Annotated in this window: 180 protein-coding genes, 3 tRNA genes and 1 pseudogene (2 of these 184 running past the window's edge); 89 read left to right on the top strand and 95 right to left on the bottom strand. The window is 62.1% G+C overall.

Annotated elements, in window-relative coordinates; genetic code table 11:
• Positions 1 to 674: the 3' portion of a DUF1559 family PulG-like putative transporter gene (locus Pan216_RS07880; protein WP_145257188.1), read on the top strand. It extends 568 nt beyond the left edge of the window; the window shows 674 of its 1,242 coding nt (coding positions 569–1,242); its start codon lies beyond the left edge, outside the window; its stop codon occupies positions 672 to 674.
• Between the two features lie 88 nt (positions 675 to 762).
• Entirely contained in the window at positions 763 to 1,986 is a 1,224-nt protein-coding gene (locus Pan216_RS07875) for a DUF1559 family PulG-like putative transporter (protein WP_145257185.1), read from the top strand.
• 25 nt (positions 1,987 to 2,011) lie between these two features.
• On the opposite strand, the gene Pan216_RS07870 is transcribed toward Pan216_RS07875, so the two are convergent.
• On the bottom strand, positions 2,012 to 5,431 hold the full coding sequence (locus Pan216_RS07870; protein WP_145257182.1) for an acyl-[ACP]--phospholipid O-acyltransferase: 3,420 nt from the start codon (positions 5,429 to 5,431) through the stop codon (positions 2,012 to 2,014).
• Positions 5,432 to 5,605: 174 nt separating this feature from the next.
• On the opposite strand from Pan216_RS07870, the gene Pan216_RS07865 reads away from it, so the two are divergent.
• Positions 5,606 to 6,808 (top strand): TIGR03032 family protein, encoded by a 1,203-nt coding sequence (locus Pan216_RS07865; protein ID WP_145257179.1) that lies wholly within the window; start codon positions 5,606 to 5,608, stop codon positions 6,806 to 6,808.
• A 541-nt stretch (positions 6,809 to 7,349) separates the two neighbouring features.
• Positions 7,350 to 7,976 (top strand): 3-keto-disaccharide hydrolase, encoded by a 627-nt coding sequence (locus Pan216_RS07860; protein WP_145257176.1) that lies wholly within the window; start codon positions 7,350 to 7,352, stop codon positions 7,974 to 7,976.
• Between the two features lie 201 nt (positions 7,977 to 8,177).
• Here the strand turns inward: Pan216_RS07860 and Pan216_RS07855 are convergent, their stop codons facing one another.
• From Pan216_RS07855 to Pan216_RS07840, 4 genes are all read right to left on the bottom strand, one after another.
• Positions 8,178 to 11,336: an efflux RND transporter permease subunit gene (locus Pan216_RS07855; RefSeq protein ID WP_145257172.1), complete on the bottom strand. Its 3,159-nt coding sequence runs from the start codon at positions 11,334 to 11,336 to the stop codon at positions 8,178 to 8,180.
• 152 nt (positions 11,337 to 11,488) lie between these two features.
• Complete coding sequence (locus Pan216_RS07850; protein ID WP_419193385.1) at positions 11,489 to 12,730, bottom strand: efflux RND transporter periplasmic adaptor subunit; 1,242 nt, start codon at positions 12,728 to 12,730, stop codon at positions 11,489 to 11,491.
• A 58-nt stretch (positions 12,731 to 12,788) separates the two neighbouring features.
• A complete protein-coding gene (locus tag Pan216_RS07845; RefSeq protein WP_145257166.1) occupies positions 12,789 to 13,526 on the bottom strand; it encodes a TetR/AcrR family transcriptional regulator in 738 nt (245 codons plus the stop codon).
• Positions 13,527 to 13,726: 200 nt separating this feature from the next.
• The gene (locus Pan216_RS07840; protein WP_145257163.1) at positions 13,727 to 14,974 is read right to left on the bottom strand and encodes an FAD-dependent oxidoreductase; all 1,248 of its coding nucleotides are present in this window, start codon (positions 14,972 to 14,974) and stop codon (positions 13,727 to 13,729) included.
• Positions 14,975 to 15,355: 381 nt separating this feature from the next.
• On the opposite strand from Pan216_RS07840, the gene Pan216_RS07835 reads away from it, so the two are divergent.
• The gene (locus tag Pan216_RS07835) at positions 15,356 to 15,940 is read left to right on the top strand and encodes a hypothetical protein (protein ID WP_145257160.1); all 585 of its coding nucleotides are present in this window, start codon (positions 15,356 to 15,358) and stop codon (positions 15,938 to 15,940) included.
• Between the two features lie 724 nt (positions 15,941 to 16,664).
• Here the strand turns inward: Pan216_RS07835 and Pan216_RS07830 are convergent.
• Together Pan216_RS07830 and Pan216_RS07825 are read right to left on the bottom strand one after the other, a co-directional pair.
• A complete protein-coding gene (locus Pan216_RS07830) occupies positions 16,665 to 17,240 on the bottom strand; it encodes a GNAT family N-acetyltransferase (protein WP_419193384.1) in 576 nt (191 codons plus the stop codon).
• A 335-nt stretch (positions 17,241 to 17,575) separates the two neighbouring features.
• Positions 17,576 to 18,415, bottom strand: a complete 840-nt coding sequence (locus Pan216_RS07825; protein WP_145257157.1) for an alpha/beta hydrolase family protein — start codon at positions 18,413 to 18,415, stop codon at positions 17,576 to 17,578.
• A 290-nt stretch (positions 18,416 to 18,705) separates the two neighbouring features.
• Here Pan216_RS07825 and Pan216_RS07820 point away from each other — a divergent pair, with 290 nt between their 5' ends.
• Entirely contained in the window at positions 18,706 to 19,629 is a 924-nt protein-coding gene (locus tag Pan216_RS07820; RefSeq protein WP_145257154.1) for an alpha/beta hydrolase fold domain-containing protein, read from the top strand.
• Positions 19,630 to 19,905: 276 nt separating this feature from the next.
• On the opposite strand, the gene Pan216_RS07815 is transcribed toward Pan216_RS07820, so the two are convergent.
• Entirely contained in the window at positions 19,906 to 20,361 is a 456-nt protein-coding gene (locus Pan216_RS07815; RefSeq protein ID WP_145257152.1) for a thiol-disulfide oxidoreductase DCC family protein, read from the bottom strand.
• Positions 20,362 to 20,441: 80 nt separating this feature from the next.
• Here Pan216_RS07815 and Pan216_RS07810 point away from each other — a divergent pair, with 80 nt between their 5' ends.
• From Pan216_RS07810 to Pan216_RS07785, 6 genes are all read left to right on the top strand, one after another.
• Positions 20,442 to 20,684: an immunity 17 family protein gene (locus tag Pan216_RS07810; RefSeq protein WP_145257149.1), complete on the top strand. Its 243-nt coding sequence runs from the start codon at positions 20,442 to 20,444 to the stop codon at positions 20,682 to 20,684.
• A 296-nt stretch (positions 20,685 to 20,980) separates the two neighbouring features.
• On the top strand, positions 20,981 to 21,244 hold the full coding sequence (locus tag Pan216_RS07805; RefSeq protein WP_145257146.1) for a hypothetical protein: 264 nt from the start codon (positions 20,981 to 20,983) through the stop codon (positions 21,242 to 21,244).
• Between the two features lie 429 nt (positions 21,245 to 21,673).
• On the top strand, positions 21,674 to 22,516 hold the full coding sequence (locus Pan216_RS07800) for a DUF1353 domain-containing protein (RefSeq protein ID WP_419193383.1): 843 nt from the start codon (positions 21,674 to 21,676) through the stop codon (positions 22,514 to 22,516).
• Between the two features lie 498 nt (positions 22,517 to 23,014).
• Positions 23,015 to 25,600, top strand: coding sequence for a PSD1 and planctomycete cytochrome C domain-containing protein (locus tag Pan216_RS07795; RefSeq protein WP_419193382.1), 2,586 nt, complete (start codon positions 23,015 to 23,017; stop codon positions 25,598 to 25,600).
• Positions 25,601 to 25,608: 8 nt separating this feature from the next.
• Positions 25,609 to 26,973, top strand: a complete 1,365-nt coding sequence (locus tag Pan216_RS07790; protein WP_145257139.1) for a DUF1501 domain-containing protein — start codon at positions 25,609 to 25,611, stop codon at positions 26,971 to 26,973.
• Between the two features lie 5 nt (positions 26,974 to 26,978).
• Positions 26,979 to 28,358 carry a sulfatase gene (locus Pan216_RS07785; RefSeq protein WP_145257136.1) on the top strand — a complete coding sequence of 460 codons (1,380 nt, stop codon included), beginning with the start codon at positions 26,979 to 26,981 and terminating at the stop codon, positions 28,356 to 28,358.
• 60 nt (positions 28,359 to 28,418) lie between these two features.
• Here Pan216_RS07785 and Pan216_RS07780 read toward each other — a convergent pair whose 3' ends face one another.
• Positions 28,419 to 30,434: an esterase/lipase family protein gene (locus tag Pan216_RS07780; RefSeq protein WP_145257133.1), complete on the bottom strand. Its 2,016-nt coding sequence runs from the start codon at positions 30,432 to 30,434 to the stop codon at positions 28,419 to 28,421.
• Between the two features lie 1,372 nt (positions 30,435 to 31,806).
• Between Pan216_RS07780 and Pan216_RS07775 the strand changes: the two genes are divergently transcribed.
• The 11 genes from Pan216_RS07775 to Pan216_RS07725 all read left to right on the top strand — a co-directional run bounded on the left by Pan216_RS07775 (position 31,807) and on the right by Pan216_RS07725 (position 43,363).
• Entirely contained in the window at positions 31,807 to 32,754 is a 948-nt protein-coding gene (locus tag Pan216_RS07775) for a hypothetical protein (protein WP_145257130.1), read from the top strand.
• 261 nt (positions 32,755 to 33,015) lie between these two features.
• Complete coding sequence (locus tag Pan216_RS07770) at positions 33,016 to 33,264, top strand: helix-turn-helix transcriptional regulator (protein WP_145257127.1); 249 nt, start codon at positions 33,016 to 33,018, stop codon at positions 33,262 to 33,264.
• Positions 33,265 to 33,266: 2 nt separating this feature from the next.
• Positions 33,267 to 35,456: a phage/plasmid primase, P4 family gene (locus Pan216_RS07765; protein ID WP_419193381.1), complete on the top strand. Its 2,190-nt coding sequence runs from the start codon at positions 33,267 to 33,269 to the stop codon at positions 35,454 to 35,456.
• A gap of 557 nt (positions 35,457 to 36,013) precedes the next feature.
• A complete protein-coding gene (locus tag Pan216_RS07760) occupies positions 36,014 to 36,379 on the top strand; it encodes a hypothetical protein (RefSeq protein ID WP_145257121.1) in 366 nt (121 codons plus the stop codon).
• Positions 36,376 to 37,857 (top strand): terminase large subunit domain-containing protein, encoded by a 1,482-nt coding sequence (locus Pan216_RS07755; RefSeq protein ID WP_145257118.1) that lies wholly within the window; start codon positions 36,376 to 36,378, stop codon positions 37,855 to 37,857. Before Pan216_RS07760 ends, Pan216_RS07755 begins: the two co-directional genes overlap by 4 nt.
• A gap of 66 nt (positions 37,858 to 37,923) precedes the next feature.
• The gene (locus tag Pan216_RS07750) at positions 37,924 to 38,451 is read left to right on the top strand and encodes a hypothetical protein (RefSeq protein WP_145257116.1); all 528 of its coding nucleotides are present in this window, start codon (positions 37,924 to 37,926) and stop codon (positions 38,449 to 38,451) included.
• A 62-nt stretch (positions 38,452 to 38,513) separates the two neighbouring features.
• Positions 38,514 to 39,221: a hypothetical protein gene (locus Pan216_RS07745; RefSeq protein ID WP_145257113.1), complete on the top strand. Its 708-nt coding sequence runs from the start codon at positions 38,514 to 38,516 to the stop codon at positions 39,219 to 39,221.
• Between the two features lie 7 nt (positions 39,222 to 39,228).
• Positions 39,229 to 39,603: a hypothetical protein gene (locus Pan216_RS07740; RefSeq protein WP_145257111.1), complete on the top strand. Its 375-nt coding sequence runs from the start codon at positions 39,229 to 39,231 to the stop codon at positions 39,601 to 39,603.
• Positions 39,596 to 39,991 (top strand): hypothetical protein, encoded by a 396-nt coding sequence (locus Pan216_RS07735; RefSeq protein ID WP_145257108.1) that lies wholly within the window; start codon positions 39,596 to 39,598, stop codon positions 39,989 to 39,991. Before Pan216_RS07740 ends, Pan216_RS07735 begins: the two co-directional genes overlap by 8 nt.
• Positions 39,988 to 40,614, top strand: a complete 627-nt coding sequence (locus Pan216_RS07730) for a hypothetical protein (RefSeq protein WP_145257105.1) — start codon at positions 39,988 to 39,990, stop codon at positions 40,612 to 40,614. The genes Pan216_RS07735 and Pan216_RS07730 overlap by 4 nt, the downstream gene beginning before the upstream one ends.
• A gap of 13 nt (positions 40,615 to 40,627) precedes the next feature.
• Positions 40,628 to 43,363: a coiled-coil domain-containing protein gene (locus tag Pan216_RS07725; protein WP_145257102.1), complete on the top strand. Its 2,736-nt coding sequence runs from the start codon at positions 40,628 to 40,630 to the stop codon at positions 43,361 to 43,363.
• Here Pan216_RS07725 and Pan216_RS07720 read toward each other — a convergent pair.
• Positions 43,341 to 43,925: a hypothetical protein gene (locus Pan216_RS07720; RefSeq protein ID WP_145257100.1), complete on the bottom strand. Its 585-nt coding sequence runs from the start codon at positions 43,923 to 43,925 to the stop codon at positions 43,341 to 43,343. The two genes, Pan216_RS07725 and Pan216_RS07720, sit on opposite strands and share 23 nt — an antisense overlap.
• A gap of 242 nt (positions 43,926 to 44,167) precedes the next feature.
• On the opposite strand from Pan216_RS07720, the gene Pan216_RS07715 reads away from it, so the two are divergent.
• From Pan216_RS07715 to Pan216_RS07695, 5 genes and pseudogenes are all read left to right on the top strand, one after another.
• Entirely contained in the window at positions 44,168 to 44,701 is a 534-nt protein-coding gene (locus Pan216_RS07715) for a hypothetical protein (RefSeq protein ID WP_145257097.1), read from the top strand.
• Positions 44,698 to 45,198, top strand: coding sequence for a M78 family metallopeptidase domain-containing protein (locus Pan216_RS07710; protein WP_145257094.1), 501 nt, complete (start codon positions 44,698 to 44,700; stop codon positions 45,196 to 45,198). Before Pan216_RS07715 ends, Pan216_RS07710 begins: the two co-directional genes overlap by 4 nt.
• Before the next feature lie 278 nt (positions 45,199 to 45,476).
• Positions 45,477 to 45,926 (top strand): hypothetical protein, encoded by a 450-nt coding sequence (locus tag Pan216_RS07705; protein WP_419193380.1) that lies wholly within the window; start codon positions 45,477 to 45,479, stop codon positions 45,924 to 45,926.
• A gap of 72 nt (positions 45,927 to 45,998) precedes the next feature.
• Positions 45,999 to 46,928, top strand: coding sequence for a hypothetical protein (locus Pan216_RS07700; RefSeq protein WP_145257088.1), 930 nt, complete (start codon positions 45,999 to 46,001; stop codon positions 46,926 to 46,928).
• Between the two features lie 40 nt (positions 46,929 to 46,968).
• Positions 46,969 to 48,030 (top strand): annotated as a pseudogene (locus tag Pan216_RS07695) (tyrosine-type recombinase/integrase); the annotation flags it as partial.
• Positions 48,031 to 48,348: 318 nt separating this feature from the next.
• On the opposite strand, the gene Pan216_RS07690 reads toward Pan216_RS07695, so the two are convergent.
• A tRNA-Leu gene (locus tag Pan216_RS07690) sits at positions 48,349 to 48,430 on the bottom strand.
• A gap of 354 nt (positions 48,431 to 48,784) precedes the next feature.
• On the opposite strand from Pan216_RS07690, the gene Pan216_RS07685 reads away from it, so the two are divergent.
• The 3 genes from Pan216_RS07685 to Pan216_RS07675 are packed head-to-tail and all read left to right on the top strand — an operon-like array spanning position 48,785 to position 52,153.
• Positions 48,785 to 50,029 carry an NAD(P)/FAD-dependent oxidoreductase gene (locus tag Pan216_RS07685; protein ID WP_145257085.1) on the top strand — a complete coding sequence of 415 codons (1,245 nt, stop codon included), beginning with the start codon at positions 48,785 to 48,787 and terminating at the stop codon, positions 50,027 to 50,029.
• Positions 50,023 to 50,868 carry a DUF1365 domain-containing protein gene (locus Pan216_RS07680; RefSeq protein ID WP_145257082.1) on the top strand — a complete coding sequence of 282 codons (846 nt, stop codon included), beginning with the start codon at positions 50,023 to 50,025 and terminating at the stop codon, positions 50,866 to 50,868. The genes Pan216_RS07685 and Pan216_RS07680 overlap by 7 nt, the downstream gene beginning before the upstream one ends.
• 7 nt (positions 50,869 to 50,875) lie before the next feature.
• Positions 50,876 to 52,153: an SAM-dependent methyltransferase gene (locus tag Pan216_RS07675; protein WP_145257079.1), complete on the top strand. Its 1,278-nt coding sequence runs from the start codon at positions 50,876 to 50,878 to the stop codon at positions 52,151 to 52,153.
• A gap of 103 nt (positions 52,154 to 52,256) precedes the next feature.
• Here the strand turns inward: Pan216_RS07675 and Pan216_RS07670 are convergent, their stop codons facing one another.
• The 11 genes from Pan216_RS07670 to nuoH all read right to left on the bottom strand — a co-directional run bounded on the left by Pan216_RS07670 (position 52,257) and on the right by nuoH (position 64,100).
• Positions 52,257 to 53,336 carry an SAM-dependent methyltransferase gene (locus tag Pan216_RS07670; RefSeq protein ID WP_419193658.1) on the bottom strand — a complete coding sequence of 360 codons (1,080 nt, stop codon included), beginning with the start codon at positions 53,334 to 53,336 and terminating at the stop codon, positions 52,257 to 52,259.
• A gap of 5 nt (positions 53,337 to 53,341) precedes the next feature.
• The gene (locus tag Pan216_RS07665; RefSeq protein WP_145257074.1) at positions 53,342 to 54,133 is read right to left on the bottom strand and encodes a DUF1295 domain-containing protein; all 792 of its coding nucleotides are present in this window, start codon (positions 54,131 to 54,133) and stop codon (positions 53,342 to 53,344) included.
• 301 nt (positions 54,134 to 54,434) lie between these two features.
• The gene (locus Pan216_RS07660) at positions 54,435 to 54,884 is read right to left on the bottom strand and encodes a hypothetical protein (protein ID WP_145257071.1); all 450 of its coding nucleotides are present in this window, start codon (positions 54,882 to 54,884) and stop codon (positions 54,435 to 54,437) included.
• A 186-nt stretch (positions 54,885 to 55,070) separates the two neighbouring features.
• Entirely contained in the window at positions 55,071 to 55,856 is a 786-nt protein-coding gene (locus tag Pan216_RS07655) for a TatD family hydrolase (RefSeq protein ID WP_145257069.1), read from the bottom strand.
• Between the two features lie 136 nt (positions 55,857 to 55,992).
• The gene (locus tag Pan216_RS07650) at positions 55,993 to 56,418 is read right to left on the bottom strand and encodes a hypothetical protein (protein WP_145257067.1); all 426 of its coding nucleotides are present in this window, start codon (positions 56,416 to 56,418) and stop codon (positions 55,993 to 55,995) included.
• Between the two features lie 4 nt (positions 56,419 to 56,422).
• Positions 56,423 to 58,060 carry an NADH-quinone oxidoreductase subunit N gene (locus Pan216_RS07645; RefSeq protein ID WP_145257064.1) on the bottom strand — a complete coding sequence of 546 codons (1,638 nt, stop codon included), beginning with the start codon at positions 58,058 to 58,060 and terminating at the stop codon, positions 56,423 to 56,425.
• Between the two features lie 9 nt (positions 58,061 to 58,069).
• Positions 58,070 to 59,686 carry a complex I subunit 4 family protein gene (locus Pan216_RS07640; RefSeq protein WP_145257061.1) on the bottom strand — a complete coding sequence of 539 codons (1,617 nt, stop codon included), beginning with the start codon at positions 59,684 to 59,686 and terminating at the stop codon, positions 58,070 to 58,072.
• A 51-nt stretch (positions 59,687 to 59,737) separates the two neighbouring features.
• Entirely contained in the window at positions 59,738 to 62,005 is a 2,268-nt protein-coding gene (gene nuoL, locus Pan216_RS07635; RefSeq protein WP_145257059.1) for an NADH-quinone oxidoreductase subunit L, read from the bottom strand.
• Between the two features lie 6 nt (positions 62,006 to 62,011).
• On the bottom strand, positions 62,012 to 62,323 hold the full coding sequence (gene nuoK, locus Pan216_RS07630; RefSeq protein ID WP_145257056.1) for an NADH-quinone oxidoreductase subunit NuoK: 312 nt from the start codon (positions 62,321 to 62,323) through the stop codon (positions 62,012 to 62,014).
• Complete coding sequence (locus Pan216_RS07625; protein ID WP_145257053.1) at positions 62,323 to 62,937, bottom strand: NADH-quinone oxidoreductase subunit J family protein; 615 nt, start codon at positions 62,935 to 62,937, stop codon at positions 62,323 to 62,325. Before Pan216_RS07625 ends, nuoK begins: the two co-directional genes overlap by 1 nt.
• 71 nt (positions 62,938 to 63,008) lie before the next feature.
• The gene (gene nuoH, locus Pan216_RS07620; RefSeq protein ID WP_145257050.1) at positions 63,009 to 64,100 is read right to left on the bottom strand and encodes an NADH-quinone oxidoreductase subunit NuoH; all 1,092 of its coding nucleotides are present in this window, start codon (positions 64,098 to 64,100) and stop codon (positions 63,009 to 63,011) included.
• A 495-nt stretch (positions 64,101 to 64,595) separates the two neighbouring features.
• Between nuoH and Pan216_RS07615 the strand changes: the two genes are divergently transcribed.
• Complete coding sequence (locus Pan216_RS07615) at positions 64,596 to 65,054, top strand: response regulator (protein WP_145257047.1); 459 nt, start codon at positions 64,596 to 64,598, stop codon at positions 65,052 to 65,054.
• Positions 65,055 to 65,609: 555 nt separating this feature from the next.
• On the opposite strand, the gene Pan216_RS07610 is transcribed toward Pan216_RS07615, so the two are convergent.
• Positions 65,610 to 66,764 (bottom strand): hypothetical protein, encoded by a 1,155-nt coding sequence (locus Pan216_RS07610; protein ID WP_145257044.1) that lies wholly within the window; start codon positions 66,762 to 66,764, stop codon positions 65,610 to 65,612.
• A 195-nt stretch (positions 66,765 to 66,959) separates the two neighbouring features.
• Here Pan216_RS07610 and Pan216_RS07605 point away from each other — a divergent pair, with 195 nt between their 5' ends.
• The 7 genes from Pan216_RS07605 (at position 66,960) to Pan216_RS07575 (ending at position 76,844) form a co-directional block, all read left to right on the top strand.
• Positions 66,960 to 68,030 (top strand): ThiF family adenylyltransferase, encoded by a 1,071-nt coding sequence (locus Pan216_RS07605; protein ID WP_419193379.1) that lies wholly within the window; start codon positions 66,960 to 66,962, stop codon positions 68,028 to 68,030.
• 264 nt (positions 68,031 to 68,294) lie between these two features.
• Positions 68,295 to 70,643, top strand: a complete 2,349-nt coding sequence (locus Pan216_RS07600) for a PAS domain S-box protein (RefSeq protein WP_145257041.1) — start codon at positions 68,295 to 68,297, stop codon at positions 70,641 to 70,643.
• Positions 70,640 to 71,638 carry an AsmA family protein gene (locus tag Pan216_RS07595; RefSeq protein WP_145257038.1) on the top strand — a complete coding sequence of 333 codons (999 nt, stop codon included), beginning with the start codon at positions 70,640 to 70,642 and terminating at the stop codon, positions 71,636 to 71,638. Before Pan216_RS07600 ends, Pan216_RS07595 begins: the two co-directional genes overlap by 4 nt.
• Positions 71,635 to 72,558, top strand: a complete 924-nt coding sequence (locus Pan216_RS07590; RefSeq protein ID WP_145257035.1) for a UbiA-like polyprenyltransferase — start codon at positions 71,635 to 71,637, stop codon at positions 72,556 to 72,558. Before Pan216_RS07595 ends, Pan216_RS07590 begins: the two co-directional genes overlap by 4 nt.
• A gap of 234 nt (positions 72,559 to 72,792) precedes the next feature.
• A complete protein-coding gene (gene mqnE, locus Pan216_RS07585) occupies positions 72,793 to 73,917 on the top strand; it encodes an aminofutalosine synthase MqnE (protein ID WP_145257033.1) in 1,125 nt (374 codons plus the stop codon).
• Between the two features lie 189 nt (positions 73,918 to 74,106).
• Positions 74,107 to 75,915, top strand: a complete 1,809-nt coding sequence (locus tag Pan216_RS07580) for a hypothetical protein (protein ID WP_145257030.1) — start codon at positions 74,107 to 74,109, stop codon at positions 75,913 to 75,915.
• Positions 75,916 to 75,977: 62 nt separating this feature from the next.
• Positions 75,978 to 76,844 carry a fumarylacetoacetate hydrolase family protein gene (locus Pan216_RS07575; RefSeq protein WP_145257027.1) on the top strand — a complete coding sequence of 289 codons (867 nt, stop codon included), beginning with the start codon at positions 75,978 to 75,980 and terminating at the stop codon, positions 76,842 to 76,844.
• A 195-nt stretch (positions 76,845 to 77,039) separates the two neighbouring features.
• On the opposite strand, the gene mqo is transcribed toward Pan216_RS07575, so the two are convergent.
• The 10 genes from mqo to Pan216_RS07525 all read right to left on the bottom strand — a co-directional run bounded on the left by mqo (position 77,040) and on the right by Pan216_RS07525 (position 91,536).
• Positions 77,040 to 78,539: a malate dehydrogenase (quinone) gene (gene mqo / locus Pan216_RS07570; protein WP_145257024.1), complete on the bottom strand. Its 1,500-nt coding sequence runs from the start codon at positions 78,537 to 78,539 to the stop codon at positions 77,040 to 77,042.
• Between the two features lie 257 nt (positions 78,540 to 78,796).
• A complete protein-coding gene (locus tag Pan216_RS07565; protein WP_145257021.1) occupies positions 78,797 to 79,570 on the bottom strand; it encodes a tetratricopeptide repeat protein in 774 nt (257 codons plus the stop codon).
• On the bottom strand, positions 79,567 to 81,504 hold the full coding sequence (locus Pan216_RS07560) for a BatD family protein (RefSeq protein WP_145257018.1): 1,938 nt from the start codon (positions 81,502 to 81,504) through the stop codon (positions 79,567 to 79,569). The genes Pan216_RS07565 and Pan216_RS07560 overlap by 4 nt, the downstream gene beginning before the upstream one ends.
• Positions 81,505 to 81,509: 5 nt before the next feature.
• Positions 81,510 to 83,555, bottom strand: coding sequence for a hypothetical protein (locus tag Pan216_RS07555; RefSeq protein ID WP_145257016.1), 2,046 nt, complete (start codon positions 83,553 to 83,555; stop codon positions 81,510 to 81,512).
• Between the two features lie 85 nt (positions 83,556 to 83,640).
• Positions 83,641 to 84,645, bottom strand: coding sequence for a vWA domain-containing protein (locus Pan216_RS07550; RefSeq protein WP_419193378.1), 1,005 nt, complete (start codon positions 84,643 to 84,645; stop codon positions 83,641 to 83,643).
• 281 nt (positions 84,646 to 84,926) lie between these two features.
• Positions 84,927 to 85,979 (bottom strand): vWA domain-containing protein, encoded by a 1,053-nt coding sequence (locus Pan216_RS07545; RefSeq protein ID WP_145257010.1) that lies wholly within the window; start codon positions 85,977 to 85,979, stop codon positions 84,927 to 84,929.
• Positions 85,976 to 86,971 (bottom strand): hypothetical protein, encoded by a 996-nt coding sequence (locus Pan216_RS07540; RefSeq protein WP_145257007.1) that lies wholly within the window; start codon positions 86,969 to 86,971, stop codon positions 85,976 to 85,978. Before Pan216_RS07540 ends, Pan216_RS07545 begins: the two co-directional genes overlap by 4 nt.
• Before the next feature lie 70 nt (positions 86,972 to 87,041).
• Complete coding sequence (locus Pan216_RS07535; protein WP_419193377.1) at positions 87,042 to 87,938, bottom strand: DUF58 domain-containing protein; 897 nt, start codon at positions 87,936 to 87,938, stop codon at positions 87,042 to 87,044.
• Between the two features lie 349 nt (positions 87,939 to 88,287).
• Positions 88,288 to 89,277: an AAA family ATPase gene (locus tag Pan216_RS07530; RefSeq protein WP_145257001.1), complete on the bottom strand. Its 990-nt coding sequence runs from the start codon at positions 89,275 to 89,277 to the stop codon at positions 88,288 to 88,290.
• Between the two features lie 1,110 nt (positions 89,278 to 90,387).
• A complete protein-coding gene (locus tag Pan216_RS07525) occupies positions 90,388 to 91,536 on the bottom strand; it encodes a 3-keto-disaccharide hydrolase (protein ID WP_419193376.1) in 1,149 nt (382 codons plus the stop codon).
• Positions 91,537 to 91,964: 428 nt separating this feature from the next.
• Here Pan216_RS07525 and Pan216_RS07520 point away from each other — a divergent pair, with 428 nt between their 5' ends.
• The 3 genes from Pan216_RS07520 (at position 91,965) to Pan216_RS07510 (ending at position 94,480) form a co-directional block, all read left to right on the top strand.
• Positions 91,965 to 92,579, top strand: coding sequence for an RNA polymerase sigma factor (locus Pan216_RS07520; RefSeq protein ID WP_145256996.1), 615 nt, complete (start codon positions 91,965 to 91,967; stop codon positions 92,577 to 92,579).
• Positions 92,576 to 93,427 (top strand): PDZ domain-containing protein, encoded by an 852-nt coding sequence (locus Pan216_RS07515; RefSeq protein ID WP_145256994.1) that lies wholly within the window; start codon positions 92,576 to 92,578, stop codon positions 93,425 to 93,427. The genes Pan216_RS07520 and Pan216_RS07515 overlap by 4 nt, the downstream gene beginning before the upstream one ends.
• 114 nt (positions 93,428 to 93,541) lie before the next feature.
• A complete protein-coding gene (locus Pan216_RS07510) occupies positions 93,542 to 94,480 on the top strand; it encodes a PDZ domain-containing protein (RefSeq protein ID WP_145256991.1) in 939 nt (312 codons plus the stop codon).
• 105 nt (positions 94,481 to 94,585) lie between these two features.
• Here Pan216_RS07510 and Pan216_RS07505 read toward each other — a convergent pair whose 3' ends face one another.
• Positions 94,586 to 95,740 carry a peroxiredoxin family protein gene (locus tag Pan216_RS07505; protein ID WP_145256988.1) on the bottom strand — a complete coding sequence of 385 codons (1,155 nt, stop codon included), beginning with the start codon at positions 95,738 to 95,740 and terminating at the stop codon, positions 94,586 to 94,588.
• 108 nt (positions 95,741 to 95,848) lie between these two features.
• A complete protein-coding gene (locus tag Pan216_RS07500; RefSeq protein WP_145256985.1) occupies positions 95,849 to 97,849 on the bottom strand; it encodes an NAD(+) synthase in 2,001 nt (666 codons plus the stop codon).
• Positions 97,850 to 97,919: 70 nt separating this feature from the next.
• On the opposite strand from Pan216_RS07500, the gene Pan216_RS07495 reads away from it, so the two are divergent.
• The 4 genes from Pan216_RS07495 to Pan216_RS07480 all read left to right on the top strand — a co-directional run bounded on the left by Pan216_RS07495 (position 97,920) and on the right by Pan216_RS07480 (position 99,514).
• Positions 97,920 to 98,501, top strand: a complete 582-nt coding sequence (locus Pan216_RS07495) for an HD domain-containing protein (protein WP_145256982.1) — start codon at positions 97,920 to 97,922, stop codon at positions 98,499 to 98,501.
• Positions 98,502 to 98,763: 262 nt separating this feature from the next.
• Entirely contained in the window at positions 98,764 to 98,985 is a 222-nt protein-coding gene (locus Pan216_RS07490) for a Sec-independent protein translocase subunit TatA/TatB (RefSeq protein ID WP_145256979.1), read from the top strand.
• 94 nt (positions 98,986 to 99,079) lie between these two features.
• A complete protein-coding gene (gene tatA / locus Pan216_RS07485) occupies positions 99,080 to 99,361 on the top strand; it encodes a twin-arginine translocase TatA/TatE family subunit (RefSeq protein WP_419193375.1) in 282 nt (93 codons plus the stop codon).
• A gap of 80 nt (positions 99,362 to 99,441) precedes the next feature.
• Positions 99,442 to 99,514: transfer RNA gene (locus Pan216_RS07480), tRNA-Val, on the top strand.
• A gap of 326 nt (positions 99,515 to 99,840) precedes the next feature.
• Here the strand turns inward: Pan216_RS07480 and Pan216_RS07475 are convergent.
• The 3 genes from Pan216_RS07475 to Pan216_RS07465 all read right to left on the bottom strand — a co-directional run bounded on the left by Pan216_RS07475 (position 99,841) and on the right by Pan216_RS07465 (position 103,871).
• Positions 99,841 to 100,269 carry a hypothetical protein gene (locus Pan216_RS07475; protein WP_145256976.1) on the bottom strand — a complete coding sequence of 143 codons (429 nt, stop codon included), beginning with the start codon at positions 100,267 to 100,269 and terminating at the stop codon, positions 99,841 to 99,843.
• A gap of 774 nt (positions 100,270 to 101,043) precedes the next feature.
• Entirely contained in the window at positions 101,044 to 102,942 is a 1,899-nt protein-coding gene (locus Pan216_RS07470) for a bifunctional serine/threonine-protein kinase/formylglycine-generating enzyme family protein (protein WP_145256973.1), read from the bottom strand.
• A 737-nt stretch (positions 102,943 to 103,679) separates the two neighbouring features.
• Positions 103,680 to 103,871: a hypothetical protein gene (locus tag Pan216_RS07465; protein WP_145256971.1), complete on the bottom strand. Its 192-nt coding sequence runs from the start codon at positions 103,869 to 103,871 to the stop codon at positions 103,680 to 103,682.
• A gap of 884 nt (positions 103,872 to 104,755) precedes the next feature.
• Here Pan216_RS07465 and Pan216_RS07460 point away from each other — a divergent pair.
• The 3 genes from Pan216_RS07460 to Pan216_RS07450 all read left to right on the top strand — a co-directional run bounded on the left by Pan216_RS07460 (position 104,756) and on the right by Pan216_RS07450 (position 111,813).
• Positions 104,756 to 106,930 (top strand): type VI secretion system Vgr family protein, encoded by a 2,175-nt coding sequence (locus Pan216_RS07460; protein WP_145256968.1) that lies wholly within the window; start codon positions 104,756 to 104,758, stop codon positions 106,928 to 106,930.
• A gap of 156 nt (positions 106,931 to 107,086) precedes the next feature.
• Complete coding sequence (locus Pan216_RS07455) at positions 107,087 to 109,312, top strand: type VI secretion system Vgr family protein (RefSeq protein WP_419193374.1); 2,226 nt, start codon at positions 107,087 to 107,089, stop codon at positions 109,310 to 109,312.
• A gap of 260 nt (positions 109,313 to 109,572) precedes the next feature.
• Entirely contained in the window at positions 109,573 to 111,813 is a 2,241-nt protein-coding gene (locus Pan216_RS07450) for a type VI secretion system Vgr family protein (RefSeq protein ID WP_145256962.1), read from the top strand.
• An 82-nt stretch (positions 111,814 to 111,895) separates the two neighbouring features.
• Here the strand turns inward: Pan216_RS07450 and Pan216_RS07445 are convergent, their stop codons facing one another.
• Both Pan216_RS07445 and Pan216_RS07440 read right to left on the bottom strand, forming a co-directional pair.
• Positions 111,896 to 114,853 (bottom strand): hypothetical protein, encoded by a 2,958-nt coding sequence (locus tag Pan216_RS07445; RefSeq protein WP_145256959.1) that lies wholly within the window; start codon positions 114,851 to 114,853, stop codon positions 111,896 to 111,898.
• A 401-nt stretch (positions 114,854 to 115,254) separates the two neighbouring features.
• A complete protein-coding gene (locus Pan216_RS07440; protein WP_145256956.1) occupies positions 115,255 to 115,770 on the bottom strand; it encodes a DUF2165 domain-containing protein in 516 nt (171 codons plus the stop codon).
• 180 nt (positions 115,771 to 115,950) lie between these two features.
• Here Pan216_RS07440 and Pan216_RS07435 point away from each other — a divergent pair, with 180 nt between their 5' ends.
• Positions 115,951 to 117,210 (top strand): hypothetical protein, encoded by a 1,260-nt coding sequence (locus tag Pan216_RS07435; RefSeq protein ID WP_145256953.1) that lies wholly within the window; start codon positions 115,951 to 115,953, stop codon positions 117,208 to 117,210.
• A gap of 289 nt (positions 117,211 to 117,499) precedes the next feature.
• Here the strand turns inward: Pan216_RS07435 and Pan216_RS07430 are convergent, their stop codons facing one another.
• The 9 genes from Pan216_RS07430 to Pan216_RS07390 form a co-directional block, all read right to left on the bottom strand.
• Positions 117,500 to 118,126 (bottom strand): pyridoxamine 5'-phosphate oxidase family protein, encoded by a 627-nt coding sequence (locus Pan216_RS07430; protein ID WP_145256951.1) that lies wholly within the window; start codon positions 118,124 to 118,126, stop codon positions 117,500 to 117,502.
• A 40-nt stretch (positions 118,127 to 118,166) separates the two neighbouring features.
• Positions 118,167 to 118,628 (bottom strand): nuclear transport factor 2 family protein, encoded by a 462-nt coding sequence (locus tag Pan216_RS07425; RefSeq protein ID WP_145256948.1) that lies wholly within the window; start codon positions 118,626 to 118,628, stop codon positions 118,167 to 118,169.
• A gap of 218 nt (positions 118,629 to 118,846) precedes the next feature.
• Positions 118,847 to 119,398, bottom strand: coding sequence for a carboxymuconolactone decarboxylase family protein (locus tag Pan216_RS07420; RefSeq protein WP_145256945.1), 552 nt, complete (start codon positions 119,396 to 119,398; stop codon positions 118,847 to 118,849).
• A gap of 76 nt (positions 119,399 to 119,474) precedes the next feature.
• A complete protein-coding gene (locus Pan216_RS07415; RefSeq protein WP_145256942.1) occupies positions 119,475 to 120,068 on the bottom strand; it encodes a TetR/AcrR family transcriptional regulator in 594 nt (197 codons plus the stop codon).
• A 149-nt stretch (positions 120,069 to 120,217) separates the two neighbouring features.
• Positions 120,218 to 121,279, bottom strand: coding sequence for a PLP-dependent cysteine synthase family protein (locus Pan216_RS07410; RefSeq protein ID WP_145256939.1), 1,062 nt, complete (start codon positions 121,277 to 121,279; stop codon positions 120,218 to 120,220).
• Positions 121,280 to 121,397: 118 nt separating this feature from the next.
• On the bottom strand, positions 121,398 to 121,823 hold the full coding sequence (locus tag Pan216_RS07405; RefSeq protein ID WP_419193373.1) for a hypothetical protein: 426 nt from the start codon (positions 121,821 to 121,823) through the stop codon (positions 121,398 to 121,400).
• A 100-nt stretch (positions 121,824 to 121,923) separates the two neighbouring features.
• A complete protein-coding gene (locus tag Pan216_RS07400) occupies positions 121,924 to 123,030 on the bottom strand; it encodes a DUF1559 domain-containing protein (RefSeq protein ID WP_419193372.1) in 1,107 nt (368 codons plus the stop codon).
• Between the two features lie 519 nt (positions 123,031 to 123,549).
• On the bottom strand, positions 123,550 to 123,753 hold the full coding sequence (locus Pan216_RS07395; protein WP_145256936.1) for a hypothetical protein: 204 nt from the start codon (positions 123,751 to 123,753) through the stop codon (positions 123,550 to 123,552).
• A gap of 41 nt (positions 123,754 to 123,794) precedes the next feature.
• A complete protein-coding gene (locus Pan216_RS07390) occupies positions 123,795 to 125,120 on the bottom strand; it encodes an alpha/beta hydrolase family protein (RefSeq protein WP_419193371.1) in 1,326 nt (441 codons plus the stop codon).
• Positions 125,121 to 125,194: 74 nt separating this feature from the next.
• On the opposite strand from Pan216_RS07390, the gene Pan216_RS07385 reads away from it, so the two are divergent.
• A complete protein-coding gene (locus Pan216_RS07385; RefSeq protein WP_145256933.1) occupies positions 125,195 to 125,488 on the top strand; it encodes a hypothetical protein in 294 nt (97 codons plus the stop codon).
• A gap of 151 nt (positions 125,489 to 125,639) precedes the next feature.
• Entirely contained in the window at positions 125,640 to 125,978 is a 339-nt protein-coding gene (locus tag Pan216_RS07380; RefSeq protein ID WP_145256930.1) for a hypothetical protein, read from the top strand.
• Positions 125,979 to 126,032: 54 nt separating this feature from the next.
• Here Pan216_RS07380 and Pan216_RS07375 read toward each other — a convergent pair whose 3' ends face one another.
• A complete protein-coding gene (locus Pan216_RS07375) occupies positions 126,033 to 126,902 on the bottom strand; it encodes a YiiX/YebB-like N1pC/P60 family cysteine hydrolase (RefSeq protein ID WP_419193370.1) in 870 nt (289 codons plus the stop codon).
• Positions 126,903 to 127,224: 322 nt separating this feature from the next.
• Between Pan216_RS07375 and Pan216_RS07370 the strand changes: the two genes are divergently transcribed.
• Positions 127,225 to 127,962, top strand: a complete 738-nt coding sequence (locus tag Pan216_RS07370) for a sulfite exporter TauE/SafE family protein (protein ID WP_419193369.1) — start codon at positions 127,225 to 127,227, stop codon at positions 127,960 to 127,962.
• 454 nt (positions 127,963 to 128,416) lie between these two features.
• Here Pan216_RS07370 and Pan216_RS07365 read toward each other — a convergent pair whose 3' ends face one another.
• From Pan216_RS07365 to Pan216_RS07355, 3 genes are all read right to left on the bottom strand, one after another.
• Positions 128,417 to 128,686 (bottom strand): hypothetical protein, encoded by a 270-nt coding sequence (locus Pan216_RS07365; RefSeq protein WP_145256922.1) that lies wholly within the window; start codon positions 128,684 to 128,686, stop codon positions 128,417 to 128,419.
• Positions 128,683 to 129,195 carry a DUF6677 family protein gene (locus tag Pan216_RS07360; RefSeq protein ID WP_145256919.1) on the bottom strand — a complete coding sequence of 171 codons (513 nt, stop codon included), beginning with the start codon at positions 129,193 to 129,195 and terminating at the stop codon, positions 128,683 to 128,685. Before Pan216_RS07360 ends, Pan216_RS07365 begins: the two co-directional genes overlap by 4 nt.
• A gap of 126 nt (positions 129,196 to 129,321) precedes the next feature.
• Entirely contained in the window at positions 129,322 to 132,072 is a 2,751-nt protein-coding gene (locus Pan216_RS07355; RefSeq protein WP_145256916.1) for a hypothetical protein, read from the bottom strand.
• 447 nt (positions 132,073 to 132,519) lie between these two features.
• Here Pan216_RS07355 and groL (Pan216_RS07350) point away from each other — a divergent pair, with 447 nt between their 5' ends.
• From groL (Pan216_RS07350) to Pan216_RS07295, 12 genes are all read left to right on the top strand, one after another.
• Positions 132,520 to 134,244 carry a chaperonin GroEL gene (gene groL / locus Pan216_RS07350; RefSeq protein WP_145256913.1) on the top strand — a complete coding sequence of 575 codons (1,725 nt, stop codon included), beginning with the start codon at positions 132,520 to 132,522 and terminating at the stop codon, positions 134,242 to 134,244.
• 178 nt (positions 134,245 to 134,422) lie between these two features.
• On the top strand, positions 134,423 to 134,725 hold the full coding sequence (groES, locus tag Pan216_RS07345; RefSeq protein ID WP_145256910.1) for a co-chaperone GroES: 303 nt from the start codon (positions 134,423 to 134,425) through the stop codon (positions 134,723 to 134,725).
• 50 nt (positions 134,726 to 134,775) lie between these two features.
• Entirely contained in the window at positions 134,776 to 136,395 is a 1,620-nt protein-coding gene (gene groL, locus Pan216_RS07340) for a chaperonin GroEL (protein WP_145256907.1), read from the top strand.
• A gap of 114 nt (positions 136,396 to 136,509) precedes the next feature.
• Positions 136,510 to 137,628: a molecular chaperone DnaJ gene (gene dnaJ / locus Pan216_RS07335; protein WP_419193368.1), complete on the top strand. Its 1,119-nt coding sequence runs from the start codon at positions 136,510 to 136,512 to the stop codon at positions 137,626 to 137,628.
• A 3-nt stretch (positions 137,629 to 137,631) separates the two neighbouring features.
• On the top strand, positions 137,632 to 138,228 hold the full coding sequence (gene grpE, locus Pan216_RS07330; RefSeq protein WP_145256904.1) for a nucleotide exchange factor GrpE: 597 nt from the start codon (positions 137,632 to 137,634) through the stop codon (positions 138,226 to 138,228).
• A gap of 296 nt (positions 138,229 to 138,524) precedes the next feature.
• A complete protein-coding gene (locus Pan216_RS07325; protein WP_145256902.1) occupies positions 138,525 to 138,833 on the top strand; it encodes an FmdB family zinc ribbon protein in 309 nt (102 codons plus the stop codon).
• 113 nt (positions 138,834 to 138,946) lie between these two features.
• A complete protein-coding gene (locus Pan216_RS07320; protein WP_145256898.1) occupies positions 138,947 to 139,162 on the top strand; it encodes a DNA gyrase inhibitor YacG in 216 nt (71 codons plus the stop codon).
• 172 nt (positions 139,163 to 139,334) lie between these two features.
• Complete coding sequence (locus Pan216_RS07315) at positions 139,335 to 139,685, top strand: hypothetical protein (protein WP_145256895.1); 351 nt, start codon at positions 139,335 to 139,337, stop codon at positions 139,683 to 139,685.
• On the top strand, positions 139,682 to 140,689 hold the full coding sequence (locus Pan216_RS07310; RefSeq protein ID WP_145256892.1) for a UbiA family prenyltransferase: 1,008 nt from the start codon (positions 139,682 to 139,684) through the stop codon (positions 140,687 to 140,689). Before Pan216_RS07315 ends, Pan216_RS07310 begins: the two co-directional genes overlap by 4 nt.
• A 269-nt stretch (positions 140,690 to 140,958) precedes the next feature.
• Positions 140,959 to 142,083, top strand: a complete 1,125-nt coding sequence (locus Pan216_RS07305; RefSeq protein ID WP_145256889.1) for an alpha/beta fold hydrolase — start codon at positions 140,959 to 140,961, stop codon at positions 142,081 to 142,083.
• A gap of 140 nt (positions 142,084 to 142,223) precedes the next feature.
• The gene (locus Pan216_RS07300; protein ID WP_145256886.1) at positions 142,224 to 143,090 is read left to right on the top strand and encodes a carbon-nitrogen hydrolase; all 867 of its coding nucleotides are present in this window, start codon (positions 142,224 to 142,226) and stop codon (positions 143,088 to 143,090) included.
• Complete coding sequence (locus Pan216_RS07295; protein WP_145256883.1) at positions 143,087 to 144,121, top strand: agmatine deiminase family protein; 1,035 nt, start codon at positions 143,087 to 143,089, stop codon at positions 144,119 to 144,121. The genes Pan216_RS07300 and Pan216_RS07295 overlap by 4 nt, the downstream gene beginning before the upstream one ends.
• A gap of 73 nt (positions 144,122 to 144,194) precedes the next feature.
• Here Pan216_RS07295 and Pan216_RS07290 read toward each other — a convergent pair whose 3' ends face one another.
• The gene (locus Pan216_RS07290; protein ID WP_145256880.1) at positions 144,195 to 145,040 is read right to left on the bottom strand and encodes a PHP domain-containing protein; all 846 of its coding nucleotides are present in this window, start codon (positions 145,038 to 145,040) and stop codon (positions 144,195 to 144,197) included.
• A gap of 258 nt (positions 145,041 to 145,298) precedes the next feature.
• Between Pan216_RS07290 and Pan216_RS07285 the strand changes: the two genes are divergently transcribed.
• Positions 145,299 to 145,372, top strand: a tRNA-Val gene (locus Pan216_RS07285).
• 193 nt (positions 145,373 to 145,565) lie between these two features.
• Here the strand turns inward: Pan216_RS07285 and tkt are convergent.
• The 10 genes from tkt to Pan216_RS07235 all read right to left on the bottom strand — a co-directional run bounded on the left by tkt (position 145,566) and on the right by Pan216_RS07235 (position 160,936).
• The gene (tkt, locus tag Pan216_RS07280; protein ID WP_145256876.1) at positions 145,566 to 147,626 is read right to left on the bottom strand and encodes a transketolase; all 2,061 of its coding nucleotides are present in this window, start codon (positions 147,624 to 147,626) and stop codon (positions 145,566 to 145,568) included.
• Positions 147,627 to 147,867: 241 nt separating this feature from the next.
• Positions 147,868 to 148,668, bottom strand: a complete 801-nt coding sequence (locus Pan216_RS07275; RefSeq protein WP_145256874.1) for a hypothetical protein — start codon at positions 148,666 to 148,668, stop codon at positions 147,868 to 147,870.
• 48 nt (positions 148,669 to 148,716) lie between these two features.
• Positions 148,717 to 149,304, bottom strand: coding sequence for a DUF6931 family protein (locus Pan216_RS07270; protein WP_145256871.1), 588 nt, complete (start codon positions 149,302 to 149,304; stop codon positions 148,717 to 148,719).
• A gap of 76 nt (positions 149,305 to 149,380) precedes the next feature.
• On the bottom strand, positions 149,381 to 149,644 hold the full coding sequence (locus Pan216_RS07265; RefSeq protein ID WP_145256868.1) for a hypothetical protein: 264 nt from the start codon (positions 149,642 to 149,644) through the stop codon (positions 149,381 to 149,383).
• 27 nt (positions 149,645 to 149,671) lie between these two features.
• Positions 149,672 to 151,885, bottom strand: coding sequence for a type VI secretion system Vgr family protein (locus tag Pan216_RS07260; protein WP_419193367.1), 2,214 nt, complete (start codon positions 151,883 to 151,885; stop codon positions 149,672 to 149,674).
• 97 nt (positions 151,886 to 151,982) lie between these two features.
• Complete coding sequence (locus Pan216_RS07255) at positions 151,983 to 154,253, bottom strand: type VI secretion system Vgr family protein (protein ID WP_145256862.1); 2,271 nt, start codon at positions 154,251 to 154,253, stop codon at positions 151,983 to 151,985.
• A gap of 68 nt (positions 154,254 to 154,321) precedes the next feature.
• Positions 154,322 to 156,514, bottom strand: coding sequence for a type VI secretion system Vgr family protein (locus tag Pan216_RS07250; protein WP_145256859.1), 2,193 nt, complete (start codon positions 156,512 to 156,514; stop codon positions 154,322 to 154,324).
• A 223-nt stretch (positions 156,515 to 156,737) separates the two neighbouring features.
• The gene (locus Pan216_RS07245; protein ID WP_419193366.1) at positions 156,738 to 157,892 is read right to left on the bottom strand and encodes an FUSC family protein; all 1,155 of its coding nucleotides are present in this window, start codon (positions 157,890 to 157,892) and stop codon (positions 156,738 to 156,740) included.
• Positions 157,893 to 157,996: 104 nt separating this feature from the next.
• A complete protein-coding gene (locus Pan216_RS07240) occupies positions 157,997 to 159,196 on the bottom strand; it encodes a molybdopterin-dependent oxidoreductase (RefSeq protein ID WP_145256853.1) in 1,200 nt (399 codons plus the stop codon).
• 75 nt (positions 159,197 to 159,271) lie between these two features.
• On the bottom strand, positions 159,272 to 160,936 hold the full coding sequence (locus tag Pan216_RS07235) for a SagB/ThcOx family dehydrogenase (protein ID WP_145256850.1): 1,665 nt from the start codon (positions 160,934 to 160,936) through the stop codon (positions 159,272 to 159,274).
• A 299-nt stretch (positions 160,937 to 161,235) separates the two neighbouring features.
• Between Pan216_RS07235 and Pan216_RS07230 the strand changes: the two genes are divergently transcribed.
• A complete protein-coding gene (locus Pan216_RS07230) occupies positions 161,236 to 161,985 on the top strand; it encodes a type 1 glutamine amidotransferase (RefSeq protein ID WP_145256847.1) in 750 nt (249 codons plus the stop codon).
• 22 nt (positions 161,986 to 162,007) lie between these two features.
• On the opposite strand, the gene Pan216_RS28095 is transcribed toward Pan216_RS07230, so the two are convergent.
• Complete coding sequence (locus Pan216_RS28095) at positions 162,008 to 162,148, bottom strand: hypothetical protein (RefSeq protein ID WP_419193365.1); 141 nt, start codon at positions 162,146 to 162,148, stop codon at positions 162,008 to 162,010.
• Positions 162,149 to 162,887: 739 nt separating this feature from the next.
• Between Pan216_RS28095 and Pan216_RS07225 the strand changes: the two genes are divergently transcribed.
• A complete protein-coding gene (locus tag Pan216_RS07225; RefSeq protein WP_145256844.1) occupies positions 162,888 to 164,144 on the top strand; it encodes a hypothetical protein in 1,257 nt (418 codons plus the stop codon).
• A 139-nt stretch (positions 164,145 to 164,283) separates the two neighbouring features.
• Here the strand turns inward: Pan216_RS07225 and Pan216_RS07220 are convergent, their stop codons facing one another.
• The 7 genes from Pan216_RS07220 to pheA all read right to left on the bottom strand — a co-directional run bounded on the left by Pan216_RS07220 (position 164,284) and on the right by pheA (position 169,944).
• The gene (locus Pan216_RS07220) at positions 164,284 to 164,538 is read right to left on the bottom strand and encodes a DNA-directed RNA polymerase subunit omega (RefSeq protein ID WP_145256842.1); all 255 of its coding nucleotides are present in this window, start codon (positions 164,536 to 164,538) and stop codon (positions 164,284 to 164,286) included.
• Positions 164,531 to 165,124 (bottom strand): guanylate kinase, encoded by a 594-nt coding sequence (gene gmk, locus Pan216_RS07215; protein WP_145256839.1) that lies wholly within the window; start codon positions 165,122 to 165,124, stop codon positions 164,531 to 164,533. The genes Pan216_RS07220 and gmk overlap by 8 nt, the downstream gene beginning before the upstream one ends.
• A gap of 13 nt (positions 165,125 to 165,137) precedes the next feature.
• Positions 165,138 to 166,007 carry a YicC/YloC family endoribonuclease gene (locus Pan216_RS07210; RefSeq protein ID WP_145256836.1) on the bottom strand — a complete coding sequence of 290 codons (870 nt, stop codon included), beginning with the start codon at positions 166,005 to 166,007 and terminating at the stop codon, positions 165,138 to 165,140.
• Positions 166,008 to 166,132: 125 nt separating this feature from the next.
• The gene (gene secG, locus Pan216_RS07205) at positions 166,133 to 166,597 is read right to left on the bottom strand and encodes a preprotein translocase subunit SecG (protein WP_419193657.1); all 465 of its coding nucleotides are present in this window, start codon (positions 166,595 to 166,597) and stop codon (positions 166,133 to 166,135) included.
• A 213-nt stretch (positions 166,598 to 166,810) separates the two neighbouring features.
• Complete coding sequence (gene tpiA / locus Pan216_RS07200; protein ID WP_419193364.1) at positions 166,811 to 167,587, bottom strand: triose-phosphate isomerase; 777 nt, start codon at positions 167,585 to 167,587, stop codon at positions 166,811 to 166,813.
• Positions 167,584 to 168,624 (bottom strand): 3-deoxy-7-phosphoheptulonate synthase, encoded by a 1,041-nt coding sequence (gene aroF / locus Pan216_RS07195; RefSeq protein WP_145256830.1) that lies wholly within the window; start codon positions 168,622 to 168,624, stop codon positions 167,584 to 167,586. The genes tpiA and aroF overlap by 4 nt, the downstream gene beginning before the upstream one ends.
• 204 nt (positions 168,625 to 168,828) lie before the next feature.
• The gene (gene pheA, locus Pan216_RS07190) at positions 168,829 to 169,944 is read right to left on the bottom strand and encodes a prephenate dehydratase (RefSeq protein WP_145256827.1); all 1,116 of its coding nucleotides are present in this window, start codon (positions 169,942 to 169,944) and stop codon (positions 168,829 to 168,831) included.
• 392 nt (positions 169,945 to 170,336) lie between these two features.
• On the opposite strand from pheA, the gene dnaK reads away from it, so the two are divergent.
• From dnaK to Pan216_RS07160, 6 genes are all read left to right on the top strand, one after another.
• Entirely contained in the window at positions 170,337 to 172,265 is a 1,929-nt protein-coding gene (gene dnaK / locus Pan216_RS07185) for a molecular chaperone DnaK (protein ID WP_145256824.1), read from the top strand.
• Between the two features lie 586 nt (positions 172,266 to 172,851).
• Entirely contained in the window at positions 172,852 to 176,031 is a 3,180-nt protein-coding gene (locus Pan216_RS07180) for a type VI secretion system Vgr family protein (protein ID WP_419193363.1), read from the top strand.
• A gap of 50 nt (positions 176,032 to 176,081) precedes the next feature.
• Positions 176,082 to 176,681 carry a DUF6931 family protein gene (locus Pan216_RS07175; RefSeq protein WP_145256818.1) on the top strand — a complete coding sequence of 200 codons (600 nt, stop codon included), beginning with the start codon at positions 176,082 to 176,084 and terminating at the stop codon, positions 176,679 to 176,681.
• A 91-nt stretch (positions 176,682 to 176,772) separates the two neighbouring features.
• Complete coding sequence (locus tag Pan216_RS07170) at positions 176,773 to 177,531, top strand: hypothetical protein (protein WP_145256815.1); 759 nt, start codon at positions 176,773 to 176,775, stop codon at positions 177,529 to 177,531.
• 546 nt (positions 177,532 to 178,077) lie between these two features.
• Positions 178,078 to 180,339: a serine/threonine protein kinase gene (locus tag Pan216_RS07165; protein WP_145256812.1), complete on the top strand. Its 2,262-nt coding sequence runs from the start codon at positions 178,078 to 178,080 to the stop codon at positions 180,337 to 180,339.
• A 137-nt stretch (positions 180,340 to 180,476) separates the two neighbouring features.
• Complete coding sequence (locus Pan216_RS07160; RefSeq protein WP_145256809.1) at positions 180,477 to 181,967, top strand: sigma-54-dependent transcriptional regulator; 1,491 nt, start codon at positions 180,477 to 180,479, stop codon at positions 181,965 to 181,967.
• Between the two features lie 42 nt (positions 181,968 to 182,009).
• On the opposite strand, the gene Pan216_RS07155 is transcribed toward Pan216_RS07160, so the two are convergent.
• Positions 182,010 to 185,750: a PAS domain S-box protein gene (locus Pan216_RS07155; RefSeq protein WP_419193362.1), complete on the bottom strand. Its 3,741-nt coding sequence runs from the start codon at positions 185,748 to 185,750 to the stop codon at positions 182,010 to 182,012.
• Between the two features lie 351 nt (positions 185,751 to 186,101).
• Between Pan216_RS07155 and Pan216_RS07150 the strand changes: the two genes are divergently transcribed.
• Entirely contained in the window at positions 186,102 to 186,500 is a 399-nt protein-coding gene (locus Pan216_RS07150) for a response regulator (protein ID WP_145256804.1), read from the top strand.
• A gap of 91 nt (positions 186,501 to 186,591) precedes the next feature.
• Here the strand turns inward: Pan216_RS07150 and Pan216_RS07145 are convergent, their stop codons facing one another.
• Positions 186,592 to 187,392: an enoyl-ACP reductase FabI gene (locus Pan216_RS07145; protein ID WP_145256801.1), complete on the bottom strand. Its 801-nt coding sequence runs from the start codon at positions 187,390 to 187,392 to the stop codon at positions 186,592 to 186,594.
• 96 nt (positions 187,393 to 187,488) lie between these two features.
• Here Pan216_RS07145 and Pan216_RS07140 point away from each other — a divergent pair, with 96 nt between their 5' ends.
• Complete coding sequence (locus tag Pan216_RS07140; RefSeq protein WP_145256798.1) at positions 187,489 to 188,631, top strand: ATP-grasp domain-containing protein; 1,143 nt, start codon at positions 187,489 to 187,491, stop codon at positions 188,629 to 188,631.
• A gap of 24 nt (positions 188,632 to 188,655) precedes the next feature.
• Here Pan216_RS07140 and Pan216_RS07135 read toward each other — a convergent pair whose 3' ends face one another.
• On the bottom strand, positions 188,656 to 188,922 hold the full coding sequence (locus Pan216_RS07135; RefSeq protein ID WP_145256795.1) for a hypothetical protein: 267 nt from the start codon (positions 188,920 to 188,922) through the stop codon (positions 188,656 to 188,658).
• Positions 188,923 to 189,194: 272 nt separating this feature from the next.
• Here Pan216_RS07135 and Pan216_RS07130 point away from each other — a divergent pair, with 272 nt between their 5' ends.
• Together Pan216_RS07130 and Pan216_RS07125 are read left to right on the top strand one after the other, a co-directional pair.
• On the top strand, positions 189,195 to 190,061 hold the full coding sequence (locus Pan216_RS07130) for a rhomboid family intramembrane serine protease (protein ID WP_419193361.1): 867 nt from the start codon (positions 189,195 to 189,197) through the stop codon (positions 190,059 to 190,061).
• A 28-nt stretch (positions 190,062 to 190,089) separates the two neighbouring features.
• Entirely contained in the window at positions 190,090 to 190,398 is a 309-nt protein-coding gene (locus Pan216_RS07125; protein ID WP_145256790.1) for a P-II family nitrogen regulator, read from the top strand.
• Between the two features lie 191 nt (positions 190,399 to 190,589).
• On the opposite strand, the gene Pan216_RS07120 is transcribed toward Pan216_RS07125, so the two are convergent.
• Positions 190,590 to 191,990, bottom strand: a complete 1,401-nt coding sequence (locus Pan216_RS07120) for a nicotinate phosphoribosyltransferase (RefSeq protein WP_145256787.1) — start codon at positions 191,988 to 191,990, stop codon at positions 190,590 to 190,592.
• Positions 191,991 to 192,044: 54 nt separating this feature from the next.
• On the bottom strand, positions 192,045 to 192,635 hold the full coding sequence (locus Pan216_RS07115) for an isochorismatase family protein (RefSeq protein WP_419193360.1): 591 nt from the start codon (positions 192,633 to 192,635) through the stop codon (positions 192,045 to 192,047).
• Between the two features lie 175 nt (positions 192,636 to 192,810).
• On the opposite strand from Pan216_RS07115, the gene Pan216_RS07110 reads away from it, so the two are divergent.
• A complete protein-coding gene (locus Pan216_RS07110) occupies positions 192,811 to 193,233 on the top strand; it encodes a nucleotide pyrophosphohydrolase (protein ID WP_145256781.1) in 423 nt (140 codons plus the stop codon).
• 36 nt (positions 193,234 to 193,269) lie between these two features.
• On the top strand, positions 193,270 to 197,553 hold the full coding sequence (locus Pan216_RS07105) for a hypothetical protein (RefSeq protein ID WP_145256778.1): 4,284 nt from the start codon (positions 193,270 to 193,272) through the stop codon (positions 197,551 to 197,553).
• Between the two features lie 79 nt (positions 197,554 to 197,632).
• Here Pan216_RS07105 and amaB read toward each other — a convergent pair whose 3' ends face one another.
• Positions 197,633 to 199,150 (bottom strand): L-piperidine-6-carboxylate dehydrogenase, encoded by a 1,518-nt coding sequence (amaB, locus tag Pan216_RS07100; protein WP_145256775.1) that lies wholly within the window; start codon positions 199,148 to 199,150, stop codon positions 197,633 to 197,635.
• 237 nt (positions 199,151 to 199,387) lie between these two features.
• On the opposite strand from amaB, the gene Pan216_RS07095 reads away from it, so the two are divergent.
• Positions 199,388 to 199,900: an MOSC domain-containing protein gene (locus Pan216_RS07095; RefSeq protein WP_419193359.1), complete on the top strand. Its 513-nt coding sequence runs from the start codon at positions 199,388 to 199,390 to the stop codon at positions 199,898 to 199,900.
• A complete protein-coding gene (locus Pan216_RS07090) occupies positions 199,897 to 201,330 on the top strand; it encodes an extracellular solute-binding protein (protein ID WP_145256773.1) in 1,434 nt (477 codons plus the stop codon). The genes Pan216_RS07095 and Pan216_RS07090 overlap by 4 nt, the downstream gene beginning before the upstream one ends.
• 435 nt (positions 201,331 to 201,765) lie before the next feature.
• Here Pan216_RS07090 and Pan216_RS07085 read toward each other — a convergent pair whose 3' ends face one another.
• The 3 genes from Pan216_RS07085 to Pan216_RS07075 form a co-directional block, all read right to left on the bottom strand.
• Positions 201,766 to 202,338: an EF-hand domain-containing protein gene (locus Pan216_RS07085; RefSeq protein WP_419193358.1), complete on the bottom strand. Its 573-nt coding sequence runs from the start codon at positions 202,336 to 202,338 to the stop codon at positions 201,766 to 201,768.
• A 157-nt stretch (positions 202,339 to 202,495) separates the two neighbouring features.
• Positions 202,496 to 202,879 (bottom strand): hypothetical protein, encoded by a 384-nt coding sequence (locus Pan216_RS07080; protein WP_145256768.1) that lies wholly within the window; start codon positions 202,877 to 202,879, stop codon positions 202,496 to 202,498.
• On the bottom strand, positions 202,879 to 203,802 hold the full coding sequence (locus Pan216_RS07075) for an NAD(P)-dependent oxidoreductase (RefSeq protein WP_145256765.1): 924 nt from the start codon (positions 203,800 to 203,802) through the stop codon (positions 202,879 to 202,881). The genes Pan216_RS07080 and Pan216_RS07075 overlap by 1 nt, the downstream gene beginning before the upstream one ends.
• Positions 203,803 to 203,886: 84 nt before the next feature.
• Between Pan216_RS07075 and Pan216_RS07070 the strand changes: the two genes are divergently transcribed.
• Positions 203,887 to 205,149, top strand: coding sequence for an MFS transporter (locus Pan216_RS07070; protein WP_419193357.1), 1,263 nt, complete (start codon positions 203,887 to 203,889; stop codon positions 205,147 to 205,149).
• A gap of 33 nt (positions 205,150 to 205,182) precedes the next feature.
• On the opposite strand, the gene Pan216_RS07065 is transcribed toward Pan216_RS07070, so the two are convergent.
• Both Pan216_RS07065 and queG read right to left on the bottom strand, forming a co-directional pair.
• Positions 205,183 to 205,542, bottom strand: coding sequence for a hypothetical protein (locus Pan216_RS07065; protein WP_145256760.1), 360 nt, complete (start codon positions 205,540 to 205,542; stop codon positions 205,183 to 205,185).
• A gap of 304 nt (positions 205,543 to 205,846) precedes the next feature.
• Entirely contained in the window at positions 205,847 to 206,938 is a 1,092-nt protein-coding gene (gene queG, locus Pan216_RS07060; RefSeq protein ID WP_419193356.1) for a tRNA epoxyqueuosine(34) reductase QueG, read from the bottom strand.
• A gap of 175 nt (positions 206,939 to 207,113) precedes the next feature.
• Here queG and Pan216_RS07055 point away from each other — a divergent pair, with 175 nt between their 5' ends.
• Positions 207,114 to 208,262: a hypothetical protein gene (locus tag Pan216_RS07055; RefSeq protein ID WP_145256754.1), complete on the top strand. Its 1,149-nt coding sequence runs from the start codon at positions 207,114 to 207,116 to the stop codon at positions 208,260 to 208,262.
• 217 nt (positions 208,263 to 208,479) lie between these two features.
• Positions 208,480 to 209,373 (top strand): tyrosine recombinase XerC, encoded by an 894-nt coding sequence (gene xerC / locus Pan216_RS07050; RefSeq protein WP_145256750.1) that lies wholly within the window; start codon positions 208,480 to 208,482, stop codon positions 209,371 to 209,373.
• A gap of 218 nt (positions 209,374 to 209,591) precedes the next feature.
• Here xerC and Pan216_RS07045 read toward each other — a convergent pair whose 3' ends face one another.
• Entirely contained in the window at positions 209,592 to 210,722 is a 1,131-nt protein-coding gene (locus Pan216_RS07045; RefSeq protein ID WP_419193355.1) for a YcjF family protein, read from the bottom strand.
• Between the two features lie 1,455 nt (positions 210,723 to 212,177).
• Entirely contained in the window at positions 212,178 to 213,788 is a 1,611-nt protein-coding gene (locus Pan216_RS07040; RefSeq protein WP_145256744.1) for a hypothetical protein, read from the bottom strand.
• Between the two features lie 250 nt (positions 213,789 to 214,038).
• Here Pan216_RS07040 and Pan216_RS07035 point away from each other — a divergent pair, with 250 nt between their 5' ends.
• The 3 genes from Pan216_RS07035 to Pan216_RS07025 all read left to right on the top strand — a co-directional run bounded on the left by Pan216_RS07035 (position 214,039) and on the right by Pan216_RS07025 (position 217,615).
• A complete protein-coding gene (locus Pan216_RS07035) occupies positions 214,039 to 215,235 on the top strand; it encodes a Gfo/Idh/MocA family protein (RefSeq protein ID WP_419193354.1) in 1,197 nt (398 codons plus the stop codon).
• 60 nt (positions 215,236 to 215,295) lie between these two features.
• Positions 215,296 to 215,880 (top strand): thioredoxin family protein, encoded by a 585-nt coding sequence (locus Pan216_RS07030; RefSeq protein ID WP_145256741.1) that lies wholly within the window; start codon positions 215,296 to 215,298, stop codon positions 215,878 to 215,880.
• Positions 215,881 to 216,361: 481 nt separating this feature from the next.
• Positions 216,362 to 217,615, top strand: a complete 1,254-nt coding sequence (locus tag Pan216_RS07025) for a BBP7 family outer membrane beta-barrel protein (protein WP_145256738.1) — start codon at positions 216,362 to 216,364, stop codon at positions 217,613 to 217,615.
• Between the two features lie 32 nt (positions 217,616 to 217,647).
• Here Pan216_RS07025 and Pan216_RS07020 read toward each other — a convergent pair whose 3' ends face one another.
• From Pan216_RS07020 to crcB, 9 genes are all read right to left on the bottom strand, one after another.
• Positions 217,648 to 218,967 carry a pyridoxal phosphate-dependent aminotransferase gene (locus Pan216_RS07020; protein ID WP_145256735.1) on the bottom strand — a complete coding sequence of 440 codons (1,320 nt, stop codon included), beginning with the start codon at positions 218,965 to 218,967 and terminating at the stop codon, positions 217,648 to 217,650.
• Positions 218,968 to 219,278: 311 nt separating this feature from the next.
• Positions 219,279 to 220,271, bottom strand: a complete 993-nt coding sequence (locus Pan216_RS07015; RefSeq protein ID WP_419193353.1) for an acyl-CoA desaturase — start codon at positions 220,269 to 220,271, stop codon at positions 219,279 to 219,281.
• Between the two features lie 424 nt (positions 220,272 to 220,695).
• Positions 220,696 to 224,403: a vitamin B12-dependent ribonucleotide reductase gene (locus tag Pan216_RS07010; RefSeq protein WP_145256732.1), complete on the bottom strand. Its 3,708-nt coding sequence runs from the start codon at positions 224,401 to 224,403 to the stop codon at positions 220,696 to 220,698.
• A gap of 272 nt (positions 224,404 to 224,675) precedes the next feature.
• The gene (gene dcd, locus Pan216_RS07005; protein WP_145256730.1) at positions 224,676 to 225,221 is read right to left on the bottom strand and encodes a dCTP deaminase; all 546 of its coding nucleotides are present in this window, start codon (positions 225,219 to 225,221) and stop codon (positions 224,676 to 224,678) included.
• Positions 225,222 to 225,745: 524 nt separating this feature from the next.
• Positions 225,746 to 226,189, bottom strand: coding sequence for a tRNA adenosine(34) deaminase TadA (tadA, locus tag Pan216_RS07000; RefSeq protein ID WP_145263722.1), 444 nt, complete (start codon positions 226,187 to 226,189; stop codon positions 225,746 to 225,748).
• A gap of 119 nt (positions 226,190 to 226,308) precedes the next feature.
• Entirely contained in the window at positions 226,309 to 227,154 is an 846-nt protein-coding gene (locus Pan216_RS06995; protein ID WP_145256727.1) for a hypothetical protein, read from the bottom strand.
• A gap of 237 nt (positions 227,155 to 227,391) precedes the next feature.
• Positions 227,392 to 228,306 carry a signal recognition particle-docking protein FtsY gene (gene ftsY, locus Pan216_RS06990; protein ID WP_145256724.1) on the bottom strand — a complete coding sequence of 305 codons (915 nt, stop codon included), beginning with the start codon at positions 228,304 to 228,306 and terminating at the stop codon, positions 227,392 to 227,394.
• Positions 228,307 to 228,323: 17 nt separating this feature from the next.
• Positions 228,324 to 228,653, bottom strand: a complete 330-nt coding sequence (locus Pan216_RS06985; RefSeq protein ID WP_145256721.1) for a DUF190 domain-containing protein — start codon at positions 228,651 to 228,653, stop codon at positions 228,324 to 228,326.
• A gap of 307 nt (positions 228,654 to 228,960) precedes the next feature.
• The gene (gene crcB / locus Pan216_RS06980; protein WP_145256718.1) at positions 228,961 to 229,338 is read right to left on the bottom strand and encodes a fluoride efflux transporter CrcB; all 378 of its coding nucleotides are present in this window, start codon (positions 229,336 to 229,338) and stop codon (positions 228,961 to 228,963) included.
• Positions 229,339 to 229,751: 413 nt separating this feature from the next.
• Between crcB and Pan216_RS06975 the strand changes: the two genes are divergently transcribed.
• The gene (locus tag Pan216_RS06975) at positions 229,752 to 230,282 is read left to right on the top strand and encodes a metallophosphoesterase (protein WP_419193352.1); all 531 of its coding nucleotides are present in this window, start codon (positions 229,752 to 229,754) and stop codon (positions 230,280 to 230,282) included.
• 19 nt (positions 230,283 to 230,301) lie between these two features.
• On the opposite strand, the gene Pan216_RS06970 is transcribed toward Pan216_RS06975, so the two are convergent.
• Positions 230,302 to 230,686 carry the final stretch of a hypothetical protein gene (locus Pan216_RS06970; RefSeq protein ID WP_145256713.1) on the bottom strand. The gene runs 1,919 nt beyond the window's last position, so 385 of the gene's 2,304 nt are visible here — the last part of the coding sequence; its start codon lies beyond the right edge, outside the window; its stop codon occupies positions 230,302 to 230,304.

The raw sequence follows: 230,686 nt of genomic DNA, 5'->3' as shown, positions 1-230,686 counted from the left end.
TTTCCTTCGTCGTCAACGGCGGTTTCTCGAACCATTGGCTTGTCGACAACGAAGGGACGGGGCTCGTCGGTGGCGACGGGGATGATCTCGTCGCCCAACGCGTTCGCGAGAACCGCTTCCGCATGGGGCTCTTCTTCCTCGAAACAAGCGACGGCCAGAGTCCCATCGGCCGACGTCACACGCTCGAGACCATTCGGGACGGAACGGCCACGACGGTCATGTTGTCGGAAAACATCAATGCGGGTCCGGGAGCCGCGGACTGGACTTCGAACTGGGCCTGCCCCCATCCCTGGAACACCTCCTTCCAAGTCAACGGCGTCGCGGTCGGCGTCGACCGAACACTTCCCTACGAAGAGTATGACTACGCTCAGTCCAACAGACCCGGTCCCCTCGCCCCACCGATTCTCGCCAACGGGAAAGAAGGAGGGATCAACGGCAGTACCGACGGCGTCCTCGAAGGGCAGTTCCCCTACCCCAACTCCCTCCACCGGGGTGGCGTTCACGTCGTCTTCGCCGACGGCTCGACGCGACTCCTGTCGGAAGCGATTGATCCGAGCCTCTGGGCACGGATCGTCACACCAGACGGACAACGCCTCTTCGTTCCGGAGACAGGCGGCATCGAGTACGCGGAACAACCTGTTCCCGAGGACGACCTCTCGAACTCGTTCGACTGACTCGAATGTCCCTTGTTGCCGACGGATGGAGAACCGTATAGGCTTGCCCTGGGGTTGAGCAGATCACAGGGCAGCAAGAGTCCGGCGCATGAGAACCTATTCGCAACGCGTCCGCTACGGACTCACGCCGGTCGAAGTCGCCGTCATCATCGTCTTGGTCGTCATCGCCGCCATCCTGATCATGCCGGCGCTTCTGGCGCGCATCAGCGACGCCCGACGGATGGCGTGCCTCGACAACATGAAGCAACTCGCGACCGCGTTCCAGTCCTACATCGAGGCCCACGGCATCTACCCCGCCAGCGGCACGTGGGATGTCGCCGACCGCAGGGGTGATGGACGCATCGATCCCAGCGATCTCATCGAGAAGCAAACCGGTTGGAATTTCGAGCATCCCCCCGGAGCGATCGTTCCGGCGGACGTCGACACCTCATTCGGGATGAAGTACTCGTGGGTCGTCCCTCTCCTGCCGCACCTCAATCAGAACAACCTTTACGACGAGTGGAACTTCTCGGACAGCTCCGGCGGTTCCTACGTCGACGACGAGATCGAGCCAAGCAACGTCTTTCTCACCCGCGCCTCGATCGGCACCCTCGTCTGCCCCGCCGACAATACCGTCCTTTGGGGAAACGGCGGACTCAGCTATGTGGTCAACGGTGGCTATTCGACGCATTGGTTCGTCGACGATGATGGGACGGGTTTGCTCGGTCCGCGGGACGAAGAGGTCGCCAAGCGCGTTCGCGACAACCGCTTCAAGCTTGGCCTGATGTATCTCGGCACGACGCGCGGCGATAGTTCCGCCGATCGCCATCATTCGCTCGAAACCGTCTCCGACGGGCTCGCTCACACCGCCCTTCTGTCCGAGAACATCAACGCCGGTGCGCCAAGCAAGGTGAAGTGGCAAACCAATTGGGCGTGTCCTCATCCGTGGAACACGTCGTTCCGCATCAACGGTGTCGCGGTCGGCGTCGATCGAATGGCGTGCGACGGCGACGGCATGGACTTCTTACAGGCGAACAACCGTGGTCCCAAGGCCCCACCCGCCGAGAAGTGGGGACGCCAGGGGGGGATCAACGGCAGTCTCAACAGCGAGAACGCCGGCCGGTTCCCTTACCCCAACGCCTACCACGTCGCCAGCGTCAACGTCACCTTCGCCGACGGCACCGCGCGGACGGTCTCGCAATCGATCGATCCGGTGATCTGGGCCCGCATGGTCTCTCCCGCCGGCGAGAGTCTCGTCTGCCCCGAAACGGGCGAGCCGGTGCCCTCCAACCGCCTTCGCCCCGACCCCGAAGCGAAGGAAGTCGAGCCGTAGAACAGGGATTGCCCTCGCCGTTCGATCAGTGCCCGTTGAGCGCCTCTTGGGCGACTTGCTTGACGCGTTTCAGATCGGTCTTGCCGGTGCCGAGGAGCGGAATCTCCTCAACCGAAATGAATTGATCGGCGCGAGGAATGAAGAGGTTGGGAAGCCCCGACTCCTTGAGTTGCTGGAGCAGATCCGGAATCTTCTCCTCGTCGTAGGTGTGAAGCACGGCGAGCTGCTCACCCTTGGCCTCGTTGGTCACGGAGGTGACGGCGAACGTGCTCCCCTCCCGATCGACGAGGCTTTCGAGCGTTTCCTCGACTCGCCCATGCGGCACCATCTCGCCGCCAATCTTTGAAAACCGACTGAGCCGATCGGTGATCGAGAGAAAACCCTCCTCGTCGAGCTTCGCGATGTCGCCGGTGACATACCAACCGTCATTGAGAACCTCGGCCGTCAAGTCGTCGCGGCCGAGATAGCCCTTCATTACATTGGGGCCCTTGACCAACAACATCCCGGACTCGCCGGTGGGGACCGGCTCCCGCGTGTCGGGATCGACGATCTTGACGGCGACCCCGGGCAGCGGTTGGCCGACGCTGCCGCGCCGCGAGCCCCGCTGAAAGAGGCTCACGCCACGGAAATCGGGCGTGCTCACCGCGATCACCGGCGAGCATTCGGTCGAGCCGTAGCCCTCCAACGGACGCAGGCCGAACTGTTCCTCGAAGCCGACGCGCACGCGATCGGGAAGTTTCTCCGCCCCCGTGATGATCAACCGTAGCGAGCCGAACTGATGAGGGGGAATCCGTCGCTGGTAGAGTTGCAGAAAGGTCGGCGTCGCCAGCATGAGCGTACACCGGAAGCTCTCGACAATCCCTCCGATCGCTCGCAAATCGAGCGGGTTGGGATGAAAGACCTGGCCAATGGCGTTGGCGGCGGCGAACCAGAGCGACAAATAGCCGAAGGAATGGAATTGCGGCAAGATCGCCAGGAGCCGATCCTTCGACTGAAAGTGGAAGACCTGGCTGAGGGCTTCGACGTTCGAGCCGACGTTCTCGTGGGTGAGCATCACTCCCTTGGGCTCGCCGGTCGACCCACTGCTGAAGATGATCGTGGCGACATCGTCGATCTCGACCTTGCGGGTCGCGCCGCAGTAGACCTCCAGGGCCCGCACCGGCAGGAGCAGCGCCGCGGCCCACGCGGAGAGTCGAGCGACGACCCCGGCCTTCGCGGGAAGGTCCTCCACCCAGATCGGTTCGAGATCCTCCGGCAACGTGACGCGGGCCTTCTGAAGAAACTCCCGGTTGGTCACGACCGTCTTGATGCCGGACTGTTCGACGGCCGAGGCGAGGACCGACGGGCCAACGGTGTAGTTGAGGTTGACGCTGGTCTTGCCCGAGAGGGAGGCCGCAGTGTTGACCGCCGCCCCCGCGACACACGGCGGGAGCAGGACGCCGACACGCTGCTGGTCCTTCCACTCTTCCTCGAGCAGTCTCGCCAAGACGACCGCCGACGCGACGGCGCTGAGCGCCGAACGCTTGGTTCCACTGGAGTCGGCCCAGAGCATGCGAAAGGGATGTCGTCGGGCTTGCACCACCACCGCGTCGTGCAGCGGCCGATGATCGTGACAGCGATGCTTCCACGCTGATTGACCGAGTTTGACGACGCGCTGGCGTATCTCCGCGATGGGCGTCCCCGCGGGAACCGGTTCCCCGAAGGAGATCGTGACGGGATAGGGCAAGCGGCGCGGCAACTTCGTGAAGTAGCGCCCATCGGCCCGGCTGAAGATGCTGCCCCACAAGCGATCGAGATGCACCGGCACGATCGGCGAGGTTCGCCCCTTGATGATCCGCTCCATCCCGCGCTGAAAGGGCTGCGTCATCCCGGTCCGACTGAGCTGGCCCTCGGGGAAGATGCAAACCACCTCCCCTTCATCGAGGTACTTGCCCGCGCGGCGCAGCGAACGCAGCGTCTCCTTCGCGCCTCCCGAGGACGCGATCGGAATCGCGCCGATCATCTTGAGCATCGGCCCGAGGATCTTGTAGTCGAAGAACTGGGCGTACGCGAGGAACCGAATCGGCCGGTCGATGCTCGCCATCAGAAGGATGCCGTCGACGAAGCTGACATGATTGGGAACGAGCAACACCCCGCCAGTCTCCGGCACGTGATCGCGGTCGATCACCTTGAGCCGATAGAAGGTCGAGGTCATCAGCAGGGCGATGAGCCGGAGGCAAGCCTCGGGAACGAGCGACGTCGCCCAGATCGTCCCGACCGTGGTGACGAGAGCGGCGCCGATGAAGATCTCCCGCGCCGAGAGCCCGATTCCCGACAGCACGTTCGACGCGACCGATCCGCCCACCACGCCAATCAGGACGAAGAGGTTGGTCAGCGCGATCACCGCGCCGCGTCGATCGGGGGTCGAGCGCCACTGCAACAGTGCGTTGAGCGGAACGATGATCAAACCGCCGGAGATGCCGATGAAGGTCATCGCGAAGAGCGTCAGGAAGAACTCCGGACCGACGATTCCCATGAAGAACAATCCGAGCGAGAGCCCCGTCGCCCCGATCGGCAAGAGGCCCGACTCGACCTTCGCGGCCGAGAGCCGCGCGGCGAGCATGCTCCCCAGACCGATACCGAGCGACACCAGCGTCACCGTGACGGTCGACGATGTGTCGGAGAGTTCGAGGCTCGCCTTGGCGTAGACGATCACGTCTTGCCCGACCAGGCTCGCGATCGACCAGAAGTAGATCTGTCCCAGGACCGCCAGCCCCAAGATCCGATCCGAGCGGATTTCCTTCCATGCCGTGGCCACCGAGTCGAGCAGCCCCCCTTGCGCCCCGGCGGCGGGAACCGGCGGAACCCGGAACGAAGCGACAAGGCCGACCAGCGCGAAGAGAGTCAACACGCCCCCAGCCATCCAGGTCGCGTCGGCGCCGATCCGCGCGGTGGTGTCGAGCAAAAAGCCACCCGCGAACTGGCCCGTGACGATCGCCAAGAAACTGGCCATCTCCAAGAGGCCATTGCCTCGCGATAGCGACGTGTGGGGAAGCAATTCGGGCAGGATGCCGTACTTCGCGGGACTGAAGATCGCGCTTTGCAGTCCCATGAGCCCCAGGATCGAAAGCGCCAGCCAGCCACCTCCGGGGTAGCTCCATAGGAAGTACGTGCCGAGCCCCATCAGAAAGAGCTCGAGCACCTTCATCCCGATGATCACCGAACGTTTGCTCACGCGGTCGGCGAGCAGACCGGCGGGGAGTGATGCGAGAATGTACGGGATGGAGAAGACGATCATCGCGATCGTCAGTTGTCGTTGCGAAGCCGCTTCCTCGATCGCTTCGCCGGGCGCCGCGAGCGCCCGCATCGCGAGAAAGGCGACAATCAACTTCCACGCGTTGTCGTTGAACGCTCCGAAGAATTGGGCGACCAGCAGCCCACCGAGCCGGCGATCCGACGAGTTCATGCGATCCAGTCCTTCCCGAATGCCCCCGCTCGAGATTGTCGATCTCTTGATATGGAGGGCTCGCGAGGACGGCACCCGCTTCCCACTCCCAGTGCCCCCTCGAAGCGCGGGCGGCAAACGAGTACACTGATGCGTTCAGGCGGTAAGTGCAACGCTCGCGATTGAGGTGATTCGATGGGCCAAGGTTTCGGATTGGGCAACGCGTTGGGAGATGGGCTCGGTGACGGGAGTCTCGAATCTCCCAAACAAGAACCCCTGCGTAGCGTACACACGACGAGCTTCCCCAAACTGCTCAACGAGATTGGAGCCTCCGTCTTGGTGTCGACTTACCAAGCGGGCAAGCTCATCATCTGTCGCTCCGAGGGGGAAACCCTCAACACGCACTTCCGCAACTTCAATCGCCCGATGGGGCTCGCCGCCAACAAGCAACGACTGATCATCGGCGCCGCGACCCAGGTCCACGAGTTCCGCAACTTCCCCGAGGTCGGCAAAAGCGTGGACGAGACGGGTCGCACCGATGCCTGCTACATGCCGCGAACCTCGTGCGTCACCGGCGACATCGATATCCACGAAATGGCGCTCGGCACCGAGGGACTTTGGCTCGTCAACACACGGTTTAGCTGTCTGTGCGTCCTCGACGGCTGGAACAGTTTCGTCCCTCGTTGGCGACCTCCCTTCCTGTCGGGTCTCTCCAACGAGGACCGCTGCCATCTCAACGGGTTGGCCTTGGTCGACGGCAAGCCGAAATACGTCACCGCCCTGGGCGAAACCGACACGCGCGGTGGCTGGCGCGCGAACAAGAAGTCGGGCGGCATCCTCATGGAAGTCCCCTCCGGCGAGATCCTCCTGCGGGGGCTCTCCATGCCCCACTCGCCCCGTTGGTACAACGGCAAGTTGTGGGTCCTCGAGTCCGGCGAAGGCCGGCTCTCGATCGTCAAACCCGACTTCTCCGGCACCGAGACCGTCGCGGAGGTCCCCGGCTTCACGCGCGGTCTCGACTTTGTCGGGCCCTTCGCGTTCGTTGGCCTCTCCCAGGTGCGCGAAACCGCCGTCTTCAGCGGCATCCCCATTACCGAACGGCTCACCGAACGCATCTGCGGCGTCTGGGTGATCGACACGCGAAACGGCAAGGAGGTCGCGTTCGTCCGCTTCGAGGACGCCGTCCAAGAGATCTTCGCGGTGCAGGTTCTCGTCGGCACTCGCTTCCCGGACGTCATCAACGACGACTGGAAGCTGATCGGCCGATCCTACATGCTCCCCAACGAAGCCTTGAAGGACGTCGCGCCCCCGACGCCTCCCGAAGAAGGGGCCGATCCGGAGAAAGAAGATAAGAGCGTCAAACCGGATGCCCTCTTGCCCGAAAGTCCGTCCGAATAGTCAATCGCGTCGGTCCGCTCCTGTGGCCGAGGGCACTGGTATCTCTAGCAGTCCGTTGATTGAAGCGGGCCAAGGCGAGAACGAGCAATGTTGGCCAAGAGCAAGGAGCAAAAGCGCGGGCGAAGCCGTCGATTCGTCGTGGTTTTTCAACGCCGGGATTGGTCAACAGAGCCGTTCGCAGCTGGCGGCGAATAGATTGGCGGGCTGCTACGTTTCCGCGTGCCACCGGCTGCTTGTCGGCCAGTGCCAGAGTTTTTGGGGCGACGCCAACTCAAGCGTCAGGTTGGAACAGGGCCCATGGGCGTTTACCAAGGTCGAGACCCGGACTGATGGCCACTCAGTTCTTTCTCACTGGCTGACAAACGGCCAGTGGTCCCCCAAGCGTTCAGTCGTTGACGGAGCACTGGTGACGCTCGTTGGGAAGTTCGAAGCCTCCTGCGCGGGAGCAACCGTCACGCGATTTGGAAATGACAGTCATCGACGCGAGAGACCACGGGGTTGTCCCTCGCCAGCGCTCCTTCTCAACCAGGAACCATCCGCGATGCATCACCTACTGACCGCCCTCGTCCTGCTCGCTCCCCCTTCGCTCGAGAATGTGGAAAAGGGCTACGGCCCGCTCTTCGACGGCAAGACGCTCACCGGCTGGGAAGGCGACTTGAAAACGTTTCGCGTCGAGAATGGCGCCATTGTCGCCGGCACCCCCACGACCGCGATTCCCCGCAACGAGTTTCTCTGCACGGAGGAGGAGTACGGGGACTTCGAGCTACGGCTGAAGGCGAAGCTGGTCGGCCCAGGGCAGAACGCCGGCATCCAGTTTCGCAGCCAGCGGATTCCCGACCACCACGAGATGATCGGCTACCAGTGCGACATGGGACGTGCCCGCGAGGAGGTGATTTGGGGAGCCCTCTACGACGAGTCGCGCCGGCGCAAGTTCCTCGCGATCGGCGATCAGGACGAACTGAGGAAGACCCTTCACCACGACGACTGGAACGATCTGAGAATTCGGTGCGTCGGCCCCAGGATCCAACTTTGGGTCAACGGTGTCCAAACCGTCGACTACACCGAAAAAGAGGCGAAGATTCCCGACACCGGACGCATCGGGCTACAGATTCACGGCGGCAAACCGGCCCAAGCCTCCTACAAGGAGATCCGCATCAAACGTCTTTGAGATTGCTTGGGCATCGCCCCACCCACTCTCCGACCAATGAGGTGGGTCCGTGCCCCACGAATGTTCCTCCCGATCACCTTCGCTTGGACGATGTCAGTCGCGATCGGGGACACGTCTCGTTTCCCGCCGCCGACCGACGAGCAATCGGGGCCCCCCAAGTGGATGTCTCGGCCCCCCCCGTGGTCAACTCAATGACAAGCCCTACGTCGCTCCCAGGAGGCGCGGCGACGTCGACGAGACCGCCGCCGCATCGTCCGCGACCTCGCGGGCGGTCGCCTCCACCGGGCGTCGGCACCCCATCAACAAGACGTAGGTCGCCGGAACGAGGATCAACGCCAGGATCGTCGCTCCCCCCACGCCGCCGGCGATCGAGACCGCCAACGGTGGCCAGAACATCCCACCGTCGAGAATCAGCGGCAGGAACCCCACCATCGTCGTCAGCGAGGTGGCGACGATGTGACGCGTCGAGTGAGCGACAACGCCGACCATCGCCTCGACATCGCCCGTGCGAGCGGCGCCGTCCTCGCGAATCGCGGCGAGCACCACGATCGCGTCGTTGATCGCGACCCCCGCCAGCCCCATCGTCCCGATGATCGCCATGAAGCCGAAAGGGTAGCCGAACTGCCAGAGCGCTCCGAGCCCAAGCCCGATCGAGAGCACCGCCACCACACCGACCAGGCCCGCGAGTCGAAAGGATTGAAAGGTCAGGACCAACGTCGCGGCCATGAGCATGACCAGCACGCCGACGCTGGCCATCAGGTTCCCGACGGCATCGTCGCGTTCATCGGCTTCGCCGCCGAAGGCGAGCTGGTAGCCTGGCGGCAAGGTGAACCCTTCCCGTCGCATGGCCTCGCGAAAGTTGGCCAACACGGTCGAGGGAAGTACTCCGGCCTTCAGGTAGGCTTTCACTTCGTTCATCCGACGGCGGTTCAAGCGAGGCATCACCGCGATTTCCGGTACCAGCTCGAAGTTGGCCAGCGCCGCGAGCGGAACCCGACCTCGCCCCGCCCGCGAGGGAGTCCTCGACATCAAGTCGAGGGACGCGATCCGGTCGAGATCGGCTCGCTCCGCGTCCGAGACCCGAACCCGAACCGGCAACTCCTCGGTCGCCTCGAAGATCGAGCCTCCCACCGCCCCTTCGAGGGTCGACTCGAGCTGGGACGCGATCGCGGTGTTGTCGAGCCCGGCCAATCGAGCTTCATCCTCGTCGACCTTCAACGAGAGCTTCGGCATCGTTTCACCGAGATCCGACTTGGTATGCACCACGTTGGGGATGCCCGCGAGTAGCTGCCGCACGCGGTCGCCCAAGTCCCGCAGGGTCTCGACATCGGGCCCGAAGAGGCGAACCTCGATCGGCGCATCGAAGGGTGGCCCCTGCTCGAGCTTGCGCAACAGCGTCCGCGCTTGGGGGAATGAACGGTCGATCGTCTCCTGCATTTCCCTGACGAGCTTGTCGGTCCCCTCGGCGGACTTGAGCGTCACCATCGCTTGGGCGAAGTGCGACGTTCCGAACTTGCGCGGGATCACGTTGTAGTAGAAGGAGAGCGCACTGCGTCCGAGAAACCAATCGACTTGCGTGATCTGAGGATGGTCGAGGAGCTTCTCGCGAATCGCCAGGACCGTCTCCACCGTCTGCGTGAGGGGCGTCTGACTGGGGAGCTCCAGCTCGACCTGAAACTGATCGCGATCCGATTGCGGGAAGAACTGCTCGGGCAGGTGGCGAGCGTTCGCGAACCCGACGATCGGAAGCGTCAACGAAACCACGATCCCCAAGAGCGGCCGCCGGTAGAAGAGCGTCAACGTCTTTCGATACCAACGCGCGGCCACCGGCCACTCCAGTCCCGTTCGCCACCAGCCTTTGGCCAACCCGCCGTGAGAGGTGGGGTAGGTCCACGCGGTCAGGGCGGGAATGATCGTCATCGCCAGAAAGAGCGAGCTGAAGATCGCGAGCACGACGCTGATCGCGATCGAGCCGACAAACTCCCCCGTGGGCCCGGGCATCAACGCCAAGGGAGCGAACGCCAACGCGGTCGTCAGTGTCGACCCGAAGAGCGGAATCGCGAGATGGCGCCCACTCGACGAGACCGCATCGCTGGGCGACCGTCCCTCCTTGAGTTTCCCTCCGACTTCGTCGACGACCACGATCGCATTGTCGATCAAGAGTCCCAGCGCGATGATCAGGCCCGTGATCGACATCTGATGCATCGGGACTTCGAGGATTCGCATGCCCGTCAGCACCATCAGCGACGTCAACGGCAGCGCCGACCCGACGATCAGGGCGTCACGCCAACCCATCATGACGAGGATGACGCCGACGACCGCCACCCCTCCCATCAACAGGTTGAGAAAGAGGTTGGAAAGGCGGGTTGCGACATAGTCGTTCTGCTCGAAGACCTTGACCATCGCGACGCCGCGTGGGAGCCGCTCGCGGAATCGCTCGAGGGCCGCGTTGCTGGCTGTCGCCCAATGGTCGATCCGTTTGCTGTTCAGGACGACCGCCCCCAGCGCGATCGCCGGACGTCCACCGATAAGAGCGAGACTGCTGGGCGGGTCGGTGATCCCCTTGGTCACTTCGGCGACGTCGTCCAATTGCACGAGCTGCCCTTGAGCGCCGAAGTGGATCGGCGTCCGAGCGACGCGCTGCAGCGAGTCGAGTTCTCCCTCGACCTCCAGAAGGAGTTGCTCCTTCCCCGCCCGGAAGGCGCCGGCGGCGACCTTGGCGTCGCTGGCGATGATCTGCCGAGAAAGGTCTCGCGTCGTCATCCCAAGCATCGCGAGTTGAGCTTGGTCGATCGTGACGCGAATTTCTTCCTCGGGATCGCCGAACGTGTCGATATCCTCCGTCCCTGGAACGGCTCGCAGAACACTCTTCATCTCCTCGGTTTCTCGTCGCAGAATCGCGTAGTTGGGGTCACCGGGAAGCTCCCACACCAAGGCGACGATCGTGGCGTACGCCTTGGTCCTCACGCGGTCGAATCTCGGTTTGAGGACTCCGGGCGGAAGGTTCGGCTCCGCGTCGGTGAGCTTGTCGCGAACCCGCGACCAGACTTCGTCGACTTGATCGCGCCTCACGTAGGGCTGGAGACGAACCGAGATCGTCGAGATCCCCGGTCGAGAGAACGAGCGAAGTTCGCGGATCTCCTCGATCTCCTCGAGTTCCTCCTCGAGCTTCTCGGTCACCAGCGATTCGACTCGCTCGGCGTCGGCTCCGGGAAAGACCGTGTTCACCAGCGCGATCCGCTCGGCGATGTTGGGATCTTCCATCCGAGGAAGCACGTAGAAGGAGGAGAGCCCCGCGACGACGATCAGGCCAAGCGCCAGAACGAGCAGTCGGGGGCGGCGATAGAAGGCGTCGAACATGGCTTCCTTCCCTACATGGAATTCGAACCGACCCCAGGATCTAGATTGGCTAGCAGTCCGTTGCCGAACAACTCTTGGGTACCACTGGCTGCTCGTCAGTCAGTGCGAACCGAGAAGGGCCCACTCCCCGCGCGTCGACCTTGGACGAACCCCTAACGCGACGAGCGCACCTGCTGACCGGGAACCAGGCGATGCGCCCCTCCCTCGACAACGCGATCCCCGGCCTCGATCGTGCCGCGGACGAGAACGCGTTCTCCTTCGGTATGGAGAATCTCGACATCGCGCGACTCGACCCTCTCGACGTCGTGGGCGTCGTCGACAACCGCGAACACCGACCACAAGCCGCGCGTCCCTCGAGCAAGAGAATCGGTCGGAAGCCAAAATCCCTCGGCCTCGACCCGCTCCTCTAATTCGATCCGGCCGATCTGGCCAGGCACCAACGTCCGCGACTCGAGCGGCTCCAGGACAAAGACACACGTTCGCGTCCGCGTCGTCATGTCGAGTTCCGGCGACAGGGCGTCGGCGTAAGAGCGGTGCGTCTCACCACCCGCGACGATGTCATAGGGCTGGCCGACAACGACCTGGGACGCGAGTCCCGCGGGCAGCCCCACGTGGAACTCGAGGTCGGCATCCTCCACGAGCGAAACGATCGCCGTTTGCGGCGAGACCAACTCGCCCTCGTCGACATGACGCGTCGCGATCGTGCCCGCGAAGGGAGCCACGAGGGTGCTGTCCTCGATGTCGATGCGAATGTCCTCGATCGTGGCGGCGAGCTGTTCAACGACGGCCTCCTGCGCGGCGAGCTTCTCCGCGCGAGTTCCCTCCTCGAGTTCCTCGAGTCGAAAGTGAGCGGCCTCGTAGCGGGCTCTTAAGGAAGCCAAGCCGAAGGTGGACTCGTCGAAAGCCTCCCGCGACTCCGAGCCCCGACGAAAGAGGGCCTCGTGGCGCTGGTGATTGACCTTTTGCAGTTCCCATTGGGCCTTCAGATCGGCGACTTCGGCCTTGGCGGCGGCGATCGTTTCCTTCCGGGGGCCATGCCGAAGCTCCTCGAGCTCCGCGCGAACTTGCTTGTGCCTGGCCAGCATCTCCCGCAGGTGCGCCTCGAGGTTGCGACAATCCAACCGCGCGATCGGCTGTCCCTTCGCGATCGAATCCCCCTGGTCGACGAAGACTTCGATCAGCTTCGCCGAGCGTTCAAAGGCGAGCGCCGCCCGGCGTTGAGCGACGAAGGTCCCGGTGAAGAAGCGGTGGCTGGTGTACTCCTCGACCTCCTCCAGCTCGGTCACCCCGACGGGCACCGCACGCGCAACCTCTTTGATGGACTCAGGTTGCTCCTCCTTGGCGATGGCGACCCATGCCAAACAGGACCCGGCGACGACGACCGCGATCGCCAAGAGTGAACGTTTGGTTAAATTATGACGAGACGTCAATTCATGGGCAAAAAAACGCGGCTTAGCCGCGGTTGGCACGTCGGCACTCATCGGGAAAAATCTCCTGGGCGATCTGACGATACACCGCCGCGTAGTCGTGCTCGCTCGAAAGGGGCCGCCACTGGGCTCCATCGAGGATCATCGCGTAGTTGCGTCGCGTCGCGTCCAACGGCTCTCGAACCCCCTGCACCACCAACTGATCATTGGTCGTCATGATCGTATACGCCCCATGACTGAGCGCCCACAGCCCGAAGACCAAATCCTCCACCGACATCCCGTCGGGTAGTACCAGCTCGCCACGCGTGATCCCATCACGGACCACGCCGCCGACGATCCCGAAGCAATCGTTCTCAAAGTGATTGGTCGCTGTTCGGCGTTCTTCCGACGTTTTCAGCCAAATCGACTCGGTGCGAATGATTCGCTCGACCATGAAGTGGTCCGGGTAGAGCAACACGAACAACTCCACCGCCAATCCGATCGCCGTCATCCGCTCGCGCGAACTCCCCCGAAAGAGGGCCGCGCGACGGAAGAGTTCCATCCGCTTCTCCATCGTCTGGATCGCCAGCGCGATGATGATCTCCTCCTTGCAGGAGAAGTGCCCGTAGATCGTCCCTTTCGAGTACTCGAGTTCCGCGGCGATACGGTCCATGTTCAAGCCGTGGTATCCCCCCTCGCGCAGCATCGTCCGCGAGACGTCGAGGATCTTCTCCTGTCGCTCCTGGATCTCTCGTTGCTTGCGCGTGAGCGGTGAACTCTTCATGACCTGACTATATGACGGATCGTCAAAAAATGACAGAACGTTGAGAAGAAGTTTCGGAAAAGATCGGTGATGGAAATGGGGGCACTTTTGCGCGAAATCGACGCGAAATGGTCGAGTACCGGACCGAAAGTGACGCGAAAACGCGTCGAAATCGCTCCAAACTGACCGACATCGACGCGCTCGCTTAACAAGTCCCTTCCTTACGTCGAAACGTCCGACGCGTGGACTTCCTTGAACCGCGAGACGTGAATGCCGTACGCGAGCACCCGCGCGGTCATCTGCTTGAAGCCCGGGAATCGCGTGATCCACGGCAGATGGAACGGCTTGTCCGGATCGAGCGCCGGCGCCAGGATCCGCCGCTGGATCGTCGACTGGACCTTCTGAATGAAGCGGACCGCGAACTGCCGTTCGTGCTGAACCTTCGCCAGGTGCGACTCCTCGAGGTTCCCCTCGAAGAGCGGCTTGGCCACCTGGTTGGCGGTCTCGACCGCGTCCTGGATCGCGTAGTTGATACCGACCCCGCCGACCGGTGACATCGTATGGGCAGCGTCGCCGATGAAGAGAAGTCCGGGGAGGTGCCACTTCGGCAAGATCCCCGCCTCCACCAGCAAGACCGCGACGTCCGACCAGGAGGAGATCGCTTCGGTCCGATCGGCCAGCTCCGGCACGATGCCGGCGACGACTTCGCGGAAGTTCTCGATCCCCTTCTCCTTGATCTCGTGGAAGCCACCCTTCTTGATTAAGAGGGCGAGTTGGGTGTAGTCGCCTCGGTCGAGCACCACCATCAAGTGGCCGGCGCCAACCCTGAAGGTTCCCTCGTCGGCGGTCTTGTCACCCTCCTTCTTCGGCAGCTTGAACCAGAGGACGTCCATCGGCGGCGCGGACTTCTTTTGCTCGAAGCCGACCTCCTTGCGGGTCGTCGAGTGGCGTCCATCGGCACAAACGGTCAGCGGCGCGAGTTGCTCGTGCCAACCGTCCCCGGTCCGATAGCGAACTCCCCGATAGACGTCGCCGTCGCGAATCAACTCCCGAACGTTCGCCCCCATGCGGATGGTGGCGTGCGGGTACTTCGCGATCTCCTCGGCGAGGAAGTCGAGCAGCTTCACTTGGGGAATGAGCGCGATGTAGGGAAACTTCGTCTTGAGACTGTCGAAGTCGGCCACGACCACGGGCGAGCCGTCGGTCATGAACTGCATCCGGTGCAGCCGCGTGTGCGGCAGCTCGAGCAGCTTGTCGGCGAGTCCCAGTCCATCGAGCATCTCCATCGTCGAAGGATGGACGGTGTCGCCGCGAAAGTCACGGTCGAAGTCTTTGTGGGATTCCAGAAGGGTGACCGGCACGCCGTCCTTGGCGAGCAACAACGCCAGCACCATGCCGGCGGGTCCACCGCCGACGATCACACAGTTCGTCTCCGGGTCCTCGGTGATCGGAAAGGGGGCGGTGTCCATGGGTCTATCGTTCCCTTCATCGTCGGTAAGTCGTGGATACAAGGCCAAGGGAAGCCTCATTTGCTCCCCCTTGTCGAGCCCAGGTCGCCAAGCCATCCCTAAAGGGCTTGGCTCGGGAGATAGAGGGGGCCTCCCGAAGGGGCTCTCTTGGAGGAGTTTCCTCATTCGCCTTCATGGCGCGGTTCCCAGCCCCTTGCACCGTCGAAGATAGCAAAACCAACCTCCCCAGCCCAACGGAAGTCTCTTGTTCGGGCTCCATGGGATCGCGATCGAATTCCCCTTCTCCTTGGGAAGGCGTTTGCGATAGGCTCGTGCGTCGGGTCGCCCACCCAACGTCTTCGGCGGCACGTTTGAATCGGTTGGCCGTACAAGGATCACAACATGAAGGCTCTGGCTCGTCGCGCCATGCCGCTTGCTCTCTTGGGATGGTTCCTCGTCGCCGGCACGGGGACGTGCTCGATCTCCCGCTCGCTCGGCGCGGAGCCTGTCGCCGAACCCACCCTCTGCCCCCCAACGCAGGCGGCAATCGATCCCTCCGCCGAGACTCCTTCAGCGGAAGCCCACGCGACCAAGGAGCTCGTTCGCAACGAGCTGGTCACGAAACCGAACACCGCCTTCTTCTGGTCGGGCCGAACTGGCGGTGTCTATGCGGAGAAGGTTGCCCCGGAGATGGCCATCGCGATGGGAGGCATCACCATCGATCAGCTCATGAAGGCCAAGGGGTTGAAGGAACCGAACTGGAATCCGAACGATCCCGAGTCGATCAAGAAGTGGAAGGCTCTCTCGGTCGACTTCTCGCGTGGGGCGTCGGGCCATGTCCGCGTCGTTCTTGGCAACGATCTTCGTCCCGGCAACACCTGGGAAGCAGTCGAGCTTCCCGCTCTCAAGGCCAATCCCCGCGTCACCAAGATCACCGCCATCGACCCCGCCACGAAGAAAGAACGCGTCCTCTTTGAACGGAGGTAGCAAGCCATCACGTCACGACAAGGGCCGGCTCCAGTCGAACCCATTCAGGGTTCGGACCCACCGTCAATCCCAACCCAAGGTGCGCTGCGCGACCTTGGGCTGTGATGTCTAACGGCGTTGCCGTAGAGACAGCGCAATCCCAACCCAAGGTGCGCTGCGCGACCTTGGGCTGTGTTGTCCAACGGCGTTGCCGTAGAGACAGCCGACTTTGTCTCGATCAACTCCGAGCATGCCGAAGGGATGCCACATCACAGCCCAACGTGTCCTGCGCGACCTTGGGCTGTGATGTCTAACGGCGTTGCCGTAGAGACAGCCGACTTTGTCTCGATCAACTCCGAGCATGCCGAAGGTATGCCACATCACAACCCAACGTGTGCTGCGCGACCTTGGGCTGTGATGTCTAACGGCGTTGCCGTAGAGACAGCCGACTTTGTCTCGATCAACTCCGAGCATGCCGAAGGGATGCCACATCACAGCCCAACGTGTGCTGCGCGACCTTGGGCTGTGTTGTCCAACGGCGTTGCCGTAGAGACAGCCGACTTTGTCTCGATCAACTCCGAGCATGCCGAAGGTATGCCACATCACAGCCCAGCGTCGCGCAGCGCACGCTGGGTAACGAACGAGAGTGAATTCCGAACCCTGAATGGGTTCGACCATCGTTCCTGTCGCCATGGAACCGAATCGTTGCCATGAGCCGATAGGTTCTCGGCGCGAAGAAGGTGAGTCACAGGTTGAGGACGTTGTCGCACGCATCCGTGGAGCGTTCGGCTGTCAAACGCCCCCATTGTTCTCGGGAGAGCGCGTAGACAACGCGCTCGGCGCCGGTTGCGTTGATGACCTCTTTCTCGAAACTCATCCCAATCCGCTCGGCGACGTAACGGGAGGGGATGTTCCGCGGGCACATCCAACTGATGACGCGATCGCGCTCGAGGACCTCGAAGGCGTAGTCGCGGCAAGCCGTTGCCGCTTCGGTCGCGAATCCTCGGCCCCAGAGGGTTCGCAGGACGTGGAACCCGATCTCGAGTTCTCCGGTGCCCTCAACCGACTGGATCGTCAGGCCGCAATCGCCGATGACCGATCCGGTCACCTTGCGAACCATCGCCCAAAGCCCGACCCCGTCCTCCTCGTAGCGCTTTTGATTCCGCTCGATCCAGGCACGGGTCCCCTCGAGGTCCAGGGGCGACGGATAGTGCTTCATGGCCACGGGGTCGGAGAAGACCCGGTGGAGGCTCTCGGCGTCCGACTCGACGAACGGCCGCAGGATCAAGCGTTCGGTTTCGAGAACGATTTGCGTGTCCAAGGCGTTGCGGTCCTCAAGGACAGCCAACCCCCGTGAGGGGGTTTGGAGATGGCGTTTCCAGTTTTTTAGGGTTCACCGCCCGCCCCTGGGCGGTGTTGGCCAATGGCGTTGCCGTCCCGGAATTGTCCACTACCTTCGTCGCGATGGCAACTCGAAGTTGTTGGGCCTCAGGCCCACCCTACCTACCCGGCGGCGTAGTCGTCACCGGGAATCGACGCTGGCGGGTCGAGAGCCACCTTACCCGGCTACACACATTCACCATCCAACCGACGTCGCCCATCGGGCCACAGGCCCACCCTACTCGGGCGAAGGGACCGAATGATGACGACACAATGTCACTTCACGCCGGCGTGCTTCATGATGAAGTCGACGACGCGCTGGGGATCGGGATGATCGAAGTGATGGCCCTTTGACTTCTCGGTCCCTTCTTCCACCACGATCAACTCGAGGTCGTGGCCGTGATCGCGAAGCGTCTGGCGAACGCGGTCGGTGTTCTCGGCGGGGGGAACGACCACGTCGTTGAGCGAGACGATGTGCATCACCGGTATCTTCGCCTCGGCGATCGTCTTGGCTCGTTCGATCGGAAGGCGTTTGGTCGTCTTCGCCTCGGACTCACTCAGCGCGTGGGCGGCGAGGCATCGCTCCCAGTCCTTGGGAGAACCGACGCCCTTTCCGAATCCGCCCGGCCAACTCTTGAAGTCGCACACCGGCGTGTCGCAGTAGATGCACGCGACTTTGTCGGGATGATCCGCCGCCCAGTTGTAAACGAAGAGCCCGCCGCGACTGACCCCCTCGAGGCAAGGCCGCGGCGCGAGGCCGAACTCCTTGGTCACGTATTTGTAGAACTGGTCGCCGATCGCCATCGCCTTGGGACTGCCGTAGAGGTTCGCGACGTCGACGTAGCCAACGTGGAATCCCTTCGAAAGCAGGATCTCGTCCATCTCGGCGTGAAAGTTCGGAAAGCGTGCCCGCCACACCCAGGGATTGCCGGGGGCCGCCTCTTTGGGGAAGACGACGTAGCCCTGGCGATCGCCGATCGGGAAACGCCGTTGCTCGTAGCCGCGCCACTGGGCGGGTTTGGCCTTGTTGTCGGCCTTCTCGGCATGGGCCGTTGGGAGGGAGGAATGATGGAACGCGACAACGAGCGTCACGGCGCAGAGAACACATCGGCCCACGGGGTTGGCTCCTTGTTGGGGTGAGACATCGAGCAAGTCAGCCTACCATGCCGTGGCGGACGGGTTGGCCCTTTTCCTGCGAGCTCGCGAAGCCTACGGGTATAGCCCGGCGGCCCGAACTTGGCCAGCGTGGGAAATCGTCGCGAGTACCGGTGGTACGTTTCGCTCGGCGCCGCTATGCTCGCCCTTGACCGGTTGTCCGGCGTCTTCCGACGGCCGCTCGCGAGAGAGTTGGCTCGAGTCCCCACGCTCCCAACCACCTACCCAATCCCATACCAAGGAACCTCCCCATGGTCGATACGGTTCGTCGTTTCGGATTACTCCTCGGGCTTTCGGTGACCCTCGGAATCATCTCCCCCGCCTGCGCCGCTAGCAAGCCGACACCGACCAAGGCTAACGTCCCCTACGGCCCGCATCCGAAGCAGCAGCTCGACTTTTACCAAGCCGAGTCGGACGAGCCGACACCCGTGCTCTTCTTCGTGCATGGTGGCGGTTGGCGGGGAGGCGACAAAGCGAGGGTGTTGTTCCTCGACCAATGCCTCAAGAATGGAATCTCGGTCGTCTCGACCAACTACCGACTGATCCCCGATGTCAAGGAAGACACGTCGCAGCCGCCGGTGAAGTACTGTCTGGACGACGCGGCGCGGGCGTTGCAGTTCGTGCGCAGCAAGGCCGACGAGTGGAACATCGACAAGACGCGCATTGGCGCCTGCGGCAGTTCGGCGGGGGGGTTTACGAGTCTTTGGCTCGCCTTTCACCCGGAAATGGCCGATCCGAAGAGCGATGATCCGATCTCGCGCGAATCGACCCGACTGAGTTGTGCCGTCGTCCGTGGTCCGCAGACATCGCTCGACCCGAAGCAACTTCGCGAATGGCTGCCAACGTTTCACTACGGTCCCCACGCGTTCAACCTGCCGAACTTCCAGACCTTTCTCGACAAGCGGGAGGAGCTCATGCCGTGGATCAAGGAGTTTTCTCCCTACGAACTCGCCACGAGCGACGATCCGCCGGTCTATCTCTATTTCGTCGATGAGCCGAAGATGGGCCAGGCGGTGAAGGATCCGGTTCACTCGGCGAACCTTGGCCTCGGCCTTTCCCAGAAGCTCGACGACGTCGGTGTCGAGTACGTCCTCAAGCATCGCGGGACCAAGGACGCCAAGCAACCCGATCAGATCAGCTTTCTCAAGCAACACCTGAAGCCGGAAGAGAAGTGACGACCAGGTGTCACGAAGAGAGAAGGGAGTTCACGAGCCTGGCGACGGATCAGGCTCGTGCCGAGAGAACGCGACGTCCCGCTACCCCGTGAAGAAGTCGGTGGTGCGGAACTCCGCCGAGGTCGAAAGCAACCAGTCAATCGCTTCCCGCTCGGATCCCGCCAGGGTCAAACTCGTCAAGTTGTCCGCGACCGAATGAAGTTGGCGCGAAGAATTGGCGGAAGCATGGAGGTGGGAATCGCCAACGTCGCGGGTGTCGAGACACCAAGTCGGCCGCTAGGTGTCGAGAAACCGCGAGCGGAGCTCCGGCGTGGGCACCATGCAGGCATCGTCGCGCCCGAACCAGCGGTAGCGGTTGCGCGCGATCAACGAGTAGACGGCATCGCGCACGAATCGCGGCAAGATCCAAAAGACTCCCAGCAGCGGGAAGGGGCATCGCAACAGACCCGCGACCCGAAGCGCCGCGGTCGACTTGGTGGAACAGACGCCATTCCAGAGGAGCACGACCGAGGAGAGTTGGTCGGGATCGAGGCCATGCTCAACCAGGAGACGACGGCCGAGGTCGGACTGAAGCGAGACGAAACGAAAGCGTTCCCCGGGATCGCGTTTGACGATGAACTTGACCGACCCCTGGCAAAGATGGCAGACGCCGTCGAACATGAGCACGGGATGCTCCGCGAGTAGCGTCTCGATCGCCGGCTGCGTGGTGGTCCGTTCGCTATCTTCCGCCATTGGCTGTCCCAACTTCCCTTCGGTTACTATAGTCATGCCTCATCGATGAAAGAGATACGAACTCCGCGCGAGTGACGTTCATGAACGAGGAGCATTCCATCAATCCACTCGGTATCGTCACGATCGTGTTCGGGCTGCTGGCGGTGATGGCCGGAGTGCTCGACTGGAACTGGTTCATGAATAGCCCACGGGCGTGGGCCCTGGTCGCGTTGTTCGGCCGATTCGGCGCCCGGATCTTCTACATCCTGCTGGGGATCGGGATCGTGGTGCTGGGCATGCTGATGCTGACCGGCGTCGTTTCCCCCCCTCCCGCAAGACGGTGACTCCCAGGCATGCACGTTGCCCATCCTATGGTGCAACATGGTGTCGAAATGATCCCAAATCATCCCGGAATTCCTTCCCGGCGCTAGGGTTTTCCCTAATGACGGCGGATAGGGATTGGCCCTATTCTAACGTTTGTTGTCACTTTCCCACTGAACAGTCGACCGTCCTGGAATCGGTGACAGCGGCGCGCTCGTCGCCACGAGGTTGGAGGCGAGCGGATCACGTCCCAGGGGAAGCAAGGACGGCGACATCGGATGCTTTGCCGCGAGCGTCGGCGGCAAGGGAGCGCCATCACATGGACAGCCAACTTTTCGGATTCGAACAGGCCACCGACCCGGTCCTCGTCTACTTCGAGGAGCACTCCGAGGAGATCGAAAACGTCGTGATCCCCCTGCGCAACATGGCCGCCAGGAGCAGCGAGGATCCCTCCGTCGGCATGATCGCCCATCTCGTTGACGGCGACCAGATCAACTTCACGATCGAGGATGCCGAGATCCTTCTCAACGATGGCATTCTCTCGCGCATGGGCATCCCGACAAACCTCATGCGACCTCGCTAGTGCACCGGCCCATCTCGATTTTCGAGTGCCACTGGCTGCTTGTCAACCAGTGCCAAGAGGTTAGGCCGGTACCAACGCGAACGTTCACTTGGACCAGAGCACTAGGCTCCTGATTGGTTCGTTCATTAACGAAAAGGCTCTTGGGTGACACATGCCCACGCTCGTCGTGGGCATGCAGAGAGGCCCACGCTCGTCGTGGGCATGCAGAGAGGCCCACGCTCGTCGTGGGCATGCGGGACACGCCTATGATTGGGCAATCTTCCGCACGACCTGAGGGCCGAGATTCAATGTAGCGAACTTGCCGATCAGGACAGTTGCCGAAGTTCACCCCAATGTCGGCTCCCAGGTCTTAGCGGTGGCGACGGAGCGAGCCTCGATCGCCCCATGGGCGGATCGTCCATTGATGTTGACCTCCATGAGGATCTCGCGATGAAGATGGCCCGCCTGGTCATCCTGATGATCGCCCTCGTCGGCATCGGGTACGTGGCAGGCTGGCTCTTTCCTCCCTTCGCGATCGACGAGGACCGTCCCTACGGGTACTACGTCGGCGACGTCACGACCGAGTGGAACAGCGGCGGTCGCGACATGACCCTCCAACAGGACTTCACCTACGTCGACGCGAGCGAGCGCGTCTGGCTCGCCCCTTCCGGCTCGGTCGTCAACGGCGCCTCCATCCCGCGCGAGTTCTGGAGCGTGATCGGCTCCCCCTTCGCCGGCGAGTATCGCGACGCGTCGGTGATCCACGACGTCGCTTGCGTCGACAAGATTCGCCCGCACGACGACGTCCACCGGATGTTTCACGACGCGTGCCGCTGCTCGGGGGTCTCCCCGCAAAAGGCGAAGGTCCTCTACGCCGCCGTCGCCGTCTTCGGCCCGAAGTGGTCCTACCAACAGCAGCCGCGCGAGCGGATCGTCAACCGAACGGTCTTCTCCGTCGAGAAACGCCACAAGACCGTCGTCGATCCCGACACCGGCAAGGAGACAGTCGTCCCCATCGAAGTGCGAGTCCCTCGCACCGTCCAGGAGATGATCGTCGAGGAGACCGACGTCCCGGTTCCCTTCCCTCATCCCGGCCCGACGGAACAGGAAGTGGCCGAACTGGTCGAGCGCATCACGAACGACAATCTCACCCTCGCCCAAATCGACGAACTCGCCAACGTCCGCGCCGAGGAACTCTACTTCAAGCCGCGACTCGATCCGATCTCCCCTCCCGAACAGGCGATCGAGAACCCACCCGCGGATCCTCCGCCGCGTCCCCCTTCCCCCGAGTGAGCGACACCGAGTCGATGGGCGTTTCTGATTTCACGCGACATCGTTCGGCGGCCCGCGGGCGCCTTCTCGTCGCCGCGAGAGATGCACAATCGTTTTCAGCAAGCAAACTCGAACCAGACTCTTCCAGCGAACTTCACGAATTCTGCTTGAATCGAACCATCCAGGGTTGCTAGGATCGGCTACCACGTTGGGTGGGCCAGTCTCAAGGCGCCCACCAACACAACCGGGTGGCTCCGCTCGTCAAAACGGGGGTTGCCCCACGTAACCCTTGTGACGTCTCCGCCCTCGCGTGACGATGTCACCTTCCGCCTTCTTCGCAAGGTAGGCCCGTGGCCCGCCTCGTGAATTCCCCGCTCTTGCGTGACGGTGGTCACCGACCAGACCGTCCACTTAGGCGGTCACCAACCTGCCGCTTGCATGACCAAGAAGATGAACGAGGCGAGAGCGATTCGTTCCTCTCCCACCAGCTTGCTCCTTGACAGTCCGCGGGACATTGCCATGGATTCGACGCGCTTTCGTATTCCGCTTTCCCTCACGGCCGCTCGTATTCCGCTTTCCCTCACGGCCGCTTGTATTCCGCTTTCCCTCACGGCCGCGACCATCGTGCTCGCGATCGCGCACGCGGCGTCTCTCGGTGCCGAGCCGCCGAAACGGGCAGCTTCGAGTTCGAAAGCACCCAAGCCACAAGATGCCGCGGGTCTGGAGTACTTCGAGAATCACATTCGCCCCCTGCTCGCCAATCGATGTTTCGACTGTCATAGCGAGGATTACACCGAAGGCGGGCTACGACTCGATTCGTTCGACCACGTGCTCAAGGGTGGGGATTCCGGCGAACCGGCGTTGGTCGCGGGCAAGCCGGACGCCAGCCTGCTCGTCGAGGCGATCCGCTACAAGAACGACGACTTCCAGATGCCGCCAGACGAACGACTCCCCGCCAAGGAGATCGCGGCGCTCGAACGCTGGATCGAGATGGGGGCTCCGTGGCCCGGAGCCGATCAAGCCGCACGCACCGCCTCGCATATCACCGAGGATGATCGAGCCTTTTGGTCGTTTCAGCCTCTCGAACGTCCGCCGGTCCCCAAGACCGGTTCGGACTGGCCGAGGAACGACATCGATCACTTTGTCCTCGAACGGATGCGCGAGCGGGGACTCTCCCCCGCCGACGAGTCGAGCCGGCTCGCGTTGCTGCGTCGGCTCTTTTTCAATCTGACCGGGCTTCCACCGACGCCGCGCGAGGTCGCAAGCTACATGCGCGACGATTCGCCCGAGGCGACCGCGAAGCTCATCGACCGCCTCCTCGGCTCGCCCCACTACGGCGAACGCTGGGGACGGCACTGGCTCGACGTCGCCCGGTATGCCGACACGCAGGGCGACGTGGCGGACTATCCGATCCCCTGGGCCTGGAAGTATCGCAACTGGGTCTATCGCGCGATCGCCGAGGACTTGCCGATCGACGATTTTCTCCGTTGGCAGATCGCCGGCGACTTGCTGGCCCATGGAGAATCCGACCCAGATCGCTTCCGGGATCAACATATCGCCACCGGTTTCATTGCCCTCTCGCGGAGGTTCGGCCAGTTCACCGAGGGCAACGATCACTTGGTGATCGAGGACACGATCGATGCCTTCGGACGCGGCATGCTCGGCCTGACGCTTCGCTGCGCCCGCTGCCACAATCACAAGTTCGACCCCATCCCCGCGACTGACTACTACGGGCTCTACGGCATGTTCGAGAGCACCCGCTATCCCACGGCGGGCAATGCGACCGATCGCATGCCGCAACGTCTCGTCGCGGTCTCCCACAACGAGCATGATCAATCACGGATCGATGATTACTGGGCCCGGGTGCAGCGAATGCATCGCGTCGCCGGCCGGGCCGGGTCACCCGCCGCGAAGAAACTGTTCGAGGAGTACCAGCGACTGAAGAGTTCCGGCGATGAAGAGAGCCTCGAGCAATTCCTGAAGCGAAACGAGCTTCTTCGCGAAGCGTTCGAACACGGGCTGAGGTGGCCGCGTGAGGAGTGGGCGAGGCTGCTTCGGAACCCACCCGAAACGGAGATGGTCTTTGGCGTTGTCGATCAGCCCAACCCCGACGACGCCCGGCTCCATCGCTTCGGCAACCCCGAACGGCTTGGCTCGACCGTGCCGCGTGGAGTGCTCGAGATCGTGGCGGGGTCCAATCCCGTTCCCGGCGAGGGAGAATCGGGTCGCCGCGAGCTAGCCGACTGGCTCACCGATCCCGCCAACACCCTGACCGCGCGGGTCTTCGTCAATCGCGTCTGGCAGTGGCACTTCGGCGAAGGGCTGGTGCGTACCCCGGACAACTTCGGGAAACTTGGCGAAGCCCCGACGCATCCGGAGCTGCTCGACTGGCTCGCGTGGAAATTTGTCCACGAAGACGACTGGTCGCTGAAGAAGCTCCATCGACGGATCCTGCTTAGTCGTACCTACCAGCAGAGTTCCCTCGTTTCCGAGCGTGCCGAACAAGTCGATCCGGACAACCGGCTATTGTCGCATTTCTCCCGTCGCCGGCTCGATGCGGAGTCGATCCGCGACGCGATGCTCCATGCTTCCGGCGAACTCGTGCTCGATCCGGCGAGGGAACATCCCTTCACGCATCTCAACGGCGGCTTCTATCGGCAGTACACGCTCAACTACCCCTTTGACAAGTTCTATCCCAACTTCCACCGTAGCTGCTACCAGCTCGTCGCCCGACTCAACAAACACCCGATCCTCGGCCTCTTCGACGGTCCCGATCGCAATCAGTCGACCTCGAAGCGGACGACGTCGAACACCTCGACGCAAGCCCTCTACTTCATGAACGCACCCTGGGTCCAGAAGCGCGCCGAGGCATTCGCCAAACGCTTGCTCGCCGAGTACCCATCCCCTCGAGAACGCGTCCGGGCCGCCGTGCGCGATGCCTGGGGACGCGACCCCAACGAGGCCGAACTCGAGAGGTTCCAGGCATTTCTCCGCGACTACCGCCTACGCCTGGAAGCCGCGGGCGAGCGCGGCGCCTCCCTCGAGGCCATGACCGGATTCTGCCGCGTGCTCCTGAGCGGAAACGAGTTTCTCTTCATCGACTGAGGTGTACCATGCTCGATCGTCGAACCTTCCTCGCCGCCTCCGCCTCGGCTGTCGTCGGCGCTCCCTTGTCCGCCCGAGCGAGCATCGCCCACCATCCGGCTTCGGCGAAGCATGTCATCTTTCTCTACATGACCGGCGCCTACTCCCACGTCGACACTTTCGATCCGAAACCGCGGCTGATCCGCGATCACGACCAAGCCATCGGCGAAGGGACCGAACCCGACAGCGGCACGGCCAAACGCCAACAACGCATCCTCAAGGCTCCCCTGTGGAAGTTCCGCCCCAATCGGCACTGCGGGACCGAGATCAGCGACCTCTTCCCTCACCTGCGCGAGCAGATGCACCATGTCGCGCTCATCCGCTCGATGCACGCCGACCACAACCAGCACGGCGAGGCGACCCTTCAGATCCACACCGGATCGACCGCGACCACGATGCCCGGGATCGGCGCTTGGCTAAGCTACGCCCTCGGGACCGACAACCCCAACCTGCCCGGTCATGTCGTCATCGCACCGGAACTCCCCTACAAAGCGACGCAACCGTTCGACTCCAGCTTCCTCCCGCCGCGTCATCGCGGGCTTCGCGTCGTACCCGGCTCCAAGCCGATCGAACACCTTTCGCCGATCACCTCCGCGGATCGACAAGAGCGCGAACTCGACCTGCTTCGTTGGATCAACGTCCGACACCTCAAGCGTCGCGGCGGGGCCGACCAACAACTCGCCGGTCGCATGGAAACCTTCGAGGCGGCCCACGGCTTGCAACGAACCGCGCCCGAGGTGCTCGACCTCACCAAGGAAAGCAAAGCCACCCGTAATCTCTACGGGATCGAGGAAGGTGACACGACCAGCTACGGCGCCCAGTGCATCATGGCTCGGCGGCTGATCGAGAACGGCGTGCGGTTCGTCGAGATCGTCGACTCCGTCGGCAATTGTCAGGACAACTGGGACACCGCCCACCGCAGCATGGATCTTCACGCCGACTACGCCAAGATCGTCGACCAACCGGTGGCGGCGCTGATCCAGGACCTACAGCAACGCGGGCTCTGGGACGAGACCCTACTCGTCTTCTGCACCGAGTTCGGACGAACCCCGTGGAATCAAGACGGCAAGCCTGGCGCGAAGAACCGCGCCCACCACAAATCGGCTTTCTCCTGTTGGCTCGCCGGCGGCGGCGTTCGCGGTGGCGTCGTCCATGGCGAGACCGACGACATCGGCAATGAGATCGTCGCCAACCCCGTCCACGTCCACGACTACCACGCCACGATCCTTCACCTACTCGGGCTCGACCACGAGAAACTCACCTATCGCTACGGCGGGCGCGACTTCCGTTTGACGGATGTTCACGGCCACGTCGTCAAGGAGATCCTCGCGTAACGACCATGAACTATCTTGCCGCCCTCGTCGCGATCGCGTCGCTCGGTCTCGCCCCCTCAACGGAGACGAAGCCCGACCCGCGGCCCAACATCCTCCTCTTCCTCATCGACGATCTCGGTTGGACCGACCTCGGCTGTCAAGGCAGCGATCTCTACGAAACCCCGCACATCGACCGGCTCGCCGACGAGGGGATGCGCTTCACCCAGGCCTACGCGAACGCCGCCAATTGCATGCCGAGCCGGGCCTGCCTCATGACCGGACAGTACACGCCCAGGCACGGGATCTACAACATCGCCAGTCCGCGCGCGGCGGAGTTCTCCGAGGAGTACCGTCGTCTGCTCAAGCGATCGAAGCTCATCCCGATCCCCAACAAACCGGGACTGAGACGGCGGCTGGTCACCTTGCCGGAAGCCCTGAAGGCCGCCGGATACCGCACCGGCTTCATCGGCAAATGGCATCACGGCCAGTCGAAGAACCAGTCCGACTTTGACGTCACCCACATCCTTCCCCCGCGGTGGCAACCCCAAGAGAAGAACGGTCCCGGGACGAACCCGAAGCTCACGCCGCGCATCACGACCCTGGCCAACGAATTCCTCGGCGAGCGCCGGGAGGAGCCCTTTTTCCTCATGCTCTCCTACCACGCCGTTCACCTGCCGATCGAAGCGAATCCGGCGACGATCGAAACGTATGCGCGCCAGCTCGAGACTTTGCCCTCGGACGAGCGTGAGAAGATGCGTCATCGCGACCCGGCCTATGCCGCGATGGTGAAAGAGACCGACACGAGTGTGGGAAGGGTGCTCGACCGCCTCGAGGATCTGGAACTCGCCGACGAGACCGTGGTTCTCTTCTTCTCTGACAATGGAGGCCATGGACGCGTGACGTCCAACCTTCCGCTTCGGGGTGAAAAACAGATGATCTACGAAGGGGGGATTCGCGTTCCGCTCATCGTGCGTTGGCCAGGGCGAATCAAGCGGGGATCGGTCAGCGACGTCCCGGTGATCGGGACCGACTTCTACCCGACCTTTCTACAGCTCGCCCAGTCGCCGCCCCCGAAGAATCATCCCCTCGACGGCGTCGGTCTTGTCGAATTGTTACGGGGAGAGTCCGACTCGCTCGATAGGGACGCGCTCTATTGGCACACGCCGAGCTACTGGCATCAATGCGAACCGACAAGCGTGATCCGCGCCGGCGACCACAAGCTGATCGAGTGGTTCGAGACGGGAGAGCTCGAACTCTTCGATCTCGCGAACGACCCGGGCGAATCGCGGAACCTCGCCCGAGCCATGCCCGAGAAGACTCGGGCCATGCACCAGAAGCTTCTCGAGTGGCGGACCCGCCTCCACGCGCCCATCCCGACCGAACCCAATCCGGACTACGAACCGTAGTTGGTCGGGATGCCTCGCGGAAAGACTCCCATCAGCGACCACCGGTGATGTCCGTCGGCATCAGGAGCGAAGCGCGAAGGACTCCGGCGAAGCGAGCATATCGATCGCCGCGTCGAGTTCGTCGACCAACGCCTCTTTCAACGCGGTGGCGAGCAAGTCGATCTCCAGCGGTGATCCGTCGCGTCTCAACTGATCGTCAAAGAGCGTTTGGGCGACGTCAATAAGGAACTCGGTGCTGTCGATGAAGGAGGTCGTGATCGCCACGTAGTCCTGGCGTCCGAGAGCCTCACTCCACGAATCGAGTTCCACCTCCTCGGGCAAGCGACCGAGCGTGTTCCAATAGAGACTCGCCAGCCAGTCGCGATCGTTCTCGAAGCGGGCACGATACTCCTCCGACGCGAGCATCCTCGCCTCGAACTCTTCCTTTGACATCCCGTCGCGGATCGCGGCGATCCAGCCCGCGCGGCCGGGAGCGTCCGACGCTCTTCCCAGAATGGTCAAGTAGCTCATGTCGACGATGTTGCCGATCGATTCCTCCGACATCACGATCTGCGTCACCAGTTCGCTCCGGGTGCGACCGGCCTCGAACTCCGCCGCGTAGGCTTGCAGTTCGGAGTGATCGGCGTCCCGAGCGAGGACTTGGCGAAAGATCTGGCCGAAGTAGTCCTCGATGGGATCCTCTTCCGTCGCGGGAGTGTCGAGCGCCGCCGTCTCCCCCATGCCGAACTGCTCGAGCATCCACGCGAGCGCGTCGGGGTTGGAGACGAGATCGACGTGACCGACGGAGTCATCGGAGTTCCGCAACGATCCTTCGCCGTACCAAATCTTCAGCGCCACGTCCGGATCGCCGAGGAACGTGGTCGACATTGACCGGAAGGTGAGCGTTCCGTCGCCAACCGGGTCGATGGTCGTGGGATCGTACGAGGTGTACGTGGTGTTGAAGTAGTCCTCTCCCGGTCTCGTCGCTCTGGGAATGATGTTCGTGATGGGGAAGACGAGTCCCCCCACGCCTTGCTCGGCGGTCGCCCCGGTGGGCGTGGTGTCGGTGACTCCGAACTGAGCCCCGAACCCCGTCAGGTTCGATACCCACGGGTTCGTTCCGGGAGCCGACAGGGCGTTCATGTCGAGCGTGACGTTGTTGGCGGCGATGGTGTCGTTGACGTCGACCGGGTCGGTGCCGGGAGCGAGCGTCAGGAACTCGTAAGTCGCCATCAGCGAACTGAGCGCGGGGACGTACTGTTGCACGAAGAGGGTTTCGCTCGGGCGACCGGTGACCGGATCGCGGATCGAGTCGCGATCGATGACGGTTCCGTCCGGATTGGAAACCGACGCCCCGATAACGGGAATGTCGACCAGTCGATAGGTCGTACCCAGAATGGCCGAGGCCATGATCTGCGTGGTGAGGTCGCCGTAGAAGTTGTTATTCCACAGGTTCCAGACCTGAGGCGTCCCCTCGTTAGGGCCGGCGAACTGCACGTAGTCGCGGACGGTCGGAAGGGTTCTGGTTTCGCCGTCGCGGGTATAGGTTCCGCCGTAAGCATCGCTCTGGATGTAGGATCGCGTCACCAAATTGCCGAAGCTGTGGGCGACGATGTCGACCTCGGTTGCTTCGGGATTGGCCTCGACCACTCGGTCGAGCCAATAGCCGATGTACTGAGCGAGGTACTCCGTGCCACCATCGGTGATCATGTCGGCGGTGACGTTCGTCAGTTGCCCATCGAACTCGCCGTCGAAGGGTGCCAACGGCATTCGCCAGTCGTACGTCGCGACGAAGAGATCCTGGTTCTTCGTGTAGCCCTGGTCCTCGAACGTCTCAATCAACTGGTCGTAGACGCCGTCGAGGGAGAACGTTCCGGTGCCGATGTAGGCGGGATAGAGCTCATCGGGCGCGAACCCCCGATTGAACGAGAAGTTCGGAATGTCTCCGACCGAGGGAAACGAACCAATGAACCCGGGCACGATGAGGACCGGAGTGGCCTGCGCGGGGACGGCTCGATCTTCCAAGGGCTCGAGGCTGGGAACGGCCGAAAGGTTGCTGCGGTTCTTCGACACGAGGGGTTGGTTCTCACGGAACACCAATCTTGCTCCTTGACGGCAGTGAAGTTCATTCGGTTTGGCGGCCTTCGCGAGAACCAACGGGACGAAGGGGCTCTCGGCAACGCGGCGCCATTCCAGAACGACGACGGCGAAACCTAGATTTTAGGAAGCGAGAATCCACTCAGAATGAAGTTACCATGAAGCGTCGCCGACGTCGAATCGGAACCTCGTCGAATTCACGTCCCCACGATCAGCTGGTTTTGGAAGGCGGCATGCCGAGGCGAGAACGAACGAGAATCCGCCACGACCATCACGGGATCGCATGGACGGCATGAGAAGCCAAATGCGAGAGACAGGACTTGAACCTGCACGGGTTGCCCCACTGGATCCTAAATCCAAAAGACAAATCGCCTAACCAGCTTACACATCAACAACTTGCGACGACTGACGAAAACGTGGTGCCATGTTTGGGGCCACGCCCGGATGAAGACCTTGCGCGCGTCATCAAAGCGTGGCCCTTCTTGCCAGAGCATGTACGCGCCGCGATTGCCACATTGGTTGAACCTTGGTGTGAGTCTAGGGGTTGACCCTGCAAAAGAATCGAACTTTCTCGCTGTAATCGGTAAGGGTAAGTCGGCAGACCCAGTAAGCGTACCGGTCAATGTCCTCTCGGCCAGGCTGTTGAAAGAGGGAGCCCGAGGCACGAGATACTAGTCGGTTCCAAGCGGCCTTGCAGCAATCAGATTGGCCGCCAACAGGTATCGAAACCACGCGATGGTCCTTGGAGTACAGCTCGATGGCGACCTCTTGCGAGTTCGGATCCTCGAGATGTTCGCGGCAGGCCGCACCTGGGTGCGAATCTGACGTGAGGGTAAACTCGAGACGTTCGCCGCGGTGCAACGTGTCAACGATGCTGCTCCCATTTGGATCACGATCAAAGATCACCGAGACTCGTGCCTTCCCGCCTATCTCTCGGAACGTGAGAAACGCCTTGGGATCGCGTAGGTCGATCCCGACGTTCTGTACCACGAGTGACAATACGACGTGCCCCGGTGGGTACTCGGTGAACGCTTTGAGGTGTCGAACCTTCAACACGAAATGGTGATTTCGTTTCCAAGCGACGGCCGTGAACCAAAGGCCGGGGACTCCTATTGCTACGGTCGCGAAGAGAGACCACAAGCCGATCGGATCCATGCAGAACTCCATGTGTCGCCTGGTTGTCGACAATGATAACCTTTGGGCCATGGACCCCAAGAATAGGTGGACGCGGTCGGGGTTGCAAGACGACCCGGTGAACCACAGAATCGATGCTTGATCCGGTCGACTGATCATCGACCGTCGGTCCGGGCGCCGCGCGGGTTGCCTTTCGTCGCCGGCGCGCTCGGGCCAACCAGATGAGAAAGGCGCCATCATGGATGACAAGACATCAAAGCGGTCCGAAGCCACTTTGTTCCACTACTGGGCCGTTGCTGGACGATCGCTCGTCGGATCCGCCAAGTGTTTAGAAGCAGCGATGCATGCAGGCGGCTTGCTGGATGGCGTGGACTACAACAAGCGAACCGCAGACACAGCACGTCGGCGAAACGAGAAAGACCAATGGGGGCACGAAGTCGCGCCACGCTATGCATCAACAGCCCACGAGCTTCGGAAAGGCGCCGAGGAGGGACTGAAGCGGTTGATCGAAGAGGCTGAGTTCGTTGATCGAACCATTCACGAGTTCGAAGGCATCGAACGATTTCATCCAATCTTTGCAGGTGTCTCGGATCAGCCGAGGACTGTCTTTGGTAACACGGCTCCCAGTGCCCACGAAGCCGTTCATAGGTTCGTCGACGAGGTGATCAACATCGTCAACACCGGTCTCGATGACCTCGAACGGGGCGAGCTTCGAACCCTGTATTGCCTGACACTTGACCGCGAGTATCCGGAAGAGTCAACAGTCCGCCATATCGCGGCCTGGCTCGAACTTGAGTTTCGCAAAGTGGGTGCTCAGTACGGTGTCGACCCTTTCCATTGCAGCTACGAAGACCTGATCACATTCCCGCGTGTTCAAGTGGAACCCTTAAGGCCGCCGGCCCAGACATACGAGACCAAGGAATCCGAAACACTGCTAGCACCGATCATCGAAAAGCTGACTCGCACCGAAGGGAAAATCGTCGCTACATTCATGGAACAGGAGCGTGGCCTTAGAGCATCCTCAATCGATTTGATCAAAAAGGTCTGGCCGAAAAGAGTCTACAACCCCAACACTGCGAACCTTCTGGACAAGCATCTCTCTGCGATTCGAGACAAAATCAAACAGGAAGCCAGCGACTTAACCCTCGCCAGAGACCGAGATTACATCATACTGAAGAAACAGTAAGTAAAAATTCAGTCACATTCAGTAGCTTCTCGTTAGTCTTCTCCCAACGTCAGGCAACCATTGTTGTTCTCGCGGAGGGAAAGACTCAATGTCCCAGCGACGTCATAAACGTGACCCGCTCTCGCTAATCCCGCCATCAGACCTCATCGCGCACAGCCTGCGAGAAGTCGAGACCGAGGCCAAGCAGCTTCGGATTCTGCTTCGCACTGCGCGTGAAATCGAAAAAGCGGCCAAGCGACCCGAGCCGGCGGGAGTAGCGTCGTGAGTACCGGTACGCCAACTCTCGTTCCCCAAATACTCGTCGACCTGAAGGACGCGGCCGATCTGCTCAGCATCTCGCCGACGACCCTCAAGGTCATGGACGCAGGGGGCCGGGTTCCGGCTCCGGTCTATCTCGGCCGGTGCAAGCGGTGGCGGGTCGCGGACCTCGAGCGATGGGTTAAATACGGCTGCCCAGACCGGGCGGAGTTTCGGGCTCGATGGATGGCGGAGGCCCACAGCGAATCGTGAAAATGGACCTCGCCACAGAGCTGCCGATTGACCGAGTCCTTAGCCGACTCGAAGGCGTTCGCCAGACGGGTGAGCACCAATGGGAGGCTCGTTGCCCGGCTCATGAAGATCGGACGGCGTCTCTCTCCGTGGGCGTCGGAGATCGCGGCCAAGTGCTGGTGCACTGCCACACGGGCTGCTCGATGCCCTTGATCACGAAAGCCATCGGCTTGCACCCTCGTGATCTGTGCGCTCCGACGAAGCCTAGGAAGGAAATCGCCGCAACCTACAACTACGTCGACGAGAGCGGCAAACTTCTCTTTCAAGCGGTTCGAATGAAGCCAAAGGACTTTCGACAACGAGTCCCGGATGGCAGTGGCGGTTGGCGTTGGAAGCTCAACGGCGCTAGGCGAGTCCTCTACCGGTTGCCAGAGTTGCTTGCGGCTGCTCCGTCGGAGATAGTGTTCGTCGTCGAAGGTGAGAAGGATGCGAATCGGCTCACATCGCTCGGTCTCGTGTCGACATGCAACGCCGGTGGAGCCGGGAAGTGGCGACGAGAGTACGCCGAAAGCCTCGAGGGTCGGCACGTCGTCATCATTCCCGACAACGACGATCCTGGACGTGACCACGCCGGCAAGGTAGCGGCGTCGCTTAGCGGCGTCGCGGCAACGGTCAAGGCGCTCGAACTGCCCGACCTTCCGCCCAAGGGCGACGTCTCCGACTGGCTCGACGCGGGGCACTCGGTCAACGAGCTGCGGGCGTTGGTTGCCGATGCGGACGAGTGGGAGCCGTCGGAGAGAAAGGAAAAGAGTTCGCGTGTTGCCTTCGAGGCGAACGCAAACCCGATCGACAAGCTTTGTGCCGTCGAGAACCTCAGCGACGTTGGCAACGGCCGAAGGCTCGTGCATCGCTTCGGGGATAGCATCCGCTACTGTCACCCGTGGTCAAAGTGGCTGATCTGGACCGGGTCTCACTGGTCGGTCGATGACTCGGGCACCATCCGTCACCTCGCGCATCAGGCGGCCAAGGCGGTCTTGAGCGAGGCGATGGCAGTCAAGGACGAGGAACTTCGAAAAGACCTCGCTGGCTGGGCAATCAAGTCGGAGGTGACATCGCGGCTCGACCACATGATCAAAGAGTCGGCGGCGATACCAGGAGTGCCGATCGGCCCCGAGCGGCTCAATGCGGAACCGTGGTTGCTTCCATGTCCAAACGGAACGGTTAACCTGCGAACCGGCGATCTTCGGCCTCATCGGCGAGAGGACTACCTGACGGCGGTCTGTCCGACGAACTACGACGAGAACGCCGAATGCCCACGGTGGGAGGAGTTTCTGGGCGAGATCTTCGCCGGATCGGAGGATCTGATTGACTTCATTTGGAAATCATTCGGGATCTGGCTGACGGGAACGACAACCGAGCAGGCCTTGTGGTTTCTGTGGGGAACGGGAAGCAACGGCAAGAGCGTCTTCACTGAAACCGTCATGCACGTCCTCGGGGATGACTACGCGGCCCCCGCGCCCGATGGTCTGCTCACCGTCAAGAATACCGACGATCACCCGACGCTAAGGGCAATGCTCTTCGCGAAGCGGTTTGTGGCGGCTGTCGAGACCGAAGAAGGCAGGAGACTCAACGAGACCGCCGTCAAGCTTCTGACCGGTGGTGACAAGATCGCATGCCGTCGGATGCGGGAAGATTGGTGGGACTTCACCCCGACCCACAAGCTCGTCATGGTCGGCAACCACAAGCCACGAGTCAGGGGACAGGATCACGCCATCTGGCGACGGATTCGACTGATCCCTTTCACTGTCACAATTCCAGATGAGAGACAAGACAAGCAGCTACCCCAGAAGCTCCGCGACGAAGCGCCCGGGATCCTTGCCTGGGCCGTCCGGGGCTGCTTGGCATGGCAGAAGGATGGGCTCGGACTGCCCGACGTGGTGAAGACCGCGACGGCTCAGTACCGGGCCGCCGAGGACGTCATCGGACAGTTCATCGAGGACGAATGCGTCACGGGCAATCCCAGCTTCCGGGTGCGGTTCAGCGACCTCTACAAGCGATACAAGGACTGGTGTGACGAGGCCGGCGAACGGCAAGTGAGCTCTAAGAAGCTCGGTCAGATTCTCATCGAGCGAGGGTTTGAACAAGGGACCACGGCTTATCGGTCCTATGTCGGCATTGCATTAGAGAACAAGGGCGAGATAGGTAATGGCTGATTGTAGACGATTTGACGATTCATCGAAAATCCCGGTTAACCCCCATGCGTACGCGTGCATGGAGATTAACCCCGAAAATGGTGAAATCGTCAAATCGTCAACAGTGGGGGCGGGGGCGAATGTGTTAGCCGCCCGCTCGCCATCCTTCACCAGCCCTTCTCTATCTTGCCGGCCAGTTACGTCATTGGATGCCGAGTCCAAACCACAGGAGACGTAACATCATGCGACCTAAGCACTTAGCAGCGTCTCGCCTTCAGATGGTGCCAACTCAGGTGCCACGCGGGACTCAGCGCGGCGACTTGGGTGAGTGTTGCCGAGCGTTGCCGGGTTGCATGGTAGGGCGTCATTGTCGCGATGAACACCACGTCCATGCCGGTCGAGCCTTGGCCTTACCTTTGGGGTCACTCGCTCCCAGCGTGGGCCCGTCGTGGGTCTGACCACCGCCCACGGCGGGCACGAACCAACCGCAGGGCGGTGTAGCTCGGCGATTCCCCCGGTGGCCCGTACGCGGGGTTCCATGCCGCCGAGGGGCTTGAACACGAAAGGGCGAGCGAAGCATGGGCAGGAATGACCGTTTGACGCTGGAGACGCTCCCGGAAGAGTGCGACTACCTCGCGAGGAAGGCGCGGAAGCTTCGCAAGCGAGCAGAAGCGGAGCTGTCGAGGAACGATGTGACGATCACCACGTTCCTCGACAGCTTGCTCGACCAGCTTGCCCGGTGCCAGGTGCAGATAGGCCTTCTCGGTCGCGACCTGCGGTACGGCAAGCTCGACTTCGACCAGCGGCACAAGTGCCTGTCGAGCATCGCTCGGGCTTCAGAGACGCGTTCACGGCTTCTGGCTCGCCTTGGGCTTGATGGTGGGCTCGGCGGCAAGGGAGCCTCGTCTCCGTGGGCCGGCCTTCACGGAGACGATGGCGAATGAACCGTGAACTCCTCAAGCAGATGGCCAAGAGCCCGGCCAAGTTCCGGGCTCATCTGCTCGTCGACACCGACGAAGGCCCGCAGCGTCTCGGCGATGTCATGGACTCTTGGCAGCGTGACGACTTCGAGGCCGCGGACTCCGGTTGGCTCCGCGTTGCTCGAGTCACGGACGCCGACGAGATCAACCGCATCTACCTCGAGCGGCCCCGAGGTCACAGCAAGACATCGGACCTGGCGGTCTCGGTCCTGTGGGTGTTGGCGTTCTCTCGACATCAACTCGCGGGCGTGGCGGCGGCGTGTGATCGCGAGCAGGCCCGGCTCTTGCTCAAGGCGTGCGATCGGCTCTTGCGACTCAACGAGTGGCTCGCCTCGGCCCTCGAAGTGCAGAGCAACAAGGTGTCTCACCTCAGCAACGGATCGGAGCTGACGGTCTTGAGTGCCGATGCTGCGGTGGCATTCGGCCGGACGCCGGACTTCACGATCTGCGACGAGCTGACGCACTGGCCTTCGCAGGAGCTTTGGGAGGCGGTCTTCTCGGCGGCTGCCAAGCGTGCCCATTCGATGCTCTTGATCATCAGCAACGCCGGCGGTGGCATGGGCTCCTCATGGCAGTGGACGGTCCGAGAAGAAGCACGGACGTCGGAGCGGTGGCACTTCTCGCGGCTGGAGGGCCCCCAGGCGTCTTGGATCACTCCGGACCGGCTGGAGGAACAGAAGCGGTTGTTGCCCCGCATCTCCTACCAGCGGCTTTGGCTCAACGAGTGGACCGTCGGCAGCGGGGACGCGCTGTCCGAGGAAGAGATTGACGCGGCGTTCGCGGATCGTCTTCAGCCGATGGCGTCCGCCGAGCGTGGCTACTCCTACGGCTGCGGGCTCGACCTTGGCCTGACGAAGGATGCTTGCGTTTTCGCGATCGTCGCGCGGGACAACCGAACGGGCGTGATGCGATTGGCGAAGCTCCGGGCGTGGAAGCCGAGGGAAACCCGGCGGGTCGACCTGGCGGAAGTCGAGACGGCGATCCGTGACGACTACAAGGCGTTTCATTGGGCCAAAGCCTACGCCGATCCTTGGCAGGGGCACTACCTCCTACAGCGGCTCGAGAAGTCGAGCATCCCGTTCGAAACCTATGCGTTCACGGTGCCGAGCATGGACCGGATGGCCCGGCACTTCGTCAACAGCTTCTCCGAGCAGAACATTCGTTGCTTCGAACACCAACGGCTTCGGACCGAGCTGTCTCAGACGATGATCGTCGAGCGCGGGGAGGGGAAGCTTCGGCTCAAGCATCCGCGCGACGGCGAGGGGCACGGTGACCATGCGGTGGCGTTCTCGCTGGCGTTGCTGGCGGCGAACGACGCGGGATCCGCTCCTGCCCCGATGTTCCGCCCGAGGATCGTCGGCGGTCCCAACACTCTTCACGCGGAGGTCACACGAGAGGACGGGAGCACTTACACGACGAGGCTGCCGCGACCCGAAGGATGACGAACAGATTGCGAGGGTACGGCGTTCGTGCCCGGTAGAGACGTTTCTTAGAAGGGAGGCATTCCCATGCCCGATTCGATGACGGTTCAGGCGGTCGAGCTGTTCAACCGCTTGTGCGAGTGGATTACCTCGGTCAACGGTTCCAGCGAATTTGAAAATCAGAAGGTCAAGCAGAACCTTAGCGACGACATGCTTGCCGAGATGCTTCGGGATCGCCGGGAGACCATCGACGCGAAGATCAAGAAGCACGAGGAAAAGAACAAGACGTCGATGGACCCGTTCTCGGGTGACCCGATGGCGGGCGAGCAAGTCGTGGGCCAGTCGATCGAGGACCAGCTTGCCCAGCTTTCGAAGATCAGCGACGGCACCAACCGTCTTGTGACCAGGCTTCAGACCAAGCCGAAGGCGGGCTCGGAAGTCTTCCGATTGTGCAACGCTGCCTACGACTGCATCCAGGCGGCCCAGAACGCCCCGAACGCGAGCTCGATCAAGCGGGCGCGGGAGGCTTACCGAAAAGCTCAAGGCGCGGCTCAAAGGGTGCTGGGGGTGAGCGACGCGGAAGCGAAGGAGGCGGCCAAGAGTTTCTTTGGGTGAGTCCTCGGGTGTCCTAACACTCGGGTTCGATGGAGTTCTAACAACAGGGAGATTCCAACATCATGTCAACGATCACTTCGGACAACGTCGACAACGTGCTCGACACATTCACGAAGTCCGCGGAACTCGAATACCGGTCCCTCGTCGAGGACATCGCGCGGGGCCGTTCGGTCGAGGAGGACCAGGCCAAGCAGTGCCTTCAATTCGCGGGGCGCTCGCCTGACGCGATGAAAGCCGACATCGCAACGCTCACGAAGCGACTCGAGGCGGTAGCGGCGATCGAGCGGGCGGAGTCGGACGCGGTCACTGCCGAGATCGATGAGGCCAACGCCAGGGCGACAGCGGCCCTTCGCAAGAGAGAACAAGTCGAAGCGGAAGTCAAACTGAAGCTTGAGGCAGCGGAAAGGGAATCGTCCGAGGCCCAGGCCACGGCATCGAACCTTGCCGAGGGTCACCGGACCCGAGCCAAGGTCGCCCGGCAGAGGCTCAAGAACACGGCCGATCGGTCGCTTCTCGAACGTGCGGATGAACTTGAGCGAGAGGCTCGCCAGCGCGCCAACCAACTCGAGATGAACCGAAACGACGCCGCGACCCAACGGGCTCAGGAGAGGGAGCAAGGGGTCCGACGGACCAAGGCTGAGGAACTCCGCGAGGAGGCCTTGCAGCGCGACTTCCGCAAGCGACAGGAGCAGATCGACGCCCTTCTCGATGAAGCCAAGTCGCTTCGCGAGCGGGCGAAAGATCCAGTCGCCGGCATGAAGTGGAGCTGACGCGCCGATGCGTTCTCGCGATGACCTTCGGCGTGACATCGAGTCGGTGCGGGCCCGGCACGAAGGCCTACGATGCGCGGCCGACTGGAAGGTTCGCATCGCCGACGCGATCCTCGCCAACTGGTCCGACCCCCTGGAACTCATCGAAAGTGCCGTTGAGTCGGGAGCCATCGCTAGGAAGCTGGCCGAGCACTGCGTCCTGGTCGTCTTCACGGCGTCACTCGTCTTGGAGCATGACGACCCGAAGCGGTTGAGCGAATCTTACGAAGCAAACCTTCGCCCGTTGGTCGCTAAGACCGATGGGCTCGCAGCGGAGCACATGAGGCAATCGGAACTGCTTCAAGAGTTGGTAGGCCGGGAGGCTCGCAAGGCACATGGATGACATCGACAAAATGGAAAGCGCGAGGGCGGAACTCCGGCTCATCGTCGAGAGCTGCAACACGTTAACCGAACAGACGCGGACGACCCGCGAGTTCATCCGAGAGGCGGCATCGTTGATCGATCCGAGTTCGCCGTGGGCCGACGAAGCGAACGCATTGCTCCAAGAGACGGAGACGATCGCACTCAACACCGTAGAGACGAGCAACGCTGCCTCAGCGGCAGTAACGAACATCTCCGAAGCGACTGACTCATGCGAGATGTTGGGCCGTTTCCAGAGGAACGTAGGACGCTTGACGCGGATGCTAGAGAAAACGATGAAAGAGCGCCTCGCGAACCAGAAGCGACTCATGGGCTTCATCGCTAAGCTGAAAGCCAATGGTCAACCATGAGAATCAAGCTCACCCACAACCTGCGGCAACAGGTCCGGCTGGTTCAGTCGGTCAAATTGACCGTTGAGAAGCAGCGGCCCGAGATCCTCCAGGCGATCGGCATCCAAGTCACGTCATTGGTGCAGCGTGACTTTGAAGAGAAGTCCCGAGGTCGGGCCGGTCGACTCGATGGCGTCAAGTGGCTCGATCTGACCGACGACTATGCGAAACGCAAGGCGGCGAAGGGTGACAACACGCCGGCGCCTCAGCGAAAGAAGCGTAAGAAGTCTCGGCCGAACAACACCAAGGGGACCACCTTCGTCTCGGCAAGGTCGCAGCAAAGCAGGTCTTCGCGCAACCTCGGGAGAAGCTTGGTCGCATCGGGAACGATCACGATCGGGATCGACAACGGCAAACTTAGCGACGCCATCAACGCGGGCTACGAGAAGATCGGGAGCGTCAACGGCAGGACGGTCACCCTCGAAGTCAACAAGGTCAACATGGAGGTTCGACGGGAGTACGCGCCGTACTTCGACGCCGAGCGGCCCATCTTCCCCAAGGTTCTACCGATCGACGAAGTGAGAAAATTGGAACGCATCGCAGGCAAGGCATACGAAGCCATCATCAAGCGACTCGAACGATGAAAGGAAGCTCAACATGGCGACGAAGCTAACAATCAATCTGGATGACAACGCGGCCCCGACATTCGATGAGCTCGCCAACAGCATGCGAGAAGCCGGCGACGAGGCGGATAACCTAGGCGATGACCTTGGCGGCTTAGGCGAGGATGCGGAAGAGATTCAATCGAGGTTCGAAGAGTTTCGCGGTGTCTTAGATGACATGGGCATCCGGTCATTAGTTGACCTCAAAGCCGCGTTCGACATCGTCGCCGGCACGATCCGCAACATCTCCCATGACCTGATCGGCTACATCGACGAGTGGAACCTCTATCAGGACGCCGTCGCGGGCGCGGAGGCCTTCACCGGCAAGAACCGCACGGCTCTCGAGGCGATGGCCCTACAACTGCGGTCCGCGTCGTCGAATGCCCTTTCGCTGACAGAATCACTCCAGTTGGTCAACCGCGGATTGGCCGGCGGTGTCGAATTCGAAAAGCTTGCCCGAGCGGTGGAGTTCGCGAGCCAGCAAGCCAAAGCATTCGGCGACGATGCGTCCGCGAACGTGCAACGCGTCATTACCGCACTGGTTCAAGGCAGCCCTGACGCTCTTCGCGAGATCGGGCTTCTGACTGGCGGACTCGATGAGGCGAGGGCCCATTTCGAGCTGGTCGAGGGCGCTGGCATCGGCGCTTTCGATGCTCTCGGCGAGGTGGACAAGAAGGCAGTTGTCCTACGCGCCTCGATGGCGAGGCTCGACGTGGTCATGGAGCAGTTCGCCGCGGCGGGGCTCGACGCCAAGAACGAGATGGATGAGTTGCGAGGCGCGTTCGACAACCTGCAATTCCAGATGGCCGAGATCGTGGGCGAATCATCGATCCCCGAGTTCTTCCGTGAGCTCGCGGCGGCGGCCGAAGCCAATCGGGGAACACTGTCCGAGTTGGCCAACTGGCTCGGCGATGTCGGAATCGAGCTGTCAAAGATCGCTCAGATTGCGCCCGAAGTGCAAGGCAATGTCGAGCAACTCGATGAATCGGTGTTCGACTTCAGCCTGGGGTTCACGACCCTGTCCCGAGCGATCTACGACGTCATCGCCAACCTCGCCAGGTTCCGAGCGTTCGTGGCAGAGACCTACGCCGAGATGATTGACGGCTACGTCGACATCGGGCACGCGATCGGTGTGGTTTCTGACCAAGAGGCGAGTCGTCTACGGCTCCAAGCCGAAGGGTTCCGCATCGTCGCGGCGGCCCTGGACGCGGAGAAGGACGCGAGAGAGGAGATCATCGAGGTCGACGAGAAGGGCCGAGAGCAACGCATTAAGGATGCCCTCGACCGACGGAAGGCGCACGACGAACGACTCAAGCAGCTTGCCGACCAACGCGCGGCCGCAGCGGAGGCGGCCGACGCGAAGAAGAAGGCCGACAAAGAGGAAGAGCTACGGCTTCTCAGGCTTCGGAACTTCGAACGCGACCTGATCCTCCAGCAACGAAGGGACATCGATGAAGGTCTTCGCGAGCGAGCGAGGATGGGGCGAGAGTTCCTGGAGAACCAACTTCGCGAGCTCGAAGTCGACCAGGTCGAACGAGAAGACATCTTCCGCAAGGTTCGCGATGCGTTTGGCGACCGTCTTCGCGAGATGCAGCAGATCGCCAAAGACTTTAACGTGTTCGGCTTCCTGGGCGGCGACGGGGCTTCGTTCACCCATCCCTTCGGTGGCGGCTCCCCGTTCGGCTTCGAGCCCGAACATCGCCCACAGCGACAGCCCTTGGTCTTTGGTGCTGGACCGCTTGCGACAGAAGAGGGCGGAGGGGTGCGCAACTTCCAGCCGCCCGTTCTCCCTGGCGCCCAGAATTTCGAACAGGACGCCTTCCGCCGGATGGCCAAGCGTGCCCAAGAGGCTCGTGAACAATTCGAGAAGGTCTTCGGAGAATTCCAGGAATTCGCCCGCGAGTTCGGCATCGACCAGAAGCAGCTCGCCGAGGGCGTGTCTCGTCGTCGGATCGCCGAAGCCGGCGGAGACGACTTGACCAGGGAAGAACGTGCCGAGATTCGGCGTCAGGCGTTTCAGGATGCGCGATTCGGCCGACTAGATCCGCAAGAGCTCGCGGGGGCGATCCGGGAGGCTCTCCAGGAGGTGCTAGACAAGGGTGGACTCGGCATCGACGAGCAGCGAGCAGTGCTCGAGGAATTCGCCAAGCAGCTCGAGCAGCTTGCAGGCAACGCCGAAGCCAACGATCTTGCCGACCGTGTCCGCCGGGTTCTCAACGGTGAACGGATTCCGCAAGGTCGCGGCGTTGCTCCACAGGAGACGCGTCGTCGCGTCGGGGATATCGGCGAAGACCTCCAGGAAATCGGACAACAGGTCGGGGACGCGATCCTGGATCGGTTGCCAGCCCTTGGGCAGCCGGATTTCGATCCGTTCAAGGATCTACGTGAGTTGTTCTCGGATGTGGGCAAGTTCTTCGAACAGTTCAACGTCGAGTTGCCGAACCAGAGACCAGGGGAGGCGCTGGGGCCAGAGCTACCGAGGATCGAGCTAGGTGGCGGGGGCGATGCGGGCGACCAGCTTGAACAAGTGGGCGACCAACAGAAGCAGTTTGTGCAGCAAGTTCTGAACAACGAGAACGCACTCATCAACTTCGGCGCACGGCAATTCCAGATTCTCCAGCAAGGTCTGGCTGGTGTGCAGCAAAACGCACAACGTATCCGAGCACTCGAACAACAGCAGGAAGCACAGGGACAGCGAGCCAGACGGGTCAACGCCGGGCTGGGGCCGTGAGACCGACTGTTGCTACGCCGCCGGCCAAATTGGACACGATCCCCCCAAATTGGCGAGTCTTCTTGTTGCCCATGAGGAAGGACGCGGCCCCATCGCCTGATGCGCCAACCATCACCTGGTACACCCCATTCGTGGCCATCATTGAAGCGCCAGCGTCCGAGATAGCAAGCGTGGCGGTAGCAGGCCCGTCGGGGTCATGGAGGCTCAGGTAGGGCTCGAAGTCTTCGTTCGTTGCCAGGAAGCCAACGGAATTGTCGGATCTGTCTTTGAGAATGAACGTTTCCGCTGTCACCGTACCAAACCGCGCGTCCTGGGGCTTCGTGGCCGCCCCGACGCTCACGACCAGCACGAGACACGCGGCCAGTCCAGTGGCCGCAAGACGCCAGCGCCGGTTGGCTTGCTCGAGACGCGAGAGACGTTCTTCAACGGTCATGATGGAGACCTCCAAGGTGAAGTGGTTGCCACTCGGAATCGTAGCGGACTGGTGCCGGCGGTCCATTAGGGTTTTCCCTAGCGCGGTCCGAATTTTCTTGCCGAGGGTTTTGAAAATCGATAGGTTCAAAGGTCGGACTCGCCAGGAGCGCCAACTCCCAGCGAGCCCTAACCACGAGCCGACCTGGATGAGAGGTTCAACCCATGGCTGTATTTCATCCTATCGATTGCCATTGGTCTGTCTTTCGGGCGTGACGCCCCGGGTCGATCGTGCGCGCGCTCATCACGTCGATGGGCGGCACGTAAAGGCGGACCGACCGAGAGTCACTACCTCCCGGCCGATCCTTGCCACCACGTAGGAGGACCTACGCCATGGCCACTTGTGATCTTCCCACGACCCGGAAACGTCGCAATGGGAAAAACCCCAACCCACGACACACGATGCGTTGCGAGCGGCTGCTCATCGAGGACGTCCACGGGAACGTTCGCATCGATCTAGGGACGCTGGCCGACGGGACCGCGTCCATCCGCTTGTTCGATGCCCAGGGCAACAACCGGGCCACGGTCTCCGTGGACGCCCAGGGTGGGCTCTCCGCGTTCGAGACCCGCACGGCCGATGAATCATGCTCGGCCAAGCTAGCGTCTCAGGACGGGGCGTACAGCGTCCAATACGCGGGGCTGACGGTCATCTCGACCGACTCCATGGCCGCGGTGCTCGCTTCCAACGAGTCCGGGGCGGTCTGTGACATCGTCGATGCCCACGAAGACCAAGAACACGAGGACGAAGCCGAACAAGAACGAGCGATAGGCACCGATCGCTACGGACGTCCCCTCGTGCTCGAGCTGGCGACGAACCATCACGATGACGCGTGCATGGACTACCTCTTGGCGGGGGAACGCTCATGACCTTTGCCATTTGCAGCCTTGACCAAGCCGTGATGGAACACGTCGAGGAACTGCTTGAGGCCAGCGGGATCACCGAGCCGCCGGTTCATTCGCTCGACGTGGCGAACCATCTCGGTTTCCCGGTGCTCGTCGATAGAAACCAGCCAACGAGGGGAAGCTGCAACGGCGCGCTCGCCGTGGTCTACGTTCGGGAAGGCCTTCACCCGAAGCATCAAGAGTTCCTCATCGCCCACGAGATCGGCGAGTTGACGATGTCGACGATTGAGCGCCGTAGCGGGGAAGAGATTGACGACGGTCACTTAGCCGAGGTCATGGCCAACCGCTTCGCGTGCCAGTTGATGGTTCCCCATCGCTGGTTCGTCGACGACTACTGGCGGACCGGTGGCGATTTGGAGACACTCCAGGGGATCTATTCGACGGCTCCGCTCAACGTGATCAAGGTCGCCATCGGCGCGTTGCTTGCGATCGAGGGTGAACCGTTCGAGCGGGCGGCATAGGCAAACCAAGAGCACTTGTGGAATTTGTTCCACAAGTGAATGTGCCCGGTCGCTTCGGTGGCCGGGCTGTGGGGATGACCTGCACATTCACGAAAATGTCTGATTCGAGCCTACGACCAAATTACCGAAAACCATCATTGTCAAGCGCGATCCGTTTTCGGTAATATTCTGATGTCGGCATTGGACAGGCCTATCACCTCAAAGCAACGGCAAAGCGAGTCATGGCAGAACAGTCTCATCGGTGGACCGTCTCGATCACCAAGGAACTCAGAGATCGGATGGACACGGTCAAGACCCGAGTCAATTGGTCGGCCGTCGTGCGTGACGCGGTCGAACGCAAGTTAGAAGACATTCAGCGATTGGAGAGCGTTACCGTGAACAAGAGTCTAGTTGAACGCCTTCGCGAGTCGAAGGCGAAGTTCGAGCAAGACGAGCAAGCGAACGGTTGGGAAGTCGGCAAGCAGTGGGCCGAATCGGCGGCTGAGTATGGTGACCTGGTGCGGCTATCGAGCTTGGCCCCGGCCCTGACCAATGATCCTTACGTTGAGCTGGACCCGCTCGGCGTCTACGCGGCCATCTTCCCGGATGATGGCCCCGACCGCACGAGCTCGGAGGAATTTTGGAAGGAATACTCCGGCGCGGAGACAGCCTACCCAACTTCCGATTGGCTACGCGGGTTTGTCGCCGGCTCCGCCGAAGTCTTCCAGCAAGTTGAAGACGACCTTTGATTGTTGCAACCTTCCTCGCCCCCGTCTCGCCATATATCCCCGGCGGGGCGGGGGATTGAAAGGATGACAGACATGAATAAACGTGACGCAGAGATTGCCGTCCGCACAATCGTCCAATCGATTAAGAACGGCCACAAACCCGAGGACTCATTCGTCGAACTCAAGTTCGAGATGGATCATGGCAAGTCACTACATCACGCCCGGCAGCTTGCAGGGCTAGCAAACGCCGCGAGAGATGAAGATGTTCTGTGGGTTGTCGGGATCGACGAAAAGACGGGACAGATACGATCACAGCTTGACGAAGAAGTCAGCCAGACTTTTGACAGAATCCTAAAGCACTTCAAGCAAACAAGGCCAGAGCTAAAGTTCCAGGTCAACATCCACCTTGAAGATGGATCTAAGAGCGTCGTTGCGATCGTGTTTTCAACTGACCGGTCCCCATACCAGGTTCCATTTGAAAAGGACGAAAACAAGCTCGAAATACCCTGGAGGTACGGTACTCGTACCAGGTCAGCGGAGTACCCTGAACTTCTCACCCTCCTCCAGAAGCGCGAGTCTTCGCCTTCTCTTGAAGTCAGGGAGGCAGCTCTCGGTTGGCGAGTTCCAGACGAAGAGCTCTCCCCCAACATCAGTGGGGGTCGATTATTAGAAGGCCACGCGTCGCTATTCATAAACTATCACGGACATTCGTCGGTCTTCCTAGATGAAGACCGGTTCAACGCTCGGATCGACGGGTACGATGCCAAGATGCTTCGGCTCTCAATACCGAGATACACTTCGGGGAGGGTTCAGCCATCGATCGGTGGAATTGAAGTACACGGCTCGGGAAGCCTGTTGGTGGAGATCCTAGCCGAGGTGCCTTCGGATGTAGAGATGAAAGACGGAACAAGGTTCGAGCTAGAGTTCTATGTTGTCGAGATCCAAGACTTCATTGTAGCCCCTGTATCGTTGAAGAAGACAGGTAACATTGAACAGCAATTTCGCTTCCAAGCGGAGTTCTAGATCATCTCCCGAGATCAGACTAGCAACCGAAAGGCATCCCATGGCAACGCTCTACCGAAAAACGGTCACCGACCCCAGGACGGGGCAGAAGCGGAAGTCCGATAAGTGGTGGATCCGCTACCGCGACGCGAACGGGAAGGATTGCCGGCGCGCGGGCTTCCGGGACAAGCAGGCGACCCAACAACTCCTGTCCGACCTGCTGCGGAAGGTCGACCGGCAGAAGGCGGGGATCGCGGATCCCTTTGAGGATCACCTCAAGCGGCCCCTGCTGAAGCATCTCGACGCCTACAAGGCCAACCTCGAGGCGAAGGGCTCGACGCCCGATTACGTCAACACGACGTTCCAACGGGTCCGCGACACGCTCAAGGGAGCGAAGATCGTCTTCATCCCGGACATCACGCCCGCGAGGGTCGAGGGGTTCCTCTCGGAACTCCGTCGAGACGGCCGGAGTGTCGCATCCTCGAACCACTACCTGACGGCCATGAAGATGTTCTGCCGTTGGCTGGTCAAGAACAAGCGGATGCTCGATGACCCGCTCGTGGGGCTCTCGAAGAAGCGGACCGACGTTGACCGAAGGATCGAACGGCGCCCCCTCGAACCGGACGAGCTCCAGAAGCTCCTCACTGTCGCCAGGACGGGCCCAGAGCTCATGGGGATCAGTGGGCCGGACCGAGCGATGATCTATTGCGTGGCGGCCTACACCGGCTTCAGGCGGAACGAGATCGCGAGCCTGACGGCGCGATCGTTCGCCTTCGCTGCCGATCCGCCGACGGTGACCGTGGTCGCCAGCTACTCGAAGCGTCGTCGGGAAGACACGCTTCCCATTCGCCGGGACTTCGCCGGTCGGGTTCGGGCATGGATTGCCCAGAAGGGGCTGGAGGGCTCCGAGACGCCCCTGTGGCCCATCAAGGACATGAAGACGGCCGACATGATGCGGGCGGACCTCGAGCGTGCTGGGATCGATCCCGTGGACGAGGACGGCCGGTCGCTCGACTTTCATTGCCTGCGGGGAACCTTCATCACGAACCTCTCGCGGGCCCAGGTCTCGCCCAAGCTGGCCCAGACGCTCGCCCGGCATTCCTCGATCGACCTGACGATGAACGTCTACACGAGCCTCGGGCTCCACGATCAGCAATCCGCGGTCGAGAGCCTCCCCCCGGTTCCGGGCATGGACGGGCCCACCTCGGACGTCCTCGAACTCCGCGCGACCGGGACCGACGGCCCCTCCAAAGAGCCCCAAAAAGGTGCCAACTTTGGTGCCAACTCCCCCGGCCCTGGACGCCCCAGGACGTCCTCAACGACCATCGACGAGACGCCCGCCAAGGGCACCGATGACGGTGATGACCTTCCGGTGTCACTCGCGTTTCGCAGGGAAAACAAAGGGGTTTCGGACGAACCCCAGGAAGTTGAAGAAGCCAAGTGCGAGAGACAGGACTTGAACCTGCACGGGTTGCCCCACTGGATCCTAAATCCAGCGCGTCTGCCAATTCCGCCACTCTCGCGTTGCGATTCGAACTGTTCATCTTACTGGAGATCGAAGGGAGAGCCAGGGGGGGCGATAATCTTGTTCTCGCTTGAATGAAGCCACTGACACTGCTCGTCCGTGTCGGGTAAACCGTCACCGAGACGGCGGTCGCCGCCTCTTCGAGCGTACACTCATGCCCCTACCCCGCTCCATGTGCACGCGACACTCCCGCACGTCACTGGCATGAACCTTCCGGCGTTTGTGACCGCTTTCGGCTACTCCCTTTGATTGACAGCACGCACCTCGCCACTACCATTGTTGACGGCTGTCCCAACGACGCCCGTCCCGAACACTTGTTTTCGCAGGCAACCAACGTGTAGCGGGCTCCCTCGTGAAGATCGCCATTCTCGGCACGGGCATTTCCGGCCTCTTTTGTGCCTACCTCCTCCAGCGGCACCATGATCTGGCGGTCTACGAGGCCAACGAATACGTCGGCGGTCACGCCCACACCGTCGACGTATCTCTTGATGACAAACCGTTCGCCGTCGACACCGGGTTCATCGTCTTCAATCCCGCGACGTACCCCAACTTCATCAAGCTTCTCGATCGCTTGGGGGTTCCCTCGCGCGAAACCTCCATGAGCTTCAGCGTTCGCTGTGATCCGACCGGCCTCGAATACGGAAGCGACTCCCTCAACGCCCTCTTCGCTCAGCGCCGCAACCTGGTTCGTCCTCGTTTCCTCGGCCTGATCCAGGAGATCCTCCGCTTCAATCAGGCGGGGCGAACGTTCCTCGCTCACGGCGACGAGAAGACCACCCTCGGGAGCTTTCTGGAGATTGGACGCTTCTCCCAATCGCTGCTCGAGCACTACATTCTGCCGATGGGGGCGGCGATCTGGTCGACCGATCCGAAGCGATTGAGCGAATTTCCCGCTCGTTGCTTTCTGCGTTTCTTCGAGAATCACGGGCTGCTGCATGCCTTCGGCCACCCCATCTGGCGGACCGTCGAGGGTGGCTCGCGAACCTACGTCCGCGCCATCTCCGCGGGCTTCACCGATCGCATCCGCACGAAGACGCCGATCGAACGCGTCATCCGGCACGAGGACCATGTCGAGATCACCCCGCGCGATGGCGAATCGGAACGCTTCGACCAAGTCATCATCGCGACCCACGCCGACCAAGCCCTTCGTCTCCTCGCCGATGCCTCCGAAACCGAACGACAACTGCTCAGGGCCTTCCCCTACCAAGCCAACGACGTCGTCCTCCACACCGACCGCCGGCTATTGCCGCGAAGTCAACGAGCCTGGTCGAGTTGGAACTACCGCGCCAGTGGCGAGCACTCCCAGCGGGTGGCGGTCACCTACAACCTTTCGATGCTGCAACACCACCAGACGAGCGAGCCGTTTTGCGTCACGCTCAATCAGACTGATCAGATCGACAGCGACAAGATCCTCCGGCGGATGACGTACCACCATCCGACCTACGGACTCGACTCGTTCGACGCCCAGCGACGGTATAATGAGATCGGCGGGCGGCGACGCACTCACTTTTGCGGCGCGTACTGGGGCTACGGGTTTCACGAGGACGGCGTCAAGAGCGCCCTGCGTGTCGCCCAGGCACTGGGGGCGACATGGTGACCGCGAGCGCGATCTACGAAGGGAACGTGAGGCACCGACGGCGCTCGCCAAAGGAACATCAGTTCTCCTACTCGCTCTTCATGATGTACCTGGACCTCGACGAACTTCCCGATCTCTTCGATCGGACGCCCTTCTGGTCGGCCCGTCGCTTCGCTCCGGCCAGGTTTTGCCGCCGGGATCATTTCGGCGACCCGGACGTTTCCTTGAAGGAATCGGTCACGCGTCTGGTCGAAGCGGAGACGGGAAGACGCTGCCGCGGGCCGATCCGGCTACTGACCCATCTGCGCTACTTCGGTTACTGCTTCAACCCGATCAGTCTCTACTACTGCTTTTCGGAGGGGGGCGATGTCGTGGAAACCGTCGTCGCCGAGGTCCACAATACCCCTTGGAACGAAACCCACTGCTACGTGTTGGTGAACGACCCGGCCGCCCCATCCTCGCCGAGCATGAGACAGCGCTGCGCCAAGACCTTTCACGTCTCCCCCTTCATGGAGATGAATCACACCTATCACTGGGAGCTTTCGACGCCGAGCGAGGATTTGCTCGTCCATCTGGAGAACTGGACAGAAGGCGACCGGATCTTCAATGCAACGCTACGACTACGGCGACGGGCGTTGACGCCCTGGAACCTCAACCGCCAACTCGTTCGCTATCCCGCAATGACGATGAAGATCGTCGGCGCCATTTACGTTGAGGCGCTGCGACTGTGGTGGAAGGGTCTTCGCTACGTTCCCCACCCAGACCATGCGGAGCCGAGCGACACAAGACGGCCTTCACCGAAGTACCACGCCGACCTCCATCCCTCACCTGCCCGAACCGATGCTCCGGAGAAGGAGTAGCCAAGAGATGAGCATCTCCATCCCCCAGTCCGAGTGCCCCGCCCAACCGGCGAGCATGAGTCGCGCGCACCGGTTCTATCGGTCCGGCTTCTTCAAGCAGTGCGCCCAGATCAGCCGTGGGCGGATCGTGCTTCACGATCGACTGGGCGTCACGGAGTTCGGTCAACCCGCCGGGGCCGCGGACATCGAGGTGATTGTCTGGATTCACGACGCCGAGTTCTACGCCAAGGCGGCCTTGGGAGGAATCGTCGGCGCGGCCGAGGCCTACCGCGACGGACTCTGGTCGACGGATGGCCTGGTCGGACTGATGCGCATCGTCGCTCAACTCGTCGACGGAGCCGACGCGATTCAGAGCGGCTTGGCGTTCCTGAGCAAACCGTGGCGGCGACTGCTTCACTGGCTACGCCGCAACACGAGGCGCAACAGTCGCAAGAATATCGCGGCGCATTACGACTTGGGCAACGACTTTTTCTCGCTCTTTCTCGACGAGACGATGACCTACTCCTCGGGGATCTTCGAATCCGAGAACGCCACCCTCCGCGACGCGTCCTTGGCGAAACTCGATCGGGTCTGTCGTCGCCTCGAGCTGTCGCCGAGCGATCACCTGCTCGAAATCGGCACGGGTTGGGGAAGCTTCGCGATCCACGCCGCCAAACGCTACGGCTGCCGCGTCACGACGACGACACTCTCGAAGGAACAACGCCGCTTCGCGAGGCGGCGCATCGAGGAAGAGGGGCTCGCCGATCGCATCACCGTCCTCGACCAAGATTACCGCGACCTGGAAGGGCACTACGACAGGATCGCCTCGATCGAGATGATCGAAGCGGTCGGCGGTGAGTACCTCGGCACTTTCTTCGCCAAGGCAATGAGCCTCCTCAAACCCGACGGTTTGATGTGTCTCCAGGCAATCACGCTCGATGAAAAACACTTCCGCGGCCGACGCTATCAGGTCGACTTCATTCAGCGCTACATCTTCCCAGGCGGCTTTCTCCCGTCCATGACGATGTTGCTCGCCAGCATGACGCGCTCGACCGATCTGCGCCTGGTGCGGATGGAAGATCTCACGCTCCACTACGCCCGCACCCTGCACGAGTGGCGTCAGCGTTTCCTGGCGGCGCGCGAGCACGTCCGATCACTCGGCGTTCCCGGTTCGTTCATCCGTCTATGGGAATTCTACCTCGCTTACTGCGAAGTCGGCTTTCTGGAGCGAACGACCGGCTGCTGTCAATTGACCCTCGCCCGTTCGCATGTCCGGGGCGACTTCCTCGGCATGTTGGGGAAGTAGAAACTCCGCCCCGGTCGCTCATACCTTTGGGTAGGCATGCCGGGATGACCCGTCTCCTCCAGAGCCGAACACTCCCCTCGATGCGCCCGAGTCCGCCTAGGAGCTAGTTGGCCGTCTGAAGAGGTGTCGGCTCCGGCGACCGAGTGATGCTCGCCGGACGGGGTGCGAAGAGGTAGTGCCCCACGTGCCACCGCTGGCCATGATCGAACGCGAAGAGTTCCGAGCAACTGATCAGGAACATGCGCCAGCGATTGAAGCGTCGCCACGCTCGCTCACGATCTTCCCCGGCGCCGAGGATCGCCAGGGCCTCTTCCCGGCGAGCATCGAGTCGCTGGAGCCAAGCTTCGAGTGTCCTTGAATAGTGCCGGCCGTCGACGATCCAGTGGTCCTCCACGCAGACGTCGCGTTGGTAGTACAAGAGCAAGTCGTCCGACGGCATCATCCCGCCGGAAAAGAAGTGCCGGGCCATCCAGTCATTTTGCCCGTCGCCGTCACACTCGTAGGTCAGCGGAATACCGTCGGTACAGAAGAGGTGAACGAAGAGCTTCCCCGTCGGCACCAGCCAGCCGGCAATGCGTTCGAGGAGCCGCTCGTGATTGCGGACATGCTCGAACATCTCGACCGACACGACACGATCAAACCGGGTGTCGAAGGCGAGGTCGTTGACGTCGGAGGTGATCACCTCGATGTTGGTGAGTCCGCGCTGCTCGGCTCTCCGCTCGATGAAGCCTCGCTGCGTCGCGGAGTTGGAAACGGCCACGAATTGCGACTCGGGAAAACACTCGGCGGCGTAGAGCGTGAACGAGCCCCAACCACAGCCGAGGTCGAGCACGCGTTGTCCATCCGCCAGTCCCGCCCGCTCACACGTTAACTTGAGCATCGCCTCTTCGGCGGCCGCGAGATCTCCCACTTCGACGGGCCAGAGACAGGAGCTGTACTTGAGTCGCGGCCCAAGCATCAACTCGAAGAGATCCGCGGGCACTTCGTAATGTTGTTCGTTGGCCAGTTCGGGCACGAGCGCGATCGGGTCGCGCTTGCGCTCGTCGATGAAGGAGGCGGTCGCGCGCCGAGCCCTCTCGCCGTCGAAGCCGGCGTCGGGACGCATGTGCGAGGCGATCTGTCGACGGATGCCCCAGCGGAGAAGCCAGTCGGGGAACCGCCCCCGCTCCGCCCAATCGATCATCCAGGTCACGTCGGCTCCTCTCGTGGAAACCAGGGAATAAAGACACTCGTCGTCCGCTGGTAGCGACGATAGTCGTCGCCCCGGCGCGACAGCGCTTGCCGCTCCGTGTAGGGGATGCCCGTCAAGCGGAACAGGAACAGAAACATCACGGCCGGACCAAGTAGCGCGAGCCATCCGTAGGGCGTGCCAATCGCGATCACGCAATAGCCCCACCAATGAAGCCACTCGAAGAAGTAGTTGGGATGCCTCGAATAGCGCCAGAGTCCGTCGCGACAGGTCTTGCCCTTGTTGTCCGAACGCCCACGGAAACGAGCGAGTTGAGCGTCCGCGACACCTTCCCCCAGGACCGAGCCAGCGACGATCGCGGCACCAAGCACGTCCCACATCCGTAGGTAGGGAGTCGGGTTGTGCATGACGATGAGAATGGGCACCGCCATCAAAACCGCGCCGAGCGCTTGGGCCTGGAAGAACCAGAAGAGGTTGCGATCGGCCTTGGCGCCCCAGTACTCCCGAAGGAACTGGTAGCGAGCATCCTCCTCCCCCTTGAGGATGCGATCGCGAAGTAGGTAGCTCGCGAGGCGAAACGACCAGAGAGACGCGACGATCATGACCAGGAGGCTGCGTAGCCAGTAGGCGTCCGTCGTCGCGGCGAAGAAGATCGCCAAGCAGCCGATCGAGGCGGACCAGCCGACATCGACGACACCCGCGTCCCCGGTCCGACGCTGCAAGAGCCAAAGAAGTACCATCGTGACGGCGACGACAGCCCAGCCAATGGCGATCTGCGAAAGGATACTCATGCACGCCCTCAACGAAGAGGTCAGGCACTCACCTAACCCATTCATTGTAGTGGGGCGCGTGCGCGACGGTGCATGCGAGCCGGTTTCCTCCAGCCCGCATGCATCATGTCGGGAGGAAGAGACGCATGACTGGGGGCATCACCCTGATGCGGTCACGAGCCGACGCCAGCACTTTTGGTTTGGACAAGATCCCCAATGGCGAACACTCCGCCGGATGCTCACGCAAGCGTGAGCATGGTACTCGTCGACACATCGAGGATGTGGATTCGTCGGCCTGAACGTCGGTCGTGCCCAATCAGCGCTAGTTGCGGCTGAACTTGAAGGGAGGTCCGACGATGGTCGGGCGACCGAGCACGGTGCGCTGCGCCGTCGGAGGCGCGATCGCCACAAGCTGGCCCGTGGTGGTTTCGACGAGATAGAGCAGATCCTGAATCTGGTTCGTCTTGGCCAATCCGGTCGCCATCATGAAGCGGGGCTGTTCGCTGGCGTCTCCCATCTGGAAGACCTGCAAGAGATCGAGTTCGGTCGAGAGGAATCGGCCTTGCTGATCGAGGGTGAAAAAGAGGAGACGAGCCCCGGCGTAGTCGAGGATCCAGACGCCGTCGATCGTCTGCTGCGGTGTCGTGCCGGTGACGATGATGTAGTTCTTGTAACGATCCGACGTGGTCGCGAAGGAGACCGACGGTCCGGCGAGATCGGAAATGAGAAGTCCGCCCGCAAGCCCGATCACCACCAAGAATGTTCGACTCATCCAAGATCCTGCGTTCATAGTCCTCTTCCTTCGATCGGCGCGATGTCCCCCGTCGACGTGCTGCCTTATTCTGTCGGTGGCTGGTCGGAAATACCAGTCTTTCTTGCACGCCTCGCGTGAAACGTCGCGATTCCGGGTCCCAACGGCCCGTCGATTTCTTTGCTCCCGGCTCAGCTCAACGGACTGCTAAGTGGGCGGAAGGCCGAAGAGTCGCTTGGCGTTCTGGGTCGTCGCCGCGGCGATCGCGCTGGGCTCGATGCCGTGAACCTTCGCGAGACACGCGCCGGTGTGCACGACGTTGGCCGGTTCGTTGCGTTTGCCGCGATGAGGCTCGGGCGTGAGATAGGGCGAATCGGTCTCGACCAGGAGCCGATCGAGCGGGACTTCCGCCGCGACCTCGCGCAGGGGGTTGCTCTTCTTGAACGTCACCATGCCCGCGAAGGAAATGTGCAGTCCGAGCTTCAGACAAGCTTGCGCCGTCTCCCGATCGCCGGCGAAGCTGTGCATCACCCCCGCGATCGGTTGCCCGGTCTTCTCGGCCTGCTCGGTCAGGACCGCGACGACGTCCGCCTCGGCTTCCCGGCAGTGGATCACGACCGGCTTGCCGAGCTCGTGGGCGAGATCGAGGTGGCGAACGAAGTGCTCCCGCTGCACCTCGATCGGAGCCTCGTCCCAGTAGCGATCGAGCCCCGTCTCACCCAGCGCCACGGCGCGAGGTGACTCGATCATCGTCCTCACGTCTCGCCAATCGTCCGTGACCTCCCGGCCGAGGCTATTGGGCTGAATGCCGACCACCGCCCAAAGCAAGGGATGCTCGAGAGCGAGTTCGAGCGCCCGCCGACTGGTCGGACCATCGATGCCGACGACGAGCACCGCCTCGAGTTCGGCGTCGGTCGCACGCGCCAACGTTTCGCCGAGCCGGTCGGCGAAGTGTTCGTCATTCAGGTGCGCGTGGGTGTCGATCCATGCCATGACAGGTCACTCAATCGAAAGAGGGGAGTCGCGATGCGGCATCGGAGAGCCCGAGGACTCTTGGCCAGTGGTGACAAGCGTGAGTCTTCTGGCGCCCAAAGAGCCGTTTGGGCAATGAAAGAACGAATCGGGCCTGCTAGGCCGGGACGAGTTCCGACTCGATTCGGCGGAGGGTCGCCAAGGTATCACGGGCGCGAAGGATGATCGCGTCGAGCAGCGCGACGCCGGGACCTTCGGGGTCGGCAATCTCGTTGCGATCCTGCTGAAGACCGTCGACCAACAACAGTTGATAGTCGATCCAGTCAGCGACCAGACGACTGGTGTTGATGAAGTTGAAGTTGCCGAAGTCGAGGGGATAGGAGCCGGTTTGCACCGCTCCGTGCTGGCGAAAGAGAAACTCGCCGAACTCGTTGGCATCGGCGACTTGGCGGTCGACGAGATCCTTGAGAGGTTCCTCGCCGATGTCGAAGACCGGACCCGACTCGGTCATGTAGTAGGCGAACGACCGGAAGAGCCGAATGAAGGCCCGGTTGAGAATCGCCCATTGCTTCTCGTCACTCATCGCGTCAGTTCCCGGTCTTGTCGGGGCTCGCCTCAACCACCAAATCCGCGGCGGGAGCCTCCATGTGCGTGACGGCGCGCTCGGGACGAGTCAGGGAGGTCGATGCGATTTGCGACCACTGCTCCGGAGCGTTCCAAAGAATGCCCAAGTAGATGACAATCGCGGCCAGGATCGTCGCGAATCCGGCGTTCGGCAGACTGATAATCGGCGCCTGATCGGGAGCGTCGGTCATGATCATCACCCGCATCAGATTGACGTAGTAGAAGAGACTGATGACCGTGTTCAACCCGCCGATCACCAGCAGCGAGTACCAACCGGTCTCATAGAGCACCGCGAAGATCTGGAACTTGCCGACGAATCCCGCCAGCGGCGGAAGCCCCATCAGGCTCAACAGGAAGACGCTCATCGCGACCGTCACCACCGGAGCCCGATGAATCAGCCCCGAAAAGGCGTCCAAATCCTCCGAGCCGGAGACGTTTCGCACGAACGCCACCACGGCAAAGGCCCCGAGGTTCATGAAGAAGTAGACGATCAGATAGAAGAGAACCGCCTTGGCTCCCACCACCGTCAGCGTCGCGAGCGCCAGCATCATGTAGCCGGCGTGGGCAATCGTCGAGTAGGCGAGCAGCCGCTTGACGTTGGTCTGCCCGAACGCGGCCAGGTTGCCGAAGGTACACGTCACCGCTCCCATCACCGCCAGCACCGGAGAGAGGTAGTTGCCGACGGCGTGGATCGCCGCCTGCCAGACCTCGGGCTCGAACGGGGCGTGATGGTAAGTCCCGACAAGCGTCAGGCTAAAGCGAGCCAGCAGTGCGATCGCGGCGGCTTTCGAGGCGACGGAAAGAAAACCGGCGACCTCCGCCGGAGCGCCCTCGAAGACGTCCGGGCACCAAAAGTGAAACGGAAAGGCCGACAGCTTAAAACCGATGCCGACGACAAAGCAGACCAGCGCCAACAGCAACGTCGGGTTGAACGCCTCTTCCGTCACCGTCATCTGGTAGAGCATCTCGTGAGCCAGCGTCGGCAGATGAATCGTGCCGTACATCCCGGCCAGCAAGGAGAGTCCATAGAGCATCACGCCCGCGGACGCTCCGCCGAAGACCACGAACTTGAGTGCCGCTTCACTACTCGCTCGGCGGGCTTTGAGGAACCCGGCCATCGCGTAGGAGGGGATACTCGCCATCTCGACGGCGAGGAAGATCATCAGGATGGTGTTGGCGGATGCCATCAGCGTCATGCCGACGACCGAACCGAGCAGCAACGTCGTGAAGTCGGCCGAGTCCTCGGTGTCGGGCATTCCCGTGAGCATCGTCAAGACGACCGTCGCCATTGCGAAGGCCAACAGGAAGACAGTCATGTAGATGCTGAACATGTCGTGGACCAGCATCCCACCAAAGAGTTCGTGGTTGACTGGTTCATGGGAGATCGACGCCGACATCCAATTCCAAAGGGCGAACAACAGTCCGATCACCGTGCCGATGAATGCGAAGGGCTTGGCGTTGATGTGATCGCTGAACGTCCGCAGGAGCAGAATCAGCACGATGGTCAGGCAGAGCACGAACTGAGGCATGAAGAGCCGCAGATCCCCGCCCGGACCGGTCAACGTGTGCCAATAATGATGGAGACTCTCCGTCGTGAGCATCGGGGGTCCTTACTTGGCGGCGGTGACAACGTCGGTCAGGCTGCGGCCGTAGTCGGTCAGGTCGCGGACCAGGACTTCGACATCGGGCGCCATCCATCCCAAGAGCAGATCGGGATAGACGCCGAGCAGAATCGAGAGGAAGACCAGCGGCAAGACCGTCAGCGTCTCCCACGTCGTGATGTCGGGCGTTCCCTCGTACTGCTTGTTCGACCCGAGATAGACCCGCTGCACCGTCCAGAGAATGTAGCCCGCCGTCAAGATGACGCCGAAGGCGGCGATAATGCCGAAGGCGGCGCCAAACTTGAAGCCCGCGAGCACCGTGAAGATTTCGCCCGGGAATCCGCAAAGTCCGGGGAGTCCCATGCCGGCGAAGAAGATGACGATCGACAGCGCCCCGTAGACCGGCATGATGTTCATCAATCCGCCGAAGCGGTTGAGGTCACGATGATGGGCGCGCTCGTAGATGACGCCGACCAGGAAGAACATGCCGGCGGAACTGATCCCGTGAGCGATCATCTGGAACATCGCTCCGGCCATGCCCCAGGTGTAGTAGACCGGACTGAGGATCGGAAGAACCGCGATGCCGAGCGTGACATAGCCCATGTGGCTGACCGAACTGTAGGCGACCAATTTCTTGAAGTCCTGTTGCGCCATCGCGGCGAAGGCACCGTAGATAATGCTCACCACGCCGATGACCGCGACCGGAACCGCGAAGAAATAGGCCCCGTCGGGACAGATCGGGTAGGCGATCCGAATCAACCCGTAGCCACCCATCTTCAGCAGCACGCCGGCCAGGATCATACTGATCGGGGTCGGGGCCTCGACGTGGGCATCGGGAAGCCAGGTGTGGAACGGCACGGCCGGGAGCTTGATCGCGAAGCCAATGAAGAGCAACACGAACATGACCCGCTGGAAGAAGGGACTAAACGGCGCGTCGGGCCCCGTCGTCTGTCCGATCTGTTGCAGACGGATGATGTCGAAGGTGTTCGGATCGCTGTTGAAGTAGAAGCCGAGCATCGCGATCAGCATCAACACGCCGCCGAAGAGGGTGTAGAGGAAGAACTTGATCGCGGCGTACTCACGTCTCGGCCCGCCCCAGATACCGATGAGGAAGTACATCGGCAGGAGCATCACTTCCCAGAAGATGTAGAAGAGGAAGAAGTCGAGCGAAAGGAAGACCCCCATCATGCCGGTTTCGAGCAGCAGGAAGAGGATGCAGTAACCGCGCGTGAACTTCTTGACCGAAAAGGACGCGGCCGCTCCCAAGACCGAGATAAGCCCGGTCAACACGATCAGCGAAAGACTGATGCCATCGACGCCGAGGTAGTACTCGATGTTGAACGCCGAACTCGAGATCCACGGAACGCGGACGACCAGGTCGTTCGGCGCGTTCTGTCCGTCGGCGGTCGCCAGGGCCCGCTCGGAGAGGGGCGGGACGAAGCCCTGTTCGTTGGTAAGCTCCAGGAAGTCCCCAAGGAGCAAGAGCGTCAGCCCGAAGGTCGCGATCGTGTTGATCAGCATCCAGTGCTTCGACTTCTCGTCGGAGTCGAAGAACGGTAGCGCCAACATCGCGGCACCGAGGGCCGGCAGGAAGAGAATCAGTGTCAGAAGTACCGTGTCGATCATGAGATTCCCACTTTGATGTCACGCAGTCAGCGCCGTTCCCGACACCACGGGTTACGGAGTGTAGAGGAACGCCCCCAGTGCCACCAACGCGACCGCTCCGAGAGCGATCGTCACCACGTATCCGCGTAGCCAACCGGTCTGAACTCGTTTCAAGGAGACACCGGTCTCGAAGAAGGTGCTACCGATCCAGTTGACCATGCCGTCGACAATGCCCAGATCGAACCGTCCTTCGAAGTTGCTGCCGCGAACGGTCAAGTCCGCCGAGCCGTCGAGCGCTCCGTCAATCACGTTCTTGTCGAACCACGCGACCATCCGGCCAAAGGCCATCGCGGGGCGGACGGCGAGGTAGCGATAGATTTCGTCGAAGTACCATTTGTTGATCAGCAGGTCGTAAACGCGGGGGAACTGGCGTTGGGCCTCCGAGGGGCTGAGGTAGCCCTTCCAGTAGATCGCCACCGCCAGGACCGTGCCCAAGAGTGCACAACCCGACGCGACGACGCTCGCCACCCCGTGAAGTTCGTGAGCCCGAGCGGTCAGCCCGGCGAACTGACCCGAGTCGGCCGCGGCGGGTTGCCCAAAGCCGATGAAACTCTCCAGCGACGGTATCGGCAGTCCCAACCAGGGAACGCCCGCGGCGAGAAACGCACAGCACGCGAGGATCACCAACGGGACGGTCATCAAATCACCCGATTCGTGGGCGTGATCGTGAACGTGCTTGTCGCGCGGCGTGCCGACGAAGGTCATGAACCAAAGCCGGAACATGTAAAAGGCGGTGATGCCCGCGGAGATTCCCGGCAGGAGCAAGATGAAGGTGTGCTCGGGATTCGATTCACCGTAGGCAAGGACCTGGGCGATGATCGCATCCTTGCTGTAGAAACCACTGGTCAGCGGGAAGCCGGAGATACAGAGGACGCCGACGAGCATCGTCAGCGCGGTCTTGGGCATCTTCTTGTAAAGGCCGCCCATCTGCGGCATCTCTTGCGTGCCGGTGCCGTGGATCACGCTCCCCGAACAGAGGAACAAGAGGGCCTTGAAGAAGGCGTGCGTGATCAAGTGCATCAGGCCGGCGATCCAACCGCCGATGCCAAGCACCATCACCATGTAGCCGAGTTGGCTGACCGTCGAATAGGCCAGAGCTTTCTTAATGTCGGTCGCGACGATGGCGATGGTCGCCGCCACGAAGAGCGTGATCCCGCCGATATAGGTGATGACCAGCAATGCTTCAGGCGTGAAGAGCGGAAAGGAGCGGGCGATCAGGTAGACCCCCGCGGCGACCATCGTCGCGGCGTGGATCAGGGCACTGACCGGGGTCGGGCCCTCCATCGCGTCGGGAAGCCAAACGTGAAGCGGGAACTGGGCACTCTTACCGACACAGCCGACAAAGATTCCGATTCCCGCGACCGTCAGCCAGAAGGTATCGGCCTTCGCGGCCAGCTCTGGGTTGAGCATTCCCTCGGGCGTGAAGATCTCCGAGAAGCTGAATGTTCCAAAGGTGGAGAACAAGACCATCAGGCCAACGATAAAGCCGACGTCACCAATGCGGTTGGTGATGAAGGCCTTGTTCGCGGCACAGGAGGCACTCTTCTTCTCGTAGTAGAAGCCGATCAGGAAATAGGAGCAGAGACCGACGAGTTCCCAACACATGAAGACCTGGAAGAAGTTGTTCGAGACGACCAGGGCGAGCATCGAGAAGCAAAAGAGCGACAGGTAGGCGAAGAAGCGCCCGTAGCGGGGCTCGTGATCCATGTACCCCATCGAGTAGACGTGGATACAGGTCGCGATGAGCGTCACCATGAAGAACATCAGCGCGGTGATGTTGTCGATTCGGTAGCCGACACTGACGACACCTGGCCCCTCTTCCCGCAGGTCCTCCGGTCCGATTAAGTCACCGAGGGCGGGGTTCTCGCGAAGGACTTTCGAGAGGGTGTCCTCGCCGCGGATGAGCGTCGCCCAGGAGATCGAGCCTTCGAAGGCGACCGGGTTGACGGGGCCGTGATCGGCCTCGCTATCATGGCCGGCGTCCTCGTGACCGTGATCGGTCGCCTCGCCTGCTTCTCCGTCATGGGAATGATCGGCGTGACCGGCGGCGCCGGCTCCCTCGACGACCTCCTCGTGGTGAGCGTGATGGCCCGGTGGGGAGAGGACTCCGGGCTTGAAGCTGGCGTACCAGAGCATCCCCATCGTGCTGAGGAAGAACGAGAAGCCAATCGCCCCGGTCGCGATGTACGCGTTGGCCCGTTTGAGCACCGATCCAAAGAGGATCTGCACCACGAAAGCCGCCAAAGGCACGAGCGTCGCGATGACCCAAATCAGCCCCATGCTGGCTTATCCCTTTAGATTGCTGGCGCGGTCGACGTCGATCGTTTCGAAGTTGTTGTAGAAATTCATCGCGATTGCCAAAGCGATGGCGGCTTCTCCCGCTGCCAACACGATGACAAAGAGGGAAACGAGCTGACCGTCGAGCCCGAGTTTCCCGTACCGGCTAAACGCGACGAAGTTGATGTTCGAGGCGGTCAGGATCAATTCGACCCCCATCAACACCCCGATCGCGTTGCGCTTGGTCACCATGCAAAGCAACCCGGTGGTGAAGAGGACGGCCCCGACGAGCAAGTAGATCTGTAGCGAAGGAATCAGCATCAGGCAGTCTCCCTCTTGGGCCGCTGCTTGGCGCGAGCGAGATAGGCCGCTCCGACCAGCACGAGCACGAGATGGACCGAGATGACCTCGAAGGGAAGCAGGTAGCCGACGCCGACATGCTTCGGCGGATCGACGAGGACGTCCTCCTTCTCCGCGGGATGCGCCGGCGTCGGGTTCTCCTCGGGGAAGCCGAGAAACGCCATCCCGATGCGGTTGGTCGAGGCGCGGGTCGGGCCCGAGTCCTCGAACATCGCGGGATTGAACCAAGTCGGCTGCGCGATCCCGAAGGTCACGATCGCCAGGAGCGAGAAACCGACCAGGACACTCATCGCCCAGTCGCCGCTGCTGGCCCTCAAGTTGACGAAAGGCCCGGTCGCGGTCAGCATGACGCCGAAGATCACCAGGACTAGCGTTCCGCCAACGTAAATAAGCAGCTGCGTCGCTCCGACAAAGTCGGCTCCGAGAAAGAAAAAGAGGCCCGCGGCTCCCGCCAGCGACAGGAGCAACCAACACGCCGCGCGCACGATGTGCTGCGTGATGACGACCATCACCGCCGGGACCGCCGTCAGCAGCACCAAGCAGGTAAAGAGCACGTTGCTTACGAGTAGGCTCATATCACTCTCCGTCGGACTGGCGTCAGCTCATCCGACATCTTGACCCCGGATGGACATCCGCCGATCCGACTTCACGGTTGTCCGCCATCGAGCGGGTAGCCGCCCGGATTGAACACTTCCGGCCCCATCCAGCCGACGAGACCATTGGGAAAGATCACCTGCCAAATGGCCTGCAGCAGCAGCAGCCCACAGCTCATCGGAAGGAGATACTTCAGGCAAGTCGTCATGACCTGGTCGATGCGGAGTCGAGGCAAGGTCCAGCGGAGCCACATCATCACGAAGACCATGAGGCTCGACTTGATCAGGAAATTGAGCAGGCCGAAGAACTTGCCGATCCAGACGTCGCCGAAGTCGATGCCGTACCAAATGGGAATCGGGCCGTTCCAGCCGCCGAGGAAGAGAATCACGAAGATTCCGCTGACGGCGAACATGCTGGCGTATTCGGCAAGAAAGAAGAACGACCAACGCATGCCGCTATATTCGGTGAGGAAACCGGCGACGAGTTCGCTTTCGGCCTCGGCGAGGTCGAAGGGAGCCCGCTTGCAACTGGCGGTCGCGCAGGTGAAGTAGACGAAGCTGGTGACGAAGAGAATCGGACTTTGGAAGAGATACCAGTTCCAAAACATGCCCGCTTGCTGATTGGCGATGGTGTTCAGGTTCAGCGTGCCGGCGACCATGATCGGGATGACGACGCAGATCGCCATCGGGATCTCGTAGCTGACGACTTGAGCCGCTTCCCGCATGCCGCCCAGCAGCGACCATTTGCTGCCCGAGGAATAGCCGGCCATGATGACGCCGAAGACTTCGACCGACATGACCGCGAGCATGAAGAAGACCGCGATGTTGAGATTGACCGCGACCCATCCGTTGGAGAACGGCAGTGCCAGAAAGGCGACAAAGGAGCCGAGCATCACGACGTAGGGTGCGAGCCGGAAAAGGATCTGGTCCGCCGAGTCGGGGACGAGGTCTTCCTTTTGGATCAGTTTGGCGCCGTCGGCGAGCGACTGAAGCCAGCCGAAGCGTCCGCCGACGCGGGTCGGGCCGAGCCGGTCCTGAATGCGGCCGGAGACCTTCCGCTCCATCCAAATATAGACCATCGCGGCGACGCCGACGAAGGTGGCCAGCAAGACAGCGGCGATCAGCACCCAGATCGCGTCAATCATCCGTCAGGCACCCAACAACTAGTGGAGGCATCAAGCGGAGCGGTCTTCGGCGACAACTCCCACTCACTTCGGTTCTCTAGTTTGTGAAATCTTGCACGAAGTCACAGGGCATTTCAACAATTGGCACGAGAATCCCCAAAATGCCCCTGAATTCACTCGCCTGTGTATGGAACCGATGAGTCGGTGGCTTGTCATTTTTTCTCGCCTGAGCCTCCGTGGCGCGAACTCCTTCACCAATAAGAGTTCATGACCGACGGTCGTCACCGTCGCGCCGCCGCCACTCGCGACGCCGTTGAATGATCCGACCATGAATCCTCCTTCACGTCCGCGTCACCAAGTCTCCAGCACGCCGGTTTCGCTCCCCCCTTAACGCGGGCACCCGATTGATCTATACTCCCCTTCCGGATAATGACCGTTGCGCATCGGGGGTCGAGGTCGCGGAGGAAGCGGCCGGGCGAGCGATGATGGAATCGGCATCCGCCGTGGAGATGAACGATGGGCGAAGGGACGGTCCGCAAAATCTTGGTCGCCGACGACAACATGCAAAACCTCGAGTTGATCGAGGCCTACCTCGCCGAAGTCGACGGTGAGGTCGTCACCGCCATCGACGGCGACGAGACCCTCGTCAAGGCGCGCGAACTCGTGCCCGACTTGATTCTGCTCGATGTCATGATGCCAAAAGTCAGCGGCTTCGAGGTCTGCAAGCAGCTTAAGGCGGACGAGAAGACCAAGGACATCCCCATCCTGATGGTGACCTCCTTGCACGAATCGGCCGACATCGAGCGGGGCGTCGAGGCGGGTACCGACGACTTCCTCTCCAAGCCGATCCACAAACAGATCCTGCTCAAGCGCGTCGAGTCGCTTCTCCGCGTTCGGCACCTCCAAAATCAGTTGGAACGCACCCTCGCCTACCTTCAGGAGGTCGAGGACACCGGACGTTCGGAAGAGAACTGACCTGGGTCTCCGTGTGTCGAGGCCTTCGCCGCATGCTCACGGAGCGTGGGCATGGCGCCCGGCGCGTCGTAAAGGTCAGTCTGCGTCGACAAGGCCGGCGCTCGCGTTCCCCTCTCCCTGTGGGAAAGGGATTAGGGGTGAGGAGGGCCTTCTTGTTGACCATTCGCCTTGTCCTCGGGGCCTCTCGTCCCCTCACCCGGCTCGCTTCGCTCACCGACCATTCCCCGAGGGAGAGGTGATGACTACCTGACAATTGGCCATCCTCCCCATCACGGAACGCAGCGGCGGAACACGCCAACCGAACCTAGCGTTTGGTCAGCCCCCAACGTTCGGGTGGCACTGGCCGCTGGTCAGCCAGTGAGAAGTGATCGTGCGTTCACAACCCGAGATTTAGCAACCCGTTGATCTATTCCGCTGCCGGCAGCGAACGGCTCTTCTGACCAATCTCGGCGTTGAAAAACCTCGATGAATCCACGGATTCGCCTGCGTTTTTCCTCCTTGATCTTGGCCAACATGGCTCGTTCTCGCCTTGGCCCGCATAAGTCAACGGACCGCCTAGTCCTCTTCCAGCCAACGGCGAATCGCTGAGAGATCCTCCGACCACTTCGAGCTGAGCCGACGCCGGACGTAGGAGTCGAAGAGCAAGTCGAGCGTTTCGGTGAGATGCCGTAGCTGATCGACCCGCTCTTCCCGTTCCGCCCGCGCCGAGTCGGTTTCGAGCTTCGGTAGCGACGCGCTGCCGACTGCCAGCGACTCCGCGGTGAGGACGAGCTCGTAGGCTTCGTCGTGCCGGGAGATCATCATCCCCGTCTTGCGGGGCCATTTTCCGCCGAGCACCGCCCGTTTCGCCTCCGGCAGACGCGTCGGCGCATCGCTGGAGATCGTCTCACGCCCGGTTTCGTTGAGTGGGCACTCGAGGCTGAGCGTCTTGTTCAAGACGCACGTCACGCTGGTGTCGTCGCTGAGCTTGATGGTGTCCGAACGGCACTCGGTCACCCACCAGAGCCAAAGGAGAAACTCGTTTCCGAGGAAATCGCGCGACCCGAAGGGACCGTCGAGCCAAGCGACGGAAATCTTTCGCTTCGGACCGACGAACGTCGCCGGCTCGAGATCCTCGAGCGAACGCTGTCGTCCCTCCTCGGCGGACCGCCCAAGCGCGAGCGTCCCCGCGGTGATCCGTTCGAGCGTTCGATCAAACGCCTCCTTAAAGAGCGACAGGAACCGCTCCATCGCGGTGAGACTCGAGGCGCCGAAGTAGACGACCTCCTGCTTGAGATCCCAAAGGGCGGAAAACTGCTGCATCTTGCGGAAACGCCCATCCTTGCCCATCGCGTCGAGACGTTCGAGGGCCGTCTCCTTGGCTTGCGATCGTTGCCGACGACTCGCGAAGCCGCTCGGATTCTGGGCGGCGAGAGCATCGATCTCGAGTTGCGTGTAGGCCTTGACGAGATCGGCGGGCGGCTTGTTGGTATCGACCCGCATCCCGAACGAGAGGGTGTCGTTGGCGATGTTCTTCTCGAGCCCGAAATCGAGATCGAGCACGTGGCCACCCGCGGTGAACCCCATCTCGACGCCGTCGGCCCCGATCGCCCCTCCCTTGCCGATCGCATATTGATCGAGGATGTCGACATGCTGCTGGTCGAATTGTTGAAGCGAGCGTCCCGAGACCCGAAAGCGCTCGTAGCTGACCCGTCCCGAAAGAAACCCCATGCGTCCCGCCTAACTGACTATTCTTGCCCAAGTAAGGGAAATCGACGTCGAGGCTCGCGAGAGCTCCGGCCGAATCCCCTCCTCACCAGGGCAATCACCCTTTTCCGGTCGATGCTTGGTCAGCCAGAATAGGACGCCACGGCAACTCCGGCTAGTCACGCGCACGAAAGGACCTAGGGATAAGTTGTTGATCACATGGCGGATGGGAAGGAACTGACCGAAGGCATGACCGACTCCAACGTCCCCGATCGCTACAGTCGCCAAACCCGCTTCGCTCCCCTTGGCCAGGAGGGGCAGCGCAAGCTCTTGGCCAGTCGCGTCCTCATTTGCGGCCTCGGAGCCCTTGGGACGGTGATCGCCAACGGCTTGGCCCGCGCCGGGGTCGGTTTCCTGCGAGTCATCGACCGCGACTTCCTGGAACTCAACAACTTGCAGCGACAGGTCCTCTACGACGAGGGCGACATCGCCTCGGGGCTCCCCAAGGCAGAAGCCGCCGCGCGCAAGCTTCGCCAGATCAACTCCGAAATCACCATCGAATCGGCCGTCACCGACCTCGAAGCGGCCAACATTGCCACGCTCGCCGAGGACGTCGATCTGATCGTCGACGGGACCGATAACTTCGAGACTCGCTACCTGATCAACGATTTCGCCGTCAAACGGGGAAGCCCCTGGGTCTACGGCGGCGCCGTCGGCAGCGAGGGGCATGTGATGGTGATCCGACCCGCGGTGACGGCGTGCCTGCGCTGCCTTATTCCGACTCCGCCGGCCCCCGGCACCGGGCCGACCTGCGAATCGGCGGGAATCCTCGGCCCCGCCAGCGCGATCGTCGCGAACTTCCAAGTCGCCGAGGCCATCAAACTTCTCAGCGGCAACGAGAAAGCGCTCGCCGAGGGGCTGTTGGTCCTCGACCTCTGGAGCAATCGTATTCGCCGGATCAACACCGCGTCGCTCCGAGAACAGAGCGATTGTCCCTGTTGCGTTCACCGGCGGTTCGACTGGCTGGAAACCGAGTCGGGTTCGCACACGACGAGTCTCTGTGGACGCAACGCGGTGCAAATCTGCCCGAAGGAGAAGGTGGCGATTCCGTGGGACGAGATGGCAGCCCGCTGGCGCGAACTTGGTAAGGTCGACGTGAACCGCTTTCTTCTCCGGCTAAAAGTCGACGACGTTCAAGTCACCCTTTTTCCCGACGGCCGGGCGATCATCAAGGGAACCGACGACATCGGCCAAGCTCGCTCGCTCTACGCCCGCTACGTCGGATCGTGAATTCGCCAACGCGATCGATTCTCGCCGATGTTCGCGGAAGAACCATTTTCCGCGCCGTCGAGACCTGTGGGCAGGTTACCGTAGGCATAAGCTGGTCCAAGGAGACACCACGCGATCGGCGCGAGCACGTTCGGCGTCTTCGGTGATTTTCCGCGAGGGAGGAACGATCCCGCGAGGCGGCGCACCGTTTCGCGCCGAGGTCGGCTCCGCGGTTCGGTCCATGGTTCGACGTAAGTTTCGACTCTAGATTGCCCACGATACGCGATGAAAACTCTGATCGTCGAAGACGACCCCCACGCGTTGCGACTCATTGAAAAGGTCGCGAAGCGGGAAGGTCTGGAGGTCACCTCCTTTCTTGACGGCGAGGCGGCTTGGGAAGCGTGTCTCGCGCAGAACTTCCGGCTCGCGATTCTCGACGTCATGCTTCCGGGCATGGACGGTCTGGAACTCTGCCGGCGCCTTCGCACCCTCGAGATGGGTCAGCAATGCATCGTGCTCGTCGCCACCGCGCGCGACCAGCCGGGCGACCTCGACGCGATTCTGAGCGCCGGAGCCGACGACTATCTCCCCAAACCGTTCGCTCCCAAGGATCTGGCCGTCCGACTGGAGATCTGCAAGCGCCGCGCCTTGGACAACGCGGAGCGTGACGCCGCCAACGAGGCCCTTCGCGATCAGGAGGCCTGGTCACGCTCGATCATGGCCTCCTCGGTCGACCCGATCGTCACCACCGACGGCAAGGGCGCCATCCTCTCGGCGAGCGATTCGACCTTTCCCGTCTTCGGCTGGCAACCGTACGAGTTGGTCGGTCGCAACATCGAAGTCCTGATGACCCAACCCTTCGCGAGCCGACATCTGGGAGCGATCGCCGACAGCGACACCCACCGAGGCAGCAGCGTCGTGGGACGTCCCTGGGCATTCGACGCCGTGCGCAAGGATGGCGGAACGTTTCCCTGCGAAATCACGATCTGGCAAATCGACGACAACAGTGCCCGCCCTGTCTTCACCGCGATCCTACGGGACATCACCGAGCGCATCGAATCCGAAAGCGCACTCAAAAATAGCGAGCGTCTCTTCCGGTCGCTGATCGAGAACTCCTCCGAGGTGATCTGCATCGCCGACGCTTCGGGACGTATTCTCTACGTCAGCCTTTCGGTGGAGCGCATTCTCGGCTACGCTCCCGAGCAGCTCTTCGGACGCGTCTTTTTCGACATGCTCCACCCGACCGACGTCGCGCGGGCTCGATCGAACTACCGCTCCATTCTCGAGGAAGGGGGAACCTCCGGTTGGCTCGAACTACGCATTCGACACGCCGACGACTCCTGGCGCGTCCTGGAGATGATCGCCAAAAACCAACTCGAGGACCCGATCGTCAGTGGCATCGTGATCAACACCCGCGACGTGACCGATCGCAAGCAGCTCGAGGACCAACTCAATCACTCGCGCAAGATGGAAGCGGTCGGGCAACTCGCCGGCGGCATCGCCCACGACTTCAACAACCTGCTCGTCGGCATCAACGGCAACACCTCGCTCGCTCTCGAGGAGGAAACCTCCGACACGACCAAGGCGCTTCTCAGCGACATCCTGCGCGCGGGACAACGGGCCGCGGAACTCGTTCGCCAACTGCTGGCCTTCGGTCGCAAGGCGCCGCTCGATGTCGAACCGATCCACTTCGCCCCGCTGGCGCAAGAGGTCGTCGCCTTCGCCGAGGAACGCATCGACTCGAGAATCCAAGTCGTCGTCAGTATCCCTAGCGACCTCGATCCGATCATGGCCGACTCCGGCCAGATCCACCAAGTTCTCCTCAACCTGCTCATCAACGCCCGCGACGCGCTCCTGATCGAACGCCCGGAACTGCGCGAGCGCCACAAGTGCATCTTCGTCCAGGCACGCCAACAGAAAATCGACCGCGCCTACTGCGAGCGCCAAGTCGAGGCCACGCCCGGCGACTACCTGGAAGTCTCGGTCACCGACAACGGCATCGGCCTTCGCGACGAGATTCTCGCCCACATCTTCGAGCCCTTCTTCACGACCAAGGGGGTCGGCCGGGGGACCGGTCTCGGGCTTGCGACGGCCCATGGCATCATCAAGCAACATCGCGGCTGGTTCGAAGTCAATTCAACCTACGGCAGCGGGACGACCTTCACCTTCTTCCTGCCGATCACCGATCAACCCGTCCTCGACCATTCCGATGAGTTCGACGAACCCTCCGTCTCCTCCGACGGCGACGAATTGATCCTCGTCGCCGACGACGCCCAAGTCGTGCGCGACTTGATCGACCGACTCCTCACCAAACACGGCTATCGCGTGATCATCGCCAGCGACGGTCAAGAGGCCGTGAACCTGGCGAAGGAGAGCCTCCGGCCCATCGATCTTCTCATCGTCGACTTGTCGATCCCTTCGCTTCCCGCCGAGGAGACCGTACGCCAGATTCGCGAGACCTCTCCCTCGGTCCGAGTCATCGTCTCGACAGGGTTCAATGAAGAGTCCGCCGACGATCTCATCGACTCGCTCGCCCCTTGCACCTGCGTCACCAAGCCGTACGATGTCGCCGCACTGCTGCGAACGATCCGCGACCTGTTGGATCAGCCATCTCCACTGGAGGACGCGCGATGAAACACGTCATCGGCGCCATCGCCGCCATCGTGATCATTCTCTTTCTGGGCTACCTCTTCGGCGGGCAGATCGCCAATCGGGTCGGCCGGATGAGCGTCGAATCGGCCGCGACCAAGGCGCTCGGCGTTCCCACGACCGTCGAGCACGCCAGCATCGGCCTCTTCACCGGGCGAATCGTCTTCGACGGAGTGGTGATCGCGAACCCGGAAGGCTATAAGACAGCCCCCTACTTCGCCCGCATCGAACGCATGGAAGTGACGTTTCGTCCCTCCTCCTTCTTTGGATCGACCTTCGAGATCGATGATCTCTTAATGGACGACGTCACCATCTACTGGGTCCGAGGATTCGCCACCGGCAACCTGGGAACCATCGTCGACTATGTCGAACGGGAAGGGAAAGCCAACCCCGAGGACGAACAGCGACCCGTCCGCGTCGAAACGGCCCGCATCGAGAACGTCGTCTGCCATCTCCAGCTCAATCCGATCTCGCCGGAGGACACCGTCGCGAGTGTGACGATTCCCGAGATCAACGTCGAAGGACTGACTCGCGACAACGCGCTGGGCATGCTGACCGAGGACGTCGCGCGGCAGTTGCTCACCGCGGTCGTCGCCCGTGTCGCCGAGGAAGCTCCCGCCGAGATTCCCGACCAGTTGAAGGTCGCGCTGCACCGGGGGCTCGACGGTTTGGTCAAGACCGTCGGGACCGACGTCGTCGGCAAGCTGAAGAAGGGAACCGCCAGCGTCGACGGCATCCTGGGCCGTTTCGAGGGAGCCGTCAACAAGCTGCTCCCTCCTCCCCCTGGCGGAGAGACACCGACCGACCCGTCGCTGCCGAACATCGCGAAGCAGTTTTTCAGCAAGAGCTCCTCCCAAGGGGAAGCCGACAAGGCCCCCACCGCCCCCAATCGACGTCGTGCCCCCACTCGACGCGACGTCGAGCGGAAGAAGGCGCGGCTTCCCTTCCCGCCTGGACTACCTGGAATCCCGAAGCAATGATCGAACCCTTGTCCCACGTCGAAGCGCCCAAGAGCCTCTGGGCTCGACTGAGCACCATCCTGGAGATGATCAAGTTCAGTCACACGATCTTCGCCCTGCCCTTCGCCCTGCTGGCGGCGGCGATCGCGAGCCATCGCGAGGGGGGCTGGCGCGTGCTCGATTTGGTCGCGATCCTGCTTTGCATGGTCCTCGCCCGCAGCGCCGCGATGGCGTTCAATCGTTGGGCCGACCAGCGTTTCGATCGGGAGAATCCTCGGACCGCCACGCGCGCAATTCCCGCCGGCTTGCTCTCCTCTCGCGACGTCTTGAAGTTCGTCGTCTTGTGCAGTCTCGGCTTCGTCGCCGCCACGACGATCTTCATCGCCTCCTCGGGCAACATCTGGCCCTTGGTGCTTAGCGTTCCGGTGCTGCTCTTCCTGCTCGCGTACTCGTACATGAAACGCTTCACGTCGCTGGCGCACGTTTGGCTCGGCACGGCGCTGGCTCTTTCCCCCGTCGCCGCCTGGATCGCGATTCGAGGCACGATCGAATGGCCTCCCGTACTACTTGGAGTGGCGATTGCCTGCTGGGTGACCGGCTTCGACATCATCTATGCCTGCCAGGACATCGACGTCGACCGGCAACAAGGTCTTCACAGCATCCCGTCGAAGCTCGGGTTCCAGGGCGCGATGAACGTCGCCAGGGTCGTCCACGTGGTGATGGTCGTCGCCCTGGTCGGGTTCGGCGTGCTCACACCCGAACTCGGCATTTTCTTCTGGATTGGCTTGGGGATCGTGGCCATTCTTCTCGCGGTGGAGCACTGGCTCGTTCGGGGTCGGGACCTTCTCAAGATCAACCTGGCGTTCCTGCAGGTCAACGGAACCATCAGCACGCTCTTGTTGCTGGTCACCCTCGCCGACCTCTACCTTCCCGCGGTGTAGAACGCGTTGGCGGCGACCAGGAACGAAGCCACGACCGTTGGAAGATCGTCACCCTGGCCACGGGGGCGATTGGCCCGGCTCGGTCGGTGGGCTCGCGATTTGGCGGGATCGCCGCAACCCCCTAGAATTCGAAGGGGCGGGTGTGGATACCAGCGATCTCAAACGAACGACATCACGAAGACCGAAAGGGTGGAGTCTCCACGACGACGACTCCACGGCACGGGTTGAGGACTCATGACGACACCTTCACTCAGCGCGATCAGAGAGAAAGTCGACGCCGGGGAGCGGCTGAGCCGAGAGGATGGTGAATTCCTCTACGAGCAGGAAGACTTCTTCGCCCTCGGCGAGCTCGCGAACATCGTCCGCGAACGGCTGAACTCCAACTACACCTACTACAACATCAACACCCACCTCAACCCGACAAACGTTTGCGTCTATCGCTGCCGATTCTGTGCTTTTCGTTCCGATCTGAAGGACGAGAAGGCCTACTTGATGAGCGACGAGGAGATCCTCGAACGGGCCGGCTCGGCCTGGAATCGCGGGGCGACGGAACTGCACATCGTCGGTGGTCTGCACCACAAGAAAGAATTCGACTGGTACAAGAGGGTCCTCGCGATCATTCACGAGGCCTACCCAGATCTCCATCTCAAGGCCTACACCGCGGTTGAGATCGACTGGTTTCGGCGTATCACCGGACTCTCGACTCGCGAGGTGCTCCTCGAACTGAAGGAGGTCGGGCTCGGAAGTCTTCCCGGAGGCGGCGCCGAGATCTTCCACCCCGACGTTCGCGACGACATCTGCGAACACAAAGCCGACGCCGACGGCTGGCTCGACATTCACCGCGAAGCCCACGAGATCGGCATTCGCAGCAACGCGACGATGCTCTACGGCCACATCGAGAACGTCCACCATCGCGTCGACCATCTCATCCGGCTGCGGGAGCTTCAGGATCAGACTGGGGGCTTCCAGACCTTCATCCCGCTCGCGTTCCATCCCGAGAACACCGGACTGTCGGACATTCGCAAGCCGAGCGCGATCGCCGACCTCAAGACGATGGCCGTCAGCCGCTTGATGCTCGACAACTTCCCCCACATCAAGGCCTACTGGATCATGCTGGGGATCGGCACCGCCCAGTTGGCCCAGTGGTTCGGGGCCGACGATCTCGACGGAACGGTCGTTCACGAGTTGATCTATCACGACGCCGGCGCGACGACGCCCGAGGCCCTGACGGTGACGCAACTTCGCCGCCTGATCGAGGAAACGAATCGGGTTCCGGTCGAGCGCGATACTCTTTATCATCACATCCATCGCGACGATTCGGGATGGCGACAGGGCGAAGCCATTGCCGTCCTCGCGTAGGTCCGCGCGGCGGGGTGATTTCTCTCATCCCACGACGTCGCTTGGATAGAATACCCCGGATGATCCGACGGGGACGGGGAGAACGGAAGCCCGCCCACGTCGGTCAACGCGAGGTTCAGAGAGACGCATCGCGAGTGGAACGTCTCCTCCTCATCGATCGCTTCCCCCTCAGCGCTGAGAAGGTATCGCATGGCCGTCAAGTGCCCGAAGTGCGAACATCCGCTTCAACGAGATGCGGAAGGAAATCTCCCCAGTCGATGCCCGGCTTGTGGGGTTGCCTTCAAGAAGAAGCGTCGCACCTCCAGCGGCGCCTCGGCCGAAGCGGCCAAACCGAGCTCGACGCCGACCGGCGACAAGGCCGCAAAAGCCGCGGCGCCCTCCAAGCGGCGCTCCGCCGAAGAGCGGACCGCGAAGCCCAAGCGGCCGGCGAAAGCGCGCCCCTCCAAGAAGAGCCCCGCCTCCAGTAGCGACGATCCCTTCGGCACCAATGAGAGCAGTTCGTCCAGTCCCTTCGGGGGAGACTCGGACAATCCGTTCGGCGACTCGGGATCGGCAGCCCCCCCGGCCGCGAGCGATCCGTTCGGCGGTGACGACGGCGGGTTCGCCGGGGGCGGTGACGACGGAGCCGGCGATGCCCTCTTCGGCGATTCCCCAGGCGGAGCCACCAGCCATGAGATTCGGCGTCCGAAGAAAAGCGGCGACGGCATGCTCTACACCATCGCCGGCATCGTCGCGTTGCTCGCCGTCGGCGGGGGGGCCTTCTTCTTCCGCGATCAGATCCTCAGCTCCACCGGCTGGGGCGGCGACAACCGCATCATCAACCAGTTCGGCAACTACGCCTACGTGCCGCTCGAGGAGCCGTGGGATCTCCAAAGTCTCCAGCAACTCAAGTCACGCCCCGAAGTCGCTAATCGCGACGAGATCGCGAAATCCGATATCGCCTACCACCATCCCGAACAGGATGCCTGGTTCGTCATCCAATCGACTGAACTACGCGGGAGCACTCCCTCGGCCGTGGAAGTCGCCGATCGCACGCTCGACGAGTGGAGGAAGCAGCTCAGCGACTTCGAACTCCTTGGCAGCACCAAGACGAGCTTCAAGGGCAAGCCCGCCTTTCGCATCGAAGCCCAAGGCGCGGTCGCCGGTAATCCCGAACGGCGCCAAGCGATCGTCTTCTACCATCAGGGGATTCGCTATCGCCTGGCCCTCTTCGCTCCGACCGAGAAGTTTCCCTCCATCGAGTCCGAGATGGATGGCCTCCTGGACCAATTCGCCCTATTGGGCGACCGCAAGGGCTGGGAAAACTCCGTCGTCGCCGACAACAAGGTCGAAATCTTCCACGGTCACGAGTACCCGTACGAGCTCACCGCGCGCGGCGGCTGGGAGGAGAACCCCGAGATCCCGGTCGGAAGTAAGATCTCCGACCTGAAGTTGATCTCCTCCGATCGCGAAGGCTACTTCGTCGTCACCACTCGCAAGGCGCGTCCAGTCGAGGAGCTCAAGCAGCGCTACCTTCGGCGACTCGAGCGAATCTACGGCAAGGCCGAGCCTCAGGAACCGGTCGAAGGCGAAGAGGTTGAGATCAACGGCCTGAAAGCTCATCGCTTCAAAATCGCCACCCGCAGCGACGCCGGCGGCGACCAGTTCTTCCTCGTCAACTTCATCACGGGCGGCGAGTTCGACGGCAAGGAGCTGATCTATCTCGTCGAGGGGATGTGTTCCGCCGATCAAGCCGGGGACTACGAACACATCTTCGCCGAGATCGCCGATTCCTTCAAACTCCTCGACGAGGTTCGAGGCGAGAAGTCCGAAGCGACCATCGCCGCGGAAGCCGCGATGAAGGGAAAAGAGGTCGCGGCGGCCGATCCCGCGACGTCCGCTGGCGGCAATCAGCCGGCGATGGCTCCGGTCAACCGAAGCCCGATCGCCACCGGACCGCCCCCGGCGAACGTTCCCCTGCCGTCGAAGGATCTGCCCTCTCTCGACGACCTCGAATAGCCCCCCCGCGAACCATTCCACCAATCGCTCGATGAGCACGACCTAGCAGCGACGGAGAACCGATGCGACTCGTCACTTTTCAAACTCAGGACAATCCCAATTCGCGTCCCGGACTATTGCGGGGCGAAGAGATCGTCGACCTGACGCTCGCGGATAGCTCCCTTCCCGGGACACTGCGCGGAATCCTCGCTCAGGGAAACGACGCGATGCGCCAAGTTGAGCAGTGCGCCGACAGCGATCAGCGCGTCGCTTTGGCCGAGGCGACCCTGCTGGCGCCGATTCCCGATCCGCAAAAGGTGATCTGCATCGGCTTGAACTACCGCGACCACGCCGAGGAGACCGGCGCCCCGATTCCGAAGGAACCGGTCGTCTTCTCAAAATTCCCCACGGCGGTCACCGGCCCGGGCGCCCCGATCGAGCTTCCCCAAGTCAGCGACAGCGTTGACTACGAAGCCGAACTGGTCATCGTCATCGGACTCGAGGGGCGCGATATCTCGAAAGAGAACGCCGCCGACTACGTGGCGGGCTACATGGTTGGCCACGACGTCAGCGCCCGCGATTGGCAAACGGGAAAGGATGCTCGTCAGTGGCTGCTCGGCAAGAGCTTCGACAGCTTCGCGCCGACCGGCCCCTACCTGGCAACCAGCGACGAGATCGCCGATCCCCACGCCCTGGCGATCGAGATGCGCCTCAACGGCACGACCATGCAGAAGTCGACCACCGAGCAGATGATCTTTCGGACCGACGAGCTGATCGCCTACGTCTCGCAGGTCTTCACGCTCGTCCCCGGCGACATTATCTTCACCGGAACGCCTCCGGGGGTCGGGATGGCCCGCAAGCCCCCCGTTTTCCTGAAGCCGGGCGATCAATGCGAGGTCGAGATCGAAGGACTCGGCGTCCTCAGCAACCCTTGCACCGCCCGCGGGTAAGTCTTCGGACGGACCTTGGGTGCCCATGCTCACGCTTGTCGTGGGCATGCAGGATTGACTCACGCTTGTCGTGGGCATGCACAAACGACGGTGTGTTCGTCGCCGTGCGCGCGAAGTAACGCGGAGCGAAGGATTGAATCGACGGCAGACTTGGCACGCAAAAGCCCAAGGTCCGCCACGACGTTCGATCACTGCTCAGGCCAACTGAAGGGCATCCTCGGACGCGCGACTCACCTCGCGATAGCGATCGGCGGCGGCGGAGTCGATCATGTCCTCGCCGTAGGTCGGAATCATCTCCTTCATCCGGGACTTGCCCTCGTTGGTCTCGAGCAACTGGGGCAAGCAGTTCTTGATCAGATCGGTCATCACCGCCACCGAGACCGACGCCCCCGGCGAAGCCCCAAGCAGCGCGGCGATCGTCTTGTCCTTGTCGCCGACGACCTCGGTCCCGTAGTGAACGATGCCGGCCTCGCCGTCCTCCTTCTTGACCGCCTGGACGCGAATCCCCGCATCCTTGAGTCGCCAGTCCTCGTGATTGGCTTCTGGGTAGAAGGTCCGCAACAGCTTCAGCCGGGACGCCATGCTCTGTGTCCCCTGCTGGACGAGGTACTTCACCAGCGGGAGGTTGTGGAAGCCGACCTTGAGCATTGGCGCGATGTTGTCCAGTCGCATGGAGAAAGGCAGATCGGTCATGCTCCCCCCCTTGTGGAGGAACTTCGTGGTCCACGCCGCGAAGGGCCCGAAAAGGACCGATTTCTTACCGTCGATGATCCGCCGATCGAGGTGAGGCACCGCCATCGTCGGAGCCTCGTCTTGGGCTTGACCGTAGACCTTCGCGTGATGCCGCTCGACGATGTCGGGATTGTCGCACACCAGCCACTGTCCGCCGACGGGGAATCCGCCATACCCCTTGCTCTCGGCGATGCCCGACTTTTGGAGAAGCTGTAGACTCCCCCCACCGGCACCGACGAAGACGAACTTGGCGCGACTCTGGAGCAGCTTTCGCCGCGCGAGATCCTTGATCGCGACGTGCCAGCCGTCGGAGGTCCGCTGAAGATCGACGACCCGATGACGGACCGCGACGCCACAGCCCTCTTGCTCCGACAGCCAATGGATCAGTTTTCGCGCGATCGCCCCGAAATTGACGTCGGTGCCCGCGTCCATCTTCGTGGCGGCGACCGGCATCGGGTCGCGGCCCTCGATCAAGAGTGGTGCCCAGCTCGCGATCTCATCTCGATCGGTGCTGAACTGCATCGTCTCGAAGAAGTGGTGCGCCTTGAGGCCTTCGTAGCGGGAGGTCAGGAAGTCGACCTGCTTCTGCCCGTGCACGAAGCTGAGATGCGGAACTTGATTGATGAACTCGGGTGGATTGGGGAGCATGCCCGTCCGCGTGCCGTACGCCCAGAACTGCTTGGAGTGGTCGAACTGTTGAAAGACGTCGATCGCTTTGCTCACGTCGACCTTGCCGTCGGCGCCCCAGTTGGGGGTATAGCTCAGTTCGCAAATTCCCGCGTGTCCGGTCCCCGCATTGTTCCAGCCATTGGAGCTTTCCTGGGCGAGTTCCTCGGTCACCTCGTAGAGCTGGATGGTCAGTTCCGGCTTGAGCCGTTTGATCATCGCCCCGAGCGTGGCGGACATGATCCCGCTGCCGATGAGCACGACATCTGGATTCTCAACGTGCGTCGATTCCTGCATGAAATCCTCGGTGTCACCCTATGGTCTCGTGGTCGATCGTCGGGGAACGCGGAGGCCGGAGTCGTCAGATTAACGTCCCGAGAGACTGGCCCCACGCTCACCCTTGTCGTCCGTTCTACCCAAACACACCGGCGGCGGCTTGGGGTGGGTGGGAAACGTCAACTTCACGCGTGAAACATGCGGCGGGACCCGGCCGCGAGAGCCGGGATGCCTCGGAGAAAAGGATGGAGATGGGGCTGGTCGCTCGGCGTTGGGACTCAGTAGACGACCGCCGAGTCGTCCTTGATCCAGCCTTCGGGACCACCGGGAAGCTTGATCATGAGCCAGTCACCGCGCCGGTCGAGAAGCACGAACTCGGTCCCCTCGTCGAGCTTGTCGGTAAAGGCTGGCGCGTAGGTCTCGGCGTTGCCCTTGCGGGCGACGACCTCATCGGCCGTCACGACGCCATGATCGCGGTAGTCGAAGCGATACCAGTCGTAGGTCGCCGAAACCGCGAGCACACACGTCACGACCAGTCCCGCCCAAGCGGTGCGGCGCACGATCACCCCGCCGATGTCAAAGAGGGAGAGCATCCCCAACGCGAACGTCGCCAAACCCAAGGTGCCCAGGAACGTGAACTTCTCGGGGTAGCTGAGCCAGTTCTGCCAGAAGACGACGTGCTCGAAGACCGACTTACGCGGCCGTTCGGAGGTCCCTCGGGCAAAGTCGAGGTTCGCCTGCAAGTACGGGTCGCGCGGCCGATAGCGTTCCGCCTCCCGGTACGAGGCGACCGCTCGACCTCGCTCGCCCGCCCGCATGAAGGCATTGCCCTGGTTGTAGAGCACCGCACCGTTGGTGATGCCCTTACTGACGTCCTGGTAGATCCCCGCCGAACGCAGATACTCCTCGGGCGTCTCGGCCTTGTCGAAGTTCTCCTGCGCCGATTGGATCTTGCGCGCGGTCTCCAGGTCGGGCCGCTGACCGCAGGCGATCGCGACGAACGCCACCACGCCGAACGCCGGGAACAACAACTTGCGCCAATGACGAATCATCCTCGGAAGACTCCTCTCGACTTCATCGCGGCGACCAGGTCCCGCAAGACTTCCTGTGACTCCTTGTCGAGCTCGCGGGCCTCGGAACTCGAACCGGCCCCGTAGCGCGACGCTTCGCAGTGATCCAGGAGCTTGTTGACGTGCTGGCCGGTCGTCCCGTTGATGCCCCACTGTTCGAGCTGATGACTTACTTCGTTGGCCGTCAGCGAGTCCTCGGAGAGCCCCGCGGCATCGGCGACCAAACCGGTCACCGCCGCTTGGATCTGATCGCTCCCATTTCTCAGGTTCCCGCCCGCGAGCTGCTTGTGAGCTTCGGCGAGCCGGCGATGCGCCCGCGTGGTCGCTCCGCGGCGTCGCTGGCTAACCGGGTCGTTGGTCGTCGACCAGCGACGGACCACCAGCACCGCCACCCCGTAGATCACCGCCAAGCTGAACAACCCGATGGCCCATCGCTCGGCCACGACTTTCTCATCGCGAATCGAGGAGAGATCGGTGACGTTCGCGAAGATGCCATCCTTACGCATCTGAATCGCGGACTCGCTGGGAGACGAACTCGGACGGGTCGACGACGACAGTAGCGGGCTCGCCATCGCATCCCCCTTCTTCACCGCGATCGCGACCGGACTGGTCGACGCGGTCACGTACTTGCCGCTCCAGGGATCGAAGTACGCGAAGGGAATCGAGGGGAACTCCGTCAGTCCCTGCTTGGTTGGCCGGAGACTATAGGTGAAGACACGCTCGCCGCTCTTTGTCTCCTCCGTCGGTTCATACACGCGGAAGTTGTCGGCAATCGCCGGGACCCGCTTGAGATCTGGCGGCAGGATCGAGTCGAGCAGCCCTCGGCCCGACAACCGCAGCGTCAACGTCATCGGATCGCCGACACGAACCTCCTTCGGGGAGACCAGCGCCGAGAGCGAAAAGCGGCCGATGCCGCCGGTGAAGTCGTTCGGGCGTCCCTCGGAGGGGACTTCGCGCACCGTGACCTCCGCGGGCTTGGCGATCGCATAGAGGTTCTCGCCTTGCAGGCTACCCCGGCGCGGGTCGACCGTCGTGGCGAAGAGCCCCTTGAGCGTCACCGGCCCGAACTTGTAGTCGCCCGGCTCCTTCGCGGTAAACTGACGCGAGAGCGAGTACTTCCAGTATCCCGTCTCCTTGCCGTCGGCGTCGGGACGCATCACCCGTTCGGTGTCGAACTGGAACGTCGTCGGCGTGTCGTCGAAGAAGAGCGACATCCGGTTCTGGGAGGTGATTCCCTCGATCTGAAAACCATCGCCGTCTTGCCGGCTGCGCGGCCCAAGCCACTTCGCGAGTTCCTTCGTCGGTTCGATCGCGTCGGGGAGCGAATCGTCACTCACCCACGGGATCGACAGCTTGCGTGGAGCGTCGACGTTGGCGGGGTTCTCGTTGCGGTAGCGCCCCGGCATGTCCTTGACGTAGATGTCCAGCGTGACGTCGAACGGGATGAGCGGATAGATCCCATCCGGATCGGCGGTCACCTCGAGGATCACGTTGTCCTGTTTCTCGGCGCCGATCACGCGAATGCTGACCGGATCGCCCTCGTAGGTCTTCCCGTCGACGGTGATGCTCGGGGCCCCCACGCCAATCACCCCCGTTTGGTGGGGCGTGAGCCGGAACTGGAAGACTCGGCCGATCTCGGAACGTTGCGAGAAGCGACCGTTGACAATCGTCGTGAAACTCTTGTTAACGTCTTGCTGGCCGGCGAACGCAACGGTGTAGGCGTCCGACGTCGGCACCACCGGCTTGGGAGCGTTCGGGACATTGCGGACCATCACCTGGTAGGTGACGGCGTCCCCCTCGTAGACTCGCTCCGGTTGGACAGTGACCTCGAGTTCCGGTTCGGCGGCAAGCAGCGGCGTCGCGCTGATGGTCAATGCCAACAAGGTCCAGGAGGCGGTCATGAGAGCCGTTCGCATCACGATCACCAATCCTTCTCCACATTGATGGTCCGTTTTCCTTGACGCTGTTCCATCAGCATGCGGAACAGGCGAGCCCGTTTCTCGTGGTCGCGTTCCCGCTGGCGAGCCTTGCGTAGCATAGCTTCAATCCGGGCCTTGGAAAGGTCGATCGGCTTGGCTTCCTTCCCGTTCTTGTCTTCCTTGCCCGAAGAGCCCGCGGCCTGCTGAGGCTGCTTTCCTTCCTTGTCCTTCTTATCGTCGCCCTGGGCTTGGTCCATTTTCTGCTCGGGCTGCTCCTGCCCCTTCTGGTCGGCGGAGTCGTTCTTCTCGTTTTCCTTCTTTTGCTCGTCCGACTTCTTCTCGTCGGCCGAGGCTTTCTGGTCATCCTGCTTCTCTTGCTCGTCCTGCTTCTTCTGTTGGTCGTCCTTGCCGTCCTTCTTCTGATCCTGGTCCTTCTTCTGCTGATCCATCTTGTCTTGGCCAGACTTGTTCTGTTGGTCCTGCTGACTCTTGTCCTGGTTCTGCTGGTCCTTGTTTTGTTGATCCTTGTTCTGCTGCTGGTCTTGTTGCTGTTGTTGATCCTGCTGTTGCTGCTGGTCGTTCTCGAGGATCTCCTTGAGCAGCGTGAGGGCCTCTTCCTGCTTCGGCTGGGCCTCGACCGCGTTCGCCTTGGCGAGAAGTTCGGCGGCTTCCGCGACGAGCGTCTTGATCTTGGGCCCGTTCTCCATCGCCTTGCGATACGCCTTCGCCTGCATCTCCTGTTGGCTCGGTTGGCCCGGCGGCGTCGCCTTGGTGGTCGGAGCGCCCGGCGCCGCTTTCTTCTCCAGTTCGTCCTTGGGCGTCACTTGAAGCTTGGACGTCTCGCCGTCGTTCGCCTTCGGAGTCGCCTCGAGCCGACGGAGATGCTCGCTCGCCCTGGCCATGAATCCATCGGTGAGCAGTGCGACATGGAACTGGTCATCGGCGACCTCTTCCCAGTCCCTTGGGCTCGACTCCTCGGCCTCGTCGCTCTTGGCCTCTTCGGCGCCGCGCGACGTCGTCAGCAACGATTCCTGTTCCTCGATCGCCTTCTTCACCAGTAGCTCGAACGGGGCCAGCGCGACGTACATCCCGTCGAGGTTTTCGACGACGTCGTCCTGAGCCTGCCGGGCCGCGGCGAGATCCTCATCTTCCAGCAACGTCACCGCTTTCTGGGAAGCGGCTCCCGTGGCGTCGACCCACTGATAGAGTTGCTGACGCGCTCGCTCGAGCTGTTCCGGGGGAACGGCGGGCGTGGCCGGTTGCGGCGGCATTCCGGGTGCCCCCGGCGTTTGCCCCGCTCCGGGAGGTGGTCCCGCAAGTGCGGCGTCGATCTTCCTCTTGAGCGGTTCGATCTCTTCGTCCATCCGGCCCTGTTCGCGGCTTTTCTCCCAGATCGTCTGCGACCGAAGCGGCGACGGCCGTTCATCCGCGAGCACTTTGGCTTGGCGACTCAGGCCACGCTGTTCCTTGCCGAGCAGGTCCAAGTAGCCCAGCAGATCGAGCGAATCGCGCTTCTCCGCCCGGTCCTTTGCGTCCCACTGCCGCGACATGCGGTGCATCCACGCCCGCAGCAGCTCGATGTTCTCGGTCGCTTCGGGATACTCGCCGGCAACGCTGATCGCGTCGCGGAAGCGTTGAACCGCCCGATCGAGCATCTCGCGAATCTGGTCGCGTTTGGCGGCATCGGCGGCGACGGGATCATCGCCCAGAATCGTGTCGGCCGACAACGTGAGGATCACGCCGAGGTTGAAGTTCGCGAGCCTGGCGACCTCGGGACGGCGCGACGTGGCCGCTTGCCTGAAGGCAGCGATCGCGCCTTTCACGTTGCCATTCTGGATCTCCTCGCAACCGCGATTGAAGACGACGCGCATGTCGTCGGTCCCGAAATCCTCGGGCGACTCGGGGATCGGCTCAAGCTCCGGCTCGAGGGTAGGCTCCAGCGCGGGCTCAAGGCGTTCGAGCGTCGCCGGATCCTCCGCCGCCGCGGCCAGAACCTGCGAAGCGGAAAGCGACGCCATCAAGATGCACGCGATTGCCGCGTTCGTCATTCTCATGCTTCCATCTCGCGAAAGTAATGTCGTGACCGATAGTCCGCCGAGTCGGCCCTCACGCTTGCTTCTCGGCGTTCGCTCATCATCTCCCCGTCGGGTAACTCGCCAGCAACACGTCGAACAGCAGGAACATCACCCCTAGTGCGAGGAAGAGGGGGAACTGTTCGCGGTAGCGCTTCTCGTAGCTCGAGTCGATATCGCCGCGGGTCAGCCCCTCGAGGTGCTGTTCGTAGACCCGGCCGAGATCGTAGGCCTGCGTCTTCGCGGGAATGTACTCGCCCCCGGTGGCGCTGGCGATCTCCTCCAAGAGCGGCTCGTCCATCTTCGACCAGACCTGCTGTCCGCCATGGGTCAGGAAGCCGCGCGCCCCGCGATCGCTCGCCAAGGGAATGCGGGCTCCCTCGACCGGATCACCCAGGCCGACGGTAAAGATCGTCACGTCGCGTTCGGCGGCGATCTCCGCCGCGGCCAGCGGAAAGGACTCGTGGTCCTCACCATCGGTGATCAGGACGATCGCCTGGTCGCGATCTCCTCGCGGCGGCATCGACGCCAAGGCCTGCCGAATCGCGTCGCCGATCAAGCTACCACCACGCGGGGCGCTGTCGGGGTCGACCTGATCGAGCTCTTGCCGGATGAAGTTGTGATCGGTGGTCAACGGAACGCTCACGATGGGCTTGCCCGCGAAGACGATCAGCCCGACGCGATCGCCGGGAATGACATCGAGGAGGTCCTTGATGTCGAGCTTGGCTCGCTCGAGCCGGGTGGGCCGGACATCCTGGGCGAGCATCGACTTGGAGACGTCGAGCAAGACGAAGAGGTCGACTCCCTTTCGGGCGACGTATTCGTACTTCTCGCCGAAGCGTGGCCGGGCGGCGGCGACAATCAGGCAGCCGAGCCCAAGCACGATCGCGGTCCCCTTCAACCACGCCCGCGCCGTGTCGATCCGCGGCACGAGTCGGTCGGCCATCGCTTCGCTCATGAAGCGGTGGGCGGCCATGAGCCGCCGACGATGCGAGCGGTAGAGCAAATAGCCGACGACGGGCAGGAGCCAGAGGAGAAACAGAAATCCAGGGGCACCCCATTGCATAGTCGTTCTCGCATTCCAGAAAGCTGGTCGACGGTTCCTAAAAGCCCCGAAGGGCGGCGTCCCTCGATGGCCTCCGCTCAGGTATCGAGGATCATCGAAGGACGCCGTTCGTCGCCGCGAAGGCGTATCCTGAGTCCCCACCGGGGGCATCTCTCGCATGCCCACGCTTGCGTGGTCATGGCACCCAGAACTGTGGTCATGGCACCCGGAGGCACTTGAGTTCCGCGATTCACCTACAGTGTTGTTACGTTCTCGTCCGCATCATCGATGGCTCGCTTCCCCTACGGCAGGGTGCGGAAGCGCGTCGCCGAGAGGAACACCTCAAGCAGGATCAGCACCAGGCCGGGATACAACAGGTACGCGAAGAGTTCGCGGTACTTCGTGTAGAGCCGTCCCTCCGACTTGGTCTTCTCCAGTTGATTGATCTCGGCGTAGATCTCCTCGAGCGACTGGCGATCGCCGGCGCTGAAGTACTTACCGCCAGTCATCTCGGCCAGGTTGACGAGCGTCTGCTCATCGAGCTCCAAGTAGCGTTGGACGATCCGCTTGCCGCCGTAGGTATCCTCTTCAATCGGAACCGGGCCGGTCGAACCGACGCCGATCGTGTAGATCTTCACCCCCAGTTGCTTGGCCGCCTCGGCCGCCTCCTCGGGGGAGATCACGCCGGCGTTGCTCTCGCCATCGGAGAGCAGAATGATGACCTTGCTTTTGCCGTCGACGTCCTTGATGCGGTCGACCGCGACCGCCAACGCGTCGCCGATCGCCGTGGAGAGTTCTTCCTCGAGCAGCGACTGGTTGATGATGTTGCCGCGCGAGTCGTAGATCGGTTCGGGGATCTGGACCGTCTTGAGAATCTCCAAGAGGGCCGGGTGATCGAGCGTCAGCGGGCATAAACTACTCGCGTAGCCGCCAAAGGCGACGAGGCCGATCTTGTCATCGTCGCGACCCTTGACGAAGTCACGGAAGACCTTTTTGACGACCTCGAGCCGCGTGGTCGGCGTGCCGTTAATCTCGAAGTCGAGCGCTTTCATCGAGCCCGACTTGTCGAGGCACATCTCGATCGCGATCCCTTCGGTCTGGACGCGAAACTCCTCCTCGCCCTGCTGCGGCTGGGCCAACGCGACAATCACCAGCCCCAAGCCGGCGTAGCGGAGCCACGGGACATAGCCTTTGAGACGCTGGGCCAGCGTCACCGGGACGTGACGGACCAAATCGACGCTCGAAAAGAGGACCGCCGATCGGTGGCGTCGGCGCCACGTCGACCAGATGGCGACTCCGAGCGGCACCAGCAGGAGCAGGTACCAGGGTTCCGCAAAACGAAAACTCGTGTTCATACGGCGGCCACCTCCTCGGGTCGCGATGAATGATCCAATTCGTCGATGAAATTGCGGGCCCGATCGACGCTCGAGTGAACCGCCTCCTCACCGGGACGATAGCCGGCGAACTTGACGAGGTCCGCCGACTCAAGGAATCGCTGGAGCCGCTCGCGATCGTGCGCCGCGAAGGTCGGATGCGAGGCGATCTCGCGGAGGAACTCCTCGGTCGTCTGCTCGGGAGCGTGGACCGACGAGGTCCGCTCGATGTAGCGACGGACGATGCCGGTCAGCTCGACATAGAAGAGCTTGACGTCCTCTTGATCGAGCTCCGAATGTAGCAGGTGATCGAGCTCCGCAAGGGCGATCTGTTTTGGCGTCAGGACAATCTCTTCCCGCTTCTCTTGCTGATTGGAGTACCAGAGGTATCCTCCCAAGCCCGCGCCGGCGAGGACGACAACGACCGCGGCCATCGTGACCCAGAGCCAAATGGCCGGAATCTCGACCGGTCCCGCCGCGGCGTTGACGTCCGAAAGCGACGCGTCGGCCGGCACGTTGGAAACGATCTCGGCGGTGAGCCGCTTGGCGCTCAGGTAGCTCTCTTCGCCGTTCTGTTCGAAGGTCACCCCGATCGGGGGAAGCCGAAAGCGACCCACTTCGGTCGGTTCGAGGGTAAGGACTTCCTCGGTGACGTTGCGTTCGCCCTCCATCCGGGGCAACTGCTGGTCGACCCTGGTGATGTTGAGCGGCCCCAGGGCGTTTCCGAACTCGGGGGGAACGACCTTCACGCCCGGCTCGGCACTGGCGGTGACGGTGAGCGTCATCCGCTCGGCGAGGGTCGCCTTGGAAGGCTCTAGCTCGACGACGAGCTTGACGGGGCCTTCGTCGACTTCGCTTCGCGCGGCGCTCGGCTGCTCGCTTTCCCCGGGGACGCTCGAGGCGCACCCCGCCGCGAGGACTCCCGCGGCAAGCAGGGCGAGCAAGAGCGGCACTCGATCGACTCGACGCATCATTGGTGGCATCGTCCGTTCTTTCCTGTTGTCCCTGTTCCCAAATACGATATCCGGCCCCGACGCGTGGGCGCTAGCGGAAGCGTCGCTCGCGCATCTCGAAGAAACGCCGGATCCCCTTGGCGTAGTCCGCGTCGGTCCGCACGGGAAGCTGATCGACCGAGGCGCGTTTGAAGAGCTGATCGAACGAGTTGGCCCGCTCGCGCGCCTGCTCGGCGAAGAGCCGGCGGACCTCCGGGTGACTGGTGTCGACTTCCATCACCTCGCCGGTCTCGGCATCGCGAAGCGTGACGAAACCGACGTCGGGCAACGATTCCTCGCGCGGGTCGTTGACGTTGATCGTGATCAAGTCGTGCCGGCGATTGGTGACCGCGAGCGCGGTCTTGAGCTTCGCCGGATCCTGGCCGAGAAAGTCACTGAGCAGAAAGACGATCGCGCGCCGCCGATGGACGCCGTTGATGAAGTCGAGCGCCTCTTTGACGTTGGTCTCCTTGGCGACCGGCCGAACCGAGACGAGTTCGCGAATCAACCGTAGCAAGTTCGCTTTGCCCTTCCGCGCGGGGAAGTACGAGTGGACCTCGTCGGCAAAGAGCCCGAGCCCGACCTTGTCGTTGTTCTTCAGCGCCGAGAACATCAACATCGCGACGACTTCGATTACCATATCGAGCTTCGAACGCTCGAGCGATCCGAAGGCCCCCGACGCGGAGACGTCGACCAGGAAGAGCACCGTCAGCTCGCGCTCCTCGATGAATTGCTTGATGAAGGGATGCCCGGCTCGGGCGGTGACGTTCCAGTCGATCGAACGGACGTCGTCGCCGGGTTGGTACTCGCGAACGCGATCGAACTCCATCCCCTGGCCGCGGAAGACACTGTGGTAGTGCCCCGCCATCAGGTCGTTGACCTTGCGGTTGGCGATGATCTGGATTCGCTCGACGCGTTTGAGGATGTCGACAACACTTTGTTCGATCACGATGAGGATACTCCCCTTCGAAGAGACTCGCTTCTTGTTGGAGCGAGGCGTCCGCGACGGTGTGACCGCAAGCGCGGAGCCTTTGATGACACCCAAGATCGGCTCGAGTGTGGCCATCCGGTGGGGCGGGCGCCTACTTGCGGGGCGGCGCCCGGTCCCACCGAACGACTCGAAACGGTTGCCGCGTTGCCAGCTCGTTGATCTATTCGATGCCGGCCGCGAACGGCTCTCTTGACCAGTCTCGGCGTTGGAAAACCTCGACGAATCGACGGATTCGCCTGCGATTTTCCTCTTTGATCTTGGCCAACATGGCTCGTTCTCGCCTCGGCCCGCTTAGATCAACGGACTGTTACGGCACGGGAACCTTGGCGAGGATCGACTTGATGACGTCGTCCGACGAAGTCCGTTCCGCCTCGGCCTCGTACGTGAGCAGGACGCGATGCCGCAAGACGTCCAGCGCGATGTCCTTGACGTCCTGCGGGGTGACGTAGCCGCGCCCCTGTAGGAAGGCGATCGCCCGCGCCCCCATCCCGAGGAAAATCGTCGCCCGGGGGGAGGCTCCAAAATCGATCAGCGGCACGACATCGTTGATGCCGAACGCCTTCGGTTCGCGGGTCGCGCGCACGACGTTGAGGATGTAGTCGCGCACCTGGTCGTCGATGTAGATCATCTTGACGGTGTCTTGCATCGCGAAGATCTCCTCGGGCGTGATGACCGAGTTGATCTGGGCTCCGCCGCCGTCGAGCGCCATGTCGAGGACGCGTCGCTCTTCATCCTGCTTCGGATAGGAGAGGACGACCTTGAGCATGAAACGGTCGACTTGAGCTTCGGGCAGCGGATAAGTTCCTTCCTGCTCGATGGGATTCTGCGTCGCCATGACGAGAAAGAGCCGATCGAGAGGGAAAGTCTCGTCGCCGATGGTGACTTGGCGTTCCTGCATCGCTTCGAGCAGGGCCGACTGCACCTTCGAGGGAGCCCGGTTGATTTCGTCCGCGAGGATGAAGTTCGCGAAAACGGGGCCTTTTCGTTTGGTGAACTCCCCCGACGCCGGGTTGTAGACCAGCGTACCGACCAAGTCGGCAGGCAGCAGGTCCGGGGTGAACTGGATGCGCTGAAAATGAGCGTTGATCGCATCGGAAAGCGATTTGATCGTCAACGTCTTCGCAAGCCCGGGAACGCCTTCGAGAAGTACGTGTCCGTTGGCGAGCATCGCGACCATCAGTCGGGAGACCATCTCCTCTTGACCGACGATCACCTTGTGAAGTTCACTCTTTAGCCGATGGACCGATTCGGCTCGTTCCGCAACGCGATCTTTGATCTGCTGAACATCTACATGCATCGATCAGGCCTCCTTTCGTCTTCCCGTCTCTACGGCGCACGAGGCTCGAACCGTTGGCCGACTGTGGAAAAAATGGGAAGGTTTTCGCGCGTCAGGTGGTGCGTCGACCGAAAGACCCTCCCCCCAAGGCGCTATCTATCAAAGCGGAGCCGGGAGGGTCAAGATTCTTTCGTGGAAGGGAGTCGTGGAGGTAACCTCGCCGGGCGTGCGACCGTTCGCCCGAGACTTCTTGCGGCTGCGCCGCACCGGTAGCGAAGCAACCGGTGCTAGCCAGGAAGCGGTAGCGAAGCAACCGGTGCTAGCCAGGAAGCGGTAGCGAAGCAACCGGTGCTAGCCAGGAGGCGGGGGCGAAGCAACCGGTGCTAGCGGGGAAGCGGGGGCGGACTGGGCCGACGAAGTCGGTCGGAGGTCTCGAGGGAAACATCGCCGACGAGCGACGACATTCACCGGGACATTCCGCGACCACGAGCTGGTCGGGATTTGGCCCGTTCGCCCGAGACTTCTTGCGGCTGCGCCGCACCGGTAGCGAAGCAACCGGTGCTAGCCAGGAAGCGGGGGCGAAGCAACCGGTGCTAGCCAGGAGGCGGGAGCGAAGCAACCGGTGCTAGCGGGGAAGCGGGGGCGGACTGGGCCGACGAAGTCGGTCGGAGGTCTCGAGGGAAACATCGTCGACGAGCGACGACATTCACCGGGACATTCCGCGACCACGAGCTGGTCGGGATTTGGCCCGTTCGCCCGAGACTTCTTGCGGCTGCGCCGCACCGGTAGCGAAGCAACCGGTGCTAGCCAGGAAGCGGTAGCGAAGCAACCGGTGCTAGCCAGGAGGCGGGGGCGAAGCAACCGGTGCTAGCGGGGAAGCCAAACGGGTAGCCGCGTTGCGGCTTCTCGGATCCACCGTTGAAGAAGACCCCCTCTATCTCCCCCTTGGACAAGGGGGAGCATCAAGACGGACTCCCCCTTGGACAAGGGGGAGCATCAAGACGGACTCCCCCTTGGACAAGGGGGAGCATCAAGACGGACTCCGCCTCGGACAAAGGGGAGCATTAGGACGGACTCCCCTTGGACAAGGGGGACCGCTCCTATCCCTGAATGTGTCGCCCCCATTCCCGTCTACTTCGCGATCGGGATCGGCGCGATGCGGAGGGAACGGAAGTCAATGTCGGTGGTCGGATCGTGACACTGGAGACTGATCGTCCCGGCACTGCCCGAATATCCGAGCCTCGGGTTGGCATTCTCCGGACGAGGATCGGTCCAACTGGAGACCTGCTGCCCCTCGACCCAAACCCCGACGTATCGGCCGTGGGCGAGGACCGTCATCGTGACGAACGTCATGTCGTCGCCAACCACCCGACGCGTCGGGACACGCCGATAAATCCCGCCGGTTCCGTAGTCGACCGGCTTGGTGCGATCGTCCCCTTCCCACTGATGGCGGATCTGGGCCTCGTAGCCGATCGCGGGGATCTTGGGCTGATTGCGGAAAAAGACGCCCGAGTTGAGATGCTTGCCGTTGGTCCGCACATCAAGCTGCAACAGGAAGTTGTCGTGCAGCGTCACCGTTTCGAGATAGCCTCGTCCCCCTTTGGTCACGCCGTCGATCGGGGGAACATCGGTGTGCAGCAGTCCATCCTTGACAAGCCAACGCTGGGCGAGGAGTCGCTCGCCCTTCGGGCTAGGCTGCTCAACCTTGCGCCACCCGGTCAGGTCCTTGCCGTTGAAGAGCGAGGTCATGTCGACCGGCTTGAGCTTGATGTCGCGAAAAGAGGCTCCCTTTTTCCCGCTGAGCACCAATCGCCACGCCGCGGGCGTGGTGGCGACGTCCATCGACTTCTTGCCGACGGCGACCTTCGACGGCCCGCCTCCGGCCTGAATCGCGATGGTTTGCCATTCCTTGCGGCTGTCGAACTCGATGCGCAGCCCCTTGGCCATCCCCTCCTCGGTCGGGGAATCGAGAACGTTCCAGAGAAAGACCTCGCCGCGTCCTTTCACATCGAGGGACAACTGGGCCTTGGCGAAGGTGGGCCGATTGACCAAGGGGGCCCCCCCGCCGGTCCGGAGCGCCCCGTCGACGACGGTCAAATCGCCGGCACTGCCACTTTCCCAACCGAAGGTCGTCTTGCCGTCAAAGAGCAGAATCCAGCCATCGCGAATCTCCTGTTCGCTGAAGGCTGGGCCGGTCGCCTCCCCCTTTGATTGAGCCCAGGCCCAATTGGTCTCGCAAATTGCGACGGAAAACGCGACAAACAACAACACGACACGCATGAAAGAACTCCGTGTAACCAACATCCGACGAGGTGTAACCGACGATATCCACGCGAGGGACCAATGTCAGCGAAAAACCGTAACACAAGGCTTCGCCGGACATTTGCGTCATTCTCCGCAATAATGGCTTGGAGAGGACTGATCGTTCCGTTCCAGTCGACTCTCCCCGTGTGGGGATGACCTTGGGTCTGCCGCCCGAGAGCGTCCGGGCGCCAGCGAAGGCGATTCGGGCGGAGCGGCTGGGCCGACCGAACGCGAGTCGGGGGTGGAAAGATCCAAGGAATGTCCGAGGCAAGCCGCGCCAACGCGAGTGAGAGAACGATTTCCAACAGTCACCGGCGAGGACTACTGTCGCATATGAGTCGAGGAAAAAGGTTCCAACAGTGTCTTGACCGATTCCGTACCTGTTATGGGCGGGAGGTAGTCCAATGTCGGACCTGAGTGGGTCGAGCGTCATCATGCCGGAGCAAGAGGTGTCCGAAGTCACGGACAACGACCTCATTACGGACGTGATGGACGGCGACCAGGACGCCTACGCCGAGTTGGTACACCGCTACGAGAAGAAGCTCGCACGGACGATCTACCGGATGGTGGGGAGTGTCGAGACGGCGGAAGATCTGACGCAAGACACCTTTCTGAAGGCGTACGGGAGGCTCGATCGCTTCGACAATTCGAAACGATTCAGCCCCTGGCTCTTTCAGATCGGCGTCAACACGGCGATCGACTGGCTGCGGCGCAACCGCAAGCGGTCGCATTACAGCCTGCAGGAAATGTCGGGTGGTGAGGGGACGTTCGACGTCGCCGACGCCGATCCGCAACCGAAATACGATCTTTCGCAGGAGGTTCACTTTGTCCTCCATCAAATTCCGGTGCAGTATCGTACAGTCCTGATGTTGCGAGACTTAGAAGGCTTTCCCTGCTCGGAGGTTGCGGCAATCCTCCAGCGACGGGAACCAACCATCCGTTGGCGTCTACTGAAGGCGCGTGAGATGTTTCGTGAGCTCTGGGAACGCCGCGAAAAGGAATCGGGAGAGTCAACATGAGCAACGAGAGTCGAGTTCCCGACGCGATCCGTCAACTCGTCCCACTACGAGGATCGGGAGATTTGACGGCCGACGAGAACGCGCTCGTGGATCAGTTCGCCGCTTCACACGACGAGTGTCAAGCGGAACTCGAAGCGCACGCTCGCTGTCTGGATATCCTCCAGCAAGCGGCCGCGGACCCATGCCCCACTGACGATCGTCCCTCCCTCTGGGACAAGATCCAACCGGAACTGAAGCGGAAGCCGGTCGTCCGGTATCCCTCGAAGTTCGGCTGGATCTCCACCAACACCATCGGCACGGCGGTCGCCTGTTCGCTGGTCCTGACCTTTGGGGTCCTCGCGACGACACCGCCGGGAGAGGTTCCGCTCTCCGCGGGTGGCAACTCGCAACCGGCCGGCGACAGCTTTGTCGACTTCAACAGAAACATCCAAAACCCGCAGCAACGCACGGTGCAACCGTACATCGGCGTGCATGTCACCGGGTTGACGCCCGCCCTCGCCCGCAAGCTGGGGCTGACCTCCGTGGCGGGCGCCGTCGTCACCGAATTGCTGCCCAAGTCGCCCGCGAGCGAGGTGATGCAGCCGGGAGACGTGATCGTCGGCTTCCACCGTCATCCCGTCTTCTCTCCGGCTCAACTGGGCCAACTGATCGACCAATGTCGCTTCGGCGAAACGGTCCGGATCCAGTTCGTGCGACAGGGCAAACTGATGGAAACGGAACTGAACATCGGCGTTGACGAGGCGAGCCGCATCCGGCCCGCCGTGGACGTCCGCCAGCCGTGGAACCTGGACGGGAATGGCCCCGTCTTCGCCCGCGAGAAGACCTTCCCGCTCTCCACGGCCGTCTAAGCCGAACGACCTTTCACCGCTGATCATGTGAATCAATTCGACCGGGGAAGCCGCATCCACCAGGATGAGCTCCCCCGGAGAGTAGACGTTGTGTCCACTCGGAGGAAATCCGCCATGCTCAAGAAGACGTTTCTTCTGCTCGCCGCCGGTGCCCTGATGATCCCGGCCGGCATCTACCCCGCCACCGCCCTCGCCGCGGCAAAGGCTCGCCGTTTCCTCGGCATCGGTGGCAATGACGCCGCGGTCGGGTCGGAGCGCCAAGGGGTCTTCGTCAGCCGAGTAGCCCCCGACAGTCCCGCCGAGAAGGCCGGACTGCTTCCAGGAGACATCATCACCGCGGTCGAGGGCACGCCCATCGCCAATTTCCGGGAACTGGTCGCGAACCTATCTCAAGTCGACGTCGGAAAGACCGTCAACCTGTCGATCTGGCGCGGTGGGCAAGAGATGAAAGTGGCGGCCACGCTCGCCGCGATGCCCGAGGGATTGAGTCAGCCCGACGCCCGACTCGCTCCGCAAGCTCAAGGTTGGCCGCTGGGCGGACAGGCCTTCAGTGTTCCCGCCGTCGAGCCCCGTCCGATGATCGGCGTGCAACTCCAAGACCTCTCCGACGCCTTGCGAAAACGCCTCGGCCTCGAGGATCAAGCGGGGGCCCTGGTCGCCGACGTCATTGCCAACTCCCCCGCGGCGAAAGCGGGGCTCGAGTCTCCTGACCTGATCAGCGGTGTCGATGGAACGCCGGTCACGTCGCCGCAGGAACTTTCCGAAATACTGGCGACGAAAAAGCCCGGCGAGGCGGTCACGCTCGGCATTGTCCGTGACGGCGAGTCGAAAGAAGTGAGCGTGACGCTCGAAGAGATGCGGCTACCGGCTCGGCGGACGATTCCTCCGTCGGCCCCCCAGATGGCACCGGGATTTGGTGCCCCGCTGGGTGGCAACGCGATGCCTTTCACCGTCGTTCCGACTCAGGAACTCAACGCTCTTCGCCAACGCGTCGCCGACTTGGAAAAACAAGTGAAGGACCTTCACCAGCAGCTAGGAAGTGAAGGCAACTGAACCCGAGTGCGGTTCGAGAGAAGAGTCAACCAAACTACCACGCAGTCCCTCCTGCGTCAGCCGGGGCCGTTCCTCCGCATCAACGGCCCCGGCTCTTACCAATTCCTACTTGCGTTTCTCTTCCTCGGTCGCCTTCGCGGTCTTCTCACGAAGCAGCGCCGGAATCTTCTCGGCAAGCTCGTCGCCGTGAATCGCGATGTCGACGACGTTCCCCTTCTTGTCGATCAGGAACATCCTCGGAATCGCCGAGACGCCGTACATCGCGGCGACCGGGTGGGTGTCCAACGTCTTCTGGCCCTTGGAGTAGTAGACCTGGGGCCAGGGGAGTTCCTCGGTCTCGACGAACTCCTCCAGAGCCGAACGATCATCGTCGAGCGAGACGCCGACAATCTCGAAACCCTGGTTGTGATACTTCTCGTAGGCGGCCCGCATGTTGGGGATCTCCGCCAAACAGGGCGGACACCACGTCGCCCAGAAGTCGACGAGAACGACCTTCCCCTTGAGGGAGGAAATGTCGAACGGCTTGCCCGCGAGGGTCTCGCCCTTGAGCTTCATCTGGTGACCAGGCAGGTTGAGGCGGCGGAGGATGCCGGGAATCATCGCGCTAATCGGGGAGTCGGCGAACTTCTGGTCGATCAGTTCGTAAGCCTTCTTGGCCACACCGAGCTTGCCGGTCATCTCCGCGGCGTAGCCGACGTCATTGAGAAGCATGACCGCTTCCGCTTGCTCGGGGAAGTCCTTGACGAACTTCTCGATCGCGGGCAGCGCCTCGGGCGACAAGCCGTAGGGATCGGCGTAGAGGGTCCGAATCGCGATGAAGCTGGACAAGACCGCGACGTGGCTCTTCGGCTGCTCCTTGGTCAACGTGGCCGCAAGTTCGGCTAGCTTCTTCGCGTAGCCGGGCAGCCCCATATTCGCCGCCTGCGAGTAGACGTGAATCTGGTACTCGTAGGCTTCGTCCTTCTGCTCCTTGGTCGCTTTGGGGTTCGTGATCAGCTCGTCAGAGAGGACGGTGATCTTCTCGACGGCTCCCTTAAACGCGTCCTTGATCGCGTCGGGACTCTGCGACGTCGGGTTGATAACGAGGGCCTTGCCGAGATCCTCAAGGAGTTCCTTCGGCGTCTTGGCTTTCTCGGCCTTCTTCTCGTCGGCCTTGGTCGCTTTGGCATCGGCGGCCGACGGATCTTGGGCACAAGCGGGCATCGCGAGCCACATCGCTAGGCCGAAGAGGCCCAGAGGTCGTTTGAACTTCGTCAACACGTCATTACTCCTGAAGGAAATTTTGACTCGGCGCTCGTGGAGAGAATCACCGCTAGAGTCTATGGCAAAAGGGGTTCCGTTGAAAGTGAGTCATCTCACGAGAGATGCTCAGGTGGGCGATTCCTCCGACAACTCCGCAAGCCACGCGGCCGCCTCGGCGTCGCTCGGCATTCGCCAGTCACCACGAGGTGACAGACTGATCGAGCCCACTTTCGGTCCATCGGGTAGGCACGATCGTTTGAACTGAGACTGGAAAAACCGCCGGTAGAAGACGCTCAACCAGCGGCGCAGCTCCTCCTGGGGGTACTCGCGCGAGAAGGTCGCCTCTTGGGCGAGAAACAGGATCTTCGCGGGCCGAAAGCCGAATCGCAGCACATTGTAGAGGAAGAAATCGTGCAGTTCGTAGGGGCCGATCGTCGATTCGGTGCTTTGAATCGCGTCGTTTTCGCCAATCGGTAGCAGTTCCGGCGAAATCTCCGTCTCGGCGACCGACTGGAGCACCTCGCGCGTCTCCCCCTCGAATTCGTTCTCGGCCACCCAGGTGACGAGAAGTCGCACGAGCGTCTTCGGAATGCTCGCGTTGGGGTTGTACATGCTCATGTGGTCGCCGTTGTAGGTGCACCAACCCAGGGCGAGTTCGGAGAGATCACCGGTCCCAAGCACGAACCCTTGGTCCATGAGCAGAAGGGTTCGCGTCCTCGCTTGGACGTTCTCGAAGATCAAGTCGCTGCGGTTGTCGGCCTCGAGCCCCGCGAGCGCCTTCTGGAACTCCTCCACACTCATGCTGCTGGTGTCGATGCCGAAAGGACGGTGCTCCAGCATGCGGAACTGCTGGAGGCAGAGTTCGCGGATGTCGACCAGTTGGCTCGTCACGCCGAGCAGTTCCATAAGCCGTTCGGCGTTGCGCCGCGTTCGTTGACTCGTCCCGAAACCGGGCATCGTTGTCGCGACGATCTCCTTGCGGTCACGTCCGATCAGGTCCGCGGTCCGGACCGCGACCAGCAGCGCGAGGGTCGAATCGAGCCCTCCCGAAATGCCGACGTGAAGCTGGTTCGGGCGAGCGATCTCCCATCGTTTCGCCAACCCGGAGGTCTGCGTGGCGAAGATCTCGCGACACCGCCGGCTTCGGGTCTCGGGGGCGTTGGGAACAAAGGGATGAGCCGGGACAAATCGCCGGAGAGCTCCCGCCGGCCGAGATGGCTCGAGGTGGAATCTCACAGTGCGACAGATCTTCGCGAGCGTGCGATCGGTGAAGGTCGTCATCCGCATTCGGTCGGAAACGAGCCGTTCCACGTCAATATCCGCGCATTTCAGCTCCGATTTTCGCGAAAAACGCTCGCGTTCCGTCAAAAGATGACCATTTTCCGACACAAAACCGTGCCCGCCGAAGACCAAGTCGGTCGTCGACTCGCTCACGCCCGCCGAAGCGTACGCGTACGCGGCCACACATCGGGCGGACTGCCCGACGACCAGATCGCGGCGATACTCCGCCTTGCCCGTGTTTTCACAACTTGCCGACGCGTTGAGCAGGAGAACCGCCCCCGCGAGACTGAGCCGACTGCTCGGCGGGATCGGCACCCAGAGATCCTCACAGATTTCCACACCGATCCGCACCTCGGGATCGCTCTCGGCCTCGAACAGCAAGTCATTGCCGAACGGAACGTTCGCCTCGCCGATGCGGACCTCGGCCGGTTCGCTCCCGTCGGCCGGGTGAAACCACCGCCTCTCGTAGTACTCGCCGTAGTTGGGGATGTACGTCTTGGGCACGATGCCGAGGATCGCCCCATGCTGAATGAGGGCGACGGTGTTGTAGAGCTTGCCATCGACCACCAGCGGCAAGCCGATCGCCCCCAGGAGTCTGGGAAGATCGCGAAAACGTCGAGCGATTCGCGTTAGTGATTCCAGCGAGGCCTCCAGCAACGGTCGCTGCTGAAAGAGATCCGCACACGTGTACCCGGTGAGCCCCAACTCCGGTGAGAGCAGGACGTCGCAGCCCTCCTCGTCCGCCTCGTCCGCCAATTCGATGATCGCGTCGGCGTTCGCGCACGGGTTCCCGACCCGAACTTCGGGCATCGCCAACCCCACGCGAAGGAATCCAAATCGCTCCATGTCAGCTATATTACGTCGGTTCGGTCAACAATCCTATGTGTACTCCCCACGGCCTACTCCCGGAGAAGCGATGCGGTACGGCGAAGCCTTCGACGAAGCGTTCCTCTTTGCCTCCCGGCTGCATCGCGATCAAACGCGAAAGCAGAGCGAAACACCCTATATCACCCATCTTCTCGCGGTCGCCGCTCTTGTTGGGGAAGCCGGGGGGACGGAGACGGAAATCATCGCCGCCCTGCTTCACGATGCCGTCGAGGATCAGGGAGGAGCGCCGATCGCCGCCGAGATCGAGCGGCGCTTTGGCCTCGACGTCGCCCGCATCGTCCTCGCCTGCACCGACACCGATCAGACGCCCAAGCCCCCCTGGCGCGAGCGAAAGGCCGCGTTTCTCGAACGCCTCCGGCAATCGGATCGCTCCGTCGGCTTGGTCGTCGCCGCGGACAAGCTGCACAACGCCCGCTCGACGCTCGAGGAGTTACAAGTAAAGGGAGAGTCGGTCTGGGAAAAGTTCACCACCGGCCGGGAGGGGAGCCTTTGGTACTACCGCGAGGTGATCGACGCGCTGGAGAGTCTGCCGGCCCTACCCCTTCTCCCGCTGCTCGAACAGACCGTCGACGCGCTCGAAGGTTGGCATAAGGAGACCTTGGGGGATTGAGCGGGTTGGACCTGGGAATCACCGCGTTTTTCCGCTTGCCTTGGGGGGAAGCCGGCGCGTACACTTGAAACGATAGGAGATCGAAAGATCTCTCCCCCAGAGGCCGTCGCAACAAGCCAGGCTTCCGATCCACACCTCGGTCGCCTCCATCCTTCCGCGATCCCTCCTGGACGTCCGCGCCCAAAAGAGCTTGGCCGCGTGAGGCGTCACCACTCGACACGAACGTCCATGTTGTATTCCCCCATTCCGGAGGAGAGAGGCGATGTTACCTAGTCTCGGCCCGACCGAATTGATCGTCATTGCCATCGTCGGCATCGTCCTGTTCGGCAAGCGTCTTCCCGAGGTCGGCAAATCGCTCGGCAAAGCGGTCGTCTCGTTCAAGGACGGGCTTCGCGGCATCACCGACGAGATTGACCAGCCGACCCCCGCGACCAGCAAGGTCCGCGAGACCCGCACCGGCGGTTCGGCGCCGCGCTTCGAGTAAGCCGCCGTCACTTGTTTCACCTTGCCGCGCTCATCCATTCCGTCGTATACTGAGTGGGTGAGGCAGGATAAGCTGTCCCCAAGGAACGCAGTACGTGAACGCTGGTATCGACTCACTTTTCGGATTTCTTCCGAACCTCGGACCGACGGAACTGATCGTCATTTTGGTGATCGGCATTATCCTCTTCGGCAAGCGATTGCCCGAAGTCGGGCGTTCGCTGGGCAAGGGGATTGTCGAGTTCAAGAAGGGCCTTCGTGGTGTCGAGGACGAGATTGACGAGTCCTCCTCCTCGCGCAGTGATCGCGCTCGTTCCGACGAACGGGCCGCCGGGGCCTCGTCGCCGAAGTTCGACGTCCCGCCTGACTCCGAGGGCTAGAACCTTCTGGTGACGACGATCGTCACGTCTCGATGACCTTTGTCGCGCCGTTTCGATGGCGCGACGTCGTCATCACCTCCGGGCGGCTAACTCAGTGGTTAGAGTGCCATCTTCACACGGTGGAAGTCACTGGTTCGAATCCAGTGCCGCCCATTTCCTTCGCTTCGCTCCAATGGGCTTTCCGTGCCGCCCATTTCCTTCGCTTTTTTTGCATCGCAGCAGCGACCACTTCGTCGCGCGTCACCCGCAGGGCCGGCCATTGCCTGCCTCTTCCCAAGCAGGGCGGGTCTTGATCCAAATTACTCGAATCCGTCCAGTTCCGTTCGGTTTGCTCGCTCATCTGGGGGCGCGTCGCGTCCAAGAGTTCCTGAGTAGGTTGGCGATTGGCCGATGGTCACGTCTCCCATGACCTCCGGCGGCTGCGCCGCACCGGTAGCGAAGCAACCGGTGCTACCCTGATGAGTGGGGTGGGCATTGACTTACTCGGTGTCGGACGTGTCGGTCATCTTCTTGATCGCACGGTCTCGGAATGCGGCAAACGCTTCCATACTCGCCCGGGTGTTGTTTCCGAGGTCGGCAAAGTCGCCTTCCTGGTTGTCATAAAGCCTCGCACCAAGAGCATCACAGATCTGTTGCAAGATACCTATAGCACCGAGCCCCCCATTGGAACGGACGCCGATGCTGGTCAATGTCGATCCTTCCTCACGGCGGTCAAGGTTGAGCTCAAGCCAGAAATCGTCGCCTACAACGGAGCTTCGGTCGTCCCCATGGTCGCCCTGAGGAATCAGTTGTCGGAGAACTTGAGAGACCTCTTCCTTTGTCCCCAGTGGTGGCACTTCGAAATCGGAAGGCAAGTCTTCAACAGACACCTCCTTGGGCGCACGAAAGATCAGCCCACCCCATGCCATCGTCATTCTCCCTTGGCAAACGGAAGCACAAGTCCATGCATTGAATCACCACTAGTGCATTGGTCCATCTAGCTTTTCGGGTGCCACTGGCTGCTTGTCAGCCAGTGCCAAAGGCAACACCAACTTCAAGTTGGAACAGAGCACTAGCAGTCCGTATTGGTTGGATCTCGCCCACTAGGCTCTTCTCTAGCAGGCGTGTGCCAAGCCCATTCGGGTTCCATTCACTCGCAAAGCCACCCATTCCCACACCCTTCGTTCGCGTTCGCGGCGGTGAACAGGATGGTGGGTCTTGACCGACCCTACTTGGCTTCGCTGTCATCGGAGCACTTGACCCTAAGTCCGCACCATGGACACCGGGCGCGAAACATGACGGTATCCTGCGATTGCCTTCACGAGACTACCACACTCATCAACCCACGAGTCACATCCTAAGACCTCGAAGGGGTGGCGCCATTAGGGAAAACCCTAGCGCGACGAATCGACCGATTCACCTCCATTTCTTCTCCTTGATCTTGGCCAACAGGGCTCGTTCTCGCCTTGGCTCGCTTAAATCAACGGACTGCTAATGTCCTGATTGGTGAGTTCACTACTTTCATCTCGGCCCTCAGATCGAGCGGAGGACTGCCCAGTCATGGGCGTTTCCCGCATGCCCACGGCCAGCGTGGGCATGACAACCAAGAGTCTCTTAGGCAATGAATTGACCAATCAGGACACGAAGAGACTCTTGGGCGATGAATTCACTCACAAGGACACCAGTTGCTCCCCCTGCTCGGCTCACTCGGTCCCGGCGGGGGAGGCGACGCGAAAGCCAAGGTAGAAGAGACGGTAACCTGGCGAGTTCCCGTAGCGATCGGCGCAGCGGCAGTCCCACGCGGAATTGCTCCAACTGCCGCCGCGGTTGACTCGGATCAAGCCCTTGGGCGGCCCCGACGGATCGGAGGTTGGCGAGGCGGTGTAGAACGACTCGCCGTACCAGTCCGCACACCACTCCCAGACGTTGCCGTGCATGTCGTACAAGCCGAAGCCGTTGGCCTTCTTTTGACCAACCGGGTGCGCGTACCCCTCGCCGATCCCCCAGGTGTTGTCGCGGAACCACGCGTACGCACTTAGGTCCGAGGCCGAATCGCCGAACGCGTACTCCGTCGTCGTTCCCCCCCGGCACGCGTACTCCCACTGAGCCTCCGTCGGCAAGCGATAGACTCTCGCATCCCGAGCGCTCAAGCGACGGCAGAACTCCATCGCATCCTCCCAACTCACGTACGTCGCCGGGTAGTCCGCACCTTCGCGGACGTACTCTCCGTACTTCTCCCCCTTCCAAGGTTCCGTCCCCATGACGGCCGTCCACTGACCCTGCGTCACTGCCGTCTTGCCCAAGTAGAAGGGCTGGCTGATATGCACTTGGTGAACTGGTTTTTCTCCATCGGGACCACTGTTCGACCCCATGGAAAAGCTTCCCGCGGGGATCAACGCCAGCTTCATCCCCACCGTGTTCGTGATGACCTCACGCCTGACTTTCATGACCGGGCCGGACACGCCCAAAGGATTGAACAGTGGAGGCTCCCGGTCCGAATCGGCCCCCGGGTTCCAGGGACAATCCCGCGACGAGTCACTTCCATGCTCGAACAGCGGGACCGGCTGGGACGTCGAGGCCAAGCGCGACGCTCGGACGCGTCGGCGTTCCTCACCCGTCTCCTTCGAGGCAAGGAGAAAACTCTCGATGTCGATGTACGGGTGGAGGGCGTCGCGCCCGAGCGTTCGGACGGAGTTCACCTCCTCGTCAGGCGGCTCGGCTCGTTGGTTGGACGCGGGTTGGGCGAGGTGCGGCATGAGCCCCGATTCGTCGTCGATCGCGATTGCTCGCGTCAAGGCCTCGACGAAACTCTCGCAACTCGGCCAGCGGTCCGCCGGTTCCTTGGACAGGGCCCGGGCGATGACGTCCCGTTCCTTCTCCGGCAACGCCGTCAACACCGGATCCTCGGTGAGCGACGCCATGACGTACTGTTGCACGTTCCCTCGAAAGGGGAGCTCGCCGCAGCGAAGTTGATAGTGCATCACCGCGAGCGAGTATTGGTCGCTGGTCGAGGCGATGCTGTAGTGGAAGGTCTCCGGCGGCGTATACCATGGGGTCATCGCGCCGCTGTGGCTACCGGCTCCGCTATGCAAGGCTTTCGCGAGGCCGAAGTCGGCAACCTTGACGGAACCTCCCACCAGAAAGATGTTCTGCGGCTTGATGTCGCGATGTTGAATGCCGATCGTGCGACCGGGTTCGACTTCATGCCGCGACTCGTTTAGGAAATCGAGCGCGATCGCCGATTCCCTCATGTATCGCAACAGTTCCTCACGCGGAATACCGGGCATCTCCGCCGCGAGACATTCCTCGAAGCGATCCGATAGGCTCCGGTCGCACAGGGAGGTCGCGATGATCAAGCGGTCCTCGACGTGAACGGCGAAGTGCATTTCCAACAGATGAGGGTGGCGAATGTTGCGGATGACATTCAGCGCCCGCAACTCCGTCTCGGCCTTCTTGTCCGTGGTACGAATGAACTTGAGGGCGACTTCCACTCCACCGGGAGCCTCGGCTTTCCAGATCTGTCCAAAACCACCCTCTCCCAAGAACGTGAGCAGGCGATAGCCTGGAATCGGTTCGGTGCCGACATCGACGCGAAGCGGCATAGTGTTACTCCATATCGTCCGATGACAGATTCATTTGGAATCGAGTCGACCTCGAAACCGTGTCTTGGAGGTCCCCGACGCTGACCGTTGGTTCATGCCGGGCCCCATCCACTCCCAACTAGAACGAAAGCTCCCGCCCCTCGGGGGCAGTGGCTCCATCATCAGAGGGCAAGAGCCCTGGCGGCGGCTTGGCTCGTGGGTCCGACCGTCGCGAGCCACTTCGCGAGAAGTGTTGGCGCGCGTCATCAGATCGCCCCTTGGCGGGGCGTTTGACGTGGGAACCTTTTGGGCGGAATTGCCAAGTCAAGCAATCGCGATTCAGCGGCAACAAAGATTGGCTCGGTATCGTCAACGACATGTCTTGGCGCGATCAGCCCTGCTCCCTTGACCGGTGAGGTCAAACGAGACGACTCGCCGCGGTGGCTCCTTCGACCGGGGCTGCGTTTTCCAAACGACGGGCTTGCACTAAAGGCTTTGGCGACCGGCTCGAAGGAGTCGAGACGCGCGGGCCCTAGTAGGGGCTTCGATATCCAGGCGGGAAAAATGGACCCAAGCATCGACCGGAGGCACTTGGCCAATCGTGGTCAACTGTCCTACTCGATCACTGGTCCGAGCCTGTTGAGAGACAACGAGGCTCTGTGGATGGCAACGAGTGATTTCGTCATGCCGATCCGGACGATACGCTCAAACGTTGCCGTTTCGTTGAGACAAACCAACACCTCTTGTCGCTTTCCGGCTCACCCGATCAACACCGCTCTCCCCGACGTCCCCGGCACGCTCGTCACCAGCCCCATCCGCTCAACGCAACGGCTATCGGGCCAAGGAACGAGCATTCCATCGTTGGGAACGTTGGAGGTGGAAGTAGAGGCGTCTTGGTCGACGAAGGTGTACCGCTCGAAGGCATAGGCCTTGACGTGTCGGCGTTCCAACTCAACGGTTTTTCCCGCAACACAAGAGTATAGGTCGTAAAGAAGCGCTTGGTTCGCGTCAGCGATTCAGTCGCGCTCTCGCGGCCGACGTTGGGCGACATCGACGATACATCCGATGACAGAGGTGGTGCACTAACAGTGGCATGTCCGCGTCCGATTTCTGCCGGAACCGTCGAACTGAGGGCTGAATCTTGAGAATGGCCCACCGTTTGGGCCGGCGAGCGTGAGGTTCGAGAACTCTTGTGGAAGCGTAACGTCCTGTGTTTCCGCCAGATACGCGAAACGCGACTCCGCACGACTTGGTCCCAGGGTGGAAGCGTTGGGAAGCGCGAAAAAGTCGTGACAGGTTTTTGCCACTCGGGGCCGCCTCGCGCTGCCGCTCCCTCATCGCCATCGTCCCCACGGGGACCACGAACGACCTCCTCGAGCCATCGGAAACGTTGGGACGATTTCTGAATTTTTTTAGGAGAGGGCTCCATGAACTGGTTGGTGATGGGACAGGCAACAGGATGGTCCAGACGGCATGTCAATCTGGGCCATCCTGGCGATACGCTCCAGACCGGACTCGCGATGGCAGGCAAATGGCCTGTCCTACCGGGGTCGTCACCATCGGCGGACGGCGTGAATCATTCTTCCGCGATCGGCGTTCTCCTTAACAAGTCTGACGAGTTTTTTCGTAGATATGGGTGAGACTAGCCACAATGCTTTGCGGTAGGCGATAGCGCAGCGGTGGCTCGCAAATCTTGTTCACCGGCACGGAAGCGTTTCGACGAGCCTATCCGTTCGAAGAGACCGACGCGGGCAAACGACGCGCCCGTGGAACTCAAATCGACCATGGCGGACTTGGACGCGGCAGGCGCCGCGAACCCATTGGGATTCAACCCATGGATGAGCAACTTGCGCTCGAATTATCCCTAACCACTTCGCTCGCGAACCTGGCGATCGGCGTCCATGGCTTCGAGGGGACCGAATCGGTTTCGGACCTCTATCGCTATCGGCTCCACCTCCATACCGACGCGTCGGCGGAACTCCCCGTCCGCGAACTGCTGGGAAAAGAGGTGACGCTGCGCGTTCGCGTCGGCGCATTGCCCGAACGCTCGCTGCACGGCATCATCGCCGAGCTTGGCCATGTGGGCAGGACGCCGACCCATCAGCTCCACGAAGCGGTCCTGGTCCCCAAGGTCGCGTTATTGACCTACGAGGTCGGCTACCAAATCCTCCAAGACAAGACGTTCACGGAGATCCTCGACCACTATCTGGAGGGCTATCCGCGGCAGTACGTGCTGAACGAGGACCACGCGTCGTCCCGCTATGCCGTGCGCTACGCCGACAGCCCCTGGGACTACCTCCTTCGCCTGCTGGAGCGGGAGGGCTGCCACTTCTACTTCCGGCAGGACGACGGGTGCGGCACCTTCGTCGTCGCCGACAGCTCCACCCGCGCCTCGGCGTCCCACGACCAGCCACTGCCACTACGGCGACAGTCGCTCGAGCCGAGCGTTCGGTCTTGGAAGCTCCATCGCGAGGCGACTCCTTGGAAAACGAGGGTCTCGGATCATCACCTCGAGTGCCCCGGTGCCGACTTGTCGAAGGAAGCGGCCTCGGCCCACCATCTGAACGTCGGGCAACGGGCGTGCCAACTCGGGGCGACGTCGCTGGCCGACTGCGTCGTCGACCGCCACGAACTCTTCGCCCACCGTTTTGGCGATCTCGGCGACGACAACGCGTCCTCCGCGAACAGCCTTGACGGGCTCTTCCAGGAACGCGACCGGCTGGCGAAGGTTCGTCTGGGGCAAGCGCTCTCCGGCAGCGTCCGCGGCGAAGGGATCGTCAACGCTCCCTGTCTCGTTCCCGGGATGACGTTCCCGCTCGGCGACGCGGACCAGGACAACGGCGACTACTTCGTCACGTCGATTCACCAACGGGCCGCGTTGCCACTCGACGGGTTCGGCGCCTGGGAGTCGTCGCCCTACGAGTGTTCGTTCGAGTGCGTTCCGGTCGAGCTTGCCTATCGCCTCCCCCGACGCGAAGGGGCGCCCGCCGTGCCGAGCGTGGAGACGGCGTTGGCGCTGGCCGAGCCGAGTCAAGAGGTGACGGTCGACAAAGCCGGGGCGGTGAAAGCCAAGTTCCTTTGGGACGACGACGAGGGTCGGCACTCCCGGTCGATTCCGGTGCTGCGGTCCCTCTCGGGTGATCACTACGGCGAGGTCTACCCGCCGCATCGCGACGATGAACTCTTGATCGCCTACGAGCATGGCCATCCGGAACGGCCGTTCGTTTTGGGTTCGCTCTACAACATCTCGAACCCTCCACCGGTGGATGCCTCCGAGCTTCGCCACGTCCAGGGGCACTGGGTCCGAGGCCGCGGTGGCCCCGTCGACCGGGCGAGCCGATTCACGATCGACCAGCGAAGCGACCATGAGAAGGTCGCCCTCTACTCGGCGGGAACGGCTCAGTTCAGCGCCGAGGGAAGCCAGACGATTCAGTCGGGAGATTCGCTGAGCCTTCGGGTCGGCGCCGATCCGACGAACGCTCTGAAGACGATGCAAGCGGACCAGTCGATCGGCAACTACATTCTGGACGTCAACGGGAATACCACCGAAACCACGGACGGCGATCAGGAGACGAACACGGCCGGGAATCACAGCATCTCGACGAAGGATGCCGTGATGTACGTCTACGTCGAGCCGGCGCTTTGGATCACCAAATACCCCCTGTCGTTCGTCTCGGCGACGTCCCTTTGGTTCGATGGGCTCCACGTCGACTTCGCGTTGGCCGGGGGAAGACTGCGGATGGACGTCGGCTTCCTGAGCGGCCGCTGGTACACCACGCCCTTGTCGTTTCGGCAATGGAACACGGTCATGACGAAGGGACTCATCAAGATGGATCTAAGCACGCTCGCCTTCTTTTCCGGAGTGTTTGCCGCGCTCGTGGGCACGGGATTCATGGAGCGTCGATGCAACCTGACCGTTGATGCCATCACGGCCGAACGCAAGTTGATTGCCACCAGTGCGGATACGGCGGCGTTCCGTCGTCTTGGAGGGGCGAAGTATGTGGTCTAACGCTTTGTCAGATCCAAGACTTCGAATGGCACTGGGTGCTGGTCAGCCAGTGAGAAGTGATCGTGAGTTCACAATCCGAAATCGAGCGTTTGATGCAGGACTAGTGTCCTTGGTCAACCGAGTACGAAGCTCTTAAGCAAGAGGACGATGACGGTGATGCGACAAACCATATCGATGGTCCTGTCACCGCGAGGCGATGACACGTCGGATGAGATCTGGGTCAGTGGCCTGAAGGGTCGCGAGTCGCTCTCGGAGTTCCACGAGCATCATCTGGAGCTTTGCGCACCAAGGAAAGAAGCCTCTCGGATCAGAGGACTCCTGGGGCGTGAGGTCACCATCACGCTAGGGCTTGAGCATCAAGCTCCGCGAACGATCCGGGGAATCATCGCCTCCGTTTCCCGAAGACTCGTCGCCGCCCAGCGCCGTGAGCATGGCGACGACTTCGACAGCCAGTACTGCCTCTTCGAAGCCCACTTGGTTCCGCGAGAGTACCCGTTGTCGCTCGATGAGGGATGCGAGATCTTCGAGAACACGAGTCTCGAGGAGATCCTTACCCGCTCGCTGCGAGCCTATCCCCATCGCATCGACCTACGCGAAGAGCGGCTGCGTTACCTCTTCGCGGTCCGGCACTTCGAGAGCACGTGGGCACATCTGCAACGGCGTTTGGCGGACGCCGGCGCCTACTACTACTTCGAGAATGACGCGGAAGACGAGAGAGTCTGCTTTTCCGATGACTCCCGCCACGCGCCGTCGGTGGCACGGCTCGGGCTTGAGGAGTGCCTCGAGAAGCCCTTCATCAGCGAATGGAAAGAGACCCAGGCACTCGTCCCCCACAAGGTGAGGATTCGCGACCACCATCCCGAACGAATCCCGCGCGAGGTCCATGCCGACCACGAACGGTCGGGGACTCTTCGGTTCGGCTCGCGCGAGATCGACCGGAGTGATGCCTCGGTTTCGGGCGCGGTCATCGATCGAGTCGCGTCCTTCGCCCCCCGGTTCGCGAGGGAAAGTGAGCAAGACGTCGACGCGATGCCCGACGAGGCTCGGCGGCAAGCCCGCTTGGAACTCGAACGAGTCTCCCTCAAGGGCGTGACGGTTCGGGGATCGACCAACTGCTCGTCGCTTCGACCCGGTTTCGCCTTCGAGCTGGTCGACGCGGGCCCTCGCGGCGGACGCTACCTCGTCACCCGTACCTCGCATCAGGTCCGCGGCCCTCTTCCCGTGGCTGGACCGTGGGAGACCGCGGCCTACCAGTGCGACTTCGAGTGCATTCCCATCGACATTCCCTATCGGCCGGCGCGACCGCCGAAGCGGCCGGTCGTGCGGGGAGTGGAAGCGGCCACCGTCGTCGGTCAGCCCCACGAGGACGTGACGACGGACGATCTCGCTTGCGTCAAAGTCCGGTTCGCTTGGGATCAGCCGGAAGATGTCTCCTCCTGCTGGCTTCGGGTCGCGCAGGCTTCGGCGGGAGCTAGGCGAGGGAGCTTGTGGTTGCCGCGAAACGGCGACGATGTCGTCGTCGCGTTCGACGGCGGGGACCCGGATCGACCGGTGGTCGTCGCGTCGCTCTACTCCGCCGCGAGTCGACCGCGTGGCGATCGAGCCGATCATCGCCACCTGCACGGCGTCACGGTTCGCTCCGCGGGTGGAAGCGTGAACGAGGTCAGTGGTCTTCTCGTCGACAATCGGCTCGGCAAGGAAAGAGTCGATCTCGCGTCGATGGGAAGACTCGAGTGGGGTGCGGAGGACAACCTGACAATCGAGTGCGGCCAGCATCTCCATCTCCATGCCCAACGAACGTCCAGCGACTTGGCGGGCGCGGGGCCGTTCGACAAGTCTCTAGCGGTCAATGACACTTCCGCGGCGGACGCCGTGGGGGATGGAAGCTACTCGCTCGTCGTCTCGGGATCGATGACAACGACGACCAGTGGTGATTCCACCACGGAGAATGCAGGCAACGACTTGTTCAAGTGTGGGGGAGTTACCAAGGTTGAATCCGGAAAGATGGCGAACTTCACCTCGGCCTCTTCCCTGAGTTTCGTTGGCTCGGCGCTTTCCGAAGTCGGGGAGACATTGCGAGCGCGTTTCACCACGGGAGCGGGATCGATCGAAGCTTGTCTCGGCATGATGGACATGAACATCGTCAATAGTACGATTCACGTCGACTATCACGTGGGCACCTACTACGAGCAGCACATCACCAGTTGGAGCAGTTGGTCTCTTCGATCCGAATCGACCCTGTCCACCGTGGTCGCGATGGAGAACCGATGCAAAGGACACACCATGGCGGCGGACTCGGAGTTCTTGAAGTTCCAGTCCAGGGTCTACACTCAGGAGGTCAACTTCCTCAAGAGAAACAAAGGCAACATCGCCAGAATGTGACCCAACAGTCCTAATTCGTTGGTTCATTACCCAAGAGTCTCTTGGGTGCCATGCCCACGCTTGACGTGGGCATGCAGGACAGACTCACGCTTGACGTGGGCATGCGGAGAACTCCTGAGATTGGTCAATAGGGCCGTTCGGAGCCGGCAGCGAATCATCCAATGGGGCTGTGAAGCGGGCCAGAAGCAGAGCCGTTAGAGAGATCACTTCAGAAGCGATCATTGAAGTCAACCGACGATGCAGTTCCGAAAGCCAGCACGATGAAGACAAGTCAAGACACCACCCTCTCTCTAAGAATCGGAAATACCCCGCTCGCCCAAGGAGCGGGCGTCTTCGCGATCGACGGCGTCGAGTCGATCTCCGAACTGTTCGACTACCGCCTCTCCCTCTACGCGCCGCTTGACGCGCCTCTCGATCCCGAGGAACTCCTCGCTCGCATGGCTTCCCTCCACATCGAGGTCCCCGAGCAGCCGGCCGTGCATGTCCATGGCGTGATCGTCGGGTTCTCGAACGTCGGCGCCGACGAGATTCACACCTTTCACGAAGCGAAGCTCCTCCCCCATCACGTCCTGCTCGACCGCCAGATCGGATCGGCGATCCATGAGGATTGCCGGCTCGCGAGCATCGTCGACGAGGAACTTCAGGGGTTTGACTATCGCCTCGCTTTCGAGGAACCCGACGCCCCGCGCGCCTATTCGGTGCGCTACGAGGAGAGCCCCCTCACCTATCTCAAGCGACTCTTCGAGGAAGATGGTCGCTACTTCACGTTCGAACAGGACGAGCACCGCTGCACCCTCGTCTGCGCGGATGACTCGTTCCAAGCGAGCCCGGCTCTCGGCGATCGCCCACTCTCACTCGACATCAGCGAGCACAAGCCCTGCCTACGATCGTGGCGGGTCGAAGAAGCCCTCACCCCCTTCATCGCCCAAGTGAACGATCACCATTGGGACGCCACCAATGGGATGGCGGATCCCGAACGGGCCGAGGCGCCCGATAGCCCGATGGCCCCATCCACCGCGAGGAACCACCGCGAGATCATGGCCGACTGCGTCCTCGCCACCGAGGAGTCCGTCGGGACCAACTTCAGCACCGTGCTCTCCTCGGGAGAGCGCGAGCAGCACCTCATGGATGGCTTGATCGACGCCAAACGGCGTCTCGCTCGAATTCGTGCCGAAGCGGCGGTGGTCGATGGCGTGGTCGCCCATGGCGAGAGCAACGCTCCCTCGATCAAGCCGGGCTACTTGCTGAGCGTTGTCGATGCAGAGGAATACTCCGGTGACTTCTTCGTCACTCGGGCCCATCATCAGGTCCAACTTGCCGTCGAGGGCCGCGACGATCTCCAGGTGACGCCTTACACCTGTCGGTTCGAGGCGATTCCCAAGCAGGTACGCTACCGGACGCGGCGCCAGACCGAACGCCCTCGCATCGACGGCGTGATGACGGCACGGGTCCTTGGCCACGACCATGAGGAGACGACCCCCAGCGACGATGTCGGCTTACGCGTCGCGTTTGACTGGGATCGGCGGGAGGAGCCCAAGTCCTGCTGGATGCGTGTGGCCCAACGGCTCGCGAGCCAGCAACAGGGCGGCATCACGATGCCCCGAAAGGGGCAACGCGGAATGGTGTCGTTCGTGCGTGGCGTGTTGGAGAAGCCCGTTCTCCTAGGGACGGTGCCCGACGCGGATCACCTACCGGCCTGGGACACACCATCGCTTCCCCACGTGGAAGGGGAACGGCACCGATCGCTCGGCGGTGGCCCCAGCGATGTTAGCCAACTCACGTTTGACGCGAACCCAGACCAGGAACATGTGACGTTGCACGCGAAGAAGGACGCCGCGGCGACCTCTCATCGCGCCTTTTCGATCGCGACGGGAGGAGACTTGAACGTCAAGGTCGGCTACCCCGTGGCTTCACCCGCTTCCGTGAGCCTCGGCAACACTGACGTCAACGGCACCGAGGAATCGACGACCGATACCTCCAGCGGGGGGCAAGAGAGTGGCCTGATGCGAACGACCGCGGGAAACTCCTCCACCGCGATTCGAGGAGACTACAACGAGGTCGTGAAGGGTCTCAAGATGCAGACCACCAAGGGCACTACCCTGTGGATCACGGACAATCTCGTCAGTGTCCTCGCCCCCGTGGTCGTCGTGACCGCTCCGGCGACCTCTTCGGCTCACTTCATCAACTCGCGGATCACGGTAGGATTTCTGACCTGTTTGGGATCAATCGAGGTGACGACGGGGTTGATCGCCTACGATGCCTCGTTTTCGCTCTTGCGCGTAAACTACGCGAAGTTCGAATCCGCCAAGGCCGTTCCCCTGAAGGTGTCGAATTACCTCAGCAGGTTTGAGTCGCCGAAATTGAAGTTGGAGAACTCGATTCTTCGGACCGAAAGTATCTCAGAAAGTTCGACCTTCTCCGTCGAGAACTACGAACACTCGATCGTGAGAAACGACTCCTACGATTTACTTGAGCAGATGGGGCCGGAACTCGACACGTGACACGCCGTGCGGAGACTAAACCGATCACCCGCCGAAGGTCGCGCGAGTCGGTCGGACGCGTCGCCTCACTCGAGTGACTCGGTCAGTACGCGACCTTCTCGAAACGTAAGAAGGGAACGCGAACCGCGCCGTCTCCATCGGAGCGGTTGACGCTCGTCGGCCGACCGGCCCGCTTTCGCATGACGTGAAAACTCGCGTCGAAGCCCGGTCGCTTGGGGTTTCCATGCCGACTCAGGTCCATGGAAATGAGTAGCTCGTGCGTTGATTCCCTCCCATCCACGAGCGCCGCGTCGAGAACATCGATCCCCAGTGCCTCGAAGGCGTTGGCCATCTCCGAGCGGAGCCGGAACTGACACTCCTCGCAGAGACGCTCGATCCGTTGCCGCGCCAGCGAGTTCCTCGAATCGGGATTGATGTGGTGGGCTCGCAACGCCTCCCGCGCGGGTTGCCGGTTGTAGACGGTGTGCAGATAGAGAACCGGTCGCCGGTCGGAGCGATCCTGCAGCATGACCAGATCGCCCACCTTCGGCGTCGTCGCTTTCCGCGAGTCCTCGCTCATGAAGGGACTAAACCCCGAGTGGATCACGTTGACGTCGGTGCTGCTCTCGTGGACTTGCTTGATGTCAAGAAAGACCGGTAGTTGGGCGAGGGTCCCGTCCTCCCCCAGACGATAGGCCCGAAAGAACGCGTTCGAGCCCGCCGAGGTGTCGACGCCGTGCAGTCGTCCGATCGAGAGACGTCCGGTCCCCTCATCGAGTTGGGCAATCGCGCCGGCCGGGGGCAGCATGCGCCGAGCGATCTCGTAGACCGCGTAGCGAAGCTGATCGAAGGGCGCGTCGTTGGTGAACTGTAGGGCGGGGTTGACGACGTTGCGGATCTCGCCGGCGACCTTCGCGTCGATGGACTGGACGTGCCGGCTGAAGAGCGGCCGAAAGGCGGGACCATCGGGCGTGTTGTGCGCAACGACGAGCCGCGGCATCGGCCCCGGCTTGAGCTTCGCGAGGACGCCCGGCACCAGCAGCGGGCGCGCCTCTATTGTTCGGCTGCCGAGATCGACCTCGCGGCGATTGACGATCGCGAGCTTCCCATCCTGACGAAACAAGTAGCTCGGCGGAATGAACTCGCCCCGATCACCGCTGTCGGTGAAGACGACGCGATTGGTCCCCGAATCGATTAGGGCCGCGGTCAAGTGGTAGTAGCCCAGATCAAAGGGCTCGCGCACATCGATGATCAGGACATGGGACAAGCCAAACCAAAGCGCCGCCCGCCGCTTCATGATCTCATTCGACAGTTCTTCGACCGTGCGGTCCTTCGCCGTCTTCAGGAATCCCTTCGGGAACATCACCCCGGTGTAGCGCATGAAGTAGGCTCGCGCGAAGGGTTCGATGAACTCCTTGAGGTGATTGGTGTGGGCATCGACCACCTGTTCGAACTGATCGAGGACTCGCATCGACTTGACGTTGACACCGAGCCCCGACAGCTTCTTCTCGCACTCGGTGCGCAGCAGTTGGGCGGCCTCGCCCAAGCTGGCGTTCCCCCCCTGCCCGTCCGGCAGCATCGGCACGCAGACACGCGGATTGCCGGCCACGTTGACCACGACCATCAGCGACTGGGGCCCGTCCGGCCCGTCGTCCATCGCTTCGACCGATCGCATCAGGAAGTAGTCCAGGAGGTCGGCGTCGCGCAGCCGCTGCTTATCCGTTCCCAGCCAGGAGTCGTTCATGCGAACATCGTCGATCGCGATCTTCAGCGGTTTCGGCTCGAAAGCCCGCAGCGTGATCGCACGGTTGTCGACCGCTTGGACCGCCCCGAACCGACGACGCTGATTCGCTTCGTCGTAGACGCTGGCGAAGGTCAACTTGGGTGCGTCTTCGCTCTTGAGATGGTTCTTGCCGATCGAGAGCTGCTCCTCGATCTCGTCGACGGCCGCTCCCCGCAGCTCGGTTTCGTTCCGCAAACGGTCGACCAGCGCCGGGTCGATCGTCATTGGAGCCTGGCGATTGACCGTTTGGAGATAGGCGAGGCTCGCCCACTGAGGATCCGCGACAAGAACCTCGTAGCCCTGCTCGTCCCTCTTGAGCCCAACGGCATCATTCCGGTTGACGACGACGTAGTCGGACTTCGAGAACTCCGCGAGACCCTCGTTGATCTTCCTCACGCGGTCCTTGTCGTTGGCGACCTTCTTGGCGAGCGCTTCGACCTTGCCGAGCCGATCGTTGACCTGGCCCAGCTCCCAAGAGAGAGACGCCGCCTCGTCCAAGTTCGCCGGCTTCTCGCGCTCTTCCGACTCGAGGAGCTCATCCAAGTCGATTGCGTCGAGCGACTTCGTCATTCGCTCGCGCGTCAGTTCGCCCAGTTCCACGTACGCGTCTTGGGCGGCGCCGATCGCGATCCGAACCGATTCCTCCTTCCGACTGAGCTCCTCTTTCGCCGCGGCCAGTAGTTCCCGAAGCCGTTCCATCGGTGACTTGTCGGGGAGTTCGGGCATGGGCGAGGGCGCGGCGGGTGCGTCGTCCGCGCCGGGCTGCTCGCGAGCGATCTCGGTCGGTTGTCGCATCATGAGAAAGACACCAAGCCCCGTCGCCGCGATGAGCGTGACTCCGAGCAGACAGCTCAAGGCCACGACGGCGAGGACGAGACCATTCGAGCGCGGGGCGGGAGACCCTGTCGGCCCCTCGGCGGACGCGGCGACACTACCCGAGGCCGCAGCCGCGGTCCCAACCGAATCGCCACCGGGCGATGACAATTGGGAATCGCCACCAGGCGATGACAATTGGGAGTCGCCACCAGGCGATGTCGGGCTGGAGTCGATCTCAGCCGAGGGCGCGACCGAGACAACGTTCGCCGAGGAGGGGGCCATCGCGAGCGAGGCATCACCGGTAGGCGGCGCCGACTTTTCGGGTGACTCCGTCCGCTTCGACGACTTGATCCGCAACGCCACGCCACAAAGAGCGCACCGAAAAAGGGTAGGATCCTTCGTCGCGACCGGCGTCATCACCTCCTGGCACTTGGGACATCGTCGAGCGCGCGGCTTGCCCATGAGTCTGGTCCTCGTGTCGGAGTTGTGCTGCGAGCAGAACAATCGTCGAGTCGTCTCATCGGTCTCGTCGGCCGACCACCAACGACGGACCGTTCGCCCCAGGAGAACGATCTCATCGTCGCGAGAAGATGGGTCGACCTCGACCCGCCCCAGCAGAGTCGACTGTCACTTGAATGTGCTTGTTGGGAAGAACTTCCCCGCCTTGGCCCCAGCCTACGATCGATTGCGTCAGTTGCAACATCAAACCGGTAGGCCCATGAGATTTCTGGCCCACTACCCCTTTGAGCCAACAAGTCCATGCCGGCCCCTTGATTGATTCAGCGAAGCTGGTACCGTGCCGTCACCATTGCGCGCGTGCCATCCGCGAAACGTCGGCTACGAACACGATGGACCGCCGTCCGTCAGCGCTTTGAAGCGACCTCTTCCGGTAACAGATGAATCACCAGCAGCGTCAACAAGGAGAGAGCCAACAGTTGGCGATGCGTCGAGCTGACCGAGAAGTCGACATAGACCTCTTCGGCGACCAGAAACGCCGCCCATAGCGACATCGACACAGCGATCGCGACGTTGACCGCGGCGTAAGCCGGTTCGCGTTGTCTCATCCAAAGCACGACCGCTCGCCAGAAGAGGATCGCCGCCAGCCCTTCCCAAGCGATCACCCCGAGAAAGAGAAGAACGCTGATCCAGGACGAGCCCGGATAGACCGAAGTCACCTTCGCCACCGCCGCGTAGTTTCCCGACGCGAACGCCCACCACGCCGGCAGGATGGTCCAGTGCTTTAGCAAGTCGCAACCGTTGGTCGCGACAACCACCGAGAGCCAGACCGCCCAGAACCAAAGCAAGGCGCACTTGATGTCGTGAACTCGCGTGAACATCACCACCTCGTCAAACCCCTTCGCGAGACATCGTTTCGGCATCGTTTCCAAACCGTCGACTTCCGTATCTCCGCGGGAGATGTCGCCGATTCGGTCACAACCGCCCCCATTTTTGGGTAGAATCGACCCCGACGATCGCCAGCCAGTTCTTCCCACCCCCGCGGCAGCGGCATCGGTCCCCATGCGCCGACATCGTGGTCGCGCTCGAAAGGAGTAGGACTTATGTCCGCTTTCCTCACGCCTCGCCGACGATTTCTCCAGTGCCTCTCCGCCGCCTCGGTCTACGGATGCTTGCCCGCGTGGAGCGTGCTCGCGGATCAGGGACCGTCCAACAAGAGCTTGCACGAAAGCGCCGAGACCTTCCAGCGATTCGTCGAGAACTCGCTCAACGACTCCGATGGTCTGGTGCGCTCGTTCTTCAACCTCGAGACGGGACAGCCCTTCACCAACGCGGCGTTGGGTGAGGTCTCGTGGAAGGCTCGACTGACCGACTTCTTTCAGAACAGCCCCGACCCCGCGGCATGCCTGACCTACGAGAACGCGATCATGGCGACCGGCGAGTACGCCCTCAGTCAGATGTCTCGGTGGCGCGTCACCAAGAGCGACGTCGCGCTCGCGAACGCCAAACGGGCCATCGCCGCCATGCTTCGAGTGGTCGATGAGGGGCGCCACTACATGCCCGGCTACCTCCCCAAGCCCCTCGGAGGCCTTTCCCGCGCTCGCTACTCCCAAGAGATGAGCGTCGATCAGTACACCAAGGCGATCGCCGCCTTCTACGCTTGGTACCTGATGCCCGAGTCGAGCACGAACGATCCCGTCGGCCGGGAGGAGATTGCCCGTTTCCTCGTCGACGCGGCCGACTTCTTCATCGCCCGCAAATTCCGCCACGCCTATCGGCACCGCACCATCGTCACCGCCCCGACGCACCTGCACTGCCTTGGGCTCTACGTCTCCCTCCCGTGGCTGGCGGCGAAGCTGACCGGCGAGAGGTCCTACCTCAAGTACCTGAAAAAGTTCGAGGAACCGATGGCGCGGGTGACGACCGACGAGAACCTCACGGGCTTCAACCAGGCCTCGCTCGTGATCGAGGGCTTTCACACCGCCATCGAGGCCGGCGCGCCGCGGACTCCCCTCGCCACGCTGATGAAGGAACTGTGGAACCGTTCGGCCCAAGCCATTCGAAGCGACGGCACCGGCATTCAGATGGATAAGCCATCCTCGCAGAGCACACGCCTCGCGGCGGTCGTGACCCTCGTCCCTCAATTCCTCCCGACAAACGCAAACAACGAGCGGCCCGCCGAGCGGCCAATTCCGACATCGTTCTCCGAGCAAATCGAACTCTCCCGCCGAACCCTCGGACGGCTCACGGGTGTCTCGCAGATGGTCAATCCGCGCTTGCCGGGAACGATCTCCTCGACGAGCATCACTTCGTGGCTCCTTGCGTACTGGCGATTGCGCGGCATCGGCGCCATCAGCGGTTGAGGCGCCTTGTGTTGAGGCAGTCATGTCGATCCATTTGGGATTGTGGGCCTAGAGATTTCCCTTTCCCCATGGGAGAGGGGCCAGGGGTGAGGGGGCTCTCTTCAACGAAGCCATAGATACACCGATCAGGCGTTGACTGTCGTCTCTTCAGCCTAACCCAACAAGCCTCCTTGGCGCAGTGTCTGGATCGGAGAGGTACTTGGACCATTTCAATTCGAAACTGTCCGTAACGTTCTCCCCCCCAACACGCGGCCACCGCCTCCTGAGCCCGCTGGCTTCCGACCCCGTTTCAGCCGCCAGGAGATTCCTCGACCCTCCCCCGAAGGGCGACAACTTCCTCCTCGAGTTCGGCGATCCGCTGCTTGAGTTCCTCGAGCACGCCGGTGACCGCTTGCCGCGGGAACCGTTGGTGAATGTGCTGAGGGCAGTTGACGTCCCAAGCTTCGATCTCGAAGAGGATCGCCCGTTCGATCTTTCCCGGATAATCGGGATCGCCAAGTTGCATGAGCAGGTCCGGGTCATCTTCAACAACCCGAGCCTTGCCCCACACCTTGATCCGACGCCGATGCACGTAGTCCATCAAGAACAGGAACGCTTGCGGGTTCTCCGAGAGGTTGCCCAAGGTGATGTACTGCCGGTTGCCACCGAAGTCGGCAAAGCCGAGGTTCGTCTCGTCGATGACCTTCAGGAATCCCTTCGAGCCACCTCGATACTGGATGTACGGCTGCCCCGCCGCGTTGGCGGTCCCGAGATAGAACATGTCGAGGTCCGCGAGATAGGCCGCGAGGTCCGGAGTCACCGTCGTTCGGAAACCACCGGACCATTCGACCTTGGCGTAGCTTGCGCGCGATCCCTTGGCCGTCTGGATCGCTTTGACGGCGGGGGTAAACGCGATGTCACTGGAATACTGGCGCATCTTCCTGCTCTCTTTCGAACCCTGATGGTGACGGACGCCTTCATCGTACCTCGGGAATCCCGCCGTCGTCTTCCGGCCGAGGGCCGGGGGCCGGCCAATGGAAGCGGCGCTCTCCCTCGTCAATCGCGACATCGTTGATGCTCGCTTCACGACGCCGCATCAGCCCGGCCGCATCGAACTCCCACAGTTCGTTGCCGTAAGCCCGAAACCATCGGCCCCGAGCATCGTGGTACTCGTACTGAAAGCGAACCGCGATCCGATCATCGGAAAAGCTCCAGAGAGACTTGGCGAGCCGATAGTCGAGTTCTTTCTCCCACTTGCGGGTCAGGAAGGCCCGAATCCGGTCGCGGCCCCGGACAAACTCGTCGCGATTGCGCCACTCGGAGTCGACCGAATAGGCGAGAGAAACGCGCTCGGGGTCGCGGCTGTTCCAAGCATCCTCGGCGGCCCGAACCTTGGCCAACGCGGAAGCGACATCGAAGGGAGGCAGCAGGGCAATCATGGGACACTCTCCAAAAATCGTGGTACTGGCGAAAGAAACACCGGACGCCCCCAACGGATTGGGCGTCGCCGGTTTGGGTGCCTCGGGTGCCGACGCACGCTCGTCGTGGGCATGCTGGGAACGCCTTTGACTCGATAAGGTCTCGCACGAACCGGACACTCTCTCGCCCTGGCCGACCAGCAGCCAGTGGCACCCGGCCCGTGAGAAACGCGACCGCGTTAGCCGGCGAGGCTGGCGATCGATTCGGCGCGAGGGATGTCGAGTTCCGTCCCCGCGACGTTGTTGACGAAGTTGGTCAAGCAGCCGTGGACGACGCTGGCGACAATCTCGACGATCTCGGCGTCACCGAAGCCGGCGCCGCGCACCGCGGCCAACTCGTCGTCGCTAACCTTCCCCCGTTTCTCGAGCACCGCCTCGGCGAACCGCAGCGCGGCTTGGGTGCGCTGATCGTCCGACTGCCCGGTGCGTCCCGAGAGGATCTCCTCCGCCGACACCCCCGTGTCCGAACCGATCGCGCAGAGGATCGACGTGCAGTAGTCGCAATCGTTGGTCTGGCTGGTGTGGAGTTTCACGAGGTAGTGGAGCGTCGGGTCGAGCGTGCCTCCCTGCATCTTCGCGGTGAAGGTGAGGTAGCTATCGAGGGCGGCGGGGGAATGAGCGAAGACCTTCACGGCATTGGGAATCATGCCGAAGGCACGCTGGGCGTCGTCGAGGAGTTCCTTGGTCCGTCCTTGGGCCTCGGCGGGGTCGACGGTCGAGAGACGTTGCATGCTGCACTTCCTTTCAGGCAAAAATCAATACAGACCAGTCTGTATATTTCCAGGAAAAAAAACACGGCCACGGACCCTACCGCGACCTTCGCTTCACCTCGTCGATCATCGTGCGCGACGCTCGCGCGGCGACCCGCGCAGGATTCGCGGAGCCCTCCAATTGCGCGGTGATGATCGCTCCCTCCACCAGGATCGCGATCGCCGGGGTCACCTCCTGGGCGACCTCCGTGCCATGCTCCTCGGCGATGATCTGGCCGAGCAACTCATGAAACCGACGTTTGTGGGCAGACGAAAACCGCGACGCCGGGTGCTCGCGGTCGGCGAGTTCCACGAGCGTGTTGATGAACGAACAGCCGCGAAAACCGTCGTTGTGGAACCATTCCTCCAATGCGAGGAAGAAGGCCTCCAACTTGGTCCTTCCCTTGTTCACCAGGCGTTTGATCGCCTCGGCGAACATCGCGTCGACCTCGACTTCCCTCTGCTCAAGGACTGCCAGGATGAGGTCGTCCTTCGAGGGAAAGTGGTTATAGAGCGTCATCTTGGCGACGCCCGCCTCGGCGATGATGCGGTCGATCCCCACCGCGCGAACACCCTCGGCGTAGAAAAGTCGCTGCGCGGTCTCGAGGATGCGCTGCCGGGCACTCGGTTTGGTGGCTCGTTTCTCACTCATGCCAGAAATATACAGACCTGTCTGTTATTTGTCAAGCAAATTTGGGACATGGCTGCATGCCGGACAACGGTAGCGTTCGTGCTTCCCGCTGCTCTCGCGGGACTTGGAGATCGCGACGTCCAACCCTCAACGTGCAAGAGACGAGGAATTCAAGAAACGTCGAACGAGCCAGCGTCGAGGAAGTGGGACAGATCGTCGGCATAGTCCTCGGGAACGAGCCCGTGCTCGGCCAACCACTCGGCGTTGTAGTAGGTGTGCGCGTAACGCTCGCCGGAGTCACAGATCACCGTGACGATGCTCCCCTTCTCTCTCTTGGCCTTCATCTCCGCCATGATCTGAAAGACCGCCCAGAGATTCGTCCCGGTCGAGCCGCCGCACTTGCGATCGAGCAGCCGCTCGAGCCGATGGATCGTCGCGATTGCGGCGGAATCGGGAACCTCGATCATGCGGTCGACTACGTCCGGGATGAACGAGGGCTCGACGTGAGGGCGCCCGATCCCCTCGATGCGTGAAAGCCGATCGCGGGTGATCGAACGGTCCCGCGTCCGATAGAACTCCGCGTAAACCGAGTTCTCCGGATCGGCGACGCAGAGCTTGGTGTCCAGTCGTTGATAGCGAATGTAGCGGCCAACGGTGGCCGACGTCCCGCCGGTGCCGGCGCTGACCACCACCCACGTCGGTTCGGGGTAGCGTTCCTTCTCCATCTGACGAAAGAGCGACTCGGCGATGTTGTTGTTGCCGCGCCAGTCGGTCGCCCGCTCGGCGTAGGTGAACTGGTCCATGTAGTGCCCGCCCAACTCGCGCGCCAGCTCCTTCGCGGCGCGGGTGATATCCCCCTCGACGAGATGACATTTGCCGCCGAGGAACTCAATCTTGTGGATCTTCTCCGTCGAAGTCGCGGCGGGAATCACGGTGTGGAACGGCAACTCGAGCAGGTTCGCGAAGTAGGCCTCGCTGATCGCGGTGCTTCCCGAGGAGGACTCAATGATCGGCGTCCCCTCATCGATCCACCCATTGCAAAGGGCGTAGAGAAAGAGCGAGCGGGCGAGGCGGTGCTTGAGGCTTCCCGTGGGATGAATCGACTCGTCCTTGAGGTAGACGTCGATGTCGGGACACGCCCCGCTCGGGAGCTTGATGAGATGAGTGTCGGCCGAGCGATTGAAGTCGGACTCGATCCGGGAAATGGCATCGTGAACCCAGGGACGCGACATGACGACTCTCGCAGGACTCGGGTGGGGATGACATTGGCTACGCCCGTAGCTTACCGCATCCTCCGCCCGATGTCCGGGGAGAGCGAGCGTTCTCCCCCTCGGGAACCCGACGAGTCGGTCACTTCGACGTGAGGTCGAAGTTGAATGTGTTGCTCCCTTTGTCGACGTCGGCGGTCAGTTCGGTTTGCTCGTGATAGCGAGCGGGAAGCATCTCGGGACGCGAATGAGCGGGCTCGCCGGTCGCTTCGTTCACCGGAGTATCGAACTCCGAAGTGATCGAGACCTTGTGGGCGCCGAGTTCGGCTCCAGCCCGATCGCGGGTGTAAAAGAGCTTGTACTGACCGCTACCGTCGGTCTTGCCGATCGAACGCCGATTGCCCTCGACCGGCATGAACCAGATGGTCGCATTGTCGAGCGGTTGGCCGTCGAGCGTCACGATGCCGGTGACCGTTCCGAGATCCGGCCCCTCCTCCGATCCACAGCCGGCGATACCAACCGACGCGAGCGCCATCATCCATCCAAGGGAAACCTTTGCAGCCCTCATACCGTTCCTCGGATCCTGGAGAAAAGCTGTAAGACGCGAGAAGGGGACACCGCCGCCAACGCATTCGAGCGCGACGGTGTCCCGCTAGCAAGTGCTTTGGCTAGTAGCTGTCAATGATCTGCCCGTCGGCAATCCCGAGGAGCTTGTCAAAGACGGTCCTCACCTCGCCGGAGGCTCCGACGGGGTTCTCGATCGAGTCACTGATGAACTGGACGCGCCCGTCACCGAAGAGAAAGTGAGCCCCGCCGGGGTGAAGGCTGCTGAAGGACTGGTTCTGCTTGTAATCGCCGGTGAGTGGCGGATTGATGCCGTAGTAAGTCGAACCGGCATACGAGGTCATTCCTTGGTTGAAGTTGTTCCCTCTACCGGAAGCATAGGCTTCCACACCGTAGCCCGAATTGCCCCGCACGGCGAAGAGCATCCCGGCGAGCATCAATCCATTGGCGCCGGCGCTATAGACCCGCTCGCCCGCGAGGAAGGTCTTGCTCAGTCCGTCGCTAATATCGCGGAGTTTGGTGGTCTGGTTCTCGAAGAAGGCACCGACCGCCCCACTTCGCCCATCGATCGGGTCGGTCGCTTTGGCCGTTCGCACCCAAGCGACATTGTTGGCAACCACGTAGTTGGTCAGCGAGACGCCCGTGTTGTCGGCTCCGGGATTGGCGTCGAAGGTGTAACCGACATCGGCGATCGACGTGCCGTTGACACTGATGGAAACATTGCCGCGGAAGTAGTCCGGGCCGGTATCCGACGGGCAACGCCAGCTATCGTAGCGTCGCTGCATCTCGCTGGTGTACTGTCCCAGGGCGTCGGTCGCGGCGGTCGTGCCAGGATTGAGCTTGTCGTAGAGGGGGGCCTGATCGCAGTAAGGCATGACGAAGGCGGACCAAACCCAATGCCCTTCATCGTCGGCGGCGTTGGGGTTGTTGATGTGGCCCGGCGGAAGGGTCTGATGGGCGTCGACGTAGTTGTGTAGCGCCACGCCGATCTGTTTGAGATTGTTCTGACAGAAGGAACGCCGTGCCGATTCTCGAGCCTGCTGGACGGCAGGAAGAAGGAGCCCCACCAAAACGCCAATGATCGCGATCACGACCAGCAATTCGACGAGGGTGAACCCGCGCCGCCACGAACGCTGTAACTTCATGATGTCCCCCAGGTTGCGACGGCCGCGGCGTTGTAGCGAGTACATCGCCAAGAAAACGGACGTCATCGAAAGTGAATTGAGGCAAATGCCCGAACTTCGTCTTGAGCGTGGATCGCTTTCCCCAAAACCGACGCTCGAGAGGTAGCCCAAGAAGAAGATTCCCTGGGGGATTCGGAACGTAACATTTTTTTCGGAGATAGCCGATTTTTTCGCCGCAGGTCAACAACGCTGACACGTGGGCAATGAAAACCGCCTGAAATACGTCACTTAGTTCACTCGCAACCGAATGTCCTCGGTCCTTCTCTTGGAGGGGGCTACGAGTGCTTTGTCAAATCCAACCGTTCGGGTGGTCCTTGGGCTGCTGGTCAGCCAGTGAGAAGTGATCGTGGGTTCACCACCCGAAGTCCGGCGTTTGACGCGGTACTAGGCTTCGTCTCAAAAGTTGATCGTTGGTCCGAGGCTCAGCGAGTTGGTGCGGGACGAGGAGGGCGAAGCAGGCGAATCCACTGGATTCGTCGATGCAGCCCGACAAAGTCCCGTGCCGATGCAGCGAGTCGAAGCCAGAGCCGAGTTTTGAGACGGAGCCTAGTCCCCGTCCCCGCCGCCACTGTCTCCACCGTCGGAGCCGCTGTCGCCGAAGAACCAGCCTCCGCCATCACTGTCGTCCCCGTCACTGAAGAACGGGAGACCGCTTCGCTTCCGCTTGCTGCGCGGGAAGAACAAGCCGAGCACGATCACGAAGACACTGATCCCAATCAGTACCGAAACGAGGTCGATATCCTTCCCCATGGAGATCCCCCCAGAACGTATCGGCGTGGCGGTGCTCGCCCCTACTTCGAACGAAGCCCGACACTATTGACCGCCTCGACGCGATACGTGTTCGACGGCGAACCCTCCGGGTCGACGTAACGCATTTTCGCCAGCGGGGAGTTGGGCGTGTCGTGGTAGGACATCCCCTGGAACAGCGGCCGCCCGTAGCGAGTCGAGGGCTTGGTCGGAAGTTCGCCGATCAGCTCGTCGTCGCGATAGACGCGAAAGCCGCCGATGCCGCTCTCAATGTCGGCGCGGGCGTCCCAAGTCACGACCATCCCTTCCTTCTCCCTCGACGCGTTGACGTCGGTCGGTGCGGGCGGCGCGGTCTTGTCGTCGACAACTCCGGTCTTGATAAACTCACTCCACGCCTTCGCGATCCGCTCGTTGGGGAGCCAAACCGCCTTGCTCGCATCGCCCCGGTAGTCCGCCGCGGGGACGGGCGTCGGCTGCGTCTTCTCCGGCTCGAGCGGCACGTCCGCCAACCACGCCCGCGCCAGGTCCATCTTCCGCAATGGGCCGGCCGCTCCCGGCTTCTCGGGCAGACGCTCTTCGAGACAGACGTCGAAGAACGGTATTGCGAGGTAGCGCGACTCGCGGGTTTCGTGGCCCGACTTCGGGTCGGGCGTGAAGGCGATCGGCGCCCCGCGCGAGCGGTAGTCCTCGAACATGCCGAGATTCCCCTTCCAAGCGCCGCGGAATCGCTTGTGGTCGCGTTCCAGGAGCCCCGGATTGGCCATCATCGGGATGGTCATCGCGGCGTCGGGAATCTCTGGTGCCTCGATCTCTCCCTTCGACCACGTGCCATGCGCCGTTCCCGATTGGAACCAGATGGCGACGATTCGCTCGGGATGTTTCATCTGCATGAGGCTCGACCAAAACCCGCCGCCGGAATGCCCCCAAAGGCACCACGGAACTTCCGCGATCTCGGGATGGCCCGACTTGGTCGCGAGATCGCCCAGCGCCTGAACGAAGACCTCGCCCGAGCCGTTGCGCGGGTCGCACCAGAGCCGGCAATTTTGATCCTTCTTCTGCTGGTAGGAGGGACCGAGCAACGCGCAGTCCCACTTGCGGGCCAACTCCTGCCAATGCAAATCGTGGGCGGCGGTCTCGCCTCCCTTGCAAGCCCCCTCGCCGCAGCCGTGCTGGTGGACGATCACGCCGCGAATCGTCTTGACCCCAGGCGGAATCCAAAGAGTGTGCGTCACCCCGATCTGGCACTCGCCAGGCTCCGTCGAGGGAGGATAGCTTACTTGGTGGTAGGTGCCGTCGGAGCCAGCGAGCACTGGCGTCGCGACAAGAGCGAAGAGCGTCATCAAGCTCCCGCGGAGCAACAACATGGGCATCGTCGACAAATCCTCGTTGATCGTTTCGTCGGCCGCGTCCGGTCCGTCCCCGCGGCGATGGTTGGCATCCCATTGTGGCATATTCTGTGGAGAAAAACCCGCGCAACCTTCGGCTTGCCCATGAGATCGCGGTCGGCGCTGGAGACCAGCCTGCTGGAACGTTCGACGATGCGATCGACCAACGCGACACGGAGCTGCGATCCTTTCAAGACGGCATCTTCGCTCAAGATCGTCCCACCATCGAGTCGCAGCGTCCCGAACGGCTGCCGCTGGATCTCCAGGAGGAACTTCATCCGCGGTCCGACCGGCTCTCGATCGCGCACCGCAAGTGGCTTCGCGAGCGTGGCTATCCCTACGGAATCTCGTAGACCGACGAGGAGTTCCCCTTCGCCGCGACGATCTTCACGATGTTTTCACGGTTCCGGCGCGGATTGCCGGTCCGGTTCTACGCAAGAAAGTCCATTCTCCCTTGAACGAAGTTGTCGGGGATCACAAGGGTACACTTGGGAGGATCGAAGCATGGCGCGATTTGGACTGCTACTGACCGATACCAAGAAAGGGGCCACCATTATCACGCTCGAGGAGAGCTCGATCTTGGCCCATCGCTGGTCGGGAAAGCCGTTCACCAAGGCGTATCAGATCGGCCACAAGGGCAACGGCTGGTACTACGTCTACGGCCTCACCAAGACGCTCGAACTATTCGAGCAATATGGGGGACACCGCAAGGTGGCGACACTCAACGTTCGCAACTACCCGTTCAAACTGAACAGCAAGGGAACCGGAAAGTTCTTCGGCCCCAACGGCGAGCTGACGACGGGGATCATCCAATGGAAGTGCGTCTCGAAGTACGCGTCGTAGCCGAGTAGGTTGGGTCCGCGGCCCACCACGGTGAGCGTGGCCACCTTGAAAGGCTTAGAAGATCTGGCGGGAACGGTCCGCGACCTGCTGGACCGTCGGCTCGGGTTGGTTGTGCTCGAAGTGGCATTCTTCGTAAACGACGTCCAGATCGGGCGAGGACCAGATACCGATCTGCTCGTTGCCCGGAACGAAGACCTGCGTCTCCGGAGTGAAGGGAGGCACGAGCCGACCGATGAAGGTCGTGATCGGGAACTTGTCGTAGTTGGGGAACTCGTCGATGCGAATCGGTTCGCAGAGATCGATCCCCGCCGAGCGGTACGCGAGGACGACCATCTCGGTGCAATAGAGTTTCTCGGGCCCCATGACGAACTGGCGGTCGAAGTTCGGCTGTCGCTCGTAGACGTCCTGGCAGTACTTGACCGCCGCCTCGGCGAGATGCCGCTTCTCTGGGCTGAGTCGCTTCACCGCCAGATTCATGACATTGTCCTCGACGAGGTACTGCGAGAAGCGCTTGCGGCGCGCCCCTTCCGGTGCCATGTCGTAGACGTAGACCTCGCCGTCCTCACACGAGATCAGGCCGGTGTGCGAATAGCGGCTCGCGGCCATCCGGGTCGAGACTCGCGAGAAGCGGAAGAGCCCCATGCACGCCCGCGCGTCGCCCATGCCGAAGACGATGTCCCCCGACTGGAGGTGATCCTTGGCCCACTGATCCCACGTGTGATCGACTTCCTCGCGTTGCCGAATCGGGCAGAGGACGCGATGGGAACCGGGACAATGGGCGGCGACGAGTGGCCCTTTCGAGCAACACCCCGCGACCGAGAGGACCCAGAACGCGATCAAGAGCGTTGCCCGATGGGCCGGCAGTGCCGCGAGCAGCGCTGCCCGTGAGAGCCTCGTGATCAATTCAATCTGGCGTGATTTCATACCCACCATGCCGAAACGGTCGCGTCTGAAGACGGCGTGTCATCCGTGCACGAATCGACGTCCCGAGGATGTTCTCTTTAGCGGGAGAGTTGGAATTGCTCCGTTGGGGAGAAAATCACCTCGCCACCAGGCGTCGAGTCTGCCCGAATTGCCCCGTTTGCGCGGGGTCACGTCTCGAAAACGCGACCATTTTCGCTCAAGGTCGGCTCCCGCGATCGGCGGGGCTCCTCCCACGGCACGAAGATTTTCTCGGTTCATCCCGGCGTGGTTCTATCATGAGGGTCTCACCAAGAGTTGCTTGCGCCTTAGGAAGACCTCCCCGATGATTTGGGTGATTCTCGCCACGGTCATGACGACTGCCGCGTTCGTTCAGGGATGCCTCGGCTTCGGCTACGCCCTGGTCGCCCTCTCGGTCGTCCCCTACTTTCTGCCGATGAAGGACGCCAACATCGTCGTTTCCTTCAGCTTGGTCATTCCCTTAGCACTCATGTTCTGGCAAGCGCGCGATCAGGTTTCGTGGAGTTCCCTTCGCGATTGCTACATCGGCGCCATCGTCGGTCTCCCACTCGGCATCGCCGCCTTCGCTTGGGTTCATCCCGACTGGCTGATCATCGGGACCGCGATCGTGATCCTCTTTGTCAGTATGGACGGGCTCCTGCGGAAGCAGCGGCCCGAGGCGACCGCCAGCCCGTCGAGTTTCTGGGGACTCGTCGCGGGGGTGGGAAGCGGATTTCTCGGCGGCTCGATCGCCGTCGCCGGCCCGCCGATCGTCGCGTACGCGGCCCGGCAGGCATGGTCGCCACTTCAGACGCGAGCCTTTCTGTTCGCGTTCTTCCTCGTCATCGCGGCCCTGCGACCGCCAATCCTGGTCATCTACGGCTTGGTCGACATGCCCGTCTTCATGCTATCGCTCGCCGCGATGCCCTGTTGTCTGCTCGGGATGAAGCTCGGCGGGCTCACCTCGCATCACATCGACGCGCAGCAGTTTCGGCGCATCATCTACTTTGCCTTGGTCATCAGTTCGTTCGCGATGATCGCCCGGGTGTTGGGCGCGCCGTAACGGACGTCGTTGACACACGCACGGCGTCCGCCGGAGATGCCGCGGGCAACGCGATTCGGCGGAAGAGAACCCCCTCACCCCTAACCCCTCTCCCACAGGGAGAGGGGATCAAGAGGCTCACTCTCCCACGGGGAGAGGGGAACAAGAGGCTCACTCTCCCACGGGGAGAGGAGCACGAATGACCTCTCCCGTGGGGAGAGGTCGGCGAGCGAAGCGAGACGGGTGAGGGGATTCATTGCTTGGGGAAACGTTGCAACTTCGTGGAAGAAAGCCCCCTCACCCCTAACCCCTCTCTCACAGGGAGAGGGGAACAAGAGGCTCACTCTCCCACAGGGAGAGGGGAACAAGAGGCTCACTCTCCCACAGGGAGAGGGGAACAAGAGGCTCACTCTCTCACGGGGAGAAGTCGGGGAATGACGCCTGAAGCGGGGATGTAAGCGAATCGCTCGACGGATCAGCCGCGTGCGGAACCGGTGCGGTAAAAGACAAAGGCGAGCCCGAGGACGACCAGGACCAGCCAGAAGAAGGGGATTTCGATCGAGATCAGGAAGAGCACCAAGTACGCCGATCCGAGAAAGGCGAGGATATAGAGCGCCCACCGGATCGCGTGTCGCCAGATCAGCCCCCAGTCCTCGTAGCGCGTCGCGCTGTAGACGAGGCTCACGGCGATCACCAACGGAGGCAAATACCAGTGCATGTTGAGACTGGCGAAGAGCGGCGTCATTCCTTGGGCGTCTCCGGTGGCGAGGGAGGCGGACTCTTGCGGCGTTGCTCCTCGTCCCAGAGGGCGGGGCCGGCGAAGGCGTCGTAGATCACGAGAAAGTTGAGCAGCCCGGCGACCATCGTGTAGACCATCGCCATGTCGATCTGCTTGCCGAAGGTCCGGTGCAGATCATCTTGCTCCTCGGGCGTCGGGGCCAACTCGAAGCGTCGCACCGCTTCGGGAAACCAAGCGCGCACCGCTGGGGACCGAATCAAGGCGGGCAGAGCCACGACTCCCGTGCCGACCTGGGCAAGATAGGGCCAATAGAACCCTTCGCGATCCCAACGAACGTAGACAACCTGCCACGCCCCTTGTTGGCTGCCGGCGACGAAAAGGCCCAGGATGCAGATGGCGTATAGAACCGACTTGCCCATACGGCCCTGGTACCAATGTCCGAGCCCAGGGACGAGCCACGCCAACAGCGCGGCCTTCGCGGGATGACGAAGCTCAAGTTTCTCGTCGGAACTCATGACCCTCCGGTCCATCGTCGGGACGGTGTGGCGGCGATGACTGCGGCAGGCGGACGCGGCTGTCCCCGAACCTCATCGTATGAATCTCGTGGGAGCGCCGCTAACCGGGGACATACGGGAGCGAGTTCAGATCCAACCCACAAGCGAGAATACCAGGAGCTGGATCGCCAGCATCCCCAGAACAATCCCGCTCACGCCGATCGCCGTCACCGCCAGCGGACTTCGTTTCCGCAGCGATTCGTCAACATCGACCAGTATGTCCATCGGGGACCGCCGAGGCCGCGCCGGTTCGAGCGAGGGAGCCTCTTCGAGCACCACGGGCCGCTCCACCGCCTGGGGTTCCGGCTCGGGAGCGGGTTCCTCCTTCTTCTTGCCCGTATCGCCGAAGAAACGGCCAACGCGAGCATTCTCCTCCTCCATCTTGAATTGATTCAGCGCGGCGATGTCGATGTTCGGTTGCGGCCCATTCTCGGGAACCGAGTCCGACGTGTCACTCTCCAGCAGCCGAGGCCTCGGCTCTCCCGAGTTGTCGTTGCCGAGCAGTTTGTCCAAGAAGTCGTCGGTCACTTCCTCGGACGCGACCCCTTGCTCCCCATCCGGTGCGCTCGAGGCCTCCGCGTCGACCTCACTCAACGCGAGAGTCTCGTCGACGGAACACCAACGCGTCAGTCGATCATCTTCGCGAGGCTCCCCGCTGGCGGACGCCATCAGAGCCGGTCGCTCCCGGTTCTCCGTCGTGGGGGAAGCGGGCGCCTCCGGTAGATCGAGGCTCTCGTCGACCGTCATCCAACGGGAACATCGGTCGCCGGCATCCCTCGCGCTATCGTCGTCGTAGGCCCCGTCGTAGTCCTCTCCCGCAAGAAGTTCCTTCGACGATTCGGCGGCGGCAGGCTCCAGCGTCCGCTCCTCGGTCGCCTCATCGAGCGGCGTCTGCTCGGCGGCTACCTCTTGGAGTTCCGCCGCCTCCTCCTCCGCGGCATCCGCGGCGGCTTGCTCGGCGATCATCGCTTCGATTGAGTCTTGCGACAGCGAATCGTCCGAGGCGTCCGGTCCCGGGGGTTCCTCGGCGGGAGCTTCCTCGTGGCTCTCCGCGAGCAGGCTCTCAACCAGGTCCTGCGAAACAGGGCCCTCGTCACCGGCGGCAGAAGGCTCTTCAGCGGGTTCCGGCTCGCTCGACTCCGCGGAAGCGGCGTCTTGCTCGGCGATCATCGCTTCGATCGAGTCTTGCGACAGCGAATCGTCCGAGGCGTCCGGTGCCGGGGGTTCCTCGGCGGGAGCTTCCTCGTGGCTCTCCGCGAGCAGGCTCTCAACCAGGTCCTGCGAAACAGGGCCCTCGTCTGCGCCGGCAGAAGGCTCTTCAGTGGGTTCCGGCTCGCTCGACTCCGCGGAAGCGGCGGCTTGCTCGGCGATCATCGCTTCGATTGAGTCTTGCGACAGCGAATCGTCCGAGGCGTCCGGTGCCGGGGGTTCCTCGGCGGGAGCTTCCTCGTGGCTCTCCGCGAGCAGGCTCTCAACCAGGTCCTGCGAAACAGGGCCTTCGTCTGCGCCGGCAGAAGGCTCTTCAGCGGGTTCCGGCTCGCTCGACTCCGCGGAAGCGGCGGCTTGCTCGGCGATCATCGCCTCGATTGAGTCTTGCGACAGCGAATCGTCCGAGGCGTCCGGTCCCGGGGGTTCCTCGGCGGGAGCTTCCTCGTGGCTCTCCGCGAGCAGGCTCTCAACCAGGTCCTGCGAAACAGGGCCCTCGTCACCGGCGGCAGAAGGCTCTTCAGCGGGTTCCGGCTCGCTCGACTCCGCGGAAGCGGCGGCTTGCTCGGCGATCATTGCCTCGATTGAGTCTTGCGACAGCGAATCGTCCGAGGCGTCCGGTCCCGGGGGTTCCTCGGCGGGAGCTTCCTCGTGGCTCTCCGCGAGCAGGCTCTCAACCAGGTCCTGCGAAACAGGGCCTTCGTCACCGGCGGCAGAAGGCTCTTCAGCGGGTTCCGGCTCGCTCGACTCCGCGGAAGCGGCGGCTTGCTCGGCGATCATCGCCTCGATTGAGTCTTGCGACAGCGAGGTATCCGCGTTTTCCGCCTGCTCGGTGGGCGGCGTCTCGGCGATCTCGGGCTCGCTCGCCCCTTCCTCTTCCGGAGCCTGCTCGGCAACCGGCTCCTCGGCCGGCGTCTCGTTCGACGGCGAGGGGGAGTTCTCGGCCAAGAGTCGTTCGACGAGGTCCTGCGAAACACCGTCCTCGTCCTCTACCGCGGAGGGCCCATCGCTCGGCGCATCGGGAGTCTCTTCCGCCGAGGTCGCCGCCTCCTGTTCGCGGAGCCCCCCCTCGACCATTTCCCTTGAGTCGGTTGAGTCGGAAAAATCATCCGGTGTATCAATGCGGTCGTCACTCTCCGGCTCGGCGGATTCCGCAGCCTGGGGTACGCCAGCTTCATCGACATCGCCCGGAGTCTCGTCGGTGACCGACTCGGCCGTTTCCTCGTCGGACGAGGCGACGTCGCCGGTCTCGGCGGGGAGGTCATCGACGAGGTCCTGCGAAACACCGTCCTCGTCCTCTACCGCGGAGGGCCCATCGTCCTCCGCGATCGGGGGTGGCCCATCGTCCGGGGTGGGAGTCGTCTCCGCCTCCACGGGTGACGGAGTCTCCTCCGGGACACTTGGTGGAAGGTTCTCCCTGGTCGGCGCGGCGGTCTCTCGATCGAGCTCGGGAGCGACGGGTGGACTCGCGTCGATCTCCTCCTGGGCATTAAGAATGGGATCGACGTCGGAAGGGTTGCTGGGATCGGGCTGCCTGACTTTGCGTTTGAAGCGGCGCGTTTCGGGGGGTCTTCGCGTGCGAGGCCGCCGCGGTTTGCGCATGAAGTCGGGGATTTCGGGCAGATCAGCCATAGTTTTCCGACGATTCTCAACCGATTTGCATCGATTCTAGCGCAAAAGAGCGCCATTCGGAAGCACTCCCGGGCGGTCGACGCGCCGAAATGTCCGCCTAGCCAGCCCACTTGCTCCGACTGTAGCTGTCGCGCGGCCCGGGTCGCAGGCTGGGGGAGTTGTCAAATTGGCAACCAATCCCCCTCGCCGGGAAGAGCTCCGCCAAACTGGCAGGTTTTCCGAGCGATCCGCCACGGCGGCAATCAGACGCAAGCCTCTACCCTATAACATATTGCGACTCCACCTCCAAATTGGCATCCGCATTGCACAACGCGGAGCAAGCCAAAATGCCTTCGCTGGAGCCATCCAGAACTGCACAAGGAGCGTCGGCCCGCGAAGGGCTGCCGAGACAAACCACCGGAACCGACACGCCGCGAATTTTAGCGTGACCCAAGGGAGGATGAGTGAATGGCCAAGATGTTGACGTTTGACGATGAGGCCCGCCAAAAGATGGCGCAGGGTGTGAGCAAGCTCGCCCGCGCCGTGAAAAGTACGTTGGGCCCACGCGGACACAACGCGGTGATCGACAAGGGCTGGGGAAGCCCCACGATCACCAAGGACGGCGTCACCGTCGCCGAGGAAATCGAACTGGTCTGCCCCTACGAGAACATGGGCGCCCAGCTCGTCAAGGAAGCCGCCAGCAAGACCAGCGATGTCGCCGGCGACGGCACGACCACCGCGACGGTCCTGGCCGAGGCGGTCTTCAAGGAAGGCCTGCGTCGCATCGCCGCCGGGGCCGACCCGATGGCACTTAGCCGCGGCATCCACACCGCCGTCGAAGCGGTCGTCGAGCACTTGCTCTCCAAGGCGACCGCGGTCAAGGGACGTAAGCAGTCGATCGCCGAAGTCGCGACCATCGCCTCCAACAACGACAGCGAGATCGGCAAGACGATCGCCGACGCGATGGAGAAGGTCGGCAGTGACGGCGTCGTCACCGTCGAGGAAGGAAAGGGAATCGAGACCGAGGTCGAAGTCGTCGAAGGCATGCAGTTCGACCGCGGTTACCTCTCCCCCCACTTCGTCACCGACCAGGACGAGATGGCCGTCGAACTCGAGAACTGCCTCGTGCTCATCTACGAGGAGAAGATCTCCTCGGCCAAGCCGCTCATCCCGCTGCTCGAAACGATCTCCCAAGCCCACAAGCCGCTCTTGATCATCGCCGAGGACATCGAAGGCGAAGCCCTCGCCACCCTCGTCGTCAACAAGCTCCGTGGCATCGTCAACGTCTGTGCCGTCAAGGCCCCCGGCTACGGCGATCGTCGCAAGGCAATGCTCGGCGACATCGCGGTCCTCACCGGTGGCAAGGCCATCTTCAAGGATCTCGGCGTCAAGCTCGAGAACGTCTCGCTCGACGATCTCGGCAAGGCCAAGAAGATCACCGTCACCTCCGAGAACACCACCGTCATCGAAGGGGCCGGCAAGAAGGTCGACATCCAGGGTCGTTGCGAGATGATCCGCCGCGAGATCGGCGAGACCGACAGCGACTACGATCGCGAGAAGCTGCAAGAGCGTCTCGCGAAGCTCGCCGGTGGCGTCGCCCAAATTAACGTCGGGGCCGCGACCGAAACCGAAATGAAGGAGCGTAAGGCGCTCGTCGAGGATGCCCTTCACGCGACGCGGGCCGCGATCGAGGAAGGGGTCGTTCCCGGCGGTGGCGTCGCTCTCCTTCGCAGCGGCGAGGCCCTTGAGGGACTCAAGCTCAAGGGGGACGAGGCCCACGGCGTCGACATCATCCGCAGCGTCCTGAGCATTCCGGTCCGGACGATCGCGACCAACGCCGGCAAGGACGGCTCGGTCGTCGCCGCCCAGATCCTCAAGAACAAGGACCTGAAGTTCGGCTACAACGCCAATAAGGACGATTACGGCGACTTGACCAAGGCGGGCGTCATCGACCCCGTGAAGGTGACCCGCTCGGCCCTGCAAAACGGTGCCAGCGTCGCCGCGCTATTGCTCACCACCGAGTGCATGATCGCCAACAAGCCCGAACCCAAGTCGGCCGATGCTGGTGGCCACCACGACCACGGCATGGGTGGAATGGGCGGCATGGGCGGAATGGGTGGCATGGACATGGGCGGCATGGGCATGGGTGGCATGGGCGGTATGGGCATGGGCGGTATGGGCGGCATGATGTAAGCCGCTTCGCCGTACGAGACCGCCTGGAGGGAACTCCGTTCCGCCAGCCGTTCGCGTTCACGCGACCAATGACGATCAAGTTCAGCATAAGCCGGTCTCCCTCCGAGCGACAAGCGCCGAGGGGCACCGGACCTGGGAATCGACAAGTTCAACGAGAAATCAGACAGGAGATGGATCCATGGCTAAGGGAATCGGATTGAAGCCGCTCGACGATCGGGTTGTTGTTCGCAGTGCCGAGGCGGAAGACACGACCGCCGGCGGCATCGTGCTGCCCGACAACGCCAAGGAAAAGCAGCAGCGTGGCGAGATCGTCGCTGTCGGTCCGGGCAAGTTGCTCGACAGCGGCGAACGGGCCGCCCTTTCGGTCACCGTCGGTGACGAGGTTCTCTTCGGCAAGTACGCCGGCAACGAAGTGAAGATCAACGGCGAAGAGCTCAAGATCATGCGTGAGAGTGACTTGCTGGCCAAGGTCGAGAAGTAGTCACTGCCTGTCAACAGGGTCCGAACCAAACCACACAAGGAGTCAACCACGTGGCAAAGCAGTTGATGTACGCCGACGAGGCCAAAAAGAAGATGCGCGAGGGTATCAGCAAGCTCGCGCGCACCGTGGCGGTGACGATGGGGCCGACCGGTCGCAACGTCATCCTCGACAAGTCCTTCGGTGGCCCCACCGCCACCAAGGACGGCGTCTCGGTCAGCAAGGAGATTGAGCTTCCCGATCCTTTCGAGAACATGGGCGCCAAGCTCGTCAATCAAGTCGCCAGCAAGACCAGCGACGTCGCCGGTGACGGCACGACGACCGCGACGGTCCTCGGACGCGCCATCTTCGAGGAAGGCCTGCGTCACCTGACCGCCGGCGCCAACCCTTCCCACGTTCGTCGCGGGATCGAGAAATCGGTCGAGGCCGCGATCGAAGCCCTCAAGGAGCTTTCGACGCCGGTCAGCAGCGCCGATCAGATCGCCCAAGTCGGCGCCATCAGCGCCAACAACGACATGGAGATCGGCAAGCGTCTGGCCGAGGCGATGAAGAAAGTCGGCCAAGATGGTGTCATCACCCTCGAGGAAGGCAAAACCGCCGAGGACGAGTTCGACGTCGTCGAGGGCATGCAGTTTGACAAGGGCTACCTCTCGCCCTACTTCGTGACCGACTCGACCGCGATGCAGGCGGTCTACGACGACGCGTTGCTCCTCATCTTCGAGAAGAAGATCAGCAACCTGCGCGACCTCATTCCGCTACTCGAAAAGGTCGCCCAGACTGGCAAGGCGCTGGTGATCATCGCCGAGGACGTCGAAGGCGAGGCTCTCGCGGCCTTGGTCGTCAACCGTCTTCGTGGCGTGCTGAAGATCGCGGCGGTCAAGGCGCCGGGCTTCGGCGATCGCCGCAAGGCGATGCTCGGTGACATCGCCACCCTCACCGGCGGCCAGCTCATCAGCGAAGATCTCGGCATCCAGCTCGAGAGCGTCACGCTTGAGCAGCTCGGTCAATGCCGCCGGATCGAAATCGACAAGGAGTCGACGACGATCATCGAGGGCGCCGGCGATCAAGCCGCCATCAAGGCCCGGGTCGATCAGATCCGCGGCCAGATGGATCAGAGCAAGAGCGAGTACGACAAGGAGAAGTTCGCCGAGCGTCTGGCGAAGCTGACCGGCGGCGTGGCCGTGATCAAGGTCGGTGGCGCCACCGAGGCGGCGATGAAGAATCGCAAGGCGCTCTATGAAGACGCCCTGCACGCCACTCGTGCCGCCAGCGAGGAAGGGATCCTTCCCGGTGGTGGCGTGGCGCTGCTGCGGACGCTCGACGCGGTCGAGGCGCAGCGGAGCAAGCTCAAGGGTGACGAGAAGATCGGCGCGCTGATCATCTCGCGCGCCCTGGAAGCTCCGATCCGCCAGATCGTCGAGAACGCCGGCGGCGACGGCGCCGTGGTCGCTCAGGAAGTCAAGGAGCGGGGCGGCGTCATCGGCTACAACGTCAACGAAGACGCGTACGTCGACATGCTCGAAGCCGGCATCATCGACCCGACCAAGGTCGTTCGCTCGGCACTTCAGAACGCGTCCTCGATCGCGGCGTTGCTCTTGACCACCGAAGCGATGGTGACCAAGTTCGACAGCGACGATGACGAGGCTCCGGCCGTCGAAGGCGCCATTCGCTAGTGTAAGAGGGTCGGAAGCGGCTCCCTACGTGGGAGCCGCCCAAGTAAGCCAGCGAAGGGCGGCCAAGCGCGGTTGCCCTTCTTTTTTTGGCCACGCCCATAGGACGAGCCGCGAATGATGGCAACCAAGCGCGACTACTACGAAATCCTCGGGGTCGAACGATCCGCGAGTCCGGATGAGATCAAGAGCGCCTACCGCAAGCTCGCGATGAAGTATCATCCCGATCGCAACCCCGGCGACCAAGAGGCCGAGAAGAACTTCAAGGAGGCGGCCGAGGCGTTCGAGGTCTTGGGCGACGACGCGAAGCGGCAGCGGTACGACCGCTACGGCCATCAAGGGCTCGAGGGAACCGGCTTCCAAGGGTTCTCGGACATCGAGGATATTTTCGACGTCTTCGGGAGCTTCTTTGGGGGCGGTCGACGTCGGCCCCGCGGCCCCCAGCCCGGCAACGATCTCGAGGTCGGTGTTCGCATCAGCCTCGAGGACGCCGCTCGCGGGTGTTCGCGCAGTGTCAGCGTTCGCCGACGGGCGCGCTGCGGCACCTGCGACGGAACCGGGGCTCGCGCCGGCACCAAGCCGACGACCTGCTCGATGTGCGGCGGCCGAGGCCGCATCGTGCAGGCTCAAGGGCCCTTTCGCATCGAGACGACCTGCCCCACCTGCCGCGGCGCGGGCACCCTGGTCAGCGATCCCTGCTCGACTTGCGGGGGAACGGGCCTGCAAGTCGAGGAGAAGAAGACCACCGTCGACGTCCCGCCGGGGGTCGACTCGGGCATGCGACTGCGGGTTCGCGGCCAGGGAGAACCGGGACAACCCGGAGCCCCTCCCGGCGACCTCTACGTCCATGTGACCGTCAACTCCCACAAGCTCTTCGAACGCGACGGCCGGGATCTGATCTGCCGGGTGCCGATCAGCTACCCACAAGCCGCGCTCGGGGCGGAACTCGATGTGCCGACCCTCAACGGCAAGGAGAAGCTGTCGATTCCGCGCGGGACGCAGAGTGGCCAGGTCTTCCGCCTCAACGGCAAGGGCATGCCGGACGTCCACGGTCGCGGCCAGGGACGATTGTTGATCCAAGTGTACGTGGAGATTCCCAAGAGACTCGAGCAGCGTCAGGAAGAGTTGCTGCGTGAGTTGGCCGAGCTGGAGAAGGTCAACGTCGCTCCCGAGCAGAAGTCGTTCTTTGAACAGATTCGCGACTACTTCATGCCTGACGAAGAAAAGGAGGAATAGCGGATGACGTCGCCGTCACTCGACGAAACCAACGATCCCCAAGACGCCGAATCGACATCCCACGAGAACCCCACGATGGCAAACGAAGAGAGCGAACCGACTCCCGAAGAGAACCTCGACGACGAGTTGTCGATGCACGACACGCTGACGCTCGAAAAGGCGATGGAGGAGCGGGACAAGTACCTCAACTTGGCCCAGCGAGCTCGCGCCGAGTTCGAGAACTATCAGCGGCGCATGAATCGCGAGATGCAGCAACAGAAGCAATTCGCCGCCCAGCCGCTGGCGTCCGACTTGCTTTCGGCGATCGATAATCTCGATCGCGCGATCAGTTCCGCCGAGGATCAGAAGGAGACCGCCGGCATTCTCGAGGGGATCAAGCTGGTCCGCAAGCAGCTTCTCGACACCCTCGCGAAGCACTCGATCGAGCAGATGATTCCCGACGGCGAGCCGTTCGATCCTCATCATCACGAAGCGGTGATGCAGCAGCCCTCGGGCGATTGTCCGCCGATGACGGTCCTTCAGACGGTCGAGACCGGTTACATGTTGCATGATCGGGTCATTCGTCCCGCGAAGGTGATCGTTTCGGTCTCGCCGGCGTAGGGATGCAGTCGCTTGTGTCCGATTGCTCCCCTTTGTCCAAGGGGTGTCCGATTGCTCCCCCTTCTCCAAGGGGTGTCCGATTGCTCCCCCTTCTCCAAGGGGTGTCCGATTGCTCCCCCTTCTCCAAGGGGTGTCCGATTGCTCCCCCTTCTCCAAGGGGTGTCCGATTGCTCCCCCTTCTCCAAGGGGGAGTTAGAGGGAGTCTTCAAGCGGGCTCCGAATAACCGCTCGCCAGAACACCACCGCGAGAACGACTTAGGTCGATGGCTGATCAATCATGAGTGAAGGAGTCGTCGATGCCGACGTACGAGTATGTCTGTGACGCGTGCGAACACGAGATGGAAGAGTTCCAGTCCATCACGGCCAAGCCGCTGAAGAAGTGCCCCGAGTGTGGAAAAATGAAGCTCCGTCGCCTCCTCGGCACCGGCGGCGGGTTCATCTTCAAGGGCTCGGGATTCTACCTGACCGACTACCGCAGTGACTCCTACAAGAAGGGAGCCAAGGCGGACAAGGAGGCCTCCTCGAAGTCCTCCAGTTCCAGCGGCGACAAGTCCTCCTCCAAGTCCGACTCGAAAAAGAGCTCCAGCAAATCTAAGAGCGACTGACTTTCACGCGCGCTGGTTGCGGCATAGTGTAGAGCTGGGCGGGCAATCGAATCGCGGGAACGTTCCCCCTTCGATCGGCAACCCCGCCCTCGTCACGCACAAGGAGAGCGAACATGCGTGAAGTGACATGCCCCCAATGCCAGCTCCGCTTCAAGGTGCAAGACCTCGCGGCGGACGCTTACGCTCCGTTTTGCAGCCAACGCTGCCGCGACCTCGATCTGGGCAACTGGCTCAACGAGCGCTACAGCGTCCCGGTTGAGACCGAACGCGTCGCGAGGATGATGCATCGCGAGGGCGAAGAGTACGATCCCTTCGCCGCCGGCGAGTAGGCTCGTGGCGCCCCGTCCGGATGATCCGTAGCACGCCGTTGCAGCAAGCGATCTCGAATCGTCGGGCGGCCCTGCTAGTCAGCGTGCCTTGGCCCCGTATCACAAACAGGAGGCGGGCACGTCAGCGAGCGCCCACCGCGTTCGACGACACGGACTCCGGGGAAGGACATCCATGGGGAGCAAGTTGGGCCGCGCTTCGGCACCGGTGTTGATTCTCGTCGCGATCATCGCCCTGGTGATCGTCCTCGCCTTCGTCGAGAGCGCCGCCGACAAGCAGTCGAAGACTGCCTACCGACACCTCACCGCTCATGTCGCGTCCCTCTCCGACGACGAACAGGCTCCCACGATTGAGGAAGTCGTCGCACTTGTCGCGACCTCGCCGAGCGAAACGATCGACGAGCAGGGTCACTACCGGCAACAGTTCACTTGGTACGGCCTGCGTCCTCACACGCTCTACGTCGTCTACACCGTCGACCGCCCGCATCGCCTGAAAGCCTTCTCCTTAAATGAGCCCTTGCCTTGACGAATGACGCCACGACACCGAGCAACTGGCGCGTTCGCGTCCGGGACCACTTGCGCCTCATTCGTTTTCCAAACACCTTCACCGCGGCGGCCGACATCTTCCTCGGGGGTTGGTTGGCGACCTCGGCCTCCGGCGATCTCTTCTCGATCTCGCTCTTGCTGCTCGCGTTCGCCAGCGCGAGTCTCTACGCGGCAGGCATCGCCCTCAACGACATCTTCGACCTCGAGATCGACCGCGAGGAACGTCCCGAGCGTCCCCTCCCCTCGGGACGCGTCAGTCTCCGCGCGGCGATCGTCCTCTCGTCGGTCCTCATCGCACTCTGCCTCGGGGCGTCGGCGGTGGTCGGCTTTCTCTCGCTGCTGGCCGCCCTGCTCCTCTTGGGAGCGATCTTCGTTTACGACGGCTGGCTGAAGCAAACGCCCGCCGGGCCACTCGCGATGGGACTCTGCCGGTTACTCAACGTCATCTTCGGCATCACCGTCGCGATTCCCGGTTGGAGCGACGCGACCGCGGCATCGGACCTGCTCGCCTTTCTGCTGTCGATGGGACTTTGGCGTCCCGAGCCCTTTCCCATCAGCCTCGCGATCGATGCGAACGCGCTTTGGCTCGTGCCGCTGGCCAACGGCGTCTACATCGTTGGCGTGACGTGGTTTGCCCGCCAGGAAGCCTCGATCAGCAACCGGGGGTTGCTCGCCGGTGGCGCCGTCGTCATCGCCGCGGGACTGGCGATCGATGCGGCGGCCTTGATCATCGCCCCGGCTCAAACGCTGTGGGTCTGGGTGGTTTGGCTGGCCTTTACGGGTCTCCTCGGAAACCGCGTCGGCACCGCCATCAGCGATCCCTCGCCACAGAACGTCCAAAGGGCCGTCAAGGCGGGCGTCCTCGGACTGGTCATCATCGACGGGATGATGGTCCTCGGGCTGGTCGGATTGGTCCCAGGCATCGTCGTGTGTCTCCTTCTGGTCCCGGCCCTCTATCTGGGTCGTTGGATCTATGTCACCTGAACGAAGGTCCACAAACGGCCGCTCGTCGGAATCTCCCTCTAAACGACTCAGCCCGCGCCATTGTCAAACTTGACAACTCGGAGAAGATCGCTTCAGCGTTTTCCGCCCCGAGCCCCTTCCAATCGGGGCACTTCGCGTCACAATGAGGCTCCTACCTACGCAGGGGGGAAATTCACCGAACCGGTTGCTAACCGACAGACGCACGCGGCCTCCAGGCCCGCTGGCGCCGGCCACGACCACATGATGTCAACGTGGTGAGGATCGATTGCATGTCCGCAGGGTTGTCGAGTCGGATCGCCGACGATCGCCATCCGTTTCCCAATGACAAGTCGTCATCATCGAAGAGCGTCGCCCCAGCGAGGCAACGTCTCTTCGAGTCACGCGTTGGCGTGGAGCACGAGTCGGCCGCGCCGAGCCTCTCGCGAACGATCGCCGCTCGCCTGGGTGATGGTTCCTCGTTGCCGATCCACGTGGTCGAATACCGGGCGTCCTTGCGTTCGACTTCGCCGTTGGTGCTGGCCCTCCCCTTCACCGCGGCGCACTCGCGACAGTTGGCTCCGCTCGCGTTGTCGCTGCAAGCACGGGGAGTCGACGTCGTGACGATCGACCCGCCGGGGCATGGCCGCAGTGGCGGCAAACGCGGGGTCGTCGATCTCGACGTCATCATGCACGCGGTCGCATCGGTCGCCGAGGAGTACGCCGACAATCGGCCTCGCAGTCACGTCGGCATCGTTGGCAGCAGTTGGGGTGGGGACTTGGCGCTGCACTACGCCCTGTGGGAAGAGAAGCAGCATGCCACCAGCGGTCGGCCCAGACGTGTCGGTGGGGTGCTCGCCCAAGCGGTGATCACGCCGTGGCTGCGCGCGGTCTTTGGCCAGTTCCGCCCGGGAATGCGGCTCTTGTTCGACGAGCGTGGGATCGGAGCGGGCCTGGCGCGCCGAGCGATCGGTCCGCGGCTGGCGACGAAGCGGATCTTCCGCCCGACCGACCTCTATCGCGATCCCGCCCAACGTCGCCGCTTCATCGAGGATCCCCTCCGTTTGCGGGGCTACGATACATCGTCGTATCTGAACTACCTACGGCATGTCCCGAAGACAAAACCGCGGGAGCTGACGGTCCCGGTTCACCTGTTGGTCGGGGCGCTTGATCGACTGGTTCCGCCGGAGTACGAGCGGAAGGTCTACCAGGCCCTCGCCGAGGAAGGGGTCGATGTCTCGCTGACCCTCGTCCCCGACGCCGGCCACGGCATCGTCGAGGAGCAACCCGACACCATGGCCCGCTGCCTCGTCAGCATGTTCGGCCAACTCTCCCGCGGCCACCTCCCCGCGAAGTCCACCTTCGGCTTCTCGGCCGCGCATTTCTCGAGTCACGTCTTGGATGAGCTGGCGGGATAGCGATCGACCCGAGGTCGCAAACTCGCCCCCAAACCCGGCAGAAAGTAAGTCCACCCGACTAGGTATCTGCAAACACGCGATTGTTTCGTACAATTCCTTGCTGGGTGGTTGGGAACCGATTCGCAAGGCGGCGAGGGACGATGAGCTCACTTCGAGTAGCTCTGGTGCAGATGGCGTGCGCGACCGAGCCCGAGAGGAATCTCGAGCGGGCCGAGGCGTTCATCCTTGACGCGGCCGACCGAGGAGCGCTGTTCGTCTGCTTGCCGGAACTCTTTCTCACGCAATACTTCTGCCAAATTGAGGATGTCGCCGCGTTCGACTTCGCCGAACCGATTCCGGGACCGACAACCGAACGATTGGCGCGAATCGCGAACGAGCGATCGATCTGGCTGCTGGTTCCCCTATTCGAACGCCGGGCGGCGGGGGTCTTTCACAACTCGTGCGTCGTGATCGATCCGAAGGGGTCGATCGTGAGCCACTACCGTAAGAACCACATCCCGGACGATCCCTGCTACCGCGAGAAGTTCTACTTCACACCAGGCGACTTGGGCTACCCCACCGCCCGTGTCGCCGATGTCTCCGTTGGCCCGCTCATTTGCTGGGACCAATGGTTTCCCGAAGCGGCTCGGTTGATGACGCTTCGCGGGGCGAACCTGCTCGTCTACCCGACCGCCATTGGATGGTTGCCGGAGGAACGCGAGGAGGAGGGAGAGGACCAGGCCAACGCGTGGCAGACGGTGCAACGCGGCCACGCAATCAGCAACGGGCTCTTCGTCGCGGCGATCAACCGCGTCGGCACCGATGGCGAGATCACCTTCTGGGGACGCTCCTTCCTCTGCGACCCGCTCGGTGTCGTCATCGCCCAGGCGGGCGAGGAAGAGGAAGTCCTCATCGCCGATTGCGACCTCGATCGCGTCGAATACGTTCGCCGCATTTGGCCCTTTCTTCGCGACCGCCGCATCGATGCCTACGACGGGCTCGATCAACGTTTTCTCGATCGGACATGACCATGAACACTCACTACCGCATGCCCGCCGAATGGGAACCGCAAGAGTCGATCTGGATGGCGTGGCCCCACGATCGTTCGACTTGGCCGAAGAGCTTCGACCGCGTCCTCGAGACGTTGGCGAAGCTCGTCGCCACGCTCTCGAGCGGCCAGGAGGTCCATGTCGCCGTCGCGAGCGACACCGATGCGACGACCTGCCGTCGCCGCGCCGCCGAGGCGGGAGCCAACAGCGATAACGTCTACTGCCACGTCCTCGCGTTCGACGATGTCTGGCTGCGCGACACCGGGCCGGTCTTCGTCGAACGACACGACGAGGGAGGCGTGTCGCGCGCCGCGATCGGCTTCACCTTTAACGGCTGGGGCGGAAAATTCCCGCATCGGCACGACGAGGTCCTCAAGCACTCGATCGCTGACATCATGAAGTCACCGCTCGTATCCCCCGGCATCGTGCTCGAAGGGGGAACGCTTGAAACCAACGGGCGCGGGACGCTCTTGACGTGTCAGCCCTCCGTCATCGACTTTCAGCGCAACCCGCACCTGACGCGCGGCGACGCGGAGGCGATCTTCGCCAAGTACCTCGGTTGCACCAAGGTCGTTTGGCTCGAAAGGGGCCTCGATGGGGACGACACCGATGGGCACATCGACAACCTCGCCCGCTTCGTCGCCGAGGACACCATCGTCGCCGCGACCCAAGAGGACCGCCACGACGTCAACTTCGACGTGCTCAAGGAGAACCTGAGCCAGCTTCGCGCCCTGCGTGACGAGCACGGCAAGCCGTACCGCATCGTCACCCTGCCGATGCCGAAGCCGGTCATGGAGGGCTGGGACCGCTTGCCGGCGAGTTATCTCAACTTCCTCATCACCAACGACCGGGTGATCGTGCCGACGTTCGATCAGCCGAGCGACACGATCGCGCAAGAACGTCTCGCGGCGGTCTTCCCATCGCGGGAAGTGATCGGCATTCGGGCCAACGACCTCGTCCAGGAAGCCGGCGCGATCCATTGCCTCACGCAGAACGTCGTGAAGTTGTGACACCTTGCTGACATGATCGCGGGGGGGCCGACTTTGAAGGGGCTGTCAGGCAATGGCCTGACCTACGAAGACATCATGTCTTGGCGGAAATGGCCGCCGTGTTCATCCGCTCACGGAGACGTTCGAGGACTTCGCCGGGGACGGTCTTCTGGCCGAGGTAGGAGCGGGGCTCGTCGCCGTGAAAGTCCGAACCGCCGGTGGGAACCAGGTCGTGATCGCGGACGATGTCGAGCAGGAAACGGCGATGCCTCCGCCTCGCGGCGGGGAAGTCGACTTCGATGCCGTCGCATCCGCTACCCAGAAGCTCGTGCCACACGTCACTCTTCCAGCCCGAGTCGGGATGAGCGACGACCGCGACGCCGCCCGCTTCGTGGATCGCGCCGACCGCCGCGGCAAAGGCGGGTGTTCGTAGACGCGGCACTTCGTCGATCTGCGAGAGGTAGCGTCGAAAGGCGTCGCGGGCGGTGGTGGCCTTGCCGGCTCGAACCAGTTCGCGTGCCAGGTGCCGCCGGCCGAGCGAGGCCGTGCCCAGTAGCCGCTTGGCGAGGTCGGAGGCGATGCGGAGTTGCCGTTTCGCGAGGGCTTCGCGGTAGGCGTCGAAGCGACCGCGCCGCTGATCCTGGAGGTCACGACAGAGTTCGCGCAGCGTCTCCCTCGAACGGTCGACGCCGTAGCCCAGGAGGTGAACCGAACGCTCGGCGGCGTGGGTGCTCAGTTCGACGCCGGGAAGGATCGTGATGCCAAAGCGGTCCGAGAGAAGCGCGATCTCCTCGGGGTCACCCATCGCGTCGTGGTCGGTGAGCGCGAAGCCGGCCAGGCCGCTACGGCGGACCATCTCGGCAAGTTGCATCAGCGAGTAGGCGCCGTCGCTTCTCGTGGAATGGACGTGGAGATCGAAGAGAGTCGGTGGAGGAGCCATGGGCGAACGTCGTGGGCCTCGGGCGTGTCGGTTGTCTTGGATGATCCCTTCATGATGATGGCGGGCGTGGGAAGCGTCGACCGCAATCGTCGGAAATCGTACAAAGAGGGGACCGCGCGGAGTTTGTCCTTGGGTCGGGCGTCCAGATTGTCCGTCGGAACATCGACGGTGCGGTCAAGGATGCCGACTCTTCTCACTGACTGACCAGCAGCCAGTGGCATCCGAAAGCAAGGACAACGACGCGCGACGCCATACTTGGGGCGATTAGCTCAATTGGCTAGAGCACCTCGCTTACACCGAGGGGGTTGGGGGTTCGAGTCCCTCATCGCCCATTGACCACTCCGACGATTCTCCGTCCACGGTCCAGCGCCCCGTTCCAGCTTGAGCCTCGCGATCCGGGCATCGCCTACCGGCCCCCAAGAAACGAACAAGGTTCGCTGAGCTGCGGACCATCGTCCCACCCAGCGAACCTTCGTTCCGTTTCGCACGTCGGCATCCACGAGGAGGCCCCTCGCCAGCCCTCGGCTACTTCTTCCCGAGCACTTCCATCGCCTTGCTGACGACGTGCTCTTGGGTGAAGCCGAACTTCTTCTGCACGTCCTTGAGCGGCGCGGAGCTACCGAAAGTGGTCATGCCGATGATCGCGCCCTTGCCGCCGACGTAGCGATCCCAGCCGAACGGCGAGGCTTGCTCGACCGCGACGCGAGCGGTGACGTCGGGAGGCAGGACGCTATCGCGATACTCCTGGCTCTGACGCTCGAAGATCTCCAGCGACGGCATGCTGACCACGCGGGCCTTGATGCCATCGGCGGTAAGTTGCTCGTAGGCATCGACGCAGAGCGGCACTTCGCTACCGGTCGCCAGAAGGATGACATCCGGCTTGCCGTCGGCGGCGTCGGCGAGGATGTAGGCACCTTGAGCGACCCCGGAGGCGGCGGCGTACTTGGAGCGATCGAGCGTCGGGATGTTCTGCCGACTGAGGATCAGGCAGCAGGGTTCGTGCTTGGAGTGCATGATGATCTTCCAGCACTCGGTCACTTCGTTCGCATCGCCTGGACGCAAGACGAGCATGTTGGGAATCACTCGCAGCGAAGCGAGCTGCTCGATCGGTTGGTGGGTCGGACCGTCCTCGCCGACGCCGATCGAGTCGTGCGTGAAGATGAGGGTGACCGGAATCTCCATCAGCGACGCGAGGCGGATCCCACCCCGGCAGTAGTCGCTAAAGATAAGGAAACCGGAACCGTAGCCGCGGATCTTCGAGAGGCATAAGCCGTTGACGACGCAGCTCATGGCGAACTCGCGAACGCCGTAGTGGAAGTTGCGACCGGTGTGATCGTGCGGCAGGAAGTCGCCGGCGGCCTCGTCGGTGATCCGGGTCTTGGTCGAGGGATCGAGGTCGGCCGAACCGCCAATGAGCCATGGCACGGTCTTGGCGACGACATTGAGCGCCTTCGAGGAGGCGACGCGTCCAGCGAGTCCCTTGGGATCAGCGGGGAAGGTTGGAAGTTCCGCGTCCCAGTTATCGGGCAGTTCGCGGTGCTGCATCTTGAAGAGCTGGTCGGCAAGTTCGGGGAACTCCTTCTGGTACTTGTCGAAGAGTTCGATCCACGCCTCGCGGGCCTGATGGCCCCGTTTGCCGATCCCTTCCTCGAAGGTCTCGATGACCCCGTCGGGGATGAGGAACTTTTCGTCCTCGGGCCAACCGTAGTTCTGCTTGGTGAGTTTGATCTCGTCCTCGCCGAGCGGAGCGCCGTGGGCACCGCTGGTGTCCTGCTTGTTGGGGGCACCGTAGCCGATGTGGCTGTCGACGATGATCAGCGTCGGGCGATCGTCGGTGGCGAGGAAAGTGTTGAAGGCCCGATCGAGCATGTCGAGGTCGTTGGCGTCGCCGACGCGGGTGACGTTCCAGCCGTAGGCGATGAAACGGGTGGCGACGTCATCGCTGAACGCCAGGTCGGTGTGACCTTCGATGGTGATCTTATTGTTGTCGTAGATCCAACAGAGGTTGGAGAGCTTGAGGTGGCCGGCGAGCGAAGCGCCCTCATGGGAGATGCCTTCCATCATGCAACCGTCGCCGCAGAGCGCGTAGACGTTGTAGCCGAACATCTCGTAACCGGGCCTGTTGAAGTGGTGGGCCATCCAGTCGCTGGCGATCGCCATGCCGACGCTGGTGGCGAGACCTTGGCCGAGCGGTCCGGTGGTCGTCTCGATGCCGGAGGTCCAACGGTACTCGGGATGCCCGGGGCACTTGCTGTCCATCTGCCGGAAGCGGCGGATGTCGTCGAGCGGCACCGAGAGAGTTCCGAGTGTCTCGTATTTCGGATTGACGGCCTTAACCTGGGCGAGATGCAACATCGAGTAGAGGAGCATCGATGCGTGGCCGTTTGAGAGGACGAAGCGGTCGCGATTGGGCCAGATTGGATCGTTGGGATCGAAGTTGAGGAACCGCTGCCAAAGACAGTAGGTCACCGGCGCGAGGGCCATCGGCGTTCCCGGGTGGCCCGAATTGGCGGCCTGCACCGCGTCCATCGACAATGTGCGAATGGTATTGATGCACTTCTCTTCGATGTCGGTTGCTACGGCCATGTCGCCTCCTGAGGAAAGGTGTTCTCGCGTCAGCGCCGGCATCCTCTTCGAGGCCCGACGTCGTTGACTTCACCGTAAGTTACAAACCCATGCTCGCGAATGGTGAAGGTTTCATGGAGATTTATGGTCGTCAAAAGAGCGAACGGCAACCGCGCCGGCCGGACTTTTCTGACATGGGGGATGTGGTCGATGCGCTTGGAGCGCGTCGCTCGGACCAAAACGATGGCGCGGCGTGGGGCCGCTACCGGCGCGAGCGGCGCTTTAGCGATGAGGAAATTTGGCTGAGGAAGGTCCGCTGGCTTCCTCCCTCGGCGGGCTTCTCGGGTTTTTCGCTCTTCTCTTCACCTTCCTCGGGTGTCGCGCCCTTCGATTTCGGCACCTCGCCGACAACCGATTTTCCTCCGAGCCATTGCGAAAAACTCGTGATGTCCTTCCCGTGATTCGTGCCCTCGGAAGGCGAGACCGTCTCGGGGGAGGCCGAAGGTACCTCGGTTCGATCCGAGATCGACCCAAGCGCCGACCGATTGGCATGCAGCATGCCGTCGGCCCAATCGGGCTGTTGGACATCTTCCGGAGACGTGGCGGGGATCGTCTCCCGCTCGATGTCCTCCGAGGAGATCCACTCCGAATGTGCCCATTCGACGAACTCGACCCCATCGTCCGCATCGGGCTCGAGCATTTCTCCCGCTCTGGGGCGGAGTCCAAAGAGCTTCCACGGCTTCGACTTGACCCACGGCTCGTTCTTGAGCTTCGACACCTCCGCGGGGAGTTGCCCTTGCTTGGCGAGCTGGACCACCTGACGAAGTCGATCGAGTTGAGCGATCGCGTCGCGGCCTTCCTCCGTCGCCTGCAGCTTCTCCATCGCGGCGTCCGGTATTTCCGGCAGCTCGGTCTTGGACAAACCGTTGACGATCGCCGCGTGCGACTCGTCCAATTTGGCGGCGACCTTGGCGAGTTCGCGGGGCTTGAGCATCCGCGAAAGGGAGAGTTTCAGTTTCTCCATGCGCTCGACATGGTCGGTGTAGGTTTCGATCGAATCCATGGACTTGCTCTCAACGAAAGATGAATGCGGTCGCGAGGACGACTCGAACTAGTTCTGGGGAGGATGCCAGACGGTCTTCCCCCTCGAAACGTCCAAGCCGATCTCCAAGAATTGTCGCCTTGTCGCGTCGACGTCGTCCCCATCGAGCGTGGCGATGTTAACGGCGGCGATCACCCCCTCTTTCTTGAAGTTGCGTTTGAGCGCCGCGAGAGGCTCGGGAAGCTTCATGTTGGGGTATCCCGCCGCGCGGGCCAGCAAGATCGAGGCCGTGACGTCGGTGACGACGCGCGTGACGCGATGGACGTACTCTCGACGTCGGTCGGTCGGATCGGCCACCCACCGGCACGTCCCGGCGAAGGCCTTGCGATCCTTGCCTTCCAGCGTCTCGGGAGGGGTCACCGCGGCGATGCAGCAACACCCCCACCAGATGGCGTGACGCAAGGGCAACGCGTGTCCGATGAAGTCGAGGGCGTCTTCGAGAAGTTGCTCGTCGACCAACGTCTCCAGGTAGTCACCACACGTTTGCGCGGGATGGATCAAAGCTCGAGCGGGCCGGCTCAACTTCGTGAACTCGCGCGTCAGCACTTGCTGTGCGGGAACGAGTTCATCGATCGCGGGTTCCATTTGATCCATCATCGCATTGTCTCATCGCACTAGCGGACTATTGAATGACTGGTGATGCCGGCTTACTTTGTCAGCTTGTCGAACTCGACTAGCCGAAAGACTCCGCCGATCCATTCTCGATCGGTGAGTTTCCCATCGTGCTGGGCATTCCGACAAAGACCTGCCCCAATCCGAGAATCGTGTTCGTCGGATCTCCCTCGATCCAAACGCCGGGACCGAGGGCCGTCACATCCTCCGCCACCAGTTCGGTGGCGTAGTCGAGCCCCATGAAGGACTTCAAGGGAATCGCCGCGACCGTGAGCCCGCCGGTGGCCCCCAGGGTCGGTGACAAATTGTATCCGTAGGACGACATTGCCGATCTCCTTCTGGTTTGATTCGGTCAGCTTTGAAAGTTGGCGGACTCTTCAACCGTCACGGGGACCGCCTCATTCTCCAGAATCGCCGCCTTCGTGGTGACAAGTCGATCCTTCGCGGTAGTCCCAGCTTGTTCCACCTCGACCTTCTCGGTCTTTACGCCGAAACCGTGCTTTTGTACCCACGCTCCCCATGTCGTATTGACCGGTGTGTTCCCATCATTGGAGAACGTGTACCCCGCATTCGTCTTCATCACTCCCCAAACGGACGCGAGGATCTCGAAATCGGATGACCCGAGAATGAGTTCCGTCTTGCCGATACCCGCGTGAACTCGAGTCGATTGGCCGTGGACCATGTTCGACATGATTCCCGTCATCGTCAGATCGGGGGTCACGAACTTCTGTGTTCCCCCAAACATCCACGTGGAAACATCCGCGTTGTCGTGGTTGTAGCTGCCGTCGACGGTGAAGCTGTAGTCGCCACCGGTCGACTCACTTCCATCGCCGTGGACATCTTGGGTGTTGTCACCCGAACTCGAGGAATCCGAATCGCCACCGCTGCCGCTCCCCCCCTGCTCATCGTCCGCCGCCGTCGCCAAGGAAGGAAAACCGATTCGCTCGTTGAGATCCCTCCCTGTCGTCAGCAGAAAGCCATTCTTGGCCGAGGTGTGGGTTTCCGCTTCCGAATGGACGATCGCCTCGGCCGTCGTCGAACGCTTGAACGTCAATCGACTCATCTGTTCCCGCGAACCACCCTTCGTTCGGAACCACGATCCTTCGGTGTGGCGCATCGTGCTCGAGTCGATGGCGGGCTTGTGGGCGGCGTTGTAGAGACATCCGACGATACGCGGCTGATCGGGATCTCCACCACGGAACCCCAAGAGGACCTCCTCGCCCGCCTGGGGCCATCGAGCGCTCCCGTGGTGGTTGCCCGCCAGGGACTGAGAGACCCGAACCCAACACGAACTCGGCTCGGCCCTCGGATCGAAACGGAACGCGACCTTCACGTGCCCCTCGTCGGTCGTCGGTGTCTCGTCGCCGTGGCCGACGACGGTCGCGGAGATCACCCCTTTGATGCTCGGACGAGCGCGGCGTCGCGGCATTCGGTAGGGAACTCTCTTGGGGATCGCATGGAAGGTCGCCCGATAGGGTTTGGATTTCTTTCCGGAATCGTCGGGTAGCGGCAAGCGAACTCGTTGCTCCAGCCGCGTGACAAAATATTCGCCCGAGTGATCATTGGCATCGCTCAGCCGCATCAGATAGCCGGGCCGAATGGCACTGGAGTCGGTCTTACCGCGATAGGTCAAGGAGGCGGCGCCCAGTTGTTGGACTTGGACATTCGCATGCCGCTGAAGCTCATCCCCCAATGCCTCGAGTCCCTCCTCATGAACCTCGCCATAGCGATCGTGTTTGGAGAACCGATGGGCGACGTTCGCTTGCCTCGCGACCACACAGTCCTTCATGGCCGATCCGGCGTACGACGAGCCAAAGGGGCCATCGTCGCCCGGAGCGGGGTGTGTCGCCGAGGCATTCACGATTCCCGTGAAGGACTGGTCGTGGTAATCCACGAGATCCACCCGCCGAGGGACCACACTCTGTTCGTAGTCCCACGCGGTGACGCTCGGTTTGTCCCAATCGGTTCCGAACGGCAATGATTCACAACCCGGAGCGATACTCGCTCGCGGCGAGGAATCCGCCACCACCAGGGTCGTCTCCTTGTCATCGGATTCGAAGAAACTGTAGCGTCCATCCTCCTCGAGAAGACGAAGGATGTAGTTCGACGGCGACTCGGCGTAGCGCACCGATAAACAGCGTGGATGGTCCGGCTCGTGCATATCGAGGCGATAAGAGAATCCGTCTAGCTCCGCGTCGAGTATCTGCGACAGATCACGCTCTTGGTGGACGCGAAAGCCGACCTGAGTGGTCGATCCAAGAAGAGCATGAGGCGGCAGCAACAGCGCTTCGAACACTTCGTAGCGATGCGTGTTCCCCACTCGCCGAACTTCCACGATGATGCCGTGAATCCGACGGGGACTCTGTCCCTCGTTCTCGATCGACACACTCACACTTCGAGCGAGGAGTTCCTCGATTGGTACGGCCTTGTCGCGCGGCGCGTGCAACTCGAGACGATAGCGAAAGTATCGCCCAATCTCCTCGCGGCCACAGAGCCCATGAAGAGACACGCCGTCACCCTCAATGGGCGTGTTGATTCGCAGAATCGTCTTGCGGTGTTCTATCACGAACTCACCTTCGATGAAGTACCCACCTCGTCGGGTCGCGGTCCACGGCTGCTAGGAGTCCGTTGACCGATTCGATGCAGCTTACTTCAACACCTTGCTAGACCTGAATCTTCTGCGAGGCATCGGAGGAAACGCATGCGGCCCTCTTTTTCAGAGTGCCAGAACCCAAGACCGCAAGTGACTTGCCGGCGTGCAGATCGAATTTCTCTACTTCTATTCCGTTGACAGAACAGTGACACATACTTGTCCCCAGAAAGACGTCCACTTCAATGTTCGTAAATCCATTCATCTGGAATAGCGTCCCTCTGTAATACCGAGCGAGGACCGGGGAGGAGAACAGTTCGATGTCCACAAGCCCAACAACCATCTCCGTGGACGCCGCCATTCCAGGAACGGAAGGGAGAAACGTCGGCAATCCGGTAAGCGCCCCAAAGAGCGGCGCGTACTCGAGAGCGTTCGCCCCGCCCATGCTAAGGCGGAAAGTCCAGCCCGCGATCTCGCTCCAAGTCGGCCCGACGATGTTCGTCAACAGCGCGCCCATCTCGACACCGGCGTCCGCGATCCAGTTCGACGCCCCCTTCATCGCGTAATGCGCTTCCTCGGTGACCGACAAGCTGGAGTCACCGGAAACGGTCTTCGTCGTCTCCCCGGAAACGTTGAGGGTGTACGTTCGCGTTGCCGCGCTCGCGGATGTTCCCCCACATCCCGAACCGGAATCGGACAGGTCCACGGCGGATGAGTCGCCATAGACTCTCTTGCAGTCACGTCCGGTGACATGCCAAAGATCGTTCTCCGCCAACCATTCGAGATCCTTTTCGGAGACGAAGTGAATCCGCTCCTTGCCCGGCGACTTGTCGATCGCGATTTGGCTGGCGATGGGCGAGTCTCTCCGATCCGAACCAAAGCTCATGTGATCGATCGAGCGATGCGAACTCCGATCGCCCGCGGGTCGGTTCCGCTCGTTGTAGAGGGCGCCGATGACATGGGGACGATCGGGATCGCCTTGCTCGAACTGAACCAGGACCTCCTGCCCGTCGCTGGGGATCCATACGTTGCCGAACCCTTGACCGCTCTTTGGTTGCAGAACCCGCACCCAGAACGACTCGGAATCGGCATCCGATCCCCAGGCGAAGCGCACCCTGACCGACAGTTCGTCGTTGGTCGTCACCTCCCCTCGCGCGTGACCCACGACCGTCGCCGTTTCGACGCCGTCGATCAACGGCCGGGCAGTTCGCGTCGGTACGCGGTAGGGGAGATCAATGGGCAGGCACTCGAACTTGCAACGGTAAGCTTCGGCGTCCCCCAATCCGGCCAGGGGCAACGGCAACGTGACCGAGTGACGCGCTCGAGTGATGAAGTAGCGTGCCGGCTCTCCCGCGCCGTGATCAATCTCCACCGCGCATCCAGGCCGAAGATGAACCGATGTCGAGGTTCCCTTCGCGACGAGAGCGCCAACGGTATGCTCTTGCAGTCTGACGGACGCTTGCTGACGAGCGAGATCCTCGAGCCCATCGAGGCCGGCTTCGTCCTTTTCGCCATCCCAAGAGTAGCGTGAAAAACGCTGCGCGAACGGCTCCCTTGTCTCCAAACCGATCTTCCGAGCGGCGGGAACGTCGAGCCTGGTCTCGCGACCCGCGAAGCCGATCGGATTTGAAAATACCGCGTCGGCGTGAAGATCGGGTGAATGGCGTTCGTGGGCCAGATCCCCAACCGTCCCGCGACAGGGTACCAGACGCTGCCTCTGCCGCCACTTGATCAGCGTCGGTCGATCATGCGCGCGACCGAGCAGTTCCTCGACCAAGGGTGCGTGCCTCGACGTGTCGGCGAAGTGAATCGTCGGCGAGGTCTCCTCGAACGTGAAGTAGTAGTGACAGCCGTTGTCTTCCAGTCGTCGCTGCAGATGCGACCAATCGCTCTCTTGGTACTGCGTGGCCATCTTGTAGGGATAGGTTCCGTCGCGAAAGTCGATGGCGGGGCGGGTCGTCCCCAGGGTCTTCTCGATGAGGTCCTCGAGCGTGGTCTCCTGAAAGATGCGAAAGCGCGAGTTCTTCAGCAGCGGAAAGATGCGCGGAACGATGGTGGCTCGGTAGAGGGCGTACTTGGCGTCAATCCGTGAAGCGGCGCCCGCGCCCGTGAAGGAACCACCCACCGTGGCGATCATGCCTTGAACGTGGATCGACGATCGATCGGGCACGTCGATCACCAAGGTGACCTCCCGTCCGATCAGTCCCAACACCTCCCTCTCTTTCGATCGCGCGTGGCAAAGATCGACAACGAACTCGAATGGCGTCGACACCGCCTCCCGACCTTCGAGCCGGTGAACCATCGGTGGATCGTCGCTGCCGGGGATCTGTAGCCTAATTTGCATGCTCGCCTTCCAATTCACTCCCGCGAAGACTGCCGGTGACGATCCAGCGCGACAGACTCAATCAGCGATCACGCGTGATACACCGCGGTAGTGTGCAATCTCATGCTAGCCGAGTCGCTGCGAAGGTTCTCTTTCCGAATTTCCAACATCCGATTCCGCAACTTCATGGGATTGCTTTTGAACCACGCCCCCGCGTAGTTGACCGTCGCTGCGAAGACATCTGTCTGCGCAATCGCGATGCTCATGTAGGCGACCTTGCGCATGTAGCGTGCCGCCCACAATTTGTAGGACGACTTCGTAAAGTGGAAACGCCAGTACGCCAACCCCCACGACACATCGAGTCTTCCGATTCCAATGATGAACCGGTTGTGGACCATGTGAATATGGAACACCGCGGCGGCGATGACAATCGTCGGAGCGTCCATCAACGAGGTGTGGATGAGCGAGTTGAAGGTCGCGAACCCCTTCACGCGACAGTTGCTATCCCCCAGTACCTGCCGCGTGAAGCCCCCCCACACGCTCTCGAAGAAGTTTCCCATCACGTCGAGCGTATGGTTCCCTGACCCACTTGACGATCCGCCCGAACCAGACCCGTCGTCGGCGGACTCGGCGGTCGCGTACCCGACGTTGATAACGGCGTAGTCGCTGGCGATGTGGTGATCGCTCTCCGAGGAGATCCGGGCGTCGTGTTCGGAACGCCAGGCCAATTTCTCCCCCTCATCACGACGATCGAACGAGAGTTGGTGCGCGCTGGTTCGATCCTGTTCGAGACTCTGCCCCCAGTAACCTTGAACGTTGCGGTGAACCTCTCGGCTCTCGGGCGGAACGTGCCGCACGCTCGGCAACGAACCGAGAACGTAGTAGTGTTCCGGGTTTCCCTCCTCGTGAACGCAGAGGACCTCGTGCTCCTTGTGCGGCAGATGGATGTCGCCGTGGCCCTTGCCGGCGCGGGCGAAGCGATGTCGAGCCCAAACGGCGTTCTTGCCTTCGTCGGAATCCCAAGGAAATCGGACCTTCACCGCGGCGTAGTCGTTGACGGTGACCTCTTCGTGATCGGAGGCGACGACATTGCCGATCGCGGCTCCCGCGACGCGATGCCTCGAAGCGGTCGCCGGAGGCCGGTAGGGAAGCTCGGCCGGGATGCAGCGAATTCGGGCGGTATAAGAGGAAGCCTCGACGCGTGAGGAATCGGCGAGGGGGATCCGCACGCCGTGCTTGACTTGGACGATCCAATAGCGTCCCGACTCCGAACCGGCGTCGGAAAGTTCGAAGGTGTGACCGGGGATCATGCCCGAGAAGTTGGTCCGGCCCCGCGACTCGATCGCTTGGCCGAGTTGCCGTTCAAAAAGGATCCTGGTTCGTCGGGACTTGTCCTCGAAGAGACCATCGAGCCCCTCGGGATCGTGGTGGCCGTCGCGCGCGATCTCGCGGAACTGATGGGCGAAGGGCTCGCGCACGTCAAGACAACAGCCCTTCAGCGCCGGATGGTCCAGCGTTGCCACCCGACTGCCGACGCGAACGGGGGAGGCGAACCGTTCCGTGTGCGAAAGGTCCGCGTCCGGCATCTCGTGGTGGTAGTCGTTCGTCTTAACCTTGCGAGCGGTCAACCGCTGACGCGTCCGCCACCGATTGATGTGGGGTTCAGTCCCCTCGAGCCTTAGCGGGATGGGAGTCGCTCCAGGAATGGGAGGAGATTGCCCCATCACATCGGCGAAGGTGAGCCCACACTGACCGGGAGCCCAGTCGGCATCGTGCTCGAAGTACCAATGACACCCTTCATCCTCCGCCACACGCCGCACATGATTCCACGTACTCTCCGCGTAGCGCACCGAATGGTCGAGAGGGTAGTGCTTCTCCGAAAGTCGAAAGCGAACGGGATAGCCTTCGAGGGACTCCTTGACGATCTGTTCGAAGGTCTTCTCCGCGAAGATTCGATAGCCACGACCGAGATCAAGCAGAGCAACAGGAGGCACGAGTCCCGCTTCGTAGTACTCGTACCGAGCATCCCCCCCAACATGGGAAAGCTCATCGATCATGCCATGCACGCGGCGAGTGGATTGGCGGTCGATGGTGAACGAGAGCGATGCGAGCTGGCCGAGCAATTTGTCGGAGGAGAGGTATTCCGAAGTGGGAGTGTGGAGGTAGAGTTTGTACGCGAAGAGTTCCGAAACCGCCTCGCGACCTTCGAAACCATATACCGTCGGTCCGCTCTCCTTCAACGGCGTCGCCAAGGAGAGTTCCACAGTTTGACTATGCACCATTCTCACGATCTCCCGTGAGACATGTCAGTGTCACTGGTCAACTATGCACTTCAAAAATGGACAGATCAAGTATTCGGGCGAAAGATGGTTGTGAAAAGTCAATGAAAGCCGCTCTGTGCAGCGGCTCGAACGATGTAGTCCAACCGAAGCTCCTTATGCAACCTCTGCCGAATAGCACGGTGGTACAACAATACTTCGTCAGCCAAGTGAGCCATCGCATCTCTCACGTCGAACGGCGACTGGTTCCAGGAACCACGACCGTGGGTAGGCCGACGATTGACTCATCACCCGCCAATGGTGACTCGTCCTCAATTCGCAACCCGTTAACCAAATCTTCCGCGATGGTTCGCATCGCGTAGAAGACCGCCCGCAAATGGAGCAACTCCTCGAGTCGAAACTGCTTGTAGGAACCGCGGCGGCGTGCCTCCTTGAGTCCGTCGTTGGCGGCCGCGAGCGCCACGACCAACTCTGGAGCTATCGGGATGGGACGCTCCCCTCGAATCGCTTCCGCCGTCGCTCTCAGGGAGCGGGCGGTCGCTTGCGCGAGATCGGTCAGCGCGGGGATGAGGTGTTCGTCGCGAAGAGCGGGCGGCAACCGCCGGACCGACCGGTGCATCAAGTGAAGAGTTCGCAGAACGTACGCGGTCGCCTCGCGCGTCTGCGCCAGCGACTCGTAGACCTGGGCCGCTCCCGGCTCCAACCTCCCTTCCGAGAGCAGCCGGTGGGCATCGCGCAGCTCGGAGCGAGCTTGCTCGAAAAGGTCACTCGGCGAGGACTCGGAACTCGGGCCGTGCAGGTGCTGCTTGACCACGACGGTGTAGAGGGTGGCACACGTTTCGAGCGTCTTGGCGACGGCCTCACGGGCGGCCTTGCTCGCATGCCTTGGCCAAAGAAAGGCGTCGACCAGCAAGCCGACGACCAACCCGAACGCGATCTCCATGAACCGCGCCATGGAGAAGAGCCACGGCGCGTTCCTGCCTTCATCAACGAAGTAGAAGAAGACCGCGGTCACCGCCGCCATTCGCGAGATCGGACGTAGCGGGGTGACGACCGCGCAGAGCAAAAGCGTGCCGAAGAGCCCAATCCCAAGCGACCAGAAGTGAGCTCCCAGCGCGGTCACGGCCAACGCTCCCAGGAGGGCTCCGGCGGCCGTTCCCAGGAGTCGAATCAGTGCCCAACGCAGCGAGGAGCCAAGATTCGACTGAATGACGAGCACGGCGGTGATGATCGGCCAGTGTTCGCTCGCGAGTCCAAGCGGGATGAGGAAGGCTTCGCAAATCATGGCGGCGGCGGCCGTCTTGACCGCCACCTGCAAGGGATCGGAGTCGAAACTGATCCAGCGCATACGGGGAAGAAGTGCCTCGAGGCGTCGTCGCATCAGGTCTCTCCGTGACGGCGTTTCGGTTGCCGTCATCCTAGCGAACGACACGAGCCCTGGAGGGAAACAACTCTTCTCCCAGGGGAGCGACGTGGTCCGATCGGCTAGCCGACAGTGACGGGGATCTCTTGCCACGCGTTGAAGAAGTATCCCTTGATGTTCCAATCGACTTTCTTCGGCTGCATCTTCCCACTCGAGTCGGTCGCGCGGACGATGAGGCTCTTGGTCATCGGCGTCACCTTGACCTTCGCTTCCCAGAAGCTCCAGCAGAAGGGTTTGTTGGGCGACACGATCTTCGCTTCGGTCCAGCGGTTGCCGCCGTCCGCCGAAATCTCGACCTTGGCGATCGTCCGATCGGGAAAGCCGCCCGGCAGCGCGTAGCCTCGTACCGGTACCAAGCCAGGCTTCAGCGTCGCTCCCGCGTGAGGCAGGCAGATCGCCGAGTTCGGCGGGAAGTCGTACAGGATGCTCGCCGCCTCCCACTCCTTGGCGTCGCCCTGGGTGACGAGTTTGTAAGCCCTCGCGACGTAGTGGTTGTCCGATGGGCGATCGCTGATCACGATCTTGCCCAGCCACTTGACACTACGAGCTCCGATGTAGCCCGGAACGACGGTCCGCACGGGATGTCCGTGTTCGGGCGGAAGAACCTCGCCGTTCATCTTCGTGGCGAGCAACGTTCCGGGGATGCCGTCGGCATCGCTCATCGCCTTCTCGAGCGGGATGGAGGCTCCGAAGTTGATGGTCTGGCGTCCCCGTTCGATCTGGTCGAGCCCGAGGAACTGAACGTGCTTCGCCTCCGGCTTCACCTCGACGGCCTGGAGGAGATCGGAGAGCTTCGGGCCACTCCAGATGGCGTTGCCGATCGTCCCGGCTTCCCACTGAACCCCGGAGACCCGCTTGGTCTTGCTGTGTTCGCTGCGGCGATTGCCCGCGCAAGTCATCGTGAGGGTCGCCTCGGCGGGCGAGAACCGCTCAACCAATTCCCCGATGCCAATCGTCATGGGACGGTTGACGAGGCCGCTAACTTCGAGTTTGAAATCGGAAGCGTCGAACGCGGGGACGGGAGCATGGTTGCGAGCGTAAAAGTACTTGATGGGCGTGACCCACGACTTGATCAGATCGCCGAGTTTCGGCTCGGCGTTGAGGGGCAATTCGGCGAGAACCTTCAGGTCGTCCTTGCCGTGGAGCATTGGGTCGGCCGCCATGCCGAATCGCGGGGCCAGGATCATTCCGGCTGTCGCCGCCGACCACGCGAGAAAGGCTCGACGATCAACAGGTTGGGAATACCAAGCGGAATCCTTCATCGTTTCCTCTACCCTTTTTCTCTTCTCAAAGGCTTGACGTTACCTCCCGCTCTCCAGTGCGGAAGCCGTCACAACTCATGAACGATCGGGATACGCCGGCCAAGTCTGAAGTCGATTGTCGTCAACGGCCCCTCCGACGGTGAAATGGTACACCGACTGAAATCGGCGTTCCTTCACCCCGAAGAGTTCGTGAACCGGGTCGTCGAAGAAGCATCCGATCCCCGTCGCCCGTACGCCCGCCGCTTCCGCCTCCAGATACAGGACCTGGCCGATCATCCCCGATTCCCAAAAGAACCGTCGATAGAACCAAGCCCCTTCCTCGCGCAGCCTACCCCAATCGGCAAGCATTCCGAGACTGAAGGCGCCTTCGCCCGCGATGCCCTGCAAACAGCTTACCTGAGTTGAGACTTTCTGGGCATCCCCTTCTCGCAGGAGCAACAGGTCGAGTCCCGGCGGCGCCTCGGGCACGGTCCTCCAGAGAAACTCGTCGTGCAGCGACTCCCGGATCGCGGCGCCGTCGTTCCGATGTCGGACGAGCATGTAGAGCCCTGGTGTCAATCCATTGACGCGATGGACGAAGAGCGCCAGGTGGACCGAGGGTCGCCACACGATCGCGTCCCAGGGAGCGATCCCCTTCGCCGGCACCGTGCGGGCCAACAGGCGGAAGAAGTCCTCTTTCTCGATCGACGTCTCCCCATCCATCGCCACCGCGCTACGGCGGGAACGGAAGAGCCTCACCGCGTTTCGGTGCCGGTCGGGGAAACTGGGGGCCTCAAACGTCGCGGTCGAGGTCCCCTGCTCCGCGATCGCTTTCGGTTCCGTCCCTGGCTTCGCGCATGCCTGGGAAACGATCTCGAGGACCTCCCAGTCGACGTGCTGAGAACTGAGTTCGTTGGCGACGCCCGACCAATCGCCAGCGACCAGCGCCGGGACAGCTTTGCGATCGAGCGTCGCCGTCGAACCTTCATCCTCGACACGGGGCGTCACGACCGCGAGCAGCGCGGGGACTTCGCGGTCCTCGGAGGGAAACTCCTGATCACGATCGACGCCGAGCAGCGCCGCGACCTCGTCATCGCCCAGGTCCTCCAAGACCCGAAGCGACCATCCCAACCTAGCGGCCGAGAGTCGCAAGCAAGCCAACGCATGCCCGACGTCGTGTTGACAGTAGCGGTAAGCGCGGACGCCGTACTTCCAAGCTTCCCGCCAGTGAATGCTCGTTAACCCCACAAGAAACGAACCGCCGGGAAGATCGGCCGTCAGCGTCCGCCAAAGCTCTCCGGGGAAGGACAGGCGGCATTCCAAGCCATGCTCCTTCGGGCAGTAGTGATAGACGCCCGGCCGCTCGCCAACGCCCTCGACGGCCCCCAGGACGAGATAGGCTTCGGTCGGGTGGAGGTTGCCACTCGATGGATTCGCCCGCAGTGCCCACGTGTCGATGCCGGTCGACTTCCATGCCGTCAGTCCGAGAGAGGTCTCGAGGAAGGCACCCAGACTCTGAGACTCAACACTTGAGGGAGCGATCCCCGAACCAGTGACGAGTTGGTCGTAGGTCGGCGAGTCCGATTCGCTGGCGAACGGCAGTTTCGTCAACGAAGCACCCGCGAATCGGCGGAATGGGTCGGGTTGGTGCTTCCAGTCGAGATAGCCTGGCGAAGCGGCGTAGCGATGAAAGTGATGCTTGGTGAGTTCGTGGTAGGCGTCCGCGGCCTGCCAGTCCTCTTCGATGGGGGGACGATCCATGTTGATCCGATCCGTCGTGACTCGAACGTTTCCCTAGCGGCGCGCCGGCCGACGACGAACGGGATGCTCGCCCTGTCGCCACTCCCTCGAGACCTTGGCGGTGTCCCAAATGATGCACCGTGCGTCTCGACGCGACTATTGTAGGGCATCGCCATCCCGTCGCTCACACGAGCGATTCGTATCATGATGAGACAACGAAGGAGCAAGTCGTCTCCGAATGGCAACACTCGGGGCACGACCCGCGTCGCCTCTTTGGGTAAGCCGATTCTTCACACCGCCACGAGCTACCGAGAATTCGCATGCGATTTCTTCTTCTCCAGGTTCGAAACGCCGATGACCCGATGCGTCACCAAGAGGTGACGTGCTTCGCCAGGACGCTCGCGTGCGACCCGCGTCAGTTCGAAACCTTCGATCTCTTGAACGAACCGCTCACCACGGAATCGCTTGCGGGCGTGGACCTGGTTCTGCTGGGAGGGAGTGGTGACTATTCGGCATGCAGTTCGGAGCCATGGCTGATGCGCGCCCTGGAAAGCCTGCGACTATTGGTCGATCGCGGCATGCCGACCTTCGCCTCTTGTTGGGGATTTCAGGCCTTTGCCCGGGCACTCGGTGGAACCGTAAGGAACGATCGCAGAATCGCGGAAGTGGGCTCACACCAGGTATGGCTCACCGAGGAGGGTCGACGAGACCCCATCTTCGGGGCCCTCCCCGATCCCTTCTGGGCACAGATGGGACACGAGGATCACGTGATTGACTTGCCGCCCGGGGCGGTCCGGTTGGCGAAAGGGCACCAGGTTCCCAACCAAGCCTACCGCATGGAGGGACGGCCGATCTACGCAACCCAGTTTCACCCGGAGCTTTCCGCCTCCGATTTGGGGGAGCGGATTCGGCAGTATCCCGAGTATCTCAAACTCACGACCGGAATGACGGTCGACGAATTCCTAGCGAGCGTCCGAGAGACCCCCGATGTCGCCGCGGCGTTTCGCCGCTTCGTCCAACAGGTTCGGGAGCAAGGCTCCATCGTGGGGGCGGATACGACCACTCGCTAGAGGGCCCGCTCCATTCTTCGAGCTAGATCGAGCGGACGACCCAGCGTTCTCCGGACCAGCGAAAAATGACGTCCCGGCCATCGCGGCACGCACAGCAGTAGTCCTCGGACATCCAAACGACTTGATAGCCGTGATTGACGAGCAGTTGACTCTTCCAATCCATGATCGTGTCCCCCAGGCGAGAGTGTGAATCGTTTCCCTTGGCAGTCTCTCCGAACAGATGCCATCGGCACCTGGCCCTGATGACTTGAACGTTCAGAGGGCTATGCAAGGAACGCGCCAAACCCGGAAATATTCCATCGTCCCTTGAACGGCCCGCGATCCCCGCCAGCGCCATCGACCAGGGCTTCGAAGTGCTCCCCCTTGACCAAGGCGGAGTTAGAGGGAGGCTCCGAAAGGGGCCATCACCCGCAATCTCACCACCGCTCTCAAGACAACCGCGCCACACCAGACAAGATGGGAGACTAGGTAAAACCTCGGGATGATGCCTGTTCCAACGATTTTCAGGAAACGTTCGAGTCGACTGGTTTTGCGGGCCGATAAACGCCGATGAGCAGGGTGAGGGAAGACTGCTACTCCTCTTCGCGGAGTGATTTCGTCGGCACGGGGGCCGTTGCCAGAGGTTCGCCAGGGCGATCAACGCTACCTGGCGGGACGACCGAACGAGCCCCAATGCGTCGTCAACCGAGCGATCACACTAAAGAGAGGAATGACTGGTCCTCAGGAACGAAGCCTGGTCGGGGAACCGCGAGGGCAAGGCGAACGCCAGCCCAACTTCGTGATCCGCGACGAGGTGATGTTTCTGAGATCGAGTAATCACTCCCACGCGTCCCGGGACGGACGACGTGGGGCCGAACGCTTCGACGAGCGGCCAACCACCGCTTGTTGTCCGAGGTGAGCCAATGCGAGCCAGACTCCTCGTCATCGTCACGATCTGCATGACCGCAAGCGTCAGCGCGGCGGAAGCGCAAGCTCCTCCCACGCGGCCATCAGCACCGGTAACCGGAGGCCAATCTGCCGCCCTGCCGGGTCAAGGCGTGACGACCAACCCGTACTTGATGTCCGCTCCGCCAACCACCGGCGGCGTCGAACCCGCGGTCGCCTACGAGCAGGCGCGATCCGCCGGCGTTCAACCGGCGATCGATCCCGCCGTGCGGCAGGTCAGCCAATTCCTTCACTACCAACCCGATCCGGTCGAGGTGCCCGAAGTTCCCGAAGCACCGCCGATCCCGAAGAGTTGGACGGTGAGCTGCTGGGATCCCGCGCCGCGCCTGGAAGCGAAGGCCGAAGCGGTCTTTCTCCAACCGAACATGAAGCAGTCGGTCTCCCTCGCCACGCAGTATCCCTTCGGGGAACAGCAGGTTCGCACCACGCTGAACCAACCCTACATTACCGGGGCGCGAATCATCGGCGAGTACCACTTCGGCATTCCGTGGTCGATCGACAGTACCTTCTTCCTGTTGCTGGGCCCCGATCGGGAAGGCATTCCGTTGGGAACGCCTGACTTCGCCTACTTCCTCTCCAACAACAGCGGACTTGGCCCGGGGCCCCTCGAGAATCTTCCTCCCGGCTTCCCCCAAGTCGCCGATGACATGTTCATGGACTGGGACCTGCGGAACTACTCGGTCGACGCGAACATCTTGCGACACTGGACGCCGTTGAAGACCTACATCAACGACGTCGTGCTTGGCCTCGGCGTGCGTTGGTACCAGCTCGACGAGACGGTCACCGTCACCTACGTCGACCAACTCGCCGACAACCAGGGAGCACTCCGGGCTCAGACGGAAAACAACATGATCGGCCCGCAGTTCGTCTTCAAGATCCGATCACAAGTCGTGAAGCGGGTTCGCATCAGTTGGGAAACCAAGATCGCGATGCTCGCGAACATCGTCGACGATCGCACCCAAGTGGTGGGAGCATCGGTCAATGAGTACTCGCGCACGCAGTTCTCCGCCCTCTTCGAGGGGAACGCGACCGCCGAGCTCTTCATCACCAAGTGGTTGACCGCTTACGGCGGCTTCCAGATGCTCTACCTCGACCGAGTCGATCGCGCTTCCGGCCAGTTCGCCGACGATGTCGACGTCTTCCTGAGCGATCACAAGGCGATCGACTTTCTGTGGATGTTCGGTCCCCGCGCTGGTTTCGCGATCACGTTCTAACGAGCGACAAGGCCCGAACAGGCGGGGACGTCTCTCAAAGAGCCCCAAGAAATGGCAAAGGCAGGCCGCAATGGACCTGCCTTTGTACTTGTCGACTTAAAGAGAAACGTTGCCCACGCGAGGGCGGAACGGGTCGAGCTTAGAATTCCTCGTCGAAGTCACCCGCGTCGGAGAGTTGATCCTCGATCGTGGAAACCACGCCGGTGTTGTCGAGTTCGATCTTGTTTTCCATGATCTCGCGGATCACGATTTCCATCTTGTTGCTGGTGTGCATCGAGACGAGCGGACGAGCCCCGGCGTTGAGGGCGATCAACCGCTTTTGAATCAGCGTCGTCAGCTTGAAACGTCCACCGACCTTGTTGACGATCTCTTCTTCCCGCAACTCATCAATCATGTTTGCAACCTCGGAGGGTTCGTACTCCCCACAGCAGCGTCCGAAACGTCGAGACCGCTTGGGGAAGAGACTCGTTAACCAACTGATAGTCGTACTCGGGGGCGTGCGCCATTTCGCGGGCGGCCTGTTTGATCCGCCGGGCGATCACCTCCTCGGACTCCGTTCCCCGCTCATTGAGCCGCTGCGCCGCCAGCTCCAAGGTCGGCGTCCGCACGAAGATGCTGACCGCGTCGGGCATCATCTCGCGCACTTGGTGAAATCCCTGGACGTCGATGTCCAAGAGAACCCATTTTCCGGCCGCGAGGGCTTGCTCCACCGGGCCTTTCGGCGTCCCGTAGAGATGCCCGTGCACTTCGGCCGACTCGAGAAACTCACCGCCATCGCGCATCTGCTCGAAACGCTCGCGCGGAAGAAACAGATAGTCGATCCCGTCCCGCTCATTGGGTCTGGGCGGCCGGCTCGTCGCCGAGACCGAGAAGCTGAGTGGAAATTCCCCGTCGCGCATCAACTCTCGAACCAGCGTCGATTTTCCACTTCCGCTGGGGCCGGAGATGACGATAAGGAGTCCACGTTCCGCCTCGGCCATCGTTCTCGCCGTGTCATTCTACGTTCTGAATTATCTCGCGAATCCGTTCGATCTCGTTCTTCATCTCGACCACGCGGCGCGAGATGGCGATGTCGTTCGCCTTCGAGCCGATCGTGTTGGCTTCGCGGTGCATCTCCTGCACGACGAACTCGAGCTTGCGGCCGACGTTGGCCTGGCTCCGCATGATCTCGTCGAACTGCCGCAAGTGGCTCTTCAGCCGAGTCACTTCTTCGGTGATGTCCGCCCGGTCGGCGAAGATCGACACCTCCCGAATCAGGTCGCTCTCGGCGACCGTCACGCCCCGGTCCTTGAGCAAGTTGCCGACCCGCTCGAGCAGCCGGTTGCGGTAGGCCTCAGCGGTCCGCGTCGCGTGCTCTCCGATCGCGTCAAGTTCGCCGGCGACCCGTCCCGAAGCATCCTGAAGCTCACGGTGCATCGCCGCGCCTTCGTCGCGACGCATGTTGAGGAGCCGCTCGAGGGCCTGCCGGAGCGTCTCGCTCATCAGCGCCCAGTCTTGCTGCGGATCCTTCTCCTCGGTCGGTTCGTTGACCACGCCGGGCAACGTCAGGAGCGATCCGACGATCTGCGAGCGATCGACACCCAGATCGGCGAGCTGGCCGAGATAGACGCGAAGCACCTCGGTGTTGATCTGATACGTGGACTCGCACGCGAGCCGGCGCAGGTGGAAGGTGATGTAGACCGTCCCGCGGCCAATCTTCTCCTTCACGGCCTTCTCGATGTCGAGTTCCAAGCTCCCGTGCGAATCGGGAAGCTTCGAGACGACCTTGAGGAAGCGGTTGTTGACCGATCGAACTTCGACCGAGCAGTTCAGCCCGTCCCGCTCCTCGCGCGCCTGGCCGAATCCCGTCATGCTGGTGAGCAAGGATGTTCTCTCCCTCGACGGGGTCGGTCGGTGAATGCTGACGGTCGATCAGCTCGTTGCCACGGGTAGCGAACGGGATCTCAAGCGAAATTCGTCAGCCAGCGAACCACGGGGTCGCGGCGAGGTTACGACTTCGGCGTCTCGGCCTTCGCGTCAGCACTCTTCTCGGCGGCCGACTTCTCGGCGGGAGGAGCTGGCTTCTCGGCAGACTTCTCCTCCGCGGCGGGCTTGGCATCGGCAGCTTTCGCGGGAGCGCTGTCGCTTTCTTCTTCGACCGGCACGACACCCGCTCCGTCCGGCTTCGCCGCGGGATCCTTGATGTCGATCGCTCCGGTACCCGGTTCGCCCGGCGCAACAATCGATTGCCCCGCTTCGTCGCCGCCGGTGAAGACGGTGTTGTCCGCCATGAGCCAGTTGAGGCCAAGGTTCATGCAGAGCCAGACCAGGAAGCAGCCGGCCGTGATCCAAGTGAAGACGTCACCCGACTTCGTGCCGAACGCGCTGCTGCCGCCCATGCCTCCGAGTGCCCCGGCCAAGCCACCGCCCCGGCCACGTTGGACCAAAATCACCAGGATGAGAAAGACCGACATCAGAAACAGGATAAAATAAAGAAAAGCCACCAACACGTGAGAGTCCTTCACAGCATCCATGCGATAGGAAAAGGGGCCAGGTCTCTCTCTTACTCGAGAAAAGAGAGACCTGACCCCTTGTGTTCGCTATCGCGCCAAGGCGGTCATCCCTCGTCCGCAACCGTCAATGTATCGGTTCGTGGATTCACTGACCAGCCCAAACGACGGGGACAACTACGACATCGCGACCTTCTCGGCCGCGTGGATGATGCCGGCGAAATCGTCGGCCTTGAGGCTCGCTCCGCCGACGAGCGCCCCGTCGACGTTTGGCTGGGAAAGGAGTCCCTCGGCGTTGCTCGGCTTGACGCTGCCGCCGTAAAGGATGCGTGTTTGCAGCGCGAGGTCGGCGCCAAAGGCATCGGTGAGCCGTTCGCGGATGTGGCCGTGAATCTCCTCGGCGTGCTCGGGAGTCGCGACGCGGCCGGTGCCAATCGCCCAGACCGGCTCGTAGGCGATAGTGACTTGACGGAACTGCTCGGGGGGAATGCCGACAAAGGCTCCCCGAAGTTGGGTGCTACAGACGTCGCGCGACTGACCCGCCTCGTGCTGTTCGAGGCGTTCCCCGACGCAAACGATCGGCTTGAGGCCCGCGTCGACGGCGGCTTTGACCTTGCGATTGACGGCCTCATCGTCCTCGCCGTAGAGTTCGCGACGCTCGCTGTGACCGAGGATCACGTACTTGCAGCCGACGTCGAGCAGCATCGACGAGGAAACTTCCCCGGTGAAGGCTCCCTTGGCTTCGAACGACATGTTTTGGGCGCCCAGGGCGACATTGCTGCCGACCAGCACGTCGTGCAGATCGGACAAGTAGGGAAACGGCGGGCAAACCGCGATGTCCGTTTCCTTCACCTCACCGACCGAATGGATGAGGTCGCGAACGAGCCGCTCCCCCTCTTCCCGGACGAGGTTCATTTTCCAATTGCCGGCGATGAATGGGCGTCGATCGCTCACGCGTTGGCTCCCTGATGCGCGTAGGTCATTTGCTTGTTCAAGACGTCGGCGAGCTTGCTCAACTCCTGCATCAGTTCGTGATACTCGTCGGGCAAGAGCGCCTGCGGCCCATCCGACAGGGCCTTTTCCGGACACGAATGAACTTCGATGTGAACGCCGTCGGCTCCAGCCGCCACCGAGGCACGAGCCATCGCGGGGATCAGATCGCGCCGGCCGGTCGCGTGACTCGGATCGACGATGATCGGAAGATGGCACTGGCCTTTCACGTTCGGCACGGCCGAAAGATCGAGCATGTTGCGGGTGGAGGACTCGAAGCTCTTCACCCCACGCTCGCACAAAATGACGTTCTGATTGCCGTTGGACAGGACGTACTCGGCCGACATGATCAGGTCCTTGACCGTCGCCCCCATCCCGCGTTTGAGCACGACCGCCTTGTTGGTCTGACCGACTTCGTTGAGCAGATTGAAGTTCTGCATGTTGCGAGCTCCGATCTGGAAGAGATCGGTGTAGCGTTCGACGAGTTCGACCTGCCTGGGGTCCATCACTTCGGTAATGACCGGCATCTCGTAGCGATCGCCGGCGGCGCGGAGAATCTTGAGCCCTTCCTCGCCCAATCCCTGGAAGCTATAAGGGCTCGTCCGCGGCTTGAAGGCGCCGCCTCGCAAGACGTTCGCGCCCGCGGCCCGCACCTTCTTGGCGATGTCGAAGAGGATCTCCTCCCCTTCAATGGCGCAGGGACCGGCGATCATCATGAGGTTGCCGCCGCCGATCTTGACACCTCCGACATCGATGACGGTCTCTTCGCGGTGCTTTTCGCGGCTGGCGAGTTTGAACGGCTTGAGGACGGGGATGACTTGCTCGACGCCGTCGATCGCCTGCAACGGTTCGGCGCGAAGACGGTCCTCGTCCCCAATCACCCCGATGATCGTCCGCTCGGTTCCGGTGCTGAGGTGCGGCGTGAACCCGAGTTCCTTGACCCTGTCGACGACATGGTCAATCTGGGCATCGGTGGCGTTGGGTTTAATGACAATGATCATGAGTGAACTCGATAGACTCGGTGGGCTCCCGTATCGGAAGCACTTCCCCCGTCGGAATCATATCGATGCGTCGACTTACATCAAAGGAGCTAAGGACGCCGAATTGAGATCCGACTTAGTGGTGATTAGAAACGTCACGCGATGCGGGGGGAGAGACCACGGCTCAGGCGAAGCCGGTTCGGAACTCCAAATCCGCGTCGACGCTTAGTCGAAACATTCCCCGCGAGGGAATGATCCGAGAACCTCCAGGTTCTCGCATTTGCGGCCGATGGCTTCGATCGTTCGCTTGATCTTGATCTCGTTGGTGTGGCCAGTCAGGTCGGCAAAGAAGACATATTCGTTCTTTTTGCCGTCGGTTCTGGCCGGAAACGACTCGATCCAGCTCATATTGATCTTGTTTTTCTTGAAAATCGCCAAGACATCGCTGAGCGTTCCCGGTTGATCGGGAATCTTGAACATGATGGACGTCTTGTCCTTGCCGGTTCGGGGACTGGCCTGGTGACCGACGACCGCGAACCGCGTCACGTTGTTCTCGAAGTCTTCAATATCTTCGCAAAGCGTGTTGAGACCATACTTTACGCCAGCCTGCCGACTGGCCACCGCCGCCGCGTGCGGCTCCTGCTTGGCCAGTTGAGCCGCCGTGGTGGTGCTCGCGACTTCCTTCAGTTGCGCCTGCGGGACGTTGGTCGCCAACCACTTCCGGCATTGCGACAGGGCCTGCGGCTTGCTGTAAATTCGCCGAATATCGGCGAGGGAGCACATCGCCAGCAGGTTGTGATGAACCTTGAGGGAGACTTCCGCGCAGATCTTCAGCGGCAGCCGAGTAAACATGTCCAACGTGTCGGCGACCCGGCCATCGGTCGAGTTCTCGACCGGAACGAGCCCAAGGTCGGCCTGACCACGATTGACGATCTCGAAGACCCCGGCGATCGTCGCGACGGGGACGTAGTCGACGGAGCTGCCAAACTTCTCAAGAGCGGCGAGGTGACTGAAGCTGTATTCCGGGCCAAGATAGGCGACCCGCAACCCTCTTTGGAGCGAACGACTTGCGCTCATTAGCTCGCGAAAGAGAGCCCGGACGGCACGATTGTCGAGCGGCCCGGTGTTCTTCTCCACCATCCGGGTGAGGATCTCGTCCTCCCGAGCAGGGGAAAAGACCTCAACTCCTTGCTCAGCCTTGATTTTGCCGATGTCGACCGCAAGCTTTGCCCGATCGTTCGCGAGCTTCAGCAACTGGAGGTCGAGGCGATCGATCTGGTTGCGGAGACTGTCGAGCTTGGACGCGGAGCGTGTCGAGCCGGTTCCCTTCTTTTGGGCCATAAATGAGCGCCGAACAAATGATGAAGGTTGGATGTTAACAGCCGAAATTCAACATGCGACGTAGGTTACTGAAGCAAAAAGGCAGAGTCAAGCAAACGAAAGCGTTCGCCAACGTCTTTTCCCCAAAGCGTCAACGCCGCCCATGCCAAATTGGCACATCCCGCAGACCAGCCCCAATCACGATGCAAAATTGGCAGCCGTCTTGCCGACTGCCAAACACGGCACACAATTGACACAACTCCTAACCAAGGAATCCATAAACCCTTACACCACTTCGCTCCCGAGAGATCATCTCCTGGCACGATGATTGCAAAGAGAACGGCACCGAGTGTCTTCTCGACTGGGGGACGCCGCGGAGTGAGTGATTCAGGCTCAAGAAGGAGCACTTCATCATGGCAGACGGAGAAAAGATCATTGGAATCGACCTGGGAACCACCAACTCAGTCGTTTCCGTGATGGAAGGCAAAGACACGACGGTGATCCCCAACCAAGAGGGGAACCGACTCACCCCGAGCGTCGTCGCGTTCACGGACAAGGGAGATCGCCTGGTCGGCGACCCCGCCAAGCGCCAAGCCATCACCAACCCGACCAAGACCGTTTTCAGCATCAAGCGGTTCATGGGTCGTCGTCACAACGAGGTCCAGAACGAAGAGAAGATGGTCCCCTACGAGGTGACCGGCGGGCCCGACGAACTCGTCAAAGTCAAGATCGACGATGATGAGTTCACTCCCCCCGAAATCTCGGCGATGGTCCTTCGCAAGCTCAAGGAAGCTGCCGAAGCGTACCTCGGACACAAGGTCAACAAGGCCGTCATCACCGTCCCGGCCTACTTCAATGACGCCCAGCGGCAAGCTACCAAGGACGCCGGCACGATCTCCGGCCTCGAGGTGATGCGGATCATCAACGAGCCGACCGCGGCCGCCCTCGCGTACGGTCTCGACAAGGGAGCCGGCAAGAGCGAGAAGATCGCCGTCTTCGACCTCGGTGGCGGTACCTTCGATATCTCCATCCTCGATGTCGCCGAAGGGGTCTTCGACGTCCTTTCAACCAATGGAGATACCCATCTTGGCGGTGACGACTTCGACGAGGAGTTGATCAACTACATCGCCGACGAGTTCAAGAAGGATCACGGGATCGACCTGCGTCAGGACAACATGGCGCTGCAGCGACTCAAGGAAGCGGCCGAGAAAGCCAAGAAGGAACTCTCCGGCCAGATGCAGACCGACGTCAACCTCCCGTTTATCACGGCCGACGCGTCCGGTCCCAAGCACTTGAGCATGACCGTCACCCGGGCCAAGTTCGAGCAACTCGTCGACAACCTCGTTGAACGCTGTAAGCACCCGTGCTTGCAGGCGCTCGAGGACGCCAAACTCAAGCCAGCCGACATCGACCAAGTCGTTCTCGTCGGCGGATCGACCCGGATTCCCAAGGTTCAGGAACTCGTCAAGACCCTCTTCGCCCGGGAACCCCACAAAGGCGTCAATCCCGACGAAGTCGTCGCGGTCGGCGCGGCGATCCAGGGCGGCGTCATGGCTGGCGAGGTCTCCGACGTCCTCCTGCTCGACGTCACCCCCTTGTCGCTCGGGATCGAGACGCTTGGCGGCGTGATGACCAAGCTGATCGAGAAGAACACCACCATCCCGACCGACAAGAAGCAGACCTTCTCGACGGCGGAGGACAATCAAACGGCGGTCGACATTCACGTCCTCCAAGGAGAACGGGAGTTCGCCAACGACAACCGGACGCTCGGCAAGTTCCGCCTCGACGGGATCGCTCCGGCTCCGCGTGGCATGCCGCAAGTCGAGGTGACCTTCTCGATCGACGCCAACGGCATCCTGAATGTCTCCGCCAAGGATCAAGGCACCGGCAAGGAGCAGTCGGTCAAGATCGAATCCTCCAGCGGCCTCTCGCAAGACGAAGTCGAGCAGATGCGTCGCGACGCCGAGGAGCACAACTCCGAGGACAAGAAAAAGCGGGAACTGATCGACGCCCGAAACATGGCCGACCAGACTTGCTACGAAGCCGAAAAGCAGATGAAGGAGCACGGCGACAAGATCTCCGCCGCCGATAAGGAGCCGATCGAGCGAGCCATGGAGAAGGTTCGCGAAACGGCCAAGGGCGACGACGCCGCCGCCATCAAGACGGCTCTTGAAGAACTCCAGCAAGGGTTGATGGCGATGGGCTCGGCGATCTACCAGCGGCAGCAAGACGCTCCCGGGGCAGAGGCTCCCGGAGGCGGACCGGCCGATCCTGGTGCCGGCGCTCCCTCGGGCGACGCCGACGGCGACACGATCGACGTGGAGTACAAAGAGAAGAACTAGTCGCTCCTCCGCCGAGTCACCCAACCGGCGTCATCACGCGTCTCAACCGGCCCGCCCGAAACGGCGGGCCGTTTTCGTTGCGCTTTCGCGCTCTCCGGTATCATCGCACCAGCACATCGATGCCGGCCGCAAGCGGTCTCCTCGCCCCCTACCGTTGGGGACTTGCCGAATGAAAGGCGCTTCTCGCCCAACGAAAGGCACGATCGCGGAGCCCTAGGCTCCGTCAAGACCTAACTTTTTGGGTGCCATGCCGACGCGTGAAGAGCCTTTCGTCTGGCCAATCTCTCGGACGTGAACGGTAAGAGACCTTTTGCGACGAATTCACCCCTTCGTAGCTTAGAAACCGAATGTTTTGTTATCGTCGCGACACTTCCTCTTCGCCGTTCGCCTACGAGTCGTCACCTCGCCAAACGCCTCCCCCGTGCTTCCTTTGACGCCCTAAGAAAGTCCCATGATTCTATTGGCGTAGAAATTTGCGCACTCTTTACGTTCTATCGCTAGGAATAGGCCGCGAAGTTGGCAGGTCATGGTCCGACTTGATGCCGGCTCCGACAGGAAGTTTGCTCCAACCCTAGGAAGAACCAACTTGCCAGAGCATCCATCCCAACAACAGCGTTCCGCCCAACTCACCACCTCGCTTGGAGACGCCCTCCTTCTCGTCGGCTTTGAAGGCGAGGAAGCCGTCTCGGAGCTCTTTCGCTTCCGACTCGAAGCCGTGAGCCCCGCCTCCGAGACGCTCCCGTTCGAAAGACTCCTCGGCATCAGCGCCACACTGTCGCTCCGCGATGACGACGCCGCGAACGCCCCCGTCGTCAGGCAGTTTCAGGGACTGATCCAGACAGTCGCCGAGATCGGCACGGAAGGCGACTTCACTCGCTACGAGATGGATTTCGTGCCGACTGTTTGGCCACTCACCCAGAACCGGCGCTTCCGCATCTTCCAAGACAAGACCGTGGCCGCCATCCTTTCGGAAGTCCTCGGAGACCACGCCGATTGCTCGCGTCTCCAAGGAGAAACGCCGCGAAACTACTGCGTTCAGTATGGCGAGTCCGACGTTGACTTTGCCCAGCGGCTGCTTGAGGAGGAGGGCTACTATTTCTACTTCGAGCAGGTCGACTCCAGCGGGCGACTGATCATCGCCAACGATTCGACGATCGCCCCGACGAGCGACCTTCCCAACCTCCCCATATCGCCGAGTCCCCGACCGCCCAAGAACGAGCGATCCCTTTGGAATTGTCGCCGTCGGCAGGAGTTGACGGCGCAACAGTTCGCGACTCGCGCCGTCGCGTTCCAGGATCCCGATTTTCCACTGAATCGAGTCCAACACATCCCCGCGGCGGTCCACTCGGGGCAGACGACCTACCAGCTTCACCACCGGCCGACCAACCAGGCGATCGTTCACCAGTTCCCGGGCCCCTTCGTCAAGCGGTTCGACTCGATCGGTTTGAATGGAGAAGCCGAGGAACTCCACGGCTTTCTCGAGACGGTCTCCCAAACGATGGAGCAGTCGGCGCGCGTCTCCGCCGAGCAGCTTGCCTCCTCGAGCGTCCGCTTGGAAGCGAGCGGCAACTGCCCGTCCCTCGCTTGCGGATATCGGTTCGACGCGACGTTGTCTGGGGAAGAATCCGCGAAGTACTTCGTCACCCGTCAACGCCATCGCATTCGGATGAGCGAGTATATCGCCGACGACGCGGAAGCGACCGCCTACGAAAGTGACGTCGTGGCGATCCCCGCGTCGCTTCGCTTTCGGCCCGTGACGCGCTGTACGCGACCGGTGGTCATGGGACATCAAACGGCCCTCGTGATCGGTTTCGACGGAACGACCAACTCGGGGTCAGACCAGATCTTCACCGACAAGTATGGTCGAGTCCGTGTTCGTTTCCCTTGGTCGGAGAACGACCACAACTCTTGCTGGGTCCGCGTCGCGCAAGGCTGGGCGGGCAAGAGTTGGGGAAGCCTCCAAATCCCGCGCGTCGGGCAGGAAGTCGTCATTGGCTTCGAGAACGGCGATCCCGATTGTCCCCTCGTCTATGGAAGCGTCTATAACGGCCAGAATCCTCCGCCGCAGACGCTTCCCGAACAAAAGCATCGCAGCGGTGTCCAGAGTCGCACCAACGGATCGACCACCTCGACCGCCCCTTCGTCCGACTCGACCTCCGCCTCCACGGACACGACAAACATCGCGGAATCGGATTCGACCGACGAGGTGACGTTCCCGAGGATCACCGACTCCACCGATAGCGATTCGTTCAGCGGCATCGCGATCGGCGATAAGAGCGGCAGCGAGTTTCTGCATCTTCGCTCCGCGAAGGACATGCTTCTGGACTGCTACGGCAACCACTACGTTGTCGCGAAGAACGAGCGGGCGTCGTTCATGGACAACTCGATGCTGACGATCATCGGCGGCATGCGGGGGATCGACCAACTCGGCGTGACGATCAAGTTCGACGACGAGTTCGTCCTGCCCTTTAGCGACGATGTCTGGAAGTCGGTCGGCCTGAAGCTCTATTGGATGAGTACGCGGGATCTCTACGCCAACTTCGGCACCGAGACCCATCTCGCCGACAACGCGTTGGTCTCGACAGCGGCGAGCACCCATCAACACTCTTCGTCGGCCATGTCGCAGTTGGCGTTCGCGGCCTGCTACTTCCCGCCTCTTGCCGGACTCGCGGGCTTGCTCTCCTCGACCGGGTTGAACGTCGCTTACGTCGGCCGTGCGGATGGCGATCGTTGCACGTACACCAGCTACCGGAACCTGGAACACCACAGCAAGCACAGCTATGTGGTCGGCGGGGTTCCTTCGATCACGATGTCACCACTTTCCCTGCTCAGCAACACGGTCTTCGCCCTCATGTGGGGGGGCTACACAGCGATACTCCTGAGCCAGAAGATCGTCGCGGGGCTCTGCGACATGCGCGACGGCACCACGGGCCGGAATGCCGTCAACGAGTTCTCCACGGTCGCTCGCTACTACGGAGAGATGCTTGGAGCGATCGAGTTGATGACCGGCGAGGTTCGCAAGATGGAGACCTTGGCCGAAGTCGGCACCGAGATCGCCGACATCGCTCTGCGGTTAATCGACGACACGCCGGTCATCTCGACCCAGTCGGCCGAGGCGGTCGAGAAACTGGGCGTCTCCCTGGCGTCGACGCTCGACGATCTCACGGGGTTGAGTCTGATGACCGCGTTCGAAACGACGTCGATCCCGGCGCTGATCACCGCCAAGATCAATGGCACCGGAGGGATGACTCCCAAGGATCTTTACCACTACTCTTCGGGCAACTTCATCGTCGACACCGATGGAATGATCGCCCTGAACTCCAACAGTTGCGTCCACGTCCAGGCCGATGATCTCTTCTCGGTCAACGCCTCGACGTGCGCCCTGCGGACCGACTTCGGGACCATCGCACTTGGCGACCTCGGCATGAAGATCGAACACTCGGCGCTAACGATGCAGGCGATGGTGCAAGCCGTCCCCGAGGAGCTCTCCTTCACGATGTCGGCCTCGGCCGACGACGGGGTGACCGCGGACTCGGTCACGCTCGCCTATGGTGCCGGCATCCTCATCAAGTCCTTCTCGACGATCGCGATGAACGTCGACGACGTCGCATCGCTGATCATGACGCCCGAAGGGATCGTCCTGTCCTACGGAGCCAGCATCATCGCTCTTACCGCCGAGGGCATTGAGATGACCGGAACGATCATCAACCACGAAGCGAGTGCCGCGATCAATCAATCGGCTCCTTCGATCCTACAAGATGTTTGAGCGAGCAAGTTCGCCACCATGCCCGCGGAATGACAAGGAACCGGACGAACATGCCTAACCACCACGGGGAGCCAGCGATCACCGACGGACTCGCGCTGACGGAGAAACGGCTTCTGAGCCTCGACGCGCGGAAGATCGTTCGCTCGTTCGCCCCCGAAGACTTCGCCAAGTTGCCCGAAACGCTCTTAAATGGCGACCTGATCAGCGACGCGTTGAAAGTGACTCCGTTCGTCTTGCCGCTGCGCGATGCGGTATGGTGGGGCTGCCTGTGTGCCTGGCACGCCTCGAACCGGAAGACGTCAGGCGTCCAACATGACTTGATCGAGACGGTCGTGCGATGGGTGATCGAGCCGTCCAGGCCGCAACTCCAGGAGGTCGGGGGCGCGTGGCGTGCCGATCGGCTGCGAACGCCCGGAGGTTGCTGCGCCCGAGCGGCGGAACTCGCGGGTAGACTCTCGGACGACCAGACGACGCTCAAGCCACGAAACGCGTTCGGGGCCGCCAAGACCCTCGTCGCCGCCTCCCAAATGGCCCTGGTCGCGGCCCATCGAAATGCCGTCGCGGTGTCGGAGACTCAACTGGTACTCTTCGGACTCGATGTCGCGACCGGACGGGCGACCTGGGAGCAGCCAGAGACCATCGTCCCGTAGCGGCATCAATCGACGAGCGTCGATCGAGGGACCCGTCGACGACACTCACACGAACCTCGACGCCTTCCAAGAGAATGATGGGAGCATTGCGATGACTAGTCCCGCCGAGCAACTGGCAGAGGCTCTTCGCCAATCAAAGGAAAAGCTGGCGTCCGTCTCGCGGCACCTGACGAAGGTCGGCGACGAAGTCTCCGCCCATTCGCCACCCTCGGGACAACAACTGGCGGAACTCCAAGCGTTTCTCGATACGTCGGTCGCCTCGTCCTTTGCGGTGCTCGAACAGGTTCCCGATCAACTGGGCGGTTGCCTTGAGGCACTCCGAAAGAAGACCGACGACCTCGCCGCCAAGGCGCACGAGATCAAGTCGAAGGCGGCAAGGGTTTCTCAAGAGAAAAAGGCACGACTCGAAGAGCGTCGCCAAAAGCTCACGCCGGTGGCGCGCCCTCCTCGCAAGGAGCCCGATCCGACGCTCGCCCCCATGTTGGCAAGAGAGCTTCGGGAACGATTCCGCGTCGACTCAGCGGCGCGCGGCGCCGCGCTGGACGAAGGGCCGTCGTTCGAAAGTTGGGTCCGGGATACGAACCTACCCCGAGATAGCGTGAAGAAAGGCGCCGCGGAGGCCGGTTCCGAAGAAATGGAACCAGCGATCGAGCCCTTGTCCTCGGAGACTTCCCCCGAACAAGAGGGTCGGGTCAAGGGTTTGCAGACGTGGCTCGATGAAACGTCGATGGAACAGGATTTCCACGACACGTCCCACCTCGGCGAGACTCATTCGCGGGACATCAGCGAGGAACGCCAGCTCTTCGAACGCTGGCGACGTGAAAGTGGTGAAGATGGGGACGACAAGTAGGCTCTTCGCGTGGCGGCCCGCTCGACGTCTCAACGGTGACCTCACCACGAGCAGACGGGCGAGTCGTGAATTCAAGGATAGAGATTGTGCAGGACTTACGTTTTGTCAGCCTATCCGACAACGTAGAGACCAGCCTTCTTAGAAGTCGAACGGTCAATGACGGAGTCGTTTCTTTCCGCATGGCGCGGGAAGAAGTGGCCCAAGTCGCCCCCCCTGCTCGAACCCAGTCGATTCACTCCCAGTGAAGTTAATGTTAAGAGTTCTTCTATAGTCACCCCCCTATCTCTTCCGAGGGTCGACGGAACGACTTTCTCCATCGGGCGTTGGTTGTGAGAGATCCCATTGCTTTTTACTCACCAACTTCCATGTTAGTGGGGAGCAGAAGGACCATTCGTCACGTATTCGCATCCTCCGTTTGAACGGTTTCGCCGCGCCGCGGAGCCCCTGGCCACCGCCCAAAGGCCCGCAAGAGCGATCCATCACCCCTCACATGCCCGGGATCACAAGACAAGGACGTGAACCAAGCGGGCAAGGAAACGAACTGGAATGAACAAATACGACGATCTGTTCATCCTGATGATCCTTCGAGACATCGCCATTGACGTGAAGTCGCTCGTCACCTTGGAAACGCAAGCGAAGCGGCATGATCAGGCGCTTTCGCGCCGCCTGGTCGACGAGGACTTTCTCACGAACGAGGCAGTCCGGGAATTGATGGACTGTTTGGAGGAAGAGCTCCGTCAGTGTGACTGGAACCGAGATCAACTCGAAGCCGCGCTGCTGAAGGGGATCGCCACCAGACGACTCTGGGCCTACGTCGAGGCTCTCAAGCAATCCAGTCGTCAAGAAGACGCGGAACGCAACTACCTGAAGAACTCCGTCCATGCCGAAGGCGGACTCGGGCAGATTTGGAAGGTGACCGAGGTCTCGACCGGTCGAGAAGTCGCGCTCAAGTGCATCAAGCCCAAGTACGCCAGCGACGAGGAGGTCTCTCGCCGCTTCGTCTCCGAGGCGCGCATCACCGCGCGATTGGAGCACCCCAGCATCGTACCGGTCTATCACGTCCACCAGGGCGAGGACGGCACCGCACCCTTCTACGTCATGAGGCTACTGGAAGGTCAGACGCTGCAAGCCGCCGTCAAGGATCTGCACGAAGCCAAACACTCGCATCACAAGCGGCAGTCCGAACTGCGATCGCTGTTGCACCAGTTCCTCAACGCCGCCGCCGCGATCGCGTACGCTCACGCCAACGGCATCATTCACCGCGACCTGAAACCTTCCAACATCGTGCTCAGCGACTTTCGGAGCGTCTTCGTGCTCGACTGGGGCATCGCCAAAATCATGGACGATGCGAACGCCTCCTCCAGGAGCGTTCAGTGGTCCGAGGAAAACGACGAGTTGACCCAACAAGGCCAAGCGATGGGAACGCCCATGTGGATGTCCCCGGAACAAGCCTCTGGCAGCACGAAGTACATCGACGAGCGAACCGACGTCTTCGGCTTGGGAGCGGTTCTCTACACTATTCTAACCGGCTCGCCTCCCCATCAGCGGCGCGGCAAGGAGTCGATGCACGCCTTCTTCGCGAGAATCGCCACCAACTCCCGCCCGGAGAAGCAACTTGGCAGCCTCTCCGTTCCCGAAGAGTTGGGCGCGATCTGCCACAAGGCGATGGCGCATCGACGGGAAGATCGCTACCAGTGCGTGAAGGAGTTGATCGCCGATGTGGAAAACTGGCTCAGCGACGAGCCGACGTCGGTCTCCCATGTCCGCCCGATCGGACGCCTGGTTCGGTGGTCACGCCGCAACCCCGCCCCGGCCCTCGCAACGATTTCGAGCGTGTTCCTAACCCTCCTGGGCTTGATCACCATTTCCATCTGGATGTTTTGGACATCCGGGCGAGCCCTGGCGGACTACGTCCATACGGAGGTTTCCGCGACTTGGGCGGTGATCGAGGAGCGGATCAAGCATCAGTCGGTCCTGGTTCGGGTCCTCGCCTCCCATTTGGAGGAGCGATCCAAGGGCAACAACCTCGACCCGCTCGACATCAATTCGCTGATCGACAGCGTCTCGAGGTTCCGCCGATATATTCGGGCGCTTCACGTCGTCGATCCCGAAGCGATGCACATTCTCCGAACCTATTCCAGCCACGGCGATTGCATCGCGAAACAGCAGTGGAGCCAGATCGATCCGCGCTGGCGTGCCCAGATCGCCGACCTCCAGACGGACGAGTTCAGCACCTTCATCGGCGCCATCAGGAACTCGGACAACTCGCGTTGCCCGGTGATTTTGGCGGCGACACCGCTGCATCTTCCGGGGGACGATCGAGATCTTCTCGCCGTCCTCGAGGCCAATCCGGTCACCCTCTTCGAGGATGTCTTCCTCTCGGCCCCGCATGAGTCGCATCTGGTCTACTGGTTCTCCAACGCGACCGGCAACGAGCTCTTCTCCCTTCACGAACAAGAGACCAAGTCGCCGCCCAACCTCGACCGCATCCTCGGTCCGGCGCTGCCCAGCTACGAGGAATTCTTGGACTCAAAGAGCCTTGATCGTCCACTGATGACCGACGGGACACACTTCACCTGGTGTCACCGGCTCTACCTACCCTGTTCGAACCCGGAGGATCGCCTCTTCATCGGCGGCATCGCCCAGACTCCCATCAGTGTCCATGGGCACAACCGGGCGGCGCGGGAGTTCATCCGCACCACGCCCTACTACATGATGACCGTTCTCTCCATCGCAAGCCTGAGTCTACTGCTGGTGGTCGTCTTCGTGACGCTGCGAATCGTCTCTCCTCGGGGTCACGTCGAATAGTCGGCAACACGTCTCCCCCCCGAGGCGAGAGCCCCGCGAAGTGCGATCCTGCCCTTTCCACGAAGCCCCATTTGCGTTAGCCTTTGGGTGACAATCATGGAAGGCTGGAATGCCGACCCTCCCAAGAGATGGAACTCATGGACCGGCTACTTGTCGTGGATGACGATCCACTCATTCACACCCTACTGCAAAACACCTTCACTCGTCCCAAGTACGCGTTGACTTCCGTCGTCAGCGCCGAGGAAGGGCTCGAGTCCTTTCGGGCGGAGTCTCCCGACGCGGTCTTGCTCGACGTCCGCCTACCGGACATGTCGGGCCTAGAGGCGATCGAACGCTTCACCGAAATCGACGCCACTGTGCCGATCATCGTCATCACCGCCAATGGCGAAAGCGATTCGGCCATCGAGGCGATGAAACTCGGCGCCTACGACTACCTCGTCAAACCTCTCGACCTCAAGCATGTCGGCCAACTGATCAGTAGCGCCCTGAATATGCGGCATCTCATGGCGGTGACCGTCTCCCTCGGCGAGAACCCCGTCGACGATCAGCAGCAGGGGGAAGCCCTGATCGGCAACAGCGCGACGATGCGCGAGGTCTACAAGTCGATCGGCCGGGTCGCCCCTCGCGCCGTGACGGTCCTACTTCGGGGAGAGAGCGGCACCGGCAAGGAACTTGTCGCCCGCGCCATCTACCAACATAGTCAACGAGCCCATCGCCCCTTCATGGCGATCAACTGCGCCGCGATCCCCGAGAATCTCCTGGAAAGCGAGCTCTTCGGCCACGAGAAGGGTGCCTTCACCAGCGCCGACCGGCTCCGGATCGGCAAGTTCGAGCAGTGCAACGGCGGAACCCTCTTCCTCGACGAGGTCGGCGACATGCCGCTGCCTCTGCAGAGCAAGATTCTTCGCGTCCTGCAGGAGCAGCGTTTTCAACGCGTCGGCGGAAACGAGACGATCGCGACCGACGTGCGGATCATCGCCGCGACCCATCGCGACCTGGAACGTCTCGTCGCGGAGGAGACCTTTCGCGCCGATCTCTACTATCGCCTCAATGTCGTCAGCATCGTGCTGCCGCCGCTGCGAGACCGGATCGAGGATCTCGGTCCGCTCGTCGATCATCTCGTGCGCCGCTTCGGCCGAGAGCTCGATAGCGAAGTGACCAAGATCGCTCCCGACGTGCTCGAGATGCTGGCGAACTATCCTTGGCCGGGCAACATCCGGGAGCTGCAAAGCGCCCTGAAGCAGGCGATTATTCAAGCCTCCGGGTCGATCCTGATGGTCGACCACCTCCCCGAAACGATTCGCGAGCCCGACGAGGACCACCGCTCCTCGACGCGCGATCGTCGACAGCGCGACGACGACGAACTCCATTGGTCCCAGTTCCTCGCGGAAAACCTGGAACAGGGAACGACCAGCCTCTACGCGGACTCGATCGAACACCTCGAGCGATTCCTCATTCGGCGGGTGCTCGAGCACACCGGTGGGCATCAATCCCACGCGTCCGAGATCCTCGGCATCACGCGCAGTAGCTTGCGAAACAAGATCCGCAACCTCGGCATTCAGATCGATCAGGTCGTGAGAGCGGGCGAGGAATGCGACGATGTCATCTCGAGCATGGCGGCCGACTGAAAGGCGAGCCATTGCTCGCCAGTTGCTGGAGCCTGTCCGGCGCTACCGGGCAATCGGCGACCGCTGTTGTTCGATGAACAGGGCCAACTGCTTGCGAAGCTCGGCGAGCGCGGCGTCCAGTGCCGAGAGGAACTCCGGGATCGCGGCGGCGTTCCCCTCATCCCCCAAGACCTCCAAACTGCAACAGTAGCCAACGACGGCATCGGCCTCGAACGTCTTGGCCTGCCCCTTCAGCCGATGGGCGAGCCTGGCGAATGCCGACAGATCTCCCGACGCGGCAAGCTGTCCCAGTTCCCCAACCACTTCCTCGGTCTCTTGCAGGAAGCGATCCGCCAGCGTCGCGAGCAAGTCGGCGTTCCCAAGCGTGCGCTCGAGGGAACGTTCCAGGTCGAGCACTTTCTCGTCGGAACCACTCGCCTCCGAAGGCGCCGCTTCACTATTGGTCGAAGCCGAGACGGACGCGCTCTCGGCGCTCATCGGCCCCGAGACGGACGCGCTCTCGGCGCTCATCGGCCCCGAGACGGACGCGCTCTCGGCGGCCAACGGAGCCGAGACGAGACGAGCAAGCGCACCATCGACGGCCGGACTCGACACGCTGTCGGGAGTCGCCGTAGCCAACAATTGCTTGCCAATCACCCGCAGTAGCGTCTCCTGATTGACCGGCTTGGTGGCGTAGTCGTTCATCCCCACGCCAAGACAACGCTCCCGGTCGACTCGCGTCGCCGTGGCCGTCAGCGCGATGATCGGGACGGCATGCTGGTACCCTTCCAAGGAGCGGCGCGACTCTTCATGTTCCCGAATCCGACGCGCGGCCTCATAGCCGTCCATCACCGGCAACTGACAGTCCATCAGGATGACGTCGTACTTGCCCGACGTCGCGCGGTCGACGGCCTGGAGGCCATCCTCGACGTGGTCGCATTCGAATCCGTTTTGCTGGAGAATGTAGACCACGACTTCGGCGTTGATGCAGTTGTCCTCGACCACGAGGACGCGTCGCCCCGTTCCGAGCGCGGCCGGTTCGACCTCGCGGACGGGTACGGCTCGCCGAGCCGGTTTGCCGCGGCGCAGCGCGTCACGAAAGATGCTGATCAGCTGGGAGCGCCAAATCGGTTTCACGGCACAGGCGACAATTCGCAGTGCCTGGCGCTGCTCGCGCGACAACTTAGCAATCTGAGCACTCAACATCACGATCTTCGTTTCGCTCAACGGCCGATCGGAGCTGATCTGGCGTGCCAGTTCGATCCCGTCCCTGCCCGCGATCTGGCCGTCGAGTAGCGCGAACGAATAGGGGGATCCCGTTCGCGCCGCCTCGCGTAGCCTGGAAATGGCGACCTTGGGGCTTTGAGCGTCGTCAATCACCATCCCGAGTTCGCCCAACTGGCCGCGAATAATCTGGCAGTGGGTCGAGCTGTCGTCGACGACGAGCACCTTGAGCCCATCAAAGAGTTCGGCGTCGCGGTGGGAGTCCTGTATGTTGGGCTCGCACGTCGGTACTTGCAGCCGCGCGGTGAACCAGAAGAGCGAGCCGACGCCGGGGGTGCTCTCGACTCCGATCTCGCCATCCATCTGCTCGACGAGTTGCCGACAGATCGCCAATCCGAGCCCCGATCCGCCATACTGACGCGTGGTCGAGGAATCGACCTGGGTAAAGGCGTCGAACAGGTCGGCTTGGCGTTCCACCGGAATACCCTGGCCGGTGTCGCGGACCTCGAACCGAACCAACGCGCAGTCCACCTCGGTCCGTTCGACCCCGGCGTGGATCGAGACATCGCCCTCGGCGGTGAATTTGATCGCATTGCCAACGAGGTTGACCAAGATCTGCCGCAGTCGCGACGGGTCGCCGCGAAGGGTCATGATCGTTTCCGGCTCGAGCCCGCACATCAGGTCGAGCCCCTTCCCCTCGGCCTTGACCGACAGGACCGACGCGACATCCTCGACGATGTCGGCGATGCGGAAGTCGATCGTTTCGAGTTCGAGCTTGCCGGCCTCGATCTTGGAGAAGTCGAGCACGTCGTTGATGACCGACAAGAGCAGATCGGCCGAGGCCCGCGTCACCTCGGTGTAGCGTCGCTGCGTCGCGTCGAGCTCGGTCTGATGAAGCAAGTCGACCATCCCGATGACGCCATTGAGCGGCGTGCGCAGCTCGTGACTCATGTTGGCGAGGAACTCGCTCTTGGCGCGATTGGCCGCTTCGGCCGCCTCCTTCGCATGCCGCAGTTCCGCCTCGGTCCGTTTGATCGAGTTGATCGACAGATGGACACCGGCGATCCGTCGAACCCGACCCTGGGCGTCCCAGTCCATGACCCGCGCCCGGCTGAGGAACCAGCGCCAGCCGCCCGTTTTGACCTTCATGCGGAACTCGGTGTTGCAACGAACCGTACGTCCGCGAAGCGTTTGAAAGAGCGCCCGCCGGGTCCGCCGAAGATCGTCCGGGTGGACGAGCTTCTCCCAGGTCGAGTAGCTCATTGGTAACTCGCCCGGCTTGTACCCCAACATGTGGTACCACTGGTCGCTCAGGTAGAGCTTGCTGCCTTCGACTTGCCAGTCCCAGAGACCGATGTTGGCCGCCTCCAGCGCCACCGTCAGTCGCTCCTGACTGGTGCGAATCTTCTCGTCGGCGTACTTGCGATCGGTGATGTCCGTGACGACGGCTTGCACCAGGGGCTGGTTGCGGAGCATGATCGGCGAGAGCAGGATTTCGACCGGAAATTCGGTGCCGTCCTTGCGGCGCCAACACCATTCAAAGCGATGGCTTCCCGTCCGCAGGGCCGTGCGGTAGTGTTCCTCGAGTTGCCGGTTGTTGGACTCCCAACAGTCGCAGTCGCCGGTGCTGACATCGACCGGGCGCTTGTCGATGAGCTCCTCGTAGCGATCGTGCCCAAGCATCTCCAGGGCGGCGCGATTGCACTCGATAAACCGTAGCGTCTCGGCATCGTGCAGCATCACCGCCGCGCTGGTCGCCTCGTGCAACGCCCGGAATTTCGCCTCGGAATCGCGCGACGCCTGGGTGCGATCCTCGACCCGCCGCTCGAGTTCCTCATTGAGCCGACGTAGCTCCTCCTCGACCTTCTTGCGGCAGGTAATGTCCTGAATGTGACAGATGAAAAACAACGGCGTCCCGTCGGCGTTCTTCTGCAACGTCGAGGTCATGATCGCCGTCACGAGTTCGCCATCCTTGCGGATGTAGCGTTTCTCGATTCGGTAATAGGAGAGGCGCCCGTCGAGCAAATCCCTCACGTGGGCTCGGCGAAGATCGCGATCGTCGGGATGGAGGATCTCCTCGACATTCTTGGCGCCGATCTCGTCGCGTTCGTAGCCGATCATCTGCACGAAGCGATCGTTGACTTGGAGCAAGCGTCCCTCGGGGCTGACCAGCGCCATCCCGATCGGGGCGTTCTCGAAGGCGGAGCGGAAACGTTCCTCGCTGCGAACCAGCGCCCCCACGGCGGCATCGCGCTCGGCGACCTTGCCCTCGAGAGCGTCGCGAGCCTTCGCGACCTGTTCCGCCATCCGGTCGAAGGCCCGTCCGAGAGCGCTCAACTCGTCGAACCCGCAGAGCCCGCAGCGAGCTTCGACATCACCACCGGCGAATGACTCGACGGCGTCGGTCAGCCGATGGATGCGTCGTCGCATCATCAAGTGGGAGGTGGCGCAAAGCATCGCCGCGATCGCGAGAACGACGGTGACAATGTTCGCTTGGGCGGAGGACTCGTACTGGGTGACGACGGCGACCGAGATCGCCATGATCGCCAAACTCATCGGTAGCGCGAACCTGAAGAACATTCGACCCACCTCCATGTGAATAACCGAGACCGAATCTTCTCGGTCACGATTGGGAACGATCCTTCGCCCCTATAGATTCCGACATCCGCTCCCGGTCGTCAATCCCTCGTCAAACCCGTAGGGAATCGCGCGATCGCGTGAGCAATTTCGATCCGCCGTGGCTCGTGAGCGACCACGCCGCGACGGGGGGAGCCCAACCGCGTCGGACCAGTTGAAACGTGAAACGATTGATATCCTTGAGACTGCGATTACAATCGCGACTTCGGCTCAGCGCCATTCCTCAAAAGGGAACAAGGCTTGCATGTGACCGAAGCGGGGAAGCGACGTCCCCTGTCGCGGCATAGGAAAATCATGATGAGCAGAATCGTAGTCATTGATGACGACGAAGAGACCCTCAAGGATGTGGAACACCTACTCGATGGACATCAAATCGCGAAAGCCTCGCATGCCGATGAAGGAATCAAGCTCGCCGAGGATGGTCCCTTCGACCTACTGATCTGCGACTTGATCATGCCCGATCACGATGGCCTCGAAGTCGTCCGTGAGTTCCGGCAACGCTTCAACTGCGGCATCCTGGTCATCTCCGAGACACCTTGTTCGGCCCTTTGGGACTGTGCCTTGATGTTCGGAGCCGACCGCTTCCTACGCAAACCCCTCACTCAACCACAACTGGCCGAGGCGGTGGAAGACGTGATCGAGAAACGTCAGCTCGCTTCGGTCGAGGACTCCAACGCCAAGTCGCGCGATTGACCCGGCGCCAACCGCCACGGCTGCCCCTTCACCGCCGTTCGCGCTGATACCCCATCTTGGTCGTGGAGTCACCCAGGGCGACGGCGTCGACTCACGAACCGAGCGCCCCCCGTACCACGCCGCGATCGAAGTAGTTGATCGCCATCGCCGCATCGATGACCAATCCTTGCGCGTTGATGCCGCTCGATCGGGGACTTAGTAGGAAGACCACGCTGTTGGCGACCTCCTCGGTCGCGACCGCCCTGCCTCGCGGTATCACCTTCTCGGCGAAGAGGTACGAGTCGACGTAGCCCGGAATTCCCGCCGATGCCGACGTTTTCAACAGTCCCGGGCAGACCGCGTTGAAACGGACCTCCGAGAACGCGCTGAACGACTTGGCCAGGAAGCAGAGGCTCGAGTCGAGCGCCGCCTTGATCGGGCCCATGTAGCCATAATTCTCGGCCGCCATCCGCGTCGTGGAGATGGAAATCGTCACCACCGAGGCCTGGCGATCGAGGCAATCCCGCATCGCGTTGCTCACCGCCATCAGCGAGTAGCAACTGACATCGACCGCCTGCAAAAAGTCTTCGCGGCGCGTTTCGTGAAACGACGCCGGTTCGCCAGAGTAGTTCGCGAAGGCGATCGAGTGAACGATGCCGTGCAGCGGCTTGCCCGACGCCTTGACATGCTCGGCGAGCGCGTCGATCTCTTCCTGGCGTTCGACGTCACAGACGACGATGTCCGAGTCGGGGAAGAGCTTGGCGACTTGCTCACGTCGGCTCTCGCTTCGGACCGAGAAGATGACCTCGGCCCCCTCCTCCAGCAGCAGTCGACCAACGTGCGCCGCGACGCTCTTTCGATTCGCGACCCCCATCACCAAGATGGACTTGCCAGCCAACTGAAGATAATCCATGACGTTCCGTTCTCCTTCAATGCCCGAAATCCGTTGCGGCATTGTAGGGATTGACCGTTCCCCGGGCGGAGACGACCTCGAGAGCCACGACCACCCATGGACATCAAGCCGACATCGCGCATCGTCATCGTCGGGGCCAGCGCCCGCGGCATCGCGATGTCCGCGCGGCGATGCGGACTCGAACCGATTGCGTTCGATCTCTTCGCCGATTGGGACACCTCCCAAATCGCCGACACGAGATGCCTCCCTCGCGACGCCCTTGCCAAGACGCTGCGGCGGGAGACCCGATCCCTCGCGGGGTTGCCATTGATTTGCGGCGGAGGGTTGGAGAACGCGCCCGATCTCATCGAGGAACTCTCGGAAAACCTGACACTTTGGGGGAGTTGCGCGGCATCGGTCCGCGAGGTCCGAGATCCTTTCTCCCTCACCGGCGCCATGGCCCAAGCCGGGATCGCGATGCCTGGGATCTCCATCCACCCCGCGACGATGCCCACCGACGGCAGTTGGCTGCAAAAGCCGCTCCGTGGGACCGGCGGAATGGGCATCACTCCTTGGAGGGGCAGAAGCCTGCCCGAGGGAACCTACGGCCAACAGCGCATCGAAGGCGAACCGCACGCGGCCCTCTTCCTACTCTCCGCGACCCAGACGCAACTCCTCGGCGTCACCCGGCAGTTGCTCGTCGAGCACCGCTCGGAGGAGAGCTCCTTTCGCTACGGAGGAAGTATCGGCCCCGTCCCACTTCGCGAAGCCTCTCGCCAGACACTCCAGCGAGCGGGCAACGTCTTGGGGAGCGAGTTCGGTCTTCGCGGGATCGTCGGGCTCGACTTCGTCCTGGACGCCGAGGAGGTTTGGCCAATCGAGGTCAACCCGCGCTGGACCGCCTCGGTCGAGGTCCTCGAACGGAGCCTCGCCTTTTCGGGCGTCGCGCTCCTTGAACGGCTCTTCGGGAACTCGGAGCTACTCGATCCGCCATCCCGAACGACCAACCCCGTCATCCACGGGAAGCGGATTCTCTTCGCTCCGTGGCGATCGCGAATGCGCGCGTCGGCGCCCTGCTACCACTCGGCGCCAGACGTCGACTCACCACGTTGGGCGGACATCCCGCCACCGGGGACAATCCACGACGAGGGAAGTCCAGTTCTCACGCATTTCGTCCACGGCCTTGATGCCGACGAGTGCCAGGAGCGACTCCGCGAGCAGGAGTCCCATCTCATCGCCAAGTGGCTCGAGCCCGCGTGAGCCGTCGGCGTTCGATGCTCCCGTTCAATTCCGCGACCAGAGCCCGACCTCACGGAACCAGTCGAGGTAGCGGCGAAAGTCGTCGAGAAACATCTTCCTGCCGGTCGCTTCCCGGTACCGGAGCATCAGGGCGTTGTCGCTTCGCTCTTGCGCACCCTGCTCGGTCAGGACGTCGTGGATCGGGCCAAGAATCGCGGCATGCTCGATCAGATAACGTGCCTGCTCGACGTTCTGGCAATGAATGATGAGCTTCGCGGCCTCTTCCGCGGAGAATGTCTCCTCGTCGCTCATGTGATCTCCCCCTCGCTGCGAACGCTGGAGTGCGCTTGTGAAATACGGGCTTCCCGTACATGATGCCATTTCGACGCGTCGGGGACACGGAATGATTCCGCCCCGCGACTTCCGCGAACATACAATATTCCAGGTCGCGACGGGACGTTGGCCCCGACGGCTCCCCGAGCCGGACTTCCCCTGGGAAGGTCGTGATCGCGATGGCAGCGTCGCATTCCGGCCGACGAAGGGCGCGACCTTCGATCGTTCGAAACGACAATCGAGAGGACAGGATGGGGATCTACGATCGCGAGTACTATCGCAACGAAGCCCAGGCGCGGATGCACCGGCTTCAGAACTTTCAGTCGTGGCGCTGGTGGTCGATCACCACGTGGCTGATCATCATCAATGTCGCCGTGTTCTTGCTCAATGAATTAACGCGAAAAGAGCTTTTCCTGCCCATCGGCTACTTTTCGACGCAGACGGCAGTCTTTCAGCTACAGGTTTGGCGGTTCATCACCTATCAGTTCCTCCACGCCAACCTCTGGCACATTCTCTTCAACATGATCGCGCTGTACTTCTTCGGCCAGATGATCGAGCAATACCTGGGAAGTTGGCGCTACCTCGTCTTCTACCTCGCGTGTGGCATTGCCGGGGCCCTGCTCTTCGTCCTCTTCACGCTGACGCAGATCATTCCGACCCCGGTCACCGCCCCGATGATCGGTGCCTCGGCGGGCGTCTTCGGCGTCCTGATCGGAGCGGCCCGACTCGCCCCTGACCGAACGGTCCAGATGATGCTTTTCCCCTTCTTCGTCCCGATGAAGCTAAAAGTCCTCGCCTGGATTCTGATCGGGATGGCGGTCTACACCGTGATCACCACCGGCCAGAATGTCGGGGGCGAGGTCGCCCATCTCGGCGGTGGGGGCTTTGGGTTCCTGCTGATCAAGAACGTCCACTGGCTCTACTTTCTCGATCGCTTCTCGCCGGAAAAGCTCCAAGTCTGGTGGAACCGCGGGACTTGGAAGAGACGCGAAAAGCAGCGTGACCATATGCGGGAGGAAGTCGACCGCATCCTGGAGAAGATCATTCGCGAAGGCATAGGAAGCCTCAGTAAGCGCGAGAGAGAGACCCTGCACCGCGCCGCCGAGGAACTGAAGTAGACGACAGCTCGGAAATGTTATCCCGACCATGAAACAGATCATCGCGATCGTCAAGCCGTTTCGCGCTCAAGACGTCCTTGAGGCCATCGGCGAGTTCAATGTCGACTCGGTCCTCGTCGGCGAAGCGGCCGGCTTCGGTCAGCAGCGCGACGCCGCTCCGCGCCTGACCGAAAGTGAATACGACTTCGCCCACATCCCGAAGATCGAAATCACGCTCTTCGTCCAGGACGATCTCGCCGAGCAAGTCGTCGATCGCATCGTCGAGGTCGCGCGCACCGGACGCATCGGCGACGGCAAGATCCTCGTCTTCCCCGTCGTCGGCGACGTCGACTTCTGACCCAGTCCCCAGATGCGTCGTCGCCGCTCCCATGACGTGCCCGCGGAATCGATTCGGCTCGGGCCGCCCTCAAGTGCCATCACGACGTCACTTGATGTTCATCGGCGAGCGATGATCCGGGACGGTCCTAAATGGGCCACCGGCCCCGCGTAGTTGATGATCGATGGTCAGCCCGAGTCGCCGGGTTGGGACTACGCCAACTTCTCGAACAACTCGTCCCGGTAGGCCTTGAGCCGATGCGATAGCTCGACCCGATAGGGCGTCGGATCGGCCAAGCGACGATGCTCCTTCGGGAGACTCGCCACTTGATCGGCCACGCGATCGCGCACCGCTTCGATCGCCGTCGGCTCCTCGACGCGCTCCCCTTTCGCGATGGTGTCCTTCAACAACGGCTCGAACTCGGTACCGTTGCGTTCTTCCTCAAGGACGTCGAAGGGTGGGTTCTCCTGGGCCAGCGCGAGCACATCGCCCACGAACTGTCCCTCGCGCCGAGCCCGCCAGATCTGCTTGCGCCCGGGGAGCGTCGACTTGCCCGGCGTCGAGGAGATCTTCATCTTCGGCTCCCAGTCGGTCCCCTGATAGAGCGCGGTCATTTTGTAGACCCCACCCAAGGCCGGTTCCTGATACGCTGTCGCGAGCCGAGTGCCGACGCCGTAAATGTCGATCGGAGCCGACTGTCGCTTGAACTCGGTGATCGAATACTCGTCGATGTCGCTCGAGGCGACGATCTTGACATCGCTCAATCCCGCGCGGTCGAGTTCGGCGCGGCAGGCCTTCGACAAGGCCGCCAAATCGCCACTATCGAGACGGATCCCGCGCGTTTGATGCCCCTTTCTCGCAAGTTCCTTCGACACCGCGATCGCGTTGGAGAGCCCTTGCCCCAGCGTGTCGTAGGTGTCGATCAGGAAGGTCGACTGATCCGGGAAGGTCTTCGCGTACGCGTCGAACGCCTCGCGCTCGGTGGGAAAACTCATGATCCAACTGTGGGCATGGGTTCCGAAGACGGGGATGCCGAAGCGATAGCCCGCCTCGACGTTGCTCGTGCCGACGCAGCCGGCGAGGTAGGAGGCCTTCGAGGCCCAAAGTCCGCCGTTGGGTCCCTGGGCGCGGCGGAGTCCGAACTCAACCACCGTGCTCGGCTTGGCGGCCTCGACCATGCGGCTCGCCTTGGTGGCGATGAGTGTCTGGAAGTTGACGCAGTTGAGTAACAGCGTCTCGACCCACTGGGCCTCGAGCAGCGACCCAGTCACTTCGAGGATCGGCTGGTTGGGGAAAACGACCGTTCCCTCGGGAACCGCGCGCACGTCTCCTTGGAAGCGAAGTTTCGATAGATAAGAGAGAAAATCCTCGCGAAAGAGTCGGATCGACCGCAGGTACTCGATGTGTTCACCGCTGAAGGACATCGACGTCAGCATCGTCACCACATCGTCGATGCCCGCCGCGACCGCGTAGCCTCCATGTTCCGGTGTGCGGCGAAAGAAGAGCTCATAACTGGCGGCATCCGAGGACCGTCCCGACGCCCAGAATCCTTGCATCATCGTCAATTCGTAGACATCGGTTCGAAGCGCGGCGTCCGCCAGTTCCGGATCCATGGTCCCTCCTTTCGGCAGGTGACGGGTTGGCCCACCGAGTTTCTCGCTCGCGGCCTACCCGATGATCTTCAGATGATGCATGAGCCACTTGATGGGACCGACGACGTTCGGCGCATCATCGACGCCGAGTCGCCCCCCGGGGAAAAAGTCATTCTGCAAGTCGACGACGATCAGGGCCGTCGGATGAGGATGCAACGTCAACGTCGAGACGACGCGGCCACACTCGGCCAACGTCGCCCCCGCTTCGCGCATCGCGATCAGCGCCCGATCCTTGTCCCCCGGATTGACGTTGACCGATCCGATCGCGTCCACGAGAACCCAGGTGTCGAAGCCCTCGCGGCAGGCATCGATGGCGGTCTCCCGCACGCAGTACTCGGTCGTCAGTCCGCAGACGAGAACGCGTTCGATGTCGCTCCGCCGCAGATGCTCGGCAAGGTCGTCCTCGGGGAAGGCGCTGTAGTTGTCCTGGTCTACCCGAATCCCCTTGCTCGCCACGACCGTGTCGGGAGGAAGGGGAACCTCGGAGTGGAACGCGGCTCCGGGTGTCTCCGCGACGCAGTGGACGGGCCAGGGGCCCCCCTGCTCGCGAAAGGAGCAGTGATTCGCCGGGTGCCAGTCACGGGTAAAGACGACGTTTCGGATCATGCCCACCTCTTCGGATCGGGGACCGGGCGATGGTCGGTGCTCGATTCCCGATATATTAAACGGAGGCGCCCCGCCCTTTTCCTGTTCGCGCCAAGCAAGCAATGACCGAAGCTCACGGCAGCTCGGCGAGACGACAGCCTCGCGAGCGAGCCCAACGATCAACCGGGAGTGGACGATGACCTCGACGGCCAGTGACACCACCGCGACCATCGCCCAACTCAAACAGTGGGTGCGCGACTTTAGCCAAGAGCGCGATTGGGAGCAATTCCATCACCCGAAGGATCTCGGCCTCGCGCTGGCGATCGAGGTGGGCGAACTGTTGGAGCACTTCCGCTATCGGGACAACGAGCGGATCGCCAAGGAACTGGCCAAGGAGAGCGTCCATACGGAACTCGCCCACGAGCTGGCCGACTGTCTTTGGCTCCTCTTGCGTTTGGGAGACGTTTGCGACGTCGACCTGAGTCGGTCCCTGCGCGAGAAACTCGTGCTGGCCGCGGAGAAGTATCCGGCCGATCTCGTGCGAGGCCGCTCCGACAAATATACGTACTATCGCGGCGAACTAGAGAAGGATCCGCGGCGCGACGACGCTGGATCGTAAGTCGTCCCGTCGCCACGAACTCCACGGAACCAGGATATGGAACGTCCCGACGGCATGGCCGCCCATCGGACCGCGTGGGTCGACCGCGTGCTGGCGCTGGCGATCGATCACGACGCCACTTCGCTGATCGCGCTAGCGCGCGCGATCACCGAGGGGAGTCAACTGAAACGCGACGGCATCGGGATCGATCTCCCCGACGCCGAGCGTGAGATCTTCGACCGGGCGCTCGCCGGTCTCGAGGACGCCGTCTTCGTCCATCTCTCCGAACACGAGCCGACCGAGTCCGACCATCGCGAGCTGATCGGATTCGTCAACGACCGACTGGCCAAGGACGAGGAGTACCTCGGCGAGCTCATCGGGCGCTCCGATCTCACCCCGCTCGAGCGCGCCGTCCTCTTCGACGAGTTCCGCCGCGAACTGCATTGGATCGGCGGGGTGGTGGCGTGCCTCGACGAGGAGGAACGGGCCGAACCCGACAAGATCGCGCGCGTCGAGCTCGATCGCGTTCAGCGTCGCCTGCTCGAACTTCCCAGCTCCAATTCCGGTCGCGATGGACGCAAGATCGGGCAACTCCACGTTGGCCACCAACAGCTCCAGCGCGCCTTGCTCGTGCGCCGGCTTCACGAGGAGACCTCGCTCTCGGTCGAGGAGGGAACGCCCGCCGAACGTTGGCAGCGGCGTTTTCAACTCTCGCGACTTCAATCGGACATCGCCAGTCTCACCCAATCGCTCGACGAAGCCGACGACGCCCACGATCCCGATCAGTGGGCCACTCCCGAGGACTGGGACGAACCGCTGCGCTGGGCTCATGAGCTCTCGACCTACCGCCATCGACTCGCCAGTTCGGCGGAGGAGGCCCTGCTCGACCTCGACCCGCGCCTGCGTCGCGACAGTTGGGAAGAGGTCATCATCACCGCCCAGGGCGAATCGAACGAGATCACCGCGTCGCTGGAGGAACGGGATCTACCGTCCGCCGTGCGCGTCCTCGAGATGGCCCAGGACGATCTCGAGGTTCTCGCCTCGACGGCCGATCGCCTCGAGAAAGGGACCGACAAGCAAGTCGAGTCGGACGAGCGGGTCGGCAACTGCCGGCGACGCATGAACCGGCTGCGCCGGCTCAATCGCAACGAATGCCAGGAGAAGCGGGTCTCGCTGCGGCTCGAACAACTGATCGGTCGCCGGGCGGCGAGCTTTCTCGAGAACACCATCCTCGTCCTGATCTTGGTGATGGCGGTGGTCATCTCGCTGGAGATGATTCTCGAGAGCACCATCGGACTGAGTCACACGCAGATCCTCTTCTTCGCCGGCGCGGACCTGGTGATCTGTTCGATCTTTCTCAGCGAGTTCTTCCTGAAGCTCTCCTTGGCGGAGCGGCGCGGGCTCTACTTCATGCGGCACTGTCTGGTCGACTTCTTTGCCGCCATCCCGTTCGGCTTTCTCTTTCACTCCGTGACGATCATCGGCAACTCGTCGCTGGAGGCGGTGCAGTTGATTCGGCTGGCCCGGTTCGCGCGTCTGTCGCAAGTGGCGCGTTATGTCCGCGTGGCGCTGCCGGTCGTGAGGTTCTTCCGTCTTGTCGCCTTCACCCTGCGCGCCGCCGATCAGTTGGTGCGTCGGCACGCGTGGCTGCTCAACCGAAACATCATCCTCTTCGAGCCGAACCTCACGCACGAGGAGCCCTGCCCCTATCGCTGGCGACTGCAACGGATCCGGGACTATTACCAACAACAAGCGACGTCGGTCTATGACGAACTCGAACTCGAGGACCAGCTCACGTTGCTCGACGATCGGATGAACTGGTTGCGGACGCGGGTGGCGATGCTTCCTCCGCCGCGCGTCGCCGAAGGGACTCCCGAGCCCCCCGGCGGTCAAGGCATTCGGGCCGAGGCGGTTATCGATCGCCTGATCGAGATGACGCCCGAGGAGCTTGTCGAGCGGATGGGGTCGCCCTTCGCCGAATCGATCAGCCGCTACGTGAAGATGCTCGACGTCCCGCTGATCCGTCGCATTCCGTTCGTCCGCGAGTTGGTCGCCAATCGTCAACAGGGCGCCAGTGAGGTCGCCGCCCTCGCCTCGAACATGCTCGGCCACGGGCTCCGCGGCATGCTGGACGTCTGCTACTACTTCGCCGACTTGCAGGGAACGATCACCGGCCCGATCTTCATCGATCGCCTGGGGACGGCGATCACGAAAGCGACCAATCGGCCGGCCAAACGATTGCTCATTCTCGGCGCCGCTCTCTTTCTCTTTTACGTCGTCATCCGCATCGTTCCGGTTCCCAGCGTCGTCATGTCACTGGTCGAAAAGCTCGAGCGACTTCTCGGCGTGCCGGTGATCGTGCTCGGCGTGGTTTGCTTCGTCCTGTGGCGGGTGGGAGTCTGGCTGCAACAGATCGCCAACCAAGCGAGCGACTTTTGCGAGCGCGTCGTCGAGGCTCAGTTCGCCTCCCACACCAAGCAGGTCAAGGCCCGTCACCGCGACGAGGACTTCGCGATCCTGCGTAGCCGAGTGATCCGGCCGGAGATCGCGCTTCGCACCTGTGACGATCTCCCTGGGGAGAACGCTCCGCTACTGGCGACCGAGGACACCAGCGTTCTCAAACCGAGCGAGAGCCTCTTCGTCTCGCAAGTCGAATTTCTGTACGAGGACTACCTCGACGGCTCGCTCTTTCACCGCAACGACACCAAGACGACCACGCAGCTCTTGGGGAATCTCGCGCTTTGGAATTTCCGGCTCAGCGACTCCGCCCGCTCCGAGCGTGACGAACGGCGCCTGTTGGCTCTCGACTTGGGGCGAGCGGGAAGTCTCTTCGGCGGGCCCTATCTTTGGTTTAACTACATCACGCGGATGATCGCCCAACACACCGCGAAGCTGCTCGTCGACTACAACCGCCAGGCGCTTCCGCTCGACCGACTGCAATGCGCCGCGCCGCGCGTCCGGCGCAAGTACCGCCGCTGGCTCGCCAAGCGACTCGAGGTCGATCCGCAAGCGGTCACGCTTCCCGAACCGCTCTCGGTTCAGAACGAAGCCGATGAGGAGGAACGGCTCCGTCGCCACGAACGCGCCAACGAAATGTTCGAGACCCTCGACTTCACCGCGTTGGACTTCCTCACCGAGAACCCGGCTCGTGACGAGCAGATTCGCGAAAAGTACGGCGATCACGTCGCCTACCTGCTCAAACGAGACCGAAGGGAGAACGTCCGCCAAGCGTTCCGCTCCGCCCCGCTGCACGAAGCCCCGATCGCGGATCGGACGTTCAACCTCTACCAGCTCTACGAGACTTACTTCTCCGGCGGCAACGTCATCGTGCTGCCCCTACGGGTTTGGTGGCGGACGATGCAACTGCTGGTCTACCTGCTAAGACGGCTCACGCGCGTCATCGTCGACACGCTCGACCCACGTCTGGACGGCCGAACGATCAAGCGCGTCGACAGCTTCGGGGTCGCCAAACGCAAGATTCATCGCATGCGCAAACCGGTCTTCATGGAGTCGCTTTGGCTTCGCTCGCGGTTCGACATCGAGTATGTCGGCCTCGACTTGCCCGATGTCCCGATCGAACGGGAGATGGAGTCGACGCTCGACAAGGATCTCGACTTCATCGAAGCGAGCCGGCGCGACCGCCTCGTGGCTGAACGACTACGGCGCGAGCATCAACGACGTTTACGCTGGATTCACGACTGGCTTCGCGAGTATGGCTGCAATCATGACCAGTTGCCGACCTATCTCCAGCGACATGCTCCCCATCTCGTCGATCGCAGCGCCGAGGTGACCCGCGCGGTCGTGACCGCCTTTGTGATCGACTTCGACGATATCTACTCGCTGGCCAGCGCGATCGACGGCTTGCGACGGATCATGGTCGAACTCTCCGATCCGACCAACGACGGCGACCGGTTGCCGTGGCGTCTCCCCGATCGCGTCGCCGGCAAGCGCAACGGCTGGTACCTCCCGCCGAAACGGTCGCGCAAGCTGGACGGGCTCTTCGAACTGGCATGCTTCCCCAAAGGCGACGAAGCGTTCCGCAAACGGGTGAAACGCTGCCTGAAGAAGCACCGCTCGGAGGTGAAGGGTTGGGTCAAGATCGCGCTCGATCAGGGAGGTGATGATCCCGTCGAGGTCTTGCGCTCGCGACTGGCGTCGATCATCCGGAGGACCGACCTCTGGAGCGACCAGCTCATCGGACTGCGCGCCATCCAGACCCTAACGATGCTCGACGTTCATCGCTATTGCGAGATGGTTTGGAAGCTCGGCGATTACGACCAGATCGAGCCGATGCCGTTCGAGTCTTCCGATGTCGCCGAGCAAGCCGAGGGAGCCGCGTAGCGGTCGGCCACGCTCTTACGTCATGCGGGCGACACTGGCGGCTGGACGCAACCCCCGCGATAGATCGACCCACGCCGCGCTACGTCGATTCCGGAAGGTGGAACTCGACCCCTTGGGCGAGCGGTAGTTCGCTGCCGTAGTTGATCGTGCACGTCTGCCGCCGCATGTAGGCTTTCCAGGCATCCGAGCCGGCCTCGCGGCCGCCGCCGGTCTCCTTTTCCCCTCCAAACGCGCCACCGATCTCCGCCCCGGAGGTGCCGATGTTGACATTGGCGATCCCGCAGTCACTGCCCACCGCGGAGAGGAAAGCCTCCGATTCGATCACGTCTCGGGTGAAAATCGACGACGAGAGCCCTTGGGAGACGCCGTTTTGCAGCGCGATCGCCTCGTCGAGCGACCGGTAGCTCATCACGTAGAGGATGGGCGCGAAGGTCTCGTGCCGGACGACCGGGAGGTTGTTGGGCACGCGAACAATGGCGGGCTCGACGAAAAAACCGCCCCCCTCGCGGCGTCCGCCGCCGACGAGCACCTCTCCCCCCTGTTCCCGCACATGCATGAGCGAGTTCGCCATCGCCTCGCAAGCGGCTTCGTTGACGAGCGGGCCCATCAAGTGACCCGGTTGCATCGGATCGCCAATCGGGATCGAGCGATAAGCGGCGACAAGCCTCGGGAGGAACGCGTCGAGAAGCGACTCGTGTACGAGAAGTCGACGAAGCGTCGTGCACCGCTGCCCCGCCGTCCCGACCGCGGCGAAGAGAATCGCTCGCAACGCCAACTCCAAATCGGCCGAGGGGGCGACGATCGCGGCGTTGTTGCCTCCCAGTTCCAAGAGAGAACGGCCGAGACGTCGCGCGACGACCTCGCCCACGCGAGCCCCCATGCGCGTGCTGCCGGTCGCGGAAATCAAGGGCAGCCGCCGGTCGGCGATCATCGTCTCCCCAATCTCCTCGGCATCCCCGAGACAGAGCAGAAAGACGTTCTCAATCCCCGCGTCGACGCAGATCTGATCGACCAGCCGGGCGACCGCGAGGGACGTGAGCGGTGTTTCGGGAGACGGTTTCCAGATCATCGTGTCGCCACAGACCGCGGCCAGCGCCGCATTCCAGGCCCAAACCGCGACCGGAAAATTGAACGCCGTGATGATCCCGATCGGACCAAGCGGGTGCCACTGCTCCATCAGTCGATGAAGCGGACGCTCGCTGGCGATCGTCAGTCCGTGGAGTTGCCGCGACAGGCCGACAGCGAAGTCGCACATGTCGATCATCTCTTGGACCTCGCCCTCGGACTCGGAGATCGGCTTGCCCATCTCGAGGGTCAGCAGCTTGGCCAAAGGAACTTTCATCGCTCGAAGGGACATTCCGAACTTTCGGACCACTTCCCCTCGTACTGGTGCGGGGAGACGACGCCAAGCGCGGAATCCTTCCTGGGCGCGGTCGACGAGATGACCATAGTCCTCACGGGTGTGAAGACGGACGGTCGCCAGTTCTTCGCCGGTCGTCGGATTGATCGACGGGAACTCGTGACCGTGAGCCGGGGCGCCCCTGGAATAAAGGGATTCTGGAACGAGTCCGAGAGTGGAAAGCAATCTATCCAGCATGGATCGCTCCCGTGTGGTGAAGAAGCGTACCTGTCGTTGATTCTCTCGAATGAACGGCACAAAGAAGGGAAGATCGGCGTCCAGAAGTGACCGACGCCCACACGCTGATGTATTATACCTCTCCACGGGGGGGCCCATCACGTGGGAATGGGTACGAACACGACGGCGCCGTCGTCCTGGCAACGTGAGAGACGGGCTTGGGACGCGGGCCTCAACGATCAAGTGAACCTGGAATCCATGAGTGAACCGGCAAGCAACATTCGGCAACTGATGACGCGATTCTCCCAGCCGGGACGCGTCGAGTGGATCGGTCGCAGCGCGACGCGACGGGCGACGATCGAGTCGTGCGCGGACGTCCTGCTCGAGGAAGGAACCGGCATCCAAGGCGATCATCACGCCACCAGTGGCCGCTCCAAACGCCAAGTGACGCTCATTCAGCACGAACACCTCGCCGCGATCGCTTCCCTGATCGGACAGCCCGACGTTTCCCCGGAACAGCTTCGCCGCAACATCGTCGTGTCGGGAATCAATCTACTGTCGTTGAAGTCACTGCGGTTTCGTATCGGCGAGACCCTTCTCGAAGGTACCGGCCTTTGCGCTCCCTGCTCGCGAATGGAGGAGACCCTCGGCAAAGGGGGGTATCAGGCGACCCGTGGACACGGCGGAATCACCGCGGTCGTCCTCGAGGGTGGCCCGATTCGGGTTGGAGATGCGGTCCGTCCGGAACAATCGCTGGAGATCGATGCATGAGCAGCAAGTTCGCTCACCCCGTTGGCATCCTCATGCTGACGGCGACCACCATGTTGGCCCTCGGAGGTTGCGACCAGTCGGCGCCACCGGCCGAGCAATCGCTGGAAGACTTGAAGGGACAGGTCTTCACCGTCACTCTCGCCGAGGATTCGCCGCTAAGCGGCGCGCTGCAACTACGTCTCTCGGAGTGGGAAGCGCAAACGGGATCCGAAGTCCGCTTCACATCCGACCGGGAATCACCGAGCGAACTGATCGTGCTGGGTGGAACCGAACTGCCAACCACCCCGAACATCACCATTCCCGAGAAGTTGGCCAAAGCGACCCAGTTCCCCGCGAAGTACCGGCTCGTCTTCGACCGCTTCCGCGACAAGGCGGTCGCCGTGCCACTCGCGACCGATCGTCTCTTGCTCTGGTATCGTCGCGATCTCTTCGAGAACGAGGATCTTGAGGCGACCTTCAGGGAACAGACCGGCAAGAGCCTCGCGCCACCGGAGACCTGGGGGGATTTCCTCACGCTGGCGACGTTCTTCAAGAACCGTCCCGAAGTCGCGTACGGCTGCGTCGAGGCGATGGATGGCTCCCTCGAGGCAAATCGCAACTACCTCGCTCGAGCGGCCGCGTACGCCAAGGCGGAGAAGTGGAGCAGTTTCATCGTCGACTCCGAAACGGGGGCGCCGCGATTGACGACGCCTGGCTTCGTACGAGCCCTCTCCGAATGGATCGCCGCGAAGAGCTACTCGCCCGCCGCCGACGGTACGGAGATCTCGGACACGCGCGCACGTGAACTCTTCCGCGACGGCCAGGCCGCGATGCTGTTGTCGACGCTGCCACCAACGATCGCCGACGGAAAACCCCGCTCGGAGCAGTGGGATGCCTCGATCGCGGTGGCCTCTCTTCCCGGCTCTCGCACCGTCTACGCGATCGACACGGGCCAAGCACTCCCGGGCGAGAAGGTCAATCGGCCGGTCCACTTCGCCACGACAGGATGGTACCTCGCGCAGCGAGCCGACCAACCGAGTGATGCCAACGATCGACTGCTCGGGTTTCTCACCGATCCCAAGGAGAGTGCGTATCTAGTGCAGGCGAGTCGCCGAGGCATTCTTCCGATGGAGCCGACGCTCTTGACCGAGCCCGGCCGATTTCGGGGATTTGGCCTCTCCAACCGGACGGTGGGGGAACTGTTCGAGTTGATTCGCAGCGGTTTCTCGGCGGACAACTGGGTCGCCGACTTGCGAACGACTCGCTCCGCCGAGTTGCAGTCCGCCCTCGGGCAGGCTCTTCAAGAGGCTCTCGCGGGAAAGTCGTCGCCCGAGAAGGCCCTCGCGAAAGCCGAGAGCGCCTGGACGGAACTGTTGAAACCTGGTTTGAGCGAGTTCTTGGCGGAATACCGAGCCAGTCTCGGTCTCCCTCCGCTGATCACCAAGGAGTGAGGCACGCAGCGAGCGTCGATGCCGTCCGAACTGGGGGTGGTTCCAACGTTGGTGTTCGTGCAATCCTGTTCCATTGGCACTGGCTGACAAGCAACCAGTGGCACCCGGTGAGGGAGAGTCCGGCTCGGAAAATCAAGGGTGATTCGTGAAGACGAACCCCCTCACCCCTAACCCCTCTCCCACAGGGAGAGGGGAACAAGAGGCTCACTCTCCCACAGGGAGAGGGGAACAAGAGGCTCACTCTCCCACAGGGAGAGGGGAACAAGAGGCTCACTCTCCCACAGGGAGAGGGGAACAAGAGGCTCACTCTCCCACAGGGAGAGGGGAACAAGAGGCTCACTCTCCCGCAGGGAGAGGGGAAGCTTAGAGCTTGACACTTAGGCCTAAATGGACCACTGGCCGCTCGTCAGCCAGCAACCCCCGACCGTCGCACGATCAGTTGTCGGCCGACTTGCCCTTCTTCGACGCGCCTCGACCCTGGCCGCCGGCGCCGCGAGGACGTTGAGCATCCTCGCGATTGCGGAACCGCTCGCGCATCGAGTCGACGAACTGCATGAACTCGTCCTTGCTCACTTGCCCATCGTTGTCAGCATCGGGGTTGGGGCGATTGCCTCGCCCGCCGGCCCCCTTCTGAGAGGCCTTGCCGGCACCACGACGCTGGCTCTTGCCCGCTCCTTTGCCTTGCCCCTTCCCGGCGCCTTTGCCTTGCGCCTTGCCGGCCCCTTTGCCCTGTCCCTTCTCGGATGCTCCATCTCGCTGGCCACGCTGCCCCTGGCGACTGCTCCGGGCTTCGCGCAAGGCCCGCATCGCGTTGGGAAACTCGGACTCGGAGAGGAAGCCGTTGTTGTCGGCATCGGCGGTCTTGAATGCCTGCAGCGCCGATTGCTGACGCGACTCCTCGCGATCGGCCGCCTTGCCCGCTCCCTTGCCCTTGGCTTGACCAGGTCCGGCCCAAGCACTTCCGACCACCACCAACGAAGCCACCGTCGCTAACGCCACGCTCTTCATCCGAGTCCCCTTCTGTTCGTTTCGTCGCGTGGCACCAGAGCCAATCCACGACACGATCTTCAACCCCATCGAATGAAACACCGAAGGAGCGGGTTGGTTCCGCGGTTTGTTTCGCGAAGACAGCGACGCGGGGGTTGGTTCTCAGCCCAAGGACGGACTACTCCCTCGGTTTGCGCATCGCCCAGACCAGACGCCCACCCACCGCGATGATCGCGAGCGGGATGTACGCGCAGAGCATGTACCAGACGAAGAGGACCATCGTCGCGGCCAGACGTCCGGCCTCGACGCGGTCGGCGCCGATTTTCACCGAGAGTTTCTCGCTCTCGATGAGTTCGGCCGTCTGGTCGACCGCGCCCGCCATCCCCTCGGGCTTGTTGACGAGACCATAGACGCTCGTGAAGACCTGGATCGCGAAGAAGGTCCCGATGATGATGAGCAACAGCCCGAGAGCTTGGCAAACGAAACGCATGAACGCGCCGACCACCCCGCTGGCCTGGGTCTTCGCCAGGCCGTCGGGCGTTTCAATCATCGGGTCATCCATCAGTCGGTCAGTCCTTCCCGTTTGATGCCGGACATCTGTTCCAGGGCAAGCATCAACGCTTGGGTTCCCTTACGGCCGAACCCTTGTGCCTTGACGGCCTCGTAGAGCTGTTTGGCGAGCGCGAGCCCCGGAAGCGAGAGCCCCATCATCTCGGCCTCGGCCAGCGCGATGCCCATGTCCTTGATGAAGTGTTCGACGTAGAACCCAGGCTCGAAGTCCCCCTTGATGATCCGGGGACCCAAGTTGTTGATCGACCAGGAGCCCGCGGCTCCGCTGCCGACCGATTCGAGCACCTTCATCGGATCCAGCCCCGACTTGTAAGCATACATCAGGGCTTCGCAGACGCCGATCATCATCGGGGCAATCAGCATTTGATTGACCATCTTGGTGTGCTGGCCGGCCCCGGGGCCCCCTTGGTGCTTGATCGTCTTGCCCATCGCCTCGAAGCAGGGCATGACCGCCGCGACCGCTTCCTCTTCCCCGCCGACCATGATCGAAAGGGCCGCGTTCTTCGCGCCGACGTCGCCTCCGGAGACCGGCGCGTCGACGCTGAAGACACCTTTGGCCTTGGCCGCCTCGGCGATCTCTTCGGCGAGCGACGGCTGACTCGTCGTCATGTCGACCAGGATGTTGTCGGCTTTGGAACCGGCCAGCGCGCCCTGCTCCCCGAGGAAGACTTCGCGCACGTCCTTGGGAAATCCGACGATCGCGAAGATGACGTCGGCGTTCTCGGCCACCTGCTTGGGCGTCTCGGCCCACGTCGCCCCCTTCGCCAGGAGACCTTCCGCTTTCGACTTCGAGCGCGTCGTGATCGTCGCCTCAAACCCCTTGTCAACCAGGTGGCCACACATCGATTGGCCCATCACGCCGGTCCCAATCCAACCAATGCGCGTCTTTCCCGGTGTGCACGTCGCCAGCGCCATCGCTCGATTCCCCTTTTGTGAACATGACTTCAACTTATCCGCTGTTGTATGCGCCTCGGGGGTCCGATCCATAAAACGACCCTCATGGACAAACCCGCCGCGATGGGAGCGCCCCCGCGCTCTCTTTACGATCGCAACTTTGCCCTGACGTTCATCGCTCAATCCCTTTTCGTGCTCGCCAACACCCTCTTGGTGCACTACGCCCGCTGGATCGCGTTTCTCGGTGGTGACGAGCTCGACATCGGATGGGTGATGGGATTCGGGGCCGTGACCGCGCTCTTGGTACGCCCTTGGATCGGCCTATGGATTGATCGCCTCGGTGCGTTGACGATGTGGATGGTCGGTCTGACCCTCTTTATCATCTCGGCGCTGACCAACTTTCTCCTGGCCGATGTCGGCGTTTCCATCTACGTGGTGCGATCGCTCAACGTCATCTCCACCGCGATCTTCTTCTCGGCGAGCCTGACGTACATCACGCTGATGGCCCCGCCCGATCGACGAGCCGAGGCGATCGGGACACTCGGCGCCGCCGGCTTCGTTGGGATGATGTGTGGCCCCTGGTTGGGCGACTGGTTCGTCGAGGACGGCGATCGCTCGTTCGGTGACTTCTACGCGTTGTTCGGTTCCGCGGCTGGAGCGATCGCGATCGCGCTGGTGATCACCTACTTCGGGCTGCGAGAACCTCCCCACCTTCGAACCCGAAGCTCCCTGAAGGTCCGCCACTTCATCGAGAACTTTATCCGCTACTGGCCCGGCGTGGTGCTTTCGGCGAACGTGATCTTCGGCGTCTGCCTGACGGTTCCGTTCGTCTTTCTCGCCCGCTACCTCGACGTGCTCGACATGGGAGGCTACGGGGTTGGCGAGTTCTTCGTCGTTTACGGGGGTACGGGAATCACCGTCCGGCTGGCGCTGCGGCGACTCCCCGATCAGATCGGATGGCGAAAGATGCTCCTGGCGGGACTATGCGTGCTCGGGGCGGGAATGTTCAGCTATCTGCTCGTCGATCCCAACGAGCCCTGGACGATCCTCATTCCGGCGACGGTGAGCGGCATGGCCCACGGGTTGGTCTTCCCGTCGATGATGGCGCTGGTGACCGAACCGTTTCCGAACGAAGCTCGGGGCACCGGGTCGGTCTTGGCGATCATGTCCCTGGACACGGGAATGGTGTGTGCCCCACCGTTGATGGGGGTGATCGCTTATACCTTGGGATACGGCTGGATGTTCACCCTGACCGGATGTGCGACCTTCGCGGTCACGGCGTGGATCCTGGTCAGCAGTCTCAACGACGGGACGCTCTTTCTCATTCCCGTCGCCGCCCCCGCCGATGAAGTCACCGCCGTGAAGTAGCAAGATCCCTCGTCGCCCCGTCGGCAGGGAAGCTTACGCCTCCTCGACTTCCGGTTCCGGCTCGGGATAGGGCTCGCGCACCGGCTGGACGAAGTAGGGACCACGGCCCTTGCCCTGGGTCAGTTCTTCGCACTTGGCATCGGCGGCGGAACGCTCGGGATAGGGGAAGGTTGCGACTTGCTGGTTGTGACCATCGAAGATGCCCCACACCATTCGCATCCGTTCCGCGGCGGCTTTCGCCTTCGATTTGGAGGTGCGCCGAGTGGCCTTCTTCTTGGCCTTGGCTTTCACCTTTTTGACCGGGGCATCACCGCTTGCTTCCAGCTTCTCCGCGGCTTCCGCCTGCTTGCGAAGCTCGACACGACTTGGGGATTTCGACGATCGACGCACCATGGGATGTCAGTCTCGCTCGGTTCCACTTGACCAAGTGCGAAGCCTCTCCCCGTCGAGGTAAGCGGTCCAATCGGACCATCCACATCCGCGTCACGGGTCGTCGATGTCGGCGATCGGAGCGGGCGCGTCTCGTGTCTAGGAACAAGACGTCGCGTGCCCACTTCGGAAAGCCACTTGGGTTGCCCCATCGCCAGACGGCCTGGAAAGCCAGCGGGAGGTGCTTCGCATTCGCTTAGTATAGGTCCGATGCGTCCTGAAACCAGCCATCGAGCCCAGCCTCACCGAGGAGGCGATCGGCGACCCGCTACGAAACCTCTTCCGATGGGCCGATCCTCGACTCGATCCGGGCCACCGCCCACGTCGCGGCTTCGCGGACCAGTGGCTCGGAGTCGTCCATCAACCCCAATAGTGCGGGAAGATGCTCCCGAGTCCCCTCGTTTCCCGCCAAAATGGCCCCATTTCGCACCAATCCCTCCCGTCCGGTCCGCGCGATCGGCGACTTTCGGAAACGCTCGCGAAAGCTCTCCTCGGTCAACGCCAGGACCTCCTCTAGCGGGATCGGATGACGCCCCTCCACCGGCACAAAGGCACGATCGCTCGTTCGCGGCGACTTGCGATTCCACGGACAAACGTCCTGGCAAACATCGCAACCAAAGAGCCAGCCATCCAGTTGCGGTCGCAACGACTCCTCGATCGGGGAGCGATGCTCGATCGTCAGGTAGCTGATACAGCGACGGGCATCGAGCCGGTAGGGCCCGTCGAAGGCATCGGTCGGACACGCATCGAGGCAGCGCCGACAACTCCCACAGTGGTCGGTTTCGAACGGAACATCGACCGCCAAGTCCACGTCGAGGAGCAAACCGCCAAGGAAAAAGAAGCTCCCCAGCCGCTTGTTGAGCAGGAGAGTATTCTTGCCAATCCACCCCAATCCCGCCAATCTCGCATAGTCTCGCTCCATCACGGGAGCACTGTCGACCACCGCGCGGGTTCGGACCGAGGGAGCCTTGGCACGTAGCGCGATCGCGAGTCGCTTGAGGCGTTGGCGGATGACGTCGTGATAGTCTTCGCCACGGGCGTAGCGGGAGATGCGCGCCGTGCCTGGCGGCGGCGTCTCGTCATCGTCGGTCGCGTAGACGAGAGCGACGATGACCAGCGACTTGGCTCCCGGAAGGACCAGGTTCGGGTCAGCGCGGGCATCGCGGTTCTTCGCCATGTAGCCCATCTCGCCGTGTCGACCTTCCGCCAACCAGCCGTCGAGGTGATCGATACCCATACCGGGAGCGATCGGCGCGATCCCGACCTCGTCAAAGCCGACAGCGCGCGCCTGCCGCTTGATCCACGCGGAGAGTTCGTCGCGGTCGATGGCTTCGCTGTCGGGCTCCAAGATCGTCCTCACTCCGGGAAGGTCGTGACCCGGTTCATTCTTGGGACGACCATGCCGCCGACCAAGCCAAACCGTCGAAATCGTCAGAAACGACAAGACCCTTCAACTTGGGAAAGCTTCACAACCGATACAAGCAAGAGACGCGCGATCCTGTCGGACGTGACGATCCGCCCTGTTGAGTGGAACCATGGTACGGACCACGAAGCGATTCCTACTCCTGATGCCACTGCTCTTGGTGGCCGTGGGCTGCAACTTCCAGCGGCGGGCGCAGAATCCCTTTCCCGGCGTCTTCCGCGTCGTGGTCGCCCCCTTCAACGACAAGACCGGCGGCGCCGCCGGTCTCGACACCTTCGAGATGACCCGCATCTTCGCCAGTGAGGTCCAGCGCGTCCCGACCTTCGAGGTCGTTCCCGTCGAGGAAGTGATCCAAGTCATCGGCCCGAACCTGACCTTCCCGACCAATCAGCCGGAATTGGCATTCGCCCTCGCGCGGGCGGTCCACGCGCAAGCGGTCATTGTCGGGGATGTCGTCCAGTACGAAGCCTATTACCCGCCGACGGTGACCCTTCACTGCGAGATGTACGCGATGGTCACCGGCAAGTCCGAAGCGGTCGTCCTCTCCGAGCCGATCCCCGTCGCCTCGCCCTTGGCACTCCCCGCCGGGATCATGCACGGCTGCGAGAAGCTCAAGTGCAAGTTGAAGGGCAAGTGCGGCTGCGAGCGTCTCAAGTACCGCTCCCTCGATACCGGAACGCCCTGCCCCGACGGCTGCCCGGTTCCGTGCGACGAGTGTGCTCCGGGCATGATCGAGTCTCCGGAGTTCGTTCCCTCCGAGGGGACGTTGAGCCGTCACCGCGCGACCGACATTCGCATGGCCAGCGCCTCCGGTCAGGAACCGGGCGGGGTAAGAACCGCGCAAGCGACCACGCAAGACGCTCCCGCCGGGGAGAAGACGGAACAAGAACCTCAGGGCCCCACGACAGTCGCGGTCACCGGTTCCGCGGCGGAAACGCGCGCGGGGATCTATCCCGGCTACCAAGTCTCCGTCGCCAGTTCCCCCGTCGCTCTTCCGGTGGTCGAACCTTGGGTGGTGCGGCACACGCGCGTCTTCGATGGGAGCAACGGCGGAACCGTCAAGAAGCTCAAGGAGTACTACTTCTTCCGGACCGATCTCCGCGGAGGAGCCTGGGAGGGCTATGCATTGCGGATGGACGATTACAACAAGTTCTGCTGCAACCGCATGCTCTACGAGATGCTCGCCGCCGCCGGGGGGGAATGGGTCCCGCTGCGCGGCATCGCGATCCCCCAGCCCTGGCAACCTTGGCCTTGGCAGTAACGACCAACCCGACAACGTCGAGTGTCCTGATTGGTGAACTCATTGCCCAAAGAACTCTTGGGTGCCATGCCCACGCTCGTCGTGGGCATGCTAAATAGCCCCACGCTCGTCGTGGGCATGCTGAACACGCCTCCAATTCAGCACACTCGCGCACGAATGGGGAACGAGATTTGATGAAACGAACTTGCCAATCAGCACACTAGTAGGACTCCCCGTCATGGACGAATGGGTGGACCGCTTTCTCGATCACCTGCGAATCGAACGCAATCGATCCGACCACACGGTGAAGAGCTACTCCGAGGATCTCCGGGCCGCGCGGGAGTTCTGGGCCGAGACGCTCAAGCAGTCACCGCCGATCGACGCGATCTCGACGTCACTGGTTCGGGCCTTTCTCGCCCACTTGCACGCCTCGGGATACAAGGCGAGCAGCATCTCCCGACGACTCTCGGCGCTACGCTCCTTCTTTCGCTACATCTGCCGACAGGGAGCCCTCGAACGCAATCCGACCGACGGGCTGCGTGGTCCGAAGATTGGACGCTCGCTGCCGACGTTCATGGCATCGACTCAGATCGAAACGCTGCTGGAGGCGCCGCCGGGCGACAAGCCGCTCGGGCTTCGCGATCGCGCGATCCTCGAGACCGCTTATGCCGCCGGGCTGCGTGTCAGCGAGTTGGTCGGGCTCAACCTCGACGATCTCGATTTGCAAGAGGGAGTGATCCGCGTGCGCGGTAAGGGGAAGCGGGAACGCGTCGGGCTCTTGGGCAGGCACGCGATCGCGGCCATTCTCCGTTGGCTCTCCGTGCGGCAACCCGACGAGACCGCCAAGCGCGAGCACCAAGTGGCGCTCTTTCTCAACAAGCACGGAACTCGGCTCTCGGCACGTAGCGTCGGCCGAATGCTCGAGAAGTACCTCAAGCAAGCCGGTCTCGATCCCAGGATCAGCCCACACACCTTGCGGCACACCTTCGCGACCCACCTCATGGATCGCGGCGCCGACATCCGCAGCGTGCAGGAACTCCTCGGTCACGCCAGCATCACCACGACGCAGATTTACACCCACGTCTCCACCGATCGCTTGCGCAAGGCCTACGACGAAGCCGGACCGCGGTAGACCTCGAAGACTCGCTCAACGGCCCGTCGACCGAGTCGATGCCGTCCGCGAACCGGACAATCCTTCTCTGAGGAAACCGCCGCCAACACACCGGTTCCATCATCTCTTGGGGGTCCGATGCCCACGCTCGCCGTGGGCCTATGGAAAAGACTCACGCTCGCCGTGGGCCTATGGAAAAGACTCACGCTCGCCGTGGGCTTACAGGAAAGACTCACGCCCTAGGAGGAACTCTCGGCGTCGGGAGTGGCCGGTTCGGGCTTGTTGGCGCGAAAGACGGAATTGATGGACTGTCCGATGCCGGCGGCGAAGGAATACGCGGAGTCGGCCGCCTTGCCTGCGACGTTGACGATCCCCCCACCAACACAACGGGCAATCTCGCTGGTGACGCCAAACGCGATCGATTGCGTCGCCTTCAACGCCGAGATGATCGCCGACTTGCGCGTCCGGGCATCCCATCGCCGCAGACTGCGACAACGTTCCTTCGCCAAGTAACCAATACGGATCAGGACCAGCGCGTTGGTCGAGCCGTCGACGACCGGACCGGCGACGGCACTGGTGAGCCCGCCCACCGAACGGGCCAGCAGGTTGCCGAGCGAATCGGTGACATTCTGAAGGACGCCGGCAAGGGCGGTCGCGATCGAAACATCTCGGCAGATCGCGAAGGTCCCGAGGAAGCCCGGACGCCCGTAGTAGAGCACCGCGATCTCGGTGACGAGCCGGACCGAACGCCAAAGCATGACGAACGCGTCGAGGGCTCCGTTGGGCGAAAGAGCGGTGGCGACGCCGACCGCGAGCGACTCCTGGTAGATCAACCGGTCGACTTTGTTGTCGACGTCGACCAGGATCGGTGGAATCGTCCGTTCGCCGAAGGCGGCCAGTTCGGTCACGCGCTCCCCGGCGGGGGCTTCGGAAACGATCAGGTTAGCCGAGAGCTTCGCCAGCTCGTCGCGAGCGTTGGCGATCAAGTCGCTCTTGTCCTTGAGTTGCTCGTTCGTCGAACAGGACTTTAGGTACCGCTCCATGTACTTCGCCTCGGCGCGAAGATGCGAGGGGCGGACCGAGTCGGCCTCGGGGATCTTGGGCGGTTCGACCACTTTCGGTAGGAGCAGAAAACGAATCACCGGGACCGCGACCAAGAGCACGCCGCCGACGACCACCGAGATATAGAGGTAGCCGACGAAGGGGTGAATCGAGTGAGTCATCTCGTAGAGTCGGGTTACTTCGCCCAGAAAGACGATCGAGACGACAATCGACAGCCCGAAGAGGACGAGCTTCGCGGTGGCGAGGAATCGGTGAAGGTGATTCCAAAGCGTGAAGGACGGTTGGGCGGGCTGGGTGGCGGTGGACATCGGTTCGGCAATCCCTTGAGAACTAGCGTTACGGGATGGTGTAGGTCTCTCTTCGCCGGACGTCAGCGGATCTTGGAGAGAGCGGGCCTTCGCGCCTGGGCCTATGAGTCCCACGGCCAGTGACATCTTTTTTTTCGGCGAGCGGTCACGTCATCCGAGACTTCTTGCGGCTGCGCCGCACCGGTAGCGAAGCAACCGGTGCTAGCCCGGGCGTTTTTCCCGTAGGTCAGGCCATTGCCTGACTCTTCGGATCGATCCCGTCGCTCCTGTCACGCAATGGCGTGACCTACCCGCCGACGCTCTTCACCTCTCCTTGGGGAGAGGTCGGCGAACGTCGTGTGCCGGGTGTGAGGCGAGCGGTCACGTCATCCGAGACTTCTTGCGGCTGCGCCGCACCGGTAGCGAAGCAACCGGTGCTAGCCCGGGCGTTTTTCCCGTAGGTCAGGCCATTGCCTGACTCTTCGGATCGATCCCGTCGCTCCTGTCACGCAATGGCGTGACCTACCCGCCGACGCTCTTCACCTCTCCTTGGGGAGAGGTCGGCGAACGCCGTGAGCCGGGTGTGAGGCGAGCGGTCACGACATCCGAGACTTCTTGCGGCTGCGCCGCACCGGTAGCGAAGCAACCGGTGCTAGCCCAGGCATTTTTCCCGTAGGTCAGGCCATTGCCTGACTCTTCGGATCGATCCCGTCGCTCCTGTCACGCAATGGCGTGACCTACCCGCCGACGCTCTTCACCTCTCCTTGGGGAGAGGTCGGCGAACGCCGTGAGCCGGGTGTGAGGCGAGCGGTCACGACATCCGAGACTTCTTGCGGCTGCGCCGCACCGGTAGCGAAGCAACCGGTGCTAGCCCGGGCGTTTTTCCCGTAGGTCAGGCCATTGCCTGACTCTTCGGATCGGTCCCGTCGCTCCTGTCACGCAATGGCGTGACCTACCCGCCGACGCTCTTCACCTCTCCTTGGGGAGAGGTCGGCGAACGCCGTGAGCCGGGTGTGAGGCGAGCGGTCACGTCATCCGAGACTTCTTGCGGCTGCGCCGCACCGGTAGCGAAGCAACCGGTGCTAGCCCGGGCGTTTTTCCCGTAGGTCAGGCCATTGCCTGACTCTTCGGATCGATCCCGTCGCTCCTGTCACGCAATGGCGTGACCTACCCGCCGACGCTCTTCACCTCTCCCTGGGGAGAGGTCGGCGAACGTCGTGTGCCGGGTGTGAGGCGAGCGGTCACGTCATCCGAGACTTCTTGCGGCTGCGCCGCACCGGTAGCGAAGCAACCGGTGCTAGCCCGGGCGTTTTTCCCGTAGGTCAGGCCATTGCCTGACTCTTCGGATCGATCCCGTCGCTCCTGTCACGCAATGGCGTGACCTACCCGCCGACGCTCTTCACCTCTCCTTGGGGAGAGGTCGGCGAACGTCGTGAGCCGGGTGAGGGAGTTTCCGCCGCCGTTGGACAAGGACAACTACTTCGTGCCTTCGTGGAGATTGCGGAAGTAGTCCTGGGCATGGTCCCGCAAGTCGCGGGGGACTTTCTGACGACTGATCGCCTCGTTGGCGGAGCGCTCGGCGGCCGCGACGGCGGCTTGGATCTCCGCCTTGCTGTCCCCCTTGAACGACGGCGCATTCATCCGGCCGGTAATGTAAGCCTCCCCCGGACGGAACTTGGTCGGACTCTTGGTCCTTCGCCCACGAGTGTCGTCTTCGGCCTCGGGCCGGTCACCTTGGCCGTTTCCCTTGCCAAGCCCCTCGCCCGGTCGACGCCCGTCCATGCCATCGCAGAGCCCGCCGCGACATTGGGCGAGATCCTTGGAGACCTCGTCGAGCCAACGCAGCGACTCCTCGTCTTGCGAAAGTTCCTTGAGGATCTGTTCGGCCATGTCGAGCGACTGCCGCAAATCGCTCGCGGACGCTTGCGAACCGGCTCCCTGATTCTGCCCTTGGCCCTGTTGCCCCGCCTTGTTCCCCATGCACTTGGAGCACTTGCCCATCTGCTTGGCGAGGTCCTTGAGTTGCTGGAGGCTCGCTTTTTTCTTGTCGAGCATCTTCTGAAGCTCTTTCGGGACGCCCGCCTTGGCCATCTGCTCGAGACGTTTGGTCTGCTCGGCGACGCGGTTGAGACGCTGCTGCATCTTCGCGAACTGCTTGCGAAGCTCTTCCTTCTTCTCCGGGCTGAGCTTGCCGGCCTCGAGTTGCTTGCGGAGTTCGTCGAGTGCCTTCTGGGCCTTGGAAAAGTCGCCGTCGCGGAGGGCCCTGGCGAGCGACTCCCCCGGGCCACTCTCTGGACGGGGCATTCGCGATAGGGCTTGCTTGATCGCTTCGACCGATTCGAGCTGTTCGCGGCGTCGTTCGATCTCTTGAGCCAGGTCGCTCAGTTTGAGCAGCGCCTGTTTGGCCCCGAGATCCTTGTCTTTCCGTAGCTCCCGGTGAGCCTGCGTGATCTTCTGCTCGAGAGCGGCGAGATCCTCGGCCTTGTCCCCTTCGGGCAGCGACTTCTTGCGTTCGGCCATCCGTCGTTCGAGGACCTTGGCCTCGCGTTCGACGACATCGCGTTCTTCCACGGTGGGCGGCTCGTCCGACTTGGCCCACCACGACACCGGTTCGGTGGGAACCGTCATCCCAATCGCAAGTAGGGCGACGCATGCGGGGACCGGCGTCCAGCCGTGCCGCGGAATGCGCAGCGGGCTCGCTTCGCGCGGATCGACCCTTTCGAGTTGACGCTCGACATCCGCCGCGAGAGCCTGGCCCGCTTCCGACTCGACCGACTCGGGGTCGAGAGCCAGCAGCGTGCTGATCCGCTCGCGGAGTCGAAATTGGCGGTCGACCCAGAGGGCGGTCTCCAATCGCGAGGGCCCACGCCAGACGATCGTCACGACGGCGGCGGCGAGGCTCAGGCCCAGCGAGATCAGTAGCGACGTTCCCATGCCCCCACTTACGCCAACAAAACGCGCGATGACGAGAGCCACACTGGAGCCGAGCAGCGTCACCGTCAGCGTGCCCAGGAAGACCGAAAGGGCCTCGCGAGTGGCGAGTCGCCAGCGAATACGGCCGAGTTTCTTCAGCAGGGATTCGGACATGGGAATACCTCTTGCGTGTGACGTGCGAGTCCCGCCTATTCTACACCCTCTGCCCAACCAGATAAACGGCTACCGAAGCCAAACTGCCCTTGAGCTCCGGCCGCGTCCTCGGATCGAGTGCATTCCACCCTCCCCACGTCTCCTCCGCTGGGACCAAGGTTTGAACAACTTCGATGACGCCCCGGCTTTTGCGTGATACAACACGGTTCCACAACCTAAACATCGAACCGAGCTAAGCGAGGAGGACTCCATGTCCACAAATGGTGCGTTGAATCGAAAACTCCGGATGGCACTCGTCGGCGGTGGACGCGGGGCGTTCATCGGCCGCGTTCACGCGACGGCCGCGGTCCTCGACAATCGTGCCGCCCTCGTCGCCGGGGCTCTCTCCTCCGATCCGGCCAAAGCCAAGGAATCGGCCCCCGACTACGACATCCCCGAGGACCGCGCCTACGGTTCCTACAAGGAATTGATCGAGAAAGAGCTCGCTCTTCCCGAGACCGAGCGGATCGACTACATCTCGGTCGCGACCCCGAACCACACCCACTTCGAGATCGCCAAAGCCGCCGTCGAAGCCGGCTTCAACGTGGTCTGCGACAAGCCGCTAACGTTCGATCTGGCCCAAGCGGAAGAACTGCTCAAGGTGGTCGAAGGCTCGGATGTCGTCTTCGCCGTGACCCACAACTACACCGGCAATCCGCTCGTGCGCCAGGCCCGCGACATGATCCTCGGTGGCGAATTGGGCGAGATCCAGTCGGTCCGCGTCCACTATCTTCAGGGTTGGCTCCGCACCCGTCTCGAGCTCGAGGGGCAAAAGCAGTCCTCTTGGCGGACCGACCCGTCCAAGTCGGGCATGGCTGGCTGCTTCGGCGACATCGGCACCCACGCTTACAACCTCGCTCGGTTCATGACCGGCATGATTCCCGAGAAGATCTCCTGCCACCTGAAGACCTTCGAGGAGGGTCGCCAGCTCGACGACTTCGGCCACGCTCTCTTGCACTTCGACAACGGGGGCCTCGGCACGATCACCGCCTCGCAGATCTCCCACGGTCGCGAGAACGATCTCTTCATCGAGATCGACGGGACCAAGGGCGCTCTGGAGTGGCGTCAGCAGGACCCCAACCGGATGATCTACCGCGAAAACGGCAAGCCGCATCAGATCTACTATCGCGATCCGAACGCGCCCTTTGCCAGCCCGAACCACGCCGCCTGTTGCCGGACACCCTCGGGGCACAACGAGGGATACCTCGAAGCCTTCGGCAACATCTACTGCGCCGCGTTCGACGCGATGATCCAGCGGGCCACCGGCGAGTCGTTCGAAAAGGTCAACACGCTCTACCCGAATGTCTACGATGGCGTCGAGGGGATGTTCTTCATCACCCAATGCGTCTCCTCGAGCGAGGAGGGTGGGGTCTGGCTTCCGATGAAGCACCCCAAGGCTCGCCCGTAGGACCGACGCCCCGCTAGCGTACACCACCAACTTCGAGGATCGAATCAGGAGGAACCGACCGTGGTACTTACACCGTCAACCATGTTGGAACTAGGGACCAGCGCCCCGGACTTTTCGCTGACCGACACCGTTAGTGGCAAGACCGTCTCGCTCGCCGATGTCGCGACCGGCAAGGGCCTGTTGGTCATGTTCATTTGCAACCACTGTCCCTACGTCAAGCACCTGCGCGACGGGCTGGCGGCCTTCGCGAAGGAGTACGGCGAGAAAGGCCTCGCGATTGTCGGCATCAGCTCCAACGACGTCGAGGGCTACCCCGACGACAGTCCCGAAAAGATGAAGGAAGAGGCCGCGTCGGCCGGGTATACCTTCCCCTACCTCTACGACGAGACCCAGTCGGTCGCCCATGCCTACCGCGCGGCATGCACACCCGACTTCTTCCTCTTCGACAAGGACCGCAAGCTCGTCTACCGCGGTCAGTTCGACGCGAGCCGTCCCGGAAACGACATCCCGGTGACCGGCAAGGACATGCGTGCCGCCGCCGACTTGGTCCTCGCGGGCGAACCGATCCCCGCCGAGCAAACGCCGAGTATCGGCTGCAACATCAAGTGGAAGTCGGGCAACGCCCCCGACTACTTCAACGGCTAGTGCTCCGATTGGTCAGTTCATTGCCGAAAAGCCTCTTGGGTGCCGAAAAGTCTCTTGGGTGCCGAAAAGTCTCTTGGGTGCCATGCCCACGCTCGCGTGGGCATGCTAAGAGGACTCACGCTCGCGTGGGCATGCTAAGAGGACTCACGCTCGCGTGGGCATGTGCGAAACCCCCGATTCGCGCAAAAGTGCCCCCAAAACGCCCCCGGTTTCGACACGTCTTTAGCCAAACTCGACCATTTCGATCAAAAACAGCCCCCAAACCGTTCCGGTCATCGCGATCGAATGGCATGCCCCGATCAGGGTGCCTTTGTCACATTCGACGGCCGTGAGACGGCATTCGCCACCCTGGACTCGGCATTCCCTTACGCACAACAGGCAAGACCGGCCGATTGGGAACAATGATGATTGTTGGTAGGACGCCAACATTCGCGAGGCCCGGTGCACGTCGCTCAATCAGGGCTAGTCGGCGGAGGGATGGATGATGGTGCGAACTCTCATGGCAATCGCGGCGTTGCTCACGGCATGTGGGGCAACTTCCGCGGAGGAACGCGGATCGTCTCCGACCGAGACGCCGTCAAGCTTCTTCACGTTCACCAGCACGGTGGACGAAGCGCCGCCGGCCACGGCAGCGCCCAATCAACCGACCGAGGTGGTCACCGATCCCGAGGACCTTCTCTCGTCCCATTTGGTCGGAGAGAACTGGGAAAACGTCAGCACGATCGGCCCCTCCTATCGGGTCGAGTACGTCAATCCCTACAAGGCGTGGTACGCCGACGCGGACGCCAAGTTCCTCTGGATCTCCAACCCCGGAAGCCTGCAGATCGCTTCCGAAGGGACCGTGTTCAATCCAACGCCGCCGCCGATCTTCGATCCACCGCTCGCGACCCTCAATGCCGATCAGCTCGACTTCCCCTTCGGTGCCGGTGGCCAGATCCGCATCGGACGCTTCGTCAACCGCGACACCAGCGCCGAGTTCTTCTACTACGGCATTGCTCCCTCGCGAGCGGAAGCCCTGCTGGTTGTTCCCGTCGATGTCACGGGAGCGTCGGACTTCCTTCCCGGAGCTGTGACGACGATCGACGGCGAGCGGGGCGTCAACGCCTTCTACTCGTTCCGAATCAACAACTTCGACACCAACCTTCGCCGCTGGATCGACCTGCGAAACAACAAGAAAGCGTCCCTCTTCGCCGGATTCCGCTTCACCAACATCCAGGAATACTTCGGCCTCGACAACTCCTTCATCCCGGGAACGAACGCAAACAATGGTATCTCCTACGACGGCGGTATCTTCCGCAATCGCACGTCGACGCGCAATTACTTGCTCGGTCTCGATGTCGGGGGAACGCTCGACGTGATCAAGTGGGGACCGGTCGACTTCGGCGTTCGCGGCAGCACCGCCTTCATGGCCAACTTCGCCAGCATGAATTCCCAGCAGTTCTCGACCACTGACAGCGTACTGGTCGCGTTCCCGTCCATTGTCGTTCCCCCGGAACGCAATGCTTCGGACACGGAGTTCTCGTTCATGCTCGAGCTCGGCTTGCAAACCAAGCTTCGGCTCTGCCGCAATCTCTGGGCTCGGATTGGTTATGACTTCACCGTGATCACCGGCCTGGCGCTCGCTTCGGAGCAGTTGACCGCCAACTATCTCGTGCCCGGTGGATCGGCGACCGTCGTCCAAGATGGGGCTCGATTCCTGCACGGACCGACGATCGGTCTCGGCGTCGAGTGGTAGTCACGCGCGTCGCGAACCCGCCGGCGTAGGCTCTACGCCGCGCGGCGGAAGGGAACAACATCCGGGGATTCGTCCGCGACATCGTTCCCGTCGCTTCCGAGCGTCCCCTCTTTCCCCAAGAAACGGGCGAGCCGCGTCAGTCCCTCCCGCAGCTCGCTCAGCTCTCCCGCGAACGAGAATCGCACGAACCGTTTGCCACTTGGACCACACGAGTCGCCGGGCAACAGCAGGACATCCTCCGCGTCGAGCAATGCCTCGCTGAACGCCCGCCCGGTCGTCGCCAAACGGCTCACGTCGGCCCAACAGAAGAACGCCCCGCCCGGTTCCTCCAGTTCGAACCCCATTCCGCGTAGCGTCTCGCAAACCCAAGTCCGTCGGTGGCGGAACTCCTCGAGGCGCGCGTGACGTCGCGCCAACGGTTCGCGCAGCGCCAAGAGCGCGAGCCGTTGAGAGGCGGTAGGAACGAAGGGACAGTTCGCCAAGAGTGAGAGAAGCAGCGTCTGCACGAGATGCCGACAACCCGCGAGGTAGCCGATGCGATAGCCCGCCAAACCGTGGCTCTTGCTGAAGCTACTGGCGGTGATCGTCCGGTCGCGGGCCTCGGGGAGACTGGCGATGCTGTGATGTTGGCCGCCGTAGACGAAGTCCTCGTAGACCTCGTCGCTGAAGATCAGTACGTCGTAGCGACGGCACCACCAAGCGATCCGTTCGAGGTCCTCCAGACTCAGTACACTCCCGGTCGGGTTCGACGGCGAGTTCAGAAAGAGGACGCTCGCTCCGCGCAGCGCACGGCGAAGCCCCTTCTCCTCGACGCGGAGCCGGCCGCTCTCTTGCTCCGTCCGGACGAAACGAATCCACGCCCCGCGGTTCATCGCCGCCAAGCGGTAAACGAAGAAGGTCGGGTCGAAGAGCACCACCCGCGACCCGCGATCGACGAAACTGTCGAGCATCAGGCCAATCGACTGACTCACGCCATTGGTGACGAGAATCTCGGAGGAGGGATCGACCGCGACGCGATTGCGCGTAGCGAGTTTCTCGGCGATCGCCTCGCGCAGTGACTCGAGCCCACGAACCGGGGGATATCCCTGATCGAGGGAGAACTGTTGCTGAAATCCCGCCAGCAGCGCCGAATCGGGCGAAGGGGCGGCAATGGAGAGATCGATCACGTCCGAGGAGGCGCGGTCGAGCAAGGCTTGTGCGGTCCGCAGCTCGACGTTGGGCGAACCGAGCACGCCGTGGCTGTAGTAACGGAGGTAGTCGACACCATCCCCCATCACGGCGCGGATGGAGGGAAGTCGCTGCGCAACACCCAGCTTGATCATCGCTTTCGCCACCGGTGTCCAAATGGGCATCGGGCGGACCTCCGCTATTGGTAGGAATGAGGCGTGCGCTCATAGCGAAGCAGCAAAAGTCTGTAAAGAGCAATGCGAGCGGGGAGCGATCGAAAGTCTCCTCACCCGCCGCCAGGTGCTCCATCGCTCGTCAATCTGGGTTGGCGAAGCGAATGAGAGGTTCCGAGGAGAGGTTCGCGGTCACTTAAGAGACCCCCTCTATCTCCCCCCTTGGACAAGGGGGAGCAAAAGGAAGTTTCCCTTGGACAAGGGGGAGCAAAAGAGGTTTCCCTTAGACAAGGGGGAGCAACCAGTGCTCCTAGAGATGGCTGCTAGGACGCCTTGACGGGATCATCGTCGCGTTTGACGCGAATCGGGGCGATGTCCCAGGCGAGGCCGAGCTTCTCGAAGAGCTTGATTGTCCAGTAGCTCAAGTCGTACTCCCACCAGCGATGGCCGTGGGCGGCGGAACGCTGGTCGGCGTGGTGGTTGTTGTGCCAACCCTCGCCGTTGGTCAGGAGTGCGACCCACCAGTTGTTGCGGCTCTCCTCCCCTGTCTCGTAGTTGCGATAGCCCCAGCGGTGAGCCGCCGAGTTGACCGCCCAGGTGATGTGCCAAACGTAGACCGTCCGCACGACCACTCCCCAGAGGAAGATAATCCCGCCCCAATGCAACGTGCCCGCCATCGTCCCGGTGAGCAGGTAGCCCGTCAGGAAGCCGGCCAGCAGAAACGCCAACGCGTGCCCCCAGTAAATCCAAAGCCACAAATTGCCGCGATGCAGCTTCAAGTAGAAGCGATCGCGAAAGACGTCGCGGGCGTACTGCTCGAAGGTGCTCAGATGGTTGAGGTCTTCATTCTCGACCACGAGCCATCCCATGTGTCCCCAGAAAAAGGTGACCCACGGGCTGTGCGGATCGGGCTGCTCGTCGGAGTGCTTGTGATGCATCCGGTGGATCGCGACCCAGCGACCGGGCGAGTCCTGAAGCGAGCAAACCCCGATCAGGGCCAGGCAGTGCTCGAACCAGCGGGGGCATTGGAAGCTGCGATGCGTCAACAACCGATGGTAAGCGATGTTGATCCCGATCGAGCCGAAGATGTAGTTTCCGACCAGCACCAGCGGGATGCCGACCCAACTGAAGAAGTAGGGCAGAAACGCGAAAGGCACGAGCGCGTGCATCAGCACGAAGAAGGTGACGTAGGGCCAGAAGATCTTCTTCTTAGCCGCGGACTCCGGCAACGGCAGGGCTCCGGGAACGAGGCGTGCCGGAGGACTCGGCGAGCAGGTCTCGGGGGTGCCGGCGGAGCTGGTCTCGGTCGTCGACATGGTGAAGTCTCTCGTTGGATGGAGGGAAGTCGTTTATCGCCCGGGCGTTGGGTTCACACCAACTTCAGCCTCAAATCGGGGGCCGTTGGGCGGGACGCGTTGGGGTGGTGTCCCCCCTCGTTCCCTCCTGAAAGCCCCATCGCGTAAGAGTCATGCTACGACGCGACAAGGGACTCGCCAAGAACGTCGAAGGGGCCGGCTCTCAAGTCCGTTGAGAACCGACCCCTGCCAACGGTCCGTCGTCGGCGTGATTTCACCTCGGCCCGCCGAGCGGCTCTCCAGCCGATCGGTGCGGGCCATCGCGCGACGAGAGAAGCTCATCGCTTGGCACTAGGATTCCCCTCTCCCCGTGGGAGAGGTGATCAGGCACCCATGTCAGGGCGTGGCCTGACCTACGGGAAGAATGGCCTGAGCGACGGGGCGGTTAGGAACAGCCGCTAGTGGCGCCGCAGGTCATGCACTTCAGGCACGTGCCGTTGCGAACGAGCGTGAACGCCCCGCAGTCGGAGCAAGCATCCCCCTCGTATCCCTTCAGACGCGCTTCCTTGATCTTGACCGAGAGCCCCATCTCGTTACCGGCGGCGCCCAACTCGAAGAGAGCCGTGCGGCTGCCCTCTTCGTCGAGATCCAACGCGAGACGCCCCTGGTCGGCCGTCGTACTCTCCGCGTGGGCGGTGGAGGATCCGTTGCCGTTGGTACCGTTGTGCCCGTTGCTGTAGTCGAGACGGACATGATCCGAACGAGGATGGCGTCTGGTCGACGGTCCTCGCTCGCTAGGGCGCGGCGGACGAGGCGCTCCCGGCTCGACAATCTTCGTGCCAACCTCCTCTTCTTCCTCGAAGTCGGCGTCGTTCGCCTCCTTGTGGAGCGTGTCGCCGCGCAGATCCTCCGGCGTCGCTTGGGCCAGCTCATTGCGACCGAGGTAGGTGATCGCCAACTCGCGGAAGATGTAGTCGATGACCGACGTCGCCATCTTGATGTGCGGGTTGCCGCTGACCGGGCCGTTCGGCTCGAACCGGGTGAAGATGAAGGCATCGGCGAACTCTTCGAGCGGCACACCGTGCTGCAGGCCGAGGGAGATCGCGATCGCGAAGCTGTTCATCAAACTTCGGAAGGCCGCTCCCTCACGGTGCATGTCGAGGAAGATCTCGCCGAGCGAGCCATCCTCGTACTCGCCGGTACGGACATAGATCTTGTGACCGCCGATCCGAGCCTTCTGGGTGTAGCCCGAACGACGATCGGGAAGCCGACGACGGCGAGCCAAGTAGCGATGGACGATCCGTTCGGCGACGCGAACCGGTTCGCTTTGGCTCTCCTCGGCGATCGTGGCGAGTTCGGCTCCGTCCCCGCTGGTCGAGTTGAGCGGCTGGCTCAGCTTCGATCCGTCGCGGTAGAGGGCGTTCGCCTTGGTCATGCCCCGCCACGATTCAAAGTACGCATCCTTCACGTCGTCGACCGAGGCGTCATGCGGCATGTTGATCGTCTTGGAAATCGCCCCCGAGATGAAGGGCTGCGCGGCCGCCATCATCGAGATGTGCGACTTCGCCGAAAGGTAACGCGTCCCGGTCTTGCCGCAACGGTTGGCACAGTCGAAGACCGGATAGTCTTCCGGCTTGAGGTGGGGCGCTCCTTCGATCGTCATCGTGCCGCAGACAAAGTCGTTGGCCTCGCCGACTTGCTCGGCGGTGAAACCCAGTCGTTTGAGAAGATCGAAGGACGGGTCGCTCAGTTCCTTGTCGGTCAGGCCGAGGGACTGCCGGCAGAACTCCTCGCCCAGCGTGTACTGGTTGAAGACGAACCGCAAGTCGAAGGCGCTGGCCAAGGCTCCGTTGAGCTTCTCCATCGCCTCGTCGGTGAACCCGAGCCGCCCAAGCGAATCGGGGTTGATGTGCGGGCATCCATCAAGGGAGCTGGTGCCGCGACAGTAGTTGATGATGTCCTCGACCTGACGCTCGGTGTAGCCGAGACGACGCAGGGCCGGCGGAATCGACTGGTTGATGATCTTGAAGTAACCGCCACCGGCGAGCTTCTTGAACTTCACCAGCGCGAAGTCGGGCTCGATGCCGGTCGTGTCGCAGTCCATCACCAAACCGATGGTGCCGGTCGGCGCCAAGACGGTCACTTGGGCGTTGCGATAGCCGTGCTCCTCGCCCAGCGAGAGGGCGCGATCGGACTCCTCCCGCGCCGCGTAAAGCAGGTACTCGGGACAGTGACGCGGGTCGATCCCGGTCGGCTTGATGGTGAGCTCTTCGTAGTCCCGCGGCGTCGCGTTGTAGGCCGCCCGGCGATGATTGCGGATCACGCGCAACATCGGTTCGAGGTTGGCTTCGTACCGCGTGAAGGGACCGAGTTCGGCGGCGATCTCCGCGCTGGTCGCATACGCGCCCATGTGCATCAGCGAGGTGATCGCTCCACACCAGGCACGGGCTTGCGGCGAATCGTAGGGAATGCCGGCGACCATCAGGAGCGTGCCGAGGTTGGCGTAGCCCAAGCCGAGCGTCCGGTACTCGTACGACTTACGGGCGATCTCCTGACTGGGGAACTGCGCCATGAGGACGGAGACCTCGAGCACCGTCGTCCAAAGACGAACGCCGTGCTTGAACGACGCGATGTCGAAGCGAGCGCTCTGGGGATCATAGAAGCGCATCAAGTTCAGCGACGCAAGGTTGCAGGCGGTGTCGTCGAGGAACATGTACTCGCTGCACGGGTTCGACGCCCGGATCGGCTCGTCGTTCGGGCAGGTGTGCCACTCGTTGATCGTCGTGTGAAATTGAACGCCCGGATCGGCACACGACCAGGCGGCGTTGGAAATCTCGTCCCATAGCTCGCGGGCCTTGAGCACCTTCGACGGTTTGGGGGCGCGACGCTCGGCCTCGGCGTCCTCTTTCTCCGTCCGCCAGTAAAGGGGCCAATCCTGGTCGTCCTCGACCGCCTTCATGAACTCGTTGGGAATGCGGACCGAGTTGTTGGAATTCTGGCCCGAGACGGTGAAGTAGGCCTTGGAATTCCAGTCGGTGTCATACTCCTCGAACTCGATCTCCTTGGCGCCTTGGCGACCGAGCTGGAGCGTCCGCTCGATGTAATTATTGGGAACGCCGGCCCGCAGCGCCTCGCCGATGGCCCGACGCAGGTTGGTGTTCTTTTTCGGCTGGAAGCGTTCGGCCTCGCGAGCCCACTCCCACGCCGCCTTGAGCACGGCGTTGAGATGGCGATTGCACATCCGCGATCCGGCAACGAGGGCCGCGACCTTCTGTTCCTCGACCATCTTCCAATTGACGTATTCCTCGATGTCGGGGTGATCGAGGTCGACGGTGACCATCTTCGCGGCGCGCCGTGTGGTGCCGCCCGACTTGATCGCCCCGGCGGCGCGGTCGCCGATCTTTAAGAAGCTCATCAGGCCGGAGCTCTTACCGCCACCCGAGAGGGGTTCACCCTCACCGCGGATGTCGGAGAAGTTCGAACCGGTTCCGGAGCCGTACTTGAAGATGCGGGCCTCGCGGACCCACAGGTCCATGATGCCGCCGTCGTTGACGAGGTCGTCCTTGACCGACTGGATGAAACAGGCGTGAGGTTGCGGGCGTTCGTAGGCGTTGGACGAGCGGGTCAGTTGTTCGGTCTCGGGGTCGACGTAGTAGTGGCCCTGCGAGTGGCCGTCGATGCCGTAGGCCCAGTGAAGCCCGGTGTTGAACCACTGCGGGCTGTTGGGGGCGGCCATCTGCATCGCGAGCATGTAGCAGAGTTCGTCGTGGAAGACACGCGCGTCCTGCTCGCTATCGAAGTACTTGTGCTTCCATCCCCAGTAGGTCCAGCAACCGGCCAGACGCGTGAAGACCTCGCGACAGTCCTTCTCGCCGCCGAAGGTCGCGTCGGCTTTCGGCTCGCGCCGCCGCAGCCACTCGGGGACCCCCGGCTCCTCGATCGCCTCGGTCTTGGAAGGGACCCCGGCGCGTCGGAAGTACTTTTGGGCGAGGATATCGGTCGCGACTTGCGACCAACCGGCCGGAACGACAATGCCCTCGGCCTCAAAAACCACCGATCCATCCGGATTGGCGATGCGACTGGTCCGAGTGCTGAACTCGATGGTCGCGAAGGGATCCTGACCAGCTTGGGTAAAACGCCGTGTCAGTTTCATGCTCGATCGTCCTCACTTTCCTTCCATGGCCACCTGCATGCCGGAACACCCGCCGGCACGATGATCACCTGCTGCGCATTTTGGCACGCTCGAGGCGCACCCTCGACTACCTTGGACCGACCGAGCCGTTCGGCTCGACCGCCCCGCACCTCACTGAATGTTGGTTCTTAAAGAATCGTACGCACCGTCGGTCCGGCGAGTCTTGTCACTCGCCCGTTGGAACGAGTCCTGTCACTCGTCCACTAGGACGAGTTCGGTCACTCGCCCCCCCCCTAGTGAACCTTGGGCAACGTTAGCCCCGCTTGGTCTTGGTACTTGCCGCTCTTGTCGGCATAGCTGACTTGGCACACCTTCTCGGCCCGGATGAAGATGATCTGGGCGATGCCCTCGTTGGAGTAGATCTTGGCCGGCAAGGGGGTCGTGTTGGAGATCTCGATCGTGACCTTGCCCTTCCACTCCGGCTCCAGCGGCGTCACGTTGACGATGATGCCGCAGCGAGCGTACGTCGACTTGCCGACGCAGATCGCCAAGACGTCGCGCGGGATCTCGAAGTACTCGACGGTCTCCGCGAGAGCGAAGCTGTTCGGCGGAATGATGCAGTGGTCGGCTTCGATGTCGACGAACGACTTCTCGGAGAAGCTCTTGGGATCGACGATCGCGGAGTGGACGTTGGTGAAGACCTTGTAGTGCCGACCGACTCGCACGTCGTAGCCGTAGGAGCTGACGCCGTAGGAGATCGCTCCGGGACGAACGCCCTCGGGGGCGAATGGGTCGATGTGGACTTCGGTCTCGATCTCGCGATCCGACAACACGGTCATGCCGCTCTTTCTCCTCCGTGCACGCCAGGGGCCTCCAGCGGGCTAACGTGAACACTTATTCACTAACATCGCCCGAAAGTGTTCGCTTGTCCACCAAATATCCGTGCAAGCGCACAGAAACCGGACGCAAACCCCTCACAAGGCGTGCAATGCTCACCCGCAGTTCTAGCCTTCAATTGTTAAGGACACATGTTGTTGTGCCTGAACGGCAATTTAGACCCAACATCTAGGGGAGTCAAACAACAAACCTCAAAGGTTCTGCCGGCGTTCCCCAACTTGAACCAGCTAGGTGGTTTGTGTCCAGCGGCCAATTTACCAGCCGTGCCGACTTGTCCACACTCCGCCGACCACAAGAAACCTAACCTATTACAGCCAAATAGGATGCACCGAATGACCTGCCGATAGCTGTGAGAAAACTGTTGTTACCAATGTCACCAAATGCCCCAAGCGGAAGGTTCACAGGGGGATGCGTCGAATGAGCGCGGATCGGGCCCAACGTTGATGAAATTCGTGCCAAACCGGAGCTATTTTTTGCCTTTTGCGCGCTGAATCGAAAAGAAATCCGTCAGGATCTGGCCGCAGCGGTCCCCCATCACCCCGCCAACGGTCGCGGCGCGGTGGTTGAGCCGAGGATCCTCGGTGATCGCGTAGAGCGACCCGCACGCCCCGGCCTTGGGATCGCTGGCCCCGAAGACGACCACCGGCACCCGGGCTTGGACGATCGCCCCCGCGCACATGGGACAAGGTTCGAGCGTCACGAAGAGCGCGCACCCCTCGAGCCGCCACGATTGCAGAGCCGCTGCCGCCTGCGTGATCGCGACCATCTCGGCATGGGCGGTTGGATCCTGGAGCGTCTCCCGCTGGTTGTGCGCCGCCGCGATGACCTCCTCGCCATGCACGATGATCGCCCCGACGGGGACCTCCCCCTCGTCGAAGGCCGCTTGGGCCTCGCCCAGGGCGAGTCGCATGTAGTGGTCGAAGGAGGCGGGAGAGATGAGAGAACCGTTGATCGACACGATGTGCGTTCCAAAGAGGGTGAGAGAATCGCCGTCATCTATCGTTTAAGAACGGTTCTGGAGAAGTCACTTCACAATGGGCCCCAACGAGGCTTCCGCGAGAGGACCTTTTTGATCGGCTCATCGAGGCGACCAGGATACATCACGGCAGTGGAGTACATGTCCCTGCGAAAACGGGTTTGGCGCACTTCCTCCACCTCCATGGGGTCACCGAGGCAATGGAGAGCGAAGAGTTCTCCTCCCATCTCCGGTGTCACAAGTTCAAAGTCCGTGTTGGGAAACGAGTCACTCTTGACGAAACGCGACACCCGGTCGTCATTGAGAAAGAGTAGCAAATCGGACTCCACTTCGAAGAGGTGACCCTCCTGGTAGCCGTCCGGATCTTGTAGCTTGACAACTCGCGTCGGCTTGCACCGGAGCGTTCTCGCCATGCCGGCGCTCACCTCGGCGACTCGACCTTTGATCGCGAAGTAGCGAAAGCTGTACATGAATATCAACAGCAGCCAACTGGACACGATGACGTACACGGGCATCCAGAGAATCGCCGCCGAGACCAGGAAACCGAACCATCGCGTCAACATGATGGCCGATCCGATCACGATCGCTGTCGCGGCGACCACTTTGGGCAACGAAAGGGTCACATTGAACCTCAACCACCACGGCGATCTCTTCAAGAGCAAGGCACTCACGATAATCGCGACCACCGCGACAAGTCGGCCAACCGAGTGCTCGAGGGCCCAATAGACGGCCGTCGCAGCGAGAATCCACGCCAGCAGTCCTCCAAACATCATCACGTCGGACGTTTGCGTCCCCCCCCAAGCCGGGGGCGACACGAAATAGGGGCTCGGACCGCTCACTTGTTTCGCGATCGCCTTTTTCTCATCGGGAGTGAATGGTCGTTCGTTGTCTTGCAACATTTGGAATCACTTCGTGTGAGGAGAAATAGCAAGGAAGTCCATCGCCGCGTGCCTGGCGTCGGAGTTGCCAAGGTCGAGCGAGGACCAAGAGGAAAGGCCGCGATGCTGGCGGCCTCGCATGGAAGACATTCGGCCCATCCCCAACCCCTTCCCAAGTCGAGGACGCCAGGTACTCGGCCTCCACTGGCTCCGGGATGGGGCAGAATCTCGCCCAGTCGCCGCCCAACCGTGCATTTTCTACTCCGTCGCGAAGAGCGCGTCAACGAACGCCTCGGCGTTGAACGCCTCCAGATCCTCCGCCTTCTCCCCCACGCCAACAAACTTCACCGGCAACCCGAGTCGATCGCGAATCGCGAGCGCCGCGCCCCCCTTGGCGGTGCCGTCCAACTTCGCCAAGATCAGGCCCGTGCACTCGATCGCCTTGGTGAAATTCTCGGCCTGGGCGATGGCGTTCTGACCGTTGGTCGAGTCGATCACCATCAAGACCTCGTGAGGCGCTCCGGGGATCACCTTGCCAATGACGCGATGAATCTTCTCGAGTTCGCGCATCAAGTTGGCCTGGGTGTGCAGCCGACCGGCGGTGTCGATGATCGCCACGTCGACCTTGCGGGCCATCGCCGCGGTGCAGGCATCGTGAGCGACCGACGAGGGATCGCTCCCCTGACTGCCCTTGACGATGTCGGCGCCGGTCCGCTCCGCCCACGTCGAAAGCTGCTCGATCGCCGCGGCGCGGAAGGTGTCGCCCGCCCCGAGCAGGACCTTGCGCCCCTCGTCGGACAGGCGTTTGGTCAGTTTCGCGATCGAGGTCGTCTTGCCCGAGCCGTTGACCCCCGCGACCATGATCACGGTCGGGCCTTCCTCCTGGAAGTGGAGTTGGGTATCGTCCTCTTGAAGGAGCCCGCGGACCTCGCTCTTGACAAAGTCGAGCAGGTCGCCGGTCGCCTCACGGTTGCCGTACGACTCCTTGACTCGGTCGATGATCCGCTCGGTGGCGGCGACCCCAACGTCCGCTTTGAGGAGAATCGCCTCAAGCTGGTCGAGAAAGTCGGCGTCGACCTTCTGTCCCAAGAGAGCCCGGAACCCACCACCTAGCGACTGCGCGGTCCGGCGAAGCCCCGCCTTGATCCGCTGAAAGAAATTACCGATCGGCATCGTCTTGTTCGTGACTCCTAGCGAGAGAAGGAATGGACCGTCACCTTTTCGATGGTCACGGTTCCCTCGGGCAACAGACGTTCGACCTCGGGGAAGAACGCCTCGATCTTGTCTTCCTGGTCGGTGATCTCGACCACCATCGGCAAGTTCTCCGCGATCCGCAGGATCTTAGCGGTCTGGATCTTGTGGTGATGACCGAACCCCATGACTCCTTGCATCACCGTGGCACCGGCGAGCCCATGATCGAGAGCCCGCTCGACGATCAGTTCATAGACCGGCCGGCCCTCGTGCCTCAGGTCTTCCCCAACGAAGACGCGAAGGAGCCGAGCCTCGTACGTGGTCTTCATGAGAGCACTCTCCCTTGTTTAGTGCCGCGTCCGTCCAACGACTCCGGGCGCCACTGGCTGGCCAGCCAGTGAGATGGGGTGGAGGTATCGTTGCCCGAGTTCCACCGATTGCCGGAACACGCCCGCGTTCTCCTCCGCACATGCCGCGAACGCCGAATGCCTCGTTTCCCCTCGCAGGGGCTGGCCAGCAGCCAGTGGTACTCGGTACCTACCGGCAATACTCGACTTGCCCACGCAAGCGTCAGTCCCTGTATGCCCACGCAAGCGTGAAGCATGGCACCCAATCCTTCGGCAGGAGAGGGATTGCTCATAGTAGTCTACCGATCAGGATGCCGAGGACGATCGCGCCGAGCCCGAGAGCCTCGGAACCGAAGAAATAGGTCGCCGCGAGGCCCCATTGGGAGTCGCGCAGGTAGTTCGACAGTTCGAAGGTATAGGTCGAGAAGGTGGTGAAGGCTCCCATGAATCCGGTGAGGATGATGACGCGGGTTTCGTTGGAGATGAGCATGCGCGACTCGCCCAACTGCCAGACGATGCCGAAGAGCAAGCAGCCGAGGACATTGGCGGTCATGGTGCCGAAGGGGAAGCTCGTTCCGAGCCAATCCCTCATCAGCCCGCCGACCCAGAACCGGCACAGAGCCCCCGCCCCGCCGAGGATGCCGATGAGAAGGAGTTTGAGCAGCACGGCTAGCGTCCTTTCGTTGGTCGATGGGACAGGATCCTTGGGACGGTATAGCGATGGGCACGGTCAGGGGCAGGCGTGGGAGGGGAAGAAGGATGAAAGGAACCACAGAGGTCGCGGAGAGCGCAGAGGAGAGAAGAGAAGACATCGGCGCGAGCCGATGGCATCCCCCCCCGCGAGGAAACAGGGTCGACAAGCTACCCTGTCGGGTTTGTCTTGGGGGTTGGGGAGTATGACTGGCATAAACAGTTACTCCATTCGAGAACAGACGCACGACGCGAGTCCTTGCCACACGGTCGTCCCAACCTCACCCCCCCTCCCTTGACGACCGATCCGTAGCCAGCAGAATCGATGAATGAACGTCGCCCTTCGTTCGGGAGGGAACTCCGAGATCGATCTCTTGGTTGGAGTCAGCGGTGCGAATTGGAGTCTTCGCGGATACGCACGATCATCTCGACAACACGCGGCGGGCGGTTCGGCTCTTCAACGAGGAGCGCTGTGAATTGGTGCTCTTCGCGGGGGACTTCGTCTCGACCTTCGTGACCCCGCCGCTACGGCGTCTGAAGTGTCCGCTCCTGGCCTGCTTTGGCGACAACGACGGCAACAAGCGGGGCTTACAAAACGGAACCACGACGGTCGGAAGCGTCGGAGAGGCTCCGTTCGGTTTGAAGACGCCCGACGGGACGAAGATTCTCGTGACACACATGCTGCGGAGTCTGGTCGGATACGCGACCAACGCGGATGTCGTTGTCTACGCGCACACGCACAAGCCGCGGATTCACCACGACGAGCAGGGGCGACTGCTCGTCAATCCGGGCGAAACCAGTGGCTGGACGTTTCGAAAACCGAGTGTGGCGATCATGGAGACCGATCCGCTGGAAGCGCGGATCGTATGGCTGCCGGAGTTGGGGCCCGTCCCCGTGATCGACGAGGACGGGCAAGCGTAGCGGAGAGTCGCTCGAACGACTACGAGCCGCCTTTGCGACGCATTTGACGGAGCCGCTCCAGCGGATCGATGGGCCCACTTCCCTCTTCGCTGCCGCGACCACGCCCACGCATGTTCCGGCCTCGAAGTCGGCTCCCTTCCTCCATCATCATCTGCTCTTCGAGCATCATGAGCTCTTCCTCGGTCATCTCGAGTTCGGGCTCCATCTCACCCCGGATATCCTCGAGCATCGACTCATAGTTCTGGGCGATCAGTTCCCGCGTCTCGTCGAGGTCATCCTGTTCACTGTCGCGACGGATGATGTCCCCGTGAGCGTTGACCGCGATCACTTCGCGAGGCATCACGAAGCTGATCGGCTGCGAGGCGAGCTTTTCGCGGCGACGGCCGCCGTCGAGATCGAGCACG

The sequence above is a fragment of the Kolteria novifilia genome, from assembly GCA_007748055.1.
In the GTDB taxonomy this organism is placed as follows: Bacteria; Planctomycetota; Planctomycetia; order Kolteriales; family Kolteriaceae; genus Kolteria; species Kolteria novifilia.
This window is presented reverse-complemented; position numbering and strand designations above follow the sequence as displayed.

What these genes read in the sequence shown, in the direction of transcription:
- Pan216_RS07875 (WP_145257185.1), top strand. Translation starts at nt 763, where the DNA reads ATGAGAACCTATTCGCAACGCGTCCGCTACGGACTCACGCCGGTCGAA.
- Pan216_RS07870 (WP_145257182.1), bottom strand. Translation starts at nt 5,431, where the DNA reads ATGAACTCGTCGGATCGCCGGCTCGGTGGGCTGCTGGTCGCCCAATTC.
- Pan216_RS07865 (WP_145257179.1), top strand. Translation starts at nt 5,606, where the DNA reads ATGGGCCAAGGTTTCGGATTGGGCAACGCGTTGGGAGATGGGCTCGGT.
- Pan216_RS07860 (WP_145257176.1), top strand. Translation starts at nt 7,350, where the DNA reads ATGCATCACCTACTGACCGCCCTCGTCCTGCTCGCTCCCCCTTCGCTC.
- Pan216_RS07855 (WP_145257172.1), bottom strand. Translation starts at nt 11,336, where the DNA reads ATGTTCGACGCCTTCTATCGCCGCCCCCGACTGCTCGTTCTGGCGCTT.
- Pan216_RS07845 (WP_145257166.1), bottom strand. Translation starts at nt 13,526, where the DNA reads ATGAAGAGTTCACCGCTCACGCGCAAGCAACGAGAGATCCAGGAGCGA.
- Pan216_RS07840 (WP_145257163.1), bottom strand. Translation starts at nt 14,974, where the DNA reads ATGGACACCGCCCCCTTTCCGATCACCGAGGACCCGGAGACGAACTGT.
- Pan216_RS07835 (WP_145257160.1), top strand. Translation starts at nt 15,356, where the DNA reads ATGAAGGCTCTGGCTCGTCGCGCCATGCCGCTTGCTCTCTTGGGATGG.
- Pan216_RS07820 (WP_145257154.1), top strand. Translation starts at nt 18,706, where the DNA reads ATGGTCGATACGGTTCGTCGTTTCGGATTACTCCTCGGGCTTTCGGTG.
- Pan216_RS07815 (WP_145257152.1), bottom strand. Translation starts at nt 20,361, where the DNA reads ATGGCGGAAGATAGCGAACGGACCACCACGCAGCCGGCGATCGAGACG.
- Pan216_RS07810 (WP_145257149.1), top strand. Translation starts at nt 20,442, where the DNA reads ATGAACGAGGAGCATTCCATCAATCCACTCGGTATCGTCACGATCGTG.
- Pan216_RS07805 (WP_145257146.1), top strand. Translation starts at nt 20,981, where the DNA reads ATGGACAGCCAACTTTTCGGATTCGAACAGGCCACCGACCCGGTCCTC.
- Pan216_RS07800 (WP_419193383.1), top strand. Translation starts at nt 21,674, where the DNA reads ATGAAGATGGCCCGCCTGGTCATCCTGATGATCGCCCTCGTCGGCATC.
- Pan216_RS07795 (WP_419193382.1), top strand. Translation starts at nt 23,015, where the DNA reads ATGGATTCGACGCGCTTTCGTATTCCGCTTTCCCTCACGGCCGCTCGT.
- Pan216_RS07790 (WP_145257139.1), top strand. Translation starts at nt 25,609, where the DNA reads ATGCTCGATCGTCGAACCTTCCTCGCCGCCTCCGCCTCGGCTGTCGTC.
- Pan216_RS07785 (WP_145257136.1), top strand. Translation starts at nt 26,979, where the DNA reads ATGAACTATCTTGCCGCCCTCGTCGCGATCGCGTCGCTCGGTCTCGCC.
- Pan216_RS07775 (WP_145257130.1), top strand. Translation starts at nt 31,807, where the DNA reads ATGGATGACAAGACATCAAAGCGGTCCGAAGCCACTTTGTTCCACTAC.
- Pan216_RS07765 (WP_419193381.1), top strand. Translation starts at nt 33,267, where the DNA reads ATGGACCTCGCCACAGAGCTGCCGATTGACCGAGTCCTTAGCCGACTC.
- Pan216_RS07760 (WP_145257121.1), top strand. Translation starts at nt 36,014, where the DNA reads ATGGGCAGGAATGACCGTTTGACGCTGGAGACGCTCCCGGAAGAGTGC.
- Pan216_RS07755 (WP_145257118.1), top strand. Translation starts at nt 36,376, where the DNA reads ATGAACCGTGAACTCCTCAAGCAGATGGCCAAGAGCCCGGCCAAGTTC.
- Pan216_RS07750 (WP_145257116.1), top strand. Translation starts at nt 37,924, where the DNA reads ATGCCCGATTCGATGACGGTTCAGGCGGTCGAGCTGTTCAACCGCTTG.
- Pan216_RS07745 (WP_145257113.1), top strand. Translation starts at nt 38,514, where the DNA reads ATGTCAACGATCACTTCGGACAACGTCGACAACGTGCTCGACACATTC.
- Pan216_RS07740 (WP_145257111.1), top strand. Translation starts at nt 39,229, where the DNA reads ATGCGTTCTCGCGATGACCTTCGGCGTGACATCGAGTCGGTGCGGGCC.
- Pan216_RS07735 (WP_145257108.1), top strand. Translation starts at nt 39,596, where the DNA reads ATGGATGACATCGACAAAATGGAAAGCGCGAGGGCGGAACTCCGGCTC.
- Pan216_RS07730 (WP_145257105.1), top strand. Translation starts at nt 39,988, where the DNA reads ATGAGAATCAAGCTCACCCACAACCTGCGGCAACAGGTCCGGCTGGTT.
- Pan216_RS07725 (WP_145257102.1), top strand. Translation starts at nt 40,628, where the DNA reads ATGGCGACGAAGCTAACAATCAATCTGGATGACAACGCGGCCCCGACA.
- Pan216_RS07715 (WP_145257097.1), top strand. Translation starts at nt 44,168, where the DNA reads ATGGCCACTTGTGATCTTCCCACGACCCGGAAACGTCGCAATGGGAAA.
- Pan216_RS07710 (WP_145257094.1), top strand. Translation starts at nt 44,698, where the DNA reads ATGACCTTTGCCATTTGCAGCCTTGACCAAGCCGTGATGGAACACGTC.
- Pan216_RS07705 (WP_419193380.1), top strand. Translation starts at nt 45,477, where the DNA reads ATGGACACGGTCAAGACCCGAGTCAATTGGTCGGCCGTCGTGCGTGAC.
- Pan216_RS07700 (WP_145257088.1), top strand. Translation starts at nt 45,999, where the DNA reads ATGAATAAACGTGACGCAGAGATTGCCGTCCGCACAATCGTCCAATCG.
- Pan216_RS07680 (WP_145257082.1), top strand. Translation starts at nt 50,023, where the DNA reads ATGGTGACCGCGAGCGCGATCTACGAAGGGAACGTGAGGCACCGACGG.
- Pan216_RS07675 (WP_145257079.1), top strand. Translation starts at nt 50,876, where the DNA reads ATGAGCATCTCCATCCCCCAGTCCGAGTGCCCCGCCCAACCGGCGAGC.
- Pan216_RS07670 (WP_419193658.1), bottom strand. Translation starts at nt 53,336, where the DNA reads ATGATCGATTGGGCGGAGCGGGGGCGGTTCCCCGACTGGCTTCTCCGC.
- Pan216_RS07665 (WP_145257074.1), bottom strand. Translation starts at nt 54,133, where the DNA reads ATGAGTATCCTTTCGCAGATCGCCATTGGCTGGGCTGTCGTCGCCGTC.
- Pan216_RS07660 (WP_145257071.1), bottom strand. Translation starts at nt 54,884, where the DNA reads ATGAGTCGAACATTCTTGGTGGTGATCGGGCTTGCGGGCGGACTTCTC.
- Pan216_RS07655 (WP_145257069.1), bottom strand. Translation starts at nt 55,856, where the DNA reads ATGGCATGGATCGACACCCACGCGCACCTGAATGACGAACACTTCGCC.
- Pan216_RS07650 (WP_145257067.1), bottom strand. Translation starts at nt 56,418, where the DNA reads ATGAGTGACGAGAAGCAATGGGCGATTCTCAACCGGGCCTTCATTCGG.
- Pan216_RS07645 (WP_145257064.1), bottom strand. Translation starts at nt 58,060, where the DNA reads ATGCTCACGACGGAGAGTCTCCATCATTATTGGCACACGTTGACCGGT.
- Pan216_RS07640 (WP_145257061.1), bottom strand. Translation starts at nt 59,686, where the DNA reads ATGATCGACACGGTACTTCTGACACTGATTCTCTTCCTGCCGGCCCTC.
- nuoL (WP_145257059.1), bottom strand. Translation starts at nt 62,005, where the DNA reads ATGGGGCTGATTTGGGTCATCGCGACGCTCGTGCCTTTGGCGGCTTTC.
- nuoK (WP_145257056.1), bottom strand. Translation starts at nt 62,323, where the DNA reads ATGCTGATTCCTTCGCTACAGATCTACTTGCTCGTCGGGGCCGTCCTC.
- Pan216_RS07625 (WP_145257053.1), bottom strand. Translation starts at nt 62,937, where the DNA reads ATGAGCCTACTCGTAAGCAACGTGCTCTTTACCTGCTTGGTGCTGCTG.
- nuoH (WP_145257050.1), bottom strand. Translation starts at nt 64,100, where the DNA reads ATGATTGACGCGATCTGGGTGCTGATCGCCGCTGTCTTGCTGGCCACC.
- Pan216_RS07615 (WP_145257047.1), top strand. Translation starts at nt 64,596, where the DNA reads ATGGGCGAAGGGACGGTCCGCAAAATCTTGGTCGCCGACGACAACATG.
- Pan216_RS07610 (WP_145257044.1), bottom strand. Translation starts at nt 66,764, where the DNA reads ATGGGGTTTCTTTCGGGACGGGTCAGCTACGAGCGCTTTCGGGTCTCG.
- Pan216_RS07605 (WP_419193379.1), top strand. Translation starts at nt 66,960, where the DNA reads ATGGCGGATGGGAAGGAACTGACCGAAGGCATGACCGACTCCAACGTC.
- Pan216_RS07600 (WP_145257041.1), top strand. Translation starts at nt 68,295, where the DNA reads ATGAAAACTCTGATCGTCGAAGACGACCCCCACGCGTTGCGACTCATT.
- Pan216_RS07595 (WP_145257038.1), top strand. Translation starts at nt 70,640, where the DNA reads ATGAAACACGTCATCGGCGCCATCGCCGCCATCGTGATCATTCTCTTT.
- Pan216_RS07590 (WP_145257035.1), top strand. Translation starts at nt 71,635, where the DNA reads ATGATCGAACCCTTGTCCCACGTCGAAGCGCCCAAGAGCCTCTGGGCT.
- mqnE (WP_145257033.1), top strand. Translation starts at nt 72,793, where the DNA reads ATGACGACACCTTCACTCAGCGCGATCAGAGAGAAAGTCGACGCCGGG.
- Pan216_RS07580 (WP_145257030.1), top strand. Translation starts at nt 74,107, where the DNA reads ATGGCCGTCAAGTGCCCGAAGTGCGAACATCCGCTTCAACGAGATGCG.
- Pan216_RS07575 (WP_145257027.1), top strand. Translation starts at nt 75,978, where the DNA reads ATGCGACTCGTCACTTTTCAAACTCAGGACAATCCCAATTCGCGTCCC.
- mqo (WP_145257024.1), bottom strand. Translation starts at nt 78,539, where the DNA reads ATGCAGGAATCGACGCACGTTGAGAATCCAGATGTCGTGCTCATCGGC.
- Pan216_RS07565 (WP_145257021.1), bottom strand. Translation starts at nt 79,570, where the DNA reads ATGATTCGTCATTGGCGCAAGTTGTTGTTCCCGGCGTTCGGCGTGGTG.
- Pan216_RS07560 (WP_145257018.1), bottom strand. Translation starts at nt 81,504, where the DNA reads ATGCGAACGGCTCTCATGACCGCCTCCTGGACCTTGTTGGCATTGACC.
- Pan216_RS07555 (WP_145257016.1), bottom strand. Translation starts at nt 83,555, where the DNA reads ATGACGAACGCGGCAATCGCGTGCATCTTGATGGCGTCGCTTTCCGCT.
- Pan216_RS07550 (WP_419193378.1), bottom strand. Translation starts at nt 84,645, where the DNA reads ATGCAATGGGGTGCCCCTGGATTTCTGTTTCTCCTCTGGCTCCTGCCC.
- Pan216_RS07545 (WP_145257010.1), bottom strand. Translation starts at nt 85,979, where the DNA reads ATGAACACGAGTTTTCGTTTTGCGGAACCCTGGTACCTGCTCCTGCTG.
- Pan216_RS07540 (WP_145257007.1), bottom strand. Translation starts at nt 86,971, where the DNA reads ATGATGCGTCGAGTCGATCGAGTGCCGCTCTTGCTCGCCCTGCTTGCC.
- Pan216_RS07530 (WP_145257001.1), bottom strand. Translation starts at nt 89,277, where the DNA reads ATGCATGTAGATGTTCAGCAGATCAAAGATCGCGTTGCGGAACGAGCC.
- Pan216_RS07525 (WP_419193376.1), bottom strand. Translation starts at nt 91,536, where the DNA reads ATGCGTGTCGTGTTGTTGTTTGTCGCGTTTTCCGTCGCAATTTGCGAG.
- Pan216_RS07520 (WP_145256996.1), top strand. Translation starts at nt 91,965, where the DNA reads ATGTCGGACCTGAGTGGGTCGAGCGTCATCATGCCGGAGCAAGAGGTG.
- Pan216_RS07515 (WP_145256994.1), top strand. Translation starts at nt 92,576, where the DNA reads ATGAGCAACGAGAGTCGAGTTCCCGACGCGATCCGTCAACTCGTCCCA.
- Pan216_RS07510 (WP_145256991.1), top strand. Translation starts at nt 93,542, where the DNA reads ATGCTCAAGAAGACGTTTCTTCTGCTCGCCGCCGGTGCCCTGATGATC.
- Pan216_RS07500 (WP_145256985.1), bottom strand. Translation starts at nt 97,849, where the DNA reads ATGGAGCGATTTGGATTCCTTCGCGTGGGGTTGGCGATGCCCGAAGTT.
- Pan216_RS07495 (WP_145256982.1), top strand. Translation starts at nt 97,920, where the DNA reads ATGCGGTACGGCGAAGCCTTCGACGAAGCGTTCCTCTTTGCCTCCCGG.
- Pan216_RS07490 (WP_145256979.1), top strand. Translation starts at nt 98,764, where the DNA reads ATGTTACCTAGTCTCGGCCCGACCGAATTGATCGTCATTGCCATCGTC.
- Pan216_RS07475 (WP_145256976.1), bottom strand. Translation starts at nt 100,269, where the DNA reads ATGGCATGGGGTGGGCTGATCTTTCGTGCGCCCAAGGAGGTGTCTGTT.
- Pan216_RS07470 (WP_145256973.1), bottom strand. Translation starts at nt 102,942, where the DNA reads ATGCCGCTTCGCGTCGATGTCGGCACCGAACCGATTCCAGGCTATCGC.
- Pan216_RS07460 (WP_145256968.1), top strand. Translation starts at nt 104,756, where the DNA reads ATGGATGAGCAACTTGCGCTCGAATTATCCCTAACCACTTCGCTCGCG.
- Pan216_RS07455 (WP_419193374.1), top strand. Translation starts at nt 107,087, where the DNA reads ATGCGACAAACCATATCGATGGTCCTGTCACCGCGAGGCGATGACACG.
- Pan216_RS07450 (WP_145256962.1), top strand. Translation starts at nt 109,573, where the DNA reads ATGAAGACAAGTCAAGACACCACCCTCTCTCTAAGAATCGGAAATACC.
- Pan216_RS07445 (WP_145256959.1), bottom strand. Translation starts at nt 114,853, where the DNA reads ATGGGCAAGCCGCGCGCTCGACGATGTCCCAAGTGCCAGGAGGTGATG.
- Pan216_RS07440 (WP_145256956.1), bottom strand. Translation starts at nt 115,770, where the DNA reads ATGCCGAAACGATGTCTCGCGAAGGGGTTTGACGAGGTGGTGATGTTC.
- Pan216_RS07435 (WP_145256953.1), top strand. Translation starts at nt 115,951, where the DNA reads ATGTCCGCTTTCCTCACGCCTCGCCGACGATTTCTCCAGTGCCTCTCC.
- Pan216_RS07430 (WP_145256951.1), bottom strand. Translation starts at nt 118,126, where the DNA reads ATGCGCCAGTATTCCAGTGACATCGCGTTTACCCCCGCCGTCAAAGCG.
- Pan216_RS07425 (WP_145256948.1), bottom strand. Translation starts at nt 118,628, where the DNA reads ATGATTGCCCTGCTGCCTCCCTTCGATGTCGCTTCCGCGTTGGCCAAG.
- Pan216_RS07420 (WP_145256945.1), bottom strand. Translation starts at nt 119,398, where the DNA reads ATGCAACGTCTCTCGACCGTCGACCCCGCCGAGGCCCAAGGACGGACC.
- Pan216_RS07415 (WP_145256942.1), bottom strand. Translation starts at nt 120,068, where the DNA reads ATGAGTGAGAAACGAGCCACCAAACCGAGTGCCCGGCAGCGCATCCTC.
- Pan216_RS07410 (WP_145256939.1), bottom strand. Translation starts at nt 121,279, where the DNA reads ATGTCGCGTCCCTGGGTTCACGATGCCATTTCCCGGATCGAGTCCGAC.
- Pan216_RS07405 (WP_419193373.1), bottom strand. Translation starts at nt 121,823, where the DNA reads ATGAGGGCTGCAAAGGTTTCCCTTGGATGGATGATGGCGCTCGCGTCG.
- Pan216_RS07400 (WP_419193372.1), bottom strand. Translation starts at nt 123,030, where the DNA reads ATGACGTCCGTTTTCTTGGCGATGTACTCGCTACAACGCCGCGGCCGT.
- Pan216_RS07395 (WP_145256936.1), bottom strand. Translation starts at nt 123,753, where the DNA reads ATGGGGAAGGATATCGACCTCGTTTCGGTACTGATTGGGATCAGTGTC.
- Pan216_RS07390 (WP_419193371.1), bottom strand. Translation starts at nt 125,120, where the DNA reads ATGCCCATGTTGTTGCTCCGCGGGAGCTTGATGACGCTCTTCGCTCTT.
- Pan216_RS07380 (WP_145256930.1), top strand. Translation starts at nt 125,640, where the DNA reads ATGGCGCGATTTGGACTGCTACTGACCGATACCAAGAAAGGGGCCACC.
- Pan216_RS07375 (WP_419193370.1), bottom strand. Translation starts at nt 126,902, where the DNA reads ATGAAATCACGCCAGATTGAATTGATCACGAGGCTCTCACGGGCAGCG.
- Pan216_RS07370 (WP_419193369.1), top strand. Translation starts at nt 127,225, where the DNA reads ATGATTTGGGTGATTCTCGCCACGGTCATGACGACTGCCGCGTTCGTT.
- Pan216_RS07365 (WP_145256922.1), bottom strand. Translation starts at nt 128,686, where the DNA reads ATGACGCCGCTCTTCGCCAGTCTCAACATGCACTGGTATTTGCCTCCG.
- Pan216_RS07360 (WP_145256919.1), bottom strand. Translation starts at nt 129,195, where the DNA reads ATGAGTTCCGACGAGAAACTTGAGCTTCGTCATCCCGCGAAGGCCGCG.
- Pan216_RS07355 (WP_145256916.1), bottom strand. Translation starts at nt 132,072, where the DNA reads ATGGCTGATCTGCCCGAAATCCCCGACTTCATGCGCAAACCGCGGCGG.
- groL (WP_145256913.1), top strand. Translation starts at nt 132,520, where the DNA reads ATGGCCAAGATGTTGACGTTTGACGATGAGGCCCGCCAAAAGATGGCG.
- groES (WP_145256910.1), top strand. Translation starts at nt 134,423, where the DNA reads ATGGCTAAGGGAATCGGATTGAAGCCGCTCGACGATCGGGTTGTTGTT.
- dnaJ (WP_419193368.1), top strand. Translation starts at nt 136,510, where the DNA reads ATGATGGCAACCAAGCGCGACTACTACGAAATCCTCGGGGTCGAACGA.
- grpE (WP_145256904.1), top strand. Translation starts at nt 137,632, where the DNA reads ATGACGTCGCCGTCACTCGACGAAACCAACGATCCCCAAGACGCCGAA.
- Pan216_RS07325 (WP_145256902.1), top strand. Translation starts at nt 138,525, where the DNA reads ATGCCGACGTACGAGTATGTCTGTGACGCGTGCGAACACGAGATGGAA.
- Pan216_RS07320 (WP_145256898.1), top strand. Translation starts at nt 138,947, where the DNA reads ATGCGTGAAGTGACATGCCCCCAATGCCAGCTCCGCTTCAAGGTGCAA.
- Pan216_RS07315 (WP_145256895.1), top strand. Translation starts at nt 139,335, where the DNA reads ATGGGGAGCAAGTTGGGCCGCGCTTCGGCACCGGTGTTGATTCTCGTC.
- Pan216_RS07305 (WP_145256889.1), top strand. Translation starts at nt 140,959, where the DNA reads ATGTCCGCAGGGTTGTCGAGTCGGATCGCCGACGATCGCCATCCGTTT.
- Pan216_RS07300 (WP_145256886.1), top strand. Translation starts at nt 142,224, where the DNA reads ATGAGCTCACTTCGAGTAGCTCTGGTGCAGATGGCGTGCGCGACCGAG.
- Pan216_RS07295 (WP_145256883.1), top strand. Translation starts at nt 143,087, where the DNA reads ATGACCATGAACACTCACTACCGCATGCCCGCCGAATGGGAACCGCAA.
- Pan216_RS07290 (WP_145256880.1), bottom strand. Translation starts at nt 145,040, where the DNA reads ATGGCTCCTCCACCGACTCTCTTCGATCTCCACGTCCATTCCACGAGA.
- tkt (WP_145256876.1), bottom strand. Translation starts at nt 147,626, where the DNA reads ATGGCCGTAGCAACCGACATCGAAGAGAAGTGCATCAATACCATTCGC.
- Pan216_RS07275 (WP_145256874.1), bottom strand. Translation starts at nt 148,668, where the DNA reads ATGGATTCGATCGAAACCTACACCGACCATGTCGAGCGCATGGAGAAA.
- Pan216_RS07270 (WP_145256871.1), bottom strand. Translation starts at nt 149,304, where the DNA reads ATGATGGATCAAATGGAACCCGCGATCGATGAACTCGTTCCCGCACAG.
- Pan216_RS07265 (WP_145256868.1), bottom strand. Translation starts at nt 149,644, where the DNA reads ATGTCGTCCTACGGATACAATTTGTCACCGACCCTGGGGGCCACCGGC.
- Pan216_RS07255 (WP_145256862.1), bottom strand. Translation starts at nt 154,253, where the DNA reads ATGCAAATTAGGCTACAGATCCCCGGCAGCGACGATCCACCGATGGTT.
- Pan216_RS07250 (WP_145256859.1), bottom strand. Translation starts at nt 156,514, where the DNA reads ATGGTGCATAGTCAAACTGTGGAACTCTCCTTGGCGACGCCGTTGAAG.
- Pan216_RS07245 (WP_419193366.1), bottom strand. Translation starts at nt 157,892, where the DNA reads ATGCGACGACGCCTCGAGGCACTTCTTCCCCGTATGCGCTGGATCAGT.
- Pan216_RS07240 (WP_145256853.1), bottom strand. Translation starts at nt 159,196, where the DNA reads ATGAAGGATTCCGCTTGGTATTCCCAACCTGTTGATCGTCGAGCCTTT.
- Pan216_RS07235 (WP_145256850.1), bottom strand. Translation starts at nt 160,936, where the DNA reads ATGGATCGTCCCCCCATCGAAGAGGACTGGCAGGCCGCGGACGCCTAC.
- Pan216_RS07230 (WP_145256847.1), top strand. Translation starts at nt 161,236, where the DNA reads ATGCGATTTCTTCTTCTCCAGGTTCGAAACGCCGATGACCCGATGCGT.
- Pan216_RS28095 (WP_419193365.1), bottom strand. Translation starts at nt 162,148, where the DNA reads ATGGATTGGAAGAGTCAACTGCTCGTCAATCACGGCTATCAAGTCGTT.
- Pan216_RS07225 (WP_145256844.1), top strand. Translation starts at nt 162,888, where the DNA reads ATGCGAGCCAGACTCCTCGTCATCGTCACGATCTGCATGACCGCAAGC.
- Pan216_RS07220 (WP_145256842.1), bottom strand. Translation starts at nt 164,538, where the DNA reads ATGATTGATGAGTTGCGGGAAGAAGAGATCGTCAACAAGGTCGGTGGA.
- gmk (WP_145256839.1), bottom strand. Translation starts at nt 165,124, where the DNA reads ATGGCCGAGGCGGAACGTGGACTCCTTATCGTCATCTCCGGCCCCAGC.
- secG (WP_419193657.1), bottom strand. Translation starts at nt 166,597, where the DNA reads ATGTCGGTCTTTCTCATCCTGGTGATTTTGGTCCAACGTGGCCGGGGC.
- aroF (WP_145256830.1), bottom strand. Translation starts at nt 168,624, where the DNA reads ATGATCATTGTCATTAAACCCAACGCCACCGATGCCCAGATTGACCAT.
- pheA (WP_145256827.1), bottom strand. Translation starts at nt 169,944, where the DNA reads ATGGCCCAAAAGAAGGGAACCGGCTCGACACGCTCCGCGTCCAAGCTC.
- dnaK (WP_145256824.1), top strand. Translation starts at nt 170,337, where the DNA reads ATGGCAGACGGAGAAAAGATCATTGGAATCGACCTGGGAACCACCAAC.
- Pan216_RS07175 (WP_145256818.1), top strand. Translation starts at nt 176,082, where the DNA reads ATGCCTAACCACCACGGGGAGCCAGCGATCACCGACGGACTCGCGCTG.
- Pan216_RS07170 (WP_145256815.1), top strand. Translation starts at nt 176,773, where the DNA reads ATGACTAGTCCCGCCGAGCAACTGGCAGAGGCTCTTCGCCAATCAAAG.
- Pan216_RS07165 (WP_145256812.1), top strand. Translation starts at nt 178,078, where the DNA reads ATGAACAAATACGACGATCTGTTCATCCTGATGATCCTTCGAGACATC.
- Pan216_RS07160 (WP_145256809.1), top strand. Translation starts at nt 180,477, where the DNA reads ATGGACCGGCTACTTGTCGTGGATGACGATCCACTCATTCACACCCTA.
- Pan216_RS07155 (WP_419193362.1), bottom strand. Translation starts at nt 185,750, where the DNA reads ATGTTCTTCAGGTTCGCGCTACCGATGAGTTTGGCGATCATGGCGATC.
- Pan216_RS07150 (WP_145256804.1), top strand. Translation starts at nt 186,102, where the DNA reads ATGATGAGCAGAATCGTAGTCATTGATGACGACGAAGAGACCCTCAAG.
- Pan216_RS07145 (WP_145256801.1), bottom strand. Translation starts at nt 187,392, where the DNA reads ATGGATTATCTTCAGTTGGCTGGCAAGTCCATCTTGGTGATGGGGGTC.
- Pan216_RS07140 (WP_145256798.1), top strand. Translation starts at nt 187,489, where the DNA reads ATGGACATCAAGCCGACATCGCGCATCGTCATCGTCGGGGCCAGCGCC.
- Pan216_RS07135 (WP_145256795.1), bottom strand. Translation starts at nt 188,922, where the DNA reads ATGAGCGACGAGGAGACATTCTCCGCGGAAGAGGCCGCGAAGCTCATC.
- Pan216_RS07130 (WP_419193361.1), top strand. Translation starts at nt 189,195, where the DNA reads ATGGGGATCTACGATCGCGAGTACTATCGCAACGAAGCCCAGGCGCGG.
- Pan216_RS07125 (WP_145256790.1), top strand. Translation starts at nt 190,090, where the DNA reads ATGAAACAGATCATCGCGATCGTCAAGCCGTTTCGCGCTCAAGACGTC.
- Pan216_RS07120 (WP_145256787.1), bottom strand. Translation starts at nt 191,990, where the DNA reads ATGGATCCGGAACTGGCGGACGCCGCGCTTCGAACCGATGTCTACGAA.
- Pan216_RS07115 (WP_419193360.1), bottom strand. Translation starts at nt 192,635, where the DNA reads ATGATCCGAAACGTCGTCTTTACCCGTGACTGGCACCCGGCGAATCAC.
- Pan216_RS07110 (WP_145256781.1), top strand. Translation starts at nt 192,811, where the DNA reads ATGACCTCGACGGCCAGTGACACCACCGCGACCATCGCCCAACTCAAA.
- Pan216_RS07105 (WP_145256778.1), top strand. Translation starts at nt 193,270, where the DNA reads ATGGAACGTCCCGACGGCATGGCCGCCCATCGGACCGCGTGGGTCGAC.
- amaB (WP_145256775.1), bottom strand. Translation starts at nt 199,150, where the DNA reads ATGCTGGATAGATTGCTTTCCACTCTCGGACTCGTTCCAGAATCCCTT.
- Pan216_RS07095 (WP_419193359.1), top strand. Translation starts at nt 199,388, where the DNA reads ATGAGTGAACCGGCAAGCAACATTCGGCAACTGATGACGCGATTCTCC.
- Pan216_RS07090 (WP_145256773.1), top strand. Translation starts at nt 199,897, where the DNA reads ATGAGCAGCAAGTTCGCTCACCCCGTTGGCATCCTCATGCTGACGGCG.
- Pan216_RS07085 (WP_419193358.1), bottom strand. Translation starts at nt 202,338, where the DNA reads ATGAAGAGCGTGGCGTTAGCGACGGTGGCTTCGTTGGTGGTGGTCGGA.
- Pan216_RS07080 (WP_145256768.1), bottom strand. Translation starts at nt 202,879, where the DNA reads ATGGATGACCCGATGATTGAAACGCCCGACGGCCTGGCGAAGACCCAG.
- Pan216_RS07075 (WP_145256765.1), bottom strand. Translation starts at nt 203,802, where the DNA reads ATGGCGCTGGCGACGTGCACACCGGGAAAGACGCGCATTGGTTGGATT.
- Pan216_RS07070 (WP_419193357.1), top strand. Translation starts at nt 203,887, where the DNA reads ATGGACAAACCCGCCGCGATGGGAGCGCCCCCGCGCTCTCTTTACGAT.
- Pan216_RS07065 (WP_145256760.1), bottom strand. Translation starts at nt 205,542, where the DNA reads ATGGTGCGTCGATCGTCGAAATCCCCAAGTCGTGTCGAGCTTCGCAAG.
- Pan216_RS07055 (WP_145256754.1), top strand. Translation starts at nt 207,114, where the DNA reads ATGGTACGGACCACGAAGCGATTCCTACTCCTGATGCCACTGCTCTTG.
- xerC (WP_145256750.1), top strand. Translation starts at nt 208,480, where the DNA reads ATGGACGAATGGGTGGACCGCTTTCTCGATCACCTGCGAATCGAACGC.
- Pan216_RS07045 (WP_419193355.1), bottom strand. Translation starts at nt 210,722, where the DNA reads ATGTCCACCGCCACCCAGCCCGCCCAACCGTCCTTCACGCTTTGGAAT.
- Pan216_RS07040 (WP_145256744.1), bottom strand. Translation starts at nt 213,788, where the DNA reads ATGTCCGAATCCCTGCTGAAGAAACTCGGCCGTATTCGCTGGCGACTC.
- Pan216_RS07035 (WP_419193354.1), top strand. Translation starts at nt 214,039, where the DNA reads ATGTCCACAAATGGTGCGTTGAATCGAAAACTCCGGATGGCACTCGTC.
- Pan216_RS07025 (WP_145256738.1), top strand. Translation starts at nt 216,362, where the DNA reads ATGATGGTGCGAACTCTCATGGCAATCGCGGCGTTGCTCACGGCATGT.
- Pan216_RS07020 (WP_145256735.1), bottom strand. Translation starts at nt 218,967, where the DNA reads ATGCCCATTTGGACACCGGTGGCGAAAGCGATGATCAAGCTGGGTGTT.
- Pan216_RS07015 (WP_419193353.1), bottom strand. Translation starts at nt 220,271, where the DNA reads ATGTCGACGACCGAGACCAGCTCCGCCGGCACCCCCGAGACCTGCTCG.
- Pan216_RS07010 (WP_145256732.1), bottom strand. Translation starts at nt 224,403, where the DNA reads ATGAAACTGACACGGCGTTTTACCCAAGCTGGTCAGGATCCCTTCGCG.
- dcd (WP_145256730.1), bottom strand. Translation starts at nt 225,221, where the DNA reads ATGACCGTGTTGTCGGATCGCGAGATCGAGACCGAAGTCCACATCGAC.
- tadA (WP_145263722.1), bottom strand. Translation starts at nt 226,189, where the DNA reads ATGCGACTCGCCCTGGGCGAGGCCCAAGCGGCCTTCGACGAGGGGGAG.
- Pan216_RS06995 (WP_145256727.1), bottom strand. Translation starts at nt 227,154, where the DNA reads ATGTTGCAAGACAACGAACGACCATTCACTCCCGATGAGAAAAAGGCG.
- ftsY (WP_145256724.1), bottom strand. Translation starts at nt 228,306, where the DNA reads ATGCCGATCGGTAATTTCTTTCAGCGGATCAAGGCGGGGCTTCGCCGG.
- Pan216_RS06985 (WP_145256721.1), bottom strand. Translation starts at nt 228,653, where the DNA reads ATGAAGACCACGTACGAGGCTCGGCTCCTTCGCGTCTTCGTTGGGGAA.